The sequence below is a fragment of the Arthrobacter sp. SLBN-53 genome, from assembly GCF_006715585.1.
GTDB classification, from domain to species: Bacteria; Actinomycetota; Actinomycetes; order Mycobacteriales; family Mycobacteriaceae; genus Mycobacterium; species Mycobacterium neoaurum_A.
Map to the genome: position 1 here is coordinate 4,121,557 of NZ_VFNN01000001.1, position 229,600 is coordinate 4,351,156.

A 229,600-nucleotide genomic window follows, 5' to 3' on the forward strand; every position below is an offset into this window, starting at 1 on the left:
GCCAGACCGCCGAGGACGATGAATGCGCCGACGGCGAGAACCTTGATCGCCGCCAGTGCGTACTCCGTCTCGGCGAACGAGCGGGCCGTGAAACAGTTCACCAGGAACAGCACCACGATGAAGATGGCGGAGAAAATCCAGGTCGGCACGTCGGGGAACCAGAACTTCATCGCGATTCCGGCCGCCAGGAATTCCAGTCCGATGAAGCTGGCCCAGCTGACCCAGTAGATCCAGCCGATGGCGAATCCTGCTTCGGGGCTGATGAATCGGGTGGCGTGGGCCTGGAACGACCCGGACACCGGCATCACCGCGGACAGCTCACCCAGGCAGATCATGGTCAGATACAGCAGCAGGCCGCCGACGCAGTAGGCGATGAGCGTGCTGCCCGGGCCCGCACTGCCGATCACCTGGCCGGTGCCGAGGAAAAGTCCGGTGCCGATGACGCCGGCCAGCGTGATCATGAACAGGTGCCGACTCTTCAGGACCCGCTTGAGCTGTTCGCCGGGGGTCTCGGCGGGGTGGTCGGCAGTGTGCAGCTCCAGCCATTCTTCGGCGGCGCGGCGCCTGGCGGACTCGCCAGAGTCCAGCGGTGGCGTTGTCGGCACGTTGGGCACTCCTCAGGGTACGTAGGCCGCCGACGGCGACCTGTGTGAGAACCACGATTGACTGACTAGTCGAACAGTCAGTGATACGTAGATTGAGGGCTGCATCACACTCTGTCAACCCTGTGACGAGAAAAGCCTGCGTGCAGTCGGTGCCCGAGGCGGGCGGGACGCGTCCGAACCAGCTGCGATGGGCCGTGCTCGACGCGGTACGGTGCGGCAATGAGCCGAGGGCAGCGACAGGCGCCGGGTCGCTATGACGACATCGTCACGGCGACGGTCGACCTCATCACCGAGCACGGGGTGGGGCGATTGCGCGCCGCGGATATCGCCAAGCAGCTCGGTGTGAGTACCGGCCTGATCTTCTACCACTTCGAGAACCTGGAGAACCTGGTGGAACGCGCCTTCGCCGCGGCCGCCGAGCGTGACCTGGCCAATCTGCAGAAGGCGCTGACCGCTGTCGATGGCAAACCGCACAGCATCCGGTTGCGGGAGGTGTTGCGCGAATACGGCCCGACGGGCACCGCGACCGGGTGGCGGCTGTGGATCGAGTCGTGGTCGGCCGGTCTGCGGGAACCCGACCTGCGCAAGGTGATCCAGGGCCTGGACATCCGCTGGCGGCAGACGGTCGCCCAGATCGTCGCCGAGGGAGTCGGTGCCGGCGAGTTCCACACCCCGGATGTGCAGGGCGCCGCCTGGCGGCTGACCTCGCTGCTCGACGGGCTGGCCGTGCAGGCCGTCGCCCTGGACGGGGCGATCTCGGCCGATGAGATCCATCGTTGGATGGACGCGGCGATCGACATGGAGCTCGGCACCTCGGTCTCCGGCAGCTGACCCACGCCGCAATCACGGCCTTGACGTGATCTGTCACACTCTGCATACTGACTGCTCAGTCAGTCAGAAAATCGTGGAGGTTGTCATGTCCCTGTCGCTGCCCAACGCCCTCGGCGCCAACGATTCCGTGGACGACGCAGCGGTCTTCGAGGCCACCTGGACCGATCCGCAGACCGGTGCGCGCGGATACCTGGTGCTCGACCGGCTGGTCCGCGGTGTCAGCAGCGGCGGTCTGCGCATGCGCAAGGGCTGCACCCTCGACGAGGTGCGGGGTCTGGCCCGCGGCATGACGCTCAAGGAGGCCATCCACTACGAGGACGGCGCGCACTACGTCCCCCTCGGCGGAGCCAAGGGCGGCATCGACTTCGACTCCGCCGATCCCGAGGCCGATGCGGTGCTCTTTCGCTATCTGGAAGCCATGAAGCCGCTCATCGAACAGCGTTGGACGATGGGCGAGGACCTCGGCGTACGCCAGGAGACCGTCGACAAATGCATCGCGCAGCTGGGACTGAACAGCTCGGTGGATGCGGCCTACCGCCTGCTCGAGGACAAGGACGCGGCCACAGAACGCATGCGGACCGCCTTCGGCACCGACGTCGACGGCGTCAAGCTCGACGAGCTGGTCGGTGGTTACGGGGTGGCCGAAGCGGCGCTGGCCGCCATGGCCGAGCGCGGACTCGAGCCCGAAGGCGCGAGCGTCTTCGTCCAGGGCTTCGGTTCCATGGGTGGGGCCACGGCGCGCTACCTGCATCGCGCCGGGGTCCGGGTGGTCGGCATCGCAGACGTGCACGGCGTGGTGGCCAATCCGGCGGGCCTGGACGTGGAGCGTCTGCTGCTGACCCGCACCCCGAGCGGGGCGGTGGACCGCGAGCAACTGCGCGCCGAGGACACCGAGCTGGCCGGTGACCAGTGGCTGGCGGTGCCCGCCGATGTGTTGGTGCCCGCCGCGACGTCCTACTGCATCAACGCCGACAACCAGTCCCAGGTCGGGTCGGCACTCGTGGTGGAAGCGGCCAACATGCCGGTCCTGCCCGATGCCGAGGCGGAGATGACCGCGCGCGGCATCGTCGTGGTCCCCGACTTCGTCGCCAACTCGGCGACCAACGCCTGGTGGTGGTGGGTGCTCTTCGGTGATATCGACGGCACCGCGACGCAGTCCTTCGACAAGATTTCACGCCGCATGCGTGAGCTGAGCGCGGAAATGTTCGCGCTGTCGCGAGAGCGCGGCGTCAGCGCCCGCGCCGCAGCCTACGAGCTGGCAACCCAGCGACTGGAAAAGCTCACCAGCCAGTACCCGTCCTGACCGCATCCCGTCGAAACCCAGGAGCACACGTCATGCCCGAGGACAGTCCACGGCCCGGTACCGGGTTGACCGTCTTTCACGACCCGGCCTCCGTCGCGGTCGTGGGCGCCAGCGCCGACCCGGCCAAATGGGGGCACTGGCTGGCTCGCGGCGCCCTGCGCGGAGCAGCGCGCCGCGATGTCTATCTGGTCAACGCATCCGGTCGGCCGGTGCTGGACACCGAAACCCATGCGAGCCTTGGTGATCTGCCCGCCGTGCCCGAGCTGGTGGCGCTGTGCGTGCCCGCCGCGCACGTCGGCGCGATCGTCGACGAGGGGTTGGCGCTGGGTGTGCGGGGATTCCTCGGCATCACCGCGGGGGTGCCCGACGAGGCCGCGCTGGCGGCACGGGTCCGCGCCTCGGGTGCGCGGCTGATCGGGATGAACAGTCTCGGCCTCTACGACGCCGGCACCGATCTGCACCTCGCATGGGGCGACTTCGCCCCGGGTGCGATCGCCGTGGTTTCCCAGAGCGGGCAGCTCGGCTCCGAGATCGCGATTCTGGCAGCCCGTGCCGGCCTTGGTATTTCGCGGTTCTACTCGATCGGTAACCAGTCCGATGTGCGTGCCGTGGATGTGCTGGCCGACCTCGTGCAGGACGACACCACCCGGGTCGTGGCGCTGTACCTGGAGAGCTTCGCCGGCGGGCGGGACATCGTGGCCGCGCTCGCCGCGCTGCGGTCGGCCGGCAAGCACGTACTCCTGCTGACCGTCGGAGCCAGCGCTGCCAGCAGCCGGCTGGCGCGTTCGCACACCGGATCACTGACCTCGGGCACCGATATCGTCGACGCGGCCGCGCGGGCCGCCGCCGCGGTGCGGGTCGCCACCCCCACCGAGCTGATCGACGTGGCCAGGGTGCTGCTCAGCGGCATGCTGCCGGAGGGCAACCGGGTCGCCATCGTCGGTGACAGCGGCGGTCAGACCGGGATCGCCGCCGATGTGGCCGCCGCCGCGCAGCTCGAGATCCCCGAACTCGCCACCGATCTGCAGAACGAGCTCGGCCACCGCCTGCCGGCCGGGGCGGCGGTGAGCAACCCCGTCGACCTGGCCGGTGCCGGCGAGCAGGATCTGTTCTCCTATGCCGAGGTCACCGAATTGCTGCTGGGTTCGCCGGATATCGATGCGTTGGTGCTCACCGGCTACTTCGGCACCTACGGTGCGGATGCGGCGTCGCTGGTCGACCGCGAGCTGCAGGTCTGTGCGCGTCTCGGGGACATTGCCAAGCGCAGCGGTAAACCCCTTGTGGTGCACAGCATGTCCACCGATACCGTGGCCGTCGATGCGTTGTCCGAAAACGGTGTCCCGGTCTACGCGGGTATCGACACGGCGCTGCGGGCGTTGAGCCACGCCCGGCGATTGCACCGCAACCCCCGCCCGCTGCCGGCCGTCACGCCGAGTGCCACCACTGCGGACCTGCACCCCGGTTACCCCGGCGCACGCGATCTGCTCGCCTCCGCCGGCATCGCATTCCCGGCCGCCGAGATCGTGCGGTCGGCCGACGATCTGCCCGCCGCCTGCGTCCGGCTGAGCGCGCCGTACGTGCTCAAGGCGGGCTGGCTGGAACACAAGAGCGAAATGGGTGGCGTGCGAGTCGGTCTGGCGACACCACAACAACTCGCCGACGCCTTCGCGGAGATGGCGGGCCGGCTCGGTGCCGGTGACTACGTGATCGAGGAACTCGACACCCGACGCGACGTGGTCGAGGTGCTGGTCGGCGCACGCCGCGACCCCGACCTCGGTGCCGTCGTGGTCGTCGGCGCCGGCGGCACCGAAGCCGAGCTCTACCGAGACGTCGCCCTTGAGCTGGCCCCGGTGGACACGGCCACCGCGCACGACATGTTGCGCAGGCTGCAATGCGCGGCCCTGCTCGACGGCTGGCGCGGCAAACCTGCCGTCGACACGGCGGCACTGGCCGACGTGGTGGTCGCCGTCTCCGAGTTGGCCGCCGCCCGTGGCGATATCACCGAAATCGAGATCAATCCCGTTCGGGTGGCTCCCACCGGCGCGCTCGCCGTCGATGCCCTCGTCATCTCGACCACCTCCGACGAAAAGGAACTTGTCTGTGAACACCCTGGTCGATAGCCGCACCGAATTCAGCGGGCGGGTCGCGCTGGTGACCGGCGGGGGATCCGGCATCGGCCGGGCCATCGCGGTGCGCTGGGGCGCCGCGGGCGGGACGGTGGCCGTCCTCGGCCGCCGTGAGGAGGCACTCGCCGAGACCGTCGCCCTCGTGGAACAGGCCGGCGGCACCGGTATCGCGTTGGAATCCTGCGATGTTCGTGACCACGCCGCGGTCACCGATACCGTCGACGCCCTCGTGGCACGCACCGGCAGGCTGGATGCCTTGGTCAACAACGCCGCGGGCAACTTCGTCGTACCTGGTGAAGTGTTGTCACCCGGCGGGTTCAAGGCGGTGATCGACATCGTGCTCAACGGGACGTTCCACTGCACCCGGGCCGCTGCGACCCACATGCTGGCCGCCGGATCGGGCTCCATCCTCAACGTCATCGCCACCTACGCCTGGCACGGCCACCCCGGCACCGTGCACAGCGCCGCCGCCAAGGCCGGCGTGGTGGCCATGAGCCGCACCCTGGCCGTCGAATGGGCCGCTCGCGGCGTACGGATCAACTGCATCGCCCCCGGACCCACCGAGACCGCCGGGGCCGGGGCGGCCCTGTGGCCCAACGACAAAGCCCGCGCCCACGTCCTGGACAGCGTGCCGGCCGCCCGGTTCGCCGCACCCGAGGAGATCGCCGAGTCCGCGGCATTCCTGCTCAGCCGGCGCGCCGACTACGTCACCGGCGAAGTCCTGGTCGTCGACGGCGGCCAGTGGCTTGGCAAGTCCATCTACACCGACCCGGAGAAGGACGCATGAGCACCGACCACACAACCGACACCCCGCGCAGCGGGGGAACCGCGCTCGTCGCGGCGCTGCGCCACCACGGCGTCGACACCGTCTTCGGCATCCCCGGAACGCACAACCTGCCCATCTACGCCGGCCTGCACGGCAGTGGCATCACCCATGTCCTGCCCCGCCACGAACAGGGTGCGGGTTACGCCGCCGACGGCTACGCCCGGGTCACCGGACGGCCCGGTGTCGTCATCACGACCACCGGTCCGGCCATCCTCAACGCCGCAGCCGCTGCGGCACAGGCATATTCGGACTCCATTCCGGTGCTGTTCATCGCTCCCGGGCTGCCGGTCGGGCATCCGGGGCTGGGCAACGGCTATCTGCACGAGGTCAGGGATCAGTTCCAGGCGATGGCCGCCGTCGTCGGCCACGCCCAACGGGTGACCAGTGCGGCAGAGATTCCGCTGGCCGTCGCCCAGTGCTTCGCCGCGATGACCGCCGGCCGTCCCCGGCCGGCGTACCTGGAGATCCCGCTGGATCTGCTGGATGCCGATGCCGGTGACAGCGCACCGGTGTCGGTTCCCGCGCTCCCGGTGCGCCCGGCAGCGGAATCCATCCGGGCGGCCGTCGAACTGCTCTCCGGTTCGGCCCGTCCGTTGCTGATCGTCGGTGGCGGTGCCAGTGCGGCATCCGAGGAGGTCACCGCGATCGCCACCCGGCTGGCGGCCCCGGTCATCACCACCACCAACGGCAAAGGTGTTCTGCCCGAATCGCATCCGCTCGCGCTGGGTGCCGGCGTCCAACATCCGACGGTCAGTGCATTGGTGGCCGATGCCGATGTGATCCTGGCGGTCGGTACCGAGCTGGCGCCCTCGGATTGGTGGTGGGGGCCCATCGCCGCGGACAGCACCGTGATCCGGGTGGACATCGATCCCACCGCGGTGCTGACCAATATCGTTCCGGCCGCCGCGCTGGTCGGCGACGCGGCGGAGACGCTGCGCCACGTGGTCGATGCGCTGACGGACATGCCGGACCGTGGCGATGGCCGGGACCGAGCCGCGCACTGGCGGGAGCTGTTGCGCGCCGACGCGCGTCGCGAGGGCGCGGCCTATCTGGAGCTGTGCGAGGCATTGTCGGCGGCGTTGGACGACACCGCGGTGATCGCCGGGGACAGCGCCATGGTGTGCTACTACGGCGCGCTGTCCAATATCGCCCTGCAGCAACCGCGGTCGTTCCTGTACCCGACCGGCCTCGGCACCCTGGGCTACGGTCTGCCCGCGGCCATCGGGGCGAAAATCGGCGCCCCGCAACGTCAGGTGGTCGCACTGCTCGGCGACGGTGGCGTCATGTTCACCATCGCCGAACTCGCTGCCGCCGCGCAGGCGGGCCTGCCTCTGCCGATCGTGATCGCCGACAACGGTGGCTACGGCGAGATCCGCGACGAGATGATCGACCGTGGCGACACCGCGCACGCCGTGGACATCGACAGCCCCGACTTCGCCGCGCTGGCAAGGGCACTGGGCTGTCATGGACAAGCCCTGGACTCGGTGTCCGGACTGACCGCGGCCGTCACCGAGGCGCTGCACCGGGACCGGCCCACCGTCATCCACGTGCGGGTCGGAGCGCCCGCCGCATGAACTATTTCTACGATGCGGTGCTCATCGACGGTCGGTGGCAGCGTCGCGACACCCGGCCGGTGTGCGACCCGGCGACCGAACAGGTCATCGGTTCGGCGGCGGTGGGTACCGCGGCCGATGTCGATGCCGCCGCCGAGGCCGCCCACCGACGTGCTCGGCAGTGGGGCACAACCTCGCATGGGGCCCGCGGCGACATGCTGGCGGCGTTGCGCCGTGAACTGGTGGCCATCCGGGACACCCTGATCGACGCCACCGTCGCCGAGGTGGGTGCCCCGCTGGCGGTCGCCGAGGCCGCCCATGTCGACCTGGCGATCGAGATCATCGCCGGGTTCGAGAATCTGATCCGGGAGCAGCCCGCCACCACCCGGATCGGTAACTCGACGATCCTGCGCCGACCCACCGGCGTCGTCGGCTGCATCACCCCATGGAACTATCCGCTCTACCAGTTGGCGGCCAAGGTCGGCGCCGCACTGGCCGCGGGATGCACGACGGTGATCAAGCCCGCCGAACTGACACCCTTGAGCACCTACCTGTTCTGCGCCGCCGCGACCGCCGCGGGGGTGCCCGACGGAGTGCTCAACCTGGTTCCCGGCGCGGGCACAGTGGTCGGTGGCGCGATCGTCGAACATCCGCTGATCGACGTGGTGTCGTTCACCGGGTCGACCGCCGTGGGGCGGAGCGTCGCCGAGACCGCCGGTCGGCGCATCGCGCGCGCGTGCCTGGAGTTGGGCGGCAAATCGGCCAGCATCGTCTGCGAGGACGCCGATCTGGAGGCGGCCGTCACCGCCACCGTGGACTCGGCCACCTTCAACAGCGGGCAGACGTGCAGCGCCTGGACCCGGCTGCTGGTACCACGCATGCGGTACGCGCAGGCCGTGGCCATCGCCGCCGCGCAGGCCGAGACGCTGGTCGTCGGCGATCCACGAGCCACGGGAACACAACTGGGGCCGCTGATCTCGGCGCGCCAGCGTGAGACCGTGGCCACCATGGTCGACGACGCATGCGCCCGTGGCGCGCAGCGGATCGCCGGGCACACCGGCCGCATTGCCGATCGCGGCCACTACATCCGGCCGATCGTGCTCGGCGATGTCGACCGCAACGATCCCATCGCGCGCGACGAGGTCTTCGGTCCGGTGCTGGTGGTCCTGCCGCACGACGGTGACGACGACGCCGTCGAGGCCGCCAACGACAGCCGGTACGGGCTCGCCGGAGCGGTCTGGTCCGGTGACGAGGACCGGGCCATGGCACTGGCGGCCCGCCTCGATACCGGTCAGGTGGACATCAACGGAGCCGACTTCAACCCGCTAGCGCCGTTCGGCGGCTGGAAGGAATCCGGGCTGGGCCGTGAACTCGGCCGACTCGGCATCGACGAATTCATCGAGTACACCGCGGTTCAACGCTGACCGCTGCTTGTGCAGGCTTCCCCTATCTTCGACGAAAGGAACATCATGTCCAACAACACGTTCGAGCCCTGGCCGCTCACCGACGAGCAGCGCGAGATCGTCAAACTCTGCCGCGACTTCGCCGAGAAGGAGATCCGGCCACGCGGCCGCGAGGTCGACGAGGCCGATGTGCACACCCCGGTCGACATCTTCGCCAAGGCTGCCGCGGTCGGCATCACCGACTTCATGATCGCCGAACAGTACGGCGGTGGTGGCTTCACCGACGTCTTCACCCAGTGCCTGGTGCAGGAAGAGCTGTGCTGGGGTGATCCGGGTATCGGAAACCTGGTGTGCTCCAACGGGTTCTTCTCGGACCCGCTGATGGCGCTGGGCACCGAGGAACAGAAGCAGAAGTGGCTGCGGCCCCTGACCGGCACGACCCCGGTGATGACCGCGCTGGCGACCACCGAACCGGAATCCGGCTCCGACGCCGCGTCCATCATCACCACCGCGACCCGCACCGACGGCGGATATCACATCAACGGACAGAAGGCCTGGATCTCCAACGCCGGTGCCGCCGACTACTACGTGGTGTTCGCCAAGACCGACCGCAACGAACGCTCCCGCGGTGTGACCGCCTTCCTGCTGACCAAGGACACGCCCGGGTTCAGTTGGGGCGAGCCGATGCGCAAGATGGGTCAGCGCGCGATCGTCTGCCGGGAGTTGTTCTTCGACAACGTCTTCGTGCCCGAAGAGAACCGACTGGGGGACGAGGGCCAGGGCTTCTACGGTTTGATGGAGACGTTCGACATCTCGCGCACCGTGCTCGGTGCCGCCGCTGTCGGCGCGTCCAGGGCGGCCTACGAGTACGCGCTGGACTACGCGCGCACCCGCCGCCAGTTCGGCAAGCCCATCATCGAACATCAGGCGGTCGCGTTCCGGCTGGCCGAGATGGCCTCGCGCATCGAGACGTCACGGTTGGCGGTGCTCTCGGCCGCACGCGCACTGGACTCCGGCGCTCCGGCAACCCGGCTCGCGGCGATCGCGAAGCTGACGGCGTCCGAAACGGCCATGTTCGTCACCCATGCCGCGGTGCAAACGCTCGGCGGGTGGGGCTACTCCCGGGAGTACCCCGTCGAACAGTGGATGCGCGATGCCAAGCTCGAGGAGATCGAAGAGGGCACCTCCGACATCATGCGGCTCGTCATCTCACGTCACCTTTGAGCGCGGGCCCCTCTCATCCGGTGCCCACCATCGCGGCCCGGTCCGCGGAGTCTGCCTGGGGAGCCGGGATCGCCTCGGCGCTGTGCTACGGCATCACCCCCATCGTCGCGATCATGGCCTTCGGCGGCGGCGTATCCCCCAGCGTGCTCGTCACGTTGCGGGGATTCGTCGGCGCCGCGGCGCTGCTGGCCTTCTGCGCGCTGACCCACCGGTTGCGGGCATTGCCCCGCGGCCCGGCGCTCGGGCTGTTCGCGGTCTGCGGGCCATTGTTCGGCGCACAGATCCTGGCGTACTTCGCCGCCATCGAACGGACCGGTGCGCAGCTGGCGGTCATCGTCATCCACGTGTATCCGGTGTTCGTGATCGCCCTGGTGTGGTGGCAGACCCGCCGGCCGGTCTCCCGCGCGGTCGTCACCGTGTGCGCGGTGCTCTGCGTCGGCATCGCGTTGGTCGCAGGCACGGCGGCCGGTGTCGCGGAACCGGTGGGCGTGGGGCTGGCGGTGATCAGCGCCGCCGGATACGCCGGCTACTTCGTCTGCGGGGAGCGGTGGGTGCATCGCGTCGATGCGGTGACCGCGACGGCTCTGGTGACACTCGGTTCGGCGGTGTCGGTCGGGGTGGTGGCCGCGGTGACCCATGCCGACTTCGTGATCGGCGCAGGCGGCTGGGCTGCGGTGATCTCCCAGGGCCTGATCCTCATCCCGATCGGGATCGGGGGAGCGTTGTATGCGGTCCGCCGTCTCGGCTCGGTGCCGGTCAGTCTGCTGGGTCTGCTCGAGCCGGTGATCGCCATCCTGTTGGCGGCGGCCCTGCTCGGCGAGCGGTTGACCCTGCCGCAGTGGGCCGGCGTGGGCATTGTGCTCGCGGCGTGCGCGGCACTGCCCAGGGTGACCCGCGGTGTCTAGAACCGCTCGACGACCGAGCGCACCGCGGCACCCAGCGCCGCGGCCTCCGCGCGGGCCGTGGCCAGATCATCGGTACGCGGCCGGCGAATCTCGATATAGGACTTCAGCTTCGGCTCGGTACCCGATGGTCGCACCACCACGCGCACCCCGTCGCCGGTGAAGACCAACGCGTCGGTGCGCTGCTGGCCGCGGCGCAGGTCCAGATCCTCGACGGTGACCGGCACGCCCGCGAGCTCGGCGGGCGGATCGGCCCGCAGCCGGGCCATCGCGGCGTCGGCGTCATCGACGCGCCGGGAGACGGCCAGCGTCAGGTGCACACCGCAGCGACGGGCAAGGTCGTCGAGCGCGTCGTATGGGGTACGCCCCTGCGCCCGCAGGGCGGTCACCAGGTCGCACGCCAGCACCGCGGCGCTGATTCCGTCCTTGTCCCGCACGGTGTCCGGGTCCACGCAGTGCCCGATGGCCTCTTCGTAGGCGTAGATCAGTCCGGTGCCCGCCCGCGCCAGCCATTTGAACCCGGTCAGCGTCTCGGCGTGCCGGGCACCGTAACCCTCGGCGATGGCCGCGAGCATGCGTGAGGACACCACGGTGCTGGCGACCAGTGCCTGGTCCGGTGCGGGATGCCGAGAAAGAAGATAATCCCCTAACAGCCAACCGGTTTCGTCACCACTGAGCATGCGCCAGCCGCTGGGTGTCGGGATACCGACGGCACACCGATCCGCATCGGGGTCCAGCGCGATCGCTATATCGGCTTGTACGTCGGCGGCGAGTGCCAACAGGCGGTCGGTGGCGCCGGGCTCCTCGGGATTGGGGAAGGCGACGGTGGGGAAGTCCGGATCCGGCGCGAACTGCGTATCGACGATGTGCACATCGTCGATACCCGCCAACGCCAGTGCGTCCAGCGCGAATTCGCCCCCCACGCCGTGCAGCGGGGTCAATGCCACGCGGACCGAGCCGGCCGCGCGCCGCACCTTCGCGGCCTGCTCGAGGTATGCGGTGATCAGGTCGGCGCCGGCGGGCTGCACCGGAGTACGGGGTATCTCGTCGGCATGCGGGGCGCGGGCGACGGTGGACTCGATCTCGCGATCGGTGGGCGAGATGATCTGCATCCCGCCGTCGCCGTACACCTTGTAGCCGTTGTCGGCGGCCGGGTTGTGCGATGCGGTGATCTGCACCCCGGCGGCCGCGCCGAGCCTGCGGACTGCGAACGCCACCACCGGTGTCGGTGCCGGTGTGTACAGATGGATGACGGAGAATCCCTCGGCGGCAAGCACTTCGGCTGCGGCGATGGCGAACTGCTCGGAGCCGTGCCTGGCGTCGCGGCCCACGACGACCGGCGATCCGCCCAGGCCGGAGGCGATAGCCGCTTGCGCGGAACGGTCCTTGAGTACCTGCGCCAACGCCCAGGTGGTGCGCAGCACGACCGCCAGGTTCATGGCATCCGGTCCGCCCCGCACGGGCCCGCGCAGGCCCGCGGTGCCGAAGGTCAGCGGGTGGGCGAACCGGCGGGCGAGCTCGGCATCATCGCAGGCGGACAGCTCGGCTGCGGTGACCGGATCCGGGTCGTGGGCGATCCAGTCCTGCGGCTGTGTCATGCCCCGATTGTGCCCGGTTCGGCATCGGCCAGCTTGCGCAGTACCGGGGCCACCAGCATCAGCAGGTCGAATTCCAGATCGGTGAGGTTCTCCCGCATCGAGCGGTGCAACCAGGCATCGCGTTCGGCACGATCGGTGGCCAGCAGCCGTGCTCCGGCCTCGGTCAGCTCCACCAGTTGCCTTCTGCGGTCGCCGTCGTCGGTCCGTCGCGAGGCAAGGCCCGCGGTGACCAGTCCGTTGATGCTGTCGGTCAGTGACTGCACCCGCACATGCATCCGGGCGGCCAGTTCGGCGGGGGTGGCCGCCCCGGTGCGGGTCACCTCGGCCAGCACCTGCATCTGGCTCAGGGTGAGGCCATGGTCGGGTCGATGGCGACGCAGCTGGCGGGCCACGGCCATCACCGACTCGCGTAACTCCGTCGCGGCGGTGCCGTCGGAAGCACTCATAAACCAAGTTATACCTGATCAATTTTTGGTCTATACGCTGTTTGCGATCCTCATATAGCAAGTTCATACTTGCTATATGAGGAGGTGGCGGGTTGGCTGAGGCGCTGCGTTCGACGGCGAAATGGCTGGTGCTGGCGGTGGTCAGCGTCGGAGTGACCGTGGGCTTCACCGCCCTCGGCGTCCCGTCGGCGGCGCTGTTCGCCGCACTGGTCGTCGGTATCGGCTTGGCGTTGACGTCATTCGCTCCCGCCGGGATACCGCGTCGGGCAGGCGTGGCCGCCCAGGGTGTCCTCGGTGTCTACATCGGGACGATGGTCTCCCCGGACGCCGCGGCCGCCCTCGGTCCGGACTGGCCGGTGGTCCTGGCGATCGTGGTCGCGACACTGGCCCTGAGCGTGCTGGCAGGGGCGTTGTTGGGGCTGCGCCGAGATATCAGCCCACTGACGGGGTCGCTGGCGCTGACGGCCGGCGGAGCCTCCGGCCTGGTCGCGATCGCCAGGGAGCTCGGCGGTGACGAACGCGTCGTCTCAGTGGTGCAATATCTGCGGGTCGGGGTGGTGACGGCGTCCATGCCGGTGGTGGTGACGTTGATCTTCCACGCCGACAAGTCGCATCCGGGCGTGTCTCCGGTCGGCGAAACCAGTGCGGCGCCTTGGTATCTCAGCGTTGCGATCATGGTGGCGCTGATCATCGTCGGTGTGCTGGTCGGTAGGTTGATCCGGCTACCGGGCGCGGGCCTGCTCGGACCGCTGGCGCTGACCGTCGGCCTCGAGCTCAGCGGCTACTCGTTCGGCCTGACCGTTCCCGTCGTGCTCGTCCAACTCGGCTACCTGCTGATCGGGTGGCAGGCCGGGGTGGCGTTCACCCGAGATTCCCTCCGTTCGGTGGGTCGTGCGCTGCCCGCCGCGCTCGCGCTGATCGTGCTGCTGACCGTCGCCACCGCGGGCCTTGGTGTGTTGCTGGCCCACTTCACCGGGCTGAGCCTGCTGGAGGGATACCTCGCGACCAGCCCCGGTGGGGTGTACGCGGTCCTGGCCACCGCCGTCGACACCGGATCCAACGTCACCTTCATCGTCGCGGCCCAGGTGGTGCGGATCCTGCTGATGCTGTTCGCCGCGCCGTTCCTGGCCAGGGGGATGGCCGCGCTGGGCAGGCGGCGCTCCGTGGCGCACGTCTAGCGCCGATCCACACCCGAGAGCCGGTACGCCGCGGCCCGCCGAACGGCAGGCAGCGTGCCGGCCATCCGCAGCGCGGTGTTGCGGAGTCGGCGTCGCCCGGGTGGCAGCGTCGCCAGATCGGTGAGTCTGCCCGCCAGCGCGATGACGCCTTCGGCGGTGCGCTTGCGCTCGGTGGCATACGCATCGAGCAGGCTCTCCGGTGCCCCGTCCAGCACCCGGTCGATCGCCTCGCCGGCGGCCACCGCGTCCTCGATACCCAGATTCATCCCCTGGCCGCCGGCCGGCGAATGCACGTGGGCGGCATCGCCTGCCAACAGCATCCGGTCACTGCGGAACGTATCGGCGATCCGGTGATGCACGCGGAAACGCGAACTCCAGACGATCTGCTCGACCACGGCCGGCTGCGCCTGCGGTCCTCGCTCGTCCAGGAGGCGTTGGACGAGGGCGGCGTCGGGTTCGGCCGGTGCCTCGTCGACGGTGGCCACGATGCGGTGCCGCCCCTGGGGTAGCGGTGCCACGACCACCAGGCCCGCCGGTGAGAAGTAGAGAATGACCTCCTCGGCGCCCAGGCCCCCGGACAGGCGGACGTCGGCCAGGACGAAGGCGTCGGCATAGGTGCTGCCGGTGAACCCGATGCCGGCGCGCTCGCGCACCGTGCTGTGCAGACCGTCGGCGCCCAGCAGATAGCGGGCGCGGATCTCTCGGCCGTCGGCGCAGACGGCGGTGATGCCATCGCCATGCCGGGTGACGTCGGTCAGGGCGACCGGCCGCAGCACGTGTCCGCCGAGCTGTTCCAGGCGTCCGAGCAACAGGGCTTCGGTATCGGCCTGGGGGATCATCAATGTGTACGGATACGGGGTCGGAAGACGGCCGAACGGCACCGTCAGCAGAGTGGTGTCCCGATCGCGGATGCTGAATGCCGGTACCTGGATGCCCCGGGCCACCAGGTCGTGGGACACCGCGTAGGGGGCGAGCAGTTCCAGGGTGTGAGCGTGGACCACCGCGGCCCGGGAGGTGTTGGCGCCCGCTGCCTGGTCGTCGATCACCTGGACGCGGCGGCCCCGCTGGGTGAGCACGATCGCGGCGGTCAACCCGACCGGTCCCGCGCCGGCTATCAGGACATCGATCATCAGAACCCCTTGTCAACAAGTGTTGGCCAACAGTTGTTGACAAACTATTCGCGCCTGCCGCGGCAATGTCAACACCCGTTGGCCTACAGTCGTTGACATGAGGCGATCGGCATCCGAGACCAAGTCGGTGATCTTGGCCGCGGCCAGGGAACGCTTTGCCGCCGAGGGCTACGAACGCGGCACCATTCGCGCCATCGCGGCCGACGCAGGCATCGACCCGTCGATGGTCATGCGCTATTACGGCACCAAGGAGAACCTCTTCGCCGCCGCAGCCGAGTTCGATCTGGAACTGCCGGATCTGGCCGGCATCCCGATCGCCGATATCGGCAGGGCGCTGGCGGTCCATTTCATCGAGCGGTGGGAGCGCGACGAGGCGTTGCTCATCCTGCTGCGCGCCGGTGTCACCAACGAGGCGGTGGCCGAACGGATGCGGACGATCTTCGCGGCGCAGCTGGCGCCGGTGATCGGCAAGGTCATCGACGATCCGGCCCAGGCGCCGGTGCGCGCCGGCCTGGCCGCCACCCAGGTGCTCGGGATGGCGTTGTGCCGCTATGTCCTCGGGTTCCCGCCGCTGCAACAGATGAGTCACGACGACGTCGTCGGCTGGATCGGGCCGACGTTGCAGCGCTACCTGGTGGGCTGAGCTCCGCCGGGTCGGTTCAGATCCGCTCGATGACCGCCGCCAGCAGCGCACCCATCCTGGTTGCCGACTGCCGGCCCGCCTCCAACACCTCGTCGTGGTTCAGTGGTTGCCCGGTCATCCCGGCCGCCAGATTCGTCACCAGTGAGATCCCGAGCACCGCCGCGCCGGCGGCCCTGGCCGCGATGGTCTCGTGCACCGTCGACATACCGACCAGATCGGCGCCGATCGTGCGCAGCATCCGGATCTCCGCGGGCGTCTCATAGTGCGGGCCGGGCAGGCCGGCGTACACCCCCTCGGCCAGGCCGGGATCGATATCGCGCGCCACCGCGCGCAGCGCGGGGGAGTAGGCGTCGACGAGGTCCACGAACTGCGCGCCGACCAGCGGCGAGCGCGCGGTCAGGTTGAGGTGGTCGGAGATCAGCACCGGCTGGCCGACGGTCATGTCGGGGCGCAGCCCGCCGGCGGCGTTGGTCAGGATGACCGTGCCCACACCGGCCGCGCAGGCCGTGCGCACGGGGTGCACGACATGGCGGAGGTCGTGTCCCTCGTAGGCGTGAATCCGCCCCACCAGCACCAGAACCCGATGTTCACCGATGCGCAGAGAATGCACCCGACCGCTGTGCCCGGCCGCCGTGGGTGGGGTGAAACCCGGCAGGTCGGCCATCGGTAGCGACGCGGTCGGTTCGCCGAGCGAGGTCAGCGCGGGCGCCCACCCCGACCCGAGCACGACGGCGACATCATGGGTGGACACACCGGTGCGCTCACCGATCGCTTGGGCGGCGGCATCGGCGGCCGACTGAGCATCAGACACGAGTGAGATACTGCCAGGATGTCCACGGTCACCGCGTCGTCGAGCGTCGAGGACGCCGTCAATCGCCGCAGCGGCGACCTGATTGCGCTGTCACACGATATCCACGCCGAGCCCGAATTGGCCTTTGCCGAGTACCGCAGCTGCGCCAAGACCCGCACGCTGGTCGCCGAGCGCGGCTTCGAGGTCCTCGATGCCCCCGGCGGGCTCGATACCGCGTTCCGTGCCGAATACGGCGGCGGGGATCTGGTCATCGGAATCTGTGCCGAGTACGACGCGCTTCCCGGGATCGGACACGCGTGCGGACACAACATCATCGCCGCCTCCGCCGTGGGCACCGCCCTGGCGTTGGCCGAGGTGGCCGACCAGCTGGGCCTGACCGTGGTGCTGATCGGCACCCCGGCCGAGGAGGCCGGTGGCGGAAAGGTGTTGCTGCTCAACGCCGGAACATTCGATGACATCGCCGCGTCGGTCATGTTGCATCCCGGGCCCGCCGATATCGCGGCGGCACGCTCGCTGGCCTTATCCGAGGTTGCCGTCGGCTACACCGGCCGGGAATCGCACGCCGCCGTCGCTCCGTACCTCGGGATCAATGCCGCCGATGCGGTCACCGTGGCACAGGTGGCCATCGGGCTGTTGCGCCAGCAGCTGGCGCCGGGGCAGATGATGCACGGCATCGTCACCGAGGGCGGGCAGGCCGCCAACGTCATCCCCGGTCACGCCGAGCTGCGCTACACCATGCGCGCCACCGACATGACCTCGCTGAAGGCACTCGAGGAGCGGATGGCCGGCTGCTTCGCGGCGGGGGCGACCGCCACCGGTGCCACCCACGAGATCCGCGAGACGGCCCCGCCCTACGACGCGCTGGTGCCCGACCGGTTCCTCTCCGAGGTGTTCCGGTCCGAACTGTTGCGCGCCGGGCGGCATCCGCTGCCGGTCGAGCTGGAGGCGGCGTTCCCGCTGGGCAGCACCGACATGGGTAACGTCACCCAACGCCTGCCCGGTATCCACCCCGTCGTAGGTATCGACGCCGGGGGCGCATCGCTGCACCAGCCCGGATTCACCGCCGCGGCCGTCGGGCCGAGCGCGGACAAAGCCGTCGTGGAAGGAGCGATCATGCTGGCGCGCACCGTCGTCGCATTGGCCGAGAATGCCGACGAGCGGGACAGGGTGCTCGCCGCACGGGCCGAGCGGCGGGAGAACGCATGACCCTGCGCGCGCACACCGAGGCCTGGCTGGCAGCGCACCACGACGACCTTGTCGCGTGGCGGCGCCATATCCACACCCACCCCGAGCTGGGGCGCCAGGAGTTCGCGACCACCGAGTTCGTCGCCACCCGGCTGGCCGATGCCGGGTTGAACCCGAAGGTGCTCCCCGGCGGTACCGGGCTGACCTGTGATTTCGGTCCCGAGGATCGCCCGCGGGTGGCCTTGCGTGCCGATATGGATGCGCTGCCGATGGCCGAACGTACCGGCCTGCCGTTCAGCTCGATCGTGCCGGGCGTCGCACACGCCTGCGGGCACGACGCGCACACCAGTGTGTTGCTCGGTGCGGGTCTGGCGATGGCGTCGGCGCCCGAACTGCCGGTCGGGGTGCGGCTGATCTTCCAGCCCGCCGAGGAGCTGATGCCCGGTGGGGCGATCGACGCGGTGGCCGCCGGCGCGGTCGCCGGGGTGGCGCGGATTTTCGCGCTGCACTGCGATCCGAGGTTAGAGGTCGGCAAGGTCGCGGTGCGCCTGGGGCCGATCACCTCCGCGGCGGACTCCATCGAGATCACCCTGCATTCGCCGGGCGGGCACACCTCACGGCCGCATCTGACCGGGGACCTGGTCTACGCGCTGGGCACGCTGATCACCGGTGTTCCGGGCGTGCTGTCGCGGCGTATAGACCCGCGTAAGAGCACCGTGATGGTGTGGGGTGCGGTCAACGCCGGTGTCGCGGCCAACGCCATCCCGCAGACCGGCACGCTGGCGGGCACCGTGCGCACCGCCAGCCGGGACACCTGGCTCACCCTGGAAGCACTTGTCCGCGAGATTGTTTCGTCGCTACTCACGCCGCTGGCCGTGGAGCACAGTGTGAACTACCGCCGCGGCGTGCCGCCGGTGGTCAACGAGGAGGTGGCCACCCGCATCTTCACCCACGCCATCGAGGCGCTGGGGCCCGACGCGCTGGCCGACACCCACCAGTCCGGTGGCGGCGAGGACTTCTCCTGGTACCTGGAAGAGGTGCCGGGGGCGATGGCGCGGTTGGGTGTGTGGTCGGGTCAGGGCCCGCAGCTCGACCTGCACCAGCCGACCTTCGACCTGGACGAGCGGGCGCTGGCGGTCGGGGTGCGCACCATGGTCAATCTGGTGGAGCAGTCCGGCCTCGTCTAGATCGCAATGTTCCGCTGACAGCGTTGTCACGGATATATATCCATGACAACGCTGTCAGCGGAACATTGCAGACGCGTCAGGGGCCGACGGAGTCAGGGTCCGACGTTGCGGGCCGGGCGGGTCCGGATGTCGTGGACGTACTCGGCCGGGGCCCCGGCGATCTCGGCGGCATCGGCCATCACCCCGAGATAGCGCGCCGAGGGCAGTCCGCCCTCCCAGGCGTCCACCACATAGAGCCAGGCCAGGACCGGATCGGTGCTGGTGTCGGAGGACAGCCGTTGTACCCGGCACCGGATCTTCTTGTGGAAGCCCAGCTCGGAGCCCTCCCACTGGTCCAGGTTGGCCTCGTCCTCCGCGGTCACGTCGTAGAGCACGACGAACACCTTGGACTCGGGGTCCTCGACCAGGGTCGCCAGGGACCCTTCCCAGCTGTAGTCCTCGCCGCCGAAGGTCAGGCGCCATCCGTGCAACCAGCCGGTACCGGCCATCGGTGAATGCGGCGCGCGCTGCAGCATCTGTTCCGGATGCATGTTCGATCCGTAAGCGGCGTAGAGCGGCACGGGGCCAACCTTAAGCGGTCCGGTGGGCAGGAGCGAAGCGACCCGGGGAATGTCACGGTGGGCTGGGGGTACCTCCCGCTTGCGGGGGCGAGCGAAGCGACCCGAGGGATAAGGCCGGGCTCGGCAGCGCGGCCGAGCGGGATTGACTAGGTTATGACCGTGCCTACCAGGATCGTGATCATCGGCGGTGGACCGGCCGGCTATGAAGCTGCCCTGGTGGCGGCGGCGCGCGGCCCGGAGGCCGCCCAGGTCACCGTCGTCGACAGTGACGGCGTGGGCGGGGCGTGTGTGCTGTTCGACTGCGTGCCCTCCAAGACGTTCATCGCCTCCACCGGCGTGCGTACCGAGCTGCGGCGTGCCAACGGCCTCGGGTTCGACATCGCCATCGACGACGCCAAGATCTCGTTGGGTCAGATCCACAACCGGGTCAAGACGCTCGCCCGCTCGCAGTCGGCGGATATCGGTTCGCAGTTGCTCGGCAACGGCGTCACCGTGGTCCAGGGCCGCGGCGAGCTGGTCGACGATGTCCCAGGGATGGCCCACCACCGGGTGAAGGTCACCACGCCCGACGGTAAGACCGGGGTGCTCAAGGGCGATGTGGTGCTGATCGCGACAGGTGCCACCCCGCGGGTGCTGCCCAATGCCCGCCCCGATGGCGAACGCATCCTGAACTGGCGCCAGCTCTACGACCTGACCGAACTGCCCGAGCATCTGGTGATCGTCGGATCCGGGGTCACCGGCGCCGAATTCTGCAGCGCCTACACCGAGCTCGGCGTCAAGGTGACGGTGGTGGCCAGCCGGGACCAGATCCTGCCCCACGAGGACTCCGACGCGGCGGCGGTGCTGGAGGAGGCCTTCGCCGAACGCGGTGTCCAGCTGGTGAAGAACGCCCGCGCCGACTCGGTGACCCGCACCGCCACCGGTATCAAGGTCGCGATGGCCGACGGCCGCACCGTCGAGGGCAGTCACGCGCTGATGACGGTCGGCTCGGTGCCCAACACCAGCGGCCTCGGCCTGGAGCGCGTCGGTATCGAGTTGGGCCCCGGCAACTACCTCAAGGTCGACCGGGTCTCGCGCACCACCGCACCGGGCATCTACGCCGCCGGTGACTGCACGGGACTGCTGCCGCTGGCGTCGGTGGCCGCCATGCAGGGCCGCATCGCGATGTACCACGCACTCGGCGAGGGGGTGAACCCGATCCGGCTGCGCACCGTGGCGGCCGCGGTGTTCACCCGCCCGGAGATCGCGGCCGTCGGCGTCCCGCAGACCAAGATCGACAGCGGTGAGGTGCCCGCGCGCACGCTGATGCTGCCGCTGACCACCAATGCGCGGGCCAAGATGTCGCTGCTGCGCCGCGGCTTCGTCAAGATCTTCTGCCGACCCGCGACCGGCGTGGTGATCGGCGGTGTGGTGGTCGCGCCGATCGCCTCCGAGCTGATCCTGCCGATCGCGCTGGCGGTGCAGAACAACCTCACCGTCACCGACCTGGCGCAAACCCTCTCGGTCTACCCGTCGCTGTCGGGCTCGATCGTCGAGGCGGCACGCCGGCTGATGGCCCACGACGATCTCGACTAAAGGTCAGTTCCTCGTCTCGACGGCCCACACCGGCCCGCCACGCAACGTAGGCTCGAGAGCGTGACTGACCCGATTTCTGGCAATGGTCAAGCTCAACTCGGTCCGGCCCAGCGCGCGACGGCCTGGGAACGACTCGGCAGCGAACAGTTCGACGTCGTCGTCATCGGCGGCGGCGTCGTCGGTGCCGGTGCCGCCCTGGACGCCGCGACCCGTGGGTTGAGGGTGGCGCTGGTCGAGGCGCGCGATTACGCCTCGGGCACGTCGAGCCGCAGCTCCAAGATGTTCCACGGTGGCCTGCGCTATCTGGAGCAACTGGAGTTCGGCCTGGTGCGCGAGGCGCTGCATGAACGCGAGCTCTCGCTGACCACCCTGGCCCCGCATCTGGTGAAACCGCTGCCATTCCTGTTCCCACTGACCAAACGGCTCTGGGAGCGGCCCTATATCGCGGCAGGCATCTTTCTCTACGATCAGCTCGGTGGCGCGAAATCCGTTCCTGCGCAAAAACATCTGCTCAAGGCCGGAGCGTTGCGGCTGGCCCCGGGCCTCAAGCGCAGCTCGCTGATCGGCGGCATCCGGTACTTCGACACCGTCGTCGACGACGCCCGCCACACCATGATGGTCGCCCGAACCGCGGCGCACTACGGCGCGGTGGTGCGCACCTCGACCCAGGTCGTGGCGCTGCTGCGGGAGGGTGACCGGGTGACCGGCGTGCGGGTGCGCGACTCGGAGAACGGCGCGGTCACCGAGGTGCACGGACATGTCGTGGTGAACGCGACCGGGGTGTGGACCGACGAGATCCAGGCGTTGAGCAAGGAGCGCGGACGGTTCCGGGTGCGGGCCTCCAAGGGTGTGCACATCGTGGTCCCGCGTGATCGCATCGTCAGCGAGGTGGCGATCATCCTGCGCACCGAGAAGTCGGTGTTGTTCGTCATCCCGTGGGGCACCCATTGGATCATCGGGACCACCGACACCGACTGGAATCTCGACCTGGCCCACCCGGCGGCGACGAAGGCCGATATCGACTACATCCTCGGTCACGTCAACTCGGTGCTGGCCACTCCGCTGACCCATGACGATATCGACGGTGTCTATGCCGGTCTGCGTCCGCTGCTGGCCGGTGAGAGCGAGTCCACCTCCAAGCTGTCCCGCGAACACGCCGTCGCGGTGCCCTCGCCGGGGCTGGTGGCCATTGCGGGCGGCAAGTACACCACCTATCGGGTGATGGGTGCCGATGCCATCGATGCCGCAGCCGAATTCGTGCCGACCCGGGTGGCGCCGTCGATCACCGAGAAGGTGCCGCTGGTCGGCGCCGACGGCTACTTCGCGTTGGTGAACCAGACCGAACACGTGGGCGCCCATTACGATCTGCACCCCTACCGGGTGCGGCATCTGCTGGACCGCTACGGCTCGCTGATCGGTGAGGTGCTGGCGATGGCGGACGGCAAACCCGAGCTGCTGGAACCGATCACGGCGGCGCCGGTGTACCTGAAGGTGGAGGCGGTCTACGCCGTCGCCGCCGAAGGTGCGCTGCACCTGGAGGACATCCTGGCCCGTCGGATGCGGATCTCGATCGAGTATCCGCACCGGGGTGTGGACTGTGCCCGCGAGGTCGCCGAAACCATTGCGCCGGTGCTTGGTTGGAGCGACGCGGACATCGACCGAGAGGTCGCGACCTATCTGGCGCGGGTGGAGGCCGAGGTGCGCTCGCAGACCCAACCGGACGACGAGTCCGCCGATGCCCTGCGGGCGGCAGCCCCGGAAGCGCGCGCGGAGATCCTGGAACCGGTACCGCTTACTTGAGCACATCCGACCGGTACGCCGGGATCGGCCCGGCGCGGGTGCGCCTGCACGGGGGCAGACTGGTCGACGAGTTCGAGCGACGCTGGGGTGCGGGCGCCAAAGTAGTTGCCGGGGAGGTCTTCTCGTCCGAGGGTGTCCCTTACGACGAGAACTCGGTGCTTGCTGCGGGTGCGCACGTCTACCTCTACCGCGATCTGCCCGAGGAGGTGACGGTGCCGTTCGACATGCCGATCGTCCACCACGACGACGATATCGTCGTCGTCGACAAACCCCACTTCCTGGCGACCATGCCCCGCGGTGGGCATGTGGTGCAGACCGCGCTGGTGCGGTTGCGCCGTGAGCTCGGCCTGGCCGAACTGAGCCCGGCGCATCGGCTCGACAGGCTGACCGCCGGCGTGCTGCTGTTCACGGTGCGCCGCGAGGTGCGGGGTGCCTATCAGACGATGTTCGCCGACGGCCGCGTGCGCAAGACCTATCTGGCGCGAGCCGCCGGAACCCCGACCGTCGCGCTTCCCGCGGTGCTGGCCAGCAGGATCACCAAGGTGCGTGGTCGACTGCAGGCGTTCGAGGAGCCCGGCGAGCCGAACGCCGAGACCTATGCCGAGAGTCTGGGCGCGGGGCTGTACAAGCTGAGCCCACGCACCGGGCGGACCCATCAGTTGCGGGTGCAGATGAACTCGATGGGTGTGCCGATCGACAACGACCCGCTCTATCCGCGCCTCGTCGAGGTGGCGGCAGGTGATTTCTCGCGGCCGCTGCAGTTGCTGGCCCGATGCCTGGAGTTCGACGATCCGCTCAGCGGTGCACCCCGCCGGTTCGTCAGCGGGCGGGAGTTGTCAGTTCGCTAGGCGGGTGAACTGGGCGATACCGCCGTAGTGCTCCAGCGAGTGGGTCTGGGCCAGCGGGTTCTCGTCGAAAAGGTACTCGACGTATAGCTTCTTGATCTTCTCCGCGACATCGACCGGGATGTTGTCTATGACGGCCGCTTCCAGGCCTTCGATATCGATCTTCAGGATGTCGATGTGTCCGTGCTTGTCGATGACATCGCGAAGGACCTGTTGTGACTCCACGCAGGTCACGGTCAGCGAGTTGCCGAAGTGGGCGTTGACGCCGCCGTAACGCCCGGTCTCCTCGAACCCGAACTCCACCTCGCCGGCGCTGGCTCCCACCGCGACCTGCTGCAGGGTGTAACGATCCTCGAAGGGGCGCAGGTTCTCCTGCAGGCGCGTGACGTTACGCGGCAGCGGCTCGAACAGGTAGGTGTGGGCATCCTTGCTGCGGGAGAGGAAGTACGCCGCCGAGATGCCGATGTTGGAGCCGTAGTCGACGATGACGCGGTCGTCGGCATCGGCGTGGTAGTCCGACCGGCAGAAGATCTCGTTGACGGTGAGCAGGTCGTGCGACGAGTAGAGGCGTAGCTCGATCCAGCCCATCGGGCTGCGCAAGCGCATCGTGGTGGGGTAGCTCCCGCCGCCGGTCAGATACTGCTTGAAGATCGCGATCGGATGCTCGTAGACGCGGAACATGTTCCGGGCTGCGATGTAGTTCCGGCGATGCAGCACTGAACTGGCAATCTTGCCGGCCCCGCGTCCAGCGATCTGCATTACACCTCCAGGTTCGCGGGCCCGCCCGCTCGGCGCGGCACCCGGTTCGGATCGAGATTAGCTGCCGAAACAGATGTTCACAGCTTAGGTGTGGCCCTCGAAGGGGTCCGTGTGGAGGGTAGGCGAGAGGTCAGCGCGGCGCGCGGTCGGTTGCTGGGACCCCGTTTCCCGCACGTCAGCGGGGCGATCTGGTCTACTACTGGCGTGGATCGCGCAGCTTTTGACCGATTGTTCGACATGACTGATCGCACCGTGATTGTGACCGGGGGCACCCGCGGAATCGGTCTGGCGCTGGCCGAGGGGTTCGTGCTGGCCGGTGCCAGGGTGGTCGTCGCCAGCCGTAAACCGGACGCGTGCGCGGCCGCTGCGGAGCATCTGCGCGGACTCGGCGGGCAGGCCATCGGGGTGCCGACTCACATGGGCGACGTGGACGACCTTGGCGCTCTGGTGGAGGCGACGGTGGCCGAGTTCGGCGGCATCGACGTGGTGGTCAACAACGCCGCCAACGCGTTGGCCCAACCGATCGGTCAGATGACGCCGGAGGCGTGGCAGAAGTCGTATGCGGTCAATCTGCAGGGACCGGTGTTCCTGGTGCAGCACGCACTGCCGTATCTGCAACACAGCGAGGCCGCGGCCGTCCTGAACATGGTCTCGGTCGGCGCTTTCATGTTCGCGCCGGCACTGTCCATCTACGCATCGGGCAAGGCCGCGTTGATGTCGATGACCCGATCGATGGCCGCCGAGCTGGTGTCGGCCGGTATCCGGGTCAATGCCATCGCGCCCGGACCCGTGGACACCGACATGATGCGCAACAACCCGCAGGAGGCCATCGACGCGATGACCAACGGCACCTTGTTGGGCAGGCTGGCATCCCCGGACGAGATGGTGGGAGCCGCGCTGCTGTTGTGTTCGGCGGCCGGAAGTTACATCACCGGGCAGGTCGTGATCGTCGACGGCGGCGGGACGCCCCGCTAATCCTGCTTGCGCGCGGCGAAGGCATCGGTGAAAGCCCGCATCGCACCGCTGCCCGCGGCGAGGATCTGGCTGCGATTCTCCACCTGCAGTGCGGTTTCCAGGCATCCCGCGTCGAGGTTGGCCCACAGCACCTGTTTGGTGGATTCCAGCCCGAATGTGCCGAATCCGCACATGGTTTCAGCGATGTCGAGTGCTTCGGCGAGTGGGTCCGCCGCGATCCGGGACACCATGCCAAGGCGCAGCGCCTCGGCGGCATCGACGGTGCGCGCGGTCAGGATCAGGTCGAAGGCAGGGCCCGCACCGATGATGCGCGGCAGTGTGTAACTGACCCCGATATCGCAGCCGCCGAGGCCGAGCTTGATGAATTGCGTGCAAAAGCGCGCGGACTCAGAGGCGACGCGGATGTCACTGGCCATGGCAAGGGCGAACCCGCCGCCGTAGGCTGCGCCGTTGACCGCCGCGATCACCGGCTGGCGCAGTCGGTGCAGTTTGACCGTCAACGCGGCGATACGTTCCTGCCAGCGCATCCCGGCCCGCGGCTTCTCAAGCCCGTCCGAGACCGGCGGTGTACTGCTGTCGGTGAGGTCCAGCCCCGAGCAGAATCCGCGACCGGCACCGGTGAGCACCACCACCCGGCAGTCGTTGTCCGCTGCGATCGCGTCCAGGGTGGCGTGTAGATCCTCGACGAGTTCGGGGGACAGCGCATTGAGTTTCGCCGGCCTGTTCAGGGTGATGACGGCTATCTCGGGGCGTGGGCGGGAGAGCTCGAGAGTCGGCATGAGCAGACTCTAGGTGGTCGCGCTGCTCCAGCCCCGGACCCCGATGGTGATCATCGACAGCTGTTTGATGGCGGTCTGTTTGATCTCGTCGAGAGCGGTCTGGTCGGCGGCGTCCTCGGCCAGTTCGGCGACCGAGATCATGGCGTTGACGAACAAGCTGGCCAGGATGTTGAGATCCTCGCTGCTCCAGCCCTTGAGGCCGGGGAACCGGGCCAGGTCGATTGCGAGCTCGGAGGTGAGCAGTCGGAGCTCGGTACGGATGGCATACCGCAGCACCGAGACCCCGCTCGAGCGTTCCCGAGTGATGAACCGCCAGTGCTCACGGCGCTCGCTGATGCTCGCGATCAGGATCTCGGCCGAGGAGTCGATGACGTGGTGGGGGTCGAGCTTGCCTGCACGTGCGCCGCGCAGCATATCGCGCAGCGAGCGGAAGGACTCGTCGATGAGCACCAGCCCGAGCGCTTCCATGGATTCGAAATGCCGGTAGAAGGCCGCGGGCACGATTCCCGCTTCGCGGGTCACCTCACGCAGGCTCAGCGCGGTGAAGCTGTCCTGTTCCAGCAGATGCAGGGCGGCGGCGACGATGGCCCGGCGGGTGACCTCTTTGCGCTCCTCGCGCGACAGCGTGTCCTTGGCCGGACGGCTGGACCGGCTCCGGCCGGAGCGCCCCGACCGGGACCTGGGTGCGTCGCTTTCCACAACCATCGAGCCTACAACCGTGCTCATCGGGCCGTACCCGTCATTGCGTCTCCACTTGTTAGTGATTTGGGAGTACATATGTTCACCGTGTTACGGCCATCACAACCTGGCGATATTGATTGACGAGACCGGCGGTACTGTTTCAGAGTGTACATATGTTCACCGAAACGTTGACGCACAGGCTGCGGGACCGGGTGCTCCGCTCCCCGCTGCTGGATCTGTTGACCGGACCGCATGGCGTGGACCGGTACACCGAGATCGTCGATCCGGTGTGGATCAAGGGCAATGCCCGCGCCAAGGTGGTGGCGGTACGCCGCCAGACGACCCGCAGCGTCACGCTGACGCTGGAACCCAACCGGGCCTTCACCGGCTTTCGGGCGGGTCAGCACATCAACCTGTCGGTCGAGATCGACGGCCGACGCCGGACCAGGCCGTACTCACCGGCCAGCGCTGAGGGCGGCCGGCTCATCGAGCTGACCGTCGGCCTGCACGACGGCGGTCTGGTGTCGACCTACCTGTACGAGAACGCCACCCCGGGCATGGTCGTCGGACTGGATTCCGTCGGCGGTGACTTCACCATGCCGGCCCAGCGTCCCGAGCGGATCCTGTTCGTCTCCGGCGGCAGCGGCGTCACCCCGGTGTTGTCGATGCTGCGCACGCTGAAGGCCGAAGGATTCACCGGTGCGGCGGCCTTCATCCACTACGCGCGCTCGGAGCAGGACGCCTGCTATCGCGACGAGCTCGATCGGATGCCCGGTGTGCGGGTACTGCACGGCTATACCCGAGACGACCAGGGCGCCGACCTCGACGGCCATTTCGCCGCCCACCACCTGTCGGCGGCCATGGCCGAACCCGACGCCGTCTACGTGTGCGGTCCGCCGGCGCTCGTCGAGGCGGTCCGGGAACTGCGTCCGGACGCCCGGTCGGAGAGTTTCGTCCCGCCGGTGTTCGCCGTTCCCGCCGAATCGACTGGTGGCACAGTCAGTTTCACCACCAGTGGCGTCGAGGTCGCCGACACCGGCCAGACGCTGCTCGAGCAGGCCGAGGCCGCCGGGCTGAACCCCGAGAGCGGCTGCCGGATGGGCATCTGCTTCAGCTGCACTCGACCCAAAACCCGTGGTGCGGTGCGCAATCTGCTCAACGGAACGGTATCCACCGACGATTGTGAAGACATCCGTATCTGCGTCAGCGCCCCGGTCGGCGATGTCGCGATCGACCTCTGAACCCCTGAAGTTCTCGAGAAACGAAAGGCAATGTCATGACGACCTTGGATTTGCCCCGTAGCTCCACCCCGACCCCCGCCAAGCCCCGCAGCTCGGCCAAGTACACGCTCACCCCAGAACAGTTCGAGGCCTTCGGCGCCGAGCTCGACGCGATCCGCGAGCGCCAGCTGGCCGATCTCGGCGAGCGCGATGCCGACTACATCCGACAGATCATCAAGTGGCAGCGCGGTCTCGAGTTCGGCGGCCGGGTGCTGCTGTTCCTGCCGCCGGCCTGGCCGGTCGGGACCGTGATGTTGGGTCTGTCGAAGATCCTCGACAACATGGAGATCGGCCACAACGTCATGCACGGCCAGTACGACTGGATGGGCGATCCGGCGTTGCGCGGGCAGAACTTCGAATGGGATTCGGCCTGCCCGTCCAACCAGTGGCGGCACTCGCACAACTACATGCACCACACCTACACCAACATCGTGGACCTGGACCGCGATATCGGCTACGGCATCCTGCGGATGAGCGAGGACCAGAAGTGGCATCCGTACTACCTGGGCAACCCGGTCTACGCGTTCCTGCTGATGGTGTTCTTCCAGTACGGCGTCGCGCTGCACGAGTTGGAGACCGAGCGCATCCGCTCCGGTGAGATCAAACTGCGCGACAAGAAAGAGATGCTCACCGAGATGTGGGCGAAGGTCAAGAGGCAGACCGTCAAGGATTACGTGGCCTTCCCGCTGCTGGCCGGACCGTTCGCACCGTTCGTGTTCGCCGGCAACATGACGGCCAACCTGATGCGCAACGTGTGGTCCTACGCCATCATCTTCTGCGGTCACTTCCCCGAGGGCACCCACGAGTTCACCGTCGAGGAGACCAAGAGCGAGACCCGCGGTCAGTGGTATTACCGGCAGCTGCTGGGTTCGGCGAATCTGAGCGGCGGCAAGTGGTTTCACATCTTCAGTGGCAACCTGTCCTTCCAGATCGAGCACCACCTGTTCCCGGACATCCCGGCTCACCGCTACGCCGAGATCTCCGGTGAGGTCCGCGAGATCTGCCGGCGCTACGGCCTGCCCTACAACAGCGGACCGCTGCCCAAGCAGTTCTTCTCGGTGGTCAAGAAGATCTGGCGGCTGGCCCTGCCGAATCGCACGCCCGCCGACGAGTCGCAGTCCAAGGCCGCCGCCTGACACGCTCAGCGTTGGCAGTTGGGGCACCAATACCGGATACGGTCGCCGCTGTCGTCCCTCCTGATGGGGGTACGGCAGCGGCGACACGGTTCTGCGGACCTGCCGTACACCCAGAATTGCTGGCCCCTGCGGGTGTTGCCGGTGATGATGCGACTGGCGCGGTTGCGGTTGAGCCACAACATGTCCCGTGCTCGTTGGACGACGCGTAGCGGATCGGAAACCTCGCCGACGGGGGAGTCGGGTCGCTTACCGAGCACAAAGCACAGTTCGTTGGCGTACACGTTGCCGACACCGGCCATGACCCGCTGATCCAACAGCACATCGGCGAGTTCGCGATCCGGCTGGGCGATCAGGTTCTGCCCGGCCAGTTGCGGATCCCAGTCCGGGCCGAGCAGGTCGGGGCCCAGATGGGCGACCGCATCCTGGTCGTCGGCGCGTTCGAGCACTTCCAGCACGCCGAGGTCGATGCCGAAGGCCACGGTGTCTGCGGTGCCCAGCACGATCCTGATCCGATGCTGCGGACCACGGAACGAGCCGATCACCCAGCTGCCGTCCATCTTGAGGTGGGAGTGGATGCTGGCCGCGCCGACGCGGATGAACAGGTGCTTGCCGCGGCTGAGCACCTCGTCGACGCGCTGGCCGGTCAGGTCGACCGCCGCATACCGTGGGACTCGCACGTCGCAACGGGTCAGGGTGCGGCCGACGAGCGCTTCCCGCAGCTTCGTCGCGGTGCGGTAGACCGTGTCACCCTCTGGCATGAATTCAGTATCGTGCGCTCAGCGAAGTCGCAGGCCACGGGGGGTGCGGGCGAAACCGGACTCCAGGAGCGCGTCCTGGACGGCGGTGAGGGTCGTGTCTCCGGCGAGTTCAAGCACACTTGTGCCGTTGATCTTCTCGACCAACAGCGAGGGCACCCGGCCTGCACTCACCAGCCCGGCCAGGGCCGCGGCGGCGGCCTGTTGCGTGTCGGGGTCGTCGGTGAAACTGAGCAGGGTCCGCCCGCCGCGTTCGACGAACCAGACCAGGGCGCCGTCGACCAGGACGACCAGTGCGCCGGCCTTGCGTCCGGGACGATGGGTCAACTCGGTATCGTCGGGCCACGGCAGCGCCACGCCGTAGGGGTTGGCGGGATCGGTGGCCGCCAACGCCACGGCGTGCAGTTCGGGGCGCTGCGGGTCGACTCCGTCGAGATAGGAGCGCAGCCGGTCCACCGTCGAGGCCGCCGCGAACTGCGCACCGCCGAGGGATTCCACGAAGTAGCCGCGCTGGCAGCGACCGGCATCCTCGAATGCGGTCAGCACCTTGTACAACATCGCGAAGCCGCCGGGTATCCCGTCGGCCGCACCGCGGGTGAGCACGCCATAGCGATTCAACAACAGCTCGGCCTGGAAGTGCGCGCGCACCGTGGAATCCGGTGTTGCGGTGGGCAGTGCGGACCAGCGGCCGGCCACCATCGGGTCGGCGCGTTGCTGGCCCTGGGTCAGGCTGTAGCGGCTCAGCCGGGGTGGACGCTGACGCTGCCGGTGCGCGGGGGCGCCGGAGCGCCGCGACCCCGCCAACACGGCACGCACCGGGGCGAACGTGTCACCGGTGACCCAGCCTGCCCAGATCAGTTCCCACAGGGCGGATTTGAACTCGGTACCGGCCGAACCGTCGGCGAGCTGGCGGAAGAAGAATGCGCCGCCGTGACCGAGGGCTTCCAGGATGGCCCGGTGGGTATCGGTGAAGTCGATGTCGACCGGCGCGGCCAACGTCATTGCCGCCGTGTCGCCTAGGTGGAAGGCGATCCATCCGTCGCTGCCGCCGATCTGCCCGGCGCCCGACCAGGTGACCTCACCGGATGCCAACAGCTCGTCCAGCATCGCCGGCTGGTAATCGGCGACCCGCTGGCCGAAGATCAGCGGTTCGACCGCCGAGGCAGGCAATGGGTGCCCGGCGAGCTGCTCGATGACTGCGGCCAACCCGTCCACACCGCGTACCTGCTCCGAACCCAGGTGCTGCCAGGCGGGCAGGAAGCGGCCATAGGCGGCGGTGCTCACGGGCTCCACCGCGGCCCGCAGCGCCGCCAGCGACCGGCGGCGCAGGATCTTCAGAACGGTGGCGTCACACCATTGTTCGGATGGGCCCGGCGTCGCGGTGAACTCGCCGCGGATCAACCTGCCGTCAGCGGCGAGTCGACCGAGCACATCGGAGGTCACCCGGATGCCCAGCCCGAATCGGGCCGCCGCCTCGTCGGTGCTGAAGGGACCGTGGGTGCGTGCGTATCGACCCAGCAGATCGGACAGCGGATCCTTCACCGACTCGCTGAGGCTTGCCGGCACCCACACCGGTACCGCGACGCCCACCCCGTCGCGCAGCAATCCGACATCCTCGACCGCCGCCCACCAGGTCTGCCCGGCGAAGGAGACGGTCAACGCCCGGCGTGCTTCCCGCAGGCCCTCCAGCCAGCCGCCGATATCGGGTGTCGTTGCCCGAGCGGTGATCTCCTCCTGGGTCAGCGGTCCCAGTAATCGCAGCAGGTCGGCGACGCCCTCCGCATCACGGGCGGCGCGATCGGGCTCGAGGTGCTGGAGTTGGCGGGCGGTGGTGGCCACGACCTCCGGATCGAGCAGATCGTGTAGTTCGACACGGCCGAGCAGCTCGGCGAGCAGCACCGTGTCCAACGACAGGGCAGCAGCTCGCCGCTCGGCGAGCGGGCTGTCGCCCTCGTACATGAACGCGCCGACATAGCCGAACAGCGCCGCGGCCGCGAAAGGCGACGGGGTGGCGGTTTCGACCTCGACGATCCGGACCCGGCGCTGGGCGACCTTGCTCATCAGTTCGGTCAGCGCGGGCACGTCATAGACGTCCTGGAGGCATTCCCGGACGGCCTCCAGGATGATCGGGAACTCCGGATACTTGCGGGCCACGTCGAGCAGCTGCGAGGCCCGCTGGCGCTGGTGCCACAGCGGCGAACGTTTACCCGGGTGGCGCCGGGGCAGCAGCAGGGCGCGGGCGGCGCACTCCCGGAACCGCGATGCGAAGAGCGCCGAACCGCCGACCTCCGCGGTGACGATGGCATCCAATTCGTCGGCCTCGAAGACGAAGAGGTCCGCCCCGGGCGGCTCCTCCCCACCGTCGGGAAGCCGCACGATGATGCCGTCATCGGAGGCGGTGGGTTTCTCGTCGATGCCGTAGCGTTCGCGCAGCCGGCGGCCCACGGCCAATGCCAGCGGACCGTGGACGCGCAAACCGTAGGGGGAGTGCAGGATCACGCGCCAGTCGCCGAGTTCGTCGTGAAAACGCTCCAGCACCAGGGTGCTGTCGCTGGGGACCGCGCCGGTGGCCTGGCGCTGCTCGTCGATGAGCTGCCACAGATTGTCGGTGGCGTAGTCATCGAACCCGACATCTCGGCAGCGCCGGCGGAAACCCTCGGAATCCATCTTGGCGAGTTCACCGGTGAAGGCGCCGACCGCGGCGCCGAGCTCGGCGGGTCTGCCCACGCTGTCCCCGCGCCAGAACGGCAGCCGGGCCGGTAATCCCGGCGCGGGTATCACGAGCACCCGGTCGTGGGTGATCTCGGTGATCCGCCAGCTGGTGGCACCCAGTGAGATGACGTCACCCGGGCGGGATTCGTAGACCATTTCCTCATCGAGTTCGCCTACCCGGGAGGGCTTTTCGTCTTCGGAGGCCAGGTACACGGTGAACATGCCGCGATCAGGGATCGCTCCGCCGGAGGTGACGGCGAGCCGCTGCGCACCCGGGCGCGCGGTCAATGAGCCGGCGTCGCGGTCGTAGACCAATCGCGGGCGTAATTCGGCGAACTCGGTGGACGGGTACTTACCCGACAGCAGGTCCAGCGTCGCCTCGAAGGCGGTGCGGGGCAACGTCGCGAAGGGCGCGCTGCGGCGCACGGTGTCGAACCAGGCGTCGGCGTCGAGTGGTTCCAGCGCGGCGGCGGCCACGGTGTGCTGGGCCAGCACGTCGAGCGGGTTGGTGGGCACGCGCATGGTCTCGATCTGGCCGGCCCGCATCCGCTGAACGGTGACGGCACAGTCGATCAGGTCGGTGCGATGCTTGGGGAACAAGACACCCTGGGAGATCTCGCCGACCTGGTGTCCGGCGCGGCCGATGCGCTGCAGGCCGCTTGCCACCGACGGTGGCGCGGACACCTGGATGACCAGGTCCACCGCGCCCATGTCGATGCCCAGTTCGAGGCTGGAGGTGGCGACGACGGCCTTGAGGCGGCCGCTTTTCAGGTCATCCTCGACCAGGGCGCGCTGTTCCTTGCTGACCGACCCGTGGTGTGCCTTCGCCAGTTCGGTGGGAGCGCCGAAACTCTGCCCGCTGGCCATCACGTGGGCCGGGGCCCCACCGGCCACCTTTTTGTTGGCACCACCGTTGTCCGTCGCTCCCGGCAGCTCCACACCGTTGCGCTCGGCGTGGATCTCGTTGAGCCGCGAGGTGAGTCGTTCGGCGAGACGCCGGGAGTTGGCGAAGACGATGCAGGACCGGTGCGTCTCGATCAGGTCGACGATGCGTTCCTCGACATCGGGCCAGATCGATCCCTCGGCCAGATTGGTCATATCCGGCACGGGTACCTGTACCTGCAGCTCGAAGGTCTTGTCCGCGGGCGGGCAGACGATGGTCGCCGCACCGCCGGTGAGGAAACGGGCCACCTCTTCGGCCGGGCGCACGGTGGCCGACAAACCGATCCGCTGGGCGGGGCGTTCCAACAACGCGTCGAGCCGTTCCAACGAAACTGCCAGGTGCGCACCGCGTTTGGTGGCCGCCACGGCGTGTACCTCGTCGACGATGACGGTGGTGACAGTGGTCAGCGTCTCGCGAGCCGAGGACGTCAGCATGAGGAACAGTGACTCTGGCGTGGTGATCAAGATGTCGGGTGGGCGGGTGATGAGAGCGCGGCGCTGTTTGGGCGTGGTGTCCCCGGAGCGCACACCGACGGTGATCTGCGGGGCCGCACTGCCCAATCGCTCGGCCACCCTGGTCAGGCCGGTCAGCGGCGTGCGCAGGTTGCGCTCGACGTCGACCGCGAGGGCCTTCAGCGGCGATACATAGAGCACCCGGGTGCCCACGGACTCGGCCGGGGACCGCGCCAGGTCGTCGATCGCCCAGAGGAAGGCGGCCAGCGTCTTGCCCGAGCCGGTGGGCGCCACCACCAGGGTGTCGCTCCCCTCGGCGATCGCCGCCCAGGCCTGGGCCTGGGCGTTGGTGGGGGCCGGGAAGGTGCCGGTGAACCACTCCCGCGTCAGCTGACTGAAGCGGTCGAGCGGGTCGGCGACGGGTGGCATCCCACCATGGTGCCCCCAACCACCGACAACCAACCCTGAGCAGGGAAAATCCCCTGGTGTGCTGGCTCGCGGAGGTTTACGATCGATAGGTTCAGCTCGCCGTGAGTCCGCTCACGACGTGAGGTGAGGGAGTCGTCAGATGCGACTGTTGAAAATGCTCGTCGTCCCCGTATTGATCGGGGCGGCCCTTTCTGCGACACCATTGCCGCACTCGGGCGCAGATTGCACCAGCGCCGGCGGAACCACCATCTGCTCGCAAGGTGACGTGCGCGGGACCAGCACTGGCAACGGTCCCAGCGGCTCGTCGGGTCCGTATGTGCCCTACGCGTGCGACCTCGATTGGTATGCCTGCGACGACTATTACTGGGGCATCGATGTCGACTTCGTCCCCGGCGTGGGCAGACCGGGCGTACCTGTCGACCCGGGCTTCGGCAGGCCCGGCGGCCCCAACGTCGGCGGTGGAGGTGTGGGAGGGCGGCGATGACGAATCAGAGGAGAACCAGATGAGACCGAACGGGGCATCGGCGCGGTTGGTCGCGACGGTCGCAGGCGTGTTGGCCGTTCTCACCGCATCGGCGGGCACGGCGTCGGCAGCACCGGCACCACCTCCGCCGCCGAACTGTACGGCGGCGGATCTGACGGGTGTGCTGACCGGAGTATCCGCGGCAACCTCTGCGTATCTGTTCACCCATCCGCCGGTGAACGACTTCTTCACCTCGTTGAGCGGCCTCGACGAGAACGAACGGCGTGCTGCGATGGAGCGGTTTCTCACCGACAACCCGCAGGTACGCGACGAGCTGAGGGCGATAAGGCAGCCCGCCAAGGACTTCCGCAATCGCTGCGGCGGGTGAGGTCAGTCGCGGACACCCGCGTCAGGAGGCCAGGCGAAACGCCTTGACGACCTTCGTCGGGGTGATCCTGACGACCAGTTCGCCAGGGACACCGTTGCGCCGACCGTACTCCTCGGCCCGGTCCGCACCCATGTAACGGCCGCCCGCCCGGGTGGCGACCGACCGGACCTCGTCGAGATCATCGGACACAGCGACCGTGCCCTGGATCTGGACGAACGAAAACGGCGGATGCGGATCATCCACGCACAGCACCACTCTGGGGTCGCGCGCGAATGCCCGCGCCTTGGCCGAACCAGAATCGGTGTTGAACAGCACGTCGTCACCGTCGAGGACAAACCACACCGGGGCCACCAGCGGTCGCCCGTCCGACGCGACGTACCCGAGCATGCCGGTGCGGGTACCCGTCATCAAGAAATCGGCTACCTCAGGATCCAATGTCGCCATCGTGTCGCGTCCTCTCGTGTCAGCCTGCTGTGTGCGTGTTCTCGTGCAGCGCGCGTCGGTAGCGGCGCATTCCGGCGATCCAGCGGTCGTAGTCGGCGCCCTTGCCCCGGTACATGTCCAGCACGCCGGGGTGAGGTAGCACGAGAAATGTGCCGTCGCGTACCCCGGCCAGGGTTGCGGCGGCGACATCGTCGGCCGAGAGCACTTCGCCCGCGGTCGTGATGGAAGCCGCGGCCACCCGGGCGGTGTCATCGGTCGAGTCGACGATCGCGTCCAACAGCGGAGTGGCCACTCCCATCGGGCAGACGACGGTGACTCCGATGCCGTCATCGCCGTGCGTGATCGCCAGCCACTCGGCGAACCCGACCGCAGCGTGCTTGGTGACGGCGTAACCGGCGGCACCGATCTGGGTGAGCAGTCCGGCCGCCGAAGCGACCGATACGAAGTGTCCGCTGCCGCGGGCTGTCCATTCCGGGATCAGCGCGTCAGCCGCTCGGATATGTGCTCGAAGGTTGACGTCCAGGACCCGGTCCCAGTCGGCGTCGCTGCCCAGCTCGGGCGCGCCGATGATGCCCGCGTTGGCGACGAAGATGTCGACGGGTCCGAATGTCGAGCATGCGGTTTCCAGCAGTGTCGCGACTCCGTCGACCGTCGAGGCGTCGGCGCCGACGCCGATCGTCTTGCCGCCGATCTCGATGGCGGCCGCGGCGGCCGCCTGCGCGTCGATATCACCGGCCACCACGGAGGCGCCCGCGGCGGTGAACGCCGCGGCGAGTGCCTTCCCGATACCCGATCCCGCTCCGGTGATGACGACGACGCTGTCTTCGATCTGCATGAGTCGTGTCTACCAGTGCGCTTTCCGTCGAGTGTGCCGTCCCGGAGAGAACCCTTGCGGAGGGTACGGATTCGGCGTAGCGTCGAACGTAAGTTCGAATGCGCCGTGGTTCCCGATCTTCGGATTTGGTGAGCCGCAGACCGCGACTCCGGTCGCCGCGAGGTTCGACGGTCCCTGTCCGGGATCGTGCGGGCTGTGCCTGTGGGATGGTGCCCTTGGTGGGCGCTGTGGGGGAAGTCGGTATCCGTTATGGACGCCAGCTGTCTTGATGCGTTTGTCGACGCTCTGATCGACGATCTCGCGCCGGTGTCACCGGAGGTTGATGTGGGGCCGGGTGTCGGTCGGTTGGTGCAGTGTCCGCGGCCGATGGTCGATGACGAGGTCCTGTTGGGTGTGTTGGCTGCGGCGGTGTCGGCGCGCAATCTGTTGGACTTGGTCATCTCCTCGGCGGTGGTGGCAGCCGAACGGGCCGGTGTGCCGGGGCGGCGGCACCTGCGCACCGGGGCTGATCTGCTGCGCCTGTTGGGGATGGCGCCGGGGGCGGCGGCCCGGGCGGTGCGGGTGGGGCGGATGGCAGCTGTGCTGCCTGCATTGGTTTCGGCGCAGCGGTTGGGTGGTGTCGGTATCGAGTTCGCCGACGCCGTCGGCAAGGGTGTCGCGCACGTGGAGTCGCGAGCACCAATGTCCGAGGACGATCGGGCGGCGGTGGTGCGCGCGTTGATGGTGCAGGCCTCCCCGGCGGAGGTGGCGGCCAAGGCCCGGGCGATCGCCATCGACCGCGGTGCGAGTCTTGCACCTGCCGACCGGGTGGTGCCGGTCGCCGAGGACACCGCCCTCAATGGGATGACGTTGGTGCAGAACGCTGAGGGCCGGTTCGAGGCCACCCTCGACCTGGACGTGACGACCGGGGAAGAGTTGTGTGCGGCGTTGGATCCGTTGTGCCGACCGGTCCCGCTACCCGACGGATCCCCGGACCCCCGGTCCATTGCTGCCCGGCGGGCGGAGGCGTTGGGGCAGGTGCTGCGTACCTATTTGCCGCAGTCGGGGCGTCCGATGTCCGGTGGGGTGCTCCCGCACGTCACCCTGATCCGACCGGTGGCCCCAGGTGTGAGCGGGGAGGAGGTGGATCGGTTGGGGTTCGGTGGACCGGTCTCCGCGGCGACCGCGGAGCTGATCGGCTGTGATGCCACGTTGACCTCGGTGATCGTCGACCACGCCGGGGTGCCGTTGGATGTCGGGCGCGCGGAAAGGCTGTTCACCCCGGCGATCCGTAAAGCGCTGGCCGTCCGCGATGGTGGGTGTGCCCATCCCGGGTGCGGGCGGCCGGTGTCCTGGTGCGATGCCCACCACATCCAACCCTGGAGCGCCGGGGGCATAACCAGTGTGGACAACGGGGTGCTGCTGTGCCGACTGCACCACAGCCTGATCCATCACGGTGGCTGGCAGGTCTACCTCGGCCCAGACCGCCACCCCTGGTTCATCCCACCCCACACACCCGGCGGGACCGAACCGGAGCATCTGCGCTCCCACACCCGACGCACCATGACCGACCTACCCACCGCCGCATAACCCCAACGCCCCAACGCCGAGGCCCCAAAGCTGCAGCGCACCTTGACAACTACACAGCGAAACGGCCGTGAGGCCCGCTAGAAAGTCTTGGCCAATCGGTCGGCCAGGATGGCGGCGAAGCGGGCGGGATCGTCGAGCGATCCTCCCTCGGCGAGTAGTGCTGTGCCGTAGAGCAACTCGGCGGCATCGCTGAGCCCCTCGGCGCCCGAGGCCAAGCCGTCCCGCAAGCCCGTCACCAAGGCGTGCTCGGGGTTGAGTTCCAGGATGCGCTTGCCGACCGGCACATCTTGTCCGGACGCCCGGTACATCCGCGCCAGCTGCGGGGTGATGCCGAAGGTGTCGGTGATCAGGCACGCCGGCGACGAGGTCAAACGCGTCGACAATCGCACCTCCTTGACGTGCTCGTCGAGGGTCTCCTGCAGCCAGCTGAGCAACTCGGCGAAACCACCGGTCTCGGGCTTGTCGGCCTCGTCACCGCCGAGGTCCACCTCACCCTTGGCTACGGACTGCAGCGCCTTGCCGTCGAATTCGGGCACCGACTCGACCCACACCTCGTCGACCGGGTCGGTGAGCAGCAACACCTCGTAGCCTTTTGCCTTGAACGCCTCCAGGTGCGGGGAGCGTTCGAGCAGCTGCCGGGACTCGCCAGTGGCGTAGAAGATCTGTTCCTGGTCGTCCTTCATCCGACCCACGTAGTCGGCCAGCGTGGTGGGGGCGTCCTCGGAGTGCGTCGAGGCGAACGACGACAGCGCCAGCAGGGTGTCGCGGTTATCGGTGTCGGAGAGCAACCCCTCCTTGAAGGCGCGCCCGAACTGCGTCCAGAACGTCGCATAGTCGTCGGGACGGTTGGCCTGAAGGTCCTTGATCGCCGACAGCACCTTCTTGGTGAGGCTCCGGCGGATCACCTTGATCTGGCGGTCCTGCTGCAGGATCTCGCGGGACACGTTGAGCGACATGTCCTGGGCGTCGACGACACCCTTGACGAAGCGCAGATACTCCGGCATCAGCTCGTCACAGTCGCCCATGATGAAGACGCGCTTGACGTACAACTGCACGCCGGTGTTGCCGTCGCGGTTGAACAGATCGAACGGCGCCTGCGACGGGATGAACAACAACGCCTGATACTCGAAGGTTCCTTCGGCCTTCATCGCGATGACGTCGAGGGGCTCATCCCACGCGTGCGCGATATGCCGGTAGAACTCCTTGTACTCCTCGTCGGACACCTCGCTCTTGGACTTGGCCCAGAGTGCGACGCGGGAGTTGATGGTCTCGATCTCGGTGGTGACCGTCGGCGGGGTGCCCTCTTCGGCGCCCTCGGGTGCCGGGACGGTCTTCTCGACCTCCATCCGGATCGGCCACGAGATGAAGTCGGAGTATTTCTTGACCAGCTGCCTGATCTTCCACGGTGCGGTGTAGTCATGCAGTTCGTCGTCGGCGTCCTCGGGCTTGAGGTGCAACGTGACCGAAGTGCCCTGCGGGGCGTCATCGACGGTCGCGATGGTGTACGTGCCGTCCCCGCTGGACTCCCAACGCGTTGCGGTGCTTTCGCCGGCCTTACGGGTCACCAGGTCGACCTTGTCGGCGACCATGAACGTCGAATAGAACCCGATGCCGAACTGACCGATGAGACCGTCGACGTCACCCGCCCCGCTTCGCCCGCCCGCGACGTCACCCGCTCCGCTTCGCCCGCCCGCGGCGTCGCCGGCCTGCTTCGCCTCGCTCAACTTGCGGCGCAGCTCGCCCGTGCCGGACTTGGCCAGGGTGCCGATCAGGTCGACGACCTCGTCGCGCGACATGCCGATGCCGTTGTCGCGGATGGTCAGCGTCCTGGCGGCGGCATCCGGATCGATGTCGATGTGCAGATCCGACGTATCGACATCCAGGTCCTTGTCCTGGTAGGACGCCAGCCGCAGCTTGTCCAGCGCGTCGGAGGCATTGGACACCAGTTCCCGCAGGAACGAGTCCTTGTTCGAGTAGATGGAGTGCACCATCAGCTGAAGCAGCTGACGCGCCTCTGCCTGGAATTCTCTCTGTTCGACCTGCTCGCTCACGCGGTCATACTAAAACCCGCCGACTCAGCCGAACCGGACCCCCTGGGCAAGGGGGAGCTCGGAGGAGTAGTTGACGGTGTTGGTCGCTCGGCGCATGTAGGCCTTCCACGAATCCGAGCCGGACTCGCGCCCACCGCCGGTCTCCTTCTCGCCACCGAATGCGCCACCGATCTCCGCGCCCGAGGTCCCGATGTTGACGTTCGCGATGCCGCAGTCGGAGCCGTCGGCGGCCATGAACCGCTCCGCCTCGCGGATGTCGGTGGTGAAGATCGCCGACGAGAGACCCTGCGGTACCGCATTGTTCATCGCGATGGCGTCGTCGAGATCGTCGTAGGTCAGCACGTAGAGGATCGGGGCGAACGTCTCGGCGTGCACCACCGCGGTCTGGGCCGGCATCCGGACCACCGCCGGTCGCACGTAGTGGCCTTCGGTACCGAGGTCGACGCGTTCACCGCCGGTGACCTCGCCGCCGTCGGCGCGGGCCTGTTCCAGCGCACCCACCATGTCCCGGTAGGAGCGCTCGTGGATCAGCGGGCCCACCAGCGTTCCCTCGGCAGCCGGGTCGCCGACCGGCAGGCTGCGGTACGCCGTCGCGATCCGCTGCACCAGGGTGTCGGCGATCGAACGGTGCGCGATGACCCGACGCATGGTGGTGCAGCGCTGCCCGGCGGTGCCCGCGGCGGAGAACACGATGGCCCGCACAGCCAGGTCCAGGTCCGCCGACGGGGTCACGATGGCGGCGTTGTTACCACCCAGCTCGAGCAGCACCTTGCCGAACCGGGCGGCCACTCGCGGTCCGACCTCACGGCCCATGCGCACCGAGCCGGTCGCGCTGACAAGTGCGACGCGCGGGTCGTCGACCAGCTGCTCGCCGATATCGCGGCCACCCTGGATCAGTCCGCACACCGTGCCGGCGACGCCGACATCGGCGGCGGCCCGCTCGACCAACGCCTGGCAGGCGAGCGCGGTCAACGGTGTCAGCTCCGAGGGCTTCCAGACCACCGTGTCGCCGCACACCAGCGCCACCGCGGTGTTCCACGCCCACACCGCCACCGGAAAGTTGAAGGCGGTGATGACACCGACCACGCCGAGCGGATGCCAGGTTTCCATGAGCCGGTGCCCGGGCCGTTCGGAGGCGATGGTCTTGCCGTACAGCTGTCGGGACAGCCCCACGGCGAACTGACAGATGTCGATCATCTCCTGGACCTCGCCGAGCGCCTCGGAGGTGATCTTGCCTGCCTCGACGGTGACCAGGGTGGCCAACTCTGCCTTGTGCTCGGTGAGCAGCTCGCCGAGCCGGGCCACCAGGGCGCCACGTACCGGTGCCGGGGTGGTCCGCCATGAGGCGAAAGCCGCTGCCGCGGAGGCGATGACCGTGTCCGCGTCGGCGGAGCTCGATTCCGGGACCGCGAAGAGCACCTCACCGGTGATCGGCGTGCTCGCAGGCAGGCCCGGCGCGCCCGGACCGGCCAGTGCGGTGGTGCAGCCCAGTGCGTCGAGCGCGGCACGAACGCGGGCGCGCAGTTCGTCGGCGGTCGGCAGGGAGGATGTCAGGACGCTGGTCATGTGCACGCGACTTTCTCGTAGAGCTCGTAGGGGTCGTGGATGTGGCGGCCGATCCGGTCGGCCATCCAGTGCTGGCTGTACTGCGTATCGTCGGGGCGGTCGGTGCCCTTGGCGTCCCGATCGAGGTTCGAGCGGAAGATCCCCGCGGCCGAGGCGGGCAGAAAGTCCTCGTACACAACGGGTCTGGTCGGATCGCCGCCGCGGTAATAGGCGAGCCCGTCGGCGCACATCTGTTCGTCGGTGGCCGGGAAATGGCGGTGCCAGGTAGCAGCCGGGTCGGCCTCGGCCATCGCGGCGTCGTAGCGCGAACGACCGTGTGGTGTCAGTGCCACACCGCGCTGTTCGACCTCCCCGAAGCGCACCCGCAGGGATCCCTCGGAGATGGTGCCGTCGGCGTCGCGGAAACGGCGTGGCTCGGCAAGTGCGCGGAACGAGGTCTGCCGCAACAGCACTTCGGGACCGTCGACGCCCGGCGGGCCCTGAATGGCCTCGATCATCGTGATGCCACGCTGGGTCATGGAGCGTTGCAGCGCATCGATATCCAGCACCCGCGGCGTCAGGTGGTTGATGTGGGTGCTGCGCACGCCGGCGATATCGGCCGCCACCGCCGAGACGGCCGACAATTCGTCATACCAGCCGCGGTCGATCGGTTCCCGGGACAACGCGAAACAACCCACGGCGGCGGCGACGAAGTCCTGGGCCTCATCGGTCGGGCAGCCGCCCTCGTCGGCTATCCGGCGTGCAGTCGAGAGCAGTTCGGCACCGAACAACCGGCGCCCGTTCAGAAAGGACTCCACCCTGATGCGCAGATCCGGTGTGAAGAAGCGGGTGTCGGCGGTGGCCAGCATGGAGGTGAAGACCCGGAACGGGTTTCGGGCCAGCTCGTCGGCATGGATCGGTCGGAAGGCGGTGGACACCACCGGGACGGGGGAGACGGCGGTGCGCAGATCGTAGTAACCCACCGGATACATGCCGAACGCCGAGAACAGATCGGCGACCTGGCGCAGCTCGTCGGCGTTGCCGACCCGGATGGCACCGTGCCGTTCCGCGGTGACGCGTTCCAACGAGCCAAGTCGCCGGTCCTGCGGATGACGCCGCAGGTGGGCGGCGTTGACCTCGGCGCTCACCTGCACCAAGGTGTCGTAGGCCGGCACCTCCGCGCCGTACATCCGGGACAACGCCGCGGCGAATTGTGCCCGCAGCTGCCAGGTTTCAACGGTGCTCATCGCGGGCCCGGACGTGTTGCGTACAGTGCGGCCATGACCGACATCGAGCATCTCGACGAGATTGACCGGCTGCTGGTGCGGGAGTTGGTCGCCGACGGGCGTGCGACGCTGGCGCATCTGGCCGCCACCGCGGGACTGTCGGTGTCCGCCGTCCAGTCGCGGGTGCGTCGATTGGAGTCCAGGGAGGTGATTCTCGGATACACCGCGCGGGTCAACCCGGAGACGGTGGGGCACATGCTCTCGGCGTTCGTTGCCATCACTCCGCTGGACCCCTCTCAACCCGATGATGCTCCTGCCCGACTGCGCCATATCGACGAAATCGAGTCATGCCATTCCGTCGCCGGCGACGAAAGCTACGTACTCCTGGTGCGTGTGGCATCGGCGCGTGCGTTGGAGGACCTGCTGCAGCGAATCAGGACAGCCGCCAACGTCCGCACGCGAAGCACCATCATCTTACAGACTTTTTACGACGGACGCGCATACCTACCGAAATAGTTCCTGTTTCTAGATCGCAGCACCGTAAAAATTGCGTTAGGATTGCGGCATGACCGCTGTTCTGACTTCATCTGCGCCCGGCCGTCGGGCCGTAACGCCCGACCGGGTGCACGATGTTCTGCGCGCCAGCGTGCTCACCGACGGCATGGACCTGGTGCTCGACCTCGAAGCCTCGCGCGGATCGGTGCTCGTCGATGCCAGGAACGGCAGCCGATACCTGGACATGTTCACGTTCTTCGCATCGTCGGCATTGGGGATGAACCATCCCGCACTGGCCGATGACCCGGCGTTCTGTGCCGAGTTGGCGGAGGCGGCGGTCAACAAGCCGAGCAATTCGGACGTGTACACCGTGCCGATGGCGCGATTCGTCCAGACCTTCGCGCGGGTGCTCGGCGATCCGGCATTGCCGCATCTGTTCTTCGTCGACGGGGGAGCGCTGGCGGTGGAGAACGCGCTCAAGGTGGCATTCGACTGGAAGAGTCGGCACAACGAGGCCCACGGTCGCGACCCGGAACTGGGCACCCGGGTGCTGCATCTGCGCGGCGCCTTTCACGGGCGCAGCGGCTACACCCTCTCGCTGACCAATACCGACCCGAACAAGGTGGCGCGGTTCCCCAAGTTCGACTGGCCGCGCATCGACGCCCCCTATCTGCGGCCCGGGGCCGATATTGCCGAGCTGGAGGCCGAATCGCTGCGGCAGGCCAGGGCCGCCTTCATCGCTCACCCCCACGACATCGCCTGCTTCATCGCCGAGCCGGTGCAGGGCGAGGGCGGCGACCGGCACATGCGGCCGGAGTTCTTCGCCGCCATGCGCGAGCTGTGTGATGAATTCGATGCGCTGTTGATCTTCGACGAGGTGCAGACCGGCTGCGGTATCACCGGAAGCGCCTGGGCCTACCAGCAATTGGGAGTCGTCCCGGACGTGGTGGCGTTCGGCAAGAAGACCCAGGTGTGCGGTGTGATGGCGGGTCGCCGCGTCGACGACGTCGCCGACAACGTCTTCACCGTCAGTTCCCGCATCAACTCGACCTGGGGCGGCAACCTCACCGATATGGTGCGCGCGCGGCGCATCCTCGAAGTCGTCGAGGCCGAAGACCTGATCGGGCATGCCGCCGACGCCGGTCGGCACCTGCTCGGCAGGTTGCATTGGCTGGCAACCGAATTCCCCGACAAGGTGCTCGACCCGCGTGGTCGCGGACTGATGTGCGCATTCAGTCTGCCCTCGACCGCCGCGCGCGACGAACTGGTGCGCAGGTTGTGGGACCGGCGGATCATCATGTTGGCCAGCGGACCGGATTCGGTGCGTTTCCGGCCCGCGCTGACGGTCTCGCTGGCCGAACTCGACGCGGCGGTCGACGCCGTGCGCGAGGTGCTGGCGGGACTCTAGTCAGCGGGTGGGCGCGGCACGTTCGCGGATCAGTGTTTTCAACCGCGGCAGATCGGCGCCGCCGACAAGGGTGCAGCCGTGGCGTTCGGCGAGCTTCCGCGCCGCCGGGGTGAAATCGTTGTTCGTGACCACCATGGTGTGCGTGCAATCCTGCATGGCGGCGCCGGCCACCACCTCCTGGACCGCACCGGTGCCCACCGGCCGTGCCACCCGCTTGCACTGGATGGCGAGCCGGTCCGGGCGCCTGCCGACGATGATGTCGACGCCCCAGTCCCCGGTGGTCGAGGTCATGATCACCGATACGCCGCAGGATCGCGCGACCCGAGCGACGTAATCCTCGAATTCCACCCCGGACATGGCGTCGATCGGATTCTCTCCGGCTGCGGGTGTGCGCAGACCGCTCAGGAAGTGCGGCATCGCGGCGGCGAGCAGTGGAACTGCGAACCCCGCGCTGACCGCCGTGATCGCACCGGCGCCGTAGAGCAGCGCCGCACCACCGGCGATGATGCCGATGGTGAGGAAGGTCGTCAGGCGCACGCCCGGATCCTAGGAGGGCACGCTGACATGCAACTTGGGGGTTGCAGTTCGGGCTCATAATGTGCAACTCTTGAGTTGCACATTATTGGAGCAACCCAAGGAGCGCAGATGACCACCGCACTCGAGATCACCCGGATCGTCGACATCGCCGCCAGTCCGGCCGCGGTGTGGGCCGCGCTCACCGAGCGAGACCTGATCACCCAATGGTTCGGCGACAGCGCCGAATTCGACCCGGTACCCGGTGGCCTCGGGTACTTCGGCTGGTCGACGCACGGCCGTTTCCGGATGGTGGTGGAGCAGATCGAGGCGCCGAGGTTGCTGGTATACCGGTGGGCCCGCGAGGTCGATGTGGACCCGGTGCCGGGTAACTCGACCGTGGTGCGCTTCGAGCTCACGGCGACCGCAGACGGCACGCGACTGGCGCTGGTGGAGACCGGGTTCGACGAACTCGACGATCCCGCGACCGCGCATTCCGACAACACCGGAGGCTGGCGGACCGAACTCGACGACCTCGTGCGGATGCTCGGGGTCGCGGCGTGACGGGCACACCCCCGGTCATGCTCGCGGTGTTGGCCGACGACACGCGTTGGCGCATCCTGACCGAGCTCGGCTCGGCCGACATGTCCGCCAGTGCGCTGGCGGCTCGGTTGCCGGTGAGCAGGCAGGCGATCGCCAAACATCTTTCGGTGCTCTCGGACGCGGGCTTGGTGGAGGCGGTCCCCGTCGGGCGGGAGATCCGCTATCGCGCACTCGGCGCGAAGCTGAGCGCTCTGGGCGCGGAGCTGACCGCAATCGGTCAGCAATGGGATCGTCGCCTGATGGCGATCAAGCGCATCGCCGAAGGGCTGTCGTAGCGGGCATAATCCGACCTGAAATGGCCGATGACACACCGGAGGAGCAACCGGCGGTCGAGCGCGGACTCGCCGACGGTGGGCCCTGGCGCGTCGGCTGGTACCGGTTCTACTTCGCCGACGAACGGTGGGAATGGTCACCGGAAGTCGAACGGATGCACGGCTACGAGCCCGGCACCGCACGGCCGACGACCGAGATGGTGCTCGCGCACAAACATCCCGAAGACGGCGGTCAGGTCGCCGCAACGCTGGACGGGGTTCGCCGCACCGCAACGGCTTTCAGTACCCGCCACCGCATCGTCGACACCCGCGGCGATACCCACGACGTCGTGGTGGTCGGAGACCGGTTGTTCGACGAATCCGGGCACACCGTCATCGGAAGCCACGGTTTCTACATCGACGTGACACCGCCGCGGGCAGTCCCGTCGCGCGAACAGCAGGACCAGGTGAGCGAGGTGGTTGCCGAGATCACCGAGGCGCGCAGCGGTATCGAACAAGCCAAAGGCATGCTGATGCTGATCTACCGGATCAATGGGGATGCCGCCTTCGAACTGCTGAGATGGCGCTCGCAGGAGACCAACACCCGATTGAAGTCGCTGTCGGAGCAGTTGGTGAAGGACTTCCTCGAGCTCGATTATCACGAGCGGCTGCCCCATCGCAGCGTGTACGACCGGTTGCTGCTGACCGCCCACCTGCGCGCCGATTCCTGACGTTTGTCGCGGGCGGTGATGGGCAATCCGGGCGCATGTCCATGCGCGATGCACCCGAAACACGATCGGCGATCCGATTCGGCCTCGTCGCCGCGGTCGTGGGGGTGGCGTTCCTGATCATCGCCGCGGTGCTGGCCCGCGGTTGTGACGGTCTCGTCACCGATACGGCCGCGTGCGGGCGTCCGCAGCGGCTGGTGCTGGCGCTGGGGGCGCCGGTGATCCTGTTCGCGGCGGGTGTCCGCGCATTCGTGCGTACCTACCGGATATGGAAGAGAAACGGCTCGTGGTGGGCCTGGCAGGGTGCCGGCTGGTTCCTGATGCTGTTGATGCTGCTCGTTCTGACCATGGGGCTGCCTGCGATCGGCGGTTTCGGACGCTGACCGCCATGGCGCGGCGCGCGTCGCCGGGACCGGCGTTTGACGCCGTCGTCAGCAGGGTATTCCGGCGGAGCAATCGATCAACCTGCAACCGATAAGCGACGGAGGATCCCATGGGGCGTGGACTCATCGGCACAGTGGTGCTGGTCTGGTTGTTGATCGGAGTGTTCGCCGCCTGGCAGCGCGACTACTTCTCCGGTGGTGAAACAAATTGCGCTACTGCGGGTTCCATCGCGCTGACCGTTGTCGCGGGCCCGCTCAACTACGCCGGCGTCAATCCGAAGGTCACGGATTGCCGGCTGCCGCAACCGAGTTCGATGGGAACCATGGAAGTGAGGGTGTCATGATAATTCTCGGAGCAATCCTGCTGATCCTGGGCTTCGTGCTCAACGTCTATCTGCTGTGGGTCGTCGGTGTGGTGCTGCTGGTCGCCGGTGCGGTGTTCTGGCTGCTTGGTTCGATCGGCCGCCCGGTGGCGGGTCGGCGCGCCTGGTACTGACGCCGTATAGCTCGACGGCGGCGGTCGGAGATGGAAAGTGTGGAGAGCGACCGCCGCTGGAACGAGGCGGCTCGGCACGAGACGAGCATGCAAAGGCTGGACCGTAACTGGTCCAGCCTTTTGCAGGAGCTGCGGGTGGTGCAGACCGGTGTCCAATTGCTCACCGGTCTGCTGTTGACGCTGCCGTTCCATGACCGATTCGAAGATCTGCACGCCGAACTGCGGAGTGTCTATCTGGCCACGGTGTCGTGCTCCATCGCCGCGACCGTGCTGTTGATCGCCCCCATCGGCATCCACCGCGCAATGTTCCGCAGGCACCGGCTCGATATCGTGGTCACCACCGCGCACCGCCTCGCCTACGCCGGAATCCTCTTCCTCGCACTGACTTTGGCCGGCGTGATGATTCTGATCTTCGGTGCGGTCGATGACCTCGCGGCCGGTGTGCTCGCCGGATCGGTCACCGCGCTGGCCATCGCGGTCTTCTGGGTGGTCCTGCCGTTGTGGTTGCGGACGCGTCCGGGGCCACCGGACTGACCCACCGTTTGTCGCTCATGACGCCCGGGTATGCCGGGGCTCATGACGCGATTCGGATACACCTTGATGACGGAACAGGCGGGACCGAAAGACCTTGTCAGGTATGCGGTGTCTGCCGAACAGGCGGGTTTTGATTTCGAGGTCTGCAGTGATCACTTCAGCCCGTGGCTGACCAGCCAGGGGCACGCCCCGAACGCGTGGGCGGTCCTGGGAGCGGTTGCGGCGATGACCGAGCGGGTGGGTCTGTACTCGTTCGTCACCTGCCCGACCATGCGCTATCACCCGGCAGTGGTCGCCCAGCAAGCGGCGACCGTGCAGATCCTGGCCGACGGCCGCTTCACCCTTGGGCTCGGCAGTGGTGAGAACCTCAACGAGCACGTCGTCGGCGCCGGGTGGCCCGCGGCGGCGCGCCGCTTGGACATGCTCGCCGAGGCGATCAAGATCATCCGTGAACTGCTCGGTGGTGACCTCGTGGACTTCCACGGTGACCACTTCTCGGTGGATTCCGCGCGCATCTGGGATCTTCCCGACGAGCCCGTCGAAATCGGGGTGTCGATCACCGGCGACCGGACGATCGAGACGCTCGGGGTGCTCGCCGACCATCTGATCAACACGTCCCCCGACGGTGACGTCGTCGAGAACTGGAAGCGGGTCCGCCAGCCCATGGGTCTGCCCGAGGGCAGGGTGGTCGGACAGCTGCCGATCTGCTGGGATCCCGACCGCGACGCCGCGATAGCGCGCGCCCACGATCAGTTCCGGTGGTTCGCCGGGGGATGGTCGGTGAATGCCGATCTACCGACGCCGGCGGGATTCGCCGGTGCGACCCAATTCGTCCGCCCTCAGGATGTCGCCGAGGCCATCCCGTGCGGACCCGATCTCGATCCGATCGTGGCAGCCGTCGGCGAGTACGCCAAGGCCGGTTTCACCGATGTGGCGCTGATCCAGATCGGCGGGGACAGTCAGGAGCAGTTCTTCGCCGAGGCCGCCGGACCGCTGCTGTCGGCGCTGCGTTCGGAGTGGGGTCAATCGTAGGGGGCCAATGAGATCCGGCCGGATGCGCTGAACGCGCATCCGGCCGGTTTCAGGTCATGCTGTCGCGCATCACACCTTGCTGCGTGCCCAGCGCCAGCGCGACTTGGCCTCGTCACCGCCGCGCTCCAGCGCGGTCTCGGCCAGCTCCGCGCTGCGCCGGCGGGCCTCGGCCGCCAGCGGTGCACCGCGTTCGGCGGCCCGCTCCAGCGCTGCCGCACTGCGATCCAGGGCTGTTTCGGCGAGTTCGGCACCACGTTCCTTGGCCTTCTTGGCCACCGGTGCACTCTTCTCGGCACCACGCTCCAGTGCCGCGGCGCTTCGGTCCAAAGCGGTTTCGGCCAGTTCGGCGCCGCGCTTGCGGGCCTTCTTGGCGATCGGCGCGCTCTTCTCGGCACCCTTGTGGAGGGCGGCCGCCCCGCGATCGTAGGCGGTTCCCAGCGACTCGGCTGCGGTCTCGAACGCCGACGCCGCCAGCGGCACACCGCGCTCGAGCGCGGTGTCGGCGAGCTCACGGCCGCGCTCGACACCGATGTGCAGACCGTGACCGAGTCGGTCGGCGAGCTCGGTGTCCAGGATCGAGTCATCGGATCCGGGCAGTCGTTCCGACACCGCCTGCACGACCTTGCGCCCGGCGCGACGGCCGCGCCAGCCAAGGGACGGCTTGCCCGCGGTGTCCGCCGAGGCCAGCACCAGGCCGCCGATGAGGCTCACGTCGGTGAGGAATGCCCGACGCTTCTCGGCCTTGAGGGCGGGATCGGTCTCCTCCCAGAACATGTGCCTGCCCAGATTGGCCGGAATCACGGTCGCCGCCAGGACCGCGGCGGCAACGCGGGGGACGCGTCCGGTGGCCAGCAGCAGACCGCCGCCGATCTGAGCGGCCGCGGTGATGCGGGCCACCGTCATCGGATCGTCGGGAACCTTCTGGGCCACCGAATCGGGCAGCGACTGCAGACCATCCAACGTCGGCTGGACGACCTCGGCCGCGGGTTTGACGTCCCGGAGGGCCTCGATCCCCTGACCGATGAAAGCGGCGGACAACAACGGGCGGGCAATTCTGCGTACCAACATGCCGGTCAATGTTCCCGCCAGGACTGGGCCGCAAACCACCGCGAGCCCGGCGAAGTCACCTATCAGACGGCACGTGTCAGTAACCCGCGCGCTCGTCGTCGTCGAGGTCGACTTCCACCGACTGCTCCTGCCAGTCCGCATCGGGTGTCTCAAGCGAGGGTGCGGCGGCCCCGCCGGCGATGTCGACGCCGCCATCGGGATCGGCGTCGGTGACGTCGCGGGACTGCTCGACAGCATCGGCAACGGGTACGTCATCGGGAACATGAGGAGTACTCATGCGGGTCGATTACCCATGGTGCGCAACGGGAAACCGCGTGCCGTCGTGGTTTGGTGACGACCGGGCGCCGGGTACTGCCCCCCGCATGCACTACTCACGTGAACAAGGAGCCGAACTCACCGCGGGTCATTGCGTCCGTCCACTGGGCGCCCTGGTAGGAGGTGGTTCCATTGGTTAGCCACCGACCTGCGTGGGGTAACCTCCCAGCGGACATGCCGGGAGGCCACATGGTGCAGCAGGTAACGGACGCGGATGCAGCCGTGACAGATGATGATCGGTCGGTGGAACTCCGGGTTGCCGCAACCCTGGAGAACCTCGCGGTACTGCGTGTGCTGATCGCCGCAGCCGCCACCTTCGAGGATCTCGATTTCGACGCCGTGTCCGACCTGCGACTGGCGGTCGACGAGGCCTGCACGCGGCTGGTGAAGGCCGCGATACCGCATTCGCCGCTCGTGGTCTCGGTCCAGCCGCGCGAGGATGCCGTGGTCATCACGGCGTCGGCGACCTGCAGCAGCGACGAGGACGCCATCGTCGCACCGGGCAGCTTCAGCTGGCACGTGCTCAGCTCACTGACCGACGAGGTGAACACCTTCTCTGACGGTCGGCCCGGCGACGGTGGCCAGATATTCGGGATCTCGCTCACTGCGCGGCGAGCGAGTCTGTTGCAGTGAACTCCGAATACGCCGACGTCATCGAGATGTTTCGCGTACTCGGCGAACTCCGCGATGGGTCGGCAGAATACGAGCGGCAGCGCGAACGCATCGTCACCCGCTGCCTGCCATTGGCCGATCACATCGCCCGACGGTTCGAGGGGCGCGGCGAGGCGCGCGACGACCTGGTGCAGGTCGCCAGGGTGGGCCTTGTCAATGCCGTGAACCGGTTCAACGTCGAGGCCGGTTCGGACTTCGCGTCCTATGCGGTGCCGACGATCATGGGCGAGGTGCGCAGGCACTTCCGGGACAACGGATGGTCGGTCAAGGTGCCGCGCCGGCTCAAGGAACTGCATCTGCGCCTCGGCGCCGCGACGGCCGAGATGTCGCAGCGCCTGGGCCGGGCACCCACTCCGTCGGAGTTGGCGGCCGAGCTGGACATGGACCGCGAGGAAGTGGTCGAAGGCCTGATCGCGGGCAGCTCGTACAACACGCTGTCCATCGACAGCGGCGGTTCCGGTGACGACGAGGCGCCGGCTATCGCCGATACCCTCGGCTCACAGGACGATGCGCTGGATCAGATCGAGAACCGCGAGGCGCTGCGGCCGCTGCTGTCCAAGCTGCCCGAACGCGAGCGCACGGTCCTGGTCCTGCGCTTCTTCGAGTCGATGACGCAGTCCCAGATCGCCGAACGCGTCGGCATCTCGCAGATGCATGTGTCCCGGCTGCTGGCCCGCTCACTGGCCAAACTGCGGGACGAGCTGCAGTAGCGGCTGTCCCTGGAGCCGGCAGGCGGCCTCGGCGGTGGTCTCGGCGGTGGGCAGGACACCGTCGGGATCGCAGATCCGCAGCAGACGCCGCACCGCGGCACTGGGCACCAGTGCCCACCGGGCATCCTTGCCCGCTGCCGTCACGCTGATGGTGTGCAGCATCGAGAAAGCCTCGGTACCAAAGAAGTCGATGCCGGAAAGGTCGACGATCAGCTTTTCGGTGTGCGCAAGGTGGGTGAGCGCGTAGCTGCTGAACCGGCGCGCATTGGCGGCGTCGAGCTGTCCGTACACCTCGACGACGGTCGTGGACGGCGGCAGGTGGCGGACGGTGTGGACAGCTGTGCCACGCGCCGCACGCGGCGGGGACATCGCGATGGCGATGTTGTCTGGCGTGGTCATGGCGGCTCCGACAGTCGGACTCGATAGGCTGCGGGCTCAACCTGACCCGACACTACGCCTGATTTTGCTGGTCGGTCACCTACCCGCCGGATCCGGCGGGCGCCGGCACCGGGCAGACTGGACCGATGGCCGTGCGATCTGCTGCCGGAGTGGTGTTGGCCGCCGGTGCGGGCACACGGTTCGGAATGCCGAAAGTGCTTGCCGCCGAAGGGGAGTGGTTGGCTGCTGCGGTGGCCGCGTTACACGACGGCGGGTGCGCTGAGGTGCTCGTGGTGCTCGGTGCCGCGCAGGTGAGTGTGCCGGCACCGGCATGCGCGGTTCTCGCGCCGCACTGGGCGCAGGGGCTTTCGGCATCGCTGCGCGCCGGACTGGCGGCGGCATCGCGATACGACGTCGAATTCGCCGTCATCACGGTGGTGGACACCCCCGATGTCGGGGCCGACGTGGTGCGCCGGGTTCTGGACGCCGCCGCCACCTCGACATCCGGATTGGCCAGGGCGGTGTTCGGGGGGCGGCCCGGCCACCCCGTCGTCATTGCGGGCAGGCACTGGCCGGCGCTGACCGAACAGCTCGAAGGGGACGTCGGCGCCGGGCCCTTCCTGCGGGCCCGCGACGATGTCATCGCGGTCGAATGCGGTGACCTGGCCACCGGTGCCGATATCGATGTTCCTCAGCGCAAGGCATGGCCAGAGCACAAGGCATGGTCAGAGCGCAAAGCGTAGCCACCGGTTCCGACTCCTCAGGTGTGCACTTCCAGGCCGAGCGCGGCCGAGGCGTAGCGGCGCACGGTGTCCTCGGAGATTGCCGCGACGTCCTCGAACCCCGGCCTGGCCCGGCTGGACATGTGGCCCGAGACCGGATCGAGGGCGATCTCGGCGAGCATCTCCCCGGTCGTGGGTTCGCACACCGCCCACGTGTAGCGGGTCTCGTCGGCCCAGCCGTCGGCCGCGTCATGGACGTAGTCGAGGTCGTCCTCACCCATATCGGTCAGGGCGGGGCGGTCGTCGACGCGGTCGTCACAGCGCAGCCCGCGCAGATACCACTGGCCGTTGTTGATCTCGACGGGTTCCATCAGTCCTCCAGAAATGACGAATGGCCGCTCATCTCAGGAATGAGCGGCCATTCGGTGAAAAACTAGTCCTTGATCTCGGCGATCACGGTGCCCTGGGTGATGGCCGCGCCGGCCTCGACCGACAGGCCGGTGATGGTGCCGTCCTTGTGCGCGGTCACCGGGTTCTCCATCTTCATGGCCTCCAGGACCACGACCAGGTCACCGGCGGAGACCTGCTGGCCCTCCTCGACCGCGACCTTGACCACGGTGCCCTGCATGGGAGCGGTCACCGAATCACCGGAGGCCGCGGCACCGCCGCCGCCGCCACGCTTGCGTGCCTTGGGCTTCTTGCGGATGGCACCGCCGGCGCCTCCACCAGCGCCGCCACCGAGGGCCAGGTCACCGGGCAGCGATACCTCCAGGCGGCGGCCACCGACCTCGACGACGACGGTCTGGCGGGGCAGGCTGTCGTCCTCGTCGATGGGCTCGCCACCGGTGAACGGCTCGACGGTGTTGTCCCACTCCGTCTCGATCCACCGGGTGTGCACGTCGAACTTCTCGCCGTCACCGATGAACGCCGGGTCGGCGGTCACGGCGCGGTGGAACGGGATGACCGTCGCCAGGCCTTCGACGTTGAACTCGGCCAGCGCGCGGCGCGAACGGGCCAGTGCCTCTTCGCGGGTGGCGCCGGTGACGATCAGCTTGGCCAGCATCGAGTCGAACTGGCCGCCGATGACCGATCCGCTCTCCACACCGGAATCCATGCGCACGCCGGGGCCGGTGGGCGGTTCGAACTTGGTGACCGGGCCGGGGGCGGGCAGGAAGCCGCGGCCGGCGTCCTCACCGTTGATGCGGAACTCGAAGGAGTGGCCGCGCGGGGTGGGGTCCTCGGTGATGTCGAGGGCCTCGCCGTTGGCGATCTTGAACTGCTGCAGCACCAGGTCGATGCCCGAGGTCTCCTCGGTGACGGGGTGTTCCACCTGCAGGCGGGTGTTGACCTCGAGGAAGGAGATCAGGCCGTCCTGGCCGACCAGGTACTCCACGGTGCCGGCACCGTAGTAGCCGGCCTCCTTGCAGATGCGCTTGGCGGACTCGTGGATCTCCTTGCGCTGCGCCTCGGTCAGGAACGGCGCCGGAGCCTCCTCGACGAGCTTCTGGAAGCGGCGCTGCAGCGAGCAGTCCCGGGTGCCCGCGACGACGACGTTGCCGTGGGTGTCGGCGATGACCTGGGCCTCGACGTGGCGCGGCTTGTCCAGGTAGCGCTCCACGAAGCACTCGCCGCGACCGAAGGCCGCCACGGCCTCGCGGGTGGCCGAATCGAACAGCTCGGGGATCTCTTCGAGGGTGCGGGCGACCTTCATGCCGCGGCCACCGCCACCGAAGGCGGCCTTGATGGCGATGGGCAGGCCGTGCTCCTTGGCGAATGCCAGGATCTCGTCGGCGTCCTTGACCGGGTCGGGGGTGCCGGGGACCAGGGGAGCGTCGGCGCGCGCGGCGATGTGGCGGGCGGTGACCTTGTCGCCGAGGTCGCGGATGGACTGCGGGCTGGGCCCGATCCAGATCAGCCCGGCGTCCAGGACGGCCTGGGCGAAGTCGGCGTTCTCCGAGAGGAAGCCGTAGCCCGGGTGGATGGCGTTGGCGCCGGACTTCTCGGCGGCTTCGAGCAACTTCTCGAAAACCAGATAGGACTCGGCCGAGGTCTGCCCGCCCAGTGCGAAGGCCTCGTCGGCAAGCCGCACGTGGGGTGCGTCGGCGTCCGGCTCGGCGTACACGGCCACGCTGGCGAGGCCCGCATCCTTGGCGGCTCGGATCACACGGACGGCGATCTCACCGCGGTTGGCCACGAGGACCTTGGAGATCTTCGAGCTGGCGTGACTTGGCACTGCGCCTCCTGGTGGCATCTTCTCTAAGAAACGTCTTTAAGAATGTATCGGGCGAAGTTTAAGTGTCCAATCCCGGGGGTGGTGAGTCGGACCCCCAATTCTGCGGTGCGTCTTTGTTACCGGTCAGTACGTTTGACGTGCGGTATCGCTGCGCTGGGCGAACGCCCGGCAAGGCACGACGGCGGGCACGACGGCGGCGCCCCGAGGGGAGCGCCGCCGTCGTTGACAGCTGTCGAGATGTCTCAGCCGAACAGGGTCGGGATGCCCTTCATCGACGGCGGCGGCTCGACGCCGAGCGCGTTGGCCAACAGTGACGGGGCCACATCGAGGATGTCGACCTCCTTGCGCGACGGGTCGGCGGTGATACCCGCGCCCGCGGCCAGCAGGATGCCCTCGGGGATGTGATAGCCGGTGTTGACCCCGCCGATCCGCGAATGCACGCTCAGCCCCAGGTCGGTGGCAGGCACATCGGTATCGGCCGCGGCCCCGAACGGCCGGATCGTCACCTTCGTGGTGTCCTCGCCGGGCACGGTGTAATCGATGCCGAAGGTGACCGTCTTACCCTCGACGCGCAGCCGCGCGAACAGCCGGTCGGTCCCGTTGACCAGGACCGACTCCAGCGGTGCCACCGCCTCGGCGGCATCGCTCTCGGACTCGAAGACCAGCGACAGCATCGGGTACATCGCCAGCGCGACATCGGCGGGCTTGAGACCCAGCGCGGTGATCAGTTTGCCGTGATCGTCGAGGACGAAACGCCCACCGTCGAGCTTGGGCACGGCGACGGGTCCCTGTCCCATGCTCGCCGAGATCACCAGCATCGACTGCGGGTTCTTGGCCAGGTACTTGCGGATGCGACCGACCTGGCGATCGGTGATGTCCATGGCGGCGACGATGAAGCTGCCGTACACCTCGTCGGCGTCGTACTCGTACTTGTCGGTGTAGCCGGGCATCCCGTCACCCCAGAACCGATGCATCATGCCCGCGACGTGGTTGGTGAAGAACACCGAGAGTCGCGGTCGGTTCTTGCGGTGCTGACGCCAGTACAGGTCGAAGCTCAGCGGCGCCTGCATGGCAGAGCGGAATGCCTTGTAGCGCGGGTCGATTCGCTCCTTCACCAGATGGGTGGCCAGTGTCGCGGTGGACCGCGGGGTCAGTCCGAGCCGGACCAGATCCACCGCCGTCCCGGCGAGCGCCTTGGGGCTCAGCGCCGAATCGGGAGAGAACCCGTTCTCGCCGGTCATCGCCAGGTTGAACGCCTGGAAGCGCTCCAGCGCAGGCGGATAGGTCACCGCATCGGAGGCGAAGGTGTCCGGGACGTAGAAGCCACCGTGCGCGAACGGGCGCGCCGGCCAGCTCTGCATCGGACCGAACAGACCCACCGAGAGTCCGGCGCGCTCGGCCACGTTCCAGATCGGGTCACCCTTGAACGTCGAGGGGTCCTGGCCGAGGTCGAACGAATTGTGCTCGTAGCTGGAGGTGTGCAGTGTCGGCCAGGTGCGCCACGGCTGCAGGCCCTGGAGTTCCTCGCGGTCCTCGTGGATGGTGGTCAGCGACTGCCCGTCCTTGAGCAGCGCGGCCAGATTCGAATCGGGGCGATTCTTGACGTAGATGTCGACGACATCCCACGGCACCTCGTTGAGTTCGTAAAGAATGACGTCCCTGGCTTGCCGATTCATCGAACCGGGCCCCTTTCTGGTCCTTCATTTGCTACGCCGACAGCCATGTGAGCGGTGACACGCGTCGATGAGTATCGATTCGGCTAGCTGGCCCGCAGGCGTTCTCGGGGCCATTCTGGCATGGATCCCGGAAAAAATCCGTGGCCGCCGTTATTGACGAACGCGCCGGTAACTGCGGGGCTAGACCCGCAAGCGCCGCTTGATCCGGGCCAGCATCGCCGACATCCCGCGCAGTCGCAGGGGGCTGATCAGTGCGGCCAGGCCCAGCGCGGAGTAGAAGTCGTCGGGAACGGCCAGGATGTCCTCGGCGGACTGCCCGTCCAGCCCGGCCGCCAGGATGGCCGCGAAACCGCGGGTCGTCGGGGCCTCGGCGGGCGCGCTGAAGTACAGCCGGACGTGCTCGCGATCGGTGGCGTCGACATCGAGGAACAGCGGCGACTGGCATTCGGGAACCGGCTCCATGGCCGCTTCCTCGAGATGGCCGGGCAGCGCAGGCAGCTCGTTGGCGAACTCCAGCAGCAACTGCAACTTGTCCTGCCCGCTGACCTCGCCGAACTCGCCGACGACCTCGGCGAGCGCCGCGGGCATCGTCATCGCGCCGCGGGTGCCGCGCCGGGCTCGGGGCCGGTGGCCACCGGGACCCGCACCGCGTTACCCCACTCGGTCCACGAACCGTCGTAGTTGCGCACGTTCGGCAGGCCGAGCAGATGGGTCAGCACGAACCAGGTGTGGCTGGAGCGCTCCCCGATGCGGCAGTACACGATCGTCTTGTCGTCGGCGGTGAGGTGGCCGTACAGCGCGTCGAGTTCGGCCCGGTTGCGGAACCGGCCGCTGTCCTCGGCGGCCTTGGCCCACGGGATCGACACCGCGGTGGGGATGTGCCCGCCGCGCAGCGCACCCTCCTCCGGGTAATCGGGCATGTGGGTGCGCTCACCGGTGTACTCCTGCGGCGAGCGGACATCGATCAGCGGCTGCTCGCCGAGCGCGGCAAGCACATCCTCACGGAAGGCGCGGATGGCGGTGTCATCGCGCTCGACCACCGGATAGCCCGAACTCGGCTTGCTCGGCACGTCCAGGGTGGTGTCGCGGCCGTTGCTGACCCACAGATCGCGGCCACCGTCGAGCAGCCGGACATCGGGGTGGCCGAACAGCGTGAACACCCACAGCGCGTAGGCCGCCCACCAGTTGCTCTTGTCGCCGTAGATCACCACGGTGTCGTCGCGCGAGATGCCCTTACGGTCCATCAGCTCGGCGAACTGGGCACCGTCGATGTAGTCACGAACGGCCGGATCGTTCAGATCGGTGTGCCAGTCGATCTTCACCGCGCCGGGGATGTGGCCGGTGTCGTAGAGCAGCACGTCCTCGTCGGATTCGACGATGGCCAGCCCGGGGCGGCCGAGGTTGGCGGACAACCAGTCCGCGGTCACCAGGCGTTCGGGGTGCGCGTAGGCGGCGAGGGCAGGGTCTGGATCGGCAGGCAGCGACACGCCAAAGAGCCTACTCATGTCGGGGCTGCCGGTCGCATGCTCGGGTGACCCATCAGGGCTCGCGCAGACAGTCCCGGGCCGCAACCAGCTCGGCCCGCATGTTGCGGCGCATCATTTCGCATGCGGCCTCGGCCAGCGCGGGGTCGATGTGGGCGACGGCATCGGGCGGCACCACGACGTCGTAGTGCCGTACATAGGCGTCCAGCGCGGTGTAGAGCACGCACTGTTCGGTGACCTGGCCGGTGATGATCACCGTGCTCACCCCGAGCCGGTTCAGCAGGTGATCCAGCGGCGTGGCATAGAAGGCGCTGTGTCGCACCTTGTTCAGCCGCAGGCAGTCCTCGGTCGGCAGGATCGGTTCGACGAGCTCGGGATGCGCACCGTTGCGTGCGTCGCGCACGATGTCATCCCAGACCGCGGTGAAATCCCCGTAGTTGTCGTTGACATAGATGACGGTGGCATCATCGCGGGCGCGGGCCCGGTGGATGAGCTCGCCCAACGGTTCGATGATCCGGGCGGCGCTGGCCGCCAGCGGTTCGGCATCGGGATGGCGGTAGTTGTTCATCATGTCCGTGACAAGGACTGCGGTGTCAGGCATCCCCGGGTGATACCCGAGGCCGGGAGATTCAACACTGGCGGTTCGCGAGGCGCTCTGAGCGCCCCGGATCAGGTGCCGCCGGTGAATCCGTTGTCCTGCCACAGCGCGGCCACCGATATGCCGAGCCCGGCCAACAGCTTTCGCACCAGCGGCAGGCTGATCCCGATCACATTCGACGGGTCGCCCTCGATCCGGTCGACGAACCAGCCGCCGAGCCCGTCGAGGGTGAACGCGCCCGCCACGTACAGCGGCTCCCCGGTGTCCAGGTAGGCCTGCAGCTCGGCATCGGAGGGCGTACCGAAATGCAGGGTGGTGGTCCCGGTCTGTCGCACCCGGTCCGCCACCGCGCCGTCGACCACCCGCAGCACGGCGTGGCCGGTGTGCAGCAGACCGGTGCGGCCCGCGGATGCCTGCCACTGCCGTGCAGCGGCCTGCGCCGTCCCCGGCTTGCCGCTCAGCACGCCGTCGACCTCGAGCATCGAATCGCAGCCCACCACAACACAATCGATGGCAACCGCGGGTTCGAGGAGCTCGAGGACGCGCTCGGCCTTGGCGGCGGCCAGTGCGGCGACCACCTCGTGCGGGCCCGCGTCGGACAGTCGCGCGATGATGGCGTCCTCGTCGACATCGGACACCACGACCAGCGGGTCGACCCCGGCCGACCGCAGCACACCGAGCCGGCCGGGGGAGGCCGAACCCAGGACGAGGCGCGTCGTCACCTGCGCATGTGGGTCCGCTCCAACAGCGTGATCCGCTGCCAGGAGTGGCTCTGGTACCGCAGCTTGTCCACCGGGTGGCCCCACAGGTTGAGCTCCTGCGGGCCCGGTTCACCCGGACCGGTTCCGCCGGCCGCCGACAACACCGCGACCAGGGCCGCCAGTTCCTCGTCGGACGGCTCGCCCTTGACCACCCGGAACTCCGGCACCGGGGGTGCCGGGTTGTCGATGGTCATATCGCGTGGATCGCTGACTTCGACGATATCGACGTCGTGGCTCATGAAAGTCCTTCTCGCAGAGGGCCTGTCGCGGGTTGGTCCGAAGACCCTACAGCGGGATGTTGCCGTGCTTCTTCGGCGGCACCTGGCTGATCTTGCGCTCCAGCAGGCGCAGCGAGGTCGCCACGTAACCGCGGGTGTGCGAGGGCGGGATGACCGCGTCGACATAACCGCGCTCGGCGGCGATGTACGGGTTGACCAGGGTGTCCTCATAGGACTGCTGCAGCTCCAGGCGCAACGAATCGACGTCCTCGCCCTCCTGCGCGGCCTTCTTGAGCTCCTGGCGGTAGACGAAGCCGACCGCGCCGGAGGCGCCCATGACGGCGATCTGGGCCGTCGGCCACGCCACCACCACGTCGGCGCCCATGTCCTTGGAGCCCATCACGCAGTAGGCGCCACCGTAGGACTTGCGGGTGATGACGGTGATCTTGGGCACGGTCGCCTCGCCGTAGGCGTACAGCAGCTTGGCGCCGCGGCGGATGATGCCGTTGTACTCCTGACCGGTGCCCGGCAGGAAGCCCGGCACGTCGACCAGCAGCACGATCGGGATGTTGAAGCAGTCGCAGGTCCGGATGAACCGGGCGGCCTTCTCCGAGGCGTTGATGTCGAGGCAGCCGGCGAACTGGGTCGGCTGGTTGGCCACGATGCCGACGGTGCGGCCGTCGACACGGCCGTAGCCGACGATGATGTTCTGCGCGTAACCGGCCTGGATCTCCAGGAACTCGTCATCGTCGAGGATGCGCGAGATGACCTCGTGCATGTCGTAGGGCTGGTTCGGCGAATCGGGGATCAGGGTGTCGAGCTCGATGTCCTCACCGGTGAGGTTGTCCTCGATGGCGCCCGGGTGCGGCGGCGCCGGGTAGCGCGGCGGATCGGCGTAGTTGTTGGCGGGCAGGTAGCTCAGCAGGTCACGGACGTAGTCCAGGGCGTCCTGTTCGCCGGAGGCCACGTAGTGCACGGTGCCGGACTTGGACATGTGGGTCTGGGCGCCGCCCAGCTCCTCCATGGTGACGTCCTCACCGGTGACGGTCTTGATGACATCGGGACCGGTGATGAACATCTGGCTGGTCTGGTCGACCATGATGACGAAGTCGGTCAGCGCGGGGGAGTAGACGTGCCCGCCGGCCGCGGCTCCCATGATCAGCGAGATCTGCGGGATGACGCCCGAGGCCTTGATGTTGTTGTGGAAGATCCGGCTGTACAGGCCGAGGGAGACCACACCCTCTTGGATGCGGGCGCCGGCGCCGTCGTTGATGCCGATCAGCGGGCGGCCGGTCTTGATGGCCAATTCCTGGACCTTGACGATCTTCTCGCCGTAGACCTCGCCGAGGCTGCCGCCGAAGACGGTGGCGTCCTGGCTGAAGATGCAGACCTCGCGGCCGTCGATGGTGCCGTAGCCGGTCACCACGCCGTCGCCGAGCGGGCGGTTGGACTCCAGCCCGAAGTTGGTGCTGCGGTGGCGTGCCAACGCGTCGAGTTCGACGAAGGAGCCCTCGTCCAGCAGTGCGTAGATGCGCTCGCGGGCGGTCAGCTTGCCCTTGGCGTGCACCTTCTCGACCGCGGCCTCACCGACCGGGTGCAGCGCCTCTTCGGCGCGCTTGCGCAGGTCGGCCAGCTTGCCGGCCGTGGTGTGGATATCGACTACGTGCTCTGCCGCCGGCTCGATAGTGCTCGTCATGGGTAGCGATGCTAGCTGTACTTCTAAGAACTGCATAAGAGAGGTCGCAGTTAGGCCATCGTGTCCGCTCCTTTCGCCAAGCTGGTGCGGTGCCGACGACCGATCAGAACCGCGATCACATCGCCGCCATGCTGCTCGATCGCCGCGGCGATACCCACCTTGGCCTGCGCACTCGTGAGAACAACTGGACCTGGGACGAGGTGGTCGCCGAATCGATCACCAGGGCCGGGCTGGGCCGGGCGCTGTTGGACGACGAGCCCGACATGGCGCCCCATATCGGGGTGCTGCTGCCCAATGTTGCCGACTTCGTGTTCTGGTTGGGCGCCGCGGCGCTGGGCGGGATGACCGTGGTCGGTATCAACCCGACCCGCGGGGATGCCGAGATGGCTGCCGAGATCCGGCTCGCCGACTGCCGGCTGATCATCACCGATACCGACGGCGCCGCCCGGCTGGCGGCGGTGGATCTGGACGTGCCCGCACACCGGATACTCGTGGTCGGTGACGCGTCCTACCGCGCCGCGCTCGACGCGCATCGCGGTGCCCCGCTGCCCACCGGAGCCGATACCGTCGGCGCCGACACCCTGATGCTGTTGTTGTTCACCTCGGGTACCACCGGTGCGTCGAAGGCGGTGCGCTGCACGCAGGGTCGGCTGGCCCGCATCGCCTACGCCGCCCGCGACAAATTCGACCACCGTCGCGAGGATGTCGAGTACTGCAGCATGCCGCTGTTCCACGGCAACGCGATCATGGCGCTGTGGGCGCCCGCGCTGTCGGTGGGGGCGACGGTGTGCCTGGCGCCGTCGTTCTCAGCGTCCGGATTCCTTTCCGACGTACGCTATTTCGGAGCCACCTTCTTCACCTACGTCGGTAAGGCGCTGGGATATCTGATGGCCACGCCCGAGCGCGAAGATGATGCCGACAACCCCTTGCGGCGCGGGTTCGGCACCGAGGCCTCCCCGGACGACCAGGTCCGGTTCCGGAGCCGGTTCGACGCCGAACTCTACGAGGGCTACGGCTCCAGCGAGGGCGGCGGAGCGGTGGTCCTGCACCCGGACGCGCCCGCGGGCGCATTGGGCCGGCCCGCGCACGACGGGGTGGCCATCGTCGACCCGGTGACGCTGCGCGACTGCGCACCCGCGGTACTCGATGGTGTCGGACGCGTCCGCAACCCCGATGAGGCGGTCGGTGAGATCGTCGACAAGTTCGGCACCCGCTCCTTCGAGGGCTATTACAAGAACGACGCCGCCAACGCCGAACGCATCCGGAACGGGTGGTACTGGACCGGGGACCTCGGTTATCTCGACGAAGCCGGGTTCATCTATTTCGCGGGCAGGCGCGGCGATTGGATCCGGGTGGACGGTGAGAACCTGTCGGCGCTGACCATCGAGCATGTGCTGCGCCGCCACCCGGCGGTCATCGCGGCGGCGGCTTATGCGGTGCCCGATCCGCGCTCGGGAGACCAGGTGATGGCCGCCGTCGAGGTGGCCCGGCCGGCGGATTTCGACGCGGCGGCGTTCGCCGAATACCTGAGCGGCCAGCCCGATCTCGGGGCGAAGGCCGTTCCCAGACTGCTGCGCGTCTCGGCGCGGCTACCGATGACCGGCTCCAACAAGATCGTCAAACACGAGCTCCGGCAACAGCGTTGGCACACCGACGAGGATGTGTACCGATGGTCGGGGCGCAGACCGGTGGTGTTCGAGATGCTCGATGCCGACGGCAGGGATGCCCTGGACGCCGAGTTCGCCGCCCACGGCAGGCAGGCACGCGTCTGAAGGGGTGTCGGCGATCTCGCCGCGGCCGGGATGCGAACGTGCTAGGCAGGTCGGATGACCGATATCCGCGAGATCGATGCCGGCGTCGCAATGACCAGGTTCGCCCGTGGCTGGCACTGCCTGGGGCTGGCCGAGACCTTCCGTGACGGGCAACCGCACGGTATCGAGGCGTTCGGTTCCAAGCTGGTGGTCTTCGGCGATGCCGGCGGCGCCCTGCACGTGCTCGACGCGTACTGCAGGCATATGGGCGGTGACCTCTCCCGCGGTTCGGTCAAGGACGACAACCTGGCCTGCCCGTTCCACGACTGGCGCTGGCGTGCCGACGGACGATGCGCCCTGGTGCCCTACGCCAAGCGGGCACCGCGGCTGGCGCGTACCCGGGCCTGGGAGACCCGCGAGGTCAACGGGCAGTTGCTGGTCTGGCACGATCCCGAGGGTTCGGCGCCGCCGGCGGAACTCCTGCCGCCCACCATCGAGGGTTATCCCGAGGGCCGGTGGTCGCCGTGGCAGTGGAACTCGGTGCTGATCGAGGGTTCGCACTGTCGCGAAATCGTGGACAACAACGTCGACATGGCGCACTTCTTCTATATCCACCACGCCTATCCGACATTCTTCAAGAACGTCATCGAGGGGCACACCGCCAGTCAGTTCATGGAGTCCAAACCCCGGCCCGATTATATCGCCGACCCCGAGAAGCTCTGGGAGGGAACGTATCTGCGTTCTGAGGCCACCTACTTCGGGCCGGCGTACATGATCAACTGGTTGCACAACGACCTGGCGCCCGGGTTCACCGTGGAAGTGGCGCTGATCAACTGCCACTACCCGGTGTCCCGCAACTCGTTCGTCCTGCAGTGGGGTGTGGCGGTGCAGCAGATGCCCGGCCTGCCCGCCGACAAGGCAGCCAAGCTGGCCGGTGCGATGAGCCGGTCCTTCGGTGAGGGTTTCATGGAGGACGTCGAGATATGGCGGCACAAGACCAGGATCGAGAACCCGCTGCTCACCGAGGAGGACGGTGCGGTCTATCAGCATCGCCGCTGGTATGAGCAGTTCTACGTCGACTCCGCCGATGTCACCGCCGATATGACCGACCGATTCGAGCTGGAGATCGACACCACCCACGCCTACGGGATCTGGGCCGAGGAGGTCGCCGAGAATCTGGCCGGGCTCGCGCAGGCGGGTGGCGGTTCCACCGCGCAAGGGTGAGTGAACCGGCCAACGGACGTGTCTTTGCCGATCCGGCCCGGTCGCCAGTGGCGGGTATCGGGTCTGCATGGTGAACTAGGTCGGCTAACGTCACGGGAACACCCCGGCGTCGAGTGAAAGGGCTGACGAGGTTGAGCCTGCAGGCGACGCCGATCGGCGATGCGGTGCGGTGTTCGCTGCGTGACCCATCAGCAATTGACGCCTTTGGTAAATTCCTGGGCGTCCGGATGCACCGCCGCGGTCGGCGTGCCGGCTACTCAGGAGGATTCGTTCGTGTCTGACGACCGCAGCGGAGCCCCGCGGCGTTTCGACGGTGTCGACGGCCCGCGGGTGGCGATCGCCCACGACTACCTCACCCAGCGGGGCGGCGCCGAGAAGGTGGTGCTCTCGATGAGCAAGGCCTTCCCAGACGCGCCGATCTACACGCTGCTCTATGACCCGGCAGGCACCTATCCCGAGTTCGCCGAGCGCGATGTGCGGGTGTCCCCGCTGAACCGGATGTCGCTGTTCCGCAAGCACCACCGGGCCGCGCTGCCGGTGCTGCCGTTCGCGGCCAGTGCGATGTTCGTCGATGCGGATGTGGTGGTCACCAGCAGCAGCGGCTGGGCACACGGTTTTCGCACCAACGGTGCCAAGCTGGTGCACTGCCACACCCCGGCACACTGGCTCTACGCACTGGAGCACTACCTCAAGCCCGACGGCGACAAACTCAAACGCGCCGTGTTGAAGGTCGGCTCGCCGGCGCTGCGGTCATGGGATCAGCGCGCCGCCACCACCGTCGACCGCTACCTGGCGGTCTCGACCGCCATCAAGGACCGGATCCGGACCGCCTACGGTATCGACGCGGGCGTGCTGCCGTCGCCGATCTCCATGCGCCCCGATGCCCCCGCCGAGCCGGTGCCCGAGGTGGCGCACTGGCTCACCGATGGCGGCGAGCCCTTCTATCTGTGCGTCTCTCGCCTGATGGCCTACAAGAACGTCGACGCCGTCATCGGGGCCTTCGCCCACACCGACCGCCGGCTCGTCGTCGTCGGGCACGGACCGGAGGCGGCCCGACTGGAACGGCTCAAGACGCCCAATGTCGCCCTGCTCTCGGCGCTCACCGACGGACAGATGGCCTGGCTGTATCAATCCTGCCGGGCGCTGATCGCGGCCAGCTACGAGGACTTCGGGCTGACGCCCATCGAGGCCGCGGTATCGGGCAAGCCCAGTGTGGTGCTGCGGTGGGGCGGCTTCCTGGACACCGTCGTCGAAGGCAGCACCGGGGTCTTCTTCGACCGGCCCGAGCCCGCCGCCATCGCCGAGGCGCTGGACCGCTTCGACGCCGGTGAGTTCGACCCCGACCGGCTGCGGTCGCACGCCGAGCGCTTCACCGAGGCGCGCTATGCGGATTCGCTGTACGCCGCCGTCGATGAGATCGTGACCCGAACCAGGTGACCCCAACGCCCTGATGGCTATGGTGGACGCGCAATCGCAAAGGAGCACATACCCATGACCGGAGTACCCGCGTCGGCTGATCCGGAAGACGTGGCCCGCAAGCTGGCCGCCGCTCCCGCGCTGCACATGCCACCGCCGCCGGAGTGGATCCTCGACGAGAACAACCGCGTCATCGACTACAAGATGCAAGGGATGACCCGGTTCCGCAAGATCCGCAACCGGCTCGGTGAGTTGTTCTTCAACAGCTTCATCACCTACATCCCCTCCCACACCATCCGGCAGGGCTACCTGCGGCTGATGGGTGCGCGGATCGGCAAGCGGTCGTCCATCCTGCGCGGCACCACCGTGCTGGACATCGAGTTCCTCACCATCGGTGACGGGGTCGCCATCGGTTTCCGCTGCCTGCTGGATTCCCGCGCCGGGCTCTACATCGGCGATAACGTGACGATCGCCAGCGACGTGCACTTCATCGGCGGCGGCCATGACATCAACCATCCCGACTTCCTGCCGGTCCCGATTCCGACCGTCGTCCAGGATTACGTGTGGATCGCCAGCCGCGCCATGGTGCTGCCGTCGCTGATCGGCCGGGGCGCGGTGGTGGCCGCGCATGCGGTGGTGAACAAGGATGTCGCCGAACTCGACATCGTCGGCGGTGTGCCCGCCAAGGTGATCGGCAAGCGGCCCGCCGAATCGTTGGGCTACACCAACAATCACCGCCCACTGTTCTACTGATGTCGGCCGGCTCGGAGTCGTTCCCCGATCACCGGCTCGTCTTCGTCGCCCCGGACGAGGGGCAGACCGCGGTCGGGGACTATGCGCAGGACCTGGTGACCGCGCTGCGGCCGCATTTCGGTGAGATCGTGCAGTGCCGCACCGCAGGACCGGGTTCGGACACCCTTGCCGAGATCCGGCGGCACCGCGCCCAGGTGCGCAGGCTGATCGCCGACGGCCCGCCCGGGCGCACACTGGTGCACGCCGAGCTGTCCACCGGGGTGCTGCCGACGTTCTGGGCCACCGCCGGTATCGACGATGTGCCCGTCACCGCGACCATTCACGATCCGCCCCAAGGGCTGTGGTTCCTGGCGCGCACGAAGTTCATCGCGTCGTCGCGGCTGCTTACCCACGGCATCCACTACCCGCTGCGCCCGCTGTCCCGCGCCGTCGAGGGGCGGGTGCACGCCGGGCGCACGCTGATCGCGCTCACCGAGACCGGGCGGCAGTCGATCGCGCGCACCTACCCGGACACGACCACCTACTGCGTACCGCACCTGGTGCGCAGCCGTCCCGCCATCGCACCGGCCCAGGATCGTCCGAAGGCCGTCGGCTTCTTCGGATTCGTCTACCGCGGCAAGGGCTTCGACCAGATCGCCCGGATCCGCGAGCTGCTGCCCCGCGACATCGCGATCCGCGTCGCCGGTCGCGGCACGGAGGAACTGCCGCGGGCCGAGGGCATCGAGATCCTCGGCGGTGTCGACGGGGCCGCCGAGGACGCCTTCTTCGAATCGGTGCGCGCCATCGTCGTTCCCTACGGCAAGCGGCACTTCTACGCCGAGACCTACCCGGCCTCCGGGGTGGTCGCCCATGCCATGGCCTACAGCACGCCCATCGTGTGCACCGGCTACGGCGCCCTGGCCGAACTCGGCACCGACCAAGGCGTGCTCAACGTCGCGCCGCGCGGTGGCGGCGACGATGCCGTGGCCGCCGGACTGGCCGATGGCATCGCCACCCTGCTCAACGATGCCGACCGGCTGACCGAGCTCGGTCGCAACGCCGACCGCACCCGACAGGAACGGTCGGCCGCCCGCACCGCCGAGGCCTTCGCACGGATCTGGTCGAAGGTGCTCACCGACCGGTCGGCGAGCGGCCGGTGACCGATCCCGTGCAGCCGGCGCCCCCCGGTCCGGCGCCCACCTCGAATCACCTGATGCGCACGCTGTGGGCGGTGTTCTGGCTCTACGGCGGACGCGGTGTCGGACTGTTGTGGACGGCCGTCATCGTCGCCCAGCTCGGCATCGCCGACTACGGCCAGTACGGCATGGCGTACGCGGCCTTCTCGTTGATCGGGCCGCCGCTGGACAACCCCTTCGCCGTCCGCGCGGTACGGGAGTCCGAGCAGCGATTCCTGGCCGAGCGCACCAGCCGCTATCTGCTCGGCGTCACCCTCATGGTGGCGGGCGCGGCCCTGGTCGAGGTCAGCTATATCGTCTGGTTCGGATTGTTCGTCGCCGGCGGTGAGATCGTGCTGAAGGCCTACCAGAGTCATTGGGCCCGCGACGGTCAGCCCCAGCGGGTGGCCCAGCTCGACACCATCCGCCAGGTTGCCAGCGTGGCGTGTGCGGCGGGTTATGTCTTCCTGGCCGACGAACCGACCTTGCAGCTGGCCAGCCTGTTCCTGGTGGCGCCCTATGTGGTGATCGCCATCGTGGTCGGGTTCGTGGTGCTGCCGCACCGCCCGGGTATGCCGGGGCCGCCCAAGCTGATCGCCATCCTGATCGGCGAGATGCTCGGGCTGGCCGCCTATCTACAGGGTGATGTGCTGCTGCTGGGCTGGCTGACCGATGACACCACGGTGGGCTACTACGCGCTCACCGTGACCGTGACGATCGCCATCGTCGCCGTCGGCCAGTCCTTCGGGATGTCCTACAACCGGGCGCTGCGCGAGGGCGACGGTCACCTCTCGGCCGGCCCGCCGCTGAAGAGCACGTTGATCCTCGGTGCGCTCGCCGGTCTGCTCGTCCTCGTCGTCGGGGTGGTCATGCTGTTCACCCCCGCCCCCAATGAGCTGGCCGTCGCGATGATCATCATGGCGATGTTCTGCGGTATGCGCACCATCACCTCGGTCTTCCAGGCGGTGCTCTACCTGCAGCGCCGCGATACCACCCGACTGGTCGCCAACCTGAGCCTGCTCCCGGTCAAGCTCGGCCTGGTGGCGTTGCTGGCCTTTGCCGGTGCCGTCGGTGCGGCGATCGCCACCGTGATCGCCGATGCACTGCTGCTGGGCATCTACGCCTACATCCTGTATTGCAGGCCCACAGGCAGGACGACATCACCATGACCGCTGCAGCCACCAAGGCCGTGTTCCTGCTGTCGAAGGATCCGGTCGCCGACCACGGCGGCGACGTCGAGCTGTCCCGGTTGGTCATCGGGCTGGCGGCCGATTCCTGTGAGGTATCGGCCATCTGCCTGTCCCATGAGCCTGCGGGCACGGTCGAAACCGACCTGGTCGCCGGCGGGATGACACTGGTGCGGGTCGGGAAAACCGGTGTGCAACCGGTGCGGTTGTTGGTCGACACCGTGCGGACCGGCCGCAGCCTGACCCACGCCCGGTTCGACAGCGACGCGCTGGTGGCAGCCATCTCCGCGGCCACCGCCGACGTGTTCGTCGCCGAGCACAGTTACATGGCCGAATCGTTCCTGCGCAGTACCCAGGTCGGCCGGGCACGCCTGGTGGTCAACACCCATGTCAGCGAATCCCTGGTGTGGCGTGCGACCCGAGGGCTGCTGGGCAGGCAGCAGGAGGGCCGGTTGTTGGGTGACGAACTGCGGGTGGCCCGGGCTGCCGACGCGGTCGGCACCTACGACGCCGACGAGGCCGAGTTCTACCGCGCGAACGGCGTGCCGTCGGCGCGATGGCTGGACCTCACCCTGCCACCGGCGACTCAGGTGCCGGTGGCGTCGACCCCGCGCCGGCTGGTGCTGATGGGCACCAGGGATTGGCCGCCGAACCAGGAGGCCTTCCTGACCGCGCTGCGGTTGTGGCCGCGGATCGCCGCCGGGATCGACGGCGCCGAGTTGTGCATCATCGGCGCCAAGAAGTCGAGGAAGGCCGGCGGGAGAAACGGTGACCCGGTGTATCCGGACGGGGTACGCGACCTGGGCTTCGTCGACGACCTCGGCGGTTTCCTGGCAACCTGCCGGGCGATGATCGCGCCGATCAGCACCGGCGGCGGGGTGCGGGTGAAGATCCTGGACGCGGCCAGGATGGGGCTGCCGGTGGTGGGCACCACCGCGGCGGTGGGCTCACTGGCACAGCTGCTGGAACTGGACACCCATGACGACGACGATGACTTCGTCGCGGCCTGCCGCAGTTTGCTGTTGGACATCGAGCAAGCGCGTTCGGCGGGTGAGCGGCTGTACGCCCGTAACCGCGAATTCTGGGAACAGCGCCGTCCGCATCGCGCGGTCTCGGCGCTGCTCGGCTAGCCGCCTGCCGTCACCGGGACGGGCGCGTCCTGGTGTTTTCTGGCCTGCTCGATCCGCGCGGTCAGCTCATCGGCTTCCCGGTTCTCGGTCCGCAGCTGATCGGCATAGACCAGGAAGACCAGGAAGATCGTGTACAGGAAGACGATCTGGGGGATGATCACCACCGGGTGATCGAGATTGAGTGCCACGAACGAAAACCCGATGAATACGCCGCCATAAACCGCGCTCGGAAGTGAATTTGCCCGCAGCAGGCGATAGCCGATGAAGCAACCGATAGCGACGACGGCCAAGAAAGCGATTCCGACGAAAATGCCGCCGCGGTGGATCGCGATCAGCGGCGCGTTGGACACGAAGTTCTCCAGGAACGCGTAGGCGCCGTCCTTGAACTCGCGTTGTGACCAACCCCACCCGAACAACCAGTGCCCGTCCATCCGGCCGGGGAATTCGCGGATCGAATCGACGCGGTCGGTGGCTCCGGCGTCGTTCTCGCTCAGCGTCCCGAGTAATCGGGTGCGCACCGAGGGCACCATGAAGGCGCCGACGACGGCCAGGGTCATCGTGCCGATGAGCAACTGACGATCCCGCGCGCGCATCGGGTGGAAGATGAACACCAGAACAACACCAACCAACACCGTGACGATGGCGGATCGGCTCAGCGTCAGGGCAATTGCCGCGCCGATGATCCCGACGATCACCACCCGCCGCCACCCGGCGAACACGATCATGGCGACGACGAACGAGATCACCAGCCCGATGCCCGCGGCGTTGGGATCCAGCCACAGGCCACCGAGACGGCTGAATGCCTGACTGTCCGCGGCGACCTGGAAGCGGTCGGTGCGTGGCGCATTGCTCGGCGTGCCGCCGGTGAAGAAGAACCGCTCGGTGTTGGCCACGGCATAACCGAAGATCCGAAACGGTTGCAGCAGAATCTGATTCGAGCCCATGAGGATCGATGCGATACCGAACGCGGCGTTGAACGCCGCGGCGTAGGCGAAGATCCGGCCGAACTTGGCCAGATGCTCGCGCGGCAGTGCGAGGATGGCGAAGAACGCGCCGGTCGCGATGGCCCATTTTGCGTAGTCGAGGATGTTCACGATCGAGGAGAACGTGACGATCATCGAGATGCCGGACACGATCACCAGCACCAACACGGCCTTGGCCAATGTGCTGCCCAGCACCGGGAAACGCTTGGCGGCGTTGGGATGGATCAATGCGGCCATCAGCGCCCCGCCCGCGAACGGGAGATACAGCGGAAGGTGCACGCCGGGGAAGTAGCCGAACGGCAGCGTGCCGATGGACACCGCCAAGCCCCAGTACAGCCACAACGGATGTCGCAGGCCGATGTAGAGGCCGACCGACATGGCGATCAGCGCCGCGATGGCCATGATCGCCGGCTTACCCGCGAGCGCGACCCCGGTCGCCAACAGCACCGTCAGCGCAACGATTGCCGCGCCGAGGAGCATGCTGCCGCGTGACGGCGCGCCGAGTTTCATTGCGGACTCGTCTTCATTGCGGAATGATCCTCACGGCTTTACTGCACCGTTGTTGCATTTAACTATCCTTGCATCGGTTTCGCTGGTGCCGCCACCTAGGGTGCCACCCGCAAACTGGGCGGCTGCTGCAGTTGACGCTATCGTTGCATTGTCGTGGCGATCCAGAAGCGAATGGAGTGCTCCCTTGGCCGTCGGTGATTACCTGCGAATCTTTCGCCGGTTCTGGTGGGTAGTCCTGCTGGCAACTCTCATAGGCGTTGCTGTGGGGTACGCCACCATGTTCATGTCGACGACGCAGTACTCCTCGACAACCCGGCTGTTCGTCACCACCCAGAGCGGTACGTCGGTCGGGGACGCCTACCAGAACAACCTGTTCTCCCAGGAACGCGTGTTCTCCTATGCCGGGCTGGCGACCAGTGACCAGGTTGCGGCGCGGGCCATCGCCCAGCTCAAGGCGCCGATCTCGGTCGACGAACTGCGCGCCAAGATCACCGCGGTGCCGCTGCCGCAGACCGTGCTGCTCGACATCACCGCCACCGATCCCGATCCGGCTGCCGCCCAGCGCTACGCCAACGCGGTGGCCGACCAGTTGGTCAATGTGACCGCCGAGTTGGAAACGTCCCGGCGCGGTGGTGAAGCCGCCGCTGCCGCCGTGCTCGTCGACGACGCCAGCTACGGCACCAAGGTCGAGTCGATGGGTTTGCCCATCCGGTTGGCCGCAGGCGCGGTCGGCGGTCTGGTACTCGGTGTGCTGGTGGCAGTTCTGCTCGGCATCTCCGACAGCAAGGTCCGTCGCCGCGAGCGCATCGAGGACGTCACGGGTGTCCCGTTGCTGGGCACCCTCGTCGCCGACGGAGTGGACCGCACCGGGGTCATCGACCTGGAAGCCGGGGGACTGGCGGTCGAGCGGCTGCGCGAACTGCGTACCAACGTCCAGTTCGCCCGCAACGCCCACGGCCAGCACCCGCGTGTCATCGCCGTGACCAGCCCGTCCCCGCAGGACGGCCGCTCGACCACCGCGATCGACCTGGCGGCGTCCTTCGCCGAGGCCGGGCACTCCGTGGTGCTGGTCGACGGTGACCTGGTCAAACCGGATCTGCCCGAGTTGTTGGCCCTCGACAGTGCCGCGGTCAAGCAGGCAGGGACCAAGGGGTTCAGCACCCTGTTGGCCGGCCAGCACGATCTGTCCGAGTCGCTGATCGAGGTGCCAGGGTCGCGGGTCGCGCTGTTGCCCGCCGGGCCGGTGCCGTCGGTGCGCCGCGATCTGTGGGGAGATCAGCGCACCTCGCGAGTGTTGGAACTGCTGCGCGGGCACTTCGAGTACGTGATCATCGACACACCGCCATTGACCAAGTACGCCGACGGGACGGTGCCCGCCGCCCTCGGCGACGGTGCGCTGGTGCTGGGTCGTATCGGGCACACCAAGGCCTCGGCGTTGCGTCAGGGCGTGACCGCGCTGCAGACCGCGCACGCCACCGTCCTCGGTGTCGTCGCCACCTTCGAACCCGGGCACCGGCGCGAGCTGTCCGCCGACCGCAAGCACGGTGGGGCGGCGGCGGGATCGGCCAAGACCGGTGATGCGCGCGATACCGACGACGAGACCGCCAAGGCCGAGTCCCCGGCCTCGGCCAAGAGGTAGGAGTGGCGCCGAGCCTGTTCCGCGGCGCGGCTGCGCTGTGCGCCCTGGTCGTGCTGGTCACCTCCTGCGCGCCCGCGGAACCGGCACCCCCGCCGGAGGCGTCGGCCCCGCCGGCGATCAAGACCTTCACCCCGCCGTTCGACGGTAAACCCCGGCTGCCACCACCCGATATGACCGATGACGGGCCGGGCTCGCTGATCTCGGTGGAACCCATGTCGGGTAGCGAGCTGCTCAACCAGGATGACGCCACGTACATGCGGGTGGTGTACCGGTCCACCTCCGGCGTCGACGGCCAGCCCACCGAGGTATCCGGTGCGGTGGCGATCCCGCCGGGCGACCCGCCCAAGGGCGGCTGGCCCATCCTGGCGTTCGGGCAGGGCACCAAGGGTGTGCTCAACAAGTGCGCCAGCAGTCTGTACAGCAGCCTGCCGCTGAACGCCTGGACCATGTCGGTCTTCGTCCGGGCCGGATTCCTCGTGACCGTCTCGGACTTCCAGGGCGCCGGCGTCGAGGGGTATCAGCACCCGTTCCTCAACGCCAAGACCTACGGGTACAACGTCATCGACTCGGTGCGCGCCGCCCAGCGCATCGGCGCTCCGACCACCGGCCGCTGGCTGGCCTACGGCCACTCCGCGGGTGGGCTTGCCGTCTGGGCGGCGGCCGAACAGGCGCCCACCTACGGCCGCGGCCTGGACCTGCTCGGCACGGTGGCGATGGCACCGGCAGCCGATATGGCCGGTCTCGCCGACGCGGCGTGGAACGAGACGCTGACCCCCGACCAGCGGGTCACCCTGGTGTTCGCGCTGCAGTCGCTGAAGTGGTTCCACCCCGAGATGAACCTCGACAACTACCGTCGCGGCGTCACCGCGCAGAACTGGGATGCCCTCCTGGACTGCATCCCGCCCAACTTCGACGATATCGCCAGGGTGCGCGCCCTGATGACCAACGAGGACCTCAAACCGGCCACCTACGAGGACGTGGTGTGGTTGCGCGACCGGCTCGCCGAGATCGCGGTGCCCCAGGCGCCCAACCTGACGCCGATGGTGGTCGGCTACGGCACCCAGGACATGCTGGTCAACCAGGCCTGGTTCGAGCAGGCCCTCGACCGCGCCTGTGCCATGGGCAGCTATATCCAGATAGAGAAGGGCGTCGGCAAAGGGCACGCCGACCTGGACAGTGGATTCACGCTGCCCTGGTTGATGGACCGACTCGACGGGGCCGATCCGCCACCGAATGATTGCCTGAGCCGGAATTGAGGGCGCCGGTCGACGTCCCGCGGGCTCGGGACTATCTGACGATCCTGGCCAGGGGCTGGGTCATCATCCTGCTCGCCACGCTGCTGGCCCCCGGTGCGGCATACGTCGTGCAGAAGCTGACCTTCGACAAGGGTTACACCGCGTCGGCGCTGCTGTTCGCCCAGGTCGCCGGTGATCCCGGTACCTACTCCGCCTACGCGGGCGGGCTCGGTGCCAACGCCCGCATGGCCACGTACTCCTCGCTGGCCCAGTCGCGGGTGATCAGCCAGCGCGCCATCGACGAGACCGGCCTGCCGATGACCGCCGAGCAGCTGGCCGCCAGCACCACCGCCACCTGGGAGCCCTACGGCATCAACCGATTCGGCATGCCCAGCTCGGTGCTGCTGCGGGTGACCGTCTCCGGTGCCGACCCCGATCGGACCGTCACGGCCGTCAATGCGTTGGCGGCCAATCTGGCCAAGCTCTCCGGGGAGCTGGAGTGGATCCAGGCCGAACCCACCGATGCCATCCAGTACACCGGTCCGGTCGCCCAACTCGTGCCCGTCGACGCCGCCGCGGCCGCCCACAAGGTGCAACCCGATGTCACCAACACCCTGATCATCGCCGCCGGGGTCGGTTTCGCGCTCAGCGCGGTGCTCGTGCTGGCCGTCGGTATCGCTCGCGACAACGTGCTGACCCGCGGCCAACTGGTCGACGTCGTCAACGGCACGATGTCCACCTGAGTCCGAGGAGTTTCTGAGTTGGTGCCCAAGAAGATGCTGGCGAGCTCGATGCTGGCGGTCGCGTTGGTGGTCGCGGGGTGCGCGGGACCCCAGACCCCGCCGCCGGGGCCCCAGGCGACCGAGATCCAGCTGCCCGCAGACTATTCCGCGGACGGGCCCGGCGCGCTGGTCAGCGCGACCCGGTTGCCGACCGTGGATCGCCGACTGCTGCGGATCACCTCGATCGCCGCGCGGATCTCCTACAACTCGACCTCCGGGGTCGACGGCAGCCCGCAGGTGGTCACCGGCAGTGTGTTCGTCCCGGACGGCACTCCGCCCGAGGGTGGCTGGCCGACGATCGTGTTCGGGCACGGCACCACCGGCGTGCTCTCCGAATGCGGCCCGTCGCTGTCGCCGACGCTGCTCGGTTCCGTCGATGCGATCCGGGCGCTGGTCACCCTCGGTTACGTGATGGTCGTTCCCGACTACCAGGGGCTGGGCAACACCAACAGCTACCACCCGTACCTGGATGCCACGACCGCCGGATACAACATGGTCGACGCGGCGAGCGCGGCCAAGCATCTGGTCCCGGACATCTCGGATCGCTGGGTCGCCTTCGGGGTGTCCCAGGGCGGGCAGGCGTCCTGGGCGGCCAACGAGGTGTTCAACACCTACGGGGCCCACGACACCCGGCTGCTCGGATCGGTCAGCGTGTCCCCGGCCGCCGATATCACCGGTCTCGCCGATATGGCCGCCGCAGGCACGCTGTCGGCCCAGCAGCGCATCGCGATGGTGCTGATCCTGTCCTCGCTGCAGAACGCGCACCCGGATCTGAATCTCGATGACTACCGGCGCGGTCTGGTCGCCGAGAAATGGGATCTGCTGGCGGGTTGCTCTGTCGACGCCACCGAGGAACGGCTGGAGGTGGCCGAGAAGATCCCGCCGGAGGATCTGCGGCCCGCGACGCCGGAGGCCGTCGACCGGTTGCGCGGATATCTGCAGCAGATGAGCGGCCTGCCCAAGGCACCGGCCGCCGCCCCGATGTTCGTGGTGCACGGCGACGCCGACGATGTGGTGCCGGTGGCCTGGACCTCCGAGGCCGTGCAAAGAGCCTGCAATCTGGGCGACACCGTGGCATCGTTCATCGCTGGTGGCCGCGGACACGGCGATTTCGATCCCATCGTCGCGTTGGACTGGATCATCAAGCGGTTCGCCGACGCACCCGCCGACAGCACATGCAACGTCGAGGGCGGCCCGTCCATACTCAAGGGTGTCTGACGGGCCCTGGCCGATGCAGGAACCGAACCTCGAACGTCGCTCGACCGGAGAACGCTCATGACAGATACCAACGCGGCACGCGGTGAGGCACCTGCGCCGGCCATCGAGTCCCAGGTGGTGGCCAGCTCACCGACCCAGACCCGGATCATCGGGCTGGACGGAATACGCGGTCTGGGTTGCCTGGCAGTCGTCGTCGGCCATGTGGCACTGGCCTACTCACCGGTCACCCATGACAAGGCGTTCCTGGGCGTCCTCGGCCTGGCGCTCATCCTGTTCTTCGTCCTCAGCGGTTTCCTGCTCTTCCTGCCCTATATCCGGCGGCTCACCAAAGACCGGTCGGCGGCCGCGATGCCCGACACCAAGCAGTACGCGCTGCACCGGATCTTCCGGGTGTTCCCCGGCTATCTGGTGATCTTCCTGATCTGTAATTACCTGCTGCAGGTGGCCTACGTCGAGAACTCGGCGATCCAGCCGCACGGCACCGACGCCGGCACCGGGATGATCACCGACCCGTGGGAACTGCTGGCCAACCTGACGCTCACCCAGACCTATTTCCCGGACTATGTGCAGACCGGGATCAGTCCGTCCTGGTCGCTGACCCTGGAGATCGCGTTCTACGCGTCGCTGCCGCTGCTGGGGCTGCTGTTGTTCACACTGCGCAGGCGCACAGATGTCGCGCCGCTGGTGCTGGCCTGTCTGGCGCCGGTCATCCTGCTGACGATCGGTGTGGTGGGGCGGCTGTTCGCGCCGATGGTGTTCGCCGCGACCGGCGCCGACACCGTGACGATGCAGAACTGGGGCCCCACCTGGGCCGCGGTCTTCATGCGCTGCTTCTTGACCAATGCCGACCTGTTCGCCTACGGCATGTTCGCGGCCATCATCTATGTGGCGATCGAGCAGGGCGTGTTCTCGGCGCCGGCGGCCAAGCGAATCTATCTGCTGTGCTTCCCGCTGCTGATGGTGTCGTTCGTCGGTGCCCTGGCGCTGACCTTCGCAGGTACCGTCTTCGCCACCGCCGGAATCGGTTTCGTCTCCGCGGTGTTCATCGCGATCGTGGTGTTCCCGCTGGCGAGGGGCAGGGATTCGCGGTTGGCCAGGTTCCTCGACGCCAAACCGTTCTACTTCGTCGGGCTGATCTCGCTGTCGGTCTACCTGTGGCACTACCCGATCCTGTTGCTGCTTGGCCGCTACGGTCTGGCCGCCGGCGACTCGTGGGGTGGGATGCTGCGTAACGTGGGGGTGGTGGCCATCGTGACGATCGTCGTGGCGACGATCACCTACTACACCGTCGAACGTCCGGGGCTGGACCTCGTCAAGCGGTTCCGGAAGCGTTGATGCGTCGCAATCTGCTGATCGGCGGTGCGGTGCTGGCCGTGCTGGTTCTCGTGGCCGGCGTGACCGTCGCCGTGTCGCCGACCGTCCGCCAACAGCTGGGCCTGTCCGACCCGCCCGCAGTCGCCGCCCAAGCGGAGCCGATCCCGGGTGCCGATCTGTCCGGGACCGGTCCGGGATCACTGATCAGCGCGATGACGATGCCGGAGTTCAGTCGCAGCCCGCAGGGCTCGCAGATCAGCGCGGCGCGCGTGGTGTACCGATCCACCGACGGTGACACCGGGGCGCCCACCGAGGTGTCGGGGTCGGTCTTCATCCCGCGCGGGAGCCCACCGGCGGGCGGCTGGCCCGTCGTCGCGTTCGGGCACGGCACCGTCGGTATCGACGAGCCGTGCGCGCCCTCGCTGTCGGCGACCCTGCTCGGGATGACCGATTGGGTGGTCAAACTCACCGATCTCGGTTTCGCGGTCGCGTTCGCCGATTTCCAGGGCCTGGGTGCGCCCGGGGTGCACCCCTACCTGGATTCCCGGACGGCGGGTCTGAACATGATCGACTCGGTGCGCGCGTTGCGTCACACCTTCGATGACGTGTCGGACCGTTGGGCTGCCCTCGGCGGCTCCCAGGGCGGCGGCGCCGTCTGGGCGGTCGGCGAGCAGGCCGGTACCTACGCCCCGGACATGCTGCCCAGCGGCGTGCTGGCACTGGCGCCGGTGGCCGATGTCGCCGGGCTGGTCGACAAGGCCGTCGACGCGACGCTGACCAAGGAGCAGGGCGCGGCGCTGATCCTGATCATCGAGTCGCTGGCCCGGCTGCACCCCGATATCGATCGCGACGACTACCGGCACGGCGTGGCGGCGGCCGAATGGGACACCCTGATCGCCTGTTCCGGGGCAGCGGTGCATGATCGCGAGGGATTCATCGATCGACTCGAACCCGGTGACCTGTTGCCCACTTCACCGGCTGCCGCCGATCGGCTGCGCGGCTACCTGAAGGCCTGGGCGCTGCCGCAGCAGCGGCTGGCGGTCCCGCTGTCGGTCGTCTACGGGGGCAGGGACGAATACATCGATCCGCCGTGGACCGAGGCCGCGATCGCGCAGGCGTGTGCACTGGGTGGCAACGTGGTCGCCGATTTCCAGCCGGACAAGGGGCACGGCGATCTCGACGTCGCCGATCAGCTCGGCTGGCTCAGCGAGCGCCTTGCCGGGCAGCCGGCGGCCTCCGGCTGCGCCTGATCGCGTTCGCTGCCACCACGCCGGCACCGAGCCGGCCACTCGACGTCCCATGGCGTGTCCGGGAGCGTGTTTGCGCACTGTGCGGACGCTCGACCGGCCACATCGGGTGTCTGCTGTTCCGATGCGCGGAGCCCTAGGACGGTGCGCGACCTGCCGTGCCGGCCGCGGCCATCGCGCCGGCGCGCCGCCACCGGGTGCTCCGAGGGGCGCTGTGAACCGGCGGGGTTGCCGGAGCCCGATTGCCACGCGGCTAAGCGGGGGTCGCCGCAAGTGTGCGCGGGATCGCATTTTCAGCAATGGCTTGCCGGGTCCGTGACCAGGGTTCGGCGGATCGCGGTGCCGATGTAACGCTTCGGCTACTCAGACGAAAAGTCTTCAGTACGTCTTATTAACACGGGCGGTTTACGCTAACTGCCTGGTCAAATAGACGCGAGCGTCATTTTTGGTCGACACGGGGGAGCGGCGGCGGCGGGCAAATCAAGATCGTTCGGGCGAGCGAATTTGCGCCCGCGTCAGCCGGTGGTCAGAAATTTGGGCCAAAATGTTGCAAGTATCAGGAAACAAAGCGATAGTCTTATCCAGCATGCAGTGAGTGGTGCAGCAAACGAAGGTGGACGCGCAAGTGACGTTGGTGAGAGAGACGGAAGCGCCGGTGACCCTGACGGACCCGGCGCCCGTTCGAGATCACGATGGGTTGCTGTGGCAGCGGCGGTACGGTCGTGCGCTGCTCATCACCGACATCGTGGTGGTCGGGACGGCGATGGCGTGCGCACAGATGGTTCGGCTGGGTCGGCCGGTCACCGACTTCGACCCGCTCACCAAGTACTTCGGATTGCTCTCGGTCATCTTCGGTCTCATCTGGTTGGGTTTGCTGGCCGCGTACCGCACCCGTTCGCCCCGGATCGTCGGCGCCGGCATGGAGGAATACCGCCGGGTCCTGTCGGCCACGCTGTCCACCATCAGCGTGGTGGCTGTGACCCTCATGATCTTCCGGCCGGAATATGCGCGCGGATACCTGGCGCTGGCGTTTCCGCTCGGGCTGGTGTTCCTGTTCGTCGGTCGCAGCGCGTGCCGGCGGGTGCTGTCCTGGTACCGCAAGCGCGGGCAGTGCATCACCTCGGTCGTCGCCGTCGGTAACGCCGCGGCGGTGCGCAGCCTGGTGCAGTCCCTGGAACGGTCCTGGGGTTACGGCTACTCGGTGGTCGGTGTCTGCCTCACCGGCCGCTCCGGTGGCGGCACCCTCGATGTCCCCGGTGTCGGGCCGCTGCCCATCCTCGGCGACGAGCATCAGGTCGAAGAGGCCATCGCCAAGGTCAATGCCGACACCGTGGCGCTCACCACGACCGAACACCTCGGCCCCGACGGTGTCCGCGAGCTGTCCTGGGATCTGGACCGCCTTGGCGTCGACCTGGTCGTCTCGCCGGGCATGGTCGACGTGGCCGGCCCGCGGCTGACCATGCGCCCGGTGGCCGGCCTCCCGCTCATCCACGTCGAGAAGCCGCAGTACAGCGGAACCAAGAAGCTGCAGAAGCGTGCCTTCGACATCTTCGTCTCGGTCAGCGTGCTGTTGGCGGCGTTCCCGCTGCTGCTGGTGAGCGCCATTGCCATCAAGTTGACCAGCCGTGGACCGATCTTCTACCTGTCCGAGCGGATCGGACTGGACGGTAAGCCGTTCCAGATGATCAAGCTGCGCACCATGGTGGTGGACGCGGACAAGATGGTCGCCGGCCTCGCCGAGCTCAACGAGATGGACGGCGGGGTGTTGTTCAAGATCCGTCAGGATCCGCGCGTCACCTCCGTCGGCCGGATCCTGCGTCGGTACAGCATCGACGAGCTGCCGCAGTTCATCAACGTGCTGAAGAAGGAAATGAGTGTCGTCGGGCCGCGGCCGCCGCTGCCCAGCGAGGCCGATGCCTACACCGACCAGGTGCGGCGCCGGTTGCTCGTGCTGCCGGGCATCACCGGGCTCTGGCAGGTCAGCGGTCGGGCGGATCTGTCCTGGGACGACTCCGTGCGATTGGACCTGTCCTACGTCGAGAACTGGTCCATCAGCAGCGATCTGCTGATCGCTGTCAAGACCGTGCGGACCGTGCTCGGCGGTACCGGCGCCTACTGACGGCCACCAGGAACGGCACCGGCGCTGCGGTAGCGTGGAGTTCGTGCCGTCCGAGGTCAGATCAAGCCGACCACGCCGGCTCTTCGGCATCATCGCCCTCACCGTCGCCCTCGTCGCCCAGCTGGCTGTGTACGCCGCGTTGGCGCCGTTCGCCGTGCCGATCGGACTCGCGGTCGTCAACACCCTTCCCGGCCCCGGCGGTCCGCCCACCCCCATCCCGTCGGCGGATCGCAGCGCCGGCGGACCGGGATCGTTGGTGTCGGCGACGACCATGCCCGGTGTGACCCGCCGCGTGGAGGCCCGCAACATGCACGCGGCCCGCGTGCTGTACCGGTCCACCTCCGGCGACTCCGGGGCACCCACCGTGGTGTCCGGTTCGGTGTTCACGCCCCTGGGTGATCCGCCGCCGGGCGGTTGGCGCGTGGTCGCGATCGGGCACGGCACCGTCGGCATCGACGAGCCCTGCGCGCCGTCGCTCTCGGACACCATGTTGGGCGCGCTGGCGTTCGTGACGCCGTTCATCGATCGCGGCTACGCCGTCGCGGTGCCCGACTACCAGGGTTTGGGGGCCAAGGGGATTCATCCCTATCTCGATGCCAAGACCGCCGGACTGAACATGATCGACAGTGTCCGCGCGTTGCGGCACACCTTCGCCGACATCTCGGGAACCTGGATGGCCTTCGGCCACTCCCAGGGCGGAGCCGCCACCTGGGCGGCCGACGAGCAGGCGGGCGTGTACGCGCCCGAACTGAACCTGCTCGGGGCGGTGGCGGCGGCTCCGGCCGCCGATGTCAGCGGGTTCGTCGACAAGGCGCTGGCGGGCACCCTGACCTCCGATCAGCTGCTGGCGATGCCCGTCATCGTCGAAGCGCTGGCCCGCGTGCATCCCGATCTGAACCGCGACGATTTCCGGGGCGGGGCGGCCACCGAGAACTGGTCGGTGCTGACGGCATGCCAGGCGCCCGAGATATACCAGCGCGGTGCTGCCGCCGAGCAGCTGCGGCCCGAGGACGTGGCACCGCGCAACGGGGTGGCCGCCGATCGGTTGCGTCAGTTGTTGCGCGCCTGGGCGCTGCCGCAGCGGGCGCTGTCGGCGCCGATGTCGGTCTGGTACGGCGGTGCCGATACATTGGTCGACGCAGCATGGACCGCCGCCGCGATCAAACGCGCATGTGCCTTGGGTGGCACGGTGACGGTCCAGTTCGAGCCGGACAAGGGGCACGCGGAGGTTGACCTGGTGAGCCAGTTGAACTGGATGGCAACGAGATTCGCCGATCAACCGGTGCGCAATGACTGCTGACCGGATCGCCCTCGACGCTGCGGCGCTACGGGCAGGCCTGTCCGCACCCTGGCAGCGTCTCGACGTGGTGGACGAGACCGGGTCGACCAACGCCGACCTGATCGCCCGGGCCGCCACCGAACCGATCGCCGGTGCGGTACTGCTGGCCGAGCATCAGGCCGCCGGTCGCGGCCGCGGCGGACGCAGCTGGGAGGCGGTGCCCCGCGGGCTGGTCATCGTGTCGGTGGGCATCTCCACCGCAGGAGTCCACGAACAACAGTGGGGCCTGGTGCCGCTGCTGGCGGGCGTCGCGGTGGTGGACACGATGGCTGCCATCGGTATCACCGCGGGTTTGAAGTGGCCCAACGACGTCCAGGTCGGCGGAGCGAAGATCGCGGGCATCCTGGCCGAGGTCGCCTCGCCGCAGCCGGTGGTGGTGTTGGGGATCGGCTTGAACGTAGCGGTCAGCCCCGATGAGCTGGGGCAGGCCAATGCCACCTCGGTCCAGATTCTCGGCGGCCCCACCGACCGGACCGAGATCGCGCGCATCCTGCTGCAGCAGTTGGGCTCTCGGATCACGGCCTGGCAGGCCGGCGGCGGTGCCGCGCTGCTGGCCGACTACCGGACGCGCTCGGCAACCCTGGGCCGATCCGTGCGCGCACTGCTGCCGGGCGGCCGCGAGATCGCGGGTACCGCGACGGGCGTCGACGAGCAGGGGCGATTGTGTATCGACACCGGCGCGGGCACCGAGGTGGTCGCGGCCGCCGATATCGTGCATTTACGCCCGTTGTCCGGTGAGGTGTTTGAGTAGAGTCCACTGTCGTGGGCTATCCAGAAAACGTCCTGGCCAGGGATGAGCACGTCGTTCTGCATCGGCACCCGCACTGGAAGCGGCTGCTGGGGGCGATCTCGGTGCTGTTGTTGGCCAGTGCCGCCGCGGCCTTCGCCGCCGGCTGGGTGAATCAGACCGACTGGGACGACAACGCCAAGCGCATCATTTTCGCCGTCCTCGCCGCCATCTGGTTGATTCTGGTCGGTTGGCTGTCGGTATGGCCGTTCCTGACGTGGTGGACGACACATTTCGTGATCACCGACCGTCGCGTCATGTTCCGGCACGGCCTGCTGACCCGAAGCGGTATCGACATCCCGCTGGCGCGGATCAACAGCGTGGAGTTCACCCACGGGCTGCTCGACCGGATGCTGCGCACCGGCACGCTGATCATCGAATCGGCGTCACAGGATCCGCTGGAGTTCTCCGATATCCCGCGCGTGGAGCAGGTGCATTCCCTGCTCTATCACGAGGTCTTCGACACCCTCGATTCCGAGGAATCGCCCAGCTGATCCGGTCCCGTGATCCCGCGGTGCAGCGGGGTGACCGACCCGTTGTGACCGGCCTCGGCATGGTCCTCGAAGGCCTCGGCGATACCGCCGGCGGTCAGGGTGGACTCCAGCGCCTTCTCCGGGTTGCGGGCGAATTCGTCGGGGAACACCCAACGCCGGAATGCCCAGAAACGGAAGGCCATCTGCAGCAGGTTGCCGATGACATACGCCGAGATGAAGTCGGCGATGTTCTCCACCGTCAGCGACACCTCGGGCACCCGCAGACCCAGCACATAGCTGGAGAAGTACAGCGGCGCCATGGCAAGCAGTACCCCGACGCCGCTGACGCCGAAGAACAGCAGTGCTTCGTGGTGGCGCTCCCGGCCGCCGCGGTCCTTGAAGCTCCACTCGCGGTTGAGGACATAGGACGCGATCACCGCGACGATGCCCGCGATGATCTTCGCCGTCACCGGCTTGGGCTCCAGGACGGTGAGTTTCAGCGTGTAGAAGATCGCCGAGTCGATGATGAACGTCGTCGCGCCGACCAGGGCGAACTTGATGAGCTCATGGTGCCGCTCGGCGAAGGGCCGGAAGGCGCGAGGTAGCCGCGCGATCGTGGCATCAGCAAAGGACACGGAGATGAAGTCTACGCAAGTAACCCGGCCAACGTGAACCGCCGCAGGTCAGTCCTGGTACCGGCGGTCCGCTCGGCCCCCGCGTCCGGCATGACAACATAGGTAGCCGTGTCCCGAACGCCCTCTGTCTCCCGAGCGCCCACTGTCGTGATGATCGGCGGCGGTCAACTGGCCAGGATGACCCACCAGGCCGCCATCGCGCTGGGGCAATCCCTGCGCGTGCTGGCCGCCGATCCCGGCGACCCCGCCGCTCAGGTCACACCGGATGTGGTGCTGGGCGCCCACACCGACCTGGATGCGCTGCGCCGCGCGGCCCAGGGGGTGGCGGCATTGACCTTCGACCACGAGCACGTGCCGACCGAACACCTCGAACAGCTGGTCGCCGAGGGGGTGACGGTGCATCCGCCGCCACAGGCGCTGATCCACGCCCAGGACAAGCTGGTGATGCGTCGCAAGCTGGAGGCCCTCGGTGCGCCGATCCCGGCCTACGCCACGGTGAGCAGCGTCGATGATGTCGACGCGTTCGCCGCGCGGACCGGCGCCCCGGTCGTCATCAAGACCGTCCGCGGCGGCTACGACGGTCGCGGGGTGGTGTTGGCGCGCGATCTGGCCCATGCGCGCGAGGCCGTCGCCGGGTACCTGGCCGACGGTGTCGAGGTGATGCTGGAGGAGCGGGTCGCCTGGCGTCGGGAGCTCTCGGCGCTGGTGGCGCGGTCGCCGTTCGGGCAGGGCGCGGCGTGGCCGGTGGTGCAGACCGTCCAGCGCAACGGGATCTGCGTCGAGGTCATCGCCCCGGCACCCGGGTTGGCGCCCGAGATCGCCGCCGGAGCCGAGGCGCTGGGGCTGCGGTTGGCCGAGGAGCTGGGTGTCGTCGGAGTCTTGGCCGTCGAGCTCTTCGAGACCGAGGCCGGCCAGATCCTGGTGAACGAGCTCGCGATGCGCCCGCACAACTCCGGGCACTGGAGCATGGACGGTGCCCGCACGGGCCAGTTCGAGCAGCACCTGCGCGCGGTGCTGGATTATCCGCTCGGTGACACCTCGGCGCTGGCGCCGGTGACGGTGATGGGCAATGTCCTGGGCGCGGCGGAGGTGCCTTCGATGTCGATGGACGAGCGCGTACACCACCTGTGTGGCCGGATGCCCGATGCCAAGATCCACCTGTACGGCAAGGGGGAGCGGCCGGGTCGCAAGATCGGGCACGTCAACATCGTGGGAGGCAGCTGGGCAGGGCCCGGTCCCGCCTCGCCGGACAATGCGGAATATGTTGCGGCACTGCGGGAACGGGCGCAGCGGGCGGCGCACTGGCTGTCGCATGCCGAGTGGACCGACGGATGGGATGGACACTGAGTTGACCGAAAAACTGCGGCCCCGTGTCGGGGTCATCATGGGCAGCGACAGCGACTGGTCGGTGATGGAGGCCGCGGTGACCGCGCTGGCCGAGTTCGACATCCCGTTCGAGATCGGTGTCGTGTCGGCCCACCGCACCCCGGGCCGGATGCTGGAGTACGCACAGAACGCCGCCGGGCGCGGTATCGAGATCATCATCGCCGGCGCGGGCGGGGCTGCGCACCTGCCGGGCATGGTCGCCGCCGCGACACCGCTGCCGGTCATCGGTGTGCCGGTGCCGCTGGCGCGACTGGACGGCCTGGACTCGCTGCTGTCGATCGTGCAGATGCCGGCCGGGGTGCCGGTGGCGACGGTGTCCATCGGCGGTGCCCGCAACGCGGGCCTGCTGGCGGTGCGGATCCTGGGTGCCTCCGATCCCGCGTTGCGCTCCCGGATCGAGGATTTCCAGGCGGGTCTGGAGCAGATGGTGCTGGAGAAAGACGCCGCGTTGCGCAATCGCCTACTCGGCAATTGAGTGAATCGCTATTAACCGGCTAAGGTTACTGGCGAGTAGCGAGGAGATCCCCATGGTTGCCAACCCGTCCTTTGACCTGTTCCAGCTCTCCGACGAGCACAACGAGTTGCGCACCGTGCTGCGCGACCTGTGCGAGAAGGAAATCGCGCCGCATGCCGCCGATGTGGACGCCAAGGCGCGCTACACCGACGAGGCCCTGGCAGCGCTGGATTCTTCCGGCTTCTCGGCCGTCTTCATCCCCGAGGAGTACGGCGGCCAGGGTGCCGACGCGGTCGCGGCGTGCATCGTCATCGAAGAGGTCGCGCGGGTCTGTGCGTCGTCCTCGCTGATCCCGATCTGCAACAAGCTGGGCACCACCGGCCTGCTGATGCGCGGGTCCGAGGAGCTCAAGGCCAAGGTGCTTCCCTCGATCGCCGCGGGCGAGGCGACCGCCTCCTACGCATTGAGCGAGCGCGAGGCCGGTAGCGATGCCGGCGCCATGCGCACCAAGGCCGTCGCCGACGGCGACGACTGGATCCTCAACGGCACCAAGTGCTGGATCTCCAACGGCGGCAAGTCCACCTGGTACACCGTCATGGCCGTCACCGACCCCGACAAGGGCGCCAACGGTATTTCGGCGTTCATCGTGCACAAGGACGACGAGGGTTTTTCCGCCGGGCCCAAGGAACACAAGATGGGCATCAAGGGATCGCCCACCACCGAGCTGTACTTCGAGAACTGCCGTATCCCCGGCGATCGGATCATCGGCGAGCCGGGCACCGGCTTCAAGACCGCGCTGGCCACCCTTGATCACACCAGGCCCACCATCGGTGCGCAGGCCGTCGGCATCGCCCAGGGTGCGCTGGACGCCTCGATCGCCTACACCAAGGAGCGCAAGCAGTTCGGCAAGTCGATCGCGGACTTCCAGAACACCCAGTTCATGTTGGCCGATATGGCGATGAAGATCGAGGCCGCCCGGCTGATGGTCTACACCGCCGCCGCCCGCGCCGAGCGTATGGAGCCCAACCTGCAGTTCCTGGCCTCGGCCTCGAAATGCTTCGCCTCCGATGTCGCCATGGAGGTCACCACCAACGCCGTGCAGCTGTTCGGCGGGTACGGCTACACCGTCGATTTCCCGGTCGAGCGATTCATGCGCGATGCCAAGATCACCCAGATCTACGAGGGGACCAACCAGATCCAGCGCGTCGTGATGAGCAGGCAGTTGTTGAAGTGACCCCGCCGACCTGAGTCGGCGCCGACCGGCCGGTTATTGCACGCTTTCCTCGAAAGGGCGTGTGATAACCGGCCATTCGCGTCTAGCGCCCCTTGGTGATCTTGCGGTAGGTGCTGCGCAGCGTCTCGTTGCGCCGCGCGATGTGCACCGGGTGCTTGGGCACCGGCACCAGGACGCTGACCGGATGGCCGACGAAGGACGACTCGAACACGGCGGTCATGGTTCTGCCGCGGTAGGCGGCGTCCAGGACCTGCCGGTAACGCGGGGCGTGTTCGGGCTGGGTGAACAGCACCTTGTTGTAACCGATGTAGAAGGGCACCAGGGCGCCGCCCTGCTCCAAATAGTGCACGGTGCCCACGCAGACACCCGGCCACTGCTGGTTGAAGACATCGTCGGCGATCACGACGCCACCCTCGGTCAGGCTCTTCTCGGCCAGTCGCATATCGCTGAGCACGATCTCCTGGGTGTGCCCGCCGTCGACGGAGAACAACCGCACCCCGGACATCTCGGCGATCTCCCCCGGGGAGATCTGGGTGGAGTCACCCTGGTGGATGATCAGGCCGTTCCGGTCGGTCCACGAATCCAGGTGCGCCAGGAATCGGTCCCGATCGCCCTGGCCGGATTTGTCGATATTGGCGTCCTGATCCTCGAACAGGTCGATCGCGATGGCCGCTTCGCCGGGCTGCTGGAGCAGCTTCATGGCGATGAAGAGCTGCCCGTGATGCACGCCGATCTCGGCGATCGGACCACCGATGCCTGCCGTCCGCTGATACTCGTCGACGGCCTGCAGCAACCCGATGGCAGCGGTCTCCGTATAGCCCTGCACCCGGCGATGCCCGATATGGCGATATGCAGCGAACTTCAGGCCATTGCGTTCCACGTGTCACAGGGTACTCATTGCGGGTGCAAAAGACCCGTCACGCGCAAATATTGACGCTCGGGGTACTTCCCGGCCTGCTGCGCACGGCGGGTCAGCCGCGGGTCACCTTCTCCATCTCGCGTCGGCGATCGAGGCGCTCGGCGTCGGGGTGGACCACCAGCACCAGCGACGATCCGGCGGCCAGCACCGACAGCAGGTGCTCCTCGACGTCGCCGGGGGTGTTCCAGGATGCGGTCGAGAGCACCCGGTCCCGGTCGGTCAGACCCGCTCGTGCGGCGGCCGCGGTGGCGGCGGCCACCACCTGCGCCGGGCTGCGTCCGGCCAGTGCCGGCCCCGGCGCGCGCTCGGGCACGATCTGGTCGCCGTGCACCCGCACCGAGGTCGCATAGTCGGTGACGCCGATCGGCAGGTCCGTGACCGGCTTACCGAACGGATCGAGCGAGAACGCCACCACTTCTCCGGTCCCGACGATCGCGTCGGCCTCGTCGAGCCGGTCGGCGGTGCACAACGCGATATCGGCGTCCCCGGCATCGGCCCCCAGCACCGCCTCGGCACCGATCCACCAGATGCCCAGCAGCACCGCGGCGGTCTGCCAATGCGCGGGCAGCAGCACCGCGATCCGGCTGCCGGGGCCGGCGCCGAGCTCGTCGCGCAGCAGGTTGGCGGTCTTGGCGGCCCAGTTGGCCAGCGTCACCGCGGACAGTTCGATGCGCTCGCCGGAGGCGTCGTCGTAGTAGGTGATCCGAGGGCCCACGGGGTCGCGCTTGAGCAACGGATCGAGCAGGGCGGCGCTGACGGTGTCGGTCACCTCAGTTCACACACTGGGGGTCATCGGAGCCCGCGGTGATGATCGGCGACGGCGGCGGGGCAGCGGTCTCGCTGGTGGTGACCAGGTCATCGCCCTGATAACCCTGGTACCAGTCGCTGCCCGCGGGATCTGCCGTTGAGGTGGTGCCCTCCAGCCCGGAGCCCGGGCCGGAGTAATCGTCGGACAGCACGACCTGCACGGTGTCGGGCGCCAGCGAGGGATCCTCGACGACGGTCAGATTACCCAACTTCTGCGAGACGGCCTGTGCGCCGAGATCATCGACGCTGGGCGCCCTGACCATGCTGTTGGCGACGCGCTCGCCGTCGTGGTTGCCCACGTTGCCGGCGGTGAATCCGCCGCCGGTCAGCACCTGGGAGACCGCGGCGGCCAGACCGTTGATATCGGTGTCGTTGACCACGTCGACGGTGGTTTTCTCGGGTGAGTACGCGACCTTCTCGGTGTTGCCCTCTTCCTGCTCGTTGAGCAGGCTGTCCACCCACTGCTTGACCTGGTCCTGGTCGATGCGGACGACGGACTGCATACCGTCGTCACTCCAGCCGTCCTCGCGCAGGATCGGAATGGTGGCGAAGGCGACCGAGCCCGCCGCGACATCCTGGAGCTGCTTGATGAAATCCATGATGTCCCAACCATCGGAGAGCACGACCGAACGCTGCACCGCGGTCTGCAACCGGTTCAGGGTTGCCGGGCTGGACAGGGTCTTGCCGGAGATGACCTCATGGGCCAGGGACGCCATCACCACCTGCTGGCGGGTCACCCGGTCCAGATCGCCGCGCGGCAGATCGTGGCGCTGACGCACGAAGCTCAATGCCTGCGGACCGTCCAGCTGCTGCCAGCCCGCCGGGAAATCGGCACCCGAGAGCGGTTCGTAGACCGGATTCTTCAGACAGACATTCACCCCGCCCAGGGCATCGGTGATCAAGCTGAAACCCAGCAACCCGATCTCGGCGTAGTGGTCCACGGTGACGCCGGTGAGGTGCGCGACAGTCTTGATCAGCGCCTCCCGCCCGGCCTCGGTGCCTTCCTTCTCACCCTCGACCGGGTCCATGCCCTCGACCTCGATGAGTTGCTTCATCTTCGCCAGCCGGGCGTCGCCGTAGACCCCGTTGATCTTCATCTTGCCCTCGTTGTCGGGCAGTTCGACGTAGGTGTCGCGGGGGATGGAGATCGCGGTGGCCGACCTCCCGTTGTTCGGGATGCGGATCAAGATGATGGTGTCGGTATTGGTGGCGACATCGTCTCCGACGCGCAGGGTGGCCAGTTCCTCCGGCGAGAGCGGATTCCCGTGCGCGTCGGTGCGGCTGTCGACGCCAACGAGCAAGATGTCGATGGCGCCGTCCTCGCCGCCGCCGCCGAGGGCCGCCGAGTTCACGTGGTGGATACCGTCCTCGAACGAGCGGACCGTGCTCCAGGCAACCCCGGTGGACAACACGACCGCGACCGCGGCAGCCACGCCAACGGTCCTGGTCAGCCGATTCTGCATCTGCCCAGGCTACTGTCCGCCGCTTCGATGTCCGTCCAGGCGCGTCGGCGTGCCAACCGGTCCGTACCGCATCCCACGCTCGCCCCGGCCGGTAACGGGAACCACTCAGCGAACGAAAGATCGTGTACAAACCGATTACGGCCGACATCGGCGTTCACCGTCCTGGGCAGGGCGTTCGGTCCGAGAGTGCACAGGAGGTCCGGTAAATTGACCGGTATGCGGAAAACAATGGGCAGGGTCTTCGGCCGTGCGGCGGTAATGGTCGCTCTGGTCGCGTCGATGGTCGGAGTGAATCCGGCCACGGCCGGCGCGGTGGTGGCCCCGGCCGACGGGTACGGATTCGCCCAGGGCTACACCTGGGCCACCGGTAACCCGGCGGATTCGGCCCGCGAGATCGCCGCGGTCGGCAAGACCACGGCGACCTGGGTGCGGCTGCCGCTGGACTGGGGGATCGTCGGAATCGGCCCCGGTCAGTACAACTGGGGCTACTTCGACAACCTGGTCAACGCCGCCAGCGCCAACGGACTGCGGATCCTCGGTCTGATCTCCAACACCCCGTTCTGGGCCAGGACCGATGGCGCCCAGAAGTTGTTCCCGTCGGCGCCGCCTAAGGACTACGGCCAATTCGGCGACTTCGCCGCGGCCGCCGCCAGCCGGTACGCCGGTCGCATCAACGCCTGGGAGATCTGGAACGAGCCGAACCTGCCGCTGTTCATGGGGTTCGCCGACAACAAGGCCGTCCGCTACACCGACATGCTCAAGGCCGCCTACCCGGCCATCAAGCGCGCAAACCCCGGAGCCACCGTGGTGGCCGCCGGCCTGAGCCCGCTCGCCGGTCCCGATTCACCCCCCGGATTCCTGCAGCAGATGTATGACGCCGGCGCCAAGGGGTCCTTCGACGCCGCCGCCGCCCACCCCTATGTCTTCCCCGGTGGACTGGCCGCCGACAGCAACAACGGCTGGTCCGATGTGCTGCGCATGCATGACGTGATGGTCGCCAACGGCGACGGCGGCAAGAAGATCTGGCTGACCGAGATGGGGGCCTCCACCAGCGATATCCCCGGTGACGGCGTGAGCCAGCAGGAGCAGGCCAAGCAGATCGTCGACGTGCTCGGTGCCGCGGCCGCGGTCGGCTGGGCCGGGCCGGCGTTCATCCACGCGGTGCGTGATCTGGACACCGGTAACCGCAACGACCGGGAGGCCAACTACGGCGCGTTGCTGACCACCGATTGGCAGCCCAAGGTGGCCGCCGGCGTCCTCGCCAAATAGCGCGGGTGACCGCCCGGATCGTCATCACCGGTGCGGGTGGACAGGTCGGACGGTGCCTGGCCGGTGTGCTCACCGGCCAGGGCCGTGATCTGCTCGCCCTGACCTCCGCCCAGTGGGATATCACCGACCCGGCCGCCGGGCGTGATCTGCTGGTCGCCGGCGATGTCGTCGTCAACTGCGCGGCTCTCACGGCCGTCGACATCGCCGAGGCCGACGAGTCGCGTGCCCACGCCGTCAACGCCGCGGGCGCCGGCCATGTCGCGCGGGCCTGTGCGGCCGCCGGGGCGCGGCTGATCCACATCTCCACCGACTATGTGTTCGGCGGGGCCGCGACGCCCGGGCAACCGCGGCCGTTCGAGGTCGACGATCCGCCCGCTCCGGTCAGTGTCTACGGCCGCAGCAAGCTCGCCGGCGAGCATGAGGTACATGCCGCGCTGCCGTCGGCGCAGGTGGTGCGCACGGCCTGGGTGTACACCGGATCCGGTACCGATTTCGTGGGCACCATGCGCAGACTGGCCGCCGAGCGCGACACCGTCGAGGTGGTGGCCGACCAGACCGGTTCGCCGACCTACGTGGCCGATCTGGTCGAGGCGCTGCTGGTGCTGGCCGACGATCCGGATCCCCGGCCGGTATGGCATATCGCGAACACCGGTCCGGTCAGCCGGTACGAATTGGCACGGGCGGTGTTCGCCGGTATCGGCGCCGACCCGGACCGGGTTCGGCCGGTGACCACCGACAATCACCCCCGTCCCGCGCCGCGGCCCGTCTACTCGGCGCTGTCGACGGCCCGGTATGACGCTGCCCACACACCGATGCGGTCCTGGCAGGACGCCCTGACCGCCGCCTTGACGGCGCTGGGATAGAACCGGTTATCTACGAGCGTGCGTGATGAACTGGCTGGGCAGCGTGGCTGACGAACTCACCGTGGTGACGGTGACATATTCACCGGGACCGCATCTCGACCGCTTCCTGGCCTCGCTCGCACATGCCACCGAACGCCCCGTCACCGTCATCATGGCCGACAACGGGTCCACCGACGGGGCGCCCGAAGAGGCCGAGCAGCGTTATCCGAACGCGGTGTTGCTGCGCACCGGCGGCAATCTGGGCTACGGCACCGCCGTCAACCGCGCGGTGCAGAAGTACGTCACCGACGGCGACTGGTTCATCGTGGCCAATCCGGACGTGCAGTGGGGACCGGGCAGCATCGACGAGTTGTTCGCAGCCACCGAACGCTGGCCAGATGCCGGTGCCCTCGGCCCTTTGATCCGGGACCCCGACGGCACGGTCTACCCGTCGGCGCGACATCTGCCGAGCCTGATCCGCGGCGGTATGCACGCCGTGGTCGGGCCGGTGTGGAAGTCCAATCCGTGGACGGCGGCGTATCGCCAGGAGCGGCTGGAACCCAGCGAACGGCCCGTCGGATGGCTCTCCGGTGCGTGCCTGTTGTTGCGCCGCAGTGCATTCGACGGGATCAACGGGTTCGACGAGCGGTACTTCATGTACATGGAGGATGTGGACCTGGGGGATCGGCTGGCGCTGGCCGGATATCAGAACGTCTACGTCCCGACCGCCGAGATCCTGCACGACAAGGGACATTCCACCGGTCGCGACCCCGCGCGCAATCTGGCCGCACATCATCGCAGCACCTACACTTTCCTGGCCGATCGGCATCCGCGGTGGTGGCAGGCCCCGCTACGGTGGACCATCAAGGGTGCGCTGGCGACCCGAGCCGGCCTGGTGGTCCGCAATTCTCGACGTAAGCAGGCGAAAGGACGGCACTGAGCAATGGTCAATCCCGCGGAGGTCGACGCCGTCATCCTGGTCGGTGGCCAGGGCACCCGGTTGCGGCCGCTGACGCTGTCCGCGCCCAAGCCCATGCTGCCGACCGCCGGTCTGCCGTTTCTGACCCACCTGCTCTCGCGCATCGCCGCGTCCGGCATCCGTCATGTCGTGCTCGGTACCTCGTACAAGGCCGAGGTGTTCGAGGCCGCCTTCGGCGACGGATCGAAGCTGGGTCTTGAGATCGAGTACGTCGTCGAGGAGGAGGCGCTGGGCACCGGCGGAGGTATCGCCAACGTCGCGGACAAGCTGCGCCATGACACCGCGTTGGTGTTCAACGGCGATGTACTCTCCGGTGCCGATCTGGGGGCGCTGCTGAACTGTCACGCCGAGCACGATGCCGATGTGACATTGCATCTGGTGCGCGTCAGCGATCCGCGCGCATTCGGTTGTGTGCCCACCGACGAGAACCAGCGGGTGACGGCCTTTCTGGAGAAGACCCAGGATCCGCCGACCGATCAGATCAATGCCGGCTGTTATGTGTTCCGCCGCAGCGTGATCGACGAGATTCCCAAGGGCAGGATGCTCTCGGTCGAGCGCGAGGTTTTCCCAACCCTGTTGGCCGAGGGGCGCAAGGTGTGTGGCTATGTCGACGCCAGTTACTGGCGCGATATGGGCACCCCCGACGACTTCGTGCGCGGCTCGGCGGATCTGGTGCGCGGTATCGCGCCGTCGCCCGCGCTGCAGGGCCAGCGCGGTGAATTCCTCATCCACGACGGCGCTGCGGTGGCGCCGGGAGCGTTGCTGATCGGTGGCACCGTCATCGGCCGGGGCGCCGAGATCGGCGCGGGCGCACGGCTGGACGGCGCGGTGATCTTCGACGGTGTCCGGGTCGAGGCCGGTGCCGTGATCGAACGCTCGATCATCGGTTTCGGCGCCCGCGTCGGACCGCGCGCCCTGATCCGCGATGGTGTCATCGGTGACGGTGCCGATATCGGGGCACGGTGTGAACTGTTGCGCGGTGCCCGGGTGTGGCCCGGTGTGACGATCCCCGACGGCGGCATCCGCTACTCGACCGACGTCTGAGCGCGCCGGCACTACGGGTTCGTCGGGGCCTCCGCCGTTTCGGCGCCATGTCCCGTGGTCTCGGCGACCCGGTGTCGCGCGGCCCTGGCCAGCGCGTCAAGTGACGGGTCGCCCGGCGGCATGGCCTCCAGCGGCCACCAGCGCAGATCCAGTGACTCCTCGCTGCGGGTGGCCTCGGCGCCTGCCGGAGCGCGCACCACGAACTGCAGATCCAGATGCCGGGTGGGCTCGCCGAGTGAGCACGTGAGCGGATGCACATGTATCGCAACGAGTTCCGGGTCGATCCGCAGGCCGTCGATACCCGATTCCTCGGTCGCCTCGCGCAGTGCGGCGGCCACGATATCGGAATCGCCATCCTCGCAGTGCCCACCCAGTTGCAGCCACCGGCCCACCCGGGGGTGCAGCGTCAGCAGGGCCTGGGTGCCGCTGTGGTCGAGCACCAGCGCCGAAGCGGTGATGTGCCCGGGAACGCAAGATCGCCGGCAGGCGTCGGGACGGGCCAGCACGAATGCCAGCACCGCGTGGCGCAGCGCGTCTTGAGTGGAATCGTTTGGCCGCCAACCGGTCAGGGCGTCGACCACGGAGGCGTGCAGATTCATCGCTCGACGAGCAGGCCGTCGGTCGACGCCGGCTCGCGTGCCGGCTGCGGCTCGGCCGGGTAGCCGATTGCGATGGCCCCCAACGGTTCCCAGTCCTGCGGCGTGGACAGCTCGCGTCGGGCGATATCGGGGGCGAAGATCGTCGAGCCTACCCAACAGCTGCCGATCTCGCGTACCGCCAGCGCCACCAGCAGCGCCTGGACCGCCGCCCCGGCGGCCACCGTGAACATCGTGTGTTCGGCGGCCTTGCGCGGTGCGTCGGGGTAGCTGTGCGCGCCGTCGGGCACCATGAACGGGATGACCAGTTCGGGTGCGTCGTAGAGTAATCGGCCCCGTTGCGCGCGGCGTGCGGCGTCCTCGGGGGAGCGGCCGTCGCCGATGAGGTCGGCTTCCCAGCGCGCCCGCATCGCCTCCAGCAGCCGGGTGCGCGTCGAGTGCTCGCGCACCCACACGAATCGCACCGGTCGGGTGTGATGGGGTGCGGGTGCCGTCAGCGCCTCGGCGACGGCGGCCTCGATGAGAGCGGGCGGCACCTCTGCGGTGTCGAAGGTCCGTACCGACCGGCGCAACAACTGCGCCTGGTGGCGGCCGAGTTCGATGGCCTCGGCGGTGCCCAGCCAGAACAGGTCGTCGCGCCCGCTGCGCACCAGGGTGCGGCCGTTGGAGCCGTCGTCGTGCACGGTCAGCCCGCGGACCACCGCCGCCGGTATCCCGGTGAGCTTGCCCTTGACCAGATCTGCCGCGGCGGCGAGTTCGTCGGCCACCGCGATCTCGGTCACCACCAGCTCGTTGCCGTGCACATCGTGAGCACCGGCATAGCCGTGCAGCACCGTCAGTCCGGCGGCGCCGATGGCCACATCGGTCTGCCCGTTGCGCCAGGCGCGTCCCATGGTGTCGGTGACGACGACGCCCACCCGCACGCCGAGGTGCGTCGTCAGACCGTCGCGCAGGGCGGCGGCGCTGGCGTCGGGATCCACCGGTAGCAGGGCCAACTCGGCGGCGTCGACATTCGAGCCGTCCACCCCGGCGGCGGCCTGGATAAGCCCGATGGCGTTCTCGGTGATCAGCGTCTTGCCCTTGCGGGCGAGCACGCGCACAGCCTCGTCATCGATAAGCTTGCGGCGCAACGCATCCCGTTGGTCGGGATCGGTGGGTGCGGCGACAATACGCCCCTCTGCCTTGGACAACACCTTGCTGGTGATGACGAGCACATCGTCATCACGCAACCACGGTGCGGCCCCGGCCACGGCCGCGGCCACATCATCACCGGGCCGGAACTCACCGAGACCGGTGACGGGGATGATCTCGAGGCCACCCGCGCTGCCGTGCTCGGCACTCACAGCGTCAGCCCCGCCAGGTTCAGCCCGGCGCGCACCATCTCGGCGGTCACGGCGGGTTCGGACATGAGCAACGGGGCCTGGGCGACGGTGACGCCGTCGATCTGGGCGCTGTCGCCCTGATCGATCAACCAGCCGTCCAGGATGCCGACGCCGCTGCGTGCGCCGTAGTGCCGTCCAACGGCTTCCGAGGACGATTCGACACCGATCACAGACAGGCATTCGTCGGCCATGCCGCGCAAGGGCTTTCCGGCGATGATCGGGGAGTAGCCGATGACCGGCGCCGGCGTGGAACGCAGCGCGGCACGGATCCCGCCGACGGTGAGGATGGAACCGATGCTGACCACCGGGTTGGACGGGGCGACCAACACCACGTCGGCACCGGTGATCGCGTCGACCACGCCGGGTGCGGCCGTTGCCTTGTCCGAACCCACGAACGCGAAACTGTGTGTCTGCACCTTGGCGCGGTAGCGCACCCACCACTCCTGGAAGTGGATGGCCTTGCGCTCCCCGTCGGGATCGGTGATCACCACGTGGGTCTCGCTGCGGTCGTCGCTGGCCGGTAGCAACTGCGCCCCGGGTTGCCATCGTGCGCACAGCGCCTCGGTCACCTGCGACAGCGGGTAGCCCGCCCGCAGCATCTGGGTGCGCACCAGATGGGTGGCCAGATCGCGGTCGCCGAGCCCGAACCAATCGGGCTGCACGCCATAGGCGGCCAGTTCCTCCTTGGCGTGCCAGGTTTCGTCGCGGTGCCCCCAGCCGCGTTCGGGGTCGATGCCGCCGCCGAGGGTGTACATGCACGTATCGAGGTCCGGGCAGATGCGGACGCCGAACATCCAGGCATCGTCACCGACGTTGACCACTGCCGTCACCTCGTGCACAGGTGTGCCGGAGGGGTCGGCAAACTGGCCCAGCCGCAACAGATGCTGGACCCCGAGCAGGAACCGGGCGCCGCCCACGCCGCCGACCAGAACGGTGACCTTCACGGCTTCAAACCCTAGGCCAGTCGACCCGACGCGTCGTCGCCACCCGGGGTGTGGCGAACACGCCGGAACATGGACACGCCGGATCTACGTCACGAGATGGTATGAAAACTAGCCATTCCGCTTGACCGAGACAGCTAACAAGTGTCTAATCACATCAGTGTCATTCCTGGTTCGCCTCCGGTTGCGGTGGCGCAGACCGACATTCGATCGTCTGTTCGAATGGGATGGCTGGACATCACAATAGTGATAGCTGGGGTAGTGCTGGTGGGGTTTGCGTTTTCACGATCCGGCAGGGGCTCCACCCGTGGGGAACAATCAAGTAGGTGAGGAGGCGGAACATGTCTTTTGAGCAGGTCGATCTCGACCGCGTGCTCCGGTTCGACAACCGGATGCTCGGTTCAGTGGGCAGCGCACCGCACACCGCTGCCGGTCCGGAATCCAACGATGTCATCGCACGTCCGCAGCTGAGCCTGGTGTCTGACCGCGCCGAGCTCGCCGTGCCGTCCGACGACGATGACGATCAGTGGCAGGAGCGTGGCCTCTGCGCGCAAACTGATCCCGAGGCGTTCTTCCCCGAGAAGGGCGGCTCGACGCGCGAAGCCAAGCGCATCTGCCAGGGCTGCGAGGTGCGTGATCGCTGCCTGGAGTACGCCCTGGCCAACGACGAGCGATTCGGCATCTGGGGCGGACTGTCCGAGCGCGAGCGTCGCCGCCTCAAGCGCGGCATCATCTGACGCTGTGCGTCAGGCGTCGTCGGCCGGTGCGTCGATGACGTCGGGATCCACTCCCAGATAGGTGGCCACCTGCGCCACCAGAACTTCGTGAAGCAAGTCGGCGAGTTCGTCGGTGTCTTTGGCCCGACGCTCGATCGGCTTGCGGAACAACACAATTCGTGCCCGCGTGGAGTTGCCGCGGACATCCACCCCCGCCGGGATCAGTCTGGCAAGGGCGATCGGCCCGTCGGCGACGACCTCGGGCGGCCACTGCACGCTCTCGGGATCCTTCGGTGCGATGCGGGGTATCTCGTCCACCGCCACGTCCAACGTCGCGACCCGACTGTGCCACCGGCGTTCGATCGGTTCGTAGGCTTCCAGGACCGCCATGTCGAATCGCTCGGCGCGGCTACGCCAGCCGGGGACGGTCGGCGGCAACAACGGGCCGCGCATTCCACGCCCGCGGCGTGATCGGAGATGGTTGCGCTGCGCCACGGGACAGATGGTAACGGTTGATCATCAAGCGGTAACGGTTGGAGATCGGCGGACCGCGGCGCGCGTGTCCGGACCCCCGCGGCGGGCCCACACGATAATCTTCGGGGCGTGAACGTTCCCCGTCGCTGCTGCAGGCCCGGGTGCCCGCACTACGCCGTGGCGACGCTGACCTTCGTCTATTCGGACTCGACAGCGGTCGTCGGGCCGTTGGCCACCGTCTCCGAGCCACATTCCTGGGACCTGTGCGTCGTGCATGCCGGACGCATCACCGCCCCGCGTGGGTGGGAACTCGTGCGCCACGCCGGCCCGCTGCCGGCCAACCCCGACGAGGATGATCTCGTCGCGCTCGCCGATGCGGTCCGCGAGGGACGCGAGGGACGCGAGGGAATGGCCTCCACGGTCAACGGCGTCACCGCCGGATTCTCCGATCCCACGACCGGTATGCCCGGAGGTGCGTTGATGGCGCCGCCGGTCCGTCGGCCCGAACCCAACGGGCGCCGGCGCGGCCATCTGCGGGTTCTCCCGGATCCGCCGTCGGAATAGCCCGGTCAGGGTCGGCCGGAGGTAGCCGCACCGCGTTCACTGAGGCGGGACCCGCCGCGGCGCGCAGGGCGAGCCACTAGGCTGGCTTGCAGAGCTGTCCCTTCAGAGATTCCCCGTCGACCGAGAGAGCGAGGAGAGCCATGTCTCGGCCCGCTGAGGCTGTCCACGCCGTCATCAAGGCCTACGACGTGCGAGGTCTGGTCGGAGAACAGATCGACGAGGGATTCGTCCGCGATGTCGGCGGGGCGTTCGCCCGGCTGGTCCGCGACGAGGGGAATCGCTCGGTGGACAAGGTGGTGATCGGGCACGATATGCGCGCCAGTTCGCCCGCGCTGTCGGACGCGTTCGCCGAGGGTGTGACCGCCCAGGGTCTCGACGTGGTGCGGATCGGGCTGGCCTCGACCGACCAGCTCTACTTCGCTTCCGGCCTGCTGGACTGTCCCGGTGCGATGTTCACCGCCAGCCACAACCCGGCCGCCTACAACGGCATCAAACTGTGCCGTGCGGGGGCGAAGCCGGTGGGCCGCGAAACCGGCTTGGCCACCGTCGCCCAAGAGGTGATCGACGGTGTACCCGCCCACGACGGCCCCACCGGAACCGTCACCGACCGCGACGTGCTGGCCGAATACGGCGACTTCCTGCGCTCACTGGTGGACCTCGCCGAGCTGCGCCCACTGCGGGTGGCCGTCGACGCGGGCAACGGCATGGGCGGGCATACGACTCCGGCCGTGCTCGAGTCGATCGCCGGGATCACCGTGCTGCCGCTGTATTTCGAGCTCGACGGAACGTTTCCCAACCATGAGGCCAATCCGCTGGACCCGGCCAACCTGGTGGACCTGCAGAAGCATGTGCTGGACACCCGCGCCGATATCGGATTGGCGTTCGACGGTGATGCCGATCGCTGTTTCGTCGTCGACGAGTTGGGCAGGCCGGTGTCTCCCTCTGCGGTGACCGCATTGGTGGCCGGCCGGGAACTGGGCCGCGAGATCGGCGCCACGGTCATCCACAACCTCATCACCTCGCGCGCGGTGCCCGAATTGATCATCGAACGCGGTGGGACGGCGGTGCGTTCGCGCGTCGGCCACTCCTATATCAAGGCACTGATGGCCGAGACGGGTGCCATCTTCGGCGGCGAGCATTCCGCGCACTATTACTTCCGTGATTTCTGGGGTGCCGATTCCGGTATGCTCGCCGCGCTGCACGTGCTGGCCGCGCTCGGGGAACAGCAACGTCCGCTCTCGGAGCTGATGGCCGACTATCAGCGCTACGAGGCCTCCGGGGAGATCAACTTCACCGTCACCGACGCTCCGGCCACGGTCGACGCCGTGCTGACCGCTTTTGGTAGCCGCACTCAGTCCCTCGATCATCTGGACGGGGTGACGGTGGATCTCGGTGCGGGGCGCTGGTTCAACCTGCGCACCTCCAACACCGAGCCGTTGTTGCGGCTCAACGTGGAGGCGCGCACCACCGACGAGGTGGCCGAGGTGGTGGATGAGGTGGCTGCGCTGATTTCGGCGCAGACCGACGACGGTGGTCGGCTGCAGGCCAGTGAGCCCGCGCCATGACCGCCCGGGCCGCCACCATTGACCTCGACGATGTCGAGGGACTGCTGGCTGCCGACCGGGACGGATTGTTGCGGGCGGCCGCGATGGCCGGCGCGCAGGTGCGCGCCATGGCGGCCGCGGTGGGCGAGGGCGCACTCGAGCAGGTGCGTGCCGACGGTCTTGCGCGCACCCTGATCTGGGTGGCCGACGGCGGCCCGGCACGTGCGGCGGGCACGATGCTCGCGGCCGCGCTCGCCGGGGCGACGGCGGTGCCGATCGTGGTGGCCGCCGAGGTGCCGCCGTGGACGGGCGCGCTGGATGTGGTGGTGGTCGCGGGCGCCGACGCCGGTGACCCGGCGCTGGTTTCGGCTGCGGCCACGGGTGTGCGACGGGGTGCACGGGTGGTACTGGTGGCCCCGTACGAGGGCCCGCTGCGCGAGGCGACCGCGGGCCGGGCCGCCGTGCTGGCTCCGCGGCTGGCGGTGCCGGAAGAATTCTCGTCGACCCGTTATCTGGCTGCCGGAGTGGCGATCCTGGCGGTGCTCGACCGCGGGCTGCGGGTCGACATCGACGCCCTCGCCGACGAACTCGACGCCGAGGCGTTGCGTAACAGCGCCGGCCGCGAGCTGTTCACCAACCCGGCCAAGACACTGGCCGAGCGGCTGACCGGACGCGAGGTCGTGTTGGCTGGCGACAGTGCGGCGACGGTGGCCCTGGCCCAGCACAGTGCGACGGTATTGCTGAAGGTGGCGAGTCAGGTGGTCGCCGCGGTCGGGTTGACCGACGCCCTCGGCGCGCTGGCCCGCCTCGACGCCGCCCCCGTGGACTACGAGACCGCGCTGTTCCACGACGAGGAGCTCGACGGTCCGCTGCCGTCGCGGGTGCGCACGCTCGTGCTGACCTCCGATGCCCAGCGTCCGGCGGTGGTCGCCCGGACCGAGGGCTTCCCCGATCTCGACGTCGTCAGCGCCGACGATGTGCCCGACGCCGCGCCGTCGGCCGTCGGCAGCCGTCCCGAACAGCAACTGGCGATGGTGGCGGTGCGGTTGGAGATGACGGCCGTGTACCTGCGATTGGCGCGAGGTTGACAGCGTGAACCTGCTCCGTGGAGCCATCCGGAAGTATGCCTGGGGATCGCGGACCGCGATCGCCGAGTTCACCGGAAGGCCAAGTCCGACAGCGAATCCCGAGGCCGAGCTGTGGCTGGGTGCCCATCCTGGTGATCCCGCGCACTGCGCGACGGCCGCCGGTGAGCGCTCGCTTTTGGAGATGATCACCGCTGACCCGGAGGGTCAGCTCGGCAGCCGAGCCAGGGCGCGGTTCGGTGACGCACTGCCGTTCTTGGCCAAGGTGCTCGCCGCCGACGAGCCACTCTCGCTGCAGGCGCATCCGAGCGCCCAGCAGGCCGTCCAGGGCTTCGAGCTGGAGAATCACCTGGGCATCCCGGTCAACGCGCCGACCCGCAATTACCGCGACCGCAGCCACAAGCCCGAGATCATCATCGCGCTCGGGACGTTCGAGGCGCTGGCCGGGTTCCGCCCGGCCGCCAGGACCGCCGAATTCATGCGCGCCCTCGAGGTGCCCGCGCTGGATCCGTTCATCACCCTGCTCACCGACCAGTCCGACGCCGACGGTCTGCGCGCACTGTTCACCACCTGGATCACGTTCCCGCAGCCCGATCTCGACGTGCTCGTCCCCTCGGTGCTCGACGGGGCCATCAACTACCTACGTTCCGGTGCGACCGACTTCCATGCCGAGGCCAAGACGATCCTGGAACTGGGTGAGCGGTATCCCGGTGACGCCGGCGTGCTGGCGGCGATGCTGCTGAACCGGATCACATTGGCCGAGGGGGAAGCGATCTATCTTCCCGCCGGTAACCTGCACGCCTACCTGCACGGTATCGGGTTCGAGGTGATGGCCAACTCCGACAACGTATTACGCGGCGGTCTGACACCCAAGCACGTCGACGTGCCCGAACTGCTGCGGGTGCTGGATTTCACGCCCACCGACGATGCGCCGATCCTGCCGCGGCTCGAGCACGGTGGCGTCGAACTGGTCTATGACACCCCGGCCACCGAGTTCGCGGTCTCGGTGCTGCAGTTGGACGGTGATCGGTTGGGTGTCGAGGTCGACGTGCCTGCCGATCACGAGGGCCCGCAGATCCTGTTGTGCATCGACGGCACCGTGCGCGTGCACGCCGAGGCCCACGAGGACAAGGGCGACACCAGCTCCGAGGACGACACCAGCTCCAAGGATGACGACAAGGCCGTCACGCTGGCCCGCGGCGCCTCGGCCTGGGTCGCCGCCGACGGCGGCCCGGTGCGGCTGTCCGCCGACGAACCGGCCCGGTTGTTCCGGGTGACCGTCGGCATCTGACGACTCAGCGCGGCTGTCCCGTCCGGGGGGTCGGTGATCGACCCAGCGGTGCCCAATCCATCGGTGCCCAATCCAGCGGTGCCCAACCCATGAGGTGTGAGCCGTCTTCGGCATGCCCGAAACGGCCACTGCCTGCAGGGCGTGGCCCTGCACCGGCGCCGATTTGTACAAATCAGTGCAATTTGTCTAGACGTCAGACAAACAACGATCTATAGTCAAGTCTGCACGTGACAGTCCTCACAGAGGGGTAGGGCAGATGACATCGCAGATCGACCACGGGGCCGTGGATGTTCCCGCGACCGAATGGCGTGACCGCAAGCGGTACCTGTGGCTGATGGGGTTGATCGCCCCGACGGCACTGTTCGTGATGCTGCCGCTGGTCTGGGCCTTCAACAACGTCGGCTGGCATATCGCGGCGCAGGTCCCGTTCTGGGTCGGCCCGCTGTTGGTCTATGGACTGTTGCCGATCCTGGATCGCTTCTTCGGCCCGGACGGGCAGAACCCGCCCGATGAGGTCATGGAACGCCTGGAGAACGACAAGTACTACCGGTACTGCACCTATGCCTACATTCCCTGCCAGTACGCCAGCGTCATCTTCGGGGCGTACCTGTTCACGGCGACGGACCTGAGCTGGCTCGGCTTCGACGGTGGCCTCGGCTGGCCGGCGAAGATCGGGCTCGCCCTCTCGGTGGGTGTGCTCGGCGGCGTCGGTATCAACACCGCGCACGAGATGGGCCACAAGAAGGACTCGCTGGAGCGCTGGCTGTCCAAGATCACCTTGGCGCAGACCGGATATGGGCACTTCTACATCGAGCACAACCGCGGTCACCACGTTCGCGTCGCCACCCCGGAAGATCCGGCCTCGGCGCGGTTCGGCGAGACCTTCTGGGAGTTCCTGCCGCGCAGCGTGTGGGGCAGTCTCAAGTCGTCCTGGGAGTTGGAGGCCAAACGGCTGGAGCGTGCCGGGAAGTCCACGTGGCATTGGTCGAACGATGTGCTCAACGCCTGGGCGATGTCGGTGGTGTTCTACGGCGCCCTGCTGGCGATCTTCGGTCTCGGGTTGATCCCGTACATCCTGATCTCGGCGATCTACGGCTTCGCCCTGCTGGAGACCGTCAACTACCTGGAGCACTACGGTCTGCTGAGGCAGAAGCTGGAGTCCGGCCGCTACGAACGGTGCGCCCCGTCGCACAGCTGGAACTCCGATCACATCGTGACCAACCTGTTCCTCTACCACCTGCAGCGGCACAGCGATCACCACGCCAACCCCACCCGGCGCTATCAGACGCTGCGCAGCATGGACGGCGCACCGAACCTGCCCAGCGGTTACGCCTCGATGATCGGGCTGACCTACTTCCCGCCGTTGTGGCGCAAGGTGATGGATCACCGGGTGCTGGCCCACTACGACGGTGACATCACCCGGGCCAACATCCATCCGCGGATGCGGGACAAGGTGCTCGCCAAGTACGGGGCAGGAGATGTGGGGGCACCGTCCGCGCGAAGCGCAGGGGGACCCTCGCGCGACGAGCGGAGGGCATGAGCGTGGCCGCCTACCGTTGCCCTGGCTGCGATTTCGTCTACGACGAGGCCAAAGGCGCTCCGCGCGAAGGCTTTCCGCCAGGCACCAACTGGGACGCGGTACCCGATGACTGGACCTGCCCGGACTGCGCGGTCCGCGAGAAGGTCGATTTCGAAGCCGTCTGAGACCGGCTGGGAGCATCGAGACCAGACCATCGACACCAGACCATCGACACCGACGGAAGGAATGACATGGACTACAAACTGTTCGTCTGCGTGCAATGCGGATTCGAGTACGACGAGGCCAAGGGCTGGCCCGAGGACGGTATCGCGCCGGGCACCCGCTGGGAGGACATCCCCGAGGACTGGAGCTGCCCCGACTGCGGTGCGGCCAAGTCCGATTTCGACATGGTGGAGATCGCCCGGCCGTGACGGTCGCAACGGATCGGCGCGAAAGTTATAGGGTCGCGGTCATGAACGCACCGCGGTCCGGCGCCACCCGCGTGCCGTATGCGGAGGCATCGCGGGTGCTGCTGCGCGATTCGATCCTCGACGGCATGCGCGAGATGCTGCTGGTGCGCGACTGGTCCTCGATCACGCTCACCGATGTGGCGCGGGCCGCGGGCATCAGCAGACAGACCATCTACAACGAGTTCGGCTCACGACAGGGCTTGGCGCAGGGGTATGCCCTGCGGCTGGCCGACCGCCTGGTCAACGCCGTCGATGCGGCCATCGCGAACAACATCGGGCAGGTGTACGAGGCGTTCCTGGAGGGCTTCCGGGCCTTCTTCTTCGAGTCCGCGTCCGATCCGCTGGTCATCTCCTTGCTCAACGGTGAGGCCAAACCCGACCTGCTGCAGATCATCACGACCGACAGTGGGCCCATCATCAGCCGCTGCTCGCAGCGGCTGACCTCCACCTTCCAGAGCAGCTGGATCAAGGCCACCGACGAGGATGCCGGGGTGCTTGCCCGCGCCATCGTCCGGCTGGCGATGAGCTACGTGTCGATGCCGCCGGAGGCCGATCATGACGTCGCCCGCGATCTGGCCCGCCTGATGTCCCCGTTCGCCGAGCGCTACGGCGTCATCGACCCGGGACCGCAGTGACGCCGTCGAGGCTCTCGTGGTCCGGCCGCACGATGAATCTGCGGTAACGCAGGAACAGTGCGATCGCGGTCACCGCGATCAACCCGCTCAACAGGTGTGAGGCGTGGTAGCCGCGCGCGGACACCACGGCCCCGGCGATCACATTGCTCAGCGAGGCCCCCACACCCTGCACCGTCATCACCGCGGCGAAACCGACGTTGAAGCGCCCGGTGCCCGCCAACAGTCGCTCCACGGCGACCGGGGTGACGATGCCGACCAGGCCGGCGCCGACCCCGTCGAGCATCTGCACCGGGAAGATCGTCCAGAAGCCGGGAACGGTACCGGCGATCAGTCCGCGGACCGGCAGCGCGCACAGGCCGATGAGCAGCACCGTGGACAACCCGAAACGCCGGATCGCCGCCGGCGCCGCGACCGCGGCGGCGATCATCGACACCTGGGCCACCCCGGTGATGATGGCCGTGGTGCGAAACGGGGTGTCCAGTTCGATGGCGAAGTCCTGGGCGATCAGCCTGCTCATCGGCGCATTGCCGAAGTGGAACATCAACAACACCAGCGCCAACACCACCAGCCCGGGTGTCGTGACAAGTGTCCGCAGGCCCGACGGACGTTCCCCACCGCCACCGCCACCGCCATCGCCATCGCCATCGCCATCGCCATCGCCATCGGGACCGGCGAGGCCGCGCGCGGTGTCGTGGTCGATGTCCGACGCCGAGACGCAGAACGCGGCCAGCACCGCACCGGCGGCGGTCACCAGCATCAGCCCGATGATCGCCCGATCCCCGTAGAGCGAGACCAGGACGAAGACCGCGGTCAACGAGGCCACGTTGCCGACATGGTTCCAGAATTCGTTGCGGGCGACCTGCCTGCCGAAGACCCGTTCGCCGACCAACCCCAGGGTCAGGCCCATCATCGCCGGGCCGATGACGGCGCCGACGACCGCCGTGCCGACCTGGCCCACCCACACGATCGGTCCGGTCGGGGCGATCAGGGTCAGCAACGCGACCGCCGTCACCACGACCACCGGACCGGCGACCAGCGCGCGTTTGCGCCGGGATCCGTCGACCAGCGCCCCGAACAGCGGCGTGACCACCAGCCCGATCAATCCGCCGGTGGTGGCGATCGCGCCGAGCGCCACCGACGACCAGCCGCGGGTGGCGAGAAAGGCGTCCAAGAACGGGCCGAGGCCGTCGCGGGCGTCGGCGAGGAAGAAGTTCAGCACGGCCAGCGATATCAGCGACCGGCGTACGGTGTCGCCGTCGCGGGTGGCCGGGTGAGCACGCATGGTCGACCTCCCGCTCTGTGCTGAACGCGAGCGGCTTGGTACCCCGGCGCGGATACGCCGAAACCGCATCGCAGACCGTCGGCGTATCCGCCGACGGGGGACGGGGTTGGACAGCGGCGTTTTCGGCTACGGTGTAAGGCGATACCCCGTAGCTGGCAGAGCGCCGTCGATGATCCGTTGGCCCTGTCCCGCGAGCCCGCAGGCTACGGGTTTCGGCATGGCCCGCGCCGTATCGTGCAGGCCTGCCTCCAGTGATGACGAACGACACAAAAGGGGCTCTGACCACTTATGACTGCGTTGACCGCCGATGTCCGCAACGGCATCGACTACAAGGTCGCCGACCTTTCGCTCGCCGAATTCGGCCGCAAGGAGATCCGTCTGGCCGAGCACGAGATGCCCGGTCTGATGGAACTGCGCCGCGAGTACCACGACGTGCAGCCGCTCAAGGGCGCGCGCATCTCGGGTTCGCTGCACATGACCGTGCAGACCGCCGTGCTGATCGAGACGCTGGTTGCGCTCGGTGCTGAGGTGCGCTGGGCGAGCTGCAACATCTTCTCCACCCAGGACCATGCCGCCGCCGCGATCGTCGTCGGCCCGCACGGCACCGTCGACGAGCCCAAGGGCACCCCCGTCTTCGCCTGGAAGGGCGAGACGCTGGAGGAGTACTGGTGGGCCGCCGAGCAGATGCTGACCTGGCCGAACGAGCCGGCCAACATGATCCTCGACGACGGTGGCGACGCCACCATGATGGTGCTGCGCGGCGCACAGTACGAGAAGGCCGGCGTCGTCCCGCCCGCCGAAGAGGACGACTCGGCCGAATGGAAGGTCTTCCTCGGCGTGCTGCGCGAGCGCTTCGAGACCGAGAAGGACAAGTGGACCAAGATCGCCGAGTCGGTCCAGGGTGTCACCGAGGAGACCACCACCGGCGTGCTGCGGCTGTACCAGTTCGCCGCCGCAGGTGAACTGGCCTTCCCGGCCATCAACGTCAACGACTCGGTCACCAAGAGCAAGTTCGACAACAAGTACGGCACCCGCCACTCGCTGGTCGACGGCATCAACCGCGGCACCGATGCCCTCATCGGCGGCAAGAAGGTGCTGATCTGCGGTTACGGCGATGTCGGCAAGGGCTGCGCGGAGTCGCTGGCCGGTCAGGGCGCCCGCGTCCAGGTCACCGAGATCGATCCCATCAACGCCCTGCAGGCGCTGATGGACGGTTATGACGTGGTGACCGTCGAGCAGGCGATCGGCGATGCCGACATCGTCATCACCTCGACCGGTAACAAGGACATCATCACCCTCGACCACATGAAGGCGATGAAGGATCACTCGATCCTCGGCAACATCGGCCACTTCGACAACGAGATCGACATGGCCGCCCTGGAGCGCTCGGGTGCCACCCGGATCAACATCAAGCCGCAGGTGGACGAGTGGACCTTCGGTGAGTCGGGCAAGTCGATCATCGTGCTGAGCGAGGGCCGCCTGCTCAACCTGGGCAACGCCACCGGGCACCCCTCGTTCGTGATGAGCAACAGCTTCTCCAACCAGGTCATCGCGCAGATCGAGCTGTGGACCAAGAACGACGAGTACGACAACGAGGTCTACCGCCTGGCCAAGCACCTCGACGAGAAGGTCGCCAAGATCCACGTCGAGGCACTCGGCGGCACGCTGACCAAGCTCAGCAAGGATCAGGCCGAGTACATCGGCGTCGACGTCGAGGGTCCGTACAAGCCGGAGCACTACCGGTACTGATCGCTCGACCCAACTGAAGTAGCAGTAGACGCCGCGACGGCCGCATGTGCCGTCGCGGCGTCCTGCTGTCCGGGGTGATCCGCGGCGGTGGAGCGCGCCGGGGGCGTTACACCTTGGCCGTCGGACGAAACGTAACGAATCCGTGGTCAATCGGCGACCTCTTTGTTACTGTCCGGTAGTGATTCGGGCCGGGGCGCTGTTCGTCGTGATGTCCTTCGGGGTTGTCATCGGTTGTCTGACAAGCGGATTGGCTCATGCCGATGACTGGTATCCGTACTACAACGAAGACGAATACACCGCCTTCTACACCCCACCGAATCCGTTGCCGGATGTGCCGCCGGGTGCGCTCGTGCGCACCGAACCGTCCCGGCTGGTGCTCGAGCCGTCCGGCCAGCTCGGCCACATCATGGCCAATGGCACCCGCATCATGTATCGCAGCACCGACGGGCGCGGCAACCCGGATGTGGTGACCGGCACCTATTTCGAGCCGTGGGCGCCGTGGCCCGGCCGGGGTCCGCGGCCGCTGATCGTCTACGGCCCCGGCACCCAGGGCCAGGGGGACCAGTGCGCACCGTCGCGGGGGTTCAACCAGGGCATTCACTGGTCGCCGTATCTGGACTTCACCTTCAACTACGAGGAGATGTTCGTGGCGACCATGGTCGCGCGCGGCTTCGCCATCGTGATGACCGATTACGAGGGCCTGGGCACCATCGGGGTCACCCACACCTACGTCAACCGGCTGTCCCAGGGACAGGCGATGCTCGACGCGGCGCGCGCGGCGCAGGCGTTGCCCGACACCTCGCTGCCCCCCGACGGTCCCGTGGCGTTCTGGGGCTACTCCCAGGGTGGCGGCGCGGCCGCCTCGGCGGCCGAACTCGCCTCGGCCTACGCCCCCGAACTCGATATCGTCGGCACCTATGCCGGAGCGCCGCCGGCCGACCTGGCCGCACTGATCCCGTTCGCCGATGGCAGCGCGCTGGTGGGGGTGATCGGCTACGCGCTCAACAGCGTGTTCCAGACCTACCCGGAGGTGGCGGGCAAGATTCGCGGACTGCTCACCCCGCGCGGGATGGACTTCGTGGACAAGACCAGAGACCAGTGCGTCCCGGAGACGCTGACCAAGTTCATGTTCCGGCATCTGCAGCCCTACTTCAACGGCCCGATCGACGTCCTGCTGACCGACCCCCAGTTCCGCGGGCTGCTCGACCTGCAGAAGCTGGGCACGCTCAAACCCGATGCGCCCGTGATGATCAACCACAACCGGTTCGATCCGCTGGTGCCGTATGCGCCATCGGTCCAACTCGGCAAGGACTGGTGCGCCAAGGGGGCCGACGTCGAGTTCCGCACCAACGAGCAACCGCCTTTCCTCAACAAGGCCGTCGTCAACCACGCGCTGCCGATGCTCGTCGACGGTGAGCCCGCGATGCAGTGGATTGCCGACCGCTTCAACGGGGTGCCGACCAGACCCAACTGCGGCCAGTTCTAAGGTCGTGCGGACATCGGAATCGGCGACACCGTGGGGGATCAGTGGCTGACGATATCGCCGCCAGGGGGACACAGGCGTTGACGCTCTACGGTCAGGGCCGGGTGCAGGAGGCGCTGACGCTGGCGTGGCAGACCGCCGCCGCCCACCCCGATTCGCCGCTGGCGCAATACACCTACGCCAGCCTGCTGCGGGAGGCCGATCGGCACGCCGAGGCGTTGGCCGTGGTCGACCAGGCACTGCGGCTGTCCCCGGCCTCGGCGGATGCCTGGGTGCTGCGTGGTGACCTACAACAGAAGGTGAGCGGACTGGCCGCCGCCGAACCGGACTACCTGGCGGCGCTGCGGATCGATCCCGGGCATGGGCTGGCCATCCACAATCTGGCGGTCAGTCGGTTGCGGTGGGGCACCAACACCGCGGCGTTGCGTGGTCTGCTGCAGGCCATGCGGTGTGATCCCGGACTGGCGCAGACGGCGCTGGGCAACATCGCGCTGGCCATCACCCGCGTGCTGCGGATGGCGACGGCGTCAACGGTGCTGCTCGCCGCGGCGATGTTCGCCATCTTCACGCTGCACGAGCAAGGCCAATCGACAGTTCTGGCAAGGGTTTTCACCGCAATCCTGGCCGCGGCGCCGATTGCGGCGGTGTGCTGGACACTGCGGATGGTCCCGTCGGCGGTCTTGCGGGCGGCGTCGGCCCGCCACATTCTCGTGGCGCTGCGGTTGATCTTCCTCACCCTGGCGGGTGCCTGCGGGCTGGTGGTCGCGGTGCTCGGTGCGACCTCGCTGACCACCGTCGTGCCCGCATTGCTGTTGTTCGCGATGGTGGGGCTGACGATCCTCGGATGGGTGTTCGGCGGGTAGCGCGTCGGCTACGCTCGCCGCGTGCTCATCGTGATCGAGGGCCTCGACGGGGCAGGCAAGCGAACGTTGACCGACGGTCTGCGCGCGGCGTTCGAGGCCGAAGGCAAGTCCGTGACGACCCTGGCGTTCCCGCGCTACGGCGTGTCGATCCATGCCGATCTGGCCGCCGAGGCGCTGCACGGCGGGCACGGTGACCTCGCCGAGTCGGTTTATGCGATGGCGATGTTGTTCGCGCTGGACCGCTCGGGGGCTGCCGCCGACATCCGGGGCCTGCTCGCCGAACACGATGTGCTGATCCTTGACCGCTATGTCGCCTCCAACGCCGCCTACAGTGCCGCCCGGCTCCACCAGGACGGCGCCGGTGACGTGGTCGAGTGGGTCGGCGACCTGGAATACGGGCGCTTCGCCCTGCCTGCCCCGGATTATCAAGTGTTGCTCGATGTTCCGGTAGAGCTGGCCGCCGAGCGTGCCATCAGCCGGGCGGCCGGCGAGGCCGACCGCGCGCGCGACGCCTATGAGCGCGACGGTGGTCTGCAGCGGCGCACCGGCGCGGTGTACGCCCAGTTGGCCGCCGCGGACTGGGGCGGGCGGTGGATGGTGGTCGGACCCGACGTCGAGGCGGCGGCGCTGGCCGCGGGCATGACGACGGCCTGAGGTTCACCGCCCAGCACCCCGCGTGGCACCCTGGTTTTGTCGCCTTGTGGTGACACCATGGTCACCATGAGGCAACGGATCCTGGTCGTCGACGACGACCCGTCACTGGCCGAGATGCTCACCATCGTCCTGCGCAACGAGGGTTTCGACACGGCCGTCATCGGCGACGGCAGCCAGGCGCTCACCGCTGTGCGTGAGCTGCGTCCTGATCTGGTTCTGCTGGATCTCATGCTGCCCGGCATGAACGGTATCGACGTCTGCCGGGTGCTGCGCTCGGACTCGGGCGTGCCGATCGTGATGCTGACGGCCAAGACCGACACCGTGGACGTGGTGCTGGGTCTGGAGTCCGGCGCCGATGACTACGTCATGAAGCCGTTCAAGCCCAAGGAGCTGGTGGCCCGCGTGCGGGCGCGCCTGCGCCGCAACGACGATGAGCCCGCCGAGATGCTGTCGATCGCCGATATCGACATCGACGTGCCGGCCCACAAGGTCACCCGCAACGGTGAGCAGATCTCGCTGACCCCGCTGGAGTTCGACCTGTTGGTGGCGCTGGCCCGCAAACCGCGCCAGGTGTTCACCCGCGATGTGCTGCTCGAACAGGTCTGGGGTTACCGGCATCCCGCCGACACCAGACTCGTCAACGTGCATGTGCAGCGGCTGCGGGCCAAGGTCGAGACCGACCCGGAAAATCCGCAGGTGGTGCTGACCGTTCGAGGGGTGGGATACAAGGCCGGCCCGCCGTGATCGTTCACGGCACCGCCGTCGTGATCGTTCACGGCACCGCCGTCGTGATGACCGAACGGCAGTATTCGTGATCTTCGGCTCCAGACGTCGGGTCCGCAGCCGATTTCGGGGGCCGTCCCCGGTGTGGCGCGGACTCGGTGCGCTCGGCCGGGCCGTCAGTTTCGCCTGGCGCCGGTCCCTGCAGCTGCGGGTGGTCTCGTTGACGCTGGGGTTGTCCCTGGCCGTCATCATGGTGCTGGGCTTCGTGCTCACCAGCCAGATCACCGACCGCATCCTGGAAGTCAAGGTGCGGGCGGCAACCGAGGAGATCGAGCGTGCCCGCGACACCGTCAGCGGCATCGTCAGCGGCGAGGAAACCCGATCGCTGGACAGCAGCCTGCAGCTGGCCCGCAACACCCTGATCGATCGCAAGGCCGATGCGGGGCCCGGGCTCGCCGGCGCCTACGACGCGGTGCTCGTCGTCCCCGGTGACGGCCCGCGCGCGGCCACCGCGGCCGGACCCGTACAGCAGATTCCGACCGCACTAAGGGATTTCGTCCAGGCGGGCCAGGTCAGCTATCAGTACGCGGGTGTGCACACCGACGGGTTCTCCGGACCCGCCCTCATCGTCGGCAGCCCCGGCGCCTCGGCCCGCTCGACGGTCACCAACCTCGAGCTCTACCTGATCTTCCCGCTGAGCAACGAGGAATCGACCATCGCTCTGGTGCGCGGCACCATGGCCACCGGCGGCATCGTGCTGCTCGGATTGTTGGCCGCCATCGCACTGTTGGTCGCCCGGCAGATCGTGTTGCCGGTGCGGTCGGCCTCACGCATCGCCGAGCGGTTCGCCGAAGGTCATCTGACCGAGCGGATGCCGGTGCGCGGTGAGGATGACATGGCCCGGCTGGCGGTCTCCTTCAACGATATGGCCGAAAGCCTGTCACGCCAGATCACCCAACTCGAAGAGTTCGGTAATCTGCAGCGCCGCTTCACCTCCGACGTCAGCCACGAGTTGCGTACCCCGCTCACGACGGTCCGGATGGCCGCCGACCTGATCCACGATCACAGCGATGAGCTGGACCCGGCGTTGCGGCGGTCCACCGAGCTGATGGTCAACGAGTTGGACCGGTTCGAGACGCTGCTGGCCGACCTGCTGGAGATCTCCCGCCACGATGCCGGGGTGGCCGAACTGGCGGTCGAGGCGGTCGATCTGCGCTCCACCGTGCAGAGCGCATTGGACAACGTCGGGCACCTGGCGGCCGACGCCGCCGTGCAGCTGGACGTCGACATGCCCGCCGACGGGGTCATCGCCGAGGTCGATCCCCGCCGGGTCGAGCGCATCCTGCGAAACCTCATCGCCAATGCCATCGACCACGCCGAGCGCAAGCCCGTGGAGATCCGGATGGCCGCCGACGAGGACACCGTCGCCGTCACCGTCCGCGATCACGGTGTCGGGTTGCGCCCCGGCGAAGAGAAGTTGGTGTTCAGTCGCTTCTGGCGTTCGGACCCGTCGCGGGTACGCCGCTCCGGGGGGACCGGGCTCGGGCTCGCCATCAGCATCGAGGACGCCCGGCTGCATCAGGGCCGACTGGAGGCCTGGGGTGAGCCGGGCAACGGTGCCTGCTTCCGGCTGACACTGCCGCTGGTGCGCGGGCACAAGGTGACCACGAGCCCGCTGCCGCTCAAACCCGTCAACGTCGCGGCACGGACCAAGGACAGCTCAGCCGAGCGGGGCAGGCGCGATCGCGAATCGGAGGGCGTATGAGACGCGTCCTGGCGGTGCTGAGCATGCTGGTCACCGCCGCGCTGCTGGCATCGGGTTGCGCCGGGGTGCCGAGTTCGTCTGCGCCGCAGGCTATCGGCACCGTCGACCGTCCGGCGCCGCCACGGTTGCCGACACCGTCGCCGGGTATGGAGCCCGATGTGCTGCTCCGCGAATTCCTCAAGGCCACCGCCGATCCCGCCAATCGGCACCTGGCCGCCCGGCAGTTCCTCACCGAATCCGCCTCGCGCGGTTGGGATGACGCCGGCAGCGCGCTGCTGATCGACGGTGTGGTGTTCACCGAGACACGGCGACCGGACCGGGTGTCGGTCACGATGGCGGCCGACATCCTTGGATCACTGTCCGATGTCGGGGTGTTCGAGACCGCCGAGGGTGCGCTGCCCGATCCCGGACCCATCGAGCTGGTGCAGACACCCGGGGGATGGCGCATCGACCGGCTGCCCAACGGGGTCTTCCTGGACTGGCAGCAGTTCCAGCAGACCTACCGTCGCAACACGCTGTACTTCACCGATCCCACCGGCAACACGGTGGTGCCCGACCCGCGCTACGTCGCGGTGTCGGACTCCGATCAGCTTGCCACCGAACTGATGTCGAAGATGATCACCGGGCCGCGACCCGAGATGGCGCACACGGTGCGTAATCTGCTGGCCGCCCCGCTGCGGTTGCGCGGGCCGGTCACCCGGGCCGACGGCAGCAAGACCGGGGTGGGCCGCGGCTACGGCGGCGCGCGCATCGATCTGGAAAATCTCTCCACCACCGATCCGCACACCCGCCAACTGCTTGCCGCGCAGATCATCTGGACTCTCGCGCGGGCCGGTATCAACGGTCCCTACGTCATCAACGCCGACGGCGCGGCGCTGGACGACCGGTTCGCCCAGGGCTGGGACACCGCCGATGTCGCGGCCAGCGACCCCGGCGCGGCCGACGGCGCGGGAGCCGGCCTGCACGCGCTGGTCGGCGGGTCACTGGTGTACCTCGACGGTCAACGCGCGCCGCGGGTGCCGGGGCCGTTCGGGCAGCTGCGCGACCAGACCGCCGCGGCCCTCTCGCGCAGCGGCCAGCAGGTGGCCTCGGTGGTGGTGCTGCGCCGCGATGCTCCCGACATGGCGTCCTCGCTGTGGATCGGACCGGTCGGCGGAGATGCCGCGCAGGCACTCGACGGCCGTTCGCTGACCCGACCGACCTGGTCGCTGGACGAGGCGATCTGGGTCGTCGTCGACGGCGTCAACGTCGTACGGGTCCTGCAGGAGGCCGCGTCCGGTCAACCGGCGCGCATCCCGGTCGATTCCACCGCCGTGGCGACCAAGTTCCCCGGCGCCATCGCCGAACTGCAGCTCTCCCGCGACGGCACCCGCGCGGCCATGGTGATCAACGGGCAGGTGATCCTGGCCGGGGTGGAACAGACCCCCGGTGGGGGATACGCGCTGACCTATCCGCGGCGGCTGGGCTTCGGGCTCGGTGACACCGCGGTGTCACTGTCCTGGCGGACCGGCGACGATATCGTCGTCACCCGCACCGACGCCGCGCACCCGGTGTCCTATGTGAATCTCGACGGCGTGAACTCCGACGGGCCCAACGGCAACCTTGCGGTGCCCATGTCGGTAGTCGCGGCCAATCCCTCGACGGTCTACGTGGCCGACCGCAGGGGGATCCTGCAGCTGTCCGGTTCGGCAGCCGACAACGATCTGACCTGGTCGGAGGTCGGGCCGCTGATGGTCACCGGCGCGGTACCCGTACTGCCCGGCTAGAGCCATCCCGGGTTGTCGGTCTCAGGTTGTCGGACCCTGCGCCGACACTTGCGGGTGTGCTGGATCTGATGCTGCCGCTGGAATGCGGCGGGTGCGGTGCGCCATCGACGCGCTGGTGCGCGGCGTGTGCCGCCGAACTGCGCGCCCGCGCCGCCCAGCCACTGGTGGTCACGCCCCGCCTCGATCCCGGTGTGCCGGTGCTGGCGTTGGGCCGCTATGCCGGCGCACGCCGCAACGCGATCATCGCGGTCAAGGAACACGGCCGGGCCGACCTGGTGGCACCACTGGGCCACACCCTGCGCATCGGCCTGTGCCGTCTGCTGGGCTGGGGGCTCATCGAGACCCCGCTGACCATCGTCACCGCACCCACCCGAGCGTTGTCCGCGCGCCGGCGCGGCGGGGACCCGGTGGCGCGGGTGGGCGCGGCCGCGGCCACCGACCTCACCGGTGTCACGGTCATCCGAGCGCTGCGCCTGACGGGCTTCGCCAAGGACTCCGTCGGGCTGTCCAGTTCCCAGCGCCAGCGCAACCTGGCGGGCCGGGTCCGGGTGACACGCCCGGTGGTCGGCGCGGTGATCCTCGTCGACGATGTCGTCACCACCGGTGCCACAGCGTGCGAATCGGTACGGGCATTGCGTGGTGCCGGCGTTGCTGTACAGGCAGTTCTGGCCTTGGCGAGCGCGTGATTCTCACGGGCCGTCGTTGCCCGCAGATGAAGAACTGAAAACAGGTCTGCGAAATAGGTGGCACAGTCAGGTGAACTCGGACTACGGTCGATGCCAACAACCCGTGAACACCTCACGGCGGCACCCGAAAACGGGCGCCCGTGCGGTATCGGGACTGCCCGACTGTGGTGGGAGGTGGTAACTCGACACCTGACGCCGGCGGGCGCGCGGCATGCTCGTTTCTCGTCGGCGTATCAGTGACAATCCCGGCACGCGTTCTGCGTGCGACTGCCGACAGAAATGAGTTGTCAAGTATGTCAACGAATTCCGTGCGATCCGAGCACTCGACCATGGTCATGGGCGACCGCAACGACACCCCTGACGCGCCGGCGTTGAACGCCGAGGTCGTGGTCAAGGGCCGAAATGTCGAGGTACCTGAGCACTTCCGCGTCTATGTCGCGGAGAAGTTGGCTCGGCTCGAACGTTTCGACAAGACCATCTACCTTTTCGATGTCGAGCTCGACCACGAGCGCAATCGCCGCCAGCGTAAGAACTGCCAGCACGTCGAGATCACCGCGCGCGGTCGCGGACCGGTGGTGCGCGGCGAGGCGTGCGCCGACAGCTTCTATGCCGCGTTGGAGTCGGCGGCCAACAAACTTGAGGCACGGCTGCGCCGGACGAAGGACCGCCGCAAGATCCACTACGGCGACAAGACGCCGGTATCGCTGCACGAGGCGACCGCGATGCTGCCGGCCGAGGAGGCGCCCGCGGCCGCGGACCCGTTCTCCATCGATCCTGCCGATTTGCACGAGCCCGGCCGCATCGTGCGCACCAAGACCCACGAGTCCACCCCGATGAGCGTCGATGACGCGCTCTACGAGATGGAACTCGTCGGCCATGATTTCTTCCTCTTCCACGACAAGGAGTCGGACCGGCCGACGGTGGTCTACCGCAGGCACGCCTACGACTACGGATTGATCCGACTGGCCTGATCCGACCGGCCTGACCTGCTGTCCACACGAGCCCCCGACCGATCCGGCCGGGGGCTCGGTGCATGCTCGGGCAGGTATCGGCAGACACTCGTGCCGACACCAGGGACGCTTTTAAGGGGGCTGCCAGAACGGTCGCCTACGATGGAACGGGCCCATGGGCCGTCCAGATTCGTCAACCCACAGGGGAAATAGCGTGCTCGATAAGTTGCTCCGGCTCGGTGAAGGCCGCATGGTCAAACGCCTCAAGAAGGTGGCCGACTATGTGGACACCCTGTCCGAGGACGTCGAGAAGCTCTCCGACGCCGAACTGCGGGCCAAGACCGACGAGTTCCGCAAACGCATCGACGGTGGTGAAGACGTCGACGACCTGCTGCCCGAGGCGTTCGCGGTGGCCCGCGAGGCGGCCTGGCGGGTGCTCGGTCAGAAGCCGTTCATCGTCCAGCTGATGGGCGGTGCGGCGCTGCACTTCGGCAACGTGGCCGAGATGAAGACCGGTGAGGGCAAGACCCTGACCGGCGTGATGCCCGCCTACCTCAACGCCCTGACCGGCAAGGGCACCCACATCGTCACGGTCAACGATTACCTGGCCAAACGCGATAGCGAACAGATGGGCCGTATCCACCGTTTCCTGGGCCTGGAGGTCGGCGTGATCCTGTCCGGGCTGACCCCGGACCAGCGCCGGGCCGCCTACGCCGCCGACATCACCTACGGCACCAACAACGAGTTCGGCTTCGACTACCTGCGCGACAACATGGCCCACTCCGTGCAGGAGATGGTGCAGCGCGGCCATCACTTCGCCATCGTCGACGAGGTCGACTCCATCCTGATCGACGAGGCCCGCACCCCGCTGATCATCTCGGGTCCGGCCGACGGCGCCTCCAACTGGTACGCCGAGTTCGCCCGGCTGGCCCCCCTGATGGAGAAGGACGTCCACTACGAGGTCGACCTGCGTAAGCGCACCATCGGTGTGCACGAGATCGGTGTCGAGTTCGTCGAGGACCAGTTGGGTATCGAGAACCTCTACGAGGCGGCCAACTCACCGCTGGTCAGCTATCTGAACAACGCGCTGAAGGCCAAGGAGCTCTTCCTGCGCGACAAGGACTACATCGTCCGCGACGGCGAGGTCATCATCGTCGACGAGTTCACCGGCCGCGTGCTGGTGGGCCGGCGCTACAACGAGGGCATGCACCAGGCCATCGAGGCCAAGGAACGCGTCGAGATCAAGGCCGAGAACCAGACCCTGGCCACGATCACACTGCAGAACTACTTCCGCCTCTACAAGAAGCTCTCCGGCATGACCGGTACCGCCCAGACCGAGGCCTCCGAGCTGCACGAGATCTACAAGCTGGGTGTTGTCTCCATCCCGACCAACCGGCCGATGATCCGCGAGGACCAGTCCGACCTGATCTACAAGACCGAAGAGGCCAAGTACATCGCGGTCGTCGACGATGTGGTGGAGCGCTACGAGAAGGGCCAGCCGGTCCTGATCGGCACCACCTCCGTGGAGCGCTCGGAGTACCTGTCGCGGCAGTTCGCCAAGCGCAAGGTGCCGCACAACGTCCTCAACGCCAAGTACCACGAGCAAGAGGCGAACATCATCGCCGAGGCCGGCCGCCGTGGCGCCATCACCGTGGCCACCAACATGGCAGGCCGCGGCACCGACATCGTGCTCGGCGGCAACGTCGAGTTCCTCGCCGACAAACGGCTCAAGGATCAGGGCCTGGACCCGGTGGAGACACCCGAGGAGTACGAGGCCGCCTGGGAGTCCACCGTCAACGCCATCAAGGCGGAGGCCAAGGGCGAGGCCGACGAGGTGCGCGCCGCCGGAGGCCTCTACGTGCTGGGCACCGAGCGCCACGAGTCGCGCCGCATCGACAATCAGCTGCGCGGCCGCTCCGGTCGTCAGGGTGATCCGGGCGAGTCGCGGTTCTACCTGTCGCTGGGCGATGAGTTGATGCGCCGCTTCAACGGCGCGACGCTGGAGACCCTGCTCACCAGGCTGAACCTGCCCGAGGACGTGCCGATCGAGGCCAAGATGGTCACCCGCGCGATCAAGAGCGCGCAGACCCAGGTCGAGCAGCAGAACTTCGAGGTCCGCAAGAACGTCCTCAAGTACGACGAGGTGATGAACCGGCAGCGCACGGTCATCTACGACGAGCGCCGGATGATCCTGGAGGGCGAGAACCTGCAACAGCAGGCGCACGACATGATGGTCGACGTCATCACGGCCTATGTCGACGGTGCGACGGCCGAGGGCTACTCCGAGGACTGGGATCTGGAGAAGCTGTGGGAGGCGCTCAAGACGCTGTACCCGGTGAGCATCGACCACCATGACCTGATCGACTCCGATGCCATCGGCGAGCCCGGCGAGCTGACCCGCGAGGAACTGCTGGACGCGTTGATCAAGGATGCCGAGCGGGCCTACGCCGAGCGGGAGGCGCAGATCGACGCCATCGGCGGCGAGGGCGCGATGCGGCAGCTGGAACGCAACGTCCTGCTCAACGTGATCGACCGCAAGTGGCGTGAGCATCTCTACGAGATGGACTACCTCAAGGAGGGCATCGGGCTGCGCGCGATGGCCCAGCGCGACCCGCTGGTGGAGTACCAGCGCGAGGGATACGACATGTTCGTCGCCATGCTCGAGGGTCTCAAGGAGGAGTCGGTCGGCTTCCTGTTCAACGTGGCGGTCGAGGCTGCGCCGCAGACCGCACCGGTGGTGCAGCCGATGTCCAGCGGGCTGGCCGAGTTCGCCGCCGCGGCCGCGCAGCAGGGGACAGGCCAGCAGGGGCAGGTCGCCACCAAGGAACGCCCGGCGGGCGTGCAGGCCAAGGGAATCAACGACGGCTCCGCGCCGCCGCTGACCTACACCGGCCCCGCCGAGGACGGCTCGGCCGAGGTCAAGCGGTCCGGCGGCGGTACGAACAGGCCGGCCGGCGGCGGCACCCGCAAGGAGCGTCGCGAGGCGGCGCGCCGCGGCAAGAAGCGCTAGGCGCTCACCCGACCTGCAGCGCGACCAGCTGCCAGCGTCCTGCGATGATCTCGACCCGTGCCGCGATGACACGGACCCGGGGCCCCCGGGTGTAGGTCGCGAACACCTCGGCCGCCGTCACCGCCGTGTCGGTCCCGATGACGATGCTGCGCAGCCGGATTCGTCGCAGTACCGCGGTCGGTCCGGTCTGTGGCGACCGCGCCAGTGAGCCGACGGTGTCGATCAACGCCGGGGTCAGCAGGCCGCGCAGCTGGCTGGTCGGCCTACGTCGATCGAGCACCTCCAGCACCCGCCGCAGCGCCGCGTCGGTGAAGACCGCGGCCGCGGTCGGCGCCGGTCTCTCTCCGGTGATCGCGGGCGGACTGAGTTGGCGCGGCGTCCGGCGCCGTGGCGTGCCGATCGTGGGCGGACGATGGTGCGGTCCGCCGTGCGGCGGCGGCTCACAGTCGATGATCGGCGAGGTGATCACCGGATGCGGGCGGTGCTGCGGGATGGGTGTCACACGTACTCCAGCGGGCAGGATCGGATACGGCAATTGCTGGAGGGGACAGGCATATTGATGATCCCATGCGGTGCGCGCCCCACCGCGCGGCAAATCGGACACCCATCCCGAATACCCGCGATGCGCAGATGCGCGCCGTGCCGCTACGGTGGCGGTGACATCAAGCAAGGGGGTCCGCGTCGCGATGGTGACCAGGTTGTCGGCATCGGACGCGGCGTTCTTCGGCCTGGAGAACAGTTCCACGCCGATGTATGTCGGATCGTTGTCGATCGTGCGCAAGCCGCGCGGTGGGCTCGGCTATGAGACGCTGCTGGCCACCGTGGAGCAGCGGTTACCCCAGATCCCGCGTTACCGGCAGAAGGTGCGCGCGGTGCCGCTCGGTCTCGCCAGGCCGGTCTGGATCGACGATGACGATTTCGACATCACCTACCACATCCGGCGCTCGGCACTACCTTCGCCGGGCAGCGATGCCCAACTCCACGACCTGATCGCCCGGATCGGTTCCCGGCCACTGGACGCCTCACGTCCGCTCTGGGAGATGTATCTGATCGAGGGGCTGGCCCGCAACCGGATCGCGATCTACACCAAATCGCACCAGGCACTGGTCAACGGCATGTCGGCGTTGGAGATCGGCCACGTCATCGCCGACCGCACGCCGAAACCGCCCGAATTCGGTGAGGACATCTGGATACCGGCCCGGGAGCCCAGCGGTGGGCAGCTGCTCGTCGGCGCGATGGGGGAGTGGATCACCCGGCCGACGGCCCAGGCCGCGGCGCTGCGGTCCTCGGTCCAGGAGACGATCACCAACGTCGGGGCCCTTGTCGACGTCGGCCGCCGGGTGGCCGAGGTGGCCCGCACCGTCGCGCGGGGCACGGCGCCGAGCAGCCCGCTGAACACCACGGTCTCGCGCAACCGGCGACTGGCGGTCGCCGCGCACGCGCTGGACGATTACCGCGATCTGCGAGCCCGCTATGACTGCGATGTCAACGACGTGGTGCTGGCGGTGGTGGCCGGCGCGTTGCGCAATTGGTTGCTCTCGCGCGGTGAGCCGGTGAACGCCACCTCCACGGTGCGTGCGATGGCACCCAACTCGGTGTATCCCGACGGGGAGATCGATTCCGACGGGCCCGGTCAGGCGATCAGCGAGGTGTCGCCGTTCCTGGTCGATCTGCCGGTCGGTGAGGGTAATGCGGTGGTGCGGCTCTCCCAGATCGCGCACGCCACCGAATCGCATTCCAGTGCCGCCAGCCTGGTCGACGCCCACACGATCGTGACGCTGTCGGGGTTCGCACCGCCGACTTTGCACGCGATGGGCATCCGGGTCGCCACGAGCTTCTCGGCCCGGCAGTTCAATTTGCTGATCACCAATGTGCCCGGCGCGCAGCGCCAGATGTACATCGCGGGCGCGAAACTGCTCGAGACCTATGCGGTTCCGCCGCTGCTGGCCAACCAGGTTCTCGCCATCGCTGTGACCTCGTACAACGGCATGCTCTACTTCGGGATAAACGCCGATCGGGATGCCATGAGCGATGTCGATGTGCTGCCGCTGCTCCTGCGCGAATCCCTCGACGAGCTCCTTGAGGCCGGTCGTTAGCGGAGTTGACGAAGTTGCCCCGCGCGGTATCTGATGGATCAACCATGCCTGATACCGATAGCCACGATACGAAACCAGACAAGCGCGACGTCATACCTCATCCCGTCCTGGACGTACCGATCGACGAGGACGCGCTGACCAACAAGCGCAACGTCGACTGGTTCGTCTTCGGTATCACCGCAGTGATCGCGGTGGCCTTCTTGATCTGGGGTTTCCTCGACACGGACGGGCTGGCCACGGTCTCGGGGGGCGCACTGGGATGGGTGCTCACCAACGCGGGCTGGTTGTTCACGCTGGTGGCGTCGGGTTTCGTTCTGTTCGTGCTGTGGATCGCGCTCGGTCGGTTCGGCAACATTCCGCTGGGCCGTGACGACGAGGAACCCGAATTCCGCACGGTGTCCTGGATCGCGATGATGTTCAGCGCCGGCATGGGTATCGGCCTGATGTTCTTCGGCGTCGCAGAACCGCTTTCGCATCTGGTCACCCCGCCGCCGGGGACCGGTCCCGAGGGCAACGCCGAGGCCGTGCAATCGGCCATGGCGACCACGCTCTTCCACTGGACCCTGCATCCGTGGGCCATCTACGCCGTGGTGGGTCTCGCCATCGCCTACGGGGTCTACCGCAAGGGGCGCTTCCAGCTGATCAGCGCGGCCTTCGAACCGTTGATCGGCGACCGGGCCAATGGCGGACTGGGCAAGGTCATCGACATGCTCGCGATCTTCGCGACGTTGTTCGGGTCGGCCGCCTCGCTGGGGCTCGGCGCGTTGCAGATTCGCAGCGGCCTGCAGATCGTGGCGGGTATCGGGGAGACCGGTAACGCGGTCCTGATCGGCATCATTGCACTTCTGACCTGTGCATTTGTGCTGTCGGCGGTGTCCGGCGTCGCCCGCGGCATCCAGTGGCTGTCGAATATCAACATGGTGCTGGCGCTGGTGCTCGCGCTGTTCGTGTTCATCGTGGGTCCCACGATCTTCATGCTCAACCTCCTGCCCACCGCGATCGGCAGCTACTTCCAGGACCTGGCGATGATGGCCGCGCGCACCGGGGCCGAGGGCGCCGAGACCGAGGCTTGGCTGGGCAGCTGGACCGTCTTCTACTGGGCGTGGTGGATCTCCTGGACCCCGTTCGTCGGAATGTTCATCGCGCGTATCTCGCGTGGGCGCACCATCCGCCAGTTCGTCACCGGCGTGCTGCTGGCACCCAGCCTGGTGTCGCTGGCGTGGTTCTGCATCTTCGGCGGCGCCGCGATAGCCGCCCAGCGTGACGGCAAGGATCTGGCCGGTGAGGGTTCGGTCGAAGCGCAGTTGTTCGGCTTGCTCAGTGACTATCCGTTCGCCACGGTGTCGACCATCGTCGTGATGGCACTGGTCGCGATCTTCTTCATCTCCGGTGCCGACTCGGCCTCGCTGGTCATGGGCTCGCTGTCCGAGCGCGGCACCATCGAGCCGAGCCGCAAGACCGTGATCTTCTGGGGTGTGGCCACCGGTGCGGTGGCGGCGGTGATGCTGCTGGCGGGTGGTTCGGATGCGTTGACCGGTTTGCAGTCGATCACCATCGTGGCCGCGCTGCCGTTCGTGGTCGTGATGATCGGGCTGTCGATCGCACTGGTCAAGGATCTGCGCCAGGACCCCCTGATGGTGCGCCGCCAGTACGCGGTCGATGCGGTGCACTCCGCGGTGATCGCCGGGGTGACCCAGCACGGTGACGATTTCGTCCTCGCCGTCCAGAAGGATCCGGACGCAGGGGCCGAACCCGCCGGCTCGGCCGAGACGGCGGCGTCGGAGGATGGCTCCGAGCGCTAGTCTCGGCGGGTGCGTGTCTATATTCCGGCGACTCTGTCGATGCTGACGCAGCTGGTCGCCGACCGGCTGATCCATGCCCGCAGCGGCACCGCGTTCGCGGTCACACCGACGCTGCGCGAGGCCTATTCCGAGGGTGACGACGACGAGCTGGCCGAGGTGGCCCTCGCCGACGCCGCCCTGGCCTCGATGCGGTTGCTGGCCGGTGAACAGGGCGAGGGTGCCGGACCGCCGCGGCGGGCGGTGCTGGTCGCCGATGTCGAGGGTGCGACGGTCCGGCCCGATCTCGACGATGCCGTGGTCCGGTTGGCCGGTCCGGTCGCGATCGAGGACATCGTCGCAGCGTATGTCGACAACGCCGGGGCCGAGCCTGCGGTGCTCAAGGCCATCGAGGTGATCGACGAGGCCGATCTCGGTGACGAGGACGCGGAGCTGGCGGTCGGGGATGCCCAGGATCACGACCTCGCCTGGTACGCACCGCAGGAGTTGCCGTTCCTGCTCGAACTGCTGTGACGCAGATCGCTCTCCAGTGATGATTTCTGGCCTGCAAAGTTCTGTACGGGCGCGTAACTTACGGTACCGTAGGTTAGCCGCGGACGTGAGGAGCAACAGGCAGTGGCCAAGAATGAAATCAAGGTCTCGGCCAAAGTGGCCGATACCGTCCGCCCGACGATCGCCGGCGCGGACCGTCATCGCGGCTGGCATGCCCTGCGGACCATCGCCGGCCGCATCACCACCCCGTTGCTGCCCGACGACTATCTGAAACTGGCCAACCCGCTGTGGTCGGCCCGTGAGCTGCGCGGCCGGATCGTCGAGGTCCGCCGCGAGACGGTGGACTCGGCCACGCTGGTGATCAAGCCGGGCTGGGGGTTCTCCTTCGACTATGCGCCTGGGCAGTACATCGGCATCGGTCTGCTGGTCGACGGTCGGTGGCGCTGGCGGTCCTACTCGCTGACCTCGGCGCCGGTGCGCGGCGACCGGCAGGCGGGTCTGGGCTCGCGCGGTCCGCGCACCATCACCATCACGGTCAAGGCGATGCCCGAGGGCTTCCTGTCGACCCACCTGGTCGGCGGTGTCGCACCGGGCACCATCGTGCGGCTGGCCGCCCCACAGGGCAATTTCGTCATGCCGGATCCGGCCCCGGCCAAGGTGTTGTTCCTGACGGCGGGCTCGGGTATCACCCCGGTCATGTCGATGCTGCGCACGCTGGTCCGCCACGACCAGATCACCGATATCGTGCACGTGCACTCGGCGCCCACCGAGGCCGATGTCATGTTCGCCGGTGAGCTCAAGGAGCTGCACGATGCCCATCCGGGCTACCGGATGCAGGTGCGCACCACCCGCACGCAGGGTCGGCTCGATCTGACCCGCCTCGACGAGGTCGTGCCGGATTGGCGCGACCGGCAGGCCTGGGCATGCGGTCCGGAGGCCATGCTCGACGATGCCGAGCGCGTGTGGACCGAGGCCGGGATCGCCGGTGATCTTCACCTGGAGCGGTTCGCCGTCTCGCGGGCGGCGCCGCACGGCACCGGCGGAACGGTCACCTTCGGGCGCAGCGGCAAGACGGTGACCGCCGATGCCGCCACCTCGTTGATGGAAGCCGGCGAAGGGGCGGGTATCCAGATGCCGTTCGGCTGTCGGATGGGCATCTGCCAGTCCTGCGTCGTCGGCCTGGTCGACGGGCATGTCCGCGATCTGCGCACCGGTGTGGAGCATGAGCCGGGCTCGCGGGTGCAGACCTGCGTCTCCGCGGCATCCGGCGATTGCACGTTGGACGCATAGCATTTACTGACTAGTAACCTACGGTGCCGTAGGTTACGCTACCGTAGTAACCGGAAGGAGGGCCGAACGACCATGGCAGTAACCGACGTACCGGAATTCGCGCATCTCACCGAGGCGGATATCGAAGCGCTGGGTGCAGAACTGGACGCGATCCGCCAAGACATCGAAGACTCGCGTGGCGCCGACGACGCCCGCTACATCCGCCGGACCATCGCCTTCCAGCGGGGCCTGGATCTCGCAGGCCGGCTGCTGCTGGCAGCCAGCTCCAAGCGATCCTTCTGGTGGGCAGGGGCATCGACCCTCGGCGTGGCCAAGATCATCGAGAACATGGAGATCGGCCACAACGTCATGCACGGCCAGTGGGACTGGATGAACGATCCCGAGATCCACTCCTCCTCGTGGGAGTGGGACATGGGCGGGGTGTCCAAGCACTGGCGGTTCACTCACAACTTCATGCATCACAAGTACACCAACATCCTCGGCATGGACGACGATGTGGGCTACGGCCTCATCCGCGTCACCAGGGATGCCAAGTGGCAACCGATGAACGTCTTCAACCTGCTCTTCAACACGGCCCTGATGTCGCTGTTCGAATGGGGAGTCGGCTTGCAGCACTTGGAGATCGGCAAGATCTTCAAGGGCCGCGACGACCGTGCCGCGACCATGGTCCGGATGAAGGAATTCGGGGTCAAGGCCGGTCATCAGATCGTCAAGGACTACGTGATGTGGCCCGCGCTGACCTCGCTGTCTCCCGGTGCGACCTTCAAGTCGACAATGCGGGCCAACTTCTTGGCCAACATCATCCGCAACGTATGGGCCAACGCGGTGATCTTCTGCGGGCATTTCCCCGACGGCGCCGAGAAGTTCACCAAGACCGACATGGTCGGCGAGACCCGTGGCCAGTGGTACCTGCGCCAGATGTTGGGCAGCGCGAACTTCGACAACGGCCCGGTGCTGCGCTTCATGAGCGGCAACCTGTGCCACCAGATCGAACATCACCTGTTCCCCGATCTGCCGAGCAACCGCTACTACGACATCTCGATCAAGGTTCGGGCGTTGTGCGAGAAGTACGATCTGCCCTACACCACCGGACCGTTCCTGGTGCAGTACGGCAAGGCCTGGCGCACCATCGCCAAGCTGTCGCTGCCGGACAAGTACCTCAAGGACACCCGGGACAACGCACCGGAGACCCGCAGCGAGCGGATGTTCGAGGAACTCGACGGTTTCGGCGGTGTCGATCCGACCACCGGCAAGCGTCGTGGTCTGAAGTCCGCGATCGCCGCGGTCCGCGGCGGTGGATGGCGTAAGCAAAAAGCCGCCGCCTGAGCTCACCCACAACCGCGAGCGTGCGTGTCTGCACCAAGACACGCCGCTCGCGGTTCTGCGTTCACGCACGCTCGCGGTATTCAGTAACCCGCTTCGCCCAGGGTGACCAGCAGTCGACGCGCCGCGGCCACCCGCGCCGCCGCCGGACCGGTCAGCGTGTCCAACGCGCACTCGGGGTCGGCGGGAGGCCCGAGGTGTCCGCACCCGCGGGGGCAATCGTCCACGGCCGCAGCGAGATCCGAGAAGGACGCAACGACGTCGTCGGGTTTGATGTGGGCCAGGCCGAACGACCGGATGCCCGGTGTGTCGATCACCCATCCCGATTCCCGCAGCGGCAGGGCAACCGACTGGGTGGACGTGTGCCGCCCCTTTCCGACGCCGGTCACCGACCCCGTGGCCCGGTCTGCATCGGGCACAAGACGATTCACCAGCGTGGACTTGCCGACCCCGGAATGCCCGAGCAGCACCGTCACCTTGCCGGCCAACAGCGGTGCCACCACATCCAGCGGATCGTCCCGGCCCGCCGTCACCACCTGCAGATCCAGATCGGCGAACTGGGCCGCGAACTCCACGGGAGAGGCCAGATCGGATTTGGTCAGGCACAGGATCGGGATCAGCCCGCCGGTGAACGCGGCGATCAGGGCGCGGTCGACGAACCCGGTGCGCGGCGGCGGGTCGGCCAGCGCCACCACGATCAGCAGTTGATCGGCATTGGCCACCACCACCCGCTCGGTCGGATCGGTGTCATCGGCCGTGCGCCGCAACACGGTTCGCCGATCGGCGCGACGGATGATGCGGGCCAGCGTGTCCGGTCGCCCGGATACGTCGCCGACGATGCCGACCTCGTCGCCGACGACGATCGGGGTCCGGCCGAGTTCACGGGCCCGCATCGCGGTGACGTTGCGGTGCGGGTCACCACCGAGCGCGCAACCCCATCGCCCACGGTCGACGGTGACGACCATGGCGTCCTCGGCGTCGGCGTGTTCGGGACGGGTCTTGGTGCGCGGACGCGAACCCTTGCCCGGGCGGACCCGGACATCGGACTCGTCGTACTCGCGCGACTTCACATCGGGCCCAACATCGCCGCCCACATCCCCGGGAAGTCGGGCAGGGTCTTGGCCGTGGTGGCGATGTCCTCGACCTCGACACCCGGCACCCGCAACCCGATGATCGCTCCGGCCGTGGCCATCCGGTGATCGGCGTAGGACCGCCACACCCCGCCGTGCATCGGCACCGCGGTGATCCGCAGGCCGTCGTCGGTCTCGATGCAGTCGCCGCCCAGGTTCGTGATCTCGGTGCGCAACGCCGCCAGTCGGTCGGTCTCGTGCCCGCGCAGATGGGCGATCCCGCGCAGCGTTGACACCGAACCCGGCGCGGCCAGGGTCGCCAGAGCGGCCACCGCAGGGGCCAGTTCGCCGATATCGTGCAGGTCGATATCGATACCGCCGAACTGCGCGGCGCCACGTGCTTCCAGGTACGAATCATGATGTACCGCGGTCACATTCACCCGCGCCAGCAGATCGAGGATATCGCCGGCCGGCTGGATGCTCGCCGCGGGCCAGCGGGTGATGCGCACGGTGCCCGCGGTGACGGCGGCCGCGGCCAGGAACGGCACGGAGTTGGACAGATCGGGCTCGATCACCCAGTCCCTGGCCGCCACCGTGCCCGGTTCGACGCGCCATCGGTTGGTGATGCTGTCGTCGACGCTCACCCCGGCGCTGCGCAGCATCGACACCGTCATGGAGATGTGCGGCGCCGAGGGCACCGAGTCGCCGGTGTGCACCACGGTCAGCCCGTCGGTGAAACCGGCACCGGACAACAGCAGACCGGAGACGAACTGGGAGGACGCCGACGCGTCGATGCGGACCTCGCCACCGGACACCGCGCCGTGGCCGCGCACCCGGAACGGCAATCCGTCGCCCTCGACGTCGACGCCCAGCCCACGCAGCGCATCCAGCAGGGGCGCGATCGGGCGGGCCCTGGCCTGTTCGTCACCGTCGAAGACGACCGTCTCGCCGCCCTGCGCCGCGACCGCGGGCAGGAAGCGTAGGACCGTGCCTGCCAGCCCGCAGTCGATGCGGGTGTCCGCGGCGGGGGCGACGGCGCCCTCGACGGTCAGATCGGTGCCCGCGCCGCTGACCCGCACGCCCAGGGCGCGCAGGGCGTCGATCATCAGGTCGGTATCGCGGCTGCGCAGCGCACCGTCGATGGTCGATGCCCGTGCCGGTGTCCCGAGGACACGCTCGCCCTGGTGCGCTCCTGCCAGCGCGGCCAGTACCAACGCGCGGTTGGTCAGCGATTTGGACCCGGGCACCTCGACGGTGGCGTTCACGGGGGTGGTGGTCGTCGGTGCCGGCCAGTTGCTCACGGCCTCTATCCTGCCTGGTATGTGTGGGCGATTTGCGGTGACCACCGACCCGGCGTTGCTGGCCGAGAAAATCAAGGCCTTGGACGAAACCACCGCGACGGCCGAAGGCCAGGGCGGTCCCAACTTCAACGTGGCTCCGACCACCACCATCAGCTCGGTGGTCAAGCGTCACGGCCACAACTCCCCGTCGCTTCGCTCGCCCCAGGGCCATAACTCCCCGTCGCTCCGCTCTCCCCAGGGCGAACCCGAGGACGAGTCGAGCAGGCGGATCCGCTCGATGCGCTGGGGGCTGATCCCGCCATGGTCGAAGACCGGTGAGGACGGCGGCCCCGACCTGAAGAAGGGCCCGCTGCTGATCAACGCGCGTGCCGAGACGGTCACCACCTCACCGGCGTTCCGCGGCGCGGCCAAGAACAAGCGCTGTCTGATCCCGATGGATGGCTGGTACGAGTGGAAGCCGGGCACCGTCGAGGGTGCCAGGAAGCCCGCCAAGACCCCGTACTACATGTACGCCGCCGACGGAGAGCCGCTCTTCATGGCCGGGCTGTGGTCCACCTGGCGGCCGAAGGATGCTGCGCGGGACATGCCACCGCTACTCAGCTGCACCATCATCACGACCGACTCGGCGGCGCAGCTTGCCGATATCCACGACCGGATGCCGCTGACCATCAGTGCCGCCGACTGGGACCGTTGGCTGGACCCGGACGCGCCGATCGACGAGGGACTGCTGCGCGGGCACGGTGATCTCGACCGCATCGAGATCCGTGAGGTGTCGCGACTGGTGAACAGCGTGCGCAACAACGGTCCGGAGCTCATCGAGCCCGCCGCGCACGACGAGGGCCTGTTTTGACACTCACACCGCAGCTCCTCGACGGTCTGGGTGCCGACCTGCGCTCGGCCGGGTTCACCGTCGACGGTGTTGCCGCCCTACTTGGACCCGAGGCCAATGATGCGTTGGGCCGCGGTATCTGGTGGCCGGCGCTGCGCGCCACCGGTGCCGACCGGTTGTCGGTATTGGTCCGGTTGTTCCTGCTCGGTGCGGTCGAGTCCCGGGATCGATTGCAGCAGGCATTCCCGTCGGTGCCGCTGGAGGCGCTGATCGGGGCCGGGGTGCTGGAGCCGGCGGGGCCCGGGGGTTGGCGTGCGGCGTTGGATATCCGCCCGCACAGCGACGGCGATCGCGATCACCTGGTGGTCTCGGATCAGGACGCCGCGCTGCGCGCCGGGCCGTTGCGCCGTGATCACGTGCTCGGCATCGGCGGGGCGTCGATGTCGTTGGCGCGTGCGATCATCCGCACCCCGGTGCGCCGGGCGTTGGATCTGGGCACCGGGTGCGGCATCCAGGCGCTGCACCTGGACGCGCACTGCGCCGACATCGTCGCCACCGACACCAACGAACGGGCGCTGATGTTGGCGGCGGCCACCGCCCGGCTCAACGGGATGAACTGGGATATGCGCCTTGGCAGCCTGTTCGAGCCGGTGGCCGGTGAGCGGTTCGACCTCATCGTGTCCAATCCGCCGTTCGTCATCGGCTCGGGTGTCAGCGACTACATCTACCGGGATTCCGGGATTGCCGGAGACCAGTTGTGTCGCAACCTGATCGAACAGTTGCCCGATCATCTCGAGCCCGGTGGTACGGCCCAGATCATGGCCAACTGGATCGTCGGTGAACAGGACTGGCGCGAGCGGGTGGCGGGTTGGCTGGCCGGCACCGGGTTACACGCCTGGGTGGTGCAGCGGGAGTTGGCCGATCCGGTCAGCTATGTCTCGTTGTGGTTGGCCGACGCCGGCGAGCCGCCGGAGGTGGCCGCGGTCCGCGGCGGCCAGTGGCTGGACTGGTTCGCCGAGGAGGGGGTCCGGGCCATCGGGATGGGGCTGATCACGGTGCGCCGGCCGGCCGCCGGTGAACAGCCCGAACAGATCCTCGAGGAGATCACCGGTGCCGACGAGGCCCCGACCGGTGTCGAGGTGCAGGCTTTCCTCGCTCGTCGCGCCTATCTGCGCGACACAGGTGATGAGGCCCTGCTCGCCGCCCGACTGTCGACCGCACCGGTGCTGTTGGAACAGCATTCGCTGCCGGGGCCGGATGGCTGGCAGCAGATCGGCGCGGCGGTGCGCCGTCCGGGCGGACCGGGTGCGGTGATCGGCGTCGACGATGTCTTCACCGCGCTGCTGGCCGGGTGTCGGGGCGAGGTGCCCCTCGGCACGCTCATCGACCTGCTGGCCGCGCACCACGGGGTGGCGGCCGATGCGCTGGCCGTCGCCGCGCTGCCCGAGATCCGGGAGGCGATCGGTCGCGGGATCCTGTATCAGGCAGGGTGACGGACGGCGGCGACGACCGCGAAGGACGCCTCGAAGCCGACCGTCCCGTCGGCAGCCGTGCGGGCGTCCAGTGCCGCCCGGAACGCCTCGACGAGACGGTCACCGGTCGGTTGGTCGAGTCGGGACAGGATGTCGACGTGCATGGGGGACTCGTCGGTGATGAACTGCACGGCGTGCGCCGTCGAATCGAAGGTCCACGGATGCGCACCGCGTTCGATGGTGATCCGGTCGAAATCGGGCAACAGGCGCGCGGTGGCCACCTCGGGGTCACCCCACTGATCGGGGCTGTGGGTGCCCGCGGGGCGTGGGCCGAGGACCTCGACGATCGGGTCGTAGAACGGATTCTCGGTGTCGCGCACCCAGGTCGAGAAGGCGAACACCCCGCCCGGTCGTAGCAGCCGGGCCACCTCGGTCATCATCGCCACCGGCTCGACGAAGATGGTGCCCATGTTCGACACCGCGATGTCGAAGGACGCGTCGGGCAGTCCGGTGGCGGCGGCATCGGCGGCCACCCAGCGCACCGCGTCCCCGCCCGGTTTGCCCGCCGCGATCGCCAGCAGTTCCGGCGTGAGGTCCACGCCGGTCACGGTGGCGCCCGCCGCGGCGGCGGACAGCGCGGCACTGCCGGTGCCGCAGGCCAGGTCGACGATATCGGCACCCGGTAGCGGCCGCAGTCGACCGGCGGTGTCCACGACGCGGGTGGCGATGGCAGAGATCTGTTGTGCGACGGCCTCATACCGTCCTGCTGACCAGAGGGACACGTCGTCACCCTAGCCGTCTGCGGGAGCGCGGGGGCGCCCACGATCCCGCGGCCCGGCGCGGTCAGTCGAGCAGTGCGCGGATCTCTGGCGTCACCTCGTCGACGGAGCCGGCGAAGTCGTCGTGGGTGTCCAGGAACTTCGCCACGAACGAGCACACCGGCACGATGCGCATGCCTGCGGCGACGGTATCGGTCAGTGCGCCGCGAATCAGCTTGCTGCCCAGTCCCTTTCCGCCGTACTGCTCGCCGATCTCGGTGTGGTGGAAGATCCGCTGCCCACCATGATCGCGGTATTCGGCGAAACCCGCCAGATCCTGGCCTTGGTGGATCTCGAAGCGGGTGCGCTCAGATGCGTGGGTGACGGTGATGGTGTCGGACATGACTCCATCATGGCCCTGGTTCGCGCCCGGCGATCACGACGCCAGGATGTCGGCGGTGCGCGCACCGGTGAGGCGGACCAGGTCGCCGGGGGCCAGCGCGACATCCCAGCCCCGCTTGCCCGCGCTGCACAGCACCCGATCCCAGTTCAGCGCCGAGGAGTCCACTACCGTCGGCAATACCTTGCGCTGGCCCAACGGCGAGATCCCACCGAGGACGTAGCCGGTGGCCCGCTCGGCGGCGGCCTTATCGGCCATCGCGGCCTTCGGTGTGCCCAACGCGGCAGCGGCGGCCTTGAGCGAGAGCTTGGCGGGAACCGGCAGCACGGCGACCGCCAAACCGCCGGGGACGGCGAGCACCAGTGTCTTGAAGATCTGTTCCGGGGCCAGCCCGTGCGCGGCGGCCAGCGCGGCGACCGCCTCGTCACCGAAGGACTCGGCGCGCGGATCGTGCTGATACCGCAGGATCTCGTGAGCGGCGCCATCGTCGACTAGGACCCCGATGGCCGGGGTAGCTGCGCGTGCCACCCGACCGACCTTAGCGGTCGTGACCCCGCCCGGGCCGTCCGGGAATGAGCGGGCCACGACACCGTGTTGTTGAAGTTGATGCGGCCCGAACCAGGTTGTGTCGGTCATTGCCTTTAGGATCGTCAGATAGGGGATTTTGGTGCCAACGGCCTGCCTTGAACGTCCGGTGGTCGCACTGGAGTGGTTCGGTGGCGCCGCAACAGAAGGGACGGTGTCTCCCGCAATGACCGATATCGACGATGTGGCCGCCGCGCCGGCCGAAGAAACCGACGCCGAACTCACCGCACGCTTCGAACGCGACGCCATCCCGTTGCTCGACCAGCTCTACGGCGGCGCTCTGCGGATGACGCGCAACCCGGCCGATGCCGAGGACCTGCTGCAGGAGACGATGGTCAAGGCCTACGCCGGCTTCCGTTCCTTCCGGGCGGGCACGAACCTCAAGGCGTGGCTGTACCGCATCCTGACCAACACCTACATCAACAGCTACCGCAAGAAGCAGCGGCAGCCTGCGGAGTACCCGACCGACGAGATCACCGACTGGCAGCTGGCCGCGAACGCCGAGCACACCTCGACGGGCCTGCGATCGGCGGAGGTCGAGGCGCTCGAAGCCCTCCCGGATACCGAGATCAAGGCCGCGCTGCAGGCGCTGCCCGAGGAATTCCGGATGGCGGTGTACTACGCCGATGTCGAAGGTTTCCCGTACAAGGAGATCGCCGAGATCATGGACACGCCGATCGGCACGGTCATGTCGCGACTGCATCGCGGCAGGAAACAATTGCGTGAGCTGCTGGCCGACGTGGCCCGCGACCGTGGCTTCCTACGAGGTCAGCAGCAGGACGAGCCGGAGGAGGTCTCTTCGTGAGCGACACCCATGATGAGGAACGCTGGGTTCCCCCGATCGGCCCCGTCGATCCCGACCACCCCGAGTGTGCGGCGGTCATCGCCGAGGTGTGGACCCTGCTCGACGGCGAGTGCACCGTCGAGACCCGCGACAAGCTGCGCCAGCATCTGGAGGAGTGCCCGACCTGCCTGCGTCAGTACGGAGTCGAGGAGCGGGTCAAGACGCTGATCGCCACCAAATGCAGCGGCGAGAAGGCTCCGGACAGTCTGCGCGCCAGGTTGCGCCTGGAAATCAGCCGCACCACCATCGTGCGGGGCTGACAGCCCGTCAGAGGCGTCAAACATAAACCGCCCGGGCTCCTACGAGGAGCTCGGGCGGTTTGCTTCCCAGCGTCGCGATAAGCGGCGGTACGCCTATGCGGTGGGGTTATGCGTTGGGACGACGGCCGTGGTTGGCCTTCGAGTGCTTGCGATCGCGCTTCTTACGGCCACGCTTGGCCATGATGGAACCTCCGGGTCAGACGAATACTGACGATCATTGTCTCATGCCCGCGGGAGTGCTTTTGTCCACCTGGTGTTCGTGGGGGCCGCCGGGGTTGTGGTTCGATATAGGCCGGTGGGCCGAATGTGGCCGGCCAGAAGCGCAGATGAGTGGGGTGAAGATGGCCGAGGATGTTCGCGCCGAGATCGTGGCCAGTGTGCTGGAGGTCGTGGTGAACAAGGGCGACCAGATCGAAGCGGGCGACACTCTCGTGCTGCTGGAGTCCATGAAGATGGAGATCCCGGTGCTTGCCGAGGTCGCGGGCACCATCACCGAGGTGAGCGTTGCCGTCGGCGATGTCATCCAGGCCGGCGACCTCATCGCGGTGATCAGCTAGCCCCGAAGGCGACCCGGCTCATGTCGACCCTCGGTGATCTGCTCGCCGAGCACACGGTCCTACCGGGTAATGCCGTCGACCACCTGCACGCCGTGGTGGGCGAGTGGCAGTTGTTGGCCGATCTGTCCTTCGCCGACTACTTGATGTGGGTGCGCAGCGACGAGGACGTGCTGGTCTGTGTCGCCCAGGTGCGCCCCAACACCGCACCGACGGTCCTGCTCGCCGATGCGGTGGGAACCCTGTCCAATGCCACCGACATGCCGGTGGTGGGTGCGGCGTTCTCCTCGGGGGCGATCGGCAGGGAAAGTGATGTCGGGCGGTCGGAAACCGGGGACGGTCAGTGGCTGAACGTCGAGGCGGTGCCGGTGCGTCACGGCGACCGGGTGGTCGCGGTATTGACGCATCAGACCGCCCTTGCTGACCGGCGCACGACCAGTCCGCTGGAACGGGCCTATCTGGACTGCGCGCGGGACCTCGTCCTGATGCTCAGCGAGGGCACCTTCCCCAATGTCGGTGACGCCGCGATGTCGCGGTCCAGCCCGCGCGTGGGTGACGGGTTCATCCGCCTTGACGTCCACGGCGATGTGACCTTCGCCAGCCCCAATGCGCTCTCGGCGTATCACCGGATGGGCTTGAATGCCGAACTGGAGGGTCACAATCTGATCGGCGTGACCCGGCCGTTGATGTCGGATCCGTTCGAGGTCCAGGAACTTGCCAACCACGTGCGCATCTCGGTGGCCGGCGGGGCCAGCACCCGGATGGAACTGGATGCCGGTGGCGCGGCCGTGCTGCTGCGCACCATCCCGCTGCTGGCCAGCGGGGAGCCCGCCGGCGCCGCCGTGCTCATCCGCGATGTCACCGAGATCAAGCGCCGTGACCGCGCGCTGCTGTCCAAGGATGCGACCATCCGCGAGATCCACCACCGGGTGAAGAACAACCTGCAGACCGTCGCGGCCCTGTTGCGCTTGCAGGCGCGGCGGACCAACAACGCCGAGGGTCGCGAGGCGCTGATCGAATCGGTGCGCCGGGTGTCCTCGATCGCGCTGGTACACGACGCACTCTCGATGTCGGTGGACGAGGAGGTCAACCTCGACGAGGTGGTCGACCGGATCGTCCCGATCATGAACGATGTCGCATCGGTGGACACCCCGATCCGGATCACCCGCGAGGGCGACCTGGGCGTGCTGGACGCCGACCGGGCCACCGCGCTCATCATGGTGATCACCGAGCTGGTGCAGAACGCGCTCGAGCACGCCTTCGACGGTGACGTGTCCAAGGGGTCGGTGACCATCCGCGCCGAGCGTTCCGCGCGGTGGCTCGATGTCGTGGTGCACGACGACGGCCGCGGCCTGCCCGAGGGATTCAGCCTGGAGAAGTCCGACCGACTGGGCCTGCAGATCGTGCGCACGCTGGTCTCGGCCGAACTGGATGGCTCACTCGGCATGCACGATGTCGCCAGCGGTGGCACCGATGTGGTCCTGCGGGTGCCCATCGGCAGGCACCGGCGAATGCCGATCTGAACGCCCGCTACCTACCTGGGCTGTAAGCCTATTGTGATGAGGCACACAGACTTTCGGCCCTGAAACGACTGCGGCCCCGACAGTGTTGTCGGGGCCGCAGTCGTTGTCGGTTCTGACTAGACGCTGCTGCGGGCCTTCGTCCGCGCGTTGCGACGCTTGAGAGCGCGACGCTCGTCCTCGCTCATCCCGCCCCAGACGCCGGCATCCTGGCCGGACTCAAGCGCCCAGCTCAGGCACTCGGTGGTCACCGGGCAACGGTTGCAGACGAGCTTCGCATCAGCGATCTGGGCGAGGGCCGGGCCGCTGTTCCCCACGGGGAAGAACAGTTCCGGATCCTCGTCGCGACAGACCGCCTTGTGACGCCAATCCATAGCTTCCAACTCCTAGTCAGTTTTCGCCTGTGCGCACAAAAACGCACTAGCTTTTCTTCGGCTGTTAACGGGTGCACACGAAATGTTTCTGCACTGTTGCATCCGATGCTTTCACAGGCTGAACAGATGTCAATAGAACTGCGTTAACACGTGGGCAATGTCACTGCGCTACCGGGTTACCGGTCCACTCATCCGTTTGTACTACACTGGGCTCACTTGCGCTCTAAATATCTGCCGCTCACAGCAAACTAGCAGGTCACGGCGGTGTAGGCCGGATCACGGAGCGGGGGCGACGACCCCGATGGCGTTCGGTACCGAGGTAAAGGTCATCGCCTGACGTAACCCGATGTAATCGCCGTCTATCTGGCAGGCGACCGGTGTGTCACTGCTCACCCGAAGCCACGGCAGGTCGTCATCGCGGATGAGATGGCCGGCGGTGATATCGGGTTTCGACGACAACATCCGGCGCACCAGGCCGAGATTTCGCCAGATGCTCATGCTGGTGATCGCGAACACTCCCAGCCCGGTGTCGAAGGTGGTGTCCGGGTTCGTCCACACCGGGCGGGTGTTGGCGTAGGTCCACGGACTGGAGTTGGACACGAATGCGAAGTGCACCCCCGTCTGCGGCTCCCGGTCGGGCAGTTCCAGCGTCAGCAGCGGCTCCCGCCGCGCACTTGCCAGCATCTCCCTGATGGCGACCCTGATATAGCGCGAGGCGGTCACCTTCCGCCCGCGGGCGCGCTGGGCCTCCACCGCCGCCACGACATCACCGTCGACCCCCATACCCGCGGTGAACACGCCCCAGCGTTCCCCGCAGTCCATCAAACCGATACGGCGCCACGGCATGCCTCGACGACGCTCACCGAGCAGGTCGACCAGCTGATTGGTGGCCTCGATCGGGTCGGGGCTGATGCCGAGGGACCTCGCGAAGACGTTGGCCGAACCGCCGGGCACCACGCCGACGGCCGGGGTGTGTTCGCCGGTTCCGCCCGCCTGCAGCACGCCGTTGACCACTTCGTTCACCGTGCCGTCTCCGCCGTGCACGATCAGCACATCGGTGCCGTCGTCGGCGGCTTGCGCACCGATCTCCACGGCGTGACCGCGATGATCGGTGTGGATCACGGTCAGATCCACCCGGCTCTCCAATGCGTGGGCCAACAGATCACGACCCGCCGGGGTCGTCGAGGTCGCATTCGGGTTGACGATCAGCACGGCACGCACGGGGTACCAGCCTAACCATGTGTCCGGGGCCCGGTGGCCACCCATGACAACAGGCGACGGCCGGTTCGGCTCGGCTGCATGACCGTTCGGTGAACGCCGGCAGCGGCGATCGTGTTGGCGGGCAGCGGAGTTCAGCCGGCGGCGGTGGGCAACAACGGTGGGCAGACGCCGTTGGCATCGGCCGCCAGCTCGAAATGCCATGTCTCGTTGGCATAGATCTGGCACAGCCCGAAGCGTGGTCCGTTGGCGATCATCCACTGCGCGGCATCGGGTCCACCGATGTCGACGGCTGTCCCGACGACGTGACGGGACTGCTCGGGCAGCTGAACGTACTGGCGGGCGGCCGCGAAGCTGCCGTAGGTGACGATGGCGTCCTCGAGGAGTTGGCGCTGGAACTGCGGACTGCGCCAGCCCGAGTTGACGGTGACGCTGATGCCCTGCGCCGCGGCCGCCGTGGTGGCGTTCTGCACGGCCGTGCGCAGCGCCGGATCCAGGTTGCCTATCGCCGGATCGGAGATGTCGAATGCGGTCAGCGGCCGGTCCGGCTGTTCGGCGGGATCGGCGCGGGCAACCGGTGCAAGGACAAGGGCAGTGGCCAGCACCCCCGCCATCAGCACAGCACGCATCGGCTCAGTCTAGGAGATCGCACCGTCCAGATAGCGCCAGGTGCCGTCGCCGGCGCGGGTGAAGCGGCTGCGTTCATGCAGGATATGGCGCCGGCCGTGCTGTTCGTACTGGGCGCGGAACTCCACGATGCCCGCGTCGTCGTCGGCTCCGCCGGCCTCGGTGTCCACGATCTGCAGTCGCCGCCAGATGAGGGTGTCGTCGATGTCGAGTTCAGCTGGCCGGGTGCGCGGATGCCACGACCGCAGCAGATAACCGGTGTGGCCGAGGGCGAAGGCGCTGAACCGCGAACGCATCAGTGCCAACGCGGTCACCGCGGGTGCGGCCCCGTCGTGCAGTGGGCCACAGCACCGGGCATAGGTGAGCGCCGATCCGCACGGGCAATCACCGGACACGGTCGGCGATCCGTTCGACCAGCGAATCGATCATGCCGGAATCATCGGCCGGATCGGGTACCCAGGCCAGCGCGATCTGGGCCGGGGCCCAGGTGCTTTCGTCGATCGGGATCAGTTCGAACTCCGGCGGAGAGAAGATCCGGCCGATCGCCGAGTTCGGCGCATAGGTCACCAGGGCCACCAGGTGCCGGTTGAAAACCTGTGTTGCCATCTCCAGCTCGCCGCCGAGATCCTTTGTCGCGCGGACGATGCGGGTGACCCCGCGGGTGGCCAGACCGCGGGCCAGGCCGGCCAGGACCACCGGATTGGGTCTGGCGAAATCGATCACCACATCACGTTCGCGAAGCTGTTCGATCCGCACGCTGTCCGAGCCTGCCAGCGGATCGTCGAAGCGCACGGCTATCGCACCGGGATAGGTTGCCACCACACGATGGCGTAGTCGCTTGTCGGCGGACGGCAGATGGATCAACCCGATGTCCAGATGCCCGGAGACCAGCTTCGCGGTGACCTCGGCGGCCGAACCGGGCAGACCGAACTCGGCAGGCACGGGCAGCTCGGCCACCGCCGTCTCGAGTCTGGCCAGGAAATCCGACGGCGCGTACGCCGTGGCACCGACTCGAACAGTCCTGCCGGCCTTGGTGATTCGCGTGGCGATCACCTTCAGGTCCTCGACCCGGCGCAGGATCTCGCGGGCCGGTTCGAGCAGTTGCGCCCCCAGTGCGGTCAACTCCACGCGGTGATACTGCCGTTCGAACAGCGGCCCGCCGAGCTCACGCTCGAGAAGTTTGATCTGCTTGCTCAGCGGGGGCGGGGTGATCATCAACCGATCGGCGGCGCGCTTGAAGTGCAACTCTTCGGCTACCGCGACGAAGTAGCGGAGCCTGGTGAAGTCGACTTGCATGCGGCACTCCGGGACGGCTGAGGGGGTCGCTCGATCCTAGACGCCGACACCGTCGATCTCGGCCGGTTGAATCGACTCCAGGACGCCGCTTCGCAGGAGATCGTCGATCTGCTCGTCATCGAGGCCGAGCAGGTCGGCCGCGATCTCACGGGTCTGCTCGCCGAGCAACGGTGCCTGTCGCAGCGGCGGATCGGCGATCCGCTCGGAATGGATCACGACGTTCTCCATCACGAACGGCGTCGTCCACAACGGGTGCAGCTCCTCGCGGAACGCGCGACGGGCCACGTAGTAGTCCCAGTCGAGCAGCTCGGCGGCCCGCAGTGCCGCCCCGGCGGGCACCCCGGCGCGCTGCAGCGTCGTCATCGCCTCGGTGGGGGAGCGCCCGGCGGTCCAGGCGCGCACGGCATCCTCGACGCGGGCCCGCTCGGCCACCCGGCCGGCCCGGGTGCTCAGGTGCGGGTCGGCGGCCAAATCGGCGCGCCCGATCGCCGCGCACAGCGCCCGCCAGTCGGCGTCGCCGCGCACGGTCACCGCGACCCACTGATCGTCGCCGGCGGATTCGAACACGCCCCAGGGCGCGTCCCGCTCGAACGCCGACGTGGCACCGGCCGACTGCTCGGCGATCTCGGCGGCCAGATGGCTGAGCATCACCTCCGACTGCGCGATGCTGACCGAACCGCCGGCACCGGTGCGTTCGCGGCGCAACAGCAGTGCCAGCGCGGCCAGCACACCGATGCGGGCCGACACGTGGTCGGGGTAGACGGTCACGGTGTCGCAGAAGGCCCTGCGCTTGGCGGGCTTCTCCGGGTCCTCGGGGTAGACCCACATGTCGGTGAAACCCGCGGCGGCGCGCACCAGCGGGCCGTAACCCATCCGGGTGGCCCACGGACCTGTCGGGCCGAACGCGGAACTGTCCACCACGACGATGCCGGGGTTCACGGCCTTGAGGGTGTCGTGGTCCACGCCCAGGGTGGCGGCCACCCCTGGCTTGAAGTTGGTGAGCACCAGATCGGCCTCGGCGGCCAACCGGTGCGCCAGGGCGCGCCCCTCGTCCGAGCGCAGGTCGATACCGATGGAGCGCTTGTTGCGCTGCCCGGCGGCGTAGGTCTGCGACACCGAGGTCAGGTTGCCGCGCAGGCCGTCCGGGAATGCCGTGTTCTCGATCTTGACCACATCGGCTCCCAGGTCACCGAACAACCGTCCGGTATCACTGCCGACCACGATCACGCCGAGATCCAGTACCCGAAGGCCCTCCAGCGGAAGCCCCTCGTTGCGACGGGGCCGGCCGGCCAGTATGGGCGCCGACTCCAGGCGGTGCTGCGGGGCAACGGAATCGGTGAGCGTGCTGGCCCGGTGCCCGTCGATCTCGGCCACCCCGACCGGGACCGGGACCGTCAGGCCGGGCGCGAGCTCGACCTCGCGCAGGAAGCCGCGCTGCCGGATCTGATCGGTGCACAATGCCTCGGAAAGGGTGAGCACCGCGGCGGCGGGCACCCGGTACCGCTGGGCCGCCGATTCCAGTTCGGCCCGGGTCTTGTCCCGGAAGAACGTGGCGATCGCCGGCATCAGCGTCGGGGACATGAAGCGCTCCCGCAGCTTGTCGTACTTGGGGTCGGCGAACTCAGCGGGACGGCCCAGCCACTCGAACATGCCGTGCCACTGGCGTTTTGCCAGCAGACAGATCCGGATGTAGCCGTCCGCGCACTTGAGGATCGGGTAACGCAACTGCTCGGCGATCCAGTTGCGCTCCTGCTTGCTGACGGCGACACCGGCCGAGGCGGTGCCGGCGCTGCCATAGGGCGGATCGAGGGTCTGCATCGCCCCGTCGAGTACCGAGAAGTCGATGAGATCGCCTGCACCGGTGCGTAATTTGTCCAGGTAGAGGCTGAGCACCAGCACCGCGGCCTGTGCCGCCGCCACGTGGTAGGGCAACTGCCGGGCCGGCGGTATCAGCGGGACCTGGCCCGGGATGCCGGACCGGGTCAGCTCACTGCTCAGCGCGTGCAGCACCGGTGTGGTGGCCTGCCACTCGCGGAATTCGTTGTCCCGGCCGAAATCGCTGATGGACAGCACGACCAGCCCCGGATGTTCGACGCGGATCCGCCGAACATCCAGCCTTGCTTCGCTTTCCGATCCGGGGCGGGTGTTCTCGACGAGAATATCCGCGCCCGCGATCAGGTCCGGCCAGTGCCGGGCATCGGCGTCGACACGGGGCATGGCGCGCCGATTGATGGCGGTGTCGAGCACATCGGTGTCGTCGTCCGGTGTGCCGGTGTTGTCATCCGGTGTGCCGGTGTTGTCATTGACACCGGCGAGCCGCACCACGGTCACCTGTGCACCAAGGTCGGCCAGCAGGCGGCCGACAGCGGTCATCGGGCCGGTGCTCAGATCCAGGATCCGTACACCGGAAAGCGGTGGGTCGTATTCGTTCTGGCTGCCCATGGTTGCGCTAGTTCTTCCGGATCTCGCGGAACGGGATTTCGCGATCGACCTCGGGCTCCTTGGGCAGCCCGAGCACCCGCTCACCGATGATGTTGCGCTGGATTTGGTCGGTGCCGCCGCCGATCGAGGTGAAGAACGCGTTGAGACTCAGGAAGTTCACCTCGTCGGCCTCGGCGTTGTCCGGTCCGGCCAGCAGCGCGTCGGCGCCGATGAGGTCGGTCTTCAGCCGGGCCTCGGCGTGCAGGATGCGTGATGTCGCCAGCTTGCCCAGCGACATCACCGGGCTGGCGGTGCCCTGCTTGGCCTCGGCCTTGGCGCGTGCGTTGTTGAGGTTGTTCAGTTCTCGCAGTGCGAGCACCTCGGCCAACGACCTGCGGATCGCGGCGTCGTCCAGCTTGCCGTGGGCGCGGGCCATCTCGACAAGGCTGTTCTCGCGGGACTGCTTGCGGTGCAGGCTGGTTCCGGAACCCATGATGGCGCGCTCGACGGCCAGCGCGGTCTGCAACACCCGCCAGCCGTTACCGACGCCGCCGACGACATAGGCGTCGGGCACCGTGGCGTCGGTGATGAACACCTCGTTGAAATGCGCGTCGCCGGTGATCTGCACCAGCGGCCGGACCTCGATGCCCGGCTGTTTCATCGGCACGATGAAGAAGGTGATGCCCTTGTGCTTGGGTACATCCCAGTCGGTACGCGCGATCAGCAGGGCGTACTCGGAGGTCTTGGCGCCCGAGGTCCACACCTTCTGGCCGTTGATGATCCAGTGGTCGCCATCGAGGACCGCGGTGGTGCGCACACCGGCGAGATCGGACCCGGCGCCTGGCTCGCTGTAGAGCAGGCAGGTGCGTGACTTCTCGGTCAGGAACTCGTGCAGCAGATCGGATTTGAGCGCCTCGGTGCCGAACGCCAGCGTTGTGTTGGCCGGGATGCTGAACCTGTCCTGGCAGGCGCCGGGGGCGCCGACCGCGCGGAACTCCTCGGCGATCACCTTGGCCAGCGTGTTCGGATAGTCCCGGCCGTACCACTGGTTCGGGTAGGTCGGGGCGCCGTAGCCGGCCGCGACGACCTTCTCCAGCCAGGAGACCCGCTCGGGGGAGCTGACCCACGGGTCGGCGGACTTGGGCAGGGTCACGCCGGTCCAGTTGTCGGCGAGCCAGCCGCGGACCTCGGCCCGGAGTTCCTCGGCGCTGGGCAGATTGATCTCGCTCATGACTCATGCGCCTTTCGAGGCCAGGTAGCGTTCGCGGTGCGATGCCGAGTCGCCGAACAGTTGCAGGCCGCTACGGGCCCGGCGGACGTAGAGATGGCAGGGGTGCTCCCAGGTGAAGCCGATGCCGCCGTGCATCTGGACGGCCTGCATCGCGGTGCTCACGTACGCCTCGGCACAGGCGAACCCGGCCAGTGTGACCGCGCCGGCGCGGGCCTGCTCGTCCCCGAACTTCGCTGCGGCGTTCTGGGCTGCCGAGGTGGTGGATTCGACCTCCAGGAGCAGATCGGCGGCCATGTGCTTGAGCGCCTGGAAGCTGCCGATCGCCCGGCCGAACTGGAAGCGGGTCTTGAGGTAATCGACGGTGATGTCGAAGATGCGGCGCGTGCCGCCGGCCTGTTCACCGGCCAGGGCGACGACGGCGAGGTCGAGGGCCTGCTGCACGCCGTCCCACCCCGCGCTACCCAGGCGGCGGGTCGGGGTGTCGGCGAAGGTGTAGGTCGACAGCGGCACGGTCGGGTCGAAAACCGAAGCGGGCGAGCGCCGGAACCCGGGCGCATCGACGTCGACCTGGAAGATGGCGGGTCCGTCGGTGCTCTGCGCGACCACCAGGATCACATCGGCGAGCTGTCCGTGGGTGACGAAGTGCGCCGAACCGGTCAGGGTGCCGTCGGCGCCGGCGTTGATATCGACACCGGCCGGGGTCCAGGTCCCGCGGGCGCCGGTCACCGCGACGGTGCCGATCGAGCTGCCGTCGGCAAGGCCCGGCAGGAGCCTGCGCTTGTCCTCTTCGGTACCGGCCGCCTGGATCAGCGCGACGGTCAGCACCGCGCTGGAGATGAACGGGGCGGGCAGCAGCGCGGCGCCCGTCTCCTCGGCGACGGCCTCCAGTTCCAGCGGTCCGAAGCCGAGGCCGCCGTGCTCGTCGTCGACAAGCATGCCGAGCACGCCCTGCTCGGCCAGCCGACGCCACAGCTCCCGGTCGAAGCCATCCTCGGACGCCATGGCCGCGCGCACGTCCTGCTCGGAACACTTCTCCTGCAGCAGGTCGCGGACCGCGGATCGTAGAGCCGCCCGTTCGGCCACGCTGATCGTCATGCTCAACCGCCCTTCCTGGCTGTCGGGATCCCATGTTGTGTGGTGCGGACGGCCGTGTAAATCACGCATGCCGACACCGATACGTTTCCGATGGCGACATGCGTGGGGCAGGTACCGTACTGACGTGACCGCACGCCAACTGCTCCTCGTGAACGGGCCCAACCTGAATCTGTTGGGCACCAGGCAGCCGGAGATCTACGGGTCCACCACGCTCGCGCAGATCGAGCAGCAGGTCAGCGAGGCCGCCGCCGAGCACGGCCTGCAGGTTCGCGCGGTACAGAGCAATCACGAGGGTGTGCTGATCGACGCCATTCATGCCGCGCGCGCCGATTGCGCAGGCATCATCATCAACCCGGGTGCCTACAGCCACACCTCGGTGGCCATCGCCGACGCCCTGACCGGTGTCGATCTGCCGGTCGTCGAGGTGCATCTGAGCAATATCCACCGCCGGGAGGCATTCCGGCATCATTCCTATGTCTCGGCGGTGGCCGAGGTGGTGATCGCCGGTGCCGGGCCGCGCGGCTATGTGTTCGCGGTGGCGCATCTGGCGGGCCGGTTGTCGTGACGCAGCCACCGATCGTCCGCTACGCCGGTTATCTGGTGGCGGCGCAAGGCGTCGCGGCGCTCGTGATGGCCGCGGTGCTGCTGGTGCGGGCCTTCGCCGGAGCTGACCAGCACATCGTCAACGGTTACGGCACCGCGGTGTGGTTCATCCTGATCGGAGCCGGCGTGCTGACCGGCGGGTGGGCACTGGTGACCGGTCGACGCTGGGGCCGCGGAATCGCGGTGCCGACGAACCTGCTCCTGCTTCCCATCGCCTGGTATGTGATCACCAGCCACCACGTGGTGTACGGCGTCCTGGTCGGTCTGCTGGCGCTCTCGGCGCTGGCGATGTTGTTCAGCCCGTCCTCGGTGCAGTGGATGGCCGGCCGGGACTAGACCCGCCGATCGGATTCGCTCGCCAGTTCCGCCAGCTGTGGGCCGGAGACACGATAGGTGGTCCACTCCGTCTGGGGTGCTCCGCCGACGGCGTCATACAGCGCGATCGCGTCGACGTTCCAGTTCAGCACCGCCCAGCTCAGCCGGGTGTAGCCGTGCGTGCGGCATTCGGCGGCCAAGGTGGCGAGCAGTGTGCGGGCAAGGCCGCGCCTGCGAAATGCCGGGCGCACGAACAGATCTTCCAAGTAGATCCCGGACACCCCGTCCCACGTCGAGAAGTTCAGGAACCAGACCGCTGTCGCCGCGGCCTGTCCGTCGATTTCGACGATATGCGCGTGTGCCGTCGCCTGGTCGCCGAAAAGCGCCGTGCGCAGCTGGGTTTCGGTGACCACGCACTCGTCGGCGGCGTTCTCGAACTCGGCCAGTTCGCGGATCATCGCCACGATCTCGGCCTCGTCGCCAGGGCGCGCCCGCCGGACCACTTGGCTGGCAGCGTTGCTCACGGTGTAACCCCCAGTCCTGTCAGGATCGTGCGGAACTTCGTCGTGGTCTCGTCGACCTCGTCATCGGGATCGGACTCCGCGACGATGCCGCCACCGGCATGCGCCAGTGCGCTAATCCCGTCCTCGGCCAACACCGCACACCGGATCGACACCACCCAGCGGCCGTCACCGGAGGCATCACACCAGCCCACGGCGCCGGCATAGAACCCGCGGTCACCCTCCAGTTCATTGATCAGCGCCGAGGCCAGACCCGTCGGCACACCGCCCACCGCGGGCGTCGGGTGCAGCGCCAACGCCAGATCCATGGCGCTGGTCGCCGCCGAGCGCAGCCTGCCGCGGATCGGGGTGCTCAGGTGCCACAGTGCATCGGTGCCGTGCAGTTGCGGTTCGTCGGCGATGTCCAGATCCGCGCACAGCGGGTCCAGCGCCGCGCGCATCATGTCGACCACCAGAGCGTGCTCGTGTCGGTTCTTGGCCGAGGCCGCCAGCGCCGCGGCATTGCGCGCGTCGATCTCCGGATCGGCCGAGCGCGGTGCCGACCCGGCGAACGGCTGGCAGGTCACGGTATCCCCGGAGCGGGCGACCAGCAGTTCCGGACTCGCTCCCACCAGCACACCTTGGGTTGCCGGCGCCAGGTCGGCCAGATAGACGGTGGCCATCGGATCGGCGGCGGCCAGCCGCAGCAGTATCGATCGGGCCTCCCACGGCGACTCGGCCATCAGCCGCAGCGCGCGGGCCAGCACGACCTTCTGCAACGCCGACCCGGGAGCACGTAACCGGCGCACCGCCTCGGCGACCCTGGCGCGGTGCTCGGAACCCGCGGGCAGGGTCTCCCGCGAGCGCACCCGCGGCGGATCGACGGGCGTCCAGCCCGGCAGCGCAGTCAACCGGCTGACCGTCACCGGCGCATGCAGCGCCGCGGGCCGGGTGAGGTCGAACGGCAGAGCGCCCACCACCATCGGCGTGGTGCCGGTGCGCAGCGCCTCCCGCGCGGCGGCCACCTCGGCGAACGCGGTGCCGATGCCCTCGGCCAGCACCGTGCCCGCCGGACCGGACAGCACGAAGGAGGGCGTCACGTCGGCGGCGGCAGGCACGGGTTGGGGTGCCCGGTCAGCCCGAGCGCGCTGATCTGACGGACACCCTTCTCGAAACCGCACACCGCGATGGAGGCGGCGGCCATCGAGAACCGCACCCCCTCCGACACCGGTAGTTCGACCCACCGGCTCAACAGGGATCGGGAGAAATGTCCGTGGCCGACGAACACCACATCGTGGGTTTGCATATGTCCCAACGCCGCCGCGATGGCGCGGTCGGCGCGCGCGCTGACCTGCGCGGCCGACTCGCCGCCGGGGCATTCGTGCGTCCAGACGGTCCAGCCCGGCACGGTCTCGCGGATCTGCGGTGTGGTCAATCCCTCGTAATCGCCGTAATCCCATTCGGCGAGGTCCGCGGACACATCGGTGACGGTCAGCCCGGCCAGTTCGGCGGTCTCCAGGGCGCGCCGCCGCGGACTTGAGATGACGACCGGGTCGGACAACTGCAGTTCGGCCAACGCCGCCGCGGCCAACCGAGCCTGATCACGGCCGACGTCGAGCAGTTCCAGATCGGTGCGCCCGGTGTGTCGACCACTGCGTGACCACTCGGTTTCGCCGTGCCTCAGCAGAAACAACCGATGCTGGTGGACGCTCACCGTCGCGATTCTGCCGCACGCAACCGCCATCTGTTGCATTCGCGTGCTTGGATGGAGGTGTGACGCGGGTATTGGCGGTCGCCAATCAAAAGGGTGGGGTCGCCAAGACCACGACGGTGGCGTCGCTGGGTGCGGCGTTGACGGAGAAGGGCCGCCGGGTGCTGCTCGTCGACCTGGATCCGCAGGGCTCGCTGACGTTCTCCCTCGGCCATGACCCGGATGCGCTGCCGGTATCGGTGCACGAGGTCTTGCTCGGTGAGGTCGAACCCAGCGCTGCGCTGGTGCAGACCCCCGAGGGGATGGCGCTGTTGCCCGCGAACATCGACCTCGCGGGTGCGGAGGCGATGCTGCTGATGCGTGCCGGCCGCGAGTACGCGCTCAAGCGCGCTCTGGACAAGGTGGCCGACGACTACGACGTCGTGATCATCGACTGCCCGCCGTCGCTGGGCGTGCTGACCCTCAATGGTCTGACGGCCGCCGACGAGGCGATCGTGCCGCTGCAGTGCGAGACGCTCGCACACCGTGGGGTCGGGCAGTTTCTGCGCACGGTCAACGATGTGCAGCAGATCACCAATCCGGGCCTGTCGTTGCTCGGTGCGCTGCCGACGCTGTACGACTCGCGTACCACCCACAGCCGCGATGTGCTCTTCGATGTCGCCGACCGCTACGAGTTGCCGGTCCTGGCGCCGCCCATTCCGCGCACGGTGCGGTTCGCCGAGGCCAGTGCCTCCGGCTCGTCGGTGCTGGCGGGACGAAAGAACAAGGGCGCCAACGCCTATCGTGAGTTGGCCGAGAACCTGCTGAAGCACTGGAAGTCCGGCGAGACGCTCGCCACCTTCACCCCCGAGGTGTAGTTCTGCCCCTTGGGGTGAGCTCAGGAGCCCAGCGCCACCACGGTGTCGCCGCGTTGCTCGACGAGCGTCGGTCCGGCCGTCGCGGGGACCACCGCTGTCTCGGCGGGCTCACGGGAAAAGTCGATATGACGAATTCCGGTACCGGTCTTGGGGTCGAAGACGTCGTACCCGTCGGTGACCGGTATCAGTAGCTCACCGGCCATCACCGTGCCCGGGCCGACCGGTGCGCCGCCGGCGGCGGGGGAGACGGTGAACTTGTAGCGCAGCCCGTCGGCTTGGAACACCAGCACCGAATCACCGGTCCACCAGGTGATCAGATCGCCGGCGCGGGAAGCCGTGGCGTAGCGCGACGGGGCGGCGTCCAGTGGAATGCTGGCCGTCACCGTGCCGGTGTCGTCGACGATGTTGACCACCGGTCGGGGCGTGGGAAGGTACACCGCGGTGGTGGTATCGGAGACGGCGATCACCCGGGCGTCGGCGTCGACCGAAACGCCGGGTTGCTGTTCGTATTTGACGTCCGGGACGTCCTCCTCGTCGGACACCCGCAGCAGCGTCAGTCGCATCTCGGTCTGCTCCGGGCAGGACTCCATGATCGAGACCGCCGAGGAACTCGCCTGTGCCGAGACCAGCCGGCACAGCGGGGATACCGGCACATCGGGTTTGACCCTGGCGTCCAGCGCACCCCAGCTGAGCATGCGCACCATGTCCGAGCGCCACAGTTCCAGTCTGCTGTCCCCGTAGGACAGCACCGCGTTGCCGTCGGTGGACAGTTTCACCTCCGGGTCGGCGTAGGCGGTGCGGGCGGGGCCGCGCTTGCCGGTACCGGCGTCGATGGTGCTGACCTGCCCGCACCCTCGTGAATCCGGGTACACCGCGACCGCGTACTGATAAACCGAGGTGACGCCGCACAACGGCAGATCGCGCTCGTAGCTCCAGAGTTGCGCACCGGTGTCCGGTGCCCGGCCGATCACCGCGGCACCGTCACCGGTCACCACGGCCCCCGAAACGACAAGGGGCTGTGTGGTTTCCGGGCTCGCCGCGGTCCACAGCTGCCGCAGCCGCTCCGGCACGGCGGTGGCCGGGGCCGGCGCGGTGACCTGGCCGGCGGCCGGGCGGCTGATCGTGGCACGCGCATCGCTGGTCCACCAGACCAACACCGCGATGACCGCGACCGCGCACGCGATGGCGACGGCCGCGATCACATCACCGCGGGTGCGGCGTTCCGGCTGCGGCGGGCAGGAGCGCCGCGACCCGGGGATTCTTGGTGTCACTCAGCCGCGGCGGGAGCACTGGCCTTGCGGGGCCTGCGACGGCGGCGGCGCTTGGCCGGCGTGGCCTCGCCACCCTCGGATTCGGCCTGGGGCTCCGGTCCGGACTCCGAAGGCGTTGCCGCATCGCCGTTCTCGGGATGTCCGGTGGCCGACTGGCCGCCGCGGGTGCGGCGTCGGCTGCGGGTGCGGGCCGGGCGCTCGGCGCGTTCGGTGCGCTCGACGCGCTCACCTTCGGTGCGGGTCTTGGGCTTGCGGGCCGTGGCGATGGAGCCGGTCGCCTCGGTCGGGATGTTCAGCTCGGTGTACAGATGGTCTGAGCTGGAATAGGTTTCGACTGGATCGGGGTTGTTCAGGCCCAACGCCTTGTCGATCATCGTCCAGCGCGGCAGCTCGTCCCAGTCGACGAGGGTGACCGCGATACCGGTCTTGCCCGCGCGCCCGGTGCGGCCGATGCGGTGCACGTAGGACTGCTCGTCCTCGGGGATCTGGTAGTTGATGACGTGGGTGATGTCGTCGATATCGATGCCGCGTGCCGCGACATCCGTCGCGACGAGCACGTCGACCTCACCGGTGCGGAAAGCCTTGAGCGCCTTCTCCCGTGCGATCTGGCCGAGGTCGCCGTGCACCGCGCCGACCTTGAAGCCGCGCTCGCCGAGTTCGTCGGCGACCTTCTGTGCGGTGCGCTTGGTGCGGGTGAAGATCATGGTGGCCCCACGGCCCTCGGCCTGCAGGATCCGCGCCACCATCTCCACCTTGTCCAGGGCGTGCGCCCGGTAGGCGAACTGTTCGGTGGTGTCGTGGGTCTGCGAGGACTGCGCCGATTCGGCCCGGATATGGGTCGGCTGGTTCATGAAGGTGCGCGCCAGCGTGATGATGGGGCCGGGCATGGTCGCCGAGAACAGCATCGACTGCCGGTCATCGGGGGTGAGGCGCAGGATGCGCTCGATATCGGGCAGGAATCCCAGATCGAGCATCTCGTCGGCCTCGTCGAGCACCAGCACCGACAGGCTGCCGAGCTGCAGATGCCCTTGCTGGGCCAGGTCGAGCAGCCGTCCCGGGGTGCCGACCACGACGTCGACGCCCTTCTGCAGGGCTTCGATCTGCGGTTCGTACGGGCGACCGCCGTAGATCGAGGTTACGACGAACTTGCGGTCGGAGTCCTCGGAGACGGCCCGCAGGTACTTCGAGGCGATCTCCAGATCGCTGTAGACCTGCAGACACAGCTCGCGGGTGGGAACCACGATGAGGGCCCGCGGGGTGCCGTTGAGCGGGCGTCCCTGGTCACTGCTGATGCGGTGCAGCAGGGGCACGCCGAAGGCCAGGGTCTTGCCCATACCGGTGCGGGCCTGGCCGATCAGGTCGTCGCCGGCCAGCGCGAGCGGCAGGGTCAGCTCCTGGATCGCGAAAGCGTGTTCTTTACCGGTCTCGGCCAGTGCGCGGACGATCTCGTCGCGAACGCCCAGGTCGGCGAAGGAGGTCTTGGGGGCTTCGACCGGTGCGGTCGTGTCCGTGTGTGCGGTCGTGTCTGTCTGTGCGGTCGTGTCTGTCTGTGAAGTCATAGTGTGGTCCGGCGGCTTGGGCCGCCGTCAGCCTTTCGCTTGTCTTTCCTCGTCGCGTCCACGCGCGCACGACGATGACGAGTAAAAGGCGGATATCCCCAGATGGCGGGCGATACCGCTCCGTCGGGCCCAGCAATTGGACAGCGGGCCGAACCACGTGCACGCACATTTCTTTCGGTGGTGATGCGCACCCGGGAGTGCCGGTGACATCGCTACCGAGTACCCATGGTAGCCGGTCACGCCTCGATAGCGCGCATTGTGGCGGTTTCGCGGTGTCGCGTAGTGGGCATCTGTGCAGGTCGTGAGTCCTCATGTCGTCATCTCCGGCGCCGGTATCGCCGGGCCCGCACTGGCCCATCAACTCCATGCGCGGGGGTGGCGGACGACCGTGATCGAGCGGTTCCCGCGGCGGCGTGAGGAGGGGCAGAACGTCGACATCCGGGGTGCGGCCCGCGAGGTGATCCGCAGGATGGGGATCGAATCCGACGTCAGGGCCGCCGGGACGGGTGAGATCGGCACCCGGTTCGTCACCGCCGACGGGCGTCCCGCCGCGTCGTTCCCGGTCGGCGAGCCGGGAAGCAGCGACGGCCCGACGGCCGAGTTGGAGATCCTGCGTGGGGAACTGTCACGCATCCTGATCGAGCACACCCCCGATACCGAGTACCTCTTCGACCGCCAGATCGCCGATGTCACCGACCACGGTGACGGGGTGAGCACGGTGTTGCAGGACGGTTCGGTGCTGGAGTCCGATCTGCTGGTGATCGCGGAGGGCCTGCATTCCCGCTCGCGCCGGTTCGTCACCGATGTCGGCGTCGGCGAACTCGGCATGTACCTCGCCTACGCCACCATCCCGCGCCGCGATGACGACGATCTGTGGTGGAACTGGCAGCACGCCACCAGGCGCCGGTCGGTGCATCTGCGACCCGACAATCTGGGAACCACCAGGGCCATCCTGACCTTCATGTCCGACCTGCGGGGTTTCGAGGAACTGGATCGCCAGGGTCAGCTGACCATCCTGCGGCGCACCTTCGCCGATGTCGGGGGTGCGGCGCCGCGCATCCTCGCCGATATCGACGCCGGGGCTCCGATGTATTTCTCGGCGGTGGGACAGGTGCGGGCGCCGGTGTGGAGCCGGGGGCGGATCACCCTGTTGGGCGATACCGCGTTCTGTAACGGCACCTTCGGGGGAGCGGGGACGAGTCTGGCGCTCATCGGTGGGTACGTGTTGGCCGGCGAGCTGGCCGTCGCACCGGATATCGCCGCCGCGCTGGCGGCCTATCGGCGCACCATGCAGCCTTTCCTCGACACCGCTCCGGAGCTCAGCGAATCGATGTTGCGGCTGGCCAATCCGCATTCCGGGCTGGGCGTTCGCGCGGTGCGCGCCGTCGCCGCCGTGTCGGCCGGGCCGGTCGGCCGGAGGATCAGCTCCCTGATCGGTGACCGCTTCTCCGATATCGCCGGTGCCGGGCTCCGGCCGCCCGATTACCCACCGACCGGCACGACTGCAGGTATCGGCCCGGTGGCGCGCGATTAAGGTTGGCCCATGACCTCGACGCCGTCCGACGCCGCCGCCGGCGTATCCCGTGTCCCGGCCGATCATCCCGGTGTCACCGAGCTGTTCGCCCTGCTGGCCTACGGCGAGGTGGCGGCCTTCTATCGGCTGACCGAGGAGGCGCGGATGGCGCCGAATCTGGCGGGCCGGATCAACATGGCCAGCATGGCCGCCGCCGAGATGCGGCACTACGAGCTGCTGAACGAGGCGTTGTCGGCTCGCGGGGTGGACACCGTGCCCGCCATGACCAAGTACGCCCCCGCATTGGAGAACTATCACCGCCTGACCACGCCGAGCACCTGGCTGGAGGCGTTGGTCAAGACCTATATCGGGGACGCGCTGGCTGCCGACTTCTATCTGCAGATCTCCGACGCCCTGCCGCCGGAGGCGGCCGAGGTGGTGCGTTCGGTGCTCGCCGAGACCGGACATTCGCAGTTCGTGGTTGCCGAGGTCCGCGCCGCCGTCACGGCAAGTGACCGCCAGCGTCACCGGCTGGCGCTGTGGTCGCGGCGGCTGCTCGGCGAGGCCATCACCCAGGCCCAGTACGTGCTCGCCGACCGCGACGATCTGGTCGATCTGGTGATCAGCAGCAGCGACGGGTTGGGTCAGCTCTCCGAGTTCTTCGACAAGCTGCAGCACACCCACGCCAGCCGGATGCAGGAACTGGGGCTGGCCTGAGGCGCTACCTGGTGCAGGTGGCGATCATCGAGTTGTTGGTCTGCAGAGCCAGCGCGGTGCCGTTGCCGTCGAGGATGGCGCAGTTCAGCTGACCGCCGACGCTGGTGGCGGTCACCGACGACAGCGTGACGCCGGGGTTCAGGGTCACCGACTTCGTCCAGGGCAGCGCCACGTTCACATCGGTCTGCAGGGCACCCTGCTGGTCGGTGTAGATGATCGTCACCAGATCGATGAGCTGGCGGTTGCCGGTCACGCGGTAGGTGATGGTGCGCGCGGCCGCGGCCGGGTCGACGGCGGCCGGGGGTGCGGGCGGTGCCGGAGCGGCCGGTGCGGGCGCGACGGGTGTCGGCACGACCTCGGGGGTGGCGGTGGCCGCCGGTGTCGGGGTCACGGTGGTCACGCGTTCGGGGTTGGTGTCTGCGCGCGGCGGAGCGGCGCTCGGCGCCGCGGCCGTGGTCGTGACGGCGTCGTCGGCCGGGGCCGCCGATGTGGTGGCCCCCGAGTTGGCGGACGTGACGGTGCCGCTGTCGCCGCCGCCGAGGATCACCCCGGTGCAGATGACGGCGACCATCAGGATGGCGCCGGCCACCCCGGCCACCCAGATCCAGCGACGGTCCAGCTTCTCGTGATAGTCCGCGGGGTATTCGTAATCGGTGTCGTAACCGTCAGGGCCATAGCAGTCAGGGCCATAGCCGTCAGAGCCATAGCCGTCAGGACCGTCAGGATCGCCGTAGCCGTCGGCCTCGTAGTGGCCGCCGGAGTAGCTGTCCTCGGCGTAATCGGGGCTGCGGTAGGTGCCCCTGCCGTAGGCCGGGCCGGAGTCGCCGTACCGGCGCTGCCGATCGGTGGGGTAGTCCGAGCCGAACCGCGGTTCGTCCTCGATGCCCACGCCGGAGTCGCGGCCGGACCGGTAGCTATTGCCCGAGTATCCGTCACGCGTTGTCGAATATGGTGAGTATTGCCTGCTCATCACGTAATTCCCAGATCGTTTCGGTACGTACCCGGCCGATGCTAGTGGTGCAAAAGTTACGGATGATGTTGACTCGCTCTCGGTCCGATAACGGTCCGGCGTCGGTCTGGTCAGCACGATTCGCTCACGGCGCAACGGTCGCAGCCCGCCTCGCTGCCATCCGCGTGGCGCTGTCCACTAGCCTGATTGAACGCATCGCCACACAACCGAAGGGGTCTAAAGCGTGGACATCAAGATCGGGGTCGCCGACAGCCCGCGAGAGCTGGTCATCAGCAGCGCGCAGACACCCGACGAGGTGGAAAAGGCGATCGTCGACGCGCTGGGCGCGTCCTCGTCCGTGCTCTCATTGACCGACGAGAAGGGTCGCCGCTACCTCGTGCAGTCGGCGAAGATCACCTACGTCGAGATCGGCCCCAGCGACGCCCGACGCGTCGGGTTCGGCACCGTCGGTGCCGAAGCGCTCAAGGACTAGGACCTGGTGAGCGGCACGTGTGACAGTCCGCCCCAGGCGAACTGCACCGTGCCCTCCACGGCCGCATCCTTGGAGATCGGCCGGTCGTTGTCGAGCCAGTAGCGGGCACAGTCGACGCTGGTCGACACCAGTCCCACCGCGATCATCCTGGCGCGGTGGGCCTCCAGCCCGGAGTCCCGGCTGATCAGGTCGAACACCGCGTCGGTGCAGGATTCGGTGGCCACCTTCACCTGTGCGGCGACCTGTGGCTCGGTGACGTAGTCGTTCTCGAAGATCAACCTATAGCCCTGGCTGTCGTGTTCGACGAACTCGAAGAAGGCCTGCACGGCGGCGCGCAGCCGCTGGCGGTTGTCGGTGGTGGTGCGCAGTGCTTGGCGCACCCCGGAAACCAGATTGTCGACGTGCCGCTGCAGCACCGCGAGGTAGAGCTCGAGCTTCGACGAGAAGTGTTGATAGAGAACGGGTTTGCTGACCCCAGCACGTTCGGCTATCTCATCCATGCCTGCCGCGTGATAACCGCGGTCGACGAAGACCTCGCTGGCGGCGATGAGCAACTGGCCACGGCGCTCATCGCGGGGTAGCCGGTTCCCGCGCCGATTACCGGGCCCCGTCTTGGCGCCCCGCGCTCCGGCGGCGTTGGCGAGATCGCTCATGACGTCCTCAATTTCACTCCGTACCGCGGGTACTGCTTTCGATCTGTACCGCGGCCACTGCGTACGTTCGGGTGTTCCGTTCGGGCGTTCACGCCTAAGCAGCCGGCACCCCCTGATCGCCACGACATTACTACCGCCCGTAGGCGAAGGTGTCGTCGTGGTGCTCATGTCGGTGGCGCGCCGGAATGGGATGCGCGCAGGGTTATGCCATTCTGGTGCGGTGACCTATGACCCGGGGCGCCGCGGGGGCAACCGTGGCCTCGGCGGGCAAGAGCGCAGCGACTCGGGATTTCGGGACGGCGGGCAAGACCCGAGCGAGTCCGGTTTTGTGAACGCCGGCCGTGCGGCGCCGCGCGGTGAGCAGCGCGCACAGCCCCGCCGGCCCACCCACGTCAACCACGGCCAGCCCCGCCGCGAACCGCCCGAGAGCGCCGCGCAGCGCACCGATCCGCACCGGGTGCCCGCCGCCCGCGATCAGTGGCGCGAACCGTTGCGCGCCCAGCGGGACCCGCTGGCCGAGGACCTCGGCCGGGTCCGGTCCAATCGCGATGAGCGCGCCCAGTTCCGTAAGCAGACCTGGCTGGGCCGATTCGTCTCCACCTATGGTTGGCGCGCCTACGCGTTGCCGATCCTTGCCGTCGTGACCGTCGTGGTGATCTATCAGACGATCGTCGGTCCGCCCGCGCCCACACCGGTCAACGCCGAAGGTCCGGTCCAGGCGCCCGTCGAATCGCCGAGCACCGAGATCGTCGGCGCCCCGCCCAAAGGCCTGACCCAGTTCGACGCGAACCTGCCGACCGGCATCCTGCCCGGCGGCGGACCGTTCACCGAGGCGGGCGCGAAGACCTGGCATATCGTGCCGGGCACCACGCCAAAGGTCGGGCAGGGAACCGAACGCACCTTCACCTACACCGTCGAGGTCGAGGACGGGTTGGACACCGCCACCTTCGGCGGCGACGAGGGTTTCGCCACCATGGTCAGCGAGACCCTGGCCAACCCGAAGAGCTGGACCCACAACCCGCAGTTCGCCTTCCTGCGCGTCGACAACGACACCGAGGGACCCCCGGATTTCCGCGTCTCGCTGACCTCACCGTTGACCATCCGCGAGGGCTGCGGCTATGACATTCCGCTGGAAGCGTCCTGCTACAACCCGGCCTATCTGGGCGACCAGGCGCGGGTGTTCCTCAACGAGGCCCGCTGGGTCCGCGGCGCCACCTCGTTCCAGGGCGATATCGGCTCCTACCGGCAGTACGTCATCAACCATGAGGTCGGTCACGCCATCGGCTATCGCCAGCACGAACCGTGCCCGGAGAACGGGGCGCTGGCGCCGATCATGATGCAGCAGACGTTCTCGACCAGCAACAACGACGGTGCCAAGTTCGACCCGCAATCCGTTCCGGCCGACGGGCTCACCTGTCGGTTCAACCCGTGGCCCTACCCGATCGCCTGACCGCGCCCGACGCCGGGAACGGATGGCCCGGTTTTGCTGTTGGATAGCTGTGCCTGGTCTGATTGAGGCCAGGAATTCGTCGTCCAATGCAAGGAGCGCACGGTGACGTCACTGCCCCCGCTGGTGGAGCCGGCCGCCGAACTGACCCGCGAGGAAGTCGCGCGGTACAGCAGGCATCTGATCATCCCCGACATGGGGGTCGACGGTCAGAAAAGGCTGAAGAACGCCAAGGTATTGGTCATCGGCGCCGGCGGGCTGGGATCGCCGACCCTGCTCTACCTGGCCGCCGCCGGGGTGGGCACCATCGGCATCGTCGAGTTCGACGTCGTCGACGAGTCGAACCTGCAGCGTCAGATCATCCACGGCCAGTCCGATATCGGCCGGTCCAAGGCGCAGAGCGCGCGCGACTCGGTGCTGGAGGTCAACCCCCTGGTCAATGTCGTGCTGCACGAGCTGCGCCTGGAGCCCGAGAACGCGGTCGACCTGTTCGCCCAGTACGACCTGATCCTGGACGGCACCGACAACTTCGCCACCCGCTACCTGGTCAACGACGCCGCCGTGCTGGCAGGCAAGCCCTACGTCTGGGGTTCGATCTACCGGTTCGAGGGCCAGGTGTCAGTGTTCTGGGAGGACGCCCCCGACGGTCTGGGCCTGAACTACCGCGATCTCTACCCCGAGCCACCGCCACCGGGCATGGTGCCCTCCTGCGCCGAAGGTGGCGTGCTCGGCATCCTGTGCGCGTCGATTGCCTCGATCATGGGCACCGAGGCCATCAAGCTGCTGACCGGTATCGGTGACCCGCTGCTGGGCAGGCTGATGGTCTACGACGCGCTCGACATGACCTACCGCACCATCAAGATCCGCAAGGATCCGGCGACCCCGAAGATCACCGAGCTGATCGACTACGAAGCCTTCTGCGGTGTGGTCTCGGATGAGGCCGCCGCCGCGTCGGCCGGATCGACGGTGACGCCCAAGGAACTGCGTGAGCTGCTCGATTCGGGCAAGCCGGTCGCACTCATCGACGTCCGCGAGCCCGTCGAGTGGGAGATCAACCACATCGACGGCGCCTCGCTGATCCCGAAGTCGGTGATCGAGGCGGGCGAGGGATTGGCCACCGTGCCGCAGGACAAGACCCCGGTTCTGTACTGCAAGACCGGCGTCCGCTCCGCCGAGATGCTGGCCGTGCTGAAGAAGGCCGGCTTCTCCGATGCCTTGCATCTGCAGGGCGGGATCGTGGCATGGGCCAACCAACTCGAACCCGACATGGTCATGTACTGACGGTGTCTGCAGGCCGGCACCGCTTAGGCTGACGTGCGTGACTGACGATCTGCCACCCGACCATGTGATGGCGGCGTTTGGGCTGGCCGGTGTGCGGCCGGTGCCGCTGGGCTCGTCCTGGGAGGGCGGCTGGCGGTGTGGCGAAGTGGTGTTGTCGATGGTCGCCGACCATGCGCGCGCGGCCTGGTCGGCCAAGGTCCGCGAAACGCTGTTCGCCGACGGTATCCGGTTGGCACGACCGGTGCGCTCCACCGACGGCCGCTATGTGGTGGCCGGTTGGCGCGCCGACACCTTCGTCGCCGGTACCCCGGAACCACGCCATGACGAGGTGGTGTCGGCGGCGGTGCGCCTGCACGAGGCCACGGCCAAGCTGGAGCGGCCCCGGTTCCTGACCCAGCCGCCGGTGGCGCCGTGGTCGGATGTCGACGTGTTCATCGCCGCCGATCGTGCGGCCTGGGAGGACCGTCCGCTGCACACCCTGCCCGCGGGCGCCCGGGTGGCACCCGGCACGGTCGACGGCCAGAAGTCCGTCGAACTGCTCAACCAGTTGGCCACATTGCGCACCCCGACCCGCAGTCCGAGTCAGCTGGTGCACGGAGACCTCTACGGCACAGTCCTTTTCGCGGGCACCGCCGCACCGGGTATCACCGACATCACACCGTACTGGCGGCCGGCCTCCTGGGCGGCCGGCGTGGTCGTCGTGGACGCGCTGGCCTGGGGCGAGGCCGATGACGGTCTGGTCGAGCGGTGGAGTGCACTACCGGAATGGCCGCAGATGTTGTTGCGGGCCTTGATGTTCCGGCTTGCGGTGCATGCGCTGCACCCGCGCTCGACCGCAGCGGCTTTCCCCGGGCTTGCCCGCACCGCGGCGCTGGTCCGCCTCGCCGTCTGAGTTGCTTTCTTCTCGCGAGCAGACTGGTATACCCCCATTTTTGTCGCGATCCGGGGGGATACGCGTCTGCTCGCGGTCAGAAGTCGTGGCGATATTCGCGCAGCGACACCCGGCCGTCGACGGCCACCACACCCTCGGCGCGAAGCCGCTCCAACTGCCGGGTCGCCAGATGTGGTGCCGGTCGCCCCGAGGCCGGAACCACCCGATGCCAGGGCAGATCCGAAGAATCGGTACGCATGATCCAGCCGACGATCCGCGGACTGGACAACCCGGCCTCGGCGGCGATGTCACCATAGGTGCTGACGCGACCCGCCGGGATCCGGTCGACCAATGCGCGCACGGTCTCCACCTGCTCCTCGGTGACCGCCGCCATCTCAGTCCAGGTGAGCGCGGATGACGGCCGCCGTCTCGGCGGGCAACGCCTGGGCGACCATGTGATCGCAGTCCAGTTCGGTCAAGGTGAATTCCTCGCCGACGGCGGCGCGCAGGGTGGCGATCAGTTCGTCGGTCGCATACGGCGGCGTGGTGCGGGTGGCGCGGATCAGCGTCGTCGGAGTTCCGCTGCGGGGCAACGGCACCGGGCGGGTCAACTCGCTCCAGTAGGACATCGTCGCGGGCACGCTGATCCGCCAACCGAGGCGACCGTTGGGCAGGACGATCAGGTGCTCGTCGAGTTCGCCCTCCAGCACCGCCGGATCGCGCTCGGCGACCTCGCGCCACGATCCGGAGAGCTTGTCGGCGCGCGCCTGCTCACGGTCGGGATAATCGGGGGAGGAGAACATGGCGTCGGCGATCTCGGCCATCCAGCCGCCGTCCAGCGCGACGGCCGGATCCAACAGCACCAGCCCCCGCACCAGTTCCGGGCGTGCCGCGGCGAGTGCCAGTGCCACCGCTCCGCCGAACGAATGCCCCACCACCAGGACCGGACCGCCACCCTCGGCGTCCAGCAGCGCCGCCAGCGCCGCGACATTGGCCTCGATGGTCCACGGTGCGGCGTAGTCGGAGCGGCCGTGCCCGATCAGATCCGGTGCCAACACGGTGAACTCGGCAAGATGGGAGTTGGCGATCTCCTCGTAGCGACGGCCATGGCCGGTCAGGCCGTGGATGGCCAGAATCTGTGCCGGACCCGACGGTCCGAAGCGGTAGCTGTGCAGGGCTGCGGTCACGGTTCGATCGTAGGCCCACGTCAGAGCCACTTGTCGGACCCCCGTGCTGTGATGCAGTCATGTCCGCACCACACACCGAGCTCACCCCGGAGGCCCTTGCCCGGCCCGGCCGGCGCGGCATGGTGCGCGTTCTCGGCGGCGCTGGTACCGGCAAGAGCCGACTGCTCGTCGACACCGCGACCGCGCACATCACCGCCGGTGCCGATCCGGAATCGGTTCTGCTGCTGACCGGTTCGGCCAAGCTCGGTGCCACGGCCCGCGCCGCGGTCACCGCCGCGCTGCTGTCGGCCGGCGTGCGTGGTGTGGTCCGCGAACCGTTGGTGCGTACGGTGCACTCCTATGCCTTCGCGGTGTTGCGGCTGGCCGCCCAGCGCACCGGTGGACCGCCGCCACGCCTCATCACCAGCGCCGAACAGGACGGCATCATCCGCGAGCTGCTCGCCGGCGAGCTCGAGGACGGTGCGATGAACTGGCCGCCGGAGTTGCATCCCGCGCTGGCGACCGCCGGTTTTGCCACCGAACTGCGGGATCTGTTGGCGCGCTGTGCCGAACGCGGTGTGGACCCGCCGGCGCTGCAACGGTTGGGCCGGCTCTCCGGTCGGCCCGAATGGGTCGCGGCCGGCCGGTTCGCCGCCACCTACGAGCAGGTGATGCTGCTGCGCTCGGCGGTCGGGATGGCAGCCCCGCAGGCCACCGTGCCCGCACTGGGAGCAGCGGAATTGGTGGGCGCGGCCCTCGATGCCTTCGCCGTCGATGCCGATCTGCTGGCCGCCGAACGTGCCAGGGTGCGGGTGTTGCTCGTCGATGACGCCCAACAGTTGGATCCGCAGGCCGCCCTGCTGGTTCGGGTGCTGGCCGCCGGTGCCGATCTCACCGTGCTCGCCGGTGATCCGAACCAGGCCGTGTTCGGTTATCGCGGTGCCGATCCTGCGCTGTTGCGACTGGACACCCCGGTGGTCGAACTCACCGAGTCGCGCCGCTGCCCGTCCGCGGTGGCCGGGGCGATCACCGCAGTGGCGGCGCGCCTGCCGGGAGCGGACCGTCCGCGGGCGTTGACCGGTGCACCGGAACGCACCGGGTCGGTGAACGTCCGGATCGCCGCATCGCCGCACGCCGAGGCCACCCTGATCGCCGACGCGCTGCGCCGGGCTCATCTGGTCGACGGTGTGCCGTGGTCCCAGATGGCCGTCATCGTGCGCTCCGTGCCGCGGGTGGGGGCGGGTATCGGGCGCGCATTGGCCGCCGCGGGTGTCCCGGTCGACCTACCGGCCGCCGATACCGGACTGGCCCAGCAGCCGGCGGTGCGGGCACTGCTGACCGTGCTGGAGGCCACCGCGGGCTCGCTCACCGGTCCGGCGGCACTGGAACTGGTGACCGGACCGGTCGGCCGGGTGGATCCGGTGTCACTGCGTCAACTGCGCCGCGCGTTGCGTCGCATCTCGGGCCACCAGCGCGAGTTCGGCGAGTTGCTGGTGACCGCGCTGCACCGGATCCCGGAAGGTCTGCCCGCCGAACTGAGCCACAGTCTTGCCCGCGTGCAGTCGGTGTTGCGCGCCGCCCGCGGCAGTCATCGCGCCGGGATGGACCCACGGAATACGTTGTGGCAGGCGTGGAGTCGCAGTGGTCTGCAACGTCGCTGGGTCACCATCGCCGACCGTGGCGGCCCGGGCGCTGCCGTGGCCGAACGGGACCTTGCCGCGGTGACGGCGCTGTTCGACATCGCCGATCAGTACGTGTCGAACACCACCGGGGCCACGCTGGCCGGTCTGGTCGCCCATGTCGGCACGCTGACCTTGCCCACGGTAGCGGCGTCGACCGCTGAGACCGATGCGGTGACGGTGTGCACACCGCACGCCGCGTTGGACCGGGAGTGGGATGTCGTGGTGCTCGCCGGGGTGCAGGAAGGACTGTGGCCCAACACTGTTCCGCGCGGGGGCGTGCTCAGCACCGGTCGGCTGATCGATGTGCTCGACGGTGTCGCCGACACCGACGACTGCCCGACCGCCCGGTTGTCCGCCCGGGCCCCGCTGCTTGCCGAAGAGCGCCGACTGCTCATCGCGGCCATGGGCCGTACCCGCGACCGATTGCTCGTGACGGCCGTCGACAGCGAGACCGGCGACGCCGCGATGCTGCCGTCGCCGTTCTGTACCGAACTCGCCGCTCTGGTCACAGGGGAGCCGGACGCCGCCATGCCGCCCGCGCCCATCCCGGCACCCCGGGTGCTGACTCCTTCGGCGCTGGTCGGCCGCCTGCGGTCGGTGGTGTGCGCGCCCGACGGCGAGGTCGACGAGGACACCCGAGCATGTGCGGCAACGCAATTGGCTCGGCTTGCCGCCGCCGGGGTGGCCGGCGCCGACCCGGCCCAGTGGCACACGCGCACGGCCGCGTCGACCAGTGAGCCGCTGTGGTCGGGCGAGGACCACATCAGCACGTTGTCACCGTCGACGCTGCAGACCCTGGTGGACTGCCCGTTGCGCTGGCTGCTGGAGCGCCACGGCGGCTCGGACAGCCGCGATGTCCGCTCCGCGGTCGGCACGCTCGTGCATGCCCTGGTGGCCGATCCTGGCAAGACCGAAAACCAGCTGCTGGCCGAGCTGGAGAGCATCTGGTCGGCACTGCCGTATGAGTCGCAGTGGTACGCCGACAACGAGCTGGCCCGGCACGGCGCCATGCTGTCGACATTCGTGCAGTGGCGCGAGCTGACCCGACGGGACTACACCGAGGTCGGCACCGAGGTCGAGGTCGAGGGCATGGTGGCGCCCGGGGTTCGGGTACGCGGCCGCATCGATCGGCTGGAACGCGATAACGCCGACCGGCTGGTGATCGTCGACGTCAAGACCGGCAAGAGTCCGGTGACCAAGGATGATGCGCAGCGGCATGCCCAGTTGGCGATGTACCAGCTGGCGGTTGCCGAGGGCGTGCTCGGTGACGGCGAGGAACCCGGTGGCGGGTTGCTCGTGTATCCGGCCAAGGCGAGTGCCGGCGGGGCCACCGAGCGCCACCAGGACGCCCTCACCCCGGCCGCGGCGCAGCAGTGGCGCGAGACCGTCTCCGAGGCGGCCGCTGCAACGCAGGGGCCGGACTTCGTGGCCCGGGTCAACGATGGGTGCGCGCACTGCCCGGTACGGTCCTTGTGCCCCGCACAGGAGAACCGCTCATGACCCCCACACCGACACCGACGGCCCAGCACAGCCCCGCCGAATTGGCCGAGGCGCTGGGATTGTTCACCCCGACCCCGGAGCAGACCGCCGTGATCGCCGCACCACCGGGCCCGGTGGTGGTCATCGCCGGGGCCGGTGCGGGCAAGACCGAGACGATGGCCGCTCGGGTGGTCTGGCTGGTCGCCAACGGGTACGCACGACCCGACCAGGTGCTCGGTCTCACCTTCACCCGCAAGGCAGCCGGGCAGCTGCTGCGGCGGGTTCGGACCCGGCTGGCCCGGTTGGCCGGCACGGGACTCGGCCGCGATGTCCGCACCGACGAGCCGCCCACCATCAGCACCTATCACGCCTTCGCGGGCAACCTGCTGCGCGAACACGGACTGCTGCTCCCGATCGAGCCGGACACCCGGTTGATCGGCGAGACCGAGCTGTGGCAGTTGGCCTTTCGTGTGGTGTGTGAGCATCCGCGGGTGCTCGACACCGAGAAGACCCCGGCGGCGATCACCGCTCTGGTGCTGCGGCTGTCCGGCGCGCTGTCCGAGCACCTGGTCGACACCGCGGCACTGCGCGATACGCATGTCGAACTCGAACGACTGATCCACCATCTGCCCGCCGGACCCAACCAGCGTGGCGGACCCGCTCAATGGCTGCTGAAGCTGCTGGCAACCCAGACCGAACGCACCGATCTCATCGAGCTGATCGACGAGTTGCATCGGCGGATGCGCGCGGAGCGGGTCATGGACTTCGGCGCGCAGATGTCCGCCGCGGCCCGGCTGGCGGCCGCCGCCCCACAAGTGGGAACCGAACTGCGGCAACGCTATCGGGTGGTGCTGCTCGACGAGTACCAGGACACCGGCCACGCCCAGCGCATCGCGCTGTCGGCGCTGTTCGGCGGTGGTGTGGACGACGGTCTCGCGCTCACCGCGGTCGGCGATCCGATCCAATCGATCTACGGATGGCGCGGTGCGTCGGCGACGAACCTGCCCCGGTTCACCACCGACTTCCCGCATTCCGACGGAACGCCGGCGCCGACGCTGGAACTGCGCACCAGCTGGCGTAATCCCGCCGAGGCTCTGCACCTGGCCAACGCGGTGTCCGAAGAGGCCCGGCGACGATCGGTCAGTGTGCGTGAGCTGCTGCCCCGGCCCGACGCCACCCCGGGGACGGTACGCGCAGCGCTGCTCGATGACGTGGTGACCGAGCGGGACTGGGTCGCCGATCAGATCGCCGCCCGCTATCTGGCAGCCGAGACACCGCCCACGGCGGCGGTCCTGGTGCGCCGCAACGCCGATGCCGCGCCGATGGCCGAGGCGCTGACCGCCCGGGGCGTGCCGGTGGAAGTGGTCGGGCTCGCGGGACTGCTGTCCATACCGGAGGTCGCCGATGTCGTGGCGATGCTGCGGCTGGTGGTCGATCCCACCGGTGGTCCGGCCGCCATGCGGGTGCTCACCGGTCCGCGCTGGCGGCTGGGGGCGCGTGACATCACCGCGCTGTGGCAGCGCGCCACCGAGCTCGACGATCCGGCCCCCGGCGAGCACGGCACCACGGCGCGGATCGTCGCGCAGGCCGCCCCCGACGCCGACACCGCGTGCCTGGCCGATGCCATCTGCGATCCCGGCCCCGAGGAACGGTATTCGACGGCAGGGTATGCGCGCCTCGTCGCGCTGGGGCGTGAGCTGACCGTTCTGCGTTCGCATCTGGGTTATCCGCTGCCGGATCTGGTGGCCGAGATCCGGCGTGTGCTCGGTGTCGACGCAGAGGCGCGGGCCGCCCGACCGGTATCCGCGGGGTGGGGTGGCACCGAACACCTGGACGCCTTCGGCGATGTGGTGGCCGAGTTCGCCGAGCGCTCCGACGGCTCGCCGACCGGTCTGCTGGCCTATCTGGACGTGGCCGCCGATATCGAGAACGGCCTGGCGCCGGCCGAGGTGAGCGTCGCCGCCGACCGGGTCCAGATCCTCACCGTGCACGCTGCCAAGGGCCTGGAGTGGGAGATCGTCGCGGTGCCGCACCTGAGCGGCCGGATCTTCCCCTCTACCGCGATGGCACGGACCTGGCTCTCCGATGCCGGCGAGTTGCCGCCGCTGCTGCGTGGTGACCGGGCCACGCTGTCCGAGCACGGCGTGCCGGTGCTGGACACCAGCGACGTGAACGACCGTAAAGCGCTGTCCGACAAAATCGCTCAGCACAAGGATGTCCTGGCCGTGCGGCGCGGTGACGAGGAGCGTCGACTGCTGTACGTGGCGTTAACCCGATCCGAGGACACCCTGCTTTTGTCGGGGCATCACTGGGGGCCCACCGAGTCCAAACCCCGTGGCCCGTCGGAGTTCCTGGTCGAGCTCAGGGCGATCATCGAGAAGTCGGGCTGCGGTGTCATCGACCGATGGGATCCAGAGCCCGCCGACGGTGAGCCGAACCCGTTGCGAGGCAGCACAGTCGAAGCGGTGTGGCCTGTCGAAGGGTCACGCGCGCACGATGTCGAGCGCGGTGCGGCGCTTGTCGAGCACGCCGCCGAAGAGGCCCAATCCGGGATCGACCCCGAGGATTGGGCGGCCGATGTGGACGCCCTGCTCGCCGAACGCGAACGGGCGGCGGCCGCGGCCCCGGTCGTGTTGCCAGGGCAGCTCTCGGTCAGCACCCTGGTCGATCTCGGGAAGGATCGCGCCGCCGCGCTGAGCCGGCTGCGGCGCCGACTCCCATCCCGGCCGGATCCGCATGCGTTGTTGGGTACCGCTTTTCACGAGTGGGTACAGCGTTACTTCCATGCCGAGCGGTTGTTCGACCTCGATGATCTGCCCGGCGCGGTCGACGGCGACGCGGGCCGCGCGCATGCCGAGGAGCTCGCCGAACTGCAGACCGCTTTCGCCTCGTCGCCATGGGCGGCGCGCACCCCACTCGATGTGGAGGTCCCCTTCGACATGCTGCTGGGCAGCGACGGCGCGGGCGAGCCGACGGTGGTGCGCGGCCGGATCGACGCCGTGTTCGCCGAACCCGACGGCGGCGTGATCGTGGTGGACTGGAAGACCGGCGACCCGCCGTCGACGCCGGAGGCCCGTGAGCACGCCGCCGTGCAGCTCGCGGTGTACAGGTTGGCGTGGGCCGGGCTGCACGACTGCCCGGTCGACGCGGTGCGTGCGGCCTTCCACTACGTCCGCAGCGGGGTCACGGTCATTCCCGACGAACTGCCCGACGCAGAGGACCTCGCGGCGTTGTTGGCCGACGCCAGGGCTCAGGAGTTGCGATAGATCTTGTAGGCCTGGGTGATCATCGGGATCTGCAGCGGGAGGCGTGCCCATGCGCCGATACGCATCGGCAACGGCTTTTCCTTCCACAACCGCACCATGTTGACGTTGGCCGGCAGCACCCCGAGGAACAGGGCGATGGCGCCCAGCGCGCCGAGCCTGCGGGTCTTCGGCGCGATCAACATGCCGCCGACCGCGGCCTCGGCGACGCCGGAGGCCAGCGTGTAGAACCGGGCCGAGCCAGGCAGTTCGGCGGGGACGATGGTGTCGAACGGTTTCGGCGCGGCGAAATGCAAGACCCCCATCCCGACGAGCCACACGCCCATCTTCGTGGCGCGTGATGCTGTTGCCTGCTGCTCAACTCCGGTTATGGGGGTCGTCATGGTTACATTGTGGCGTGCCCACCCCGTGCCGATCGGTGAATCGTGGCCAAAGGTAGATTGCGCCGGCGCTTGGCGGCGGTCAACCAGGACCTGACTTCGCGACATGACGCCGACCTCGTCGACGTCCTGAGCATCCCGGAGAAGTTCGTCAGCCCCTGGCGGCGGATCTTCACGCGGGTGCTGCTGGCACTGGGCGCCTTGTTCGCCGCGGTGCTCATCGTCTATGTCGACCGCCACGGCTACCGCGATATCGAGTCCGCGCCGAATGCGAACGACCCGCTGTCGTTCCTGGACTGCCTGTACTACGCGACGGTCTCGCTGTCGACCACCGGCTACGGCGATATCACGCCCGTCACCCCGTCCGCCCGGCTGATCAACGTCCTGGTGATCACGCCGCTGCGGGTGGCCTTCCTGATCGTGCTGATCGGAACGACGGTGGAAACCCTGACCAACCAGTCGCGCCAGGCGTTGAAGATCCAGCGATGGAGGAGAAGCGTGCGTAACCACACCGTCGTCGTCGGCTACGGGACCAAGGGCCGCACCGCGGTGGCCGCCATGATCGGTGATGACGTCGCCCCCGCCGACATCGTGATCGTCGAGCAGGATCCGGTGGCGCTGGAGAAGGCCAAGAACGCCGGGCTGGTCACCGTGCGCGGCAGCGCTTCGGACTCCGAGGTGCTGCGGCTGGCCTCGGTGCAGCACGCCAAGGCCATCATCGTCGCCACCAATCGGGACGACACGGCGGTGCTGGTGACGCTGACCGCCCGTGAGCTGAACCCCAAGGCCACCATCATCGCCGCGGTGCGTGAGGCCGAGAACCAGCACCTGCTCAAGCAGTCCGGCGCCACCACCACGGTGGTCACCTCCGAGACGGCGGGCCGACTGCTGGGCATCGCCACCCAAACACCCAGCGTCGTGGAGATGATGGAGGACCTGCTGACCCCCGACGAGGGCTTCGCGATCGCCGAACGTCAGGTCGAACCGAAGGAGGCCGGCGGCTCGCCGCGCCACCTCACCGACATCGTGCTCGGTGTCGTTCGCGAGGGTGATCTGTTGCGTGTCGACGATGAACGCGTCGACGCCCTGGAGCTGAGCGACCGGCTGCTCTACATCCGGTCAAAAGAGGAGCGTTAGTGAGATTCACCCTGCGCAATGTGCCGCTGCTGTCGCGGGTCGGCGCCGACCGCGCCGACACCCTGCGCACCGATATCGACGCCGCCATCGCCGGGTGGGCCGACGCTCGGGTGCTGCGTGTCGACCGCCGCAACCAGGTGCTCATCGCCGACGGCAGCGTCGTGCTGGGCAGCGCGACGAGCCTCGGCGACGCCCCGCCCGAGCATGCGGTGTTCCTCGGTCGCCTCGCCGACGGCCGGCATGTCTGGGCCATCCGCGGCGAGCTCGAGCCGCCCGAGGATCCCGACGTGCGGACCGAGGTGCTCGACCTGCGCCGTGCCGGCCCGGTGTTCGACGATGCCAGCGCGCAGTTGGTGTCGACCGCCACCGCACTGTTGAACTGGCACGACCACGCCCGGTTCAGCCCGGTCGACGGCGCCCCGACCAAGCCGATCAAGGCCGGTTGGTCGCGGATCAATCCGGCCACCGGTCACGAGGAGTTCCCGCGCATCGACCCGGCCGTGATCTGCCTGGTGCATGACGGTCACGACCGCGCCGTGCTGGCGCGCCAAGGCGTCTGGCCCGAGCGGATGTTCTCGATCCTTGCCGGCTTCGTCGAGGCAGGTGAATCCTTCGAGACCTGCGTGGTGCGCGAGATCGCCGAGGAGGTCGGCCTCACCGTCACCGATGTGCAGTACCTGGGCAGCCAGCCGTGGCCGTTCCCGCGTTCGTTGATGGTCGGGTTCCACGCCCTCGGCGATCCCGAGCAGCCGTTCGCGTTCAACGACGGCGAGATCGCCGAGGCCGACTGGTTCACCAGGACCGAGATCCGCGACGCGCTGGAGAACGGGGACTGGAGCAGCACGTCGCCGTCCCGCGTGTTGCTGCCCGGATCCATTTCGATCGCGCGCGAGATCATCGAGTCCTGGGCCTACGCGGTCTGAGCCGTCACGGCCCCAATGCGGCGACATCGCGCAGACACAGTCGTGCCTCTTCGGGACTGATGTTCAGCTTGTCGGACACATAATCCACCCACGACCGGGCACCGAGTGCGGTCGGTGTGGTGCGCGCTTGCAGGGCGCCCAGCAGCCGGAGTTGGTACTCGCGGGCGAGGTCCCCGGCCCGGCCATAAAGCGTGATGGCCCGTTCCATCGCCGGACGCGATCTGGACAGCTCCAGCAGGGCTTCGGCCTCGGCGACCAATGCCGAGTACTCCGCGTGCAGAGCGTCGATCCGAGTGAGACTCTGAGTCATGCCTCGAACAATAGTTCGAAGCACCGACAACCTCAGCTCAGCTTGGCCTTGACCTGCTTGGCGCTCGGGTTGGTCAGCGTCGAGCCGTCGGCGAACTTGACCGTCGGCACCACATGATTGCCGTTGTTGACCGAACCGACGAACTCGGCGGCCGCCGGATCACCTTCGATGTCGATCTCGGTCCACGCGATGCCCTCGGCCTTGAGCGCGGTCTTCAGGCGCGCGCAGTAACCGCACCACGAGGTCGTGTACATCGTCAGCTCAGCATTGCTCATGGGTGAATCAACCTATCGACGTCGGTGCGCAATTCCCTGCACCCTATGCGCCCCGAGAACATGTCGGACACCCCTGCCATGATGGAGGCCATGCCGTCCGTCGACAGTCTCCTCGGCGACCTCGACGACGAACAACGCGAGGCCGTCGTGGCGCCCCGCGGTCCGGTGTGTGTGCTCGCCGGAGCGGGCACCGGTAAGACCAGGACCATCACCCGCCGCATCGCCAACCTGGTGGTCGGCGGGCATGTCGCACCCGGCCAGGTGTTGGCGGTCACCTTCACCGCGCGTGCGGCGGGCGAGATGCGCAGTAGGTTGCGTGCGCTCGGCGATCAGGCCGGGGTGCCTACGGCCGCGGTCCAGGCCGTCACGTTCCACGCCGCCGCACGCCGTCAGCTGCAGTACTTCTGGCCGCGGGTGGTCGGGGACACGGCGTGGCAACTGCTCGACAGCAAGTTCGCCGTCGTCGCGCAGGCGGCCAACCGCGCCGCGATACAGGCCAGTACCGACGACGTGCGTGATCTGGCCGGCGAAATCGAGTGGGCCAAGGCATCGTTGATCACCCCTGAGCAATACGTGACCGCGGTGGCCAGGACCCGTCGGGACGTGCCGATGGACGCGAACACGGTGGCCAAGGTCTACGCCGGGTACGAGAAGCTCAAGACCCACCGCGACGGCACCGCGCTGCTCGACTTCGACGACCTGCTCCTGCACACCGCCGCCGCCATCGAGAACGACGCCGCCGTCGCCCAGGAATTCCGGGATCGCTACCGCTGCTTCGTCGTCGACGAGTACCAGGACGTCACCCCGTTGCAGCAGCGCGTCCTGGATGCCTGGCTGGGGAACCGGGACGACCTCACCGTCGTCGGTGACGCGAACCAGACCATCTACTCGTTCACCGGTGCCACCCCGCGGTTCCTGCTCGACTTCTCCCGGCGTTTCCCGGAGGCCACCGTCGTTCGGCTGGAACGCGACTATCGGTCCACGCCCGAGGTGGTGTCGCTGGCCAATCGGGTCATCGCCGCCGCGCGCGGTCGGATGGCCGGCAGCAAGCTGCATCTGATCGGTCAGCGCGATCCCGGCCCGAAGCCGACCTTCGCCGAACATCCCGACGAGGTGGCCGAGGCCTCAGCCGTCGCCAAGAAGGTCGCCAAGCTCATCGACAACGGCACGGCCCCCGCCGAAATCGCGGTGCTGTACCGGATCAACGCTCAGTCCGAGGTGTACGAGGAGGCGCTCACCGAGGCGGGTATCGCCTTCCAGGTGCGCGGCGGTGAGGGGTTCTTCAGCAGGCAGGAGATCCGCCAGGCGCTGATCGCCTTGCAGCGCAACGTCGGTCGCGAAACACCGGGTGATCTTCCCGGGTTCGTGCGCGGCATCCTGGAACCGCTGGGCCTCACCGAGGAGCCACCGTCGGGCACCAAGGCGCGTGAACGCTGGGAGGCGTTGACCGCCCTGGCCGAGTTGGTCGATGACGAAGTCGCGCAGCGCCCTTCGCTGGATCTGAGCGCACTGGTCGGTGAACTGCGCCAACGTGCCGACTCACGGCACCCGCCGGTGGTGCAGGGCGTGACGCTGGCCTCGCTGCATGCCGCCAAGGGCCTGGAATGGGACGCGGTGTTCCTCGTCGGCCTGGCGGACGGCACGCTGCCGATCTCGCACGCCCTGGCCCACGGGCCGGACAGCGAAGCCGTCGAGGAGGAACGTCGTCTGCTCTACGTCGGGGTCACCCGCGCCCGGGTGCATCTGAGTCTGAGTTGGGCGCTGGCCCGCACGCCCGGCGGCAGGCAGGGGCGGCGGCCCTCGCGATTCCTCAACGGGATCGCCCCGCAGACCCCGGCCGATAACGCGCCCGCCCGCCCGAAGCGCGCCAGGGGGGCCACCCCGCGGTGCCGGGTCTGCAACGGCGCGCTGACCACACCGACGGCGATCATGCTGCGCCGCTGCGAGAATTGCCCGTCCGATATCGACGAGCAACTGCTCGTCGAGCTCAAGGAATGGCGGCTGCGCACCTCTCAGGAGTTGAAGGTGCCCGCCTATGTCGTGTTCACCGACAACACGCTCATCGCCATCGCCGAGACGCTGCCCACCGATGCCGCCGCGTTGGTGGCCATCCCCGGCATCGGCGCGCGCAAGCTCGAACAGTACGGACCCGATGTGCTGGCCCTGGTCAACGCCCGGTCCTGACGGGCTGCCGACTCTCGCCTAAATTCCGCCAAAACCCCAGGTCAGAAAATCGCTTGTGGTTTCGGGCTGTTAGGCTCTAGCCTCAAGATCGCCAGCTTTTTGCCAGACGATTCCACGAGAGGAGGCGGTCCGATGTCGATCATCAATATGCCCAGCGGCGTAAATGTCAGCGGTATGCCGCTGACCCTCGCTGCTGTCGCCGGCATTTCTGCCGCCCGTCGAGCTGGTTGGGCGCCCGTTGCTGCCGCCGCCGCGCCGCAGCATAAGCGCCGCACCGCCCGCGAGATCGTCGCGTCCGTGAAGCGGGGTACCGCCTAGGTAACCCCAGCACCGCCGAAAAGGCCACGGACCCGAACTCATCGGATCCGTGGCCATTCTGGTTTTGGGGATACCCGCACAGGAACCCCCAGACACCTGGTCACCGGTCCGAACAAGACCGACACCGAGAGAATACGACCAGGAAGTAGGGGACAAGACATGTCCGTCCAGGCATGCCTAGAACGCACACTGCCCGCGGTGCCGTGCCACGAGGCCGATCCGGATCTGTGGTTCGCCGAGAGCCCGTCCGAGCTGGAGCGGGCCAAGGCGTTGTGTGCGGATTGCCCGATTCGCAGCCTGTGCTTGAGTGAAGCGCTGCAGCGCCAGGAGCCGTGGGGCGTCTGGGGCGGCGAGATCATCGAGCGCGGGGCGATCGTGGCCCGTAAGCGGCCGCGCGGACGCCCGCGCAAGGAGGCCGACGCCGGTCAGGCGGCGTGATGCCGGTGCGCGAGACGACGGGTTCTGGCGGGGAAACCACTACATCCCGCCAGAACCCGTCGTCTCGGCGATCCGTTCAGTCGGCGAAGCCCGGCACGTACTCGTTGGCGATGGCCCGCACCGGCACGTGCGCGTCCAGCTGACAGCAGATCGCGATGGTCGAGGCGATCACCCGCAGCGGAATGGCAAGGTTGGCAGGAAGATCCAGCTGCCGCGCCATCTTGATCTGCGCGACCGAATTGTCCATCTGTCCCGCGGCCATCTTCTGGATCCACCGGCGCGTGTAGTGGAAGACCTCGGTCTCCACCGGTTCCACGTACTGACGCAACATGTCGTCGATCTCTTCCACCGACACCTGCTCACCCTTCTGGATGAACCCGGCCGCCTCCATGGCGGGCAGCAGTTCGGCGTAGTTCTTGTCCCGTGCCAGCCGGATGCAGTTGCCCAGTGACGCCGGGAAGCCGCCCGGCAGCGGCGCCACCGCTCCGAAGTCGATGACGCCCATCCGGCCGTCGGCCAGCAGCATGAAGTTCCCCGGGTGCGCGTCGCCGTGCATCATCTCCAGGCGCTTGGGGGCGCCGAAGGTCAGCTCGGTCAGCCGCGTTCCCATCAGATCACGCTGCTCGGGTGTGCCCTCCCGGATGATCACCGACATCGGGATGCCGTCCATCCACTCGGCGATGACGACCTTGGGCGCGCTGGCCACGATCCGTGGCACCTCGAAATGCGGGTCGTTGTCGTATGCCTTGGCGAAGGCGCGCTGGTTGTCGGCCTCCAACCGGTAGTCCAGTTCCATCTCGGTGCGCTCGATCAGCTCGGCGACCACACTCTCGATATCGGCCCCGGGTGCCAGCTGTTTGAACACCCCGGTCAGACGCTGGATCGTCTTCAGGTCGGCGCGCAACGCCTCATCGGCACCCGGGTATTGGATCTTCACGGCGACGGCCCGGCCGTCCGACCACACCGCCTTGTGCACCTGCCCGATGCTCGCCGATGCCACCGGGGTGTCGTCGAAACTCTGGAAACGCTCCCGCCATTTGGTGCCCAACTGCTGATCGAGCACACGATGTACCTTCGCCGCGGGCAGGGGAGGAGCCTCGCGCTGCAGCTTGGTCAGCGCCTCGCGGTAGGGCTTGCCGTACTGCTCGGGGATGGCGGCCTCCATCACCGAGAGGGCTTGGCCGACCTTCATGGCGCCGCCCTTGAGCTCACCGAGCACGGTGAACAGCTGCTGAGCAGCCTTGTCCATCAGTTCGGCGGTGACCTCGTCCTTGGATTTCCCGGTCAGCCGCTTGCCGAACCCGAGCGCGGCCCGGCCGGCGAAGCCGACAGGCAGGGTGGCGAGCTTCGCGTTCCTGGCGACGCTACGCCGTTTGATTTCAGACACCCTTCCATCATCCACCACGTAGCTGAGTGCACCCCTACGAACCGATAACAACCTCCGGCAGTTCGTCAGCACCTGCACGACGGATGCCGTGACCAGTGCTTGGTCACCACCGACCCGCTGGCGACGTCGAACTCCACGGTGTGGTCCAGCGTCAACGGCGCCGGTGTGCCTGCCTCGGTGCCTGCCGCTACATCGGTGTCGGCGCGCAGTGTGCGCACGACGCGATCCACTTGGGTCAGTGCCAGTGCGGCGGTGCCCAGCAGCGTCGCCCGGTCGGCGATGCCCACGGAGTGCCGTAGCTGTGCCGCGATGGCCGGCCAGGCCTCGTCGCGATCACGCCGGTGCAGGTCGGCGCACCGCAGGCAGGAGGTGACGCCGGGCAATACCAGGGGTCCGACCAGGCCGGTGCCGTCGCGCACCAGTACCGGAAGATGCGGGATGCGGGCGGCGTGCAGATCGCGCAGCACGCGGGGGTCGGCGACCAGGGCGTCGGTGAGCAGCACCAAATCGGTCCTGTCGGAGGTCACGGCGGCATGAGCCCGGCTGCTGCGGGTGACCCGGGTCGCCGAGCAGCGCAGCGCGCCGGCCAGCAGATCCGAGAGCGGTCCGCGACCGTGGATGCGGACCGCGACCGGCCGATGTGCCGGCGACGGGCTGATCACCACACCGGAGCGCGCCAGGGCGGCGAGCAGATCGGCAACGGCGACTGCCGCCTGCTGCGCTCCGAGTTCTGTTGCGCGACTGGCCAATTCGTCTGCGGTTGCGGGATTCTGCAGTGTGCGCAACAACTGGGCCAGCGTCGATGCGGTCAGCCCGGCGGGCGGGTGCACCCGCACCGCGCGGCGCGGATCCCAGCCGACCTGCACGGTCCCGTCGGGACGCCACAACACGGGCATGGACGGATTGAGTGCATAGCGCCGCATCTGGAGACTGTGTCACGGTCGGCGCGTGCGCCGCTTCAGTTATCCACAGGCCCGTCGGGACCCTCGTTGCGCTCCAGGTCTGCCAGCGCCTCGTCGATACCGCTGGTGTCGCCACCGATCACCCGGTCGATGAATCCAGCGGGATCGTCGAGATCATCGGCGCCGGGAAGCAGATCGGGGTGCTGCCACACCGCGTCGCGGGCGTCGGCGCCCACCGCCTCGGTCAGCTTCTCCCACAGCGCGGCGGCCTCGCGCATCTTGCGGGGCCGCAGTTCCAGCCCGACCAGGGTGGCGAAGGTCTGCTCGGCGGGGCCGCCGGTGGCGCGGCGGCGGCGCAGCATCTCACTGAGGGCGGGGGTTCCCGGTAGCCGGTCGCCGAGGGCGGCGGTCACGACGGTCTGCACCCAACCCTCGATCAGCGCCAGCTGGGTCTCCAGGCGTTCCAGCGCGGCGGTCTGTTCCGGGGTGGCCTTCGGCTCGAACATGCCCTGGCTGAGCAGCTGCTCCATGGCCGCAGGGTCGGCGAGTGAGGCGGGGTTGAAGCCCTGGGCCATGTCCTCGATACCACTCATATCGATCTTCATGCCCTTGGCGAATGCCTCGACATTGTTGAGCAGCTGGCTCGACAGCCACGGCACGTGGCTGAACAGCCGGTGATGGGCGGCCTCGCGAGCGGCGAGGAAGGTCAGCACCTCGCTGCGCGACTGCTCCAGACCCTCCGACAGCGCGTCCACGGCCGCGGGCATCAGCGCCGCGACGCCCTTGGGGCCCAGCGGCAGACCGATATCGGTGGACGTCAGGACCTCGCCTGCCAGCTTGCCCAGCGCCTGGCCGAGTTGGCTGCCGAACGCCATCCCGCCCATCTGGGACATCATCGCCAGCAGCGGTCCGGCCATCGCCTTGGCCTCCTCGGGCAGAGCCTGCGCCCATACCGAGGAGATCTGCTGGGCGACGGGGTCGCACAGCCGCTTCCAGGTGTCCATGGTGTTGTCGATCCAGTCCGAGGGCGACCACGCCGCGGTCCGGATGGTGCCCGCGGGCAGGGGTGTCGCACCGTCGAGCCAGGTCTCGGCCAGCCGGACAGCATCGCTGATGGCCGTCGCGGTCGATTCGGGGACGGGGGCGACGAAGCCGATCGAGTTCGACGCGAGCTGACGCGCCAGGTCGTAGTTGACCGGCCCGCCGGCCGAACCACCCGGGCCGCCGGCAGCCATTCCGCCTGCGCCGCTGAACATCTCGCCGAGTTTGGTGAAGATCTGGCCGAGATCGGACATGTCGAATCCGGCACCGCCCAGACCGAAGGGATCCCCCGAGGGATCGTTCTTGCGCTTGTCGCGATCGGGGTCTTCGCCGGAGGAGAAGCCGAAGGGCAGGTCAGACATACCGTCAACGGTACCCACCGACACCTGCGCGGGTAGGGCCGCGGGTCACGCTGTGGGTGAACGCACTCTACTGTGGGCGGCGTGAACAGGCGGATTCTGACGCTGATCGTGGCATTGGTGCCGATTGTGGCCTTCGGTCTGCTGCTGTCGGTGGTGACGGTGCCCTACGTGGCGCTGGGGCCGGGCCCGACCTTCAACACCCTCGGTGAGGTGGACGGCAAGCAGGTTGTCGACATCAAGAGCACCGACGGGGTGGCCGGTGAGGTGGTCCATCCGACCAGCGGGCACCTGAACATGACGACGGTCGCCCAGCGCGACGGCCTGACCTTCGGGCAGGCGTTGCTGTTGTGGATGTCGGGTCGCGATCAGCTGGTGCCGCGTGAGTTGGTGTATCCGCCGGACAAGTCCAAGGACGATATCGATCAGGCCAATACGACCGAGTTCCGGCAGTCCGAGGACGATGCCGAGTACGCGGCGCTGTCGTATCTGAAGTACCCGAAGGCGGTCACCGTCTCGACGGTGGAGGACAAGGGTCCCTCGGCGGGCAAGCTGCAGCCAGGCGATGCCATCGACATGGTCAACAACGTCGCCGTCGCCGACCTCGCGGCGTTCCAGGCCGAGGTGAAGAAGACCAAGCCCGGCGACCAGCTGGTCATCGACTTCCGCCGCAAGAACGCCCCGGCGGGCACCACCACCGTCACCCTCGGCAAGCATCCGGAAAGGGACCAGGGGTATCTGGGTATCGGCGTGGTCGACGCACCGTGGGCGCTGTTCGACATCGAGTTCAACCTGGCCAATATCGGCGGTCCGTCGGCGGGGCTGATGTTCAGCCTGGCTGTGGTGGACAAGCTCACCACCGGTGACCTCAACGACGGCAAGTTCGTCGCGGGGACAGGAACCATCGACGCGGACGGGAAGGTCGGTTCGATCGGCGGTATCACCCACAAGATGCTCGCGGCGGCCGAGGCCGGTGCGACGGTGTTCATGGTGCCCGCGGAGAACTGTGCCGAGGCGCTGACCGCGCGCGAGGACAGCATGCAGTTGGTGAAGGTGGACACCCTCACCACGGCGGTTGATGCGCTGAACACGATTTCCGCCGGTGGCGAACCCCCCACGTGCTGAGAATCTCCTTGGCGATTGGTGCGTAGCATGAGGACAGCTGCGTCCAGCAGCTCGAGGCGTTGATGTTGTGGCGGGTTTGTCGGTGCGCCACGCAACCAGAGTGGAGTTGACGAGTTGGGTATGCGGCCGGCGGCGCGAATGCCGCAGCTGACACAGCGGAGCCGGATTCTGATCGGTGTCGCGGTAGCAGTTGTCCTGTTGTTGTTGGTGGGGCCGCGATTCATCGACGGCTATGTCGACTGGTTGTTCTTCGGTGAGCTCGGGTACCGGTCGGTGTTCACGACGGTGCTGCTCACCCGCATCGCACTGTTCTTCGTGGTGGCGGTCTTCATCGGCGCGGTCGTCTTCGCCGGCCTGGCGCTGGCCTATCGCACCCGGCCGGTGTTCGTGCCCACGGTGGGTCCCAACGATCCGGTGGCCCGGTACCGCACGACGGTGATGAGCCGCCTGCGGCTGTTCGGCATCGGCATCCCGATCTTCATCGGCCTGCTGGCAGGCATCGTCGCCCAGAGCTACTGGGCCCCGGTGCAGTTGTTCCTCAACGGCGGTGAATTCGGGATCGCGGACCCGCAGTTCGGAATCGACCTGGGCTTCTATGCCTTCGACCTGCCGTTCTACCGGCTGGTGCTCACCTACCTGTTCGTCGCGGTATTCCTGGCGTTCGCGGCGAACCTGCTGGGCCACTACCTGTTCGGCGGTATTCGCCTGTCGAATCGTTCGGGTGCACTCACGCGCGCCGCCCGCATCCAGCTGATCGCGCTGGCCGGCACCCTGGTGCTGCTCAAGGCCGCCGCCTACTGGCTTGACCGCTACGAGCTGCTCAGCAATACCCGCGCCGGAAAGCCCTTCACCGGTGCCGGTTACACCGATATCAATGCGGTGCTGCCTGCCAAGCTGATCCTGCTGGCCATCGCCGTCATCTGCGCGGTCGCGGTGTTCTCCGCCCTGGTGCTTCGTGACCTTCGCATCCCGGCCATCGGCCTGGTGTTGCTGCTGCTGTCCTCTCTGGTGGTCGGCGCCGGCTGGCCGCTGATCGTCGAGCAGTTCAGCGTCAAACCGAATGCGGCGCAGAAGGAAAGCGAATACATCAACCGGAGTATCACCGCCACCCGAGATGCCTACGGGTTGACCGACCAGACGGTGGAGTATCGCAACTACGGCGGCGATGCCAATGCCACCGCCCAGCAGGTCTCCTCGGACACGGCGACCACCTCGAACATCCGGCTGCTCGATCCGACGATCGTCAGCCCGGCGTTCACCCAGTTCCAGCAGGGCAAGAACTTCTACAACTTCCCCGATCAGTTGGCCATGGACCGCTATGTCGGGCCCGACGGGCAGATCCGCGATTACGTGGTGGCCGCGCGCGAGCTCAACCCCGACCGGTTGATCGACAACCAGCGTGACTGGATCAACCGGCACACGGTCTACACCCACGGCAACGGCTTCGTGGCCTCGCCCGCCAACACGGTGCGCGGTATCGCCAACGACCCGAACCAGAACGGCGGTTACCCGGAGTTCCTGGCCAGCGTGGTCGGCGCCAACGGCAGTGTCATCTCGCCGGGACCGGCGCCGCTGGATCAGCCGCGGGTGTACTTCGGCCCGGTGATCGCCAGCGCCCCTGACGATTACGCCATCGTCGGCAAGGTCGGCGATGTGGATCGCGAATACGACTACGAGACCAACACCGAGACCAAGAACTACACCTATCAGGGCAGCGGTGGCGTCCCGGTGGGCAACTGGCTGGCTCGCGCGGTCTTCGCCGCCAAGTTCGCCGAGCGGAACTTCCTGCTGTCCAACGTGATCGACGACAACAGCAAGATCCTGTTCAACCGTGACCCGGCCCAGCGGGTGGAGGCGGTGGCGCCGTGGCTGACCACCGACAACGGTGTCTACCCCGCCATCGTCAACAAGCGGATGGTGTGGATCGTCGACGGCTACACGACGTTGGACAACTACCCCTATTCGGAGTTGACGACGCTGTCGAACGCGACCATCGACTCCAACGAGGTGGCGGTCAACCGCCTGCTGCCCGATAAGCAGGTGTCCTATATCCGTAACTCGGTGAAGGCCACCGTGGATGCCTACGACGGCACGGTGACGCTGTACGCCCAGGACGAGAGCGATCCGGTGCTCAAGGCCTGGATGTCGGTGTTCCCCGGAACGGTGAAGCCCAAGGCGGATATCTCCGAGGAGCTCAAGCAGCATCTGCGCTACCCCGAGGACCTGTTCAAGGTGCAGCGTGCGCTGCTGGCCAAGTACCACGTCGACGACCCGGTGAAGTTCTTCACCAACGCCGACTTCTGGGATGTGCCACTGGATCCCAACCCGACGGCCAGCAGCTTCCAGCCGCCGTATTACATCGTGGCCAAGGATCAGGCCAAGCAGAACGGTGAACCGTCGTTCCAGCTGACCAGTGCCATGAACTGGATCCGTCGTGACTTCCTGGCCGCCTACATCAGTGCCAGTTCGGATCCGGACACCTACGGCAAGCTCACAGTGCTCACGGTGCCCGGGCAGGTCAACGGTCCGAAGCTGGCGTTCAACGCGATCAGCACCGATACCGCGGTGTCCACCGAGTTGGGTCAGATCGGTCGCGACGGCCAGAACCGCATCCGGTGGGGCAACCTGCTGACCCTGCCGATCGGTAACGGCGGCCTGCTCTATGTCGCACCGATCTACGCCTCGCCGGGTACCAGTGACGCGGCCTCGACGTATCCGCGTCTGATCCGCGTGGCCATGATGTACAACGACAAGGTCGGGTACGGCCCGACGGTGCGTGATGCGCTCGACGAGATCTTCGGCGCCGGAGCGGGTTCCACCGCGACCGGTCCGGCACCCGCCGATGGCCAGGCCGGGCGTCCGCAGGCGGCCCCGACCAACGGCCAGCCCGCGGCCAACCCGCCGGCCGGTCAGCAGGGCCGGGCGCCGGCCCCGGCGGCCGAGCCGCCCGCGGCGGCCGTGCCCCCGGGTGGACCGGTGACGCTCTCGGGCGCCAAGGCGGCTGCGCTGCAAGAGGTCAACTCGGCGCTGGACAGCATGCAGCAGGCGCAGACCAGCGGAAACTTCGAAGAGTTCGGCGCGGCGTTGCAGCGCCTGGATGATGCGATGAACCGCTACCGCGAGGCGCGCTAGTAATTCTGGGTTGACTCTGCGCCCACGGCGGAAAAGTGCGAGAGCACGTCGCCGTGGGCGCAGACTCATGTCACCGTCGAGCCACTTGTAGTTCGTTCCAAGAAGACGCCAAGTGCGTCGCGGGAGGCTTCTCGCAGTTGCACACCGCACTGCCTGAAAGGACTCTCGCATGCCCCTGGCCGACTCCGTCGACAGCGACGTCGTGTCGACACTGCCCGAGCACGTCAGCGCCCTGGTGGCGCTGCCCGGTGAGCCCGGTTACGAGCGCTGCACACCGTGGAACGTCGCGGTCACGGTGCGGCCGGCCGCCGTGGTGTTCGCGACGGCGCCGCACCATGTTGCCGAGACGGTGCGGTTCGCGGCGTCCCATGGTCTGCGCGTCGGGGTCCAGGCAACCGGGCATGGCGCCACCGCGATCGGTCCGGACACCCTCCTGATCCTCACCGGGGCGATGACGGACTGCGTGATCGACCCGGACACCCGCACCGCGCGCGTCGGCGCCGGAGCGCGGTGGCAGCAGGTCCTCGATGCCGCTGCACCGCATGGCTTGGCGCCCTTGTGTGGGTCGTCGACGAGCGTCGGGGTCGTCGGTTTCCTCACCGGTTGCGGCATCGGGCCGTTGGTCCGCAGTGTCGGATTGTCCTCCGATCATGTGCGAGCCTTCGACGTGGTGACGGGCGCGGGGGAGTACCTGCGGGTGACCCCCGAGGATCACAGCGAGCTCTTCTGGGGTCTGCGCGGGGGCAAGGCCACCCTCGGCATCGTGACGGCGGTGGAGATCGATCTGCTACCGATCTCCGAGTTCTATGGCGGCGCGCTCTATTTCGATGGTGACGATGCGGCTGCGGTGCTGCGCGAATGGGCGCGGTGGAGCGTCGGGTTGCCGGAGAACATCAACACCTCCGTCGCGTTGGCGCAGTTGCCGCCGTTGCCCGGTGTTCCGGAACAATTGGCCGGACGGTTGACCGTGGCCGTGCGCTATGCCGCGCTGGACGACTTGCCCGAAGCCGCAGCGCTTCTGGCACCGATGCGGGAGGCGGCCGCGCCGATTCTGGACACCGTCGGGGTGCTGCCGTACCCGGCGATCGGCGCGGTGCACGCCGAACCGGTCGACCCGATGCCCATTCACGAGGCGCAGGTGCTGTTGCGCGACTTGGATTCTGACGCGGTGAGGGTGGTCTTGGACGCGGCTGGGCCGGGTTCGGGATCGGTGCAGACCATCGTCGAGGTCCGCATGCTCGGAGGTGCCATGGCCCGCCAGGCTCCGCACCCCAGCGCGTTCTGCCACCGCAACGCCAGGTACGCGGTGACGGTTATCGGGGTACCGATGGGGCCGGCCGCCGACATGGTTGTCCCGCAGGCCGACGCGCTCACCGCGGCGTTGCAACCGTGGTCCACGGGCGGGTTGCTGCCCAATTTCGCGCCGGGGACCGATGATGCGCGGACGGCACGCGTCTACGACGCGGGCACCAGGCGCCGGTTGGCCGATCTCGCCGATCAATTTGATCCCGAAGGGGTTCTCGCGGTGGGGCAGGCGGTGCGATTCGCGCGCTAAAACCATGGCTGAGCAGCCGATTTGGTGTGCTGAACGCCCTTGGGTAATGTTGTGTTCACCGACGCGGGGTGGAGCAGCTCGGTAGCTCGCTGGGCTCATAACCCAGAGGTCGCAGGTTCGAATCCTGTCCCCGCTACTAGTGCGGTGTCGCAAGACATCGGAATAGCCGCGGACCTATCTCAGGTCCGCGGCTTTTCCGTTTGGGCCATTGGACCGCCCGGTGCGCACGCGGTCGCGGGGGGAGCCGGGCCGGCTATGGTGCGCCGAGCGGTCAGCGCACGCAGGGAATGCGGGCGCCGGACATCTCGGTCAGATCGGTCGGCGCGGGTGCGTGTGTTCCGGTCGCGGTCGCGTCCACCGTCGTGATCTCCGCGGGCGCCGCCGTTTCTCCCGCGCCCGGCGACATTCCGGTCTCGTAACCATTCGCGGGGTAGTCGGAGCCGAGGGTGACGACGACGGTGTTGAGCGGCACCGCGGAGGAGGATTCGGATGTCACGGCGATGGGCAGGTCGTTCGCGATCGCGGCGGCCGCGTGCTCGGCGCCGGGGCCGTACTCGACGATGGTGGTGTCCGATAGCGCTTCGGCGGTGCCGATGTCACCGCGGGTGAAGCCGTGGGCGCTCAGCTCCTTGGCGACACTGGTCGCCAGCCCCGTGTGCCCGGTCGCATTGACGACATTGACCGCGGCCGGCTCGTCGATTGACGTCGAAGGGCCTGCGGGGACAGGAGGATTCGGCGAGCCGGTCTGGAACAGGTTCTGCACGATCGATCGGATCGTCGCGACGTCGACGATGTTCACGTCCTGCCCGAGTGGGTCCTTACCGAATTCTCCGATCGGCAGCGTGTACAGCGACATCGGCTTGTCGCTCAGCGCCGATGCCTGATCGACGAACTTCATCATGTCGAATCCCGCGTCGACGGCCACGTTCTGCTTGGCCACGTCCGCGAGGTGTCGCAGCGCGGCGGGGTTCGACAGGGCGCCACCGTCCCGTACCGCCTTCACGAGCGAGACGATGAACGCCTGCTGGCGGCGCGTGCGGTCCAGGTCGGTGAAGAGATCATTGTTGAGGTCGCGGCGCTGGCGGACGAAGGCCATCGCCTGGGCGGCATCGATCTGCTGTGTCCCGCGGTGAAAATCGGCACCCGAGAAGTCGTCGGCGGTGTCGTCGTTCAGGCACACCGTGATCGGCTGGACAACCTGCGCGATCTGGAAGAAGGCGCCGAGGGTCACCTCGATGAAATGGTCGACGGGAACGCGCAGTAGGTCGCTGATCGTGTTGATCTGCGCCTTGCGGCCGGCCTCGCGCGCGATCTGCTCGTTGGCCGCGGGATCGGTGGACGTCGACCCGCTGTCGGCGAGCGAGTTCATCGTCTCCTGGTAGGCCAGACCGTAGGCCTGCTTGATCTTTCCCTGGCACTCGCCACTGGGGCAGCCGTGCAGGCGCACGTAGTCGTCGCGCGGGATCGACACCGCGGTCACGGGACCGTTGCCGCCCGGCACATGCAGGAGGATGAGCACGTTGGCGTTGTAACCGCCGACCGTCTCATCACCCGCGTGCAGGGCGTCGTACAGGTCCTTCGGCAGCGGATTGCCGTGCTGATCCAGCCGGCTGTCGAGACCCATGATGAGGATGTTCTGGTCGCCTCCGGTCGAGGTCGCCGCCCCCGCGAGCGCCTCTGAGGTGGTGATCCCGCCTGCGATGTTGCGATACGTCGACCATCCGACGCCCGTGATCACGATCGTGACGACAGCGATGAGAGCGGCGACCGTGCGAAGTGCGACCCGTCCGCGGCGCGACGGACCGCGCCGCGGCATGCGGTGGCGCGGACCTCCCGCCTGCGGCTGCACATCGGTGACCGGCCCAGCGGGCGCACGTTGTGTCATGACGATCCGGAATTATCCGTGGCGACTCTGAGAAGCACCTGATAGCCGACCTGGGCAACGGGTTTCGGTCGAGTGACGTTGGGCACGCGAGAAGCAATGGAGCAGGGTGCGTGGGCGTTCGGTTACCCTGCCGACACGAGCCCGAACGGATACAGCGGAGGCGGTGGGTATGGCTGTCGAACGACCGCGTCAGGTCGGAGAGGTCGCCAAGCTGATCGGAACCTCGCCGAGCCGCATCCGGCTGTGGGGGAACGAAGGGCTTCTCAACGTTCGGCGCACGTCATCGGGACACCGGGTCTATTCGAAGGCCGACATCGACCGACTGCGTGAGGTGAAGCGTCTCGTCGACGAAGAAGGCTGGTCGGCCGCAGCCATCAAGGCCAACCTGAATGCCCACTTCCCCGACAACGTCTCACATGCCAATGCGATCGGTCAGCGGATACGCGGCCTGCGCACCGCCGCGGGCTGGTCACTGCGGGAGCTGGCTGAACAGTCCGGCGTGGCGGCGTCGACCATCAGCAGCCTGGAACGTGGTCAGTCCATGCCGTCGGTGGGGTCGTTGCACAAGCTCGGGCGTGCTTTCGGGATGACGCTGTCGATGTTGTTGGAGGTCCGTGACGCAGACGCCTCCCCGGTGGTGCGCAAGGACGAACGTGTGCTGCTGCCCATGCGCACACCCGGGCTGGCCTGGGAGAAGCTGTACGCGGGGGAGTCCGTCCTGGAGTCGCTGATGGTGACGGTGCAACCTGGGGCAGGCACCGACGGCACCTTGCAGCACGACGGTGAAGAGTTCCTCTACATCATCAAGGGATCGATCGAACTCGTCCTCGACGGCACATTCCGCTTCGACCTGCATGCCGGCGACGCGATGACGTTCGACAGCATGCGCGAACACTCCTACACCAATCCTGGCGCGACGATCGCACAGATCGTCTGGGTGAACACCCCTCCGACCATTTAAGTCGACCCTCGGTCGAGCGGGCCGATGCCAACTGGCGATAGTGCACGTTTCACGCGGGTTACGGGTCCGTGTGACCGGCGTAATTTCACAGCCTCCGGGCGGAAGCAAGATTAAAGTGATGCAACTCTCTGTTACGTTCATGTTACCGGACTTACACGAGCACCTTGAAGGCTTTACCGGTTCGCCGCACAAAAATAGTCTTGCGGCACAACTTCACACCCCGGTCGACCGTTCGGTCAGCACGGGTCTCGGCACCTGGATCGCCCGCTCGCGAGGCGGCGGTACGGAGCCACAGCACGACTGAAAATACGTTGCGGCGCAACGATTTAGACCGCGCGCCCCAGCGAGCTACCGGCGGATGAGAACCGCCGATCCGTCATTGTTCTACTTTCTGGACCCTCGCCCGGTCCCCACCGGAAAGGCACCCCGATACATGGAATCCACCGACAGCGCGCCTCACCTCGAACAAGTCACCATTGCCCCCGTTCCGCAGTCCGCCCGCCGCGGACGGGCCCGTGGGCTGTTCCCCATCTGGTTCGGCGTGCAGATCATGCCGCTGACACTGGTCACCGGCGTTCTGGGGACCACGGTCTACGGATTGCCGCCGGCCTACGCGATCCTGGCGATCGTCATCGGCAACCTGGTCGGGGCGATCTTTGTCTCCCTGCACTCGGTCCAGGGCCCCCGACTGGGGGTTCCGCAGATGGTGCAAAGTCGCGGGCAGTTCGGTCTGCGTGGGTCGCTGCTGGTCTTGGCGGTGGTGGTCCTCATGTACGTGGGCTTCCTGGCCTCGATCCTGGTGCTGGCGGCCTCCTCGCTGCAGGTCATCTTCCCCGGATTGGGCTCGGTGCCGGCTCTTGTCGTCAGCGGCGTGGTCACCCTCGCCCTGGTGATCTTCGGCTACGAGATGATTCACACGGTCAACAAGCTCCTGATGCCGCTGTTCGCGCTGGCCGCGGTCCTCACCCTGATCTATGTCATCGGTAGCGATGGCGCACCCACCGGCGCTGCGGCCGAACAGGCGTTCTCCGTGCACGGTTTCATGGGCATGATGTCGGTGGCCGCCATCTGGCAATTGGCTTATGCGCCTTATGTATCGGACTATTCGCGCTACCTGCCGAGCAGGGTATCGTCTGCGGGCGCGTTCTGGGCCACCTATCTGGGCACCGCGGGTGGGGCCATCCCGATGATGGTGGTGGGGGCGCTGCTCGGGCGAATCTCAGATGGGACCCTGATGGGCTTGAATGCCCTGTTGCCCAGCGGAGTTGGCATCTTCGTCATGGCCGTCTTCTTCTTGGGCTCCATCGACGCCTGCACCATCAACCTCTATGGCCCTGCGCTGTGCGTCGCCACCACGATTCAGACGTTCAAGAACTCCTGGTTGCCCGGCGCCGCCGCCCGGATCGCCATCGCCACCACGGTCAGCGTGCTCAGCGTTTTCATCGCCGCCGTCTTCGCCGACGACTTCCTGGTGAGCTACAGCAACTTCATCCAGGTTCTGCTGTACTTCTTGATCCCTTGGAGCATCATCAATCTCGTCGACTATTACCTCATCCGTAAGGGCGAGTACCACGTCGAATCGTTCTTCCTGCCGACCGGCGGAATCTACGGCCACTACAACAGGGCGGCGGTGATCGCCTACGTCGTCGGATTCCTCGTCCAGCTGCCGTTCATGTCCGGCGCGCTGTACACCGGGTTCGCCGCGAACTGGCTCGGCGGTGTCGACATCGCCTGGGTCGTGGGTTCCGCGCTCACCTATGTCGTCTATCTGCAGCTGGTTCGCCGGCAGGAGACGGTCGCGGTCGGCCAGGCACCCTCCGGGTCGACGGAAACAGCACTTCCCGCCTAACACCAACACGTCCTGGCAGCCGCTTGTCACCAACGAAAGGAACACCATGATCGACGCCATCGCCGGCATCGACATCCCGAGAAACGCCGCCCGGGAGCGCCTGATGCCCAAGGACACCTGGGACTGGCACATGCCCACCCCGTTCTCGCAGGGTTGGAAGATCGGCAATCTGGTCTTCGTCGGCGGCCAGTTGTCCGCCGACGCAAAGGGCAACGTCGTCGGCAAGGGTGACATCGAGGTCCAGACCCGGAATGTCTTCGAGAACATCACCAAAACCCTTGCCGCCGCAGGCGCGGACTGGAGCCACGTCGTCAAGCTCAACACCTATTACTGCTTCGACGGCGACGGTGACGAGGTCCAGGAGAACTGGGCCAAGATGACGAACGTCCGCATGCAGTACCTGCCCGACCCGGGACCGTGCGGCACCGCCGTGCGGGTGTCCGGCCTCATGTACGACGGCTTCCTCATCGAAGCCGAGGTAATCGCAGTCATCACCGACGGGAGTAACACCAATGCCTGAAATCCTCGATCCAGAACGCCTTCGCATCGACAAGGTTGTCGAGGCGCTCAAGGACAGCCCAGAGCCGCACCTGTTGACCGGTGCCCTCTACAAGCAGTCGTTGCGCGACGGACGTCGGATCGTCGACTCGAACGGCCGCGAGATCGAAGACGTCACCACCCACCCGGACCTGCGCGCGGTCGAGACGACGGCTTCGGTGCTGGACGCTCAGTTCTCACCCGAATCGCAGAACATCCTGACTTACACCGGTGATGACGGCGCACGCCGTGGTATCGGGTGGCAGGTGCCCACCACCCGCGAGCACCTGCTGGCCAAGAAGGCCAGCACCGAGTTCATCACCAAGCGCACGATGGGCGTGTACGGCCGCCCTGTCGACTATGGCGCCATGATGGCGCTGGGCTTCCTCTCGACGATCGACCGCATCGAGGCCGAGAACCCCCAGTTCGCACAGAATATCCGTGATTTCGTCACGCTGTCGGCCGACCACAACCTGCTGAGCACAGATCTGATCGCGGATCCTCAGTCGGACAAGAATATTCCGCGTAACGAGCGCCCGTCCCAGCTGCGGATCGTCAAGGAGACCGCAGAGGGGGTCGTGCTCAACGGCGCGAAGGTCGCCGGTAGCATGGGCGCACTGGGCCACTTCTTCACCCTGTCCACCACCCTGGGGCCGGGGCTCGGTCCCGATGCCGCGATCTGGGCTGCGATCCCGATCAACAGCCCAGGCCTGACCCTGCTGCTGCGCGAGCCGACAGCCAAGATGCACTCGCCGCGTGCCGACCATCCTCTCGACCACGCCGGCGAGGAGATGGACCAGATCATCATGTTCGACGATGTGTTCATCCCCAAGGAGTTCATCTTCAGCGCCCGCAACCTGGACCTGCTGACGCTGTACTACGAGAGCTGTGCCTTCTCGCTGTGGTCGGTGATGACCCGGCTGGCCTACCGTGCCGAGATCTTCGCCGGTGTGGCACAGGTGATCACCGAGATCCTGGGCACCGAGAAGATTCCCGGTGTGCAGTCCGCGGTGGCGGATGTGACGCTTTATGCCCAGACGCTCAAGGCCTACGCGCTGGCGACGATCCACGAGTCGGTGGAGTGGAACGGCGTGCAGGTGCCCAATCCGGAGCTGGTCACTGCCGGTCGGCTGTACTCGATCGAGAACTACCCGCGGATCACCTATCAGATCCAGGACCTCTGCGGGCAGGCACTCATCGCCCGATGGCCCGAGAAGGTATGGGACCATCCGGAATTCGGCCCCAAGATGGACGCCTACTTCCCGGGCACCGGCGTGACCGCGCGTGAGAAGAACACGTTCTTCAACTTCGTTTTCGACCTGCTCTCGGGTGCGCATGCAGGCAGGGTCGCGCTGTTCGAAAACGTCAACGCCACCCCGCCGGCGTTTGTCAAGAGCCTGGTGTACAGCAAGACGGACCGTGGCGCGGCAGCCCGCCTCGTTCGCGACTACGTCGGAATCTCCTAGGGAGGCATCATGACCGCGACACAATCGAGTGCAGCAGAGCGCCTCGTCGAGCGGAGCTCGGTGGTCGCACCGGCCGACCCGGTGCCGCACCCGGCGGCCGTCAGTACCGAGCAGACGCCCAAGTTCGTCGATGCCATGCGCGTGCTGGCCACCGGTGTCGTCATCCTCACGGTGGAGGTCGACGGGCTGCCGTGGGGAGTGACGATCAGTTCCTGCTCGTCACTGTCGGCTTCACCGCCGCGGCTTGTCTGCTCGCTGAAGTCGAATTCTGCTGCAGCTGCAGCGATCTCTTCGGGGGAGAGGTTCGGGATCAACATTCTTTCGGCGGCGCAGGCGGAGTTGGCGGCGACGTCCGCCAAACCCGGCACACCGAAGTTCCTCGATCCGTCGATCCTGATCCACTCCGACGATCCCGAGGTGAACACTCCTCAGATCGGGGATGCGCTGTACAACCTCGACTGTGTCGTGGTTTCGCGGGCACAGATCGTCGAACACGATCTCGTCGTCGGTGAAGTGCGCTGGTCCCGATCGGGGCCAGCGCATGATCCGCTTCTCTACTTCGACCGCACATTCCGGGCGCTCGCCCGACAGGCGTGAAAGGAACAACGATGACGGTGACGACACGCGCGGAACTGGTGGCCGAAGGGCAGCGAAAAGCGCTGCACGAGGCGGCCGTCCGCACGGCTCCGGCCAGCACCCCGCTGCTGGGATCCGGACTGCTCGACCGGCCGCAGAAGCTCATCGATCTGACCCGCCCGCTCTATGAGGGCATGCCGATGTGGTTCGGGCACCAAAAGACCTTCACGCCCACCAACCAGGACCACGAGGGCTTCAAGCTATTGCACCAGACCGAGATCGGTTTCTACGCGCGAAACCTCATCATCAGCGAGCACGCCGGGACGCATACCGATGCCACCATCGAGTACGACCCGGCCGGACTGCCGATCGAGAAGCTGGCCCTGGAGATGTACTACGGCTCGGCCGTGTGCCTCGACATGTCAGAGGCCCAGTGGTCTGACCCTGATCCGGATTGCCGGGGATGGGCGACCGAAGACGTGGTGCGTCGGGCCGAGGCCAAGCTCGAGGCGGCCGGGGAGAGCATCAGGCCCGGCGACATCGTGCTGGCCTGGTTCGACTACGGAGATCGGCATTTCCCGACCCCGCAGTACATCAACCACAACCCCGGCTTCTCCTGGGACGGGCTGGAGTACCTGGCCAACAAGGGCATTGTGAACATCGGTACCGACTGCAGCGCCATCGACAACAGTGCCGATGACAAGTTCAGCGGGCACATGGTCTGCAAGAAGTACGGACTGGTCAACACCGAGCATCTGGCGAATCTCGGACAACTCGTCAACAAACGATTCCAGTTCTATGGATTACCGCTGTTCATCACCGGTGGCACCGGATCGCCCATCAGAGCCGTCGCCATCCTCGACTGAACGTCATCCAGATCTTCCCGGTGGGTCCGGTCCTGCCATGGCAGCCGGGCCCGCCGGGACACCAGAGAGGCCACTCGTCGTGCAGTTCGACCACATCATCATCGCCACCACCGACCTGGAACGGTCGGCCGCTCGGCTGGCCGAGACCACCGGTCTCATCGCCGTCGCGGGCGGAATGCATGACGGTCTGGGCACCCACAACGTCATCGTCCCGCTCGGCCGCGGCTACCTCGAACTCGTCGCCGCGCACGACGGCGAACTCGCTCAGCACAACCCCTTCGGTCAGTTGGTGCTGTCCGCGCTCGTCGACACCGATGAAGCTTTCGCAGGCTGGGCGGTGGAGGTCGACGACGTTGCGCTGCGGGCCCGCGCACTGGCCACAGATGAGCACCCGGGCCGCCTGACCCGTCGAGGTGTCGGCATCAAACATCTCGGAATACCTGGCGCGATCGCCTCACCCGGTCTGCCGTTCATCCTCACGCGCGATCCCGGCAGCCAGAAGCCGGAGGCGATGGCGGTAACCCACCGGGTGCTGCCCACCGGTGTCCGTTCACTGTCATTGGCCGAGAGCAGATCCGAGCTCGACCACTGGCTGGCGACACCTGAGACGAGTGTCGACCCGCCACTGACGGTGACCTGCGTGGGCACGGGACGCGGCATCATCTCCGTCGAGATAGCCAGTGCCGGTGGCATTCTGACCCTGACGGCGGCGGAACCCAGCAAGGGGACACGCGAATGACGAACCTGCAGGAACTGCGCCGCGAGTTGCACGCCGGCCCTGAAGTGGGCCTGCAGTTGCCTGCCACCCAGGCGATTCTGTTGCGTGAGCTCGACGGCCTCGGCCTCACCGTGCACGTGGGGGCCGGTCTGAGTTCGGTGATCGCGGTGCTGTCCGGTACAGGATCGATATCGAACGGTCCCCGGCCGACGGTCCTGATCCGCTCGGACATGGATGCGCTGCCGGTGACCGAGACGACCGGTCTGTCATTCGCCGCGCCCGGTGACACCATGCACGCGTGCGGACACGATCTGCACATGGCCGCGCTCGTCGGCGCGATACGTAATCTGGTTGCGCGCCGTGACGAACTGCACGGAGACGTCGTGTTCATGTTCCAGCCAGGCGAAGAGGCCTGGGGCGGAGCACAACTCATGCTGGCGGAAGGCGTACTCGATATCACCGGGACACCGGTCGACGCCGCCCTGGGCATGCATGTGCTGTCTTATGATCTTCCGTTGGGCACGTTCGCGTTCCGTTCGGGTCCGGTGCTGTCGGGATCCAACATCATCACCGTCGATTTTCACGGCAGAGGCGGACACGGATCGGCGCCCCATCTGGCCGCCGACCCGGTCCCGGCGGCCGCCCAGTTCGTGTCCGCGGTGCAACTGGCGCTCAGCCGCGGCATCTCGATGTTCGAACCGGTCACTCTGACGTTCGGTATCTTGAATGCGGGCACGCAACACAATGTCATCGCCGACAGCGCACAGGTTGGTGGTACCTTGCGGACATTCTCCAAAGATGCTGCCGGGCAGGCCCTGCGAATCATCGACGATGTCGCCCACGGCGTGGCCGCTGCCAGCGGCGTGGTAGCTGACGTCACGATCCGACAGGACACCATCCCGACCGTATCGGATCCCGCCGAGACAGCCATAGCGCGATCGGTGGCCGCCTCGGTGCTCGGCGAGGCGCGGGTGCGCAGCCTGTCACAGCCGTACAGCATCTCCGAGGACTTCTGCTGGATTCTCGACCGGGTGCCCGGGGTGTTCGTCATGGTCGGCGCCGGTGGGACACAGTGCGGCAACCCGCCGGCGAACCATTCGCCGCGGGCAACGTTCGACGACTCGATTCTCGATCAGGTCGCCGCCTTCGAAACAGCCTGGGCGATAGAACGACTCGCGCTACTTCACGAGGAGCGCAGTCCCATTCGGGCGCCAGATGGCCACGAGCACGGCTGACGCTGTGCAGGACAGGGGAACCGATCTCATGCCGACCGATATCACCGCGCTGTCACCAACAGTGAGCTCACCCGCGAGAGTCACCGTACGCAAAGATATCTCTGCTTCGGACATCTCCGTTTTCGACATGTTCAGCATTGGGATCGGGCCGTCGTCGTCACACACCGTTGGCCCGATGCTTGCTGCGCGCCAGGCCGTCCACGCACTCGCGGAGCGCACGCAGCTCACCGCAACCGCTGCCGTCAAGGTCACGTTCTACGGATCGCTCGCCGCGACAGGTATCGGGCACGGTACTCCCGGTGCCGTGATTGCCGGGCTCGAGGGGCTCGATCCCCGAACCTGCGACCCGGCCGCTGTCCGGGGGCGCTGGGAGGCGTTGAAAGGCGAGCCGTTGATCAATCTTGCTGGGGCGCACCAGGTGGTCATGTCCATCGCGGATGTCGAGTTCCGGGCCGGCGAGCGGAAGCCGCTGCACACGAATGCAGTCGAGATGATCTTTCTGGATGCCGGTGGGCAGGTTCTCCATCGTGACCTGGCGTACTCGGTGGGCGGCGGGTTCGTGATGCGTGAAGGAGATCTCGCGCAACGTACACATCGGGGAGTATGGCGGGCGTTCAACTCCGCGGACGATCTGCTCGCTGCCTGTACGACCGAGCGGGTCGATATCGCCGAGCTTGCCCTGCGTAATGAGATGTACTGCGCCGACATGCCCTCGGATGAAGCCCTACGCCACAGCCACCTCCGACTGGACGCTATCGCCGCGGCCATGCGGGCGTGTGTGGATGCCGGGACACAGACGACGGGTGTGCTGCCCGGACCTCTGCAGGTGCCGCGGCGGGCCGCTGGGATCGCCACGGCACTCGCCGCGGACACCTCCGGACGGGACCGTAGCACCGAGTGGCTGCATGCCTTCGCGATCGCGGTGAACGAAGAGAACGCCTCCGGCAACCGAATCGTCACCGCTCCGACCAATGGAGCGGCCGGCATCGTGCCCGCGGTGCTGTCCTACTGCGAGCGATTTCTGCATGCGACGCGCGAGACCATCCGCACCTATCTGTTGACCGCAGGGATCATCGGCACCATCATCAAGCGGAACGCATCGATCTCGGGGGCCGAACTGGGCTGCCAGGGCGAGGTCGGTTCCGCGTGTGCGATGGCTGCCGCAGGTCTGTGCGCGGTGCTGGGCGGTTCACCGGCTCAAGTCGAGAATGCCGCTGAGATAGCCATCGAACACCATCTCGGCCTGACGTGTGATCCGGTCGGTGGGCTCGTCCAGATCCCTTGTATCGAGCGCAATGCCGTGGCCTCGGTGACGGCCGTATCGGCAGCGCGATTGGCGCTGCACGGCACCGGGCGCCACCATGTGTCGCTCGATGTCGTGATCGAGACGATGCGCCAGACCGGTAATGACATGTCCGACCGGTACAAGGAGACTGCGACCGGGGGGTTGGCTGTCAATGTCGTCGAGTGTTGACGGCGGCGGTGCGGAGACGACCCCGTGCAGGCCAGGTGTCCGGGGGCTGCCCCGTTACCGGGGCCCCTGAGTAGTTCACCCGCTCATGCCGGACAGGTCGGGCACGTTCTGCATCAACTCGATACGGGTGCCGTCCGGGTCGGTCAGATAGATGAAGCGTCCCGAGGTGGGATCCGCCGGATCCCCCAATACCGTGCGCGTCGACTCCACGAACGTCCCGCCCGCGGCCGCGATCGCTTCGGTCAGACCATCGACGTCTTCCACACGGAACGACAGATGGGTGAAGCCGAGTTCGGTCATCGGCTTGCGATGCCCGGAACCGGTGGTGGGCACATCAACCCACTGCAGCAACTCGATCCTGATGTCGTCGCGGATGAGCATCGCGGAGCGGAACCGGCCTTCCTGCTCCATGGTGGCGGCGACTTCGTTGCTGTCGAAGTCCAGCTGATAGAGCTTCACGAATCCGAAGACTTCGGTATAGAAGCGGATGGAACGGTGGAGGTCGGTGACGCAGATACCGATATGTGAGAAGCCCTGGATCATCACAGGAGTGTGGCAGATCACGCCGCCCGCCGCGGCCACTACACGTTGTCGGTGTGCGGCGCTGCGCCGGCGGGGCTTTCAGTCGAACTCTCAGTCCCGGTGTCGTGGGACCCGCCGCCCACCTGAGACGCCGACGGGCGCTCGACCTCAGCCGACCGGGACGGGGTCACCGATGTCTGCACGCGCTCGTCGTCATCGGGTGTCGGCGTAGCTCGTGTCGAGGTCGAGCGGTGCGGCGTCTTGATGTCGATCCCGTCGTCATCCTCGGCCTGCGGTGACGCAGCCGCCTCGCGGTGGGAGCTGACCTCCTCTTCTCGCTTGTGTCCGGCGGCATGATCGACCGGCACAGCGGCCGAGACATGTTGCGGCGAAACCACCTTCGTCGCATCCTCGGCAGTGGTGGTGGTGGTGGTGGTGGTGGTGGTGGTGGTGGTGGTGGTGGTGGTGACAGTGTCGGTGGTCGGGGCGGCGCGCTCGGTCGCGACCGTGGATTCCTCGGTGGTGGTGGTGACCTGCGGAGAAGTCGTGGTGCGGTTGTACGAACGATCGATCTGCGGCCGAAGCCAGGCGTCGATGAGCGATGTGTCGATTCCGGCCGCGCGGAGGATCGCAGTGACGGGAAGTTCCGCCGTGGGCACCAGATAGTGGGTGGTGGTGCCGCCGAGGATGTTGGTGGTGACGGTTTTCAGCGTGCCCGGCGTGCGCGGGTCCGCTGCGACTCCGTAGTCGGGGTGCACGACCAGGGTGCCCAGCAGGGCATTCATCGCCGACAGCGCGGTCGGACGGTCGGGCCAGTCGGCGAGCCCGTCGTATTCGCGGACGATCTCTGTGGTGTTGTAGGGGGTCGGCAGCGGCCCCAAGGGCACCGTCAGCCACAGCAGTGGGTTTTTGGCGACAATGCCGCCGGTGCCGTTCGTCGGGTCACCGAAGGTGACGAACGACAGTTCGGTGTGCGGGCGATTGGCGGTGATCTGCAGTGCGAGTGACTGTTTGACATAGTTGAGCACGATCGCGCCCTGACTGACGCCGATGAGGGTGATCTTGACACCGTCGGCGACCGACCCGAGTGCGGAGTTCACCCCGCCGGCGCCGATCACGGAGTCCAAAGCGAACAGCAGGCCCGCCGGGTACCCGACGCCGTTGATCGGACCGACATCGTCGAGGTATCCACTCGCCAGATCCAGGGCCTCCTGGGCATGCGGGACGGAGTCGCACAGGCACGTGTAGCGCAAATAGAATGCCGTGCTGCCGGATTGGTGTGTCGTGGCGGCCCGCGCCACCGGTGCGGTGGTCCCGCCGATGATGACGGCGGCTGCGAAACCCGCTGCGGCAAGGCGCCTCGCGACACTCATGAGAATCCTTCGACATAAGAATCGCACGGTGCTCGCGCGCGGCGGTGCGGCGATGCATCGACGGGCGCGGAGCGGTGGACAAAGGGAATTCGCAGGTGGTGCCGAATCCGCAATATAATTGCAGGTTCAACAAGATTATGTAGCGAAATCCGCGGCTTGTCTCGCCGGACCGGGCATCCCGCGGCGCGGTCGCCTGATACCACGGTGAATCTGTTGGGCCTGTGGGCGTCTCGTATCGAAAAGGGTGACGATCCGTCAGTTCGCGGTCGACGACCCCAGCTTGGCGACGACGTAATCCGCCGCCTGGTCGGTGAGGCCGCGCACAGCGTACGCGCCGTGGGCACCCTGGTCGCGACCCGACGGTGAACACACGGGGTCTTCCGGTAGGCACTCGTCGAGGGTCTTGCCCGCGTATTCGGAGCCGACCGTGATAGCGGGCGCGCCGGTGTGGAGCATCTGCAGGAAGCCGCTGGACGGTTTCCCGAACAGCACGACCGCCGCGACGTGGTCGGCCACCTCGGGGGGGAGCGGGCCGGTGATGGTGGGGGGCAGTTGATAACCCTCGGGCACGGCATCCATGGTGAGGTACGCCGCGACCGCGGCCCCTTGCGAGTAGCCTCCTACCACCACTTTGCTGTCAGGGCAGGAAGATACGGTCGAGAGCACCTTGTTCCTGGCGTCGGCGACCCCATCGGCTGCGGTCGCGAAGTCTAGCGATGCCGGATAGTTGACTGCATAGGTGTTGACCGACTTGCCTTCCGCGCGTTGCTGCACGGCGTCGGCGAAGTTCTGCCCGATGGATCCGACGCCGGGCGCCTCGAAGGTGCCACGGGCGAAGATCAGCTGGACGTCGGGGCAAGATTCGGCCGCGGCCGGCGCGATGGCCACGCCGCCGGCAACAGCGGTCAGCAGCGCGGTGGCAGAGGACGCTGATGCGAGGCGGTTCACGGCTTGTCTCACGCTGTCGATCACGGCTCATCCCTGTCTGCGCGGCCACTGGATTGAATCGTTGCCCAGTCAACCAAAAATCGGATAGCTACGCTAACGAATGTGAGCGGCGTCGCACTGACGATGACCGTCGCACCGACGATGACCTCAGCCGACCAGGGGACGTCCCAGCGGGAGAAGCCTGCCCCCGGTTTCCGCCCACAGCGCCGCGGCGTAGAAGTACACGACGAAACCGACGAACACGAAGATCAGCCACCCGCCGGTATGCGTCGCATCGGTGCTGGCGGTGAGGTTTCCGATCAGCAACGCAGCCAGGGCCAGGTCGACCACCAGCAGCAGGACCGGGTAGGTCCAGGGCAGGCGGAGCAGTAGCACCGTCAGCAGGCCGATGGTCACCAGCCAGCTCGTCAGCCAGAGGGCGACGGTGCCGCGGGCATCGGCCGCGGCGATGCCGAACCAGTCGTGCGTGAGGCCCAGCGACAGCACCGCGTAGCTCCCGTAGAAACCGAAGAACGTGCCGTACACGGTCACGTTGACGTTCTGGCCCAGCGCCGCCGACCACAGGGTGGCGATCAGAAGTCCTATCGACGTCGCCGACAACAGGATCGGCACGCCGGCTGCCGGCACGTCGAGGATGCCGGTATTGGTGACGCCGAGCCCGAAGCCGCCGGCGATGATGAGCGGAAGGGCGATCAGCCCGGGATCGCCCGGGCGCGAGGCGACGGTGTCGTGGGGAGTCTGCAGCAGGTCGGGAAGGGCCGGGGGTGTGGCCAGATCGGTCATTCGGATGTCCTTGGTCGCTCAGGCCGTCGCGAGGACGGGTGTGTCGGTGTGGTTGCTGGCAGCGGCTGCCGCGCAGCGCGATTCGCAGCGGGCGATGTGTTGCAGGAACGCGTTGCAGGAAGACGTTGCAGGAAGACTAGGAAGGATGCTCGGTCGCCGGCAGGGTTGCGCTCATGACGACGGCAAGTCTGCAGGCCTTACCGGTCAGTAGCCGGAGTTCGGGATGCGCGTGGGCCGGATCCCGTGATGGCGTTCGGCGACATCGGGATGTGCGCGGGTCCGTGATTTCCAGGCGTTCTCACCGTAGGTGTTGAAGATGGGATTGTCGGGGTCGGCTTCGACACCACGAGCCAGTGCGGCCAGTTCGTCGGGCAGTTCCATCAGCGGAACTGTGGCATCGAGGGCGGGATTGAGGAAGTAGGGGATGGATATCCGGTCGGTGCCCGGCTTCGGTGACAGCACCCGGTGCCGAGTGGCCCGCAGGTAGCCGCCGGTGGCGACTTCCAGGAGTTCGCCGATGTTGACGATGAACGCACCGGGCACCGGCGGCACGTCGACCCACTCACCCGCGGTGAGTTCGACCTGCAGACCCGTCGAGTCCGGCTCGACGAGAAGCAGCGTGAGCACACCCGAATCCTTGTGTGCGCCAACGCCTTGGTCGCTGGCGGCGCCACCCGGGTACCGCACCACCTTGATCAGGGTCGCGGGAAGTCCGGCGAACGCCTCGTCGAACAGGTCCGCGGCGGCTCCCAGCGACTCGGCCCAAAGGCGGAGCAACCGCAGGCCCACCGCCGACAGCGAGCGATCCCAGTCCTGGAAGGCCGCCCGGAAACCCCTCGGCTGCTCGGGCCAGAGGTTGGGACCCTGCAGCCGCCAGTAGCCCTCGGCGCCGGGCACGGTGGCGCGCTCGGGCCCGATATCGATCTGTTCGCGCCAGTCCACCTGGCCATTGGTCAGCTCACCGCCCAGGCGGGAGTAGCCGCGAAACTGCGGGCTCTGCAACTGACTGATCCGGTTCTTGACATCGACCGGCAGCGCGAAGAACTCGCGGGCCGCCGTCAGGACTCCGGCGATCTGCGCGTCCGAGACACCGTGACCGGTCAGGTAGAAGAAGCCGTACGTGTGGGCGGCCTCCCGCAACGCGACACGGAAACCGTCGGGGTGGGTCTGCGCCTCCGACAGATCGAGCACCGGCAACATTCTTCATAGCCTGCACCATCGGCGGCGACCCCAGATACCGCGGGCCGAGATGTGGGTCCCGGGCCGTTATGGGATCGTAAGGGCGCGGGCGTGTGTGGGCGGGGGATCGGAGGGCACGGGTGAAAGCGACTCGGTATCGGATGGCGACGGCTCAGGTCGTGGGGGATTGCGGACGTGCCTGCAGCCGACGCCGTCATCTTCGGCCGGGGGCACGGCCGGTGTCCGATGATGCCGACGCGCTGGCAACCATGGCGGCCGTGGGACTGCGGCAAGGCATGCGCAGTTCCTCGCTGAGGCGCCGCGCGGGAATGACGATCGGGGTCGCCAGGGACCCCGCACCGTGGATGAAAGCCCATGTCGATCGACTTGCCGAGTTGCTCACCGAGTTTCACGGGCTATCCATACCCCGTCAGGTACTGCGAGCCGAGCTCGCCCGGTACCTCACGGACTGTTCGTCGTTGTTCGCCATCAGCCGCTTCGAGGCCCGAAGTCATGTCACCGAGGAAATGATGCGGCAATCGGCGGCGGAACTCGCCAGGGACTACCTGCGACGGATACGCACCGACACCGTGTGAGGCCACTACGGGGTGGCCCAGCCCGGGGCCGCCACGATTACCGCTGAACAAGGGCGTGACAGCGGCTATGTTTGCGAACAAGACCGGCGCCGTTCTCGGTGCGGCGGAGGGTGTGCAGGGGACCGATATGTACCGACAGGGTGTTCTGGACGCGACCTCCGGCATCGACAGTGCCAAGGTGTGGCAGGCCGCCAACGGTGAGTGGCCGCCGGTCATCGACGAGCTCATCGGGGCCGCCGCCGAGGTGCCGGTGCTCAAGGCGTTGCTGCGGATAGCAGAGGCGGTATTACGCCCGGATTCGTTCGCGCACGTCCTCGAGGTCATCGCCGAGCAGACCGTCCATGCGCTGGGAGCAGCATCGGTGTCCATCTGTCGGTGGGAACGTGAATGCAACGCGCTGCAGACGCTGATCAACGTGGGCAGCCTCGGACCGCATGAGCGTCGGTGGCCCTCCGACGAATTCTATTACGTGGCAAACGAATCGGATGTCGCCGAGCTCCTGCACGACGGGCGGTCCTACACACACCACATCGATGACCCCGCCTGCCCGCCGCGGTCCAGAGTGCTTCTCGAAGCGCTCGGTAAAGAATGTGAGCTCGCCGTCCCGATCATGGCGGGCGACGTGATGTGGGGTGAGGTATGGGTGAGCGGCGCCGATGGCCGCCGTTTCGATCATGGCGACGCCCAACTCCTGCAGGCGGTCGCCGCCTTTGTGGCCATTGCGATCGGACGGTCGGAGCTGATCAGCACCATCTGGGGCTACGCCTATGAAGATCCGCTGACGGGGCTGGCGAATCGGCGGGCGCTGTCGGAGTTCTGCGACAGGATCGAATGGGGTCAGGTCGACGTGGTGGCACTGGTCTGCGACCTGGACGGTTTCAAACAGGTCAACGATCAGTCGGGCCATCCCGCCGGGGACCAGTTGCTCCGCGACGTCGCAGCGGTGCTGTCCGGGCTGGCGCGCACCCTTGCGGGTGCCCTCGTTACCCGGTTGGGGGGTGACGAATTCTGCATACTGGTGCCCAACGCGACGATGGCCCACGCCCAGGAACTGGCCAAGTGCGCCACCCGTGACATCCGCGAGGCCGTCGGTGGACTGGTCAGTGTGTCCTGGGGCGCTGCCGCCACGAGCGACCGAAGCGACTGCACCGGTGATGAGTTGCTTGCCGCCGCGGACGCGGCACTGCTGGAGGCAAAGCGCCACGGCCCCGCCCACTTCAGCTCGGTGGTGATCTCCGAGCACCTTCCGGTCGGGTCGGGAGACCGCAGCAACGATGTGCACCGCGGCGCGCAGTTCCTGACCGACAGCGTGGTGCGGATTCTCGGCGAGAACCCGCAACTGTCGCATTTGGAGGCCTTGGAGGTCCTCGCCATCCAGATGCAGCGCGCGGTGAACACGTGCGCCTACGCCTTATCGGTGGTCTCCGCGGACGGTGCATCGGTGGCGACGGCACGCAAGATGGATATCGTGCGCGAACCCGACTCGGACCTGGCGATCCTGACCGATCTGGGTGTCGACGGCGGCGAGCTCGCCGACTACCCGGAAAGCGAGCGTGCGCTCAGGGAGGCGTCGACATTCTTCGCCTCCCGTGACGACGAGTCGTCGGATCCCAGCGAGGTGGCCCTGTTGGAGGTGCTCGGGTACCGCGCGGTGCTCGGGGTAGGCGTGCACGCGGTGGAGAACAGGTAACTGGTGGAGATCTACTGCAACACCGATATCGAACAGCTGCGCGATATCGCACCGCTGGCTCAGGTTCTCGCGCACTACTGCGTGTCGCGGCCGCCCGTCGGGCTCACCGGCGCCGACGGTTCACCACGACGTCGCGAACATGAATCGGTATTGCCAGACCCGCTGCCATCGCCGCAATGATCGCGACAGCCGTCGCCGCACTGGAGGCAGTGGTGGCCAACAACTGCGGGGCGGGATCGCCGACGAGTCCGACCACACCGTCGACCGTCGCCAGCACGTACGAGCCGGGAACCAGCGATACCACCGATGCGAAACCGATTCCGGCGAAGGGTATTCGCAACGCGTGTGAGACCGGCGCCAGTGCGGCGCCGACGATCAGGCAGGCGATGAGGGCGGCCGTCGCGGGCCCGCAGTGCCACACCGAAAGTGCCACCCAGTGTCCGGCGTGTGCCAGCATGCCGGCAGCGACCGGCCACAGGATGAATCGGTAGGGCATCGAGAAGTACACCGCGTAGCAGGCTGCCGCGACCCCCGCGGCGATCACGTCGCCCGGTAGCGGTGTCTTCATGCCGGTGCCGAGGTGGGGGAACGGCGCCCCGCCCAGCTGCACACCGAGCAGGAGTCCGACGCCGATTCCGACGAGAATCACCGCGGCCCAGCCGATTCGGCACATACCCAGCCCGATGCGCGCGGACAGCAGGTCCAGCGCCCCGTTGAGGATGTGCGGGCCCGGAACCAGGATCAGCACGGCGCACAATGCCACGAGGGCTGACCCGGCGCCGAGGTGCGCGTTCATCGCGAGGGCTCCGACGAATCCCGACACCGTTGCGGCGAGGAACGCCTGGCCGAGCGGTCCGGCACCCCAGTGCCCGGCGACGCGCCGCAACATTCCGCCGATCGCCCCGGTCAGCGCGGCCAACAACACCACCGTCGGGTTGTCGGCACCGAAGATGACGGCAAGCGCGCCCGCGCCGCCGGCACAGGCCAGTGTGAACAGCGCCGGGTGCGACACCGGCAGGGATGCCGCCTCGTGGAGCGCGCGGCGTACCTCGTCCAGACCCACGGGGCCGTCCTCGGCGGTGTCGACCACCCGCATGACGGCGGCCACCCGCGCGATGTTCACCGCCGTCGGCGACACCGGTACGGCCTGAGCCGCACCGGTGTCATCACCGGAATCGGTCAGTATCAACGACTGCCACGACGGGATGAGCGTCGTGGAGATGTCCAGACCGTTGTTCAGCCTGTCCACCGCCGCCAGCGTCATGCCGGTGGACTGGCCGTTGTTCTGCAGCATCGCAGCAACGTCGAGCACCGTACTGCTCGCTGATGCCGGACTGCCCATGGTGGCTCCCTCGTGGTCGGTCCGCCCACACTATGCGGTGCCACCACGATGCGGCCCGGGAACGCCGCCTGCCTACTGGTAGATCGCCTGGTACAGCTCGATCACCTCGTCGGCGTCGGGAACCCGCGGGTTGTTGCCCGGAGAACCGGAGGCCAGCGCCTGCGCGGCCATCACCTCCAGGCGGGAATCCCACTCCGTCGAATCGATGCCGTACTGCGCCGGTGACGGCACCGCGACATCGGCGCACAGGGCGTCGAGTTCGTCGACCAGCGCACCGGCTGCCACGGCATCACTGGCCGAATCGTCGGCCACGCGCATCGCACGCGCACACTCGGCATACCGGGCGGTAGCCGCCTGCGCCGAGAATCGGGTGACGGCCGGCAGCAGCATCGCGTTCGACAAACCATGTGCGACATGGAAATGCCCGCCGATGGGACGACTCATACCGTGTACCAGTGCCACGCTGGCGTTGGAGAATGCCATCCCGGCCTGGGTCGAGGCGAGCATCATCGCTTCCCGCGCGGCCCGATCCTCACCGTCGGCATACGCGCGCCGCAGGTTGGCGCTGATGGTGCGCATGGCCACGAGCGCCATTCCGTCGCTGAACGGATTCGCGCGACGGCTCACATAGGCCTCGATGGCGTGGGTGAGTGCGTCCACACCGGTATCGGCGGTCAGGCGAGCAGGCATCGATATGGTCAGCTCGAAGTCGATCACGGTCGCGATCGGTAGGAACGACAATCCGGGACACAGCATCTTCTCGTCGGTGTCATCATCGGTGATGACCGTGAACTGTGTTGCCTCCGAGCCGCTTCCCGCGGTCGTCGGTACCGCGACGATGGGCAGCGCGGGACCGGCGTACAAGTTCGGTGCCTTGAAGGAGGCGATGTCGCCCTCGGCGACCGCCAGGACGGCCAGCGCCTTCGCAGTGTCCATGGGACTCCCGCCGCCGAACCCGATGACACCGTCGGCGCGGTGGTTTCGCACGGCCTCAAGTCCGGGCAGCAGCGATGACGATGTCGGATCGGGCACCGTCTCGGCGAACAGTGCCGGCTCGCAGCCGGCGTCGCGCAGGATGGCCAGCAGCCGATCGGCCTGACCGGTATCGGCGAGGTAGCCGTCGGTCACCAGGACCGGACGCGTGATACCGACTTGCGCACACAGGGCCCCGAGGTCGGCCGCTGCGCCTGCGCCGATCTTGCTGTGCCGGGGGAGAGTCACGTTGTAAGACATGGTTTTATCCGTTCTCGGGGAAGCCGAGGTTGATGCCGCCGTGGGAGGGGTCCAGCCAGCGGGTGGTGATGGCTTTGGTGCGGGTGTAGAAGTGCACGCCTTCCATGCCGTGGGCGTGGGAGTCGCCGAAGAGGGAGGCTTTCCAGCCGCCGAAGCTGTAGTAGGCCATGGGGACGGGGATGGGGACGTTGATGCCGACCATGCCGACTTCGACTTCGTTTTGGAAGCGTCGGGCGGCGCCGCCGTCGTTGGTGAAGATGGCGGTGCCGTTGCCGTAGGGGTTGGTGTTGATGAGTTGTAGGGCTTGGTCGTAGGTGTCCACGCGTAGGACGGAGAGGACGGGGCCGAAGATTTCGTCGGTGTAGACGCTCATGTCGGGGGTGACGTTGTCGAGCAGGGTGGGGCCCAGCCAGAAGCCGTCTGCTCCACCGTCGGCTTGTACCTGGCGGCCGTCGACGACGACTTTGGCGCCGTCGGCTTCGCCGGCGTCGATGTAGGAGGCGACCTTGTCGCGGTGGGCTTTGGTGACCAGGGGGCCCATGTCGGTGTTTTTGGTGCCGTCGCCGATTTTCAGGCCGGTGGTGCGTTCGGCGATTTTGGCGACGAGGTCGTCGGCGATGGGGCCGACGGCGACGGCTGCGGAGATGGCCATGCAGCGTTCCCCGGCGGAGCCGAAGCCGGCGTTGACCATGGCGTCGGCGGCCAGGTCGAGGTCGGCGTCGGGGAGGATGACGGCGTGGTTTTTGGCTCCGCCGAGGGCCTGGACGCGTTTGCCGGTGGCGGTGGCGGTGGCGTAGACGTATTGGGCGATGGGGGTGGACCCGACGAAGGACACGGCCTTGATGGCGGGGTTGGTCAGGATTTCGTCGACGGCGGTTTTGTCGCCTTGTAGGACGTTGAACACGCCGTCGGGCAGGCCGGCTTCTTTCCAGAGGTTGGCCAGCCACAGCGAGGCGGAGGGGTCTTTTTCGGAGGGTTTGAGCACGATGGTGTTGCCGGCGGCGATGGCCAGGGGGAAGAACCACATGGGGACCATGGCGGGGAAGTTGAACGGGGAGATGATCGCGACCGGGCCAAGGGGTTGCAGGATGTTGTGGACGTCGACCTTGGTGGAGGCGTTTTCGGTGTAGCCGCCTTTGAGCAGGTGGGGGATGCCGCAGGCGAATTCGACGACTTCTTGACCGCGGGCTACTTCGCCGAGGGCGTCGGAGACGACCTTGCCGTGCTCGCTGGTGATGATTTCGGCGAGTTCGCCTTTGCGGGCGTTGAGGAGTTCGCGGAAGGTGAACAGCACCTGGGTGCGTTTGGCCAGGGAGGTGTCGCGCCAGGCGGGGAATGCGGCGGCGGCGGCGGCGATGACGGTCTGTGCGTCGGCGACCGAGGCCAACGCGACCTGGCCGGTCACCGCGCCCGAGGCGGGGTTCGTCACGGGGGCGGTCTGCCCCGAGGTGCCTTGAAAGAGTGTGTTGTTCAGCCAGTGGACGATGGCTGCGGGCTGCTGTGCGGTCTGAGTCACCCCACTATGGGAAGTGAGATTTGCGCACGAGTCAACGAGTAAATACGCTCCGGGGACTGCAGAAATGCACGACAGGAGGTCGTATGCTCAGCGCGGACAATCTCCGCTACTTTCTCGAAGTGGCGCGGGCCGGTCGGCTGAGCGACGCCTCGAGGGTGTTGGAGGTCGATCACACCACGGTGGGGCGGCGGATCACCGCTCTTGAGCGGTCGGTGGGTGAGCGGCTCTTCGACCGGGCACCCAGCGGATGGCGCCTCACCGAGGCGGGCAAACGGATGATGCCCCGCGCCGAGGCGGTCGAATCGGCGGTGATGGCCGCCTACGACGTCCAGGGCGCGACGCCCGACATCCTGACCGGTTCGATACGTATCACGGCCACCGACGGTTTCGGCGCGTTCATCATCGCGCCGCACCTCGTGGAGCTGAAGGCGGCGCACCCACGTCTGACCGTCGAGCTCGTCACGGCCACCGTGCACAATGCGGTGTCCGAGCGGCACTTCGACGTCGCCGTCACACTGGAGCGGCCGACGTCGCGGGCGGTTCGCTCGGAGGTGCTGTGCCACTACGACCTCGGTCTCTACGCGACCCCGGAGTACCTGGACGGCCATCCTCCCATCGCGAAGATCGCCGATCTGCGGGCGCACACCCTGATCTGGTACGTCAATGCGTTGATGGACGTCGAACCGCTGCGGATTCTCGACGAGCTACCCCATGTCCAGAGTGTCGATGCGCAGATATCCAACATCACCGGGCACTGGCTGGCGGCGCGAAGTGGGCTCGGTGTCGCGCCACTGCCCGCGTATATCGCCAACGGCGACGAACGCCTTGTCCGGGTTCTTCCGGATGCCTTCAGTGTCCGCCGGCTGTACTGGCTGGTCGTGCCGCGCGAGTTGGAGCGTCTCGAGCGAGTGCGCACGGTGTGTGCATTCCTGCGCGATACGGTCGAAGCGCACCCCGACCTCAACCTGGGCAGGCGCTCGCCCTAGTCGAGGCGACAATGAAAATATATGTGCCACAAGGTAATTGAAGAATACAAAGGTGCTGTCTATTGGGCTGCATTTATGCACGGCGGGGTGCAGTAATGGCCATTGACTTCAGCCTCGCCCGCGGATGAGATGTAGTTCACATCCTTAGGTAAACGACTCCGGTGTGGCGCTGAACGAGGTTATCGGTGCGCCATGTCGTCCGCCCACGAGATGTCACCGAATGCACCGGAACCCCGCCGCGCAGATCAGAGTCGGAAAGGACTCACGCCTTGAGTTTCAGAAGCTACTTCCACGGTCCGGCCACCAGCCTGGACGACCAGGTGGAAAGTTATGCGACCACCCGCGTGCCGGACAGTCAGCGCTGGCGTCGACCCGCCATCCTGCTCGTACTCACCGGCAACGTGACCGCCATGTTCTGGTTCGCCCTTGGCGGTCAGATGGGCTTTCTGGTCGGCTGGCCCGGGGTGCTCGTCCCCATCGCCTACATGGTTGTCGGCGCGACGGTGGTCGGTGCGTTGGTCATGCGGATCGCCAGTCAGCAGGGCCTCTCCTTGCCACTGCTTTCCCGGGGATTGGGTTTCGGCGCACGCGGTTCGGCCATCGCCTCCTTCGTCTACGCCGTCAACTACGTCTTCTACTTCATTTTCGAGGGCAGCATCGTCTCCCATGGGCTCAGTGAGATCCTGGGGATTTCGATCGATTCCGCGGCGGCCAGCGTGGTCTTCGCGATCGTCGCGTTGATCGCGCTGTATTACTCGTGGCGGGGTATGCATTCCATGAATGTCCTGCAGCGCTTCGGCATGCCGATATTCCTGATCCTCTTCGTGATCGGAATGGTGATGCTGGCCAACGGTTATGTGCTCGCCGGGCCGGGTGAGTGGGTTGTCGAGGACGGTGTGACCGCGACCGCAATGTGGCAGGCCCTGAGCCTGGCCAACGGCCAGGTCGTGTTCCAGGCGCTCATCGCCACCGACTACGGACGTTTCGTCAAGCGCTCGGTGTCCTACGTCGGCACCGGTGGGGTGATGCTGGTCGAACTGTTGATGATTTCGGTCGTCATGGTGCTCGGTGTCTTCCTCGGCTTCACGATGATCGAGTACTTCGACGGTGAGCGCTCCGCCCGCGAGCTGGCCGCCACCGATCCCGGGCTGATCTTCGCCGTCGTGATGGGTGTGCTCGGCGTCATCTTCGCCATCTTGACCCAGGTCCGGATCAACGTCATGAACCTCTACTCGGGGTCGCTGGCCCTGTCGAATGCCTGGGATGTGCTCTCGCCGAAGCGTGTCGGCCGGCAGTGGTGGATGGTGCTGCTGGTGGTCCTCGGAATCGCGTTGTACCCGATCAACGTGTTGCAGTACACCGACAAGTTCCTCGCGGTCACCGGCATCATGACCAACACCTGGATCTTCATCCTGCTCAGTGACTACTTCATCTGTCGCAAGCTGCTCAAACTCGCCCCCAGCACGCTGGTCGAGTACCGCGAGGGTAGGGTGAAGAACTGGAATTATTGTGGAATGACCGCTCTTGCAACCGGTATCGCGGTCGGTGCGCTCGGAGTCGCAGGTGTGTACCCGTTGTACTTCGCATCGTTCGCCGCAATGCTGGTGGGTCCCATCGTGTACGTCCCCTTGACTATCCTGAGCAAGGGTTCCCAGTATGGGTTACCGGCGGCCGAGTCCGAGGATCCCATGGCCGACGAGCGCAGGTCGAAGACCGTCGATGCAGGCGAGTGAGCCCAGAAGCGCGCTGAAAAGGATTGTGACGAGATGACCGATACGAATACCGACACCGGCAACGCCGGGACCGCCGACACCGCCGATGGGGCGCTGTACTACCGCGAGATCAGCGAACTGGTACCTCTGCTGGCGAGCGGGGAGATCAGCTCTGCGCAGTTGACCGAGATGACGCTGGAGCGCATCGGCGCGGTCGACCAACGCCTCGGGTCGTTCGCCTTCGTCGCTGCCGACGAGGCGCGACTGCGCGCACAGGAGTCCGACCAACGTCGCAAGGCCGGCGCCCCGCGCGGCCCGTTGGACGGAATTCCGTTGGCCATCAAGGACATCTACGACAAGGCCGGGTGGCGCACCGAGGCGGGCATGGCGTTGCGTGCCGGACAGGTGGCCGACGACACGGCGACGGTGGTCACCAGGCTCGAGGATGCCGGCGCGGTGATCGTGGGCAAGGTGCACACCACCGAGGGCGTGTACACCGAGCACACGCCGCCATTTCGGGCCCCGCTGAACCCGTGGGACGCCATCCGCTGGGTGGGCGTGTCCTCAAGCGGTAGCGGGGTCGCACCGGTTGCCGGGTTGTGCTACGGGGCACTGGGTTCGGACACCGGCGGATCCATCCGTATGCCGTCGGCCTCCAACGGTGCCACCGGTCTCAAGCCCACCTGGGGACGGGTCAGTCGTGCCGGTGTCGTCGAGCTGGCGGCGACCCTCGACCATGTCGGTCCGATCTGCCGATCCGCACGGGACGCCGGTTTGATCCTCGGGGCGATCGCCGGGGCCGATCCGCGCGACCCCACCGCCTCGCTGCAGCCGGTCCCGGAATTCGGTACCGAGATGCCGACATCGTTGCGGGGTGTCCGCATCGGCGTCGATCCGTCGTGGAGCTATCGAGACGTCAGCGCGGATGTGGAACAGGCGCATCGGGCCGCCGAAGAGATGTTGCGGGATCTGGGTGCGGAGCTGGTGCACACCGATCTGCCCGATCCGACCCAGGCCATCACCGATTGGTTCGGGGTGTGTGCGGTACAGACCGCGCGGTCGCACCAGAACATGTTCCCCGCACACCGGGACAGCTACGGTCCCGCGTTGCGGGAGTTGATCGAGCGTGGCATCGCCATGTCCGGTATCGAATACGACGAGCTTCTCCAGCGACGCCTGATCTTCAAGGGCCAGATGGAAGCCGCGTTGGCGCCCCTGGACGGGGTGCTCATCCCGGCCATGTCGTTCATCGCGCCACCGGTGGAGAAGATGATCCGGATGGACGACGAGACCACCGCCGGGGTGCACCGCTTCACCGTGCCGTTCACGCTCTCGCAACTGCCCACCATCACCTTCCCCGGCGGATTCACCACCACCGAGGGCGGTCTGCCCTTCCCGGTGGGCCTGCAGATGGTCGGCAGCGCGTTCACCGAGCGTCGCCTCGTCGATATCGTCGGCGCCTTCCAGGCCGCGACGCCGTGGAACAAGAAGCATCCGCAACTGTGAGCCGTAGGTGATTCCCGTCCAAACCGGTCCACGCCTGGTCGGGCCGGTTACCGGCCAGTAGGCTCGGGTGCGAGGGGACGGGAGCTCATATGGCGGAGACACGATTCGTCGAGATTCACGGGGTGCGGCAGGCCGTCGTCGACCAGGGTGACGGTGACGAGGTTCTGCTGCTCATCCACGGTATGGCCGGCAGCGCCGAGACCTGGCGGGCGGTGTTGCCCCAGCTGGCCAAGAAGTACCGGGTCATCGCGCCCGACCTGCTCGGTCACGGCCAGTCGTCCAAGCCGAGAACCGACTATTCGCTCGGTGCCTTCGCCGTCGGTCTGCGAGATCTGCTCGATGAACTCGGGGTGCGTTCGGCCACCGTGGTGGGCCACTCGCTGGGTGGTGGGGTCGCGATGCAGTTTCTCTACCAGCACCCGGAGTACTGCCGCCGGCTCGTGCTCATGGGCAGCGGCGGGTTAGGGCCCGATGTGGGGTGGATCCTGCGATTGTTGGCGGCCCCGGGGGCGGAGCTCGTGATGCCGCTGATCGCACCCCCGCCGGTTCTGCGTGCCGGCAACGCGGTGCGCTCCTGGTTGACCTCGGTGGGGCTGCGGTCTCCGCGGGGAGCCGAGATCTGGAATGCCTACTCGTCGTTCGCCGACAGCGAGACGCGCGAGGCATTCCTGCGCACGCTGCGCTCGGTGGTGGATTATCGAGGTCAGTCGGTGAGCGCGCTCAACCGGTTGAACCTGCGCGAAGAGCTTCCGGTGCTGGCGATCTGGGGCGAGGACGACAACATCATCCCCGTCGACCATGCCTACTCCGCGCTGCAGGCGCGTCCGGACTGCCGCCTCGAAATTCTGCCGGGGATAGGGCATTTCGCCCAGGTCGAGGCTCCTTTGGAGGTGATCGAACTGATCGACGAGTTCATCTCGACCACGCACCCCGATGATCCCGCACGAGATTGAGATCCTCCTTCCGGTTCAACACTGCAACTCGGTGACCTCCGCGGGGCGCCCCAGGTAGTAGCCCTGCCCCAGCCTTATATCCAGCTCGCTCAGGATCTGCAACTGGCGGCAATTCTCGATGCCCTCGGCGACCGTCAGCGCATTCAATTCCTTGGCCAGCACCGCCACCGCGGACACCAGCGCGCGCCTGGCCGGATCGGACTCGAGACCAGTGACCAGCTCGGCGTCGATCTTGATGACGTCGGGCCGGATACGAAGCAGTTGGGTGAGGCTGGCGTAGCCCGCGCCGGCATCGTCGATCGCCAGCAGAATGCCGGACTTGCGCAGGGGCTGCAGCCCCTCGAAGGTGTCGGGCGGATAGGGCGCGTGCTCGGTGAGCTCCAGCATCAGTCGGCGATCCGAGGACATCAGACACTTCTGCAGTGTGGCGTCGACGGCAGTCTCGGGGCTGAGGTTGACCGAGATGATGTAGGACTGCGGGATTGCCTTCGCCGCGCGCAGGATGGCGTGCAGGGCGGCCGTTTCGATCGACAGGCTGCGCCCGAGCCCCCGGGCGATGGTGAACCAGTCGGCGGTGCTGCGGTGCGTGACGTCTCCCGGGAAGCGGGAGAGGCCCTCATAGCCGACGGTGGTACCGGACTTCAGATCGACGATCGGCTGGAACACCGGGCAGATTCGCGGGTGCTCCAACAGGCCGTCCAGTTCGGCGTGGGCGCCCTCGTCGAGAGTCTCCCGGGGCATGAGCAGTGATCCCGCCAACCGCGCCGACGAATCCTGCTGCGGTCCGACCCCCTCCTCGAAAAGGTCTCGCAGGAGTATGGCCATCTCGGTCTGCGAGCCGATCAGAGCCGAGATGAAACTGCTCACCGCGGTGAGCCCGGCGACATCGGCAGCGTCGAATATGTCTTTGCCGGCCGCCACCACCGAGAGCGCCCCGACCGCCCGGTGCTGATGGAAGAGCGGGATCACCGCCCATGACCCGATGCCCATCTCCGTGGCGAGCCGGCGCGCCTGTTCCGGTAACCGAGAATCTTCGGCCACATGCGGGCTCACCTGCGGCTGTCGGGTCGAGAGCGCCAGCTCCTGGAAGGACCCGACCGCGGGCACCACCGTTCCCAGCGCCGGTGCGCTCAGACCGTGAGCGGAGGCGAACACGAAGGATCCGTTGGGGGTCAGCATGCCCACGGCCGCGCCGTCGGCTTTGGGGTTGAACACGCACACCTGTTCGGCGATCCGCGACATCAGTGACTCCGGGTCGACCGACGCGGTCAGCGCGGCAATCAGTCGCTTGACAGTAACTCCTCAGGCTCGCGCGCCCCCCGCCCGTAGGTCGCGGCGTTTTCGATCGAATTTTCACACAGCAAACTACTCGACGCCGGTCCATGCCACGTCGGAACGCGCCGATTCGGGGCAAGCAAACAAATGCTTGGTTCGGCAGTTGCCGTCGAAAGAGTGACATTTCAGCGGTGGCTCGGTGAAGATATGTGGATACAGATGGTGGTCTAGAGAAAGGCGCTCTGATGTCGAGGCTGTGCAAAGGCATTCTCGTGGGCGGAATCGGCATCGTGATGGCCACGGCCGGCTTGGGTGTGGCCAATGCCGAGCCGCCACCGAATTGTTCCGTGGCCGATATCGCGGGCGTGGCCGGTGGAGTCAACTTCGCCATGTCGGCATACCTGTTCACCCATGCCGACGTCAACGCGGAGCTGTCCAGCTTGGAGGGGTTGCCCGAGGAGCAGACCGTCGAGCGGGCCCGCGCGTACCTGGAGGCGCACCCGCAGGTGGCCGCGGAGCTGCGGGGTATCCGCGCGCCGTTGACCGAGCTGCGGGCACGCTGCAACGTGTCGCTGCCCATGCAGCATGACGTTCTGGGCTGAGACATGATCGGCAACCACATGATCGGCAACCACGGCATCGGCAACATCAGGATCGGCAACATTGTGCGGGCGGCCCTGCTGGCCGCGATCACCGTGGGCGGGCTCGGCGTCATCGGCGCACCGGTCTCGGGTGCGACCGTGTGCGGTTCGGTGGGCGGGTTCCACGTCAATGTGTCGGGGTGTACCGATCCGCTGGGCTACCTCGACAGCGCCCTACCCCCGCCACCGCCGCCGCCCCCACCACCCGGCGCGCCGCCACCCCCTCCGCCGCCGGTGTACGTTCCGCCGCCGCCGGCGCCTGATGTCAGCGTCTGCGCGAACTTCGGCAGGAGGGTCAGCGTCAGCGGGTGCGTCTGAGGCTCGAAGCTGATCGTCTACCGGTTGGCTACTGGTCGGCTACCGGTCGGCTACTGGTCGGCATTGAGTGTCAGCACCGAGATATCCGGCGGCGCGCCGACCCGTACCGGCGGCCCCCAGAACCCGGCACCGCGAGACACGTACAGCTGAGTGTCCTGGAAGGCCGATAATCCGGCCAGGGACGGCTGCACCGCCTCGACGATGTACCGGAACGGCCAGGTCTGTCCGCCGTGCGTGTGACCGGACAGTTGTAGATCGACGCCGCGCGCGGCGGCCTGTTCGACCATGACGGGCTGATGTGCAAGGAGCACCGTCGGGTTTCGCCCGTCGATACCTGTCAGTGCGCGGTCGTAGTCGGGCGGATCGCCGTGCTCTTCGCCGGCGAGGTCGTTGACCCCGGCAATGTGCAGTGCGGCGGCGCCGCGCCGGATCAGGGTGTTTTCGTTACGCAGCGGGGTGACACCGAGGCGATCCAGCTCGCGCAGCCACGGCATCGTGTCGGGGACGAAGTACTCATGGTTGCCGGTGACGAAGAACGAACCTTCCCGGGACACCAGATCCTGAAGGGGCTCGGCCGCATGGCCGAGCTTGTCCACCGTGCCGTCGACCAGATCGCCGACAATCGCGACCAGATCGGCGTCGGTTCGGTTGATCATCTCCACGATCCGCTCGGTATGGCTGCGTCCCAGCAGCGGCCCGAGATGGATGTCGGAGACGACGGCGATGCGAAAGCCGTTGAACGCCGGGTTGAGCCGGTTGAGTCGAATCGGCACCTGCAGGACGTTCGGCGGTCCGAGTGCGGTGGCCGCTCCGTAGCCCACCAGCCCGGTGGCCGCCACGCCTGCCGCCGCCGCGCCGGTCCTGGCCAGGAACACCCGGCGGTTGAGCGCACCGCAAGGCGGCGTGACTTCAGCAGCAGTGCCCGGCTCGGCGGGCTCACCGGGCACGGTCTTCTCGCCGCGACGCACCCATCCCCGCAGCATCAGTCGGATCGGTTCCACCAGTAGCAGAGCCAGCAGCAGATAGCCGACCATGGCGAACCAGAGGTATCCCGGCCAGGCGACCCACGCCGACTCGTCAAGCCCGGTCAGCCGCGGCCCCAGCAGCGCCATCACCAACACCGCGGCCATGGTCAGGAAGGCGGCGGTCAGCACCGTACGGGTGCGTCCCGGCCGGGTCGCGTCCTTGATCAACCGCTTCCACACGTACAGGTGGGCCAGTCCGAGCACCGTACACAGGATGATGATGAACATGCAGGCGGTCAGCCTCGAGCTCGCACCAGGGTCATCTGACCAGCCTAGCCACGGCCTGCCGCGCCGGCCTCGGAGAGGACGGGCCTGATCTCACAACCGGCCTTTCAGGATGGCGCGCGCCAGTACGTCTGGGGCGGAACCTATCTGTCGAAGGCCACGCGGTGCCGCGTGGGACGAACGGCTCCGCGAACGACGGCAGCGATGACGCCGGCGCAACGAACGCGAAACCGCCGATGGATGCGGAGGTATCTATGTCGTGGGCTACTCCCGTAGCACTGCCGAGTAGCGCTCGAATCCCTGGCGCAGCACGATGCCGTCATCGGTGATGGCGTGCATGTCCCGCCACATCGCCAGGAAGGTGCCGCGGTGGCGCCACCGCAGCAGCGCCGACAGAGCGGCAGGGCGGCGCACCTGCGAGCGTTCGTAACCCAGGTAGGAGGAACGGGTCCGCGGACTGATGACGAGTCCGAACAGTGATGGAGGGCTGTCATCACAGTGCACCGCGAGCCGCACGTCGGTGACGGTACCGAGCCGCTGTCCGCTCTGATCGGTCACTGCCGCGCCGAGTAGGTCACTGAGCTGCATGCCGGCCTCCGGGGATGCGTCCGATGATGTGATCGCGCAACCACCGTTCCACCCACTGGCCCGCCGATCCGTCCACGCCTGGTCGCAATGTGATCGATGTACCGATGCGGCCGACGAAATCCCATGGCAATTCGTGCAATTGCGATCGGGGTGGATTTCCGCCGAATATCCGGGTGAACAACACCTGCCCGGTGAGGATCGCCGTCACCCGCGGCTTTGAGCCGTGCACATCATCGATCAGCAGATCGTCGATGATGCCGACCGGTTCGCCTTGCGCGTCGACGATCTGCCGGTCGAGAAGGTGCAACCGGGCATCGATGAGCCGCACACCATCGGGGCGGTAAGCATCCGGAGCGTCGGTCGCCCGCGGTCGATTCATCATTGTCCTGCTCCTGTCACGATCATCAGAGGTACGGCGGCCGTTGAGGCGACGAGAATGATCATCAGGTAGATCGAGGCCAGCACATTGGTGATGCGGCCGTTGACATGGTTGCCCATGTATCCGGGGTCGTTGGCGACGATCAGGATCGGCAGATAGGTCAGGGGCAGCGCGATGGCCGAGAACACCACCGAGTACTCGGTGACGAGGATCGGGTCGATACCGGTGAAAAGCACGGCGCTGCAGGCGAAAATGGCCACGAACATCACGGTGTGGAAGCGGGCGGCTGCCGCGGGTCTGCGGAACTTGCCCCACGCCCACCCGAAATACTGTGCCACGGTGTAACCGGAGGACAGCGTGGTCTCCAGTGCCGCACCGAAGGTGGCCGCGACGATTCCGACGATGACGAATGCCAACGCCAACTTTCCGCCGGCCGCCACCACGGGCATGGTGATCTGGGACAGCGATGTCACCTCCACCTGTGCGGGCATCAGCACGATTGCCGCGCACGCCGCGATGGCGATGGACAGCAGGCCACCCAACGGGAAGCCCACCAGGACGTTGAGTCGTGACTTGCCCAGATCTGCAACGGTCCAACGCTCTTCGATGCCGCCGGAAGAGAAGAAGAACACCTCGTAGGGTGTCATCGCGGCGCCGAACAGTGCGATCGCGTAGTACCAGTAGGTGGCGGCGGACTCTGTTTCGGGAATGATCGGAGCCAGCGCCTGGTCAGACAGATCCGACCAGTTCGGCTGCAGCAGAAACACGCTGACGGCGAAGACGATCAAGCTCAGACCGAGGATGCCGGTCATGTTCTCCATCACCGAGAACTTCACCCGCCAGATGACGATCCATACCGCGAAAGCGGCGACCGGAACCCACAACAGGTGGCCGACGTCCGTGGCGAGTTGCAGGGCCAGCGCGATACCGCCGATCTCGGCGGTCACCGTCATCAGGTTGATGAAGAACGAGGCACCCAGGTTCGCCGCTGCCATCCGAGGCCCGAGCCGTTCCCGGATGATCTCGAAGGTGGCATGCCCGCTGACCGCGGCGACCCGGCCGGCCATCTGCGCGTACAGGCATATCCCCACCACGCCAACCGGTACCACCCAGGCCAGCCCCAGACCGAAGCGGGAACCGACGACTGCATTGGTGACCAGGTCCCCGATATCGAGGAACCCACCGATGGCGGTGAGAACTCCCAGCGCGACGCTCAGCAGCTTCTTCATCAGCGGTACCGGTGTCGAAGATCATCGGCGGCCGCGAGCAGCGCCGCGCGGAGATCGTCCGTCGACTCGTGTTGCGTCCCAGCGCGTACCGATGCGTAGGACCGGTTCAGCGTCGAGATGATCTCCGTCATGACCTCCATCAGAAGTGTCTGCCGCGCCATATCCACCGGATCCGTCGTACGTAGCACCGCTGTCGTGTCGTAACTCTCGGCGACATCATCGCGGGCGTCTGAGATCTGGACGGCGACGAGCCGGTCCGGCGATCGCCCTTGATGCCACAGTTGCAGTGCCAACGCCGCGGAGTGGGCAGCGGACTCGGTCTGCTCCTCGGCTGACGCGAGTTGCCCCGAGACGCCATCTCGGTAGGTCGGGCAGCTGGTGAACAGCCCAGCCAGCGCAGCGGCGAGAAGGATCGGGCCGAGCACCACGCGGGCAACTCTGCCGGTCACCGCCGGGTCTCCTCTGCCATCGCGATCTCCTCGTATGGTCGGCACTGTTCGGCCGGACCACCCGAATGCGAGTTACCCGGCCCGTGCAGCGACAAACAGCGTAGAGCGGGCGGCGGGTCACGAAACGAATGTTCCAGCGATAGCCGATCCGCCGAGCGAAGCAATTGGGTAGCAGGTGAGACCAACGGCCCTGCATCGCAACTATGTTCGGGACGGGCAGATGGCGCCTGGGGTTGCTCGACAACGCGGTCGAGCCCGACTCCGCGCCATCGACGCATGCCCGGGTCCCATCTGGACCGGCCATCAACACCTGCTTGGTGGCCGGTCGTCTTTGCGTGCGAAAGGAGTGCGGCGATTGTCTGACGGGCTGTCCGACGCCGCAGATGGTCGGCGACGTGCAGAGCGGCCGCTGATGGCCGATGCAGCGCTGATCATCAGGCTGGTCGAGCTGGCGGATTCGCTGCAGCGTGACGACACGGCCGATTTCGCCGCGGCGATGCTCGCCATGAATACCGAGGCGGTGTCGTTGGTGCCGGGTGCGCAGTATTGCAGCATCACAGTGCTGGAAGACGATGGTTCGATCGCCTCGCTGGGGCCGACTCATCATCACGCGGAGGCGTCGGATGCCCTGCAGCGTGAGACGAGCGAGGGTCCGTGTCTTACCGCAGCGCGTGGTGGGGGAGTCATTCGCGTCGACGATCTCGAAAATGAGTCGAGGTGGCCGGAATTCGGGAGTGCGGCGCTGGCTCGAACTCCGGTGCGCTCGGTATTGAGCGTCCACATGTTCGGCTCCGAGTTCCCACCCATGGCGGCAATGAACTTCTATGCCGAGCGTCGGCACGCTTTCACCGACGAGTCGGCCGAGATGGCCCAGATCCTGGCTGCGCACGCCACCATGGCCTGGAATCTGCAACGTCGTGAGCAACAGTTCAGCACGGCCCTGCTGTCCAGGGATGTGATCGGCCAGGCAAAAGGGATGCTGATGGAGCGCTTCGGGGTCGATGCCTATGAGGCGTTCGAGTTGCTCAAGCGCACGTCTCAGGAAAGCAATGTCAAACTGGCGACCGTCGCGGAAAAGATCGTCACGCTGACCCACCCGAAGTTGCGGCCGTCCGATTAGCTGCGCAGGGTGGTTGCCGGCGACCGCCCGTAGGCCTGTCGGTAGAACGCGGCGAACCGTCCGGTGTGGGCGAATCCCCAGCGCCTTGCGATGGCGCTCACCGTATTCTCCTGCGGCGAACCGGTGAGCAGTTCGAGGTGGGCGCGGTGTAACCGGACCTTCCGGAGGTATTCCGTCGGCGTGCAGTCCATATGCCTGCGGAACATGTACTGCACCGCCCTGGGTGTCAGGTATACGGCGCAGGCGATATCGGCCAGCGCGATATCACGGTCGGCGTTTTCGTCGATGAAGGCGACGGCGCGACGCAATAGCGCGGGCGCCCCGGCGTCGCGGCGATCAGCCGCGGTGGGGTCGGTCGAAGCGTTGTGCGGGAAAGCATTCAACGTCGTAGCAGCCAGATGTGAGACGGCGTTGCTGATCACGAGCTCGGATGCCCGGGCCTGCTGGTCGGCGAGCACGTGGTCGCGCAGGTATCCGATCAACGCGCCAAGTCGCCGCCCGGCCGCAGCCGAAACCGGCCGGTGCCCGGTCAACATGACCGGCAACTGACGCGCTCCCGGCGCCGATGCTGCCACCCTGTCCAGAATCGCGGTGTCGAACACGGTCAGGTCATAGGAGGCGCCACGCACCGTTCCGGAATGCGGCTGTCCCGGTGGGCTGAACAGGGTCAGGTCGCCCGGTGCGAACACGTCGGTCTGCCTGCCGCTGATCGTCTCTTCGATGTGTCCGCTGCGCATCTCGCACAGCACTATTCGGCTCAGAGGGCTGGCGTCGAAACTCATGTCGTAGGCGAAGGCGAGTTCGTCCATGCCGATGGGTCCCAGAGCCCGCCGGGCGATCCTGGCTCGCGATCGTTCACCGGCGCCGCCGATACGCATCTTGGTGTAGGTCTTCACCAGAAACTCCTCGGTTTCTCCGAGGTCGCTGCTGTCGAAGCTCAAATCCTGCATGTCTGGTACCTGTCGCGCGCGCCAATCGTGCGCAAGAGAGTATCGAGCGGCCGACGCCCGTGGCCCCTGGCACACGCCCCCGCGCGATGTGGCCCGTTCCGTGCGGCAGGTGGACCGAAAATACAAGCTCGAGTGGCGATTCGTGGGTGGCTGACGGGGTACATCCGGTGCTGACGAGCGGTGAGATCAACTCGCGGCGCCAACGACAGGAGATATGGCAATGACGGTCACCAGGGAGACTTCCGCCACCCGTCAGCAGGTGTGGGATGTGCTCGCCGACGGGTGGACGTATTCGGGCTGGGTGGTCGGCAACAGCCGGATTCGCGCCGTCAGTGCGAACTGGCCGGCGCCGGGTTCGCGGATACTGCACTCGATCGGCACCTGGCCGGTCGTCATCGACGATGAGACCGTGGTCGAGAGTTGTGATCCCGGACGTGAACTGGTGCTGCTGGCCAAGGTGCGCCCAGCCGGGAAAGCGCGGATCACCATGCGGATCAACGACAGCGACGCCGGCGGGTGCCGGATCGAGATGACCGAGGTGGCAACCAGCGCGCCGGTGCGCTGGATTCCCGATGCCGTGCAGCTGCTCGGCGTCGCGCCGCGCAACCGCGAGTGCACCTGGCGACTGGCGCTGATCGCCGAACGGGCCGATCCGAACGCGATCTGACCTCAGGCGGCGCTGTGCCGGACCGGCGGGCGCTCGTTCATCTGGGCTTCTGCCTGTTTGCGCAGTGAGTCCAGCGCCTTGGCCAGGATGCGCGACACCTGCATTTGGGAGCAGGCCATCCGCTCGGCGATCTGGGTCTGGGTCATATCGTCGAAGAACCGGTAGTTCAGCACGGTGCGTTCCCGCGCAGACAGCTTCTCTATCAGCGGGCGCACGGTCTCCACGTCGACGATCTTGTCCAGTCGAGAGTCCACCGACCCGAGGGTGTCCTTGAGGGTGAAGTCCTCGCCGTCGTCGGTGGCGGGCCGGTCGGTGGAGACGGTCGAGTAGTGGCTGGCGGCCACGGTCGCCTGGATGACCTCTTCTCGTTCGATACTCAGATGGGCGGCGATCTCGGTGGCGGTCGGCGCGTGGCCGAGGGTGCGCGTCAACTCCTCGCGGGCCTTGGTGAGCTGCAGACTGAGATCCTTCAACCGGCGGGGCACGTTGACGGCCCATCCGGTGTCGCGGAAATGCCTGCGGACCTCGCCCATCACCGTCGGCACGGCAAATGAGAGGAAATCGGCGCCGCGGTCGGGATCGAACCTGTTGACGGCCTTGATCAGGCCGATACAGGCAACCTGGTAGAGATCGTCGTACGGCTGCCCGCGCCCGGAGTAGCGCTGGGCGATGTGCTCGGCCAGCGGCAGGGCCCGGGTGATGACGTCGTCATAAAGGCCGCGGTGTTCAGCCGAGCCGGGCTCCTGGCTGCGCAACAACCGCACCATATCGGCGATTTCGACGTATTGCTGATCGGTTCGTGGCATCCGAGCTTCCCCTGTTCGAAACGGTGCTGAGGGTGGCTCGGATCTGAACCATCTACCGAGTACCCCGAGGCGCTGCAATTCGAACCTCGAGTTCCGGCCGGTACGCCGGCATGGTTGTTATGCGACGGCGGCACCCGCCGTACCGTGGTCGCGGGCCGACTGCGCACACGATGCGCAATCCGCGGTGTCGAGGTCGAATTCTCCGCAGGTCGTGCAGATGAACGGAATCACGATCGCACCTCCAGGTGTGTTGCGGCGCCGCGATCGCGCCCGTTGGTGAACCTGTACCCGGCGCGGTGGTGCGTTGAAACCGAAAGTCCTTGAGACGCTGCGTCCGTCCTCAGCGCGGACGACACAAAACGAAAACGCTTACGCTGTCGTCAATATGCCGGCATCCGCCGTCATCGAGTAAACCCCAGATGAGGTGCTTGCTGGGCTCGGTGGCGAGGTTTGCGGGCGCCGATCAGCCACACGGTGAAGCCGGAAACGTCGCCGGAGTGGTTGTCCACGAAGCGAACACGGCGTTACCGTTGGAACATGTCTGATCGGGGGAACGATCTGGCCCGAGCTCTGGCAGATCTGGCGCTGACGGTGCAGGACCAGGCCAGTACCGAATCCACCCTTGAGGCGGTGGTCAAGGGCGCGATCGAGATTGTGCCGGGTGTGCGCTGGGCGGGTGTCTCGATGATCGAGGGTCGCACCGTCACCCCCAGGGCGCCGAGCGATCCGCTGGTCGCCAAACTGGACATGGTGCAGACCGAACTCGACGAGGGTCCGTGCTTGAGCTCGCTGCCTGAGCATCGCACCGTGCTCATCGACGAGATGGCGACCGAGACGCGGTGGCCGCGGTTCGCGGCGGCAGCTGTCCAGTTGGGTGCGCGCAGCCTGCTGGCCTTCCAGTTGTACGTATTGCATCAGAATCTGGGAGCGCTGAACCTCTATGGTGCAGAGCCCGGTGTGTTCTCGGAGGAGTCGGCATTCATCGGCGCCATCGTCGCCCAGCACGCGTCGGTCGCATTGTTCGGCGCAGAGACCGAGAGTCAATTCGAGGAGGCCCTGACCAGTCGTGACGAGATCGGGCAGGCCAAGGGGATCATCATGGAACGGTTCAAGATCGACTCCATGGCGGCGTTCCGCGTGCTGGTCAAGCTCTCCCAGGACGCCAATGTCAAGCTGACCGATATCGCGCACCGACTCGTGACCTCGGTGGACGACGGAACGACCTGAATTACCGAGACCAACGGTACCGGTTAGGATCGGGTCGCCGTGCGAGCGGCCGAGCGAACGGGAGGTCGCGGTGACGAACATGGTGGGGAATTCGAGTACGTCGGCGTGCAGCATCAGTACCCGACACGAGGGCGGCACGGTGGTCATCACCGTCACCGGCACGATCGACATGGTGACCGTCGGACAGTTGGAGGCGGCTATCGAGATGGCCATGGCCGGCGCGCCCGCGCGGGTCGTGATCGATCTGCTGGGCGTGCAGTTCCTGGCATCGGTAGGCATCGGTGCGCTGGTCGCCGTCCACCACCACCCGACGGTACGGTTGGCCGTCGTCGCAGCAGGACCCGCGACCGCCCGGCCCTTGCAACTGGTCGGGGTGGCCGATGTGATCGATATCTGCCCGACGCTCGACGACGCGTTGAATGTCGTTCTCGCGCAGCGGTAATCACCGGCTCAAGAGCTCGCCCCGAGGGCGAGCAGCGCAATATCGTCGGTCGGCTCGAGTTTGGGTATCAGCGTGGCGAGATCATCGATGAGCGCTGCGGCGCTCAGACCCGTGCGGGTCGCGCCGTAGGTGGCCAGCGCGGCATCGTCGAAAGGCTCGGCGCCGCGGCGTGCTTCGGTCAGCCCGTCGGTGTAGAGCAGCAGCGTCTGACCGGGTTCCAGGGTCAGCCGCAGCGTCCCGAACGTCGCGTGCGGGGTGGCCCCGACCAGCATGCCGGTCTCCGGCCTGACGGCGTGTGCGGTGGTCGCCCGTGGATCCAATAACAGCGCGGGAGGGTGCCCACCGGTGGCCATGACCAGATCGAAACCACCGGCACCGCGTGGCCGCAGTATCAACACCGACACCGTGGCGAAGCGGCGAGGACGCAGTTCGCGGAGCAGCACCGTGTTCAGTTCCGCCAGCGCCGAGGCGGGTTCACGGTCGTGCAGCAGCGCCGCACGCAGGCTGTATCGGATGAGCGTCGTCAGCACGGCGGCGTGCACCCCGTGGCCCTGCACGTCGCCGATGAACAGACCCCACGTTCGCTCGTCCAGGGCGAACGCGTCGTAGAAGTCACCACTGACATCGCGCGGTGATGCCGGGTGATACCCGGCAATCAGGTCCAGACCGGGGATGTCGGGCAGCACCGGTGGCACCAATACCTGCTGGAGTGCCGTCGCATAGTCGTCGATGCTGTCGCGTTCGCGTTCGGCAGCCTCCCGGTCCAGCTGCGCCTCGTCGCGGTCCGAGCGTGCCTGGTCACGATCGCGCTGGGCGACATCGCGATCCGAGCGGGCCTCGTCGAGTGCCAGATGTGCGCTGTCGCGATCCCGCCTCGCCGCGTCCCTGTCGGCTCGGGTGGAATCCAGTTCGGCCTCGGCGACCGCGCGTAGCCCATGCTCGACGGTCAGGGCTTCCGAGGATGACAGCCGCAGTTCCAACTGCTCGATGACCACTACGGCCAGGTCGGCCAGCAGCGACAGCTGCGAGGGTGACGGATCGGGACGCGGGCGGGTGTCCATGGCGGCGACGGCGCCCAGGTGGTGCCCGTCGAACGTGATGAGGGGGACGCAGGCGTAGAAACCGATGCCGTGCTCGTGCACGAAACGGTTATCCGCGGTGCGAGAGTCGGTCTGGCAGTCGGCGACCACATGTGGGCCGGCGCCGGAAATGGCGGTCGCGCACAGGCCGTCGTGCCGGTCGATCCGGTCGATGTCCAGGCCACGAGTGCCGATCATCCAGATGCTGTCCCGTTCGACGAGCGTCACGGCGCCATACGGTGCGTCGAATACCTCGGCGATGATCGTGGCGATACGCGCGAGGACGGGATCAGAAGGGCCGATGACCTTGCGATATCGCCCCACCGCGGTCAACCGGACCCGTTCGTCGGCGTTGATGTCGTCGGTGCTCATGGCTCCTGCCCGGTCTGGTTCGCGTGGTCCGTCCGCGGCCACCAGGGTTCCCGTTTCGCCGCTTTTTTATACGAGGAAGCTCGCACGTGGCGAGCGTCATGACTAGACCGCGTCGAATGGGGTAATACGCAACAGATGTCCGCTTCGCCCCATCCCGCTGCGCAGTCCGGGGACGCCGATCTGGTGGTCACGGCGACCGCCGAGCCGACGTCGGCGGGCGAATTGAGCGGTGCGGTCAGGGCCTGGCTGACCCGGCGGGTCAGTGTCGATACCGGGCGGATCGCCGATATCGTGCTGGCGGCCTACGAGGCCCTGGCCAACTGCGCGGACCATGCCTACCGCGGCGAGGACGACACCGGTGTCATGAGCATCGAGGCCCGCCATGACACCGACGCCTGCACGGTCCGGCTCTGGGTCGTCGACCGCGGTCACTGGCTGGATCCGCGCTCCGGACCGCAGAACCCGGCCCGCGGGCGCGGCCTGAAGCTCATGCGCGCGCTATGTGACGACCTGACCGTCGACGGGACCGCCGACGGAACCCGGGTGTGCCTGCAATTCGAGCACTGCCCGGCCCGCTGAGGGGTATCACGCGTCGACGATCTGCACGGGAACCAGATCGGCGAGCCCGCTGAGGGTGAGGATCGACTTCAGTAGTCGGTTGGCGAGAATGCTGATGTGGTCAACGTGCCGGAATAGTGCGTTGATGGCGGCGCTGTCGAGGTAGGTGACGTGGATGAGGTCCACGGTGAGGGGACTGCCTGCGTCGCCGGTCGCAGCCTCCAGCGCGGCGGAAAACGCCTCGACGTTGCTCAGATCGATCTCGCCGACCGCTTCCAGCGCGACCGCACCGCCGTCGGTAATGGTTTCGTGGAGCGTGAGTTCGGTGTTCATCAGCGGATCCTCGCCTGCATGTCGACGGTGGTACCGAGGTGATCGGACTGGATGGTGACCTCATCGGTGAGTGCGCGCATCAGCGTCAGTCCGCGGCCGCGGGTGGGGTGTGGCACCGCGTCGGCGGGCTTCCACACACCGGTATCGGATATACGCAGGTGAACGTCGGACCCGTTCACCCGGCCGGTGAGCGTCACCGTTCCGGCCTTCCCGCCGCGGTGTCCGTGTTCGATCGAATTGGCCACCGCCTCCCCGACGGCGACCAGCAGATCCTGCATCTGTTCGGAGTCCAGACCGTTTCCCAGTAACCAGATTCGCAGGGTGTCACGGGTGATGGCCAACTGGCTGATGTCTGCGGGGACGCTGATGTGCAGCGGGCCGGGGTGGCGATAGAGCAGCATCGCCACGTCATCGGAGTAGCCCTGCGGTGGTGTCATGCCGGCGAGCAGCCGATCGGCCAGTGCGTCGCCCTGATCGGTCGAGCAGGCCTCGCGCAGGAGTGCACCGGCACGGGCTATGCCGTCATCGAGCGACTCGCGTCGACGCTCCACGAGTCCGTCGGTGTAGATCAGCAGCGTCGCTCGCGCCGGCAGCGTCAGGAGCGCAACGGCGCGATCCCGGCCAGGCCGGATCCCCACCGGCACACCGCGTGCCGCGTCGAGCGTCACCGAGGACCCGTCGGCCTCGACCACGATCGGGGGCGGATGCCCTGCATTGGAGTAACTGAGTTCCCCGGTCTGCAGATCGAGCACCGCGCAGAACACGGTCGTGCACCTGGCGCCGCTCAGTTGCATCGCGAAACGGTCTAGTCCCGCCAATGCCGTTGCCGGGGAAGGATTTTCGAGTAGCAGGGCGCGACAGGCGCTACGCAACTGCCCCATCACGGTCGCCGCATCCAGTCCGTGGCCGACGCAATCGCCGACGATCAGACCGGCCCGGCTGTCGCCGAGGTCGATGACGTCATACCAGTCCCCGCCGACCTGCAACGGTGTGGTTGCCGGCAGGTAGCGGGCGGTGAACCCCGACGGCAGAGCCGAGGGACCCAGGATGGCGTGTTGGAGAGCCACGGCCGTCTGATGCTGTTGGTCGAGACGGTGGACGCGGTGCAGACCCTGTCCGAGATGTCCGGCAAGCACGGTGAGCAAGGTGTGATCCGGCGCGGTGAACGGCCGGTTCTCGGCGAGTTCCATCCACACGACCAGCACACCGTCCGGGTGCGACACCGCGATCGCCGCGGTTCCCGGGCCGCCGGTGAGCGAGGTGAGCGGATCCGCGTCGCACAGCGACTCGATGAATCTGCGCTTGCTCGTCGGGAGGTCATCCCATTCGGTGGGCACTCCGGCTGCGATCACCGCCGGGTGCTCGATGTCGGTCCCGAAGGTGATGGCGAGGACGCGCCGCGCCTGCCATATCTCGCGGACCACCGCGACGGTGGATGCGACGGCTTGGTCCACCGTCTCGGCGAGGACCAGGGCGTGGTTCAGGTCCGCCAGTGCGGTGTCGTGGCGTCGGCGGTAGTGCTCGGCGGTCGCGTCGCGCAGCGTGCCCACCGTCAGGCGCTCTGCGGTATCCGGGTCCTCGGCGTGCGTGAACGAGAATGTCACCCATAGCCGATGGCCGTCGCGGTGACACACCGGCACCGTGTGGACGCCGCGGTCCCGGTGTAGCAGGTCCTCGAAAGCTGTCGCGATCTGCCGATGGGCCTCGGGGTCGGTGACGGCGTCGGGCCACCAAGGATGGACGGGTGAGTACGGAAGGCCCTCGGGGCCGTAACCGAGGATTTCGGTGAATGCGGCGTTGATCTCGACAACCGCTCCGTCTGCATCGCAGACGAAGAACGCTTCCTGCAACGAGTCGATGAGTGCGTCATGCCAGCGCGCGTGATGGGCCCGCATCCGAGCCAGCGTGATGTTCGCCTGCACTCGTGCCAGCAGTTCCGATGCGGCGAACGGCTTGACCAGATAGTCGTCGGCGCCGGCGCGCAGACCGTCGATCGAGGCCTCGGCGCCGGCGCGGGCAGACAGCAACAACACCGGCAATGCGGCAGTGCGCGGATCCGTGCGCAGTGTGGCAACCAGCTGAAGACCATCCAGGTGCGGCATCATCACATCGCTGACCACCAACTCCGGTGGCCGGGTGCGGATCATGTCGAGGGCGTGCCTGCCGTCGGAGGCCTCTTCGACGGCGTAACCCGCGCCGGTGAGCAGCCTGGTGATGTAGTGCCGCATATCGGCGTTGTCATCGGCCACCAACACCCGTGCCGAGGTGGTTGCCGACGCTTCGGGAACCGGGACCGCGTCGGCATCTTCGTCCTCGGGTAGCCAGCGCAAGGCCTCTTCCAGGAACGGATTGGCCGTCTGCGGTGGCGCGCCGGCCGGGGTGCCGGATGCGCCCGCGGTGATGATGGCCTCGGCCGGCAAGTGTTCGGTACCGAACGGGATCCGCACGGTGAAGGCGGTGCCCACACCCTCGGCGCTCTGCGCGGTGATGGTGCCACCGTGTAATGCCACCAGCTCACGCACCAAGGCCAATCCGATACCGCTGCCCTCATGCGAACGTGCCCATGTTGCCGGGATGCGGTGGAAACGATCGAAGAGCCGGGGCAGTTCGTCGGCGGCGACGCCGATGCCGGTGTCGGCGAGGATGAACACCGCGTCGCCGCCGTCGCGCTCCGTACGCACCGAGATGGAGCCGGCCGCGGTGAATTTCACCGCATTCGAAAGGACGTTGAGTACGACCTTCTCCCACATGTCCCGATCGAGGTACACCGGTTCGCCCAACGGTGGGCACTGCACCACGAACTCCAGTCCCGCGCGCTCGACCGCGGAGCGAAACCCGCTTGCCAGCTCGGCCGTCAGCGCCGCCGCGTCCACCGGTTCATAGCGCGCCTGCGTCCGGCCCGCTTCGATCCGTGCGAAATCCAGCAGCGTGTTGACCAGCTTCATCAGGCGGAAGCCGTTGCGTTGCACGACTTCCAGATCTCGCCGGGCATCAGGACTGATCTTCTTTTCGTCACCGCCCAGCAGTTCGGCGACCGGCCCGAGCATCAACGTCAGCGGGGTCCGGAACTCGTGGCTGACATTCGAGAAGAACACCGTCTTGGCCTGGTCCAGTTCGGCAAGCTCGGCCGCGCGGCGTTGTTCGGCCAGATAGCTTCGTGCGCTGCCGATTTCGCCGGCGATGTGACCGGCGACCAGGTCGATGAATCCGCGGTATGAGTCGTCCAGCGGGCGCAGCCTGTTGAGCCCGGCGACGAGCACTCCGTAGGGCGCGGCGCCCTGCTGGGTGAGCGGCGCCAGCAGCGCCTGAACTGGCGGCTGCGACCACGGTTCGGTCGGGAGATCCGCGAACGGTGCGCCCACGAGCTCGACTAACGTCGAGCGCCCGGCGGCCGCATCAGCACACGGCCACACCGTGGCGGCGGGGCCGTCGTCGGTGATGCGCAGCAACTCGGGCGCCGCGGGATTCCCGGCGGGTATGCCGGTGCGCGCCACCAGGCGGGCGTCGCCGACACCGTCGAACAGGTACAACAGGGCGAATGGGAGATCGAAGCGGTTGCGGCCGAGCTTTGCCGCCGCCGACTGCAGAGTTTGATCTTCCGATGGCAGCAGATTGGGATCGGAGCCCAGCTCCCGCAGGGTGGCCATCCGACGCTCGGTGATCACGCGGGTGGTGTCCTCGTTGACGACGCACAACATGCCCACCACGTGTCCGTCGTCGTCACTGAGCGCGCTGTAGGAGAACGTGTGGTAGCTCTCCTCGGGGAATCCCGAGCGCTGGATGATCAGCTGT

At 67.6% G+C, this 229,600-nt stretch carries 218 protein-coding genes and 1 tRNA gene (2 of these 219 running past the window's edge); 130 read left to right on the forward strand and 89 right to left on the reverse strand.

The annotated features are described in order from the left end of the window. Positions 1–605, reverse strand: the 5' portion of a protein-coding gene (locus FBY28_RS19795) for an amino acid permease (protein WP_286178282.1). 901 nt of this gene lie to the left of the window's left edge; the window shows 605 of its 1,506 coding nt (coding positions 1–605); it begins with the start codon at positions 603–605; its stop codon lies off the left edge, out of view. Positions 606–824: 219 nt separating this feature from the next. On the opposite strand from FBY28_RS19795, the gene FBY28_RS19800 reads away from it, so the two are divergent. The 8 genes from FBY28_RS19800 (at position 825) to FBY28_RS19835 (ending at position 10,776) form a co-directional block, all read left to right on the forward strand. Then, complete coding sequence (locus FBY28_RS19800) at positions 825–1,436, forward strand: TetR/AcrR family transcriptional regulator (protein WP_141869022.1); 612 nt, start codon at positions 825–827, stop codon at positions 1,434–1,436. 85 nt (positions 1,437–1,521) lie between these two features. After that, on the forward strand, positions 1,522–2,739 hold the full coding sequence (locus FBY28_RS19805) for a Glu/Leu/Phe/Val dehydrogenase dimerization domain-containing protein (RefSeq protein ID WP_141869023.1): 1,218 nt from the start codon (positions 1,522–1,524) through the stop codon (positions 2,737–2,739). Between the two features lie 32 nt (positions 2,740–2,771). After that, positions 2,772–4,859 (forward strand): acetate--CoA ligase family protein, encoded by a 2,088-nt coding sequence (locus FBY28_RS19810; protein WP_141869024.1) that lies wholly within the window; start codon positions 2,772–2,774, stop codon positions 4,857–4,859. After that, complete coding sequence (locus FBY28_RS19815) at positions 4,840–5,652, forward strand: SDR family oxidoreductase (RefSeq protein ID WP_216847837.1); 813 nt, start codon at positions 4,840–4,842, stop codon at positions 5,650–5,652. Before FBY28_RS19810 ends, FBY28_RS19815 begins: the two co-directional genes overlap by 20 nt. Then, positions 5,649–7,265, forward strand: coding sequence for a thiamine pyrophosphate-binding protein (locus FBY28_RS19820; RefSeq protein WP_141869026.1), 1,617 nt, complete (start codon positions 5,649–5,651; stop codon positions 7,263–7,265). Before FBY28_RS19815 ends, FBY28_RS19820 begins: the two co-directional genes overlap by 4 nt. Next, entirely contained in the window at positions 7,262–8,668 is a 1,407-nt protein-coding gene (locus FBY28_RS19825) for an aldehyde dehydrogenase family protein (RefSeq protein WP_141869027.1), read from the forward strand. Before FBY28_RS19820 ends, FBY28_RS19825 begins: the two co-directional genes overlap by 4 nt. 45 nt (positions 8,669–8,713) lie before the next feature. Further along, entirely contained in the window at positions 8,714–9,871 is a 1,158-nt protein-coding gene (locus FBY28_RS19830; protein ID WP_141869028.1) for an acyl-CoA dehydrogenase family protein, read from the forward strand. A gap of 20 nt (positions 9,872–9,891) precedes the next feature. Further along, positions 9,892–10,776 carry a DMT family transporter gene (locus FBY28_RS19835; protein ID WP_216847838.1) on the forward strand — a complete coding sequence of 295 codons (885 nt, stop codon included), beginning with the start codon at positions 9,892–9,894 and terminating at the stop codon, positions 10,774–10,776. Here the strand turns inward: FBY28_RS19835 and FBY28_RS19840 are convergent. Then, positions 10,773–12,371 carry a phospho-sugar mutase gene (locus FBY28_RS19840; RefSeq protein WP_141869029.1) on the reverse strand — a complete coding sequence of 533 codons (1,599 nt, stop codon included), beginning with the start codon at positions 12,369–12,371 and terminating at the stop codon, positions 10,773–10,775. The two genes, FBY28_RS19835 and FBY28_RS19840, sit on opposite strands and share 4 nt — an antisense overlap. Then, entirely contained in the window at positions 12,368–12,817 is a 450-nt protein-coding gene (locus FBY28_RS19845; RefSeq protein WP_019510095.1) for a MarR family winged helix-turn-helix transcriptional regulator, read from the reverse strand. The genes FBY28_RS19840 and FBY28_RS19845 overlap by 4 nt, the downstream gene beginning before the upstream one ends. Positions 12,818–12,909: 92 nt before the next feature. Between FBY28_RS19845 and FBY28_RS19850 the strand changes: the two genes are divergently transcribed. Next, complete coding sequence (locus tag FBY28_RS19850) at positions 12,910–13,995, forward strand: AbrB family protein (RefSeq protein ID WP_216847839.1); 1,086 nt, start codon at positions 12,910–12,912, stop codon at positions 13,993–13,995. Here the strand turns inward: FBY28_RS19850 and FBY28_RS19855 are convergent. Continuing rightward, positions 13,992–15,125 carry an FAD-dependent oxidoreductase gene (locus FBY28_RS19855; protein ID WP_141869030.1) on the reverse strand — a complete coding sequence of 378 codons (1,134 nt, stop codon included), beginning with the start codon at positions 15,123–15,125 and terminating at the stop codon, positions 13,992–13,994. The two genes, FBY28_RS19850 and FBY28_RS19855, sit on opposite strands and share 4 nt — an antisense overlap. 97 nt (positions 15,126–15,222) lie before the next feature. Between FBY28_RS19855 and FBY28_RS19860 the strand changes: the two genes are divergently transcribed. After that, positions 15,223–15,768, forward strand: coding sequence for a TetR/AcrR family transcriptional regulator (locus FBY28_RS19860; RefSeq protein WP_141869031.1), 546 nt, complete (start codon positions 15,223–15,225; stop codon positions 15,766–15,768). Between the two features lie 16 nt (positions 15,769–15,784). On the opposite strand, the gene FBY28_RS19865 is transcribed toward FBY28_RS19860, so the two are convergent. After that, entirely contained in the window at positions 15,785–16,579 is a 795-nt protein-coding gene (locus tag FBY28_RS19865) for a purine-nucleoside phosphorylase (protein WP_141869032.1), read from the reverse strand. Between the two features lie 18 nt (positions 16,580–16,597). On the opposite strand from FBY28_RS19865, the gene FBY28_RS19870 reads away from it, so the two are divergent. Both FBY28_RS19870 and FBY28_RS19875 read left to right on the forward strand, forming a co-directional pair. Next, the gene (locus tag FBY28_RS19870) at positions 16,598–17,785 is read left to right on the forward strand and encodes a M20 family metallopeptidase (RefSeq protein WP_141869033.1); all 1,188 of its coding nucleotides are present in this window, start codon (positions 16,598–16,600) and stop codon (positions 17,783–17,785) included. Continuing rightward, positions 17,782–18,951, forward strand: a complete 1,170-nt coding sequence (locus FBY28_RS19875) for an amidohydrolase (RefSeq protein ID WP_141869034.1) — start codon at positions 17,782–17,784, stop codon at positions 18,949–18,951. Before FBY28_RS19870 ends, FBY28_RS19875 begins: the two co-directional genes overlap by 4 nt. A 92-nt stretch (positions 18,952–19,043) precedes the next feature. Here the strand turns inward: FBY28_RS19875 and FBY28_RS19880 are convergent, their stop codons facing one another. After that, positions 19,044–19,511, reverse strand: a complete 468-nt coding sequence (locus FBY28_RS19880; protein ID WP_019510088.1) for a gamma-glutamylcyclotransferase family protein — start codon at positions 19,509–19,511, stop codon at positions 19,044–19,046. Between the two features lie 153 nt (positions 19,512–19,664). On the opposite strand from FBY28_RS19880, the gene FBY28_RS19885 reads away from it, so the two are divergent. Genes FBY28_RS19885 through FBY28_RS19895 form a run of 3 tightly spaced genes read left to right on the forward strand, consistent with a single transcriptional unit; the run spans position 19,665 to position 23,734 of the window. Next, positions 19,665–21,086, forward strand: a complete 1,422-nt coding sequence (locus FBY28_RS19885) for an NAD(P)H-quinone dehydrogenase (protein WP_216847840.1) — start codon at positions 19,665–19,667, stop codon at positions 21,084–21,086. A 60-nt stretch (positions 21,087–21,146) separates the two neighbouring features. After that, positions 21,147–22,886, forward strand: coding sequence for a glycerol-3-phosphate dehydrogenase/oxidase (locus tag FBY28_RS19890; protein WP_141869036.1), 1,740 nt, complete (start codon positions 21,147–21,149; stop codon positions 22,884–22,886). Then, positions 22,883–23,734, forward strand: a complete 852-nt coding sequence (locus FBY28_RS19895) for a pseudouridine synthase (RefSeq protein ID WP_141869037.1) — start codon at positions 22,883–22,885, stop codon at positions 23,732–23,734. The genes FBY28_RS19890 and FBY28_RS19895 overlap by 4 nt, the downstream gene beginning before the upstream one ends. Here FBY28_RS19895 and FBY28_RS19900 read toward each other — a convergent pair. Further along, the gene (locus FBY28_RS19900; RefSeq protein ID WP_141869038.1) at positions 23,723–24,490 is read right to left on the reverse strand and encodes an FkbM family methyltransferase; all 768 of its coding nucleotides are present in this window, start codon (positions 24,488–24,490) and stop codon (positions 23,723–23,725) included. The two genes, FBY28_RS19895 and FBY28_RS19900, sit on opposite strands and share 12 nt — an antisense overlap. Before the next feature lie 237 nt (positions 24,491–24,727). Between FBY28_RS19900 and FBY28_RS19905 the strand changes: the two genes are divergently transcribed. Next, positions 24,728–25,465 carry an SDR family NAD(P)-dependent oxidoreductase gene (locus tag FBY28_RS19905; RefSeq protein WP_216847841.1) on the forward strand — a complete coding sequence of 246 codons (738 nt, stop codon included), beginning with the start codon at positions 24,728–24,730 and terminating at the stop codon, positions 25,463–25,465. Here the strand turns inward: FBY28_RS19905 and FBY28_RS19910 are convergent. Together FBY28_RS19910 and FBY28_RS19915 are read right to left on the reverse strand one after the other, a co-directional pair. Next, positions 25,462–26,244: an enoyl-CoA hydratase-related protein gene (locus tag FBY28_RS19910; RefSeq protein ID WP_141869040.1), complete on the reverse strand. Its 783-nt coding sequence runs from the start codon at positions 26,242–26,244 to the stop codon at positions 25,462–25,464. The two genes, FBY28_RS19905 and FBY28_RS19910, sit on opposite strands and share 4 nt — an antisense overlap. Positions 26,245–26,253: 9 nt before the next feature. Beyond that, complete coding sequence (locus tag FBY28_RS19915) at positions 26,254–26,970, reverse strand: TetR family transcriptional regulator (RefSeq protein ID WP_216847842.1); 717 nt, start codon at positions 26,968–26,970, stop codon at positions 26,254–26,256. A gap of 128 nt (positions 26,971–27,098) precedes the next feature. On the opposite strand from FBY28_RS19915, the gene FBY28_RS19920 reads away from it, so the two are divergent. Together FBY28_RS19920 and FBY28_RS19925 are read left to right on the forward strand one after the other, a co-directional pair. After that, on the forward strand, positions 27,099–28,166 hold the full coding sequence (locus FBY28_RS19920) for a ferredoxin reductase (protein ID WP_141869041.1): 1,068 nt from the start codon (positions 27,099–27,101) through the stop codon (positions 28,164–28,166). Positions 28,167–28,201: 35 nt separating this feature from the next. Next, the gene (locus tag FBY28_RS19925; RefSeq protein ID WP_141869042.1) at positions 28,202–29,341 is read left to right on the forward strand and encodes a fatty acid desaturase family protein; all 1,140 of its coding nucleotides are present in this window, start codon (positions 28,202–28,204) and stop codon (positions 29,339–29,341) included. 5 nt (positions 29,342–29,346) lie between these two features. Here the strand turns inward: FBY28_RS19925 and nei2 are convergent, their stop codons facing one another. Together nei2 and FBY28_RS19935 are read right to left on the reverse strand one after the other, a co-directional pair. Further along, complete coding sequence (nei2, locus tag FBY28_RS19930; RefSeq protein ID WP_141869043.1) at positions 29,347–30,099, reverse strand: endonuclease VIII Nei2; 753 nt, start codon at positions 30,097–30,099, stop codon at positions 29,347–29,349. Between the two features lie 18 nt (positions 30,100–30,117). Beyond that, positions 30,118–34,632, reverse strand: coding sequence for an ATP-dependent helicase (locus FBY28_RS19935; protein WP_141869044.1), 4,515 nt, complete (start codon positions 34,630–34,632; stop codon positions 30,118–30,120). Between the two features lie 139 nt (positions 34,633–34,771). Here FBY28_RS19935 and FBY28_RS19940 point away from each other — a divergent pair, with 139 nt between their 5' ends. Together FBY28_RS19940 and FBY28_RS19945 are read left to right on the forward strand one after the other, a co-directional pair. Then, entirely contained in the window at positions 34,772–35,116 is a 345-nt protein-coding gene (locus FBY28_RS19940; protein WP_141869045.1) for a hypothetical protein, read from the forward strand. Between the two features lie 19 nt (positions 35,117–35,135). Next, a complete protein-coding gene (locus tag FBY28_RS19945) occupies positions 35,136–35,483 on the forward strand; it encodes a heme-binding protein (protein WP_216847843.1) in 348 nt (115 codons plus the stop codon). 21 nt (positions 35,484–35,504) lie between these two features. Here FBY28_RS19945 and FBY28_RS19950 read toward each other — a convergent pair whose 3' ends face one another. Both FBY28_RS19950 and FBY28_RS19955 read right to left on the reverse strand, forming a co-directional pair. Continuing rightward, positions 35,505–35,927 carry a PPOX class F420-dependent oxidoreductase gene (locus tag FBY28_RS19950; protein WP_141869046.1) on the reverse strand — a complete coding sequence of 141 codons (423 nt, stop codon included), beginning with the start codon at positions 35,925–35,927 and terminating at the stop codon, positions 35,505–35,507. A 19-nt stretch (positions 35,928–35,946) separates the two neighbouring features. Further along, complete coding sequence (locus FBY28_RS19955) at positions 35,947–36,762, reverse strand: SDR family oxidoreductase (protein ID WP_141869047.1); 816 nt, start codon at positions 36,760–36,762, stop codon at positions 35,947–35,949. A gap of 249 nt (positions 36,763–37,011) precedes the next feature. Here FBY28_RS19955 and FBY28_RS19960 point away from each other — a divergent pair, with 249 nt between their 5' ends. After that, entirely contained in the window at positions 37,012–38,331 is a 1,320-nt protein-coding gene (locus tag FBY28_RS19960; RefSeq protein ID WP_141869048.1) for an HNH endonuclease signature motif containing protein, read from the forward strand. 77 nt (positions 38,332–38,408) lie between these two features. Here FBY28_RS19960 and htpG read toward each other — a convergent pair whose 3' ends face one another. From htpG to hglS, 3 genes are read right to left on the reverse strand one after another with little or no spacing between them, the layout of a single operon-like run. Continuing rightward, entirely contained in the window at positions 38,409–40,382 is a 1,974-nt protein-coding gene (gene htpG / locus FBY28_RS19965) for a molecular chaperone HtpG (protein ID WP_141869049.1), read from the reverse strand. A gap of 24 nt (positions 40,383–40,406) precedes the next feature. Further along, entirely contained in the window at positions 40,407–41,948 is a 1,542-nt protein-coding gene (gene amaB / locus FBY28_RS19970) for an L-piperidine-6-carboxylate dehydrogenase (protein ID WP_141869050.1), read from the reverse strand. Then, entirely contained in the window at positions 41,945–43,174 is a 1,230-nt protein-coding gene (gene hglS, locus FBY28_RS19975; RefSeq protein ID WP_141869051.1) for a 2-oxoadipate dioxygenase/decarboxylase, read from the reverse strand. The genes amaB and hglS overlap by 4 nt, the downstream gene beginning before the upstream one ends. A gap of 33 nt (positions 43,175–43,207) precedes the next feature. On the opposite strand from hglS, the gene FBY28_RS19980 reads away from it, so the two are divergent. Next, the gene (locus FBY28_RS19980) at positions 43,208–43,669 is read left to right on the forward strand and encodes an Lrp/AsnC family transcriptional regulator (RefSeq protein WP_019514775.1); all 462 of its coding nucleotides are present in this window, start codon (positions 43,208–43,210) and stop codon (positions 43,667–43,669) included. A 49-nt stretch (positions 43,670–43,718) separates the two neighbouring features. Next, positions 43,719–45,056: an L-lysine 6-transaminase gene (gene lat / locus FBY28_RS19985; RefSeq protein ID WP_141869052.1), complete on the forward strand. Its 1,338-nt coding sequence runs from the start codon at positions 43,719–43,721 to the stop codon at positions 45,054–45,056. Here the strand turns inward: lat and FBY28_RS19990 are convergent, their stop codons facing one another. After that, the gene (locus tag FBY28_RS19990) at positions 45,057–45,593 is read right to left on the reverse strand and encodes a restriction endonuclease (protein WP_141869053.1); all 537 of its coding nucleotides are present in this window, start codon (positions 45,591–45,593) and stop codon (positions 45,057–45,059) included. Positions 45,594–45,701: 108 nt separating this feature from the next. Here FBY28_RS19990 and FBY28_RS19995 point away from each other — a divergent pair, with 108 nt between their 5' ends. From FBY28_RS19995 to FBY28_RS20030, 8 genes are all read left to right on the forward strand, one after another. Beyond that, positions 45,702–46,133 (forward strand): SRPBCC domain-containing protein, encoded by a 432-nt coding sequence (locus FBY28_RS19995; protein ID WP_141869054.1) that lies wholly within the window; start codon positions 45,702–45,704, stop codon positions 46,131–46,133. Then, positions 46,130–46,447 (forward strand): ArsR/SmtB family transcription factor, encoded by a 318-nt coding sequence (locus FBY28_RS20000; RefSeq protein WP_286178287.1) that lies wholly within the window; start codon positions 46,130–46,132, stop codon positions 46,445–46,447. The genes FBY28_RS19995 and FBY28_RS20000 overlap by 4 nt, the downstream gene beginning before the upstream one ends. A 20-nt stretch (positions 46,448–46,467) precedes the next feature. Further along, on the forward strand, positions 46,468–47,154 hold the full coding sequence (locus FBY28_RS20005; RefSeq protein ID WP_141869055.1) for a PAS and ANTAR domain-containing protein: 687 nt from the start codon (positions 46,468–46,470) through the stop codon (positions 47,152–47,154). A gap of 41 nt (positions 47,155–47,195) precedes the next feature. Then, positions 47,196–47,534, forward strand: a complete 339-nt coding sequence (locus tag FBY28_RS20010) for a hypothetical protein (protein ID WP_216847844.1) — start codon at positions 47,196–47,198, stop codon at positions 47,532–47,534. Positions 47,535–47,644: 110 nt separating this feature from the next. Beyond that, on the forward strand, positions 47,645–47,878 hold the full coding sequence (locus tag FBY28_RS20015; RefSeq protein ID WP_019514768.1) for a hypothetical protein: 234 nt from the start codon (positions 47,645–47,647) through the stop codon (positions 47,876–47,878). Next, positions 47,875–48,030 (forward strand): DUF6131 family protein, encoded by a 156-nt coding sequence (locus tag FBY28_RS20020; RefSeq protein WP_019514767.1) that lies wholly within the window; start codon positions 47,875–47,877, stop codon positions 48,028–48,030. The genes FBY28_RS20015 and FBY28_RS20020 overlap by 4 nt, the downstream gene beginning before the upstream one ends. A gap of 87 nt (positions 48,031–48,117) precedes the next feature. Then, a complete protein-coding gene (locus tag FBY28_RS20025; protein WP_216847845.1) occupies positions 48,118–48,564 on the forward strand; it encodes a DUF6328 family protein in 447 nt (148 codons plus the stop codon). Between the two features lie 42 nt (positions 48,565–48,606). Continuing rightward, positions 48,607–49,596, forward strand: a complete 990-nt coding sequence (locus FBY28_RS20030; RefSeq protein WP_141869058.1) for an LLM class F420-dependent oxidoreductase — start codon at positions 48,607–48,609, stop codon at positions 49,594–49,596. A gap of 69 nt (positions 49,597–49,665) precedes the next feature. Here the strand turns inward: FBY28_RS20030 and FBY28_RS20035 are convergent, their stop codons facing one another. Together FBY28_RS20035 and FBY28_RS20040 are read right to left on the reverse strand one after the other, a co-directional pair. Beyond that, a complete protein-coding gene (locus FBY28_RS20035; protein WP_216847846.1) occupies positions 49,666–50,664 on the reverse strand; it encodes a DoxX family protein in 999 nt (332 codons plus the stop codon). Positions 50,665–50,740: 76 nt separating this feature from the next. Continuing rightward, positions 50,741–50,941 (reverse strand): Rv3202a family protein, encoded by a 201-nt coding sequence (locus tag FBY28_RS20040; RefSeq protein WP_141869059.1) that lies wholly within the window; start codon positions 50,939–50,941, stop codon positions 50,741–50,743. A gap of 260 nt (positions 50,942–51,201) precedes the next feature. On the opposite strand from FBY28_RS20040, the gene FBY28_RS20045 reads away from it, so the two are divergent. Together FBY28_RS20045 and FBY28_RS20050 are read left to right on the forward strand one after the other, a co-directional pair. Continuing rightward, entirely contained in the window at positions 51,202–51,612 is a 411-nt protein-coding gene (locus tag FBY28_RS20045; RefSeq protein ID WP_286178288.1) for an ATP-binding protein, read from the forward strand. Then, positions 51,609–52,361: an RNA polymerase sigma factor SigF gene (locus tag FBY28_RS20050; RefSeq protein ID WP_286178289.1), complete on the forward strand. Its 753-nt coding sequence runs from the start codon at positions 51,609–51,611 to the stop codon at positions 52,359–52,361. The genes FBY28_RS20045 and FBY28_RS20050 overlap by 4 nt, the downstream gene beginning before the upstream one ends. Here FBY28_RS20050 and FBY28_RS20055 read toward each other — a convergent pair. Then, a complete protein-coding gene (locus tag FBY28_RS20055) occupies positions 52,329–52,760 on the reverse strand; it encodes an STAS domain-containing protein (protein WP_216847847.1) in 432 nt (143 codons plus the stop codon). The genes FBY28_RS20050 and FBY28_RS20055 overlap by 33 nt on opposite strands. Before the next feature lie 125 nt (positions 52,761–52,885). On the opposite strand from FBY28_RS20055, the gene FBY28_RS20060 reads away from it, so the two are divergent. Then, positions 52,886–53,482, forward strand: a complete 597-nt coding sequence (locus FBY28_RS20060) for a nucleotidyltransferase family protein (protein ID WP_141869062.1) — start codon at positions 52,886–52,888, stop codon at positions 53,480–53,482. Between the two features lie 17 nt (positions 53,483–53,499). Here the strand turns inward: FBY28_RS20060 and FBY28_RS20065 are convergent, their stop codons facing one another. From FBY28_RS20065 to FBY28_RS20105, 9 genes are all read right to left on the reverse strand, one after another. Then, entirely contained in the window at positions 53,500–53,832 is a 333-nt protein-coding gene (locus tag FBY28_RS20065) for a hypothetical protein (protein ID WP_019514758.1), read from the reverse strand. Between the two features lie 62 nt (positions 53,833–53,894). After that, a complete protein-coding gene (locus FBY28_RS20070) occupies positions 53,895–55,694 on the reverse strand; it encodes an acetyl/propionyl/methylcrotonyl-CoA carboxylase subunit alpha (protein WP_141869063.1) in 1,800 nt (599 codons plus the stop codon). Between the two features lie 242 nt (positions 55,695–55,936). Further along, the gene (locus FBY28_RS20075) at positions 55,937–57,370 is read right to left on the reverse strand and encodes a hypothetical protein (RefSeq protein ID WP_141869064.1); all 1,434 of its coding nucleotides are present in this window, start codon (positions 57,368–57,370) and stop codon (positions 55,937–55,939) included. Positions 57,371–57,550: 180 nt separating this feature from the next. Next, positions 57,551–57,958 carry a SufE family protein gene (locus tag FBY28_RS20080; protein WP_141870356.1) on the reverse strand — a complete coding sequence of 136 codons (408 nt, stop codon included), beginning with the start codon at positions 57,956–57,958 and terminating at the stop codon, positions 57,551–57,553. Positions 57,959–57,960: 2 nt separating this feature from the next. Further along, entirely contained in the window at positions 57,961–58,875 is a 915-nt protein-coding gene (locus FBY28_RS20085) for a sulfurtransferase (RefSeq protein ID WP_216847849.1), read from the reverse strand. 34 nt (positions 58,876–58,909) lie between these two features. Continuing rightward, positions 58,910–59,455 carry a cysteine hydrolase family protein gene (locus FBY28_RS20090; protein ID WP_141869066.1) on the reverse strand — a complete coding sequence of 182 codons (546 nt, stop codon included), beginning with the start codon at positions 59,453–59,455 and terminating at the stop codon, positions 58,910–58,912. A 68-nt stretch (positions 59,456–59,523) separates the two neighbouring features. After that, positions 59,524–60,174: a Maf family protein gene (locus FBY28_RS20095; protein WP_141869067.1), complete on the reverse strand. Its 651-nt coding sequence runs from the start codon at positions 60,172–60,174 to the stop codon at positions 59,524–59,526. Then, a complete protein-coding gene (locus FBY28_RS20100; RefSeq protein WP_019514751.1) occupies positions 60,171–60,452 on the reverse strand; it encodes an acyl-CoA carboxylase epsilon subunit in 282 nt (93 codons plus the stop codon). Before FBY28_RS20100 ends, FBY28_RS20095 begins: the two co-directional genes overlap by 4 nt. Before the next feature lie 46 nt (positions 60,453–60,498). Then, on the reverse strand, positions 60,499–62,127 hold the full coding sequence (locus tag FBY28_RS20105; protein WP_141869068.1) for an acyl-CoA carboxylase subunit beta: 1,629 nt from the start codon (positions 62,125–62,127) through the stop codon (positions 60,499–60,501). A gap of 89 nt (positions 62,128–62,216) precedes the next feature. Between FBY28_RS20105 and casI the strand changes: the two genes are divergently transcribed. The 7 genes from casI (at position 62,217) to FBY28_RS20140 (ending at position 70,742) form a co-directional block, all read left to right on the forward strand. Continuing rightward, complete coding sequence (casI, locus tag FBY28_RS20110) at positions 62,217–63,899, forward strand: steroid-22-oyl-CoA synthetase (protein WP_141869069.1); 1,683 nt, start codon at positions 62,217–62,219, stop codon at positions 63,897–63,899. A 54-nt stretch (positions 63,900–63,953) separates the two neighbouring features. Next, a complete protein-coding gene (locus FBY28_RS20115; RefSeq protein ID WP_141869070.1) occupies positions 63,954–65,102 on the forward strand; it encodes a 3-ketosteroid-9-alpha-monooxygenase, oxygenase component in 1,149 nt (382 codons plus the stop codon). A 273-nt stretch (positions 65,103–65,375) separates the two neighbouring features. Next, positions 65,376–66,539, forward strand: coding sequence for a glycosyltransferase (locus FBY28_RS20120; protein WP_286178291.1), 1,164 nt, complete (start codon positions 65,376–65,378; stop codon positions 66,537–66,539). A 54-nt stretch (positions 66,540–66,593) separates the two neighbouring features. Further along, positions 66,594–67,271: an acyltransferase gene (locus FBY28_RS20125; protein ID WP_141869072.1), complete on the forward strand. Its 678-nt coding sequence runs from the start codon at positions 66,594–66,596 to the stop codon at positions 67,269–67,271. Next, complete coding sequence (locus FBY28_RS20130; RefSeq protein WP_141869073.1) at positions 67,271–68,410, forward strand: glycosyltransferase family 4 protein; 1,140 nt, start codon at positions 67,271–67,273, stop codon at positions 68,408–68,410. The genes FBY28_RS20125 and FBY28_RS20130 overlap by 1 nt, the downstream gene beginning before the upstream one ends. Beyond that, on the forward strand, positions 68,407–69,594 hold the full coding sequence (locus FBY28_RS20135) for a lipopolysaccharide biosynthesis protein (protein ID WP_216847850.1): 1,188 nt from the start codon (positions 68,407–68,409) through the stop codon (positions 69,592–69,594). Before FBY28_RS20130 ends, FBY28_RS20135 begins: the two co-directional genes overlap by 4 nt. Beyond that, entirely contained in the window at positions 69,591–70,742 is a 1,152-nt protein-coding gene (locus tag FBY28_RS20140; RefSeq protein WP_141869074.1) for a glycosyltransferase, read from the forward strand. The genes FBY28_RS20135 and FBY28_RS20140 overlap by 4 nt, the downstream gene beginning before the upstream one ends. Here the strand turns inward: FBY28_RS20140 and FBY28_RS20145 are convergent. Continuing rightward, positions 70,739–72,235, reverse strand: coding sequence for an O-antigen ligase family protein (locus FBY28_RS20145; RefSeq protein ID WP_141869075.1), 1,497 nt, complete (start codon positions 72,233–72,235; stop codon positions 70,739–70,741). The two genes, FBY28_RS20140 and FBY28_RS20145, sit on opposite strands and share 4 nt — an antisense overlap. Here FBY28_RS20145 and FBY28_RS20150 point away from each other — a divergent pair. The 10 genes from FBY28_RS20150 to FBY28_RS20195 all read left to right on the forward strand — a co-directional run bounded on the left by FBY28_RS20150 (position 72,204) and on the right by FBY28_RS20195 (position 84,409). Beyond that, complete coding sequence (locus FBY28_RS20150) at positions 72,204–73,874, forward strand: tyrosine-protein kinase domain-containing protein (RefSeq protein WP_286178295.1); 1,671 nt, start codon at positions 72,204–72,206, stop codon at positions 73,872–73,874. The genes FBY28_RS20145 and FBY28_RS20150 overlap by 32 nt on opposite strands. Before the next feature lie 2 nt (positions 73,875–73,876). Further along, positions 73,877–75,130, forward strand: a complete 1,254-nt coding sequence (locus FBY28_RS20155) for a lipase family protein (protein ID WP_141869077.1) — start codon at positions 73,877–73,879, stop codon at positions 75,128–75,130. Next, positions 75,127–75,852 (forward strand): YveK family protein, encoded by a 726-nt coding sequence (locus FBY28_RS20160; protein WP_141869078.1) that lies wholly within the window; start codon positions 75,127–75,129, stop codon positions 75,850–75,852. Before FBY28_RS20155 ends, FBY28_RS20160 begins: the two co-directional genes overlap by 4 nt. 21 nt (positions 75,853–75,873) lie before the next feature. After that, positions 75,874–77,109: an alpha/beta hydrolase family protein gene (locus FBY28_RS20165; protein ID WP_141869079.1), complete on the forward strand. Its 1,236-nt coding sequence runs from the start codon at positions 75,874–75,876 to the stop codon at positions 77,107–77,109. A gap of 57 nt (positions 77,110–77,166) precedes the next feature. Further along, positions 77,167–78,444: an acyltransferase family protein gene (locus FBY28_RS20170; RefSeq protein ID WP_141869080.1), complete on the forward strand. Its 1,278-nt coding sequence runs from the start codon at positions 77,167–77,169 to the stop codon at positions 78,442–78,444. Beyond that, positions 78,444–79,673, forward strand: a complete 1,230-nt coding sequence (locus FBY28_RS20175) for a lipase family protein (RefSeq protein ID WP_141869081.1) — start codon at positions 78,444–78,446, stop codon at positions 79,671–79,673. Before FBY28_RS20170 ends, FBY28_RS20175 begins: the two co-directional genes overlap by 1 nt. Before the next feature lie 652 nt (positions 79,674–80,325). Then, positions 80,326–81,789, forward strand: coding sequence for a sugar transferase (locus tag FBY28_RS20180; RefSeq protein WP_019514735.1), 1,464 nt, complete (start codon positions 80,326–80,328; stop codon positions 81,787–81,789). 43 nt (positions 81,790–81,832) lie between these two features. Next, a complete protein-coding gene (locus tag FBY28_RS20185; protein WP_216847851.1) occupies positions 81,833–83,089 on the forward strand; it encodes a lipase family protein in 1,257 nt (418 codons plus the stop codon). Then, positions 83,079–83,879 carry a biotin--[acetyl-CoA-carboxylase] ligase gene (locus FBY28_RS20190; protein WP_141869082.1) on the forward strand — a complete coding sequence of 267 codons (801 nt, stop codon included), beginning with the start codon at positions 83,079–83,081 and terminating at the stop codon, positions 83,877–83,879. The genes FBY28_RS20185 and FBY28_RS20190 overlap by 11 nt, the downstream gene beginning before the upstream one ends. A gap of 11 nt (positions 83,880–83,890) precedes the next feature. Further along, positions 83,891–84,409 (forward strand): PH domain-containing protein, encoded by a 519-nt coding sequence (locus tag FBY28_RS20195; RefSeq protein WP_019514732.1) that lies wholly within the window; start codon positions 83,891–83,893, stop codon positions 84,407–84,409. Here FBY28_RS20195 and FBY28_RS20200 read toward each other — a convergent pair. Next, positions 84,364–85,023 (reverse strand): GtrA family protein, encoded by a 660-nt coding sequence (locus FBY28_RS20200; protein WP_141869083.1) that lies wholly within the window; start codon positions 85,021–85,023, stop codon positions 84,364–84,366. The two genes, FBY28_RS20195 and FBY28_RS20200, sit on opposite strands and share 46 nt — an antisense overlap. A 108-nt stretch (positions 85,024–85,131) precedes the next feature. On the opposite strand from FBY28_RS20200, the gene FBY28_RS20205 reads away from it, so the two are divergent. Genes FBY28_RS20205 through FBY28_RS20215 form a run of 3 tightly spaced genes read left to right on the forward strand, consistent with a single transcriptional unit; the run spans position 85,132 to position 88,097 of the window. Then, complete coding sequence (locus FBY28_RS20205; protein ID WP_286178296.1) at positions 85,132–86,370, forward strand: 5-(carboxyamino)imidazole ribonucleotide synthase; 1,239 nt, start codon at positions 85,132–85,134, stop codon at positions 86,368–86,370. Then, on the forward strand, positions 86,360–86,884 hold the full coding sequence (gene purE, locus FBY28_RS20210) for a 5-(carboxyamino)imidazole ribonucleotide mutase (RefSeq protein ID WP_141869084.1): 525 nt from the start codon (positions 86,360–86,362) through the stop codon (positions 86,882–86,884). Before FBY28_RS20205 ends, purE begins: the two co-directional genes overlap by 11 nt. A gap of 52 nt (positions 86,885–86,936) precedes the next feature. Further along, positions 86,937–88,097 carry an acyl-CoA dehydrogenase gene (locus tag FBY28_RS20215; RefSeq protein ID WP_141869085.1) on the forward strand — a complete coding sequence of 387 codons (1,161 nt, stop codon included), beginning with the start codon at positions 86,937–86,939 and terminating at the stop codon, positions 88,095–88,097. A gap of 82 nt (positions 88,098–88,179) precedes the next feature. Here FBY28_RS20215 and FBY28_RS20220 read toward each other — a convergent pair whose 3' ends face one another. The 3 genes from FBY28_RS20220 to FBY28_RS20230 form a co-directional block, all read right to left on the reverse strand. Further along, positions 88,180–88,977 carry a class I SAM-dependent methyltransferase gene (locus FBY28_RS20220; RefSeq protein WP_141869086.1) on the reverse strand — a complete coding sequence of 266 codons (798 nt, stop codon included), beginning with the start codon at positions 88,975–88,977 and terminating at the stop codon, positions 88,180–88,182. 91 nt (positions 88,978–89,068) lie between these two features. Beyond that, on the reverse strand, positions 89,069–89,785 hold the full coding sequence (locus FBY28_RS20225) for a TIGR03089 family protein (protein ID WP_141869087.1): 717 nt from the start codon (positions 89,783–89,785) through the stop codon (positions 89,069–89,071). Between the two features lies 1 nt (position 89,786). Then, the gene (locus tag FBY28_RS20230; RefSeq protein ID WP_141869088.1) at positions 89,787–91,286 is read right to left on the reverse strand and encodes an LCP family protein; all 1,500 of its coding nucleotides are present in this window, start codon (positions 91,284–91,286) and stop codon (positions 89,787–89,789) included. 216 nt (positions 91,287–91,502) lie between these two features. Here FBY28_RS20230 and FBY28_RS20235 point away from each other — a divergent pair, with 216 nt between their 5' ends. From FBY28_RS20235 to manB, 4 genes are read left to right on the forward strand one after another with little or no spacing between them, the layout of a single operon-like run. Further along, a complete protein-coding gene (locus tag FBY28_RS20235; RefSeq protein ID WP_216847852.1) occupies positions 91,503–92,555 on the forward strand; it encodes a glycoside hydrolase 5 family protein in 1,053 nt (350 codons plus the stop codon). Positions 92,556–92,560: 5 nt separating this feature from the next. Next, a complete protein-coding gene (rfbD, locus tag FBY28_RS20240; RefSeq protein WP_141869089.1) occupies positions 92,561–93,418 on the forward strand; it encodes a dTDP-4-dehydrorhamnose reductase in 858 nt (285 codons plus the stop codon). A gap of 25 nt (positions 93,419–93,443) precedes the next feature. After that, positions 93,444–94,337: a glycosyltransferase family 2 protein gene (locus FBY28_RS20245; protein ID WP_141870361.1), complete on the forward strand. Its 894-nt coding sequence runs from the start codon at positions 93,444–93,446 to the stop codon at positions 94,335–94,337. 3 nt (positions 94,338–94,340) lie between these two features. Continuing rightward, complete coding sequence (manB, locus tag FBY28_RS20250) at positions 94,341–95,420, forward strand: mannose-1-phosphate guanylyltransferase ManB (protein WP_141869090.1); 1,080 nt, start codon at positions 94,341–94,343, stop codon at positions 95,418–95,420. A gap of 11 nt (positions 95,421–95,431) precedes the next feature. On the opposite strand, the gene FBY28_RS20255 is transcribed toward manB, so the two are convergent. The 3 genes from FBY28_RS20255 to cofD are packed head-to-tail and all read right to left on the reverse strand — an operon-like array spanning position 95,432 to position 98,342. After that, positions 95,432–96,019, reverse strand: a complete 588-nt coding sequence (locus tag FBY28_RS20255; protein WP_141869091.1) for an NUDIX hydrolase — start codon at positions 96,017–96,019, stop codon at positions 95,432–95,434. Beyond that, positions 96,016–97,359 carry a coenzyme F420-0:L-glutamate ligase gene (locus FBY28_RS20260; RefSeq protein WP_141869092.1) on the reverse strand — a complete coding sequence of 448 codons (1,344 nt, stop codon included), beginning with the start codon at positions 97,357–97,359 and terminating at the stop codon, positions 96,016–96,018. Before FBY28_RS20260 ends, FBY28_RS20255 begins: the two co-directional genes overlap by 4 nt. After that, positions 97,356–98,342 carry a 2-phospho-L-lactate transferase gene (cofD, locus tag FBY28_RS26260; RefSeq protein ID WP_141869093.1) on the reverse strand — a complete coding sequence of 329 codons (987 nt, stop codon included), beginning with the start codon at positions 98,340–98,342 and terminating at the stop codon, positions 97,356–97,358. Before cofD ends, FBY28_RS20260 begins: the two co-directional genes overlap by 4 nt. A gap of 389 nt (positions 98,343–98,731) precedes the next feature. Between cofD and FBY28_RS20270 the strand changes: the two genes are divergently transcribed. Beyond that, positions 98,732–99,076 carry a WhiB family transcriptional regulator gene (locus FBY28_RS20270; protein WP_286178512.1) on the forward strand — a complete coding sequence of 115 codons (345 nt, stop codon included), beginning with the start codon at positions 98,732–98,734 and terminating at the stop codon, positions 99,074–99,076. Between the two features lie 9 nt (positions 99,077–99,085). Here FBY28_RS20270 and FBY28_RS20275 read toward each other — a convergent pair whose 3' ends face one another. After that, complete coding sequence (locus FBY28_RS20275; protein ID WP_090558854.1) at positions 99,086–99,550, reverse strand: metallopeptidase family protein; 465 nt, start codon at positions 99,548–99,550, stop codon at positions 99,086–99,088. A gap of 108 nt (positions 99,551–99,658) precedes the next feature. Here FBY28_RS20275 and FBY28_RS20280 point away from each other — a divergent pair, with 108 nt between their 5' ends. The 8 genes from FBY28_RS20280 to alkX all read left to right on the forward strand — a co-directional run bounded on the left by FBY28_RS20280 (position 99,659) and on the right by alkX (position 106,637). Further along, a complete protein-coding gene (locus tag FBY28_RS20280; protein WP_141869095.1) occupies positions 99,659–100,093 on the forward strand; it encodes a DUF3499 domain-containing protein in 435 nt (144 codons plus the stop codon). A gap of 140 nt (positions 100,094–100,233) precedes the next feature. Beyond that, positions 100,234–101,658: a phosphomannomutase/phosphoglucomutase gene (locus FBY28_RS20285; protein ID WP_141869096.1), complete on the forward strand. Its 1,425-nt coding sequence runs from the start codon at positions 100,234–100,236 to the stop codon at positions 101,656–101,658. Continuing rightward, a complete protein-coding gene (locus tag FBY28_RS20290; protein WP_141869097.1) occupies positions 101,655–102,725 on the forward strand; it encodes a TobH protein in 1,071 nt (356 codons plus the stop codon). Before FBY28_RS20285 ends, FBY28_RS20290 begins: the two co-directional genes overlap by 4 nt. Before the next feature lie 4 nt (positions 102,726–102,729). Next, positions 102,730–104,013, forward strand: a complete 1,284-nt coding sequence (gene manA, locus FBY28_RS20295) for a mannose-6-phosphate isomerase, class I (RefSeq protein ID WP_141869098.1) — start codon at positions 102,730–102,732, stop codon at positions 104,011–104,013. Positions 104,014–104,269: 256 nt separating this feature from the next. Then, entirely contained in the window at positions 104,270–105,553 is a 1,284-nt protein-coding gene (locus FBY28_RS20300; RefSeq protein WP_141869099.1) for an alkane 1-monooxygenase, read from the forward strand. Continuing rightward, complete coding sequence (locus FBY28_RS20305) at positions 105,550–105,717, forward strand: rubredoxin (protein ID WP_353618537.1); 168 nt, start codon at positions 105,550–105,552, stop codon at positions 105,715–105,717. The genes FBY28_RS20300 and FBY28_RS20305 overlap by 4 nt, the downstream gene beginning before the upstream one ends. 66 nt (positions 105,718–105,783) lie before the next feature. Then, on the forward strand, positions 105,784–105,963 hold the full coding sequence (locus tag FBY28_RS20310; RefSeq protein WP_019514708.1) for a rubredoxin: 180 nt from the start codon (positions 105,784–105,786) through the stop codon (positions 105,961–105,963). A 41-nt stretch (positions 105,964–106,004) separates the two neighbouring features. After that, on the forward strand, positions 106,005–106,637 hold the full coding sequence (alkX, locus tag FBY28_RS20315; protein ID WP_141869100.1) for a TetR family transcriptional regulator AlkX: 633 nt from the start codon (positions 106,005–106,007) through the stop codon (positions 106,635–106,637). Here the strand turns inward: alkX and FBY28_RS20320 are convergent. Next, positions 106,615–107,919 carry an MFS transporter gene (locus FBY28_RS20320; protein WP_141869101.1) on the reverse strand — a complete coding sequence of 435 codons (1,305 nt, stop codon included), beginning with the start codon at positions 107,917–107,919 and terminating at the stop codon, positions 106,615–106,617. The two genes, alkX and FBY28_RS20320, sit on opposite strands and share 23 nt — an antisense overlap. Before the next feature lie 288 nt (positions 107,920–108,207). Between FBY28_RS20320 and ahcY the strand changes: the two genes are divergently transcribed. From ahcY to secA, 10 genes are all read left to right on the forward strand, one after another. Continuing rightward, positions 108,208–109,668, forward strand: a complete 1,461-nt coding sequence (gene ahcY, locus FBY28_RS20325) for an adenosylhomocysteinase (RefSeq protein WP_141869102.1) — start codon at positions 108,208–108,210, stop codon at positions 109,666–109,668. Between the two features lie 178 nt (positions 109,669–109,846). Then, positions 109,847–111,154 carry a lipase family protein gene (locus FBY28_RS20330; protein WP_216847854.1) on the forward strand — a complete coding sequence of 436 codons (1,308 nt, stop codon included), beginning with the start codon at positions 109,847–109,849 and terminating at the stop codon, positions 111,152–111,154. A gap of 41 nt (positions 111,155–111,195) precedes the next feature. Continuing rightward, complete coding sequence (locus tag FBY28_RS20335; protein WP_160145514.1) at positions 111,196–112,014, forward strand: tetratricopeptide repeat protein; 819 nt, start codon at positions 111,196–111,198, stop codon at positions 112,012–112,014. Between the two features lie 21 nt (positions 112,015–112,035). Further along, complete coding sequence (locus tag FBY28_RS20340; protein WP_141869104.1) at positions 112,036–112,668, forward strand: dTMP kinase; 633 nt, start codon at positions 112,036–112,038, stop codon at positions 112,666–112,668. A gap of 57 nt (positions 112,669–112,725) precedes the next feature. Beyond that, complete coding sequence (gene mtrA, locus FBY28_RS20345) at positions 112,726–113,412, forward strand: two-component system response regulator MtrA (RefSeq protein WP_019514701.1); 687 nt, start codon at positions 112,726–112,728, stop codon at positions 113,410–113,412. Positions 113,413–113,479: 67 nt separating this feature from the next. Beyond that, positions 113,480–115,156, forward strand: a complete 1,677-nt coding sequence (gene mtrB / locus FBY28_RS20350; RefSeq protein ID WP_023985437.1) for an MtrAB system histidine kinase MtrB — start codon at positions 113,480–113,482, stop codon at positions 115,154–115,156. After that, on the forward strand, positions 115,153–116,922 hold the full coding sequence (lpqB, locus tag FBY28_RS20355) for an MtrAB system accessory lipoprotein LpqB (RefSeq protein ID WP_141869105.1): 1,770 nt from the start codon (positions 115,153–115,155) through the stop codon (positions 116,920–116,922). Before mtrB ends, lpqB begins: the two co-directional genes overlap by 4 nt. Positions 116,923–116,978: 56 nt before the next feature. Further along, complete coding sequence (locus FBY28_RS20360) at positions 116,979–117,608, forward strand: ComF family protein (protein WP_141869106.1); 630 nt, start codon at positions 116,979–116,981, stop codon at positions 117,606–117,608. Between the two features lie 293 nt (positions 117,609–117,901). Beyond that, positions 117,902–118,579: a ribosome hibernation-promoting factor, HPF/YfiA family gene (gene hpf, locus FBY28_RS20365; protein ID WP_141869107.1), complete on the forward strand. Its 678-nt coding sequence runs from the start codon at positions 117,902–117,904 to the stop codon at positions 118,577–118,579. Positions 118,580–118,733: 154 nt separating this feature from the next. After that, positions 118,734–121,568, forward strand: coding sequence for a preprotein translocase subunit SecA (gene secA, locus FBY28_RS20370; protein WP_216847855.1), 2,835 nt, complete (start codon positions 118,734–118,736; stop codon positions 121,566–121,568). A 4-nt stretch (positions 121,569–121,572) separates the two neighbouring features. Here the strand turns inward: secA and FBY28_RS20375 are convergent, their stop codons facing one another. Then, positions 121,573–122,070 (reverse strand): Rv3235 family protein, encoded by a 498-nt coding sequence (locus FBY28_RS20375; protein ID WP_174241688.1) that lies wholly within the window; start codon positions 122,068–122,070, stop codon positions 121,573–121,575. A gap of 154 nt (positions 122,071–122,224) precedes the next feature. Between FBY28_RS20375 and FBY28_RS20380 the strand changes: the two genes are divergently transcribed. From FBY28_RS20380 to FBY28_RS20400, 5 genes are all read left to right on the forward strand, one after another. Then, a complete protein-coding gene (locus FBY28_RS20380) occupies positions 122,225–123,664 on the forward strand; it encodes a WS/DGAT/MGAT family O-acyltransferase (protein ID WP_216847856.1) in 1,440 nt (479 codons plus the stop codon). Between the two features lie 44 nt (positions 123,665–123,708). Further along, positions 123,709–125,466 carry a BCCT family transporter gene (locus tag FBY28_RS20385; RefSeq protein WP_141869110.1) on the forward strand — a complete coding sequence of 586 codons (1,758 nt, stop codon included), beginning with the start codon at positions 123,709–123,711 and terminating at the stop codon, positions 125,464–125,466. A 9-nt stretch (positions 125,467–125,475) separates the two neighbouring features. Then, positions 125,476–125,976, forward strand: coding sequence for a DUF6912 family protein (locus FBY28_RS20390; protein WP_141869111.1), 501 nt, complete (start codon positions 125,476–125,478; stop codon positions 125,974–125,976). Between the two features lie 102 nt (positions 125,977–126,078). Further along, a complete protein-coding gene (locus tag FBY28_RS20395) occupies positions 126,079–127,245 on the forward strand; it encodes a ferredoxin reductase (protein WP_141869112.1) in 1,167 nt (388 codons plus the stop codon). A 72-nt stretch (positions 127,246–127,317) separates the two neighbouring features. Further along, the gene (locus tag FBY28_RS20400) at positions 127,318–128,571 is read left to right on the forward strand and encodes a fatty acid desaturase family protein (protein ID WP_141869113.1); all 1,254 of its coding nucleotides are present in this window, start codon (positions 127,318–127,320) and stop codon (positions 128,569–128,571) included. An 80-nt stretch (positions 128,572–128,651) separates the two neighbouring features. On the opposite strand, the gene rsgA is transcribed toward FBY28_RS20400, so the two are convergent. Further along, a complete protein-coding gene (rsgA, locus tag FBY28_RS20405; protein WP_141869114.1) occupies positions 128,652–129,638 on the reverse strand; it encodes a ribosome small subunit-dependent GTPase A in 987 nt (328 codons plus the stop codon). After that, positions 129,635–130,939, reverse strand: coding sequence for a 3-phosphoshikimate 1-carboxyvinyltransferase (gene aroA / locus FBY28_RS20410; protein WP_286178302.1), 1,305 nt, complete (start codon positions 130,937–130,939; stop codon positions 129,635–129,637). The genes rsgA and aroA overlap by 4 nt, the downstream gene beginning before the upstream one ends. A gap of 19 nt (positions 130,940–130,958) precedes the next feature. Between aroA and FBY28_RS20415 the strand changes: the two genes are divergently transcribed. Then, positions 130,959–131,789, forward strand: coding sequence for an SOS response-associated peptidase (locus FBY28_RS20415; RefSeq protein ID WP_141869115.1), 831 nt, complete (start codon positions 130,959–130,961; stop codon positions 131,787–131,789). Then, on the forward strand, positions 131,786–133,261 hold the full coding sequence (locus tag FBY28_RS20420) for a DUF7782 domain-containing protein (protein ID WP_141869116.1): 1,476 nt from the start codon (positions 131,786–131,788) through the stop codon (positions 133,259–133,261). Before FBY28_RS20415 ends, FBY28_RS20420 begins: the two co-directional genes overlap by 4 nt. On the opposite strand, the gene FBY28_RS20425 is transcribed toward FBY28_RS20420, so the two are convergent. The 3 genes from FBY28_RS20425 to FBY28_RS20435 form a co-directional block, all read right to left on the reverse strand. Next, a complete protein-coding gene (locus tag FBY28_RS20425) occupies positions 133,249–134,022 on the reverse strand; it encodes a class I SAM-dependent methyltransferase (RefSeq protein WP_141869117.1) in 774 nt (257 codons plus the stop codon). The genes FBY28_RS20420 and FBY28_RS20425 overlap by 13 nt on opposite strands. 61 nt (positions 134,023–134,083) lie before the next feature. Next, the gene (locus tag FBY28_RS20430; protein WP_141869118.1) at positions 134,084–134,401 is read right to left on the reverse strand and encodes a GNAT family N-acetyltransferase; all 318 of its coding nucleotides are present in this window, start codon (positions 134,399–134,401) and stop codon (positions 134,084–134,086) included. Positions 134,402–134,434: 33 nt separating this feature from the next. Next, positions 134,435–134,926 carry a YbaK/EbsC family protein gene (locus tag FBY28_RS20435; RefSeq protein ID WP_141869119.1) on the reverse strand — a complete coding sequence of 164 codons (492 nt, stop codon included), beginning with the start codon at positions 134,924–134,926 and terminating at the stop codon, positions 134,435–134,437. Between the two features lie 223 nt (positions 134,927–135,149). Here FBY28_RS20435 and FBY28_RS20440 point away from each other — a divergent pair, with 223 nt between their 5' ends. Beyond that, positions 135,150–135,788, forward strand: a complete 639-nt coding sequence (locus FBY28_RS20440) for a sigma-70 family RNA polymerase sigma factor (protein WP_174241689.1) — start codon at positions 135,150–135,152, stop codon at positions 135,786–135,788. Then, positions 135,785–136,087, forward strand: coding sequence for a mycothiol system anti-sigma-R factor (rsrA, locus tag FBY28_RS20445; RefSeq protein ID WP_141869121.1), 303 nt, complete (start codon positions 135,785–135,787; stop codon positions 136,085–136,087). The genes FBY28_RS20440 and rsrA overlap by 4 nt, the downstream gene beginning before the upstream one ends. Before the next feature lie 106 nt (positions 136,088–136,193). Here rsrA and FBY28_RS26485 read toward each other — a convergent pair whose 3' ends face one another. Next, on the reverse strand, positions 136,194–136,268 hold the full coding sequence (locus tag FBY28_RS26485; RefSeq protein ID WP_085976028.1) for a 50S ribosomal protein bL37: 75 nt from the start codon (positions 136,266–136,268) through the stop codon (positions 136,194–136,196). 145 nt (positions 136,269–136,413) lie between these two features. On the opposite strand from FBY28_RS26485, the gene FBY28_RS20455 reads away from it, so the two are divergent. Together FBY28_RS20455 and FBY28_RS20460 are read left to right on the forward strand one after the other, a co-directional pair. Then, complete coding sequence (locus FBY28_RS20455; RefSeq protein ID WP_286178303.1) at positions 136,414–136,644, forward strand: biotin/lipoyl-binding carrier protein; 231 nt, start codon at positions 136,414–136,416, stop codon at positions 136,642–136,644. A 20-nt stretch (positions 136,645–136,664) separates the two neighbouring features. Further along, positions 136,665–138,164 (forward strand): two-component system sensor histidine kinase PdtaS, encoded by a 1,500-nt coding sequence (locus FBY28_RS20460; RefSeq protein WP_141869122.1) that lies wholly within the window; start codon positions 136,665–136,667, stop codon positions 138,162–138,164. A 116-nt stretch (positions 138,165–138,280) separates the two neighbouring features. Here the strand turns inward: FBY28_RS20460 and whiB1 are convergent, their stop codons facing one another. The 8 genes from whiB1 to FBY28_RS20500 form a co-directional block, all read right to left on the reverse strand. Beyond that, the gene (gene whiB1 / locus FBY28_RS20465; RefSeq protein ID WP_019514677.1) at positions 138,281–138,535 is read right to left on the reverse strand and encodes a transcriptional regulator WhiB1; all 255 of its coding nucleotides are present in this window, start codon (positions 138,533–138,535) and stop codon (positions 138,281–138,283) included. 276 nt (positions 138,536–138,811) lie between these two features. Next, positions 138,812–139,756 (reverse strand): diacylglycerol/lipid kinase family protein, encoded by a 945-nt coding sequence (locus FBY28_RS20470; protein ID WP_141869123.1) that lies wholly within the window; start codon positions 139,754–139,756, stop codon positions 138,812–138,814. Positions 139,757–139,887: 131 nt separating this feature from the next. After that, on the reverse strand, positions 139,888–140,382 hold the full coding sequence (locus FBY28_RS20475; protein ID WP_174241690.1) for a M15 family metallopeptidase: 495 nt from the start codon (positions 140,380–140,382) through the stop codon (positions 139,888–139,890). 9 nt (positions 140,383–140,391) lie between these two features. Then, positions 140,392–140,775, reverse strand: a complete 384-nt coding sequence (locus FBY28_RS20480) for a YchJ family protein (RefSeq protein WP_141869124.1) — start codon at positions 140,773–140,775, stop codon at positions 140,392–140,394. Next, complete coding sequence (locus FBY28_RS20485; protein ID WP_141869125.1) at positions 140,765–141,676, reverse strand: LysR family transcriptional regulator; 912 nt, start codon at positions 141,674–141,676, stop codon at positions 140,765–140,767. Before FBY28_RS20485 ends, FBY28_RS20480 begins: the two co-directional genes overlap by 11 nt. A 36-nt stretch (positions 141,677–141,712) precedes the next feature. Continuing rightward, entirely contained in the window at positions 141,713–144,118 is a 2,406-nt protein-coding gene (locus FBY28_RS20490; RefSeq protein ID WP_141869126.1) for a CaiB/BaiF CoA-transferase family protein, read from the reverse strand. 7 nt (positions 144,119–144,125) lie between these two features. After that, positions 144,126–145,328 (reverse strand): acyl-CoA dehydrogenase family protein, encoded by a 1,203-nt coding sequence (locus FBY28_RS20495; protein WP_141869127.1) that lies wholly within the window; start codon positions 145,326–145,328, stop codon positions 144,126–144,128. A 3-nt stretch (positions 145,329–145,331) separates the two neighbouring features. Continuing rightward, positions 145,332–146,423: an acyl-CoA dehydrogenase family protein gene (locus FBY28_RS20500; RefSeq protein ID WP_141869128.1), complete on the reverse strand. Its 1,092-nt coding sequence runs from the start codon at positions 146,421–146,423 to the stop codon at positions 145,332–145,334. Between the two features lie 124 nt (positions 146,424–146,547). On the opposite strand from FBY28_RS20500, the gene aroQ reads away from it, so the two are divergent. Together aroQ and FBY28_RS20510 are read left to right on the forward strand one after the other, a co-directional pair. After that, positions 146,548–146,988, forward strand: a complete 441-nt coding sequence (gene aroQ / locus FBY28_RS20505) for a type II 3-dehydroquinate dehydratase (RefSeq protein ID WP_141869129.1) — start codon at positions 146,548–146,550, stop codon at positions 146,986–146,988. Next, positions 146,985–147,362, forward strand: coding sequence for a hypothetical protein (locus FBY28_RS20510; protein WP_019514668.1), 378 nt, complete (start codon positions 146,985–146,987; stop codon positions 147,360–147,362). The genes aroQ and FBY28_RS20510 overlap by 4 nt, the downstream gene beginning before the upstream one ends. Here the strand turns inward: FBY28_RS20510 and FBY28_RS20515 are convergent. The 3 genes from FBY28_RS20515 to FBY28_RS20525 are packed head-to-tail and all read right to left on the reverse strand — an operon-like array spanning position 147,359 to position 149,555. Continuing rightward, positions 147,359–147,865 carry a GNAT family N-acetyltransferase gene (locus FBY28_RS20515; protein ID WP_286178306.1) on the reverse strand — a complete coding sequence of 169 codons (507 nt, stop codon included), beginning with the start codon at positions 147,863–147,865 and terminating at the stop codon, positions 147,359–147,361. The genes FBY28_RS20510 and FBY28_RS20515 overlap by 4 nt on opposite strands. Further along, the gene (locus FBY28_RS20520) at positions 147,862–148,959 is read right to left on the reverse strand and encodes an isochorismate synthase (RefSeq protein ID WP_141869130.1); all 1,098 of its coding nucleotides are present in this window, start codon (positions 148,957–148,959) and stop codon (positions 147,862–147,864) included. Before FBY28_RS20520 ends, FBY28_RS20515 begins: the two co-directional genes overlap by 4 nt. After that, entirely contained in the window at positions 148,938–149,555 is a 618-nt protein-coding gene (locus tag FBY28_RS20525) for an acid phosphatase (RefSeq protein ID WP_141869131.1), read from the reverse strand. The genes FBY28_RS20520 and FBY28_RS20525 overlap by 22 nt, the downstream gene beginning before the upstream one ends. Before the next feature lie 59 nt (positions 149,556–149,614). On the opposite strand from FBY28_RS20525, the gene FBY28_RS20530 reads away from it, so the two are divergent. After that, on the forward strand, positions 149,615–150,409 hold the full coding sequence (locus FBY28_RS20530; protein WP_141869132.1) for a ParA family protein: 795 nt from the start codon (positions 149,615–149,617) through the stop codon (positions 150,407–150,409). Between the two features lie 20 nt (positions 150,410–150,429). On the opposite strand, the gene FBY28_RS20535 is transcribed toward FBY28_RS20530, so the two are convergent. Both FBY28_RS20535 and FBY28_RS20540 read right to left on the reverse strand, forming a co-directional pair. Next, entirely contained in the window at positions 150,430–151,680 is a 1,251-nt protein-coding gene (locus tag FBY28_RS20535) for a PQQ-binding-like beta-propeller repeat protein (RefSeq protein WP_524912028.1), read from the reverse strand. Continuing rightward, positions 151,677–153,239, reverse strand: coding sequence for a DEAD/DEAH box helicase (locus FBY28_RS20540; RefSeq protein WP_216847860.1), 1,563 nt, complete (start codon positions 153,237–153,239; stop codon positions 151,677–151,679). The genes FBY28_RS20535 and FBY28_RS20540 overlap by 4 nt, the downstream gene beginning before the upstream one ends. Positions 153,240–153,540: 301 nt before the next feature. Between FBY28_RS20540 and FBY28_RS20545 the strand changes: the two genes are divergently transcribed. Together FBY28_RS20545 and FBY28_RS20550 are read left to right on the forward strand one after the other, a co-directional pair. Next, a complete protein-coding gene (locus FBY28_RS20545) occupies positions 153,541–154,773 on the forward strand; it encodes an FAD-dependent monooxygenase (protein ID WP_141869134.1) in 1,233 nt (410 codons plus the stop codon). A gap of 9 nt (positions 154,774–154,782) precedes the next feature. Further along, positions 154,783–155,469, forward strand: a complete 687-nt coding sequence (locus tag FBY28_RS20550) for a ferritin-like fold-containing protein (RefSeq protein WP_141869135.1) — start codon at positions 154,783–154,785, stop codon at positions 155,467–155,469. A 4-nt stretch (positions 155,470–155,473) separates the two neighbouring features. Here the strand turns inward: FBY28_RS20550 and FBY28_RS20555 are convergent, their stop codons facing one another. Continuing rightward, positions 155,474–156,439, reverse strand: a complete 966-nt coding sequence (locus FBY28_RS20555) for a hypothetical protein (RefSeq protein WP_216847861.1) — start codon at positions 156,437–156,439, stop codon at positions 155,474–155,476. Positions 156,440–156,662: 223 nt separating this feature from the next. Between FBY28_RS20555 and FBY28_RS20560 the strand changes: the two genes are divergently transcribed. Continuing rightward, positions 156,663–156,911 carry a DUF3107 domain-containing protein gene (locus FBY28_RS20560; protein ID WP_019511183.1) on the forward strand — a complete coding sequence of 83 codons (249 nt, stop codon included), beginning with the start codon at positions 156,663–156,665 and terminating at the stop codon, positions 156,909–156,911. On the opposite strand, the gene fasR is transcribed toward FBY28_RS20560, so the two are convergent. Beyond that, positions 156,908–157,564, reverse strand: a complete 657-nt coding sequence (gene fasR / locus FBY28_RS20565) for an HTH-type transcriptional activator FasR (RefSeq protein WP_019511184.1) — start codon at positions 157,562–157,564, stop codon at positions 156,908–156,910. The genes FBY28_RS20560 and fasR overlap by 4 nt on opposite strands. A gap of 220 nt (positions 157,565–157,784) precedes the next feature. On the opposite strand from fasR, the gene FBY28_RS20570 reads away from it, so the two are divergent. The 3 genes from FBY28_RS20570 to FBY28_RS20580 all read left to right on the forward strand — a co-directional run bounded on the left by FBY28_RS20570 (position 157,785) and on the right by FBY28_RS20580 (position 161,184). Continuing rightward, entirely contained in the window at positions 157,785–159,014 is a 1,230-nt protein-coding gene (locus FBY28_RS20570; RefSeq protein ID WP_286178308.1) for a DUF3152 domain-containing protein, read from the forward strand. A 102-nt stretch (positions 159,015–159,116) separates the two neighbouring features. Further along, positions 159,117–160,292, forward strand: a complete 1,176-nt coding sequence (gene moeZ / locus FBY28_RS20575; RefSeq protein ID WP_141869136.1) for an adenylyltransferase/sulfurtransferase MoeZ — start codon at positions 159,117–159,119, stop codon at positions 160,290–160,292. Positions 160,293–160,329: 37 nt separating this feature from the next. Further along, the gene (locus tag FBY28_RS20580; RefSeq protein WP_141869137.1) at positions 160,330–161,184 is read left to right on the forward strand and encodes a TIGR02569 family protein; all 855 of its coding nucleotides are present in this window, start codon (positions 160,330–160,332) and stop codon (positions 161,182–161,184) included. A gap of 76 nt (positions 161,185–161,260) precedes the next feature. Here the strand turns inward: FBY28_RS20580 and FBY28_RS20585 are convergent, their stop codons facing one another. Further along, complete coding sequence (locus tag FBY28_RS20585) at positions 161,261–161,557, reverse strand: MGMT family protein (RefSeq protein ID WP_141869138.1); 297 nt, start codon at positions 161,555–161,557, stop codon at positions 161,261–161,263. Between the two features lies 1 nt (position 161,558). Further along, the gene (locus FBY28_RS20590; protein ID WP_141869139.1) at positions 161,559–162,350 is read right to left on the reverse strand and encodes an alpha/beta fold hydrolase; all 792 of its coding nucleotides are present in this window, start codon (positions 162,348–162,350) and stop codon (positions 161,559–161,561) included. A 59-nt stretch (positions 162,351–162,409) separates the two neighbouring features. Between FBY28_RS20590 and FBY28_RS20595 the strand changes: the two genes are divergently transcribed. Then, positions 162,410–165,511: an ATP-dependent helicase gene (locus FBY28_RS20595; protein WP_141869140.1), complete on the forward strand. Its 3,102-nt coding sequence runs from the start codon at positions 162,410–162,412 to the stop codon at positions 165,509–165,511. Continuing rightward, positions 165,508–168,756 carry an ATP-dependent helicase gene (locus FBY28_RS20600; protein WP_141869141.1) on the forward strand — a complete coding sequence of 1,083 codons (3,249 nt, stop codon included), beginning with the start codon at positions 165,508–165,510 and terminating at the stop codon, positions 168,754–168,756. Before FBY28_RS20595 ends, FBY28_RS20600 begins: the two co-directional genes overlap by 4 nt. Here the strand turns inward: FBY28_RS20600 and FBY28_RS20605 are convergent. Further along, complete coding sequence (locus FBY28_RS20605; protein ID WP_141869142.1) at positions 168,741–169,136, reverse strand: DoxX family protein; 396 nt, start codon at positions 169,134–169,136, stop codon at positions 168,741–168,743. The two genes, FBY28_RS20600 and FBY28_RS20605, sit on opposite strands and share 16 nt — an antisense overlap. A gap of 42 nt (positions 169,137–169,178) precedes the next feature. On the opposite strand from FBY28_RS20605, the gene FBY28_RS20610 reads away from it, so the two are divergent. Together FBY28_RS20610 and nudC are read left to right on the forward strand one after the other, a co-directional pair. After that, on the forward strand, positions 169,179–170,270 hold the full coding sequence (locus tag FBY28_RS20610; protein WP_141869143.1) for a potassium channel family protein: 1,092 nt from the start codon (positions 169,179–169,181) through the stop codon (positions 170,268–170,270). Continuing rightward, the gene (gene nudC / locus FBY28_RS20615) at positions 170,270–171,193 is read left to right on the forward strand and encodes an NAD(+) diphosphatase (protein WP_141869144.1); all 924 of its coding nucleotides are present in this window, start codon (positions 170,270–170,272) and stop codon (positions 171,191–171,193) included. Before FBY28_RS20610 ends, nudC begins: the two co-directional genes overlap by 1 nt. 4 nt (positions 171,194–171,197) lie before the next feature. Here nudC and FBY28_RS20620 read toward each other — a convergent pair whose 3' ends face one another. Continuing rightward, positions 171,198–171,503 (reverse strand): hypothetical protein, encoded by a 306-nt coding sequence (locus tag FBY28_RS20620; protein ID WP_141869145.1) that lies wholly within the window; start codon positions 171,501–171,503, stop codon positions 171,198–171,200. 32 nt (positions 171,504–171,535) lie between these two features. Next, entirely contained in the window at positions 171,536–171,778 is a 243-nt protein-coding gene (gene mrx1 / locus FBY28_RS20625) for a mycoredoxin Mrx1 (protein ID WP_174241691.1), read from the reverse strand. Between the two features lie 45 nt (positions 171,779–171,823). On the opposite strand from mrx1, the gene FBY28_RS20630 reads away from it, so the two are divergent. The 3 genes from FBY28_RS20630 to FBY28_RS20640 all read left to right on the forward strand — a co-directional run bounded on the left by FBY28_RS20630 (position 171,824) and on the right by FBY28_RS20640 (position 174,718). After that, the gene (locus FBY28_RS20630; RefSeq protein ID WP_286178315.1) at positions 171,824–173,962 is read left to right on the forward strand and encodes an ATP-dependent DNA helicase UvrD2; all 2,139 of its coding nucleotides are present in this window, start codon (positions 171,824–171,826) and stop codon (positions 173,960–173,962) included. Positions 173,963–174,094: 132 nt separating this feature from the next. Continuing rightward, a complete protein-coding gene (locus FBY28_RS20635) occupies positions 174,095–174,280 on the forward strand; it encodes a hypothetical protein (protein ID WP_141869146.1) in 186 nt (61 codons plus the stop codon). Positions 174,281–174,439: 159 nt separating this feature from the next. Further along, positions 174,440–174,718, forward strand: coding sequence for a WhiB family transcriptional regulator (locus FBY28_RS20640; protein ID WP_019511206.1), 279 nt, complete (start codon positions 174,440–174,442; stop codon positions 174,716–174,718). A gap of 76 nt (positions 174,719–174,794) precedes the next feature. Here FBY28_RS20640 and FBY28_RS20645 read toward each other — a convergent pair whose 3' ends face one another. From FBY28_RS20645 to FBY28_RS20655, 3 genes are all read right to left on the reverse strand, one after another. Continuing rightward, the gene (locus tag FBY28_RS20645; RefSeq protein ID WP_141869147.1) at positions 174,795–176,105 is read right to left on the reverse strand and encodes a macrolide-binding ATPase MABP-1; all 1,311 of its coding nucleotides are present in this window, start codon (positions 176,103–176,105) and stop codon (positions 174,795–174,797) included. A 65-nt stretch (positions 176,106–176,170) separates the two neighbouring features. Next, positions 176,171–177,028: a bacteriocin biosynthesis cyclodehydratase domain-containing protein gene (locus tag FBY28_RS20650; RefSeq protein ID WP_141869148.1), complete on the reverse strand. Its 858-nt coding sequence runs from the start codon at positions 177,026–177,028 to the stop codon at positions 176,171–176,173. A gap of 35 nt (positions 177,029–177,063) precedes the next feature. Next, positions 177,064–178,410: a zinc-dependent metalloprotease gene (locus FBY28_RS20655; RefSeq protein ID WP_141869149.1), complete on the reverse strand. Its 1,347-nt coding sequence runs from the start codon at positions 178,408–178,410 to the stop codon at positions 177,064–177,066. 81 nt (positions 178,411–178,491) lie between these two features. Between FBY28_RS20655 and FBY28_RS20660 the strand changes: the two genes are divergently transcribed. From FBY28_RS20660 to FBY28_RS20675, 4 genes are all read left to right on the forward strand, one after another. After that, positions 178,492–179,532 (forward strand): YlbL family protein, encoded by a 1,041-nt coding sequence (locus FBY28_RS20660; RefSeq protein WP_174241692.1) that lies wholly within the window; start codon positions 178,492–178,494, stop codon positions 179,530–179,532. Between the two features lie 120 nt (positions 179,533–179,652). Then, positions 179,653–182,664 carry a UPF0182 family protein gene (locus FBY28_RS20665; protein ID WP_286178318.1) on the forward strand — a complete coding sequence of 1,004 codons (3,012 nt, stop codon included), beginning with the start codon at positions 179,653–179,655 and terminating at the stop codon, positions 182,662–182,664. A 169-nt stretch (positions 182,665–182,833) separates the two neighbouring features. Continuing rightward, complete coding sequence (locus tag FBY28_RS20670) at positions 182,834–184,219, forward strand: FAD-binding oxidoreductase (protein ID WP_141869152.1); 1,386 nt, start codon at positions 182,834–182,836, stop codon at positions 184,217–184,219. A 62-nt stretch (positions 184,220–184,281) separates the two neighbouring features. Beyond that, positions 184,282–184,355, forward strand: a tRNA-Met gene (locus FBY28_RS20675). 135 nt (positions 184,356–184,490) lie between these two features. Here the strand turns inward: FBY28_RS20675 and FBY28_RS20680 are convergent. Next, positions 184,491–186,104 carry an LCP family protein gene (locus tag FBY28_RS20680; protein ID WP_216847863.1) on the reverse strand — a complete coding sequence of 538 codons (1,614 nt, stop codon included), beginning with the start codon at positions 186,102–186,104 and terminating at the stop codon, positions 184,491–184,493. 169 nt (positions 186,105–186,273) lie between these two features. Between FBY28_RS20680 and FBY28_RS20685 the strand changes: the two genes are divergently transcribed. The 9 genes from FBY28_RS20685 to FBY28_RS20725 all read left to right on the forward strand — a co-directional run bounded on the left by FBY28_RS20685 (position 186,274) and on the right by FBY28_RS20725 (position 195,786). Continuing rightward, entirely contained in the window at positions 186,274–187,065 is a 792-nt protein-coding gene (locus FBY28_RS20685; protein ID WP_141869153.1) for a MerR family transcriptional regulator, read from the forward strand. Positions 187,066–187,423: 358 nt separating this feature from the next. Continuing rightward, positions 187,424–188,914, forward strand: a complete 1,491-nt coding sequence (locus FBY28_RS20690) for a purine-cytosine permease family protein (RefSeq protein WP_141869154.1) — start codon at positions 187,424–187,426, stop codon at positions 188,912–188,914. Between the two features lie 46 nt (positions 188,915–188,960). Beyond that, entirely contained in the window at positions 188,961–189,434 is a 474-nt protein-coding gene (locus FBY28_RS20695) for a RidA family protein (protein WP_160145515.1), read from the forward strand. Then, positions 189,427–190,917: a 4-hydroxyphenylacetate 3-hydroxylase N-terminal domain-containing protein gene (locus FBY28_RS20700; RefSeq protein ID WP_141869156.1), complete on the forward strand. Its 1,491-nt coding sequence runs from the start codon at positions 189,427–189,429 to the stop codon at positions 190,915–190,917. The genes FBY28_RS20695 and FBY28_RS20700 overlap by 8 nt, the downstream gene beginning before the upstream one ends. 9 nt (positions 190,918–190,926) lie before the next feature. Continuing rightward, entirely contained in the window at positions 190,927–191,514 is a 588-nt protein-coding gene (locus tag FBY28_RS20705; protein ID WP_141869157.1) for a flavin reductase family protein, read from the forward strand. Positions 191,515–191,525: 11 nt separating this feature from the next. Further along, positions 191,526–192,359, forward strand: a complete 834-nt coding sequence (locus FBY28_RS20710) for a cyclase family protein (protein WP_141869158.1) — start codon at positions 191,526–191,528, stop codon at positions 192,357–192,359. Between the two features lie 37 nt (positions 192,360–192,396). Continuing rightward, positions 192,397–193,098 (forward strand): VOC family protein, encoded by a 702-nt coding sequence (locus FBY28_RS20715; protein ID WP_216847864.1) that lies wholly within the window; start codon positions 192,397–192,399, stop codon positions 193,096–193,098. After that, complete coding sequence (locus tag FBY28_RS20720; protein WP_141869159.1) at positions 193,095–194,312, forward strand: M20 metallopeptidase family protein; 1,218 nt, start codon at positions 193,095–193,097, stop codon at positions 194,310–194,312. The genes FBY28_RS20715 and FBY28_RS20720 overlap by 4 nt, the downstream gene beginning before the upstream one ends. Positions 194,313–194,424: 112 nt before the next feature. Further along, positions 194,425–195,786, forward strand: a complete 1,362-nt coding sequence (locus FBY28_RS20725; RefSeq protein WP_524912047.1) for an L-serine ammonia-lyase — start codon at positions 194,425–194,427, stop codon at positions 195,784–195,786. A gap of 75 nt (positions 195,787–195,861) precedes the next feature. On the opposite strand, the gene FBY28_RS20730 is transcribed toward FBY28_RS20725, so the two are convergent. The 5 genes from FBY28_RS20730 to FBY28_RS20750 form a co-directional block, all read right to left on the reverse strand. Continuing rightward, complete coding sequence (locus tag FBY28_RS20730; protein WP_141869161.1) at positions 195,862–196,368, reverse strand: VOC family protein; 507 nt, start codon at positions 196,366–196,368, stop codon at positions 195,862–195,864. Next, positions 196,368–197,681, reverse strand: coding sequence for a PE-PPE domain-containing protein (locus tag FBY28_RS20735; RefSeq protein WP_141869162.1), 1,314 nt, complete (start codon positions 197,679–197,681; stop codon positions 196,368–196,370). The genes FBY28_RS20730 and FBY28_RS20735 overlap by 1 nt, the downstream gene beginning before the upstream one ends. Before the next feature lie 255 nt (positions 197,682–197,936). Then, positions 197,937–198,653: a cutinase family protein gene (locus FBY28_RS20740; RefSeq protein WP_216847865.1), complete on the reverse strand. Its 717-nt coding sequence runs from the start codon at positions 198,651–198,653 to the stop codon at positions 197,937–197,939. A gap of 123 nt (positions 198,654–198,776) precedes the next feature. Beyond that, on the reverse strand, positions 198,777–199,412 hold the full coding sequence (locus tag FBY28_RS20745; RefSeq protein ID WP_141869163.1) for a GPR1/FUN34/YaaH family transporter: 636 nt from the start codon (positions 199,410–199,412) through the stop codon (positions 198,777–198,779). 204 nt (positions 199,413–199,616) lie between these two features. Further along, on the reverse strand, positions 199,617–200,612 hold the full coding sequence (locus FBY28_RS20750; protein WP_141869164.1) for an isopenicillin N synthase family dioxygenase: 996 nt from the start codon (positions 200,610–200,612) through the stop codon (positions 199,617–199,619). 218 nt (positions 200,613–200,830) lie between these two features. Between FBY28_RS20750 and FBY28_RS20755 the strand changes: the two genes are divergently transcribed. Together FBY28_RS20755 and FBY28_RS20760 are read left to right on the forward strand one after the other, a co-directional pair. Beyond that, positions 200,831–201,187, forward strand: a complete 357-nt coding sequence (locus FBY28_RS20755; RefSeq protein WP_141869165.1) for a hypothetical protein — start codon at positions 200,831–200,833, stop codon at positions 201,185–201,187. 67 nt (positions 201,188–201,254) lie between these two features. Continuing rightward, positions 201,255–202,877 carry a sensor domain-containing diguanylate cyclase gene (locus FBY28_RS20760; RefSeq protein WP_216847866.1) on the forward strand — a complete coding sequence of 541 codons (1,623 nt, stop codon included), beginning with the start codon at positions 201,255–201,257 and terminating at the stop codon, positions 202,875–202,877. 103 nt (positions 202,878–202,980) lie between these two features. On the opposite strand, the gene FBY28_RS20765 is transcribed toward FBY28_RS20760, so the two are convergent. The 3 genes from FBY28_RS20765 to FBY28_RS20775 all read right to left on the reverse strand — a co-directional run bounded on the left by FBY28_RS20765 (position 202,981) and on the right by FBY28_RS20775 (position 206,968). Continuing rightward, positions 202,981–204,219 (reverse strand): threonine/serine exporter family protein, encoded by a 1,239-nt coding sequence (locus FBY28_RS20765; protein ID WP_141869166.1) that lies wholly within the window; start codon positions 204,217–204,219, stop codon positions 202,981–202,983. A gap of 72 nt (positions 204,220–204,291) precedes the next feature. Beyond that, positions 204,292–205,452 carry an iron-containing alcohol dehydrogenase gene (locus FBY28_RS20770; protein WP_141869167.1) on the reverse strand — a complete coding sequence of 387 codons (1,161 nt, stop codon included), beginning with the start codon at positions 205,450–205,452 and terminating at the stop codon, positions 204,292–204,294. 4 nt (positions 205,453–205,456) lie between these two features. Continuing rightward, positions 205,457–206,968, reverse strand: a complete 1,512-nt coding sequence (locus FBY28_RS20775; RefSeq protein ID WP_524912029.1) for a CoA-acylating methylmalonate-semialdehyde dehydrogenase — start codon at positions 206,966–206,968, stop codon at positions 205,457–205,459. A gap of 83 nt (positions 206,969–207,051) precedes the next feature. Between FBY28_RS20775 and FBY28_RS20780 the strand changes: the two genes are divergently transcribed. The 4 genes from FBY28_RS20780 (at position 207,052) to FBY28_RS20795 (ending at position 212,125) form a co-directional block, all read left to right on the forward strand. Then, positions 207,052–207,954, forward strand: coding sequence for a LysR family transcriptional regulator (locus FBY28_RS20780; RefSeq protein WP_141869168.1), 903 nt, complete (start codon positions 207,052–207,054; stop codon positions 207,952–207,954). 269 nt (positions 207,955–208,223) lie between these two features. Continuing rightward, positions 208,224–209,687: a purine-cytosine permease family protein gene (locus tag FBY28_RS20785; RefSeq protein WP_141869169.1), complete on the forward strand. Its 1,464-nt coding sequence runs from the start codon at positions 208,224–208,226 to the stop codon at positions 209,685–209,687. A 33-nt stretch (positions 209,688–209,720) separates the two neighbouring features. Next, positions 209,721–211,172 carry an amidase gene (locus FBY28_RS20790; protein ID WP_141869170.1) on the forward strand — a complete coding sequence of 484 codons (1,452 nt, stop codon included), beginning with the start codon at positions 209,721–209,723 and terminating at the stop codon, positions 211,170–211,172. An 89-nt stretch (positions 211,173–211,261) separates the two neighbouring features. Beyond that, positions 211,262–212,125 (forward strand): alpha/beta fold hydrolase, encoded by an 864-nt coding sequence (locus tag FBY28_RS20795; RefSeq protein ID WP_141869171.1) that lies wholly within the window; start codon positions 211,262–211,264, stop codon positions 212,123–212,125. A gap of 15 nt (positions 212,126–212,140) precedes the next feature. Here FBY28_RS20795 and FBY28_RS20800 read toward each other — a convergent pair whose 3' ends face one another. Then, positions 212,141–213,409 (reverse strand): sensor domain-containing phosphodiesterase, encoded by a 1,269-nt coding sequence (locus FBY28_RS20800; RefSeq protein WP_353618558.1) that lies wholly within the window; start codon positions 213,407–213,409, stop codon positions 212,141–212,143. 236 nt (positions 213,410–213,645) lie between these two features. Between FBY28_RS20800 and FBY28_RS20805 the strand changes: the two genes are divergently transcribed. Next, the gene (locus tag FBY28_RS20805; RefSeq protein WP_216847867.1) at positions 213,646–214,002 is read left to right on the forward strand and encodes a heme-binding protein; all 357 of its coding nucleotides are present in this window, start codon (positions 213,646–213,648) and stop codon (positions 214,000–214,002) included. Positions 214,003–214,005: 3 nt separating this feature from the next. Beyond that, positions 214,006–214,359, forward strand: a complete 354-nt coding sequence (locus FBY28_RS20810) for a hypothetical protein (RefSeq protein ID WP_216847868.1) — start codon at positions 214,006–214,008, stop codon at positions 214,357–214,359. A gap of 50 nt (positions 214,360–214,409) precedes the next feature. Here FBY28_RS20810 and FBY28_RS20815 read toward each other — a convergent pair whose 3' ends face one another. The 5 genes from FBY28_RS20815 to FBY28_RS20835 all read right to left on the reverse strand — a co-directional run bounded on the left by FBY28_RS20815 (position 214,410) and on the right by FBY28_RS20835 (position 218,254). After that, complete coding sequence (locus FBY28_RS20815) at positions 214,410–215,612, reverse strand: metallophosphoesterase (RefSeq protein WP_141869173.1); 1,203 nt, start codon at positions 215,610–215,612, stop codon at positions 214,410–214,412. A gap of 261 nt (positions 215,613–215,873) precedes the next feature. Further along, complete coding sequence (locus FBY28_RS20820; protein ID WP_141869174.1) at positions 215,874–216,197, reverse strand: PRC-barrel domain-containing protein; 324 nt, start codon at positions 216,195–216,197, stop codon at positions 215,874–215,876. Then, positions 216,184–216,579 carry a hypothetical protein gene (locus FBY28_RS20825; protein WP_286178323.1) on the reverse strand — a complete coding sequence of 132 codons (396 nt, stop codon included), beginning with the start codon at positions 216,577–216,579 and terminating at the stop codon, positions 216,184–216,186. Before FBY28_RS20825 ends, FBY28_RS20820 begins: the two co-directional genes overlap by 14 nt. Beyond that, positions 216,576–217,805, reverse strand: coding sequence for an NRAMP family divalent metal transporter (locus FBY28_RS20830; RefSeq protein ID WP_141869175.1), 1,230 nt, complete (start codon positions 217,803–217,805; stop codon positions 216,576–216,578). The genes FBY28_RS20825 and FBY28_RS20830 overlap by 4 nt, the downstream gene beginning before the upstream one ends. Then, the gene (locus FBY28_RS20835) at positions 217,805–218,254 is read right to left on the reverse strand and encodes a hypothetical protein (protein WP_141869176.1); all 450 of its coding nucleotides are present in this window, start codon (positions 218,252–218,254) and stop codon (positions 217,805–217,807) included. Before FBY28_RS20835 ends, FBY28_RS20830 begins: the two co-directional genes overlap by 1 nt. Before the next feature lie 412 nt (positions 218,255–218,666). On the opposite strand from FBY28_RS20835, the gene FBY28_RS20840 reads away from it, so the two are divergent. Beyond that, a complete protein-coding gene (locus FBY28_RS20840) occupies positions 218,667–219,374 on the forward strand; it encodes a GAF and ANTAR domain-containing protein (protein ID WP_160145516.1) in 708 nt (235 codons plus the stop codon). On the opposite strand, the gene FBY28_RS20845 is transcribed toward FBY28_RS20840, so the two are convergent. Beyond that, the gene (locus FBY28_RS20845) at positions 219,371–220,324 is read right to left on the reverse strand and encodes a helix-turn-helix transcriptional regulator (RefSeq protein ID WP_141869178.1); all 954 of its coding nucleotides are present in this window, start codon (positions 220,322–220,324) and stop codon (positions 219,371–219,373) included. The genes FBY28_RS20840 and FBY28_RS20845 overlap by 4 nt on opposite strands. A gap of 220 nt (positions 220,325–220,544) precedes the next feature. Between FBY28_RS20845 and FBY28_RS20850 the strand changes: the two genes are divergently transcribed. After that, positions 220,545–220,991, forward strand: a complete 447-nt coding sequence (locus FBY28_RS20850) for an SRPBCC family protein (RefSeq protein WP_216847869.1) — start codon at positions 220,545–220,547, stop codon at positions 220,989–220,991. 2 nt (positions 220,992–220,993) lie between these two features. Here the strand turns inward: FBY28_RS20850 and FBY28_RS20855 are convergent, their stop codons facing one another. Continuing rightward, positions 220,994–221,797: a SigB/SigF/SigG family RNA polymerase sigma factor gene (locus FBY28_RS20855; protein ID WP_141869180.1), complete on the reverse strand. Its 804-nt coding sequence runs from the start codon at positions 221,795–221,797 to the stop codon at positions 220,994–220,996. Between the two features lie 537 nt (positions 221,798–222,334). On the opposite strand from FBY28_RS20855, the gene FBY28_RS20860 reads away from it, so the two are divergent. Beyond that, complete coding sequence (locus tag FBY28_RS20860) at positions 222,335–223,024, forward strand: GAF and ANTAR domain-containing protein (protein WP_141869181.1); 690 nt, start codon at positions 222,335–222,337, stop codon at positions 223,022–223,024. A 79-nt stretch (positions 223,025–223,103) separates the two neighbouring features. Then, the gene (locus FBY28_RS20865; RefSeq protein ID WP_216847870.1) at positions 223,104–223,466 is read left to right on the forward strand and encodes an STAS domain-containing protein; all 363 of its coding nucleotides are present in this window, start codon (positions 223,104–223,106) and stop codon (positions 223,464–223,466) included. A gap of 8 nt (positions 223,467–223,474) precedes the next feature. On the opposite strand, the gene FBY28_RS20870 is transcribed toward FBY28_RS20865, so the two are convergent. Then, positions 223,475–224,917 carry a SpoIIE family protein phosphatase gene (locus FBY28_RS20870; RefSeq protein WP_141869183.1) on the reverse strand — a complete coding sequence of 481 codons (1,443 nt, stop codon included), beginning with the start codon at positions 224,915–224,917 and terminating at the stop codon, positions 223,475–223,477. A gap of 135 nt (positions 224,918–225,052) precedes the next feature. On the opposite strand from FBY28_RS20870, the gene FBY28_RS20875 reads away from it, so the two are divergent. After that, a complete protein-coding gene (locus tag FBY28_RS20875) occupies positions 225,053–225,496 on the forward strand; it encodes an ATP-binding protein (protein ID WP_141869184.1) in 444 nt (147 codons plus the stop codon). A 6-nt stretch (positions 225,497–225,502) separates the two neighbouring features. On the opposite strand, the gene FBY28_RS20880 is transcribed toward FBY28_RS20875, so the two are convergent. Beyond that, positions 225,503–225,808, reverse strand: coding sequence for an STAS domain-containing protein (locus tag FBY28_RS20880; protein ID WP_141869185.1), 306 nt, complete (start codon positions 225,806–225,808; stop codon positions 225,503–225,505). After that, positions 225,808–229,600, reverse strand: partial view of a SpoIIE family protein phosphatase gene (locus FBY28_RS20885; RefSeq protein WP_141869186.1) — the 3' portion only. The gene runs 371 nt beyond the window's last position; the window shows 3,793 of its 4,164 coding nt (coding positions 372–4,164); its start codon lies off the right edge, out of view — the gene reads right to left on this strand; the stop codon is at positions 225,808–225,810. The genes FBY28_RS20880 and FBY28_RS20885 overlap by 1 nt, the downstream gene beginning before the upstream one ends.

Excerpts from the sequence above, each read along its gene's own strand:
- FBY28_RS20075 (WP_141869064.1), bottom strand. The coding sequence starts at position 57,370 with ATGAATCGGCAAGCCAGGGACGTCATTCTTTACGAACTCAACGAGGTG.
- FBY28_RS20640 (WP_019511206.1), top strand. The coding sequence starts at position 174,440 with ATGTCCGTCCAGGCATGCCTAGAACGCACACTGCCCGCGGTGCCGTGC.
- FBY28_RS20020 (WP_019514767.1), top strand. The coding sequence starts at position 47,875 with ATGATAATTCTCGGAGCAATCCTGCTGATCCTGGGCTTCGTGCTCAAC.
- FBY28_RS20670 (WP_141869152.1), top strand. The coding sequence starts at position 182,834 with ATGCCCCTGGCCGACTCCGTCGACAGCGACGTCGTGTCGACACTGCCC.
- alkX (WP_141869100.1), top strand. The coding sequence starts at position 106,005 with ATGAACGCACCGCGGTCCGGCGCCACCCGCGTGCCGTATGCGGAGGCA.
- FBY28_RS20215 (WP_141869085.1), top strand. The coding sequence starts at position 86,937 with ATGGTTGCCAACCCGTCCTTTGACCTGTTCCAGCTCTCCGACGAGCAC.
- FBY28_RS20825 (WP_286178323.1), bottom strand. The coding sequence starts at position 216,579 with ATGATGAATCGACCGCGGGCGACCGACGCTCCGGATGCTTACCGCCCC.
- FBY28_RS19920 (WP_141869041.1), top strand. The coding sequence starts at position 27,099 with ATGTTCACCGAAACGTTGACGCACAGGCTGCGGGACCGGGTGCTCCGC.
- FBY28_RS20595 (WP_141869140.1), top strand. The coding sequence starts at position 162,410 with ATGTCCGCACCACACACCGAGCTCACCCCGGAGGCCCTTGCCCGGCCC.
- FBY28_RS20555 (WP_216847861.1), bottom strand. The coding sequence starts at position 156,439 with ATGAGCAGGCAATACTCACCATATTCGACAACGCGTGACGGATACTCG.
- FBY28_RS20030 (WP_141869058.1), top strand. The coding sequence starts at position 48,607 with ATGACGCGATTCGGATACACCTTGATGACGGAACAGGCGGGACCGAAA.
- whiB1 (WP_019514677.1), bottom strand. The coding sequence starts at position 138,535 with ATGGATTGGCGTCACAAGGCGGTCTGTCGCGACGAGGATCCGGAACTG.
- FBY28_RS19810 (WP_141869024.1), top strand. The coding sequence starts at position 2,772 with ATGCCCGAGGACAGTCCACGGCCCGGTACCGGGTTGACCGTCTTTCAC.
- FBY28_RS20455 (WP_286178303.1), top strand. The coding sequence starts at position 136,414 with ATGAGTGGGGTGAAGATGGCCGAGGATGTTCGCGCCGAGATCGTGGCC.
- FBY28_RS20820 (WP_141869174.1), bottom strand. The coding sequence starts at position 216,197 with ATGCAGCTCAGTGACCTACTCGGCGCGGCAGTGACCGATCAGAGCGGA.
- hpf (WP_141869107.1), top strand. The coding sequence starts at position 117,902 with ATGTCAACGAATTCCGTGCGATCCGAGCACTCGACCATGGTCATGGGC.
- FBY28_RS20415 (WP_141869115.1), top strand. The coding sequence starts at position 130,959 with ATGTGTGGGCGATTTGCGGTGACCACCGACCCGGCGTTGCTGGCCGAG.
- FBY28_RS20780 (WP_141869168.1), top strand. The coding sequence starts at position 207,052 with ATGCTCAGCGCGGACAATCTCCGCTACTTTCTCGAAGTGGCGCGGGCC.
- FBY28_RS20105 (WP_141869068.1), bottom strand. The coding sequence starts at position 62,127 with ATGACGAGCACTATCGAGCCGGCGGCAGAGCACGTAGTCGATATCCAC.
- manB (WP_141869090.1), top strand. The coding sequence starts at position 94,341 with ATGGTCAATCCCGCGGAGGTCGACGCCGTCATCCTGGTCGGTGGCCAG.
- FBY28_RS20245 (WP_141870361.1), top strand. The coding sequence starts at position 93,444 with ATGAACTGGCTGGGCAGCGTGGCTGACGAACTCACCGTGGTGACGGTG.
- FBY28_RS20860 (WP_141869181.1), top strand. The coding sequence starts at position 222,335 with ATGTCTGATCGGGGGAACGATCTGGCCCGAGCTCTGGCAGATCTGGCG.
- FBY28_RS20010 (WP_216847844.1), top strand. The coding sequence starts at position 47,196 with ATGCGCGATGCACCCGAAACACGATCGGCGATCCGATTCGGCCTCGTC.
- FBY28_RS20745 (WP_141869163.1), bottom strand. The coding sequence starts at position 199,412 with ATGACCGATCTGGCCACACCCCCGGCCCTTCCCGACCTGCTGCAGACT.
- amaB (WP_141869050.1), bottom strand. The coding sequence starts at position 41,948 with ATGACCAGCGTCCTGACATCCTCCCTGCCGACCGCCGACGAACTGCGC.
- FBY28_RS19925 (WP_141869042.1), top strand. The coding sequence starts at position 28,202 with ATGACGACCTTGGATTTGCCCCGTAGCTCCACCCCGACCCCCGCCAAG.
- FBY28_RS20060 (WP_141869062.1), top strand. The coding sequence starts at position 52,886 with ATGGCCGTGCGATCTGCTGCCGGAGTGGTGTTGGCCGCCGGTGCGGGC.
- purE (WP_141869084.1), top strand. The coding sequence starts at position 86,360 with ATGGACACTGAGTTGACCGAAAAACTGCGGCCCCGTGTCGGGGTCATC.
- FBY28_RS19910 (WP_141869040.1), bottom strand. The coding sequence starts at position 26,244 with ATGCCGACTCTCGAGCTCTCCCGCCCACGCCCCGAGATAGCCGTCATC.
- FBY28_RS20230 (WP_141869088.1), bottom strand. The coding sequence starts at position 91,286 with ATGCAGAATCGGCTGACCAGGACCGTTGGCGTGGCTGCCGCGGTCGCG.
- FBY28_RS20600 (WP_141869141.1), top strand. The coding sequence starts at position 165,508 with ATGACCCCCACACCGACACCGACGGCCCAGCACAGCCCCGCCGAATTG.
- FBY28_RS20865 (WP_216847870.1), top strand. The coding sequence starts at position 223,104 with ATGGTGGGGAATTCGAGTACGTCGGCGTGCAGCATCAGTACCCGACAC.
- FBY28_RS19995 (WP_141869054.1), top strand. The coding sequence starts at position 45,702 with ATGACCACCGCACTCGAGATCACCCGGATCGTCGACATCGCCGCCAGT.
- FBY28_RS20065 (WP_019514758.1), bottom strand. The coding sequence starts at position 53,832 with ATGGAACCCGTCGAGATCAACAACGGCCAGTGGTATCTGCGCGGGCTG.
- FBY28_RS20100 (WP_019514751.1), bottom strand. The coding sequence starts at position 60,452 with ATGAGCCACGACGTCGATATCGTCGAAGTCAGCGATCCACGCGATATG.
- FBY28_RS20855 (WP_141869180.1), bottom strand. The coding sequence starts at position 221,797 with ATGCCACGAACCGATCAGCAATACGTCGAAATCGCCGATATGGTGCGG.
- FBY28_RS20685 (WP_141869153.1), top strand. The coding sequence starts at position 186,274 with ATGGCTGTCGAACGACCGCGTCAGGTCGGAGAGGTCGCCAAGCTGATC.
- FBY28_RS20805 (WP_216847867.1), top strand. The coding sequence starts at position 213,646 with ATGTCGAGGCTGTGCAAAGGCATTCTCGTGGGCGGAATCGGCATCGTG.
- FBY28_RS19860 (WP_141869031.1), top strand. The coding sequence starts at position 15,223 with ATGAGGCGATCGGCATCCGAGACCAAGTCGGTGATCTTGGCCGCGGCC.
- FBY28_RS19980 (WP_019514775.1), top strand. The coding sequence starts at position 43,208 with ATGACCGACATCGAGCATCTCGACGAGATTGACCGGCTGCTGGTGCGG.
- FBY28_RS19935 (WP_141869044.1), bottom strand. The coding sequence starts at position 34,632 with ATGCCACCCGTCGCCGACCCGCTCGACCGCTTCAGTCAGCTGACGCGG.
- FBY28_RS20830 (WP_141869175.1), bottom strand. The coding sequence starts at position 217,805 with ATGAAGAAGCTGCTGAGCGTCGCGCTGGGAGTTCTCACCGCCATCGGT.
- FBY28_RS20175 (WP_141869081.1), top strand. The coding sequence starts at position 78,444 with ATGCGTCGCAATCTGCTGATCGGCGGTGCGGTGCTGGCCGTGCTGGTT.
- FBY28_RS20765 (WP_141869166.1), bottom strand. The coding sequence starts at position 204,219 with ATGGGCAGTCCGGCATCAGCGAGCAGTACGGTGCTCGACGTTGCTGCG.
- FBY28_RS20080 (WP_141870356.1), bottom strand. The coding sequence starts at position 57,958 with ATGCCCGCGGCGCTCGCCGAGGTCGTCGGCGAGTTCGGCGAGGTCAGC.
- FBY28_RS20665 (WP_286178318.1), top strand. The coding sequence starts at position 179,653 with ATGCGGCCGGCGGCGCGAATGCCGCAGCTGACACAGCGGAGCCGGATT.
- FBY28_RS20750 (WP_141869164.1), bottom strand. The coding sequence starts at position 200,612 with ATGTTGCCGGTGCTCGATCTGTCGGAGGCGCAGACCCACCCCGACGGT.
- mrx1 (WP_174241691.1), bottom strand. The coding sequence starts at position 171,778 with ATGAGCAATGCTGAGCTGACGATGTACACGACCTCGTGGTGCGGTTAC.
- nei2 (WP_141869043.1), bottom strand. The coding sequence starts at position 30,099 with ATGCCAGAGGGTGACACGGTCTACCGCACCGCGACGAAGCTGCGGGAA.
- FBY28_RS20255 (WP_141869091.1), bottom strand. The coding sequence starts at position 96,019 with ATGAATCTGCACGCCTCCGTGGTCGACGCCCTGACCGGTTGGCGGCCA.
- FBY28_RS20735 (WP_141869162.1), bottom strand. The coding sequence starts at position 197,681 with ATGAGTGTCGCGAGGCGCCTTGCCGCAGCGGGTTTCGCAGCCGCCGTC.
- FBY28_RS20040 (WP_141869059.1), bottom strand. The coding sequence starts at position 50,941 with ATGAGTACTCCTCATGTTCCCGATGACGTACCCGTTGCCGATGCTGTC.
- FBY28_RS20270 (WP_286178512.1), top strand. The coding sequence starts at position 98,732 with ATGCTCGGTTCAGTGGGCAGCGCACCGCACACCGCTGCCGGTCCGGAA.
- FBY28_RS19960 (WP_141869048.1), top strand. The coding sequence starts at position 37,012 with ATGGACGCCAGCTGTCTTGATGCGTTTGTCGACGCTCTGATCGACGAT.
- FBY28_RS20695 (WP_160145515.1), top strand. The coding sequence starts at position 188,961 with ATGATCGACGCCATCGCCGGCATCGACATCCCGAGAAACGCCGCCCGG.
- lat (WP_141869052.1), top strand. The coding sequence starts at position 43,719 with ATGACCGCTGTTCTGACTTCATCTGCGCCCGGCCGTCGGGCCGTAACG.
- FBY28_RS20090 (WP_141869066.1), bottom strand. The coding sequence starts at position 59,455 with ATGCCTGACACCGCAGTCCTTGTCACGGACATGATGAACAACTACCGC.
- FBY28_RS20385 (WP_141869110.1), top strand. The coding sequence starts at position 123,709 with ATGCCTGATACCGATAGCCACGATACGAAACCAGACAAGCGCGACGTC.
- FBY28_RS20130 (WP_141869073.1), top strand. The coding sequence starts at position 67,271 with ATGTCGGCCGGCTCGGAGTCGTTCCCCGATCACCGGCTCGTCTTCGTC.
- FBY28_RS20320 (WP_141869101.1), bottom strand. The coding sequence starts at position 107,919 with ATGCGTGCTCACCCGGCCACCCGCGACGGCGACACCGTACGCCGGTCG.
- fasR (WP_019511184.1), bottom strand. The coding sequence starts at position 157,564 with ATGAGCGATCTCGCCAACGCCGCCGGAGCGCGGGGCGCCAAGACGGGG.
- FBY28_RS20795 (WP_141869171.1), top strand. The coding sequence starts at position 211,262 with ATGGCGGAGACACGATTCGTCGAGATTCACGGGGTGCGGCAGGCCGTC.
- FBY28_RS20015 (WP_019514768.1), top strand. The coding sequence starts at position 47,645 with ATGGGGCGTGGACTCATCGGCACAGTGGTGCTGGTCTGGTTGTTGATC.
- hglS (WP_141869051.1), bottom strand. The coding sequence starts at position 43,174 with ATGAGCACCGTTGAAACCTGGCAGCTGCGGGCACAATTCGCCGCGGCG.
- FBY28_RS20550 (WP_141869135.1), top strand. The coding sequence starts at position 154,783 with ATGACCTCGACGCCGTCCGACGCCGCCGCCGGCGTATCCCGTGTCCCG.
- FBY28_RS19945 (WP_216847843.1), top strand. The coding sequence starts at position 35,136 with ATGAGACCGAACGGGGCATCGGCGCGGTTGGTCGCGACGGTCGCAGGC.
- FBY28_RS20025 (WP_216847845.1), top strand. The coding sequence starts at position 48,118 with ATGCAAAGGCTGGACCGTAACTGGTCCAGCCTTTTGCAGGAGCTGCGG.
- FBY28_RS20875 (WP_141869184.1), top strand. The coding sequence starts at position 225,053 with ATGTCCGCTTCGCCCCATCCCGCTGCGCAGTCCGGGGACGCCGATCTG.
- FBY28_RS20630 (WP_286178315.1), top strand. The coding sequence starts at position 171,824 with ATGCGCCCCGAGAACATGTCGGACACCCCTGCCATGATGGAGGCCATG.
- FBY28_RS20190 (WP_141869082.1), top strand. The coding sequence starts at position 83,079 with ATGACTGCTGACCGGATCGCCCTCGACGCTGCGGCGCTACGGGCAGGC.
- FBY28_RS19840 (WP_141869029.1), bottom strand. The coding sequence starts at position 12,371 with ATGACACAGCCGCAGGACTGGATCGCCCACGACCCGGATCCGGTCACC.
- FBY28_RS19875 (WP_141869034.1), top strand. The coding sequence starts at position 17,782 with ATGACCCTGCGCGCGCACACCGAGGCCTGGCTGGCAGCGCACCACGAC.
- FBY28_RS19950 (WP_141869046.1), bottom strand. The coding sequence starts at position 35,927 with ATGGCGACATTGGATCCTGAGGTAGCCGATTTCTTGATGACGGGTACC.
- FBY28_RS19915 (WP_216847842.1), bottom strand. The coding sequence starts at position 26,970 with ATGAGCACGGTTGTAGGCTCGATGGTTGTGGAAAGCGACGCACCCAGG.
- FBY28_RS20880 (WP_141869185.1), bottom strand. The coding sequence starts at position 225,808 with ATGAACACCGAACTCACGCTCCACGAAACCATTACCGACGGCGGTGCG.
- FBY28_RS20790 (WP_141869170.1), top strand. The coding sequence starts at position 209,721 with ATGACCGATACGAATACCGACACCGGCAACGCCGGGACCGCCGACACC.
- FBY28_RS20490 (WP_141869126.1), bottom strand. The coding sequence starts at position 144,118 with ATGGGCAGCCAGAACGAATACGACCCACCGCTTTCCGGTGTACGGATC.
- FBY28_RS20115 (WP_141869070.1), top strand. The coding sequence starts at position 63,954 with ATGACCGATATCCGCGAGATCGATGCCGGCGTCGCAATGACCAGGTTC.
- FBY28_RS19905 (WP_216847841.1), top strand. The coding sequence starts at position 24,728 with ATGACTGATCGCACCGTGATTGTGACCGGGGGCACCCGCGGAATCGGT.
- FBY28_RS20650 (WP_141869148.1), bottom strand. The coding sequence starts at position 177,028 with ATGCGGCGCTATGCACTCAATCCGTCCATGCCCGTGTTGTGGCGTCCC.
- FBY28_RS20690 (WP_141869154.1), top strand. The coding sequence starts at position 187,424 with ATGAGAACCGCCGATCCGTCATTGTTCTACTTTCTGGACCCTCGCCCG.
- FBY28_RS20850 (WP_216847869.1), top strand. The coding sequence starts at position 220,545 with ATGACGGTCACCAGGGAGACTTCCGCCACCCGTCAGCAGGTGTGGGAT.
- FBY28_RS20400 (WP_141869113.1), top strand. The coding sequence starts at position 127,318 with ATGGCAGTAACCGACGTACCGGAATTCGCGCATCTCACCGAGGCGGAT.
- FBY28_RS20305 (WP_353618537.1), top strand. The coding sequence starts at position 105,550 with ATGAGCGTGGCCGCCTACCGTTGCCCTGGCTGCGATTTCGTCTACGAC.
- FBY28_RS20705 (WP_141869157.1), top strand. The coding sequence starts at position 190,927 with ATGACCGCGACACAATCGAGTGCAGCAGAGCGCCTCGTCGAGCGGAGC.
- FBY28_RS20310 (WP_019514708.1), top strand. The coding sequence starts at position 105,784 with ATGGACTACAAACTGTTCGTCTGCGTGCAATGCGGATTCGAGTACGAC.
- FBY28_RS19885 (WP_216847840.1), top strand. The coding sequence starts at position 19,665 with ATGACCGTGCCTACCAGGATCGTGATCATCGGCGGTGGACCGGCCGGC.
- FBY28_RS20870 (WP_141869183.1), bottom strand. The coding sequence starts at position 224,917 with ATGAGCACCGACGACATCAACGCCGACGAACGGGTCCGGTTGACCGCG.
- FBY28_RS20710 (WP_141869158.1), top strand. The coding sequence starts at position 191,526 with ATGACGGTGACGACACGCGCGGAACTGGTGGCCGAAGGGCAGCGAAAA.
- FBY28_RS20500 (WP_141869128.1), bottom strand. The coding sequence starts at position 146,423 with ATGACGATCAGCGTGGCCGAACGGGCGGCTCTACGATCCGCGGTCCGC.
- FBY28_RS20035 (WP_216847846.1), bottom strand. The coding sequence starts at position 50,664 with ATGTTGGTACGCAGAATTGCCCGCCCGTTGTTGTCCGCCGCTTTCATC.
- FBY28_RS20235 (WP_216847852.1), top strand. The coding sequence starts at position 91,503 with ATGCGGAAAACAATGGGCAGGGTCTTCGGCCGTGCGGCGGTAATGGTC.
- FBY28_RS20760 (WP_216847866.1), top strand. The coding sequence starts at position 201,255 with ATGTTTGCGAACAAGACCGGCGCCGTTCTCGGTGCGGCGGAGGGTGTG.
- FBY28_RS20540 (WP_216847860.1), bottom strand. The coding sequence starts at position 153,239 with ATGACTTCACAGACAGACACGACCGCACAGACAGACACGACCGCACAC.
- FBY28_RS19820 (WP_141869026.1), top strand. The coding sequence starts at position 5,649 with ATGAGCACCGACCACACAACCGACACCCCGCGCAGCGGGGGAACCGCG.
- FBY28_RS20720 (WP_141869159.1), top strand. The coding sequence starts at position 193,095 with ATGACGAACCTGCAGGAACTGCGCCGCGAGTTGCACGCCGGCCCTGAA.
- FBY28_RS20485 (WP_141869125.1), bottom strand. The coding sequence starts at position 141,676 with ATGCAAGTCGACTTCACCAGGCTCCGCTACTTCGTCGCGGTAGCCGAA.
- FBY28_RS20055 (WP_216847847.1), bottom strand. The coding sequence starts at position 52,760 with ATGACCACGCCAGACAACATCGCCATCGCGATGTCCCCGCCGCGTGCG.
- FBY28_RS20005 (WP_141869055.1), top strand. The coding sequence starts at position 46,468 with ATGGCCGATGACACACCGGAGGAGCAACCGGCGGTCGAGCGCGGACTC.
- FBY28_RS20810 (WP_216847868.1), top strand. The coding sequence starts at position 214,006 with ATGATCGGCAACCACATGATCGGCAACCACGGCATCGGCAACATCAGG.
- FBY28_RS20770 (WP_141869167.1), bottom strand. The coding sequence starts at position 205,452 with ATGTCTTACAACGTGACTCTCCCCCGGCACAGCAAGATCGGCGCAGGC.
- secA (WP_216847855.1), top strand. The coding sequence starts at position 118,734 with ATGGGCCGTCCAGATTCGTCAACCCACAGGGGAAATAGCGTGCTCGAT.
- FBY28_RS20290 (WP_141869097.1), top strand. The coding sequence starts at position 101,655 with ATGACCGCCCGGGCCGCCACCATTGACCTCGACGATGTCGAGGGACTG.
- ahcY (WP_141869102.1), top strand. The coding sequence starts at position 108,208 with ATGACTGCGTTGACCGCCGATGTCCGCAACGGCATCGACTACAAGGTC.
- FBY28_RS20815 (WP_141869173.1), bottom strand. The coding sequence starts at position 215,612 with ATGTTCATCATCATCCTGTGTACGGTGCTCGGACTGGCCCACCTGTAC.
- FBY28_RS20620 (WP_141869145.1), bottom strand. The coding sequence starts at position 171,503 with ATGACTCAGAGTCTCACTCGGATCGACGCTCTGCACGCGGAGTACTCG.
- FBY28_RS19845 (WP_019510095.1), bottom strand. The coding sequence starts at position 12,817 with ATGAGTGCTTCCGACGGCACCGCCGCGACGGAGTTACGCGAGTCGGTG.
- FBY28_RS19800 (WP_141869022.1), top strand. The coding sequence starts at position 825 with ATGAGCCGAGGGCAGCGACAGGCGCCGGGTCGCTATGACGACATCGTC.
- FBY28_RS20585 (WP_141869138.1), bottom strand. The coding sequence starts at position 161,557 with ATGGCGGCGGTCACCGAGGAGCAGGTGGAGACCGTGCGCGCATTGGTC.
- FBY28_RS20495 (WP_141869127.1), bottom strand. The coding sequence starts at position 145,328 with ATGAGCGAGATCAATCTGCCCAGCGCCGAGGAACTCCGGGCCGAGGTC.
- FBY28_RS19855 (WP_141869030.1), bottom strand. The coding sequence starts at position 15,125 with ATGATCGATGTCCTGATAGCCGGCGCGGGACCGGTCGGGTTGACCGCC.
- FBY28_RS19870 (WP_141869033.1), top strand. The coding sequence starts at position 16,598 with ATGTCCACGGTCACCGCGTCGTCGAGCGTCGAGGACGCCGTCAATCGC.
- FBY28_RS20430 (WP_141869118.1), bottom strand. The coding sequence starts at position 134,401 with ATGTCCGACACCATCACCGTCACCCACGCATCTGAGCGCACCCGCTTC.
- FBY28_RS20845 (WP_141869178.1), bottom strand. The coding sequence starts at position 220,324 with ATGCAGGATTTGAGCTTCGACAGCAGCGACCTCGGAGAAACCGAGGAG.
- FBY28_RS20125 (WP_141869072.1), top strand. The coding sequence starts at position 66,594 with ATGACCGGAGTACCCGCGTCGGCTGATCCGGAAGACGTGGCCCGCAAG.
- FBY28_RS19830 (WP_141869028.1), top strand. The coding sequence starts at position 8,714 with ATGTCCAACAACACGTTCGAGCCCTGGCCGCTCACCGACGAGCAGCGC.
- FBY28_RS20635 (WP_141869146.1), top strand. The coding sequence starts at position 174,095 with ATGTCGATCATCAATATGCCCAGCGGCGTAAATGTCAGCGGTATGCCG.
- FBY28_RS19900 (WP_141869038.1), bottom strand. The coding sequence starts at position 24,490 with ATGCAGATCGCTGGACGCGGGGCCGGCAAGATTGCCAGTTCAGTGCTG.
- FBY28_RS20840 (WP_160145516.1), top strand. The coding sequence starts at position 218,667 with ATGGCCGATGCAGCGCTGATCATCAGGCTGGTCGAGCTGGCGGATTCG.
- FBY28_RS20655 (WP_141869149.1), bottom strand. The coding sequence starts at position 178,410 with ATGTCTGACCTGCCCTTCGGCTTCTCCTCCGGCGAAGACCCCGATCGC.
- FBY28_RS20285 (WP_141869096.1), top strand. The coding sequence starts at position 100,234 with ATGTCTCGGCCCGCTGAGGCTGTCCACGCCGTCATCAAGGCCTACGAC.
- FBY28_RS19825 (WP_141869027.1), top strand. The coding sequence starts at position 7,262 with ATGAACTATTTCTACGATGCGGTGCTCATCGACGGTCGGTGGCAGCGT.
- FBY28_RS19805 (WP_141869023.1), top strand. The coding sequence starts at position 1,522 with ATGTCCCTGTCGCTGCCCAACGCCCTCGGCGCCAACGATTCCGTGGAC.
- FBY28_RS20440 (WP_174241689.1), top strand. The coding sequence starts at position 135,150 with ATGACCGATATCGACGATGTGGCCGCCGCGCCGGCCGAAGAAACCGAC.
- FBY28_RS20605 (WP_141869142.1), bottom strand. The coding sequence starts at position 169,136 with ATGACGACCCCCATAACCGGAGTTGAGCAGCAGGCAACAGCATCACGC.
- FBY28_RS20085 (WP_216847849.1), bottom strand. The coding sequence starts at position 58,875 with ATGAGTAGGCTCTTTGGCGTGTCGCTGCCTGCCGATCCAGACCCTGCC.
- mtrA (WP_019514701.1), top strand. The coding sequence starts at position 112,726 with ATGGTCACCATGAGGCAACGGATCCTGGTCGTCGACGACGACCCGTCA.
- FBY28_RS20150 (WP_286178295.1), top strand. The coding sequence starts at position 72,204 with ATGCTGCCGCGTGACGGCGCGCCGAGTTTCATTGCGGACTCGTCTTCA.
- lpqB (WP_141869105.1), top strand. The coding sequence starts at position 115,153 with ATGAGACGCGTCCTGGCGGTGCTGAGCATGCTGGTCACCGCCGCGCTG.
- FBY28_RS20715 (WP_216847864.1), top strand. The coding sequence starts at position 192,397 with ATGGCAGCCGGGCCCGCCGGGACACCAGAGAGGCCACTCGTCGTGCAG.
- FBY28_RS20460 (WP_141869122.1), top strand. The coding sequence starts at position 136,665 with ATGTCGACCCTCGGTGATCTGCTCGCCGAGCACACGGTCCTACCGGGT.
- FBY28_RS20300 (WP_141869099.1), top strand. The coding sequence starts at position 104,270 with ATGACATCGCAGATCGACCACGGGGCCGTGGATGTTCCCGCGACCGAA.
- FBY28_RS20700 (WP_141869156.1), top strand. The coding sequence starts at position 189,427 with ATGCCTGAAATCCTCGATCCAGAACGCCTTCGCATCGACAAGGTTGTC.
- FBY28_RS20475 (WP_174241690.1), bottom strand. The coding sequence starts at position 140,382 with ATGCGTGCTGTGCTGATGGCGGGGGTGCTGGCCACTGCCCTTGTCCTT.
- FBY28_RS20170 (WP_141869080.1), top strand. The coding sequence starts at position 77,167 with ATGACAGATACCAACGCGGCACGCGGTGAGGCACCTGCGCCGGCCATC.
- FBY28_RS20140 (WP_141869074.1), top strand. The coding sequence starts at position 69,591 with ATGACCGCTGCAGCCACCAAGGCCGTGTTCCTGCTGTCGAAGGATCCG.
- FBY28_RS19940 (WP_141869045.1), top strand. The coding sequence starts at position 34,772 with ATGCGACTGTTGAAAATGCTCGTCGTCCCCGTATTGATCGGGGCGGCC.
- FBY28_RS20680 (WP_216847863.1), bottom strand. The coding sequence starts at position 186,104 with ATGACACAACGTGCGCCCGCTGGGCCGGTCACCGATGTGCAGCCGCAG.
- FBY28_RS20145 (WP_141869075.1), bottom strand. The coding sequence starts at position 72,235 with ATGAAACTCGGCGCGCCGTCACGCGGCAGCATGCTCCTCGGCGCGGCA.
- FBY28_RS19955 (WP_141869047.1), bottom strand. The coding sequence starts at position 36,762 with ATGCAGATCGAAGACAGCGTCGTCGTCATCACCGGAGCGGGATCGGGT.